The sequence below is a fragment of the Williamsia sp. Y712 genome (genome assembly GCF_059445525.1).
Window position 1 is genome coordinate 343,038 of record NZ_JCAIUN010000002.1, and the last position, 230,686, is coordinate 573,723.

At 64.3% G+C, this 230,686-nt stretch carries 205 protein-coding genes, 1 tRNA gene, 1 pseudogene and 2 riboswitches (2 of these 209 only partly in view); of the genes and pseudogenes, 68 read left to right on the forward strand and 139 right to left on the reverse strand.

Features of this window, described 5'->3' with window-relative positions; translation table 11 throughout:
• Window positions 1-220, reverse strand: the start of a protein-coding gene (locus AC1D75_RS16440; RefSeq protein WP_495516402.1) for an alpha/beta hydrolase. Its footprint begins 632 nt before the window's first position; 220 of the gene's 852 nt are visible here — the first part of the coding sequence; it begins with the start codon at window positions 218-220; its stop codon lies beyond the left edge, outside the window.
• Window positions 221-457: 237 nt separating this feature from the next.
• Between AC1D75_RS16440 and AC1D75_RS16445 the strand changes: the two genes are divergently transcribed.
• From AC1D75_RS16445 to AC1D75_RS16455, 3 genes are all read left to right on the forward strand, one after another.
• On the forward strand, window positions 458-1,294 hold the full coding sequence (locus AC1D75_RS16445) for an alpha/beta fold hydrolase (RefSeq protein ID WP_495516403.1): 837 nt from the start codon (window positions 458-460) through the stop codon (window positions 1,292-1,294).
• A gap of 117 nt (window positions 1,295-1,411) precedes the next feature.
• Entirely contained in the window at window positions 1,412-2,374 is a 963-nt protein-coding gene (locus AC1D75_RS16450) for a helix-turn-helix domain-containing protein (protein WP_495516404.1), read from the forward strand.
• Window positions 2,375-2,502: 128 nt separating this feature from the next.
• Window positions 2,503-3,297, forward strand: coding sequence for an AraC family transcriptional regulator (locus tag AC1D75_RS16455; protein ID WP_495516405.1), 795 nt, complete (start codon window positions 2,503-2,505; stop codon window positions 3,295-3,297).
• A 145-nt stretch (window positions 3,298-3,442) separates the two neighbouring features.
• Here the strand turns inward: AC1D75_RS16455 and AC1D75_RS16460 are convergent, their stop codons facing one another.
• From AC1D75_RS16460 to AC1D75_RS16470, 3 genes and pseudogenes are all read right to left on the reverse strand, one after another.
• Window positions 3,443-4,903, reverse strand: coding sequence for an MFS transporter (locus AC1D75_RS16460; protein WP_495516406.1), 1,461 nt, complete (start codon window positions 4,901-4,903; stop codon window positions 3,443-3,445).
• A 58-nt stretch (window positions 4,904-4,961) separates the two neighbouring features.
• Window positions 4,962-5,624, reverse strand: a complete 663-nt coding sequence (locus tag AC1D75_RS16465) for a class I SAM-dependent methyltransferase (protein WP_495516407.1) — start codon at window positions 5,622-5,624, stop codon at window positions 4,962-4,964.
• A gap of 96 nt (window positions 5,625-5,720) precedes the next feature.
• Window positions 5,721-5,906: pseudogene (locus tag AC1D75_RS16470) on the reverse strand (FAD-dependent oxidoreductase); the annotation flags it as partial.
• A gap of 94 nt (window positions 5,907-6,000) precedes the next feature.
• Between AC1D75_RS16470 and AC1D75_RS16475 the strand changes: the two are divergent.
• Window positions 6,001-6,594, forward strand: coding sequence for a helix-turn-helix domain-containing protein (locus tag AC1D75_RS16475; protein WP_495516408.1), 594 nt, complete (start codon window positions 6,001-6,003; stop codon window positions 6,592-6,594).
• Window positions 6,595-6,655: 61 nt separating this feature from the next.
• Window positions 6,656-7,687: an oxygenase MpaB family protein gene (locus AC1D75_RS16480; protein ID WP_495516409.1), complete on the forward strand. Its 1,032-nt coding sequence runs from the start codon at window positions 6,656-6,658 to the stop codon at window positions 7,685-7,687.
• Between the two features lie 27 nt (window positions 7,688-7,714).
• Here the strand turns inward: AC1D75_RS16480 and AC1D75_RS16485 are convergent, their stop codons facing one another.
• The 3 genes from AC1D75_RS16485 to AC1D75_RS16495 form a co-directional block, all read right to left on the reverse strand.
• A complete protein-coding gene (locus AC1D75_RS16485; RefSeq protein WP_495516410.1) occupies window positions 7,715-8,926 on the reverse strand; it encodes an alpha/beta hydrolase family protein in 1,212 nt (403 codons plus the stop codon).
• Window positions 8,923-10,014 carry a homogentisate 1,2-dioxygenase gene (locus AC1D75_RS16490; RefSeq protein ID WP_495516411.1) on the reverse strand — a complete coding sequence of 364 codons (1,092 nt, stop codon included), beginning with the start codon at window positions 10,012-10,014 and terminating at the stop codon, window positions 8,923-8,925. Before AC1D75_RS16490 ends, AC1D75_RS16485 begins: the two co-directional genes overlap by 4 nt.
• Before the next feature lie 62 nt (window positions 10,015-10,076).
• Complete coding sequence (locus AC1D75_RS16495; protein ID WP_495516412.1) at window positions 10,077-11,429, reverse strand: hydroxysqualene dehydroxylase; 1,353 nt, start codon at window positions 11,427-11,429, stop codon at window positions 10,077-10,079.
• A 256-nt stretch (window positions 11,430-11,685) separates the two neighbouring features.
• Here AC1D75_RS16495 and AC1D75_RS16500 point away from each other — a divergent pair, with 256 nt between their 5' ends.
• The 4 genes from AC1D75_RS16500 (at window position 11,686) to AC1D75_RS16515 (ending at window position 15,054) form a co-directional block, all read left to right on the forward strand.
• Window positions 11,686-12,195: a hypothetical protein gene (locus tag AC1D75_RS16500; protein ID WP_495516413.1), complete on the forward strand. Its 510-nt coding sequence runs from the start codon at window positions 11,686-11,688 to the stop codon at window positions 12,193-12,195.
• A 185-nt stretch (window positions 12,196-12,380) separates the two neighbouring features.
• Window positions 12,381-12,989 carry a DUF6611 family protein gene (locus AC1D75_RS16505; protein WP_495516414.1) on the forward strand — a complete coding sequence of 203 codons (609 nt, stop codon included), beginning with the start codon at window positions 12,381-12,383 and terminating at the stop codon, window positions 12,987-12,989.
• Window positions 12,990-13,018: 29 nt separating this feature from the next.
• Window positions 13,019-14,047 (forward strand): magnesium/cobalt transporter CorA, encoded by a 1,029-nt coding sequence (gene corA / locus AC1D75_RS16510; protein WP_495516415.1) that lies wholly within the window; start codon window positions 13,019-13,021, stop codon window positions 14,045-14,047.
• A 170-nt stretch (window positions 14,048-14,217) separates the two neighbouring features.
• Window positions 14,218-15,054 (forward strand): alpha/beta hydrolase, encoded by an 837-nt coding sequence (locus AC1D75_RS16515; protein WP_495516416.1) that lies wholly within the window; start codon window positions 14,218-14,220, stop codon window positions 15,052-15,054.
• Between the two features lie 13 nt (window positions 15,055-15,067).
• Here the strand turns inward: AC1D75_RS16515 and malQ are convergent, their stop codons facing one another.
• The 7 genes from malQ to AC1D75_RS16550 form a co-directional block, all read right to left on the reverse strand.
• Window positions 15,068-17,194 carry a 4-alpha-glucanotransferase gene (gene malQ, locus AC1D75_RS16520; protein ID WP_495516898.1) on the reverse strand — a complete coding sequence of 709 codons (2,127 nt, stop codon included), beginning with the start codon at window positions 17,192-17,194 and terminating at the stop codon, window positions 15,068-15,070.
• A gap of 37 nt (window positions 17,195-17,231) precedes the next feature.
• Window positions 17,232-17,633 carry a VOC family protein gene (locus tag AC1D75_RS16525; RefSeq protein WP_495516417.1) on the reverse strand — a complete coding sequence of 134 codons (402 nt, stop codon included), beginning with the start codon at window positions 17,631-17,633 and terminating at the stop codon, window positions 17,232-17,234.
• A gap of 438 nt (window positions 17,634-18,071) precedes the next feature.
• On the reverse strand, window positions 18,072-20,189 hold the full coding sequence (locus AC1D75_RS16530) for a xanthine dehydrogenase family protein molybdopterin-binding subunit (RefSeq protein ID WP_495516418.1): 2,118 nt from the start codon (window positions 20,187-20,189) through the stop codon (window positions 18,072-18,074).
• Entirely contained in the window at window positions 20,186-21,184 is a 999-nt protein-coding gene (locus tag AC1D75_RS16535) for an FAD binding domain-containing protein (RefSeq protein ID WP_495516419.1), read from the reverse strand. The genes AC1D75_RS16530 and AC1D75_RS16535 overlap by 4 nt, the downstream gene beginning before the upstream one ends.
• Window positions 21,181-21,756 carry a (2Fe-2S)-binding protein gene (locus tag AC1D75_RS16540; RefSeq protein ID WP_495516420.1) on the reverse strand — a complete coding sequence of 192 codons (576 nt, stop codon included), beginning with the start codon at window positions 21,754-21,756 and terminating at the stop codon, window positions 21,181-21,183. Before AC1D75_RS16540 ends, AC1D75_RS16535 begins: the two co-directional genes overlap by 4 nt.
• Window positions 21,757-21,810: 54 nt before the next feature.
• Window positions 21,811-23,193, reverse strand: coding sequence for a bifunctional phosphatase PAP2/diacylglycerol kinase family protein (locus AC1D75_RS16545; protein ID WP_495516421.1), 1,383 nt, complete (start codon window positions 23,191-23,193; stop codon window positions 21,811-21,813).
• 49 nt (window positions 23,194-23,242) lie between these two features.
• Window positions 23,243-23,662 (reverse strand): PaaI family thioesterase, encoded by a 420-nt coding sequence (locus tag AC1D75_RS16550; RefSeq protein ID WP_495516899.1) that lies wholly within the window; start codon window positions 23,660-23,662, stop codon window positions 23,243-23,245.
• 189 nt (window positions 23,663-23,851) lie between these two features.
• Here AC1D75_RS16550 and AC1D75_RS16555 point away from each other — a divergent pair, with 189 nt between their 5' ends.
• Window positions 23,852-24,478: a TetR/AcrR family transcriptional regulator gene (locus AC1D75_RS16555; RefSeq protein ID WP_495516422.1), complete on the forward strand. Its 627-nt coding sequence runs from the start codon at window positions 23,852-23,854 to the stop codon at window positions 24,476-24,478.
• Here AC1D75_RS16555 and AC1D75_RS16560 read toward each other — a convergent pair.
• From AC1D75_RS16560 to AC1D75_RS16580, 5 genes are all read right to left on the reverse strand, one after another.
• On the reverse strand, window positions 24,451-25,215 hold the full coding sequence (locus tag AC1D75_RS16560; RefSeq protein ID WP_495516423.1) for an adenylate/guanylate cyclase domain-containing protein: 765 nt from the start codon (window positions 25,213-25,215) through the stop codon (window positions 24,451-24,453). The two genes, AC1D75_RS16555 and AC1D75_RS16560, sit on opposite strands and share 28 nt — an antisense overlap.
• A 43-nt stretch (window positions 25,216-25,258) precedes the next feature.
• Window positions 25,259-26,497, reverse strand: a complete 1,239-nt coding sequence (locus tag AC1D75_RS16565; RefSeq protein WP_495516424.1) for a fatty acid desaturase family protein — start codon at window positions 26,495-26,497, stop codon at window positions 25,259-25,261.
• A 45-nt stretch (window positions 26,498-26,542) separates the two neighbouring features.
• On the reverse strand, window positions 26,543-27,652 hold the full coding sequence (locus AC1D75_RS16570; protein ID WP_495516425.1) for a ferredoxin reductase: 1,110 nt from the start codon (window positions 27,650-27,652) through the stop codon (window positions 26,543-26,545).
• Window positions 27,653-27,778: 126 nt separating this feature from the next.
• Window positions 27,779-28,897: a DUF475 domain-containing protein gene (locus AC1D75_RS16575; protein ID WP_495516426.1), complete on the reverse strand. Its 1,119-nt coding sequence runs from the start codon at window positions 28,895-28,897 to the stop codon at window positions 27,779-27,781.
• A gap of 113 nt (window positions 28,898-29,010) precedes the next feature.
• Complete coding sequence (locus AC1D75_RS16580) at window positions 29,011-29,586, reverse strand: TerD family protein (RefSeq protein WP_495516427.1); 576 nt, start codon at window positions 29,584-29,586, stop codon at window positions 29,011-29,013.
• A gap of 239 nt (window positions 29,587-29,825) precedes the next feature.
• Between AC1D75_RS16580 and AC1D75_RS16585 the strand changes: the two genes are divergently transcribed.
• The 7 genes from AC1D75_RS16585 to AC1D75_RS16615 are packed head-to-tail and all read left to right on the forward strand — an operon-like array spanning window position 29,826 to window position 38,648.
• Window positions 29,826-31,031 carry a hypothetical protein gene (locus AC1D75_RS16585; RefSeq protein WP_495516428.1) on the forward strand — a complete coding sequence of 402 codons (1,206 nt, stop codon included), beginning with the start codon at window positions 29,826-29,828 and terminating at the stop codon, window positions 31,029-31,031.
• Entirely contained in the window at window positions 31,031-32,290 is a 1,260-nt protein-coding gene (locus tag AC1D75_RS16590; protein WP_495516429.1) for an HpcH/HpaI aldolase/citrate lyase family protein, read from the forward strand. The genes AC1D75_RS16585 and AC1D75_RS16590 overlap by 1 nt, the downstream gene beginning before the upstream one ends.
• On the forward strand, window positions 32,287-33,579 hold the full coding sequence (locus AC1D75_RS16595; protein ID WP_495516430.1) for a phosphoribosyltransferase family protein: 1,293 nt from the start codon (window positions 32,287-32,289) through the stop codon (window positions 33,577-33,579). The genes AC1D75_RS16590 and AC1D75_RS16595 overlap by 4 nt, the downstream gene beginning before the upstream one ends.
• Window positions 33,576-34,709 (forward strand): cysteine protease StiP family protein, encoded by a 1,134-nt coding sequence (locus tag AC1D75_RS16600; RefSeq protein ID WP_495516431.1) that lies wholly within the window; start codon window positions 33,576-33,578, stop codon window positions 34,707-34,709. Before AC1D75_RS16595 ends, AC1D75_RS16600 begins: the two co-directional genes overlap by 4 nt.
• On the forward strand, window positions 34,706-35,656 hold the full coding sequence (locus AC1D75_RS16605) for an HAD family hydrolase (RefSeq protein WP_495516432.1): 951 nt from the start codon (window positions 34,706-34,708) through the stop codon (window positions 35,654-35,656). The genes AC1D75_RS16600 and AC1D75_RS16605 overlap by 4 nt, the downstream gene beginning before the upstream one ends.
• Window positions 35,656-36,957 carry a TerD family protein gene (locus AC1D75_RS16610; RefSeq protein ID WP_495516433.1) on the forward strand — a complete coding sequence of 434 codons (1,302 nt, stop codon included), beginning with the start codon at window positions 35,656-35,658 and terminating at the stop codon, window positions 36,955-36,957. The genes AC1D75_RS16605 and AC1D75_RS16610 overlap by 1 nt, the downstream gene beginning before the upstream one ends.
• Before the next feature lie 38 nt (window positions 36,958-36,995).
• Window positions 36,996-38,648 (forward strand): TerD family protein, encoded by a 1,653-nt coding sequence (locus tag AC1D75_RS16615; RefSeq protein ID WP_495516434.1) that lies wholly within the window; start codon window positions 36,996-36,998, stop codon window positions 38,646-38,648.
• 22 nt (window positions 38,649-38,670) lie between these two features.
• Here the strand turns inward: AC1D75_RS16615 and AC1D75_RS16620 are convergent, their stop codons facing one another.
• Window positions 38,671-39,021 carry a hypothetical protein gene (locus tag AC1D75_RS16620; RefSeq protein ID WP_495516435.1) on the reverse strand — a complete coding sequence of 117 codons (351 nt, stop codon included), beginning with the start codon at window positions 39,019-39,021 and terminating at the stop codon, window positions 38,671-38,673.
• Between the two features lie 146 nt (window positions 39,022-39,167).
• On the opposite strand from AC1D75_RS16620, the gene AC1D75_RS16625 reads away from it, so the two are divergent.
• A complete protein-coding gene (locus AC1D75_RS16625; protein ID WP_482139465.1) occupies window positions 39,168-39,512 on the forward strand; it encodes an RNA polymerase-binding protein RbpA in 345 nt (114 codons plus the stop codon).
• A gap of 100 nt (window positions 39,513-39,612) precedes the next feature.
• Here AC1D75_RS16625 and AC1D75_RS16630 read toward each other — a convergent pair whose 3' ends face one another.
• The 5 genes from AC1D75_RS16630 to cobN all read right to left on the reverse strand — a co-directional run bounded on the left by AC1D75_RS16630 (window position 39,613) and on the right by cobN (window position 47,938).
• Window positions 39,613-40,404 (reverse strand): polyprenol monophosphomannose synthase, encoded by a 792-nt coding sequence (locus AC1D75_RS16630; RefSeq protein WP_495516436.1) that lies wholly within the window; start codon window positions 40,402-40,404, stop codon window positions 39,613-39,615.
• Window positions 40,388-42,025: an apolipoprotein N-acyltransferase gene (gene lnt / locus AC1D75_RS16635; RefSeq protein WP_495516437.1), complete on the reverse strand. Its 1,638-nt coding sequence runs from the start codon at window positions 42,023-42,025 to the stop codon at window positions 40,388-40,390. The genes AC1D75_RS16630 and lnt overlap by 17 nt, the downstream gene beginning before the upstream one ends.
• Window positions 42,022-43,629 (reverse strand): amidohydrolase, encoded by a 1,608-nt coding sequence (locus AC1D75_RS16640; protein WP_495516438.1) that lies wholly within the window; start codon window positions 43,627-43,629, stop codon window positions 42,022-42,024. Before AC1D75_RS16640 ends, lnt begins: the two co-directional genes overlap by 4 nt.
• 66 nt (window positions 43,630-43,695) lie before the next feature.
• Window positions 43,696-44,238, reverse strand: a complete 543-nt coding sequence (locus tag AC1D75_RS16645; RefSeq protein WP_495516439.1) for an FxsA family protein — start codon at window positions 44,236-44,238, stop codon at window positions 43,696-43,698.
• 100 nt (window positions 44,239-44,338) lie between these two features.
• Window positions 44,339-47,938, reverse strand: a complete 3,600-nt coding sequence (cobN, locus tag AC1D75_RS16650) for a cobaltochelatase subunit CobN (RefSeq protein WP_495516440.1) — start codon at window positions 47,936-47,938, stop codon at window positions 44,339-44,341.
• A gap of 52 nt (window positions 47,939-47,990) precedes the next feature.
• Window positions 47,991-48,066: riboswitch (adenosylcobalamin (AdoCbl) riboswitch) on the reverse strand.
• A 114-nt stretch (window positions 48,067-48,180) separates the two neighbouring features.
• On the opposite strand from cobN, the gene cobG reads away from it, so the two are divergent.
• The 3 genes from cobG to AC1D75_RS16665 are packed head-to-tail and all read left to right on the forward strand — an operon-like array spanning window position 48,181 to window position 51,461.
• A complete protein-coding gene (gene cobG / locus AC1D75_RS16655) occupies window positions 48,181-49,308 on the forward strand; it encodes a precorrin-3B synthase (protein ID WP_495516441.1) in 1,128 nt (375 codons plus the stop codon).
• 24 nt (window positions 49,309-49,332) lie between these two features.
• The gene (locus AC1D75_RS16660; RefSeq protein ID WP_495516900.1) at window positions 49,333-49,956 is read left to right on the forward strand and encodes a precorrin-8X methylmutase; all 624 of its coding nucleotides are present in this window, start codon (window positions 49,333-49,335) and stop codon (window positions 49,954-49,956) included.
• Window positions 49,953-51,461, forward strand: a complete 1,509-nt coding sequence (locus tag AC1D75_RS16665) for a precorrin-2 C(20)-methyltransferase (RefSeq protein WP_495516442.1) — start codon at window positions 49,953-49,955, stop codon at window positions 51,459-51,461. Before AC1D75_RS16660 ends, AC1D75_RS16665 begins: the two co-directional genes overlap by 4 nt.
• On the opposite strand, the gene AC1D75_RS16670 is transcribed toward AC1D75_RS16665, so the two are convergent.
• The 5 genes from AC1D75_RS16670 to AC1D75_RS16690 are packed head-to-tail and all read right to left on the reverse strand — an operon-like array spanning window position 51,446 to window position 57,021.
• Window positions 51,446-52,204: a cobalt-precorrin-6A reductase gene (locus AC1D75_RS16670; protein WP_495516443.1), complete on the reverse strand. Its 759-nt coding sequence runs from the start codon at window positions 52,202-52,204 to the stop codon at window positions 51,446-51,448. The genes AC1D75_RS16665 and AC1D75_RS16670 overlap by 16 nt on opposite strands.
• Window positions 52,201-52,968, reverse strand: coding sequence for a precorrin-4 C(11)-methyltransferase (cobM, locus tag AC1D75_RS16675; protein WP_495516444.1), 768 nt, complete (start codon window positions 52,966-52,968; stop codon window positions 52,201-52,203). Before cobM ends, AC1D75_RS16670 begins: the two co-directional genes overlap by 4 nt.
• Complete coding sequence (gene cbiE / locus AC1D75_RS16680) at window positions 52,965-54,176, reverse strand: precorrin-6y C5,15-methyltransferase (decarboxylating) subunit CbiE (RefSeq protein WP_495516445.1); 1,212 nt, start codon at window positions 54,174-54,176, stop codon at window positions 52,965-52,967. The genes cobM and cbiE overlap by 4 nt, the downstream gene beginning before the upstream one ends.
• Entirely contained in the window at window positions 54,173-54,931 is a 759-nt protein-coding gene (gene dprE2 / locus AC1D75_RS16685) for a decaprenylphospho-beta-D-erythro-pentofuranosid-2-ulose 2-reductase (protein WP_495516446.1), read from the reverse strand. Before dprE2 ends, cbiE begins: the two co-directional genes overlap by 4 nt.
• Window positions 54,932-54,969: 38 nt before the next feature.
• Window positions 54,970-57,021 (reverse strand): TerD family protein, encoded by a 2,052-nt coding sequence (locus AC1D75_RS16690; protein WP_495516447.1) that lies wholly within the window; start codon window positions 57,019-57,021, stop codon window positions 54,970-54,972.
• A gap of 130 nt (window positions 57,022-57,151) precedes the next feature.
• Between AC1D75_RS16690 and AC1D75_RS16695 the strand changes: the two genes are divergently transcribed.
• The gene (locus tag AC1D75_RS16695; RefSeq protein ID WP_495516448.1) at window positions 57,152-57,559 is read left to right on the forward strand and encodes a PPOX class F420-dependent oxidoreductase; all 408 of its coding nucleotides are present in this window, start codon (window positions 57,152-57,154) and stop codon (window positions 57,557-57,559) included.
• Window positions 57,560-57,567: 8 nt separating this feature from the next.
• Here the strand turns inward: AC1D75_RS16695 and AC1D75_RS16700 are convergent, their stop codons facing one another.
• Window positions 57,568-59,124, reverse strand: coding sequence for an HNH endonuclease signature motif containing protein (locus tag AC1D75_RS16700; RefSeq protein ID WP_495516449.1), 1,557 nt, complete (start codon window positions 59,122-59,124; stop codon window positions 57,568-57,570).
• Window positions 59,125-59,226: 102 nt separating this feature from the next.
• Complete coding sequence (locus AC1D75_RS16705; protein WP_495516450.1) at window positions 59,227-60,345, reverse strand: M24 family metallopeptidase; 1,119 nt, start codon at window positions 60,343-60,345, stop codon at window positions 59,227-59,229.
• Window positions 60,346-60,537: 192 nt separating this feature from the next.
• Here AC1D75_RS16705 and AC1D75_RS16710 point away from each other — a divergent pair, with 192 nt between their 5' ends.
• Window positions 60,538-61,563, forward strand: coding sequence for an alpha/beta fold hydrolase (locus AC1D75_RS16710; RefSeq protein WP_495516451.1), 1,026 nt, complete (start codon window positions 60,538-60,540; stop codon window positions 61,561-61,563).
• A gap of 59 nt (window positions 61,564-61,622) precedes the next feature.
• Complete coding sequence (locus AC1D75_RS16715; protein ID WP_495516901.1) at window positions 61,623-62,555, forward strand: 5'-3' exonuclease; 933 nt, start codon at window positions 61,623-61,625, stop codon at window positions 62,553-62,555.
• A gap of 24 nt (window positions 62,556-62,579) precedes the next feature.
• Here AC1D75_RS16715 and AC1D75_RS16720 read toward each other — a convergent pair whose 3' ends face one another.
• The 11 genes from AC1D75_RS16720 to dop form a co-directional block, all read right to left on the reverse strand.
• Window positions 62,580-63,350: a DUF4333 domain-containing protein gene (locus AC1D75_RS16720; protein ID WP_495516452.1), complete on the reverse strand. Its 771-nt coding sequence runs from the start codon at window positions 63,348-63,350 to the stop codon at window positions 62,580-62,582.
• Window positions 63,351-63,467: 117 nt separating this feature from the next.
• The gene (locus AC1D75_RS16725) at window positions 63,468-66,260 is read right to left on the reverse strand and encodes a DEAD/DEAH box helicase (protein ID WP_495516453.1); all 2,793 of its coding nucleotides are present in this window, start codon (window positions 66,258-66,260) and stop codon (window positions 63,468-63,470) included.
• Window positions 66,247-67,218, reverse strand: a complete 972-nt coding sequence (gene tatC / locus AC1D75_RS16730; protein WP_495516454.1) for a twin-arginine translocase subunit TatC — start codon at window positions 67,216-67,218, stop codon at window positions 66,247-66,249. The genes AC1D75_RS16725 and tatC overlap by 14 nt, the downstream gene beginning before the upstream one ends.
• Before the next feature lie 81 nt (window positions 67,219-67,299).
• Entirely contained in the window at window positions 67,300-67,560 is a 261-nt protein-coding gene (gene tatA, locus AC1D75_RS16735; RefSeq protein ID WP_482139445.1) for a Sec-independent protein translocase subunit TatA, read from the reverse strand.
• Window positions 67,561-67,672: 112 nt separating this feature from the next.
• Window positions 67,673-68,644 carry a helix-turn-helix transcriptional regulator gene (locus AC1D75_RS16740; protein WP_495516455.1) on the reverse strand — a complete coding sequence of 324 codons (972 nt, stop codon included), beginning with the start codon at window positions 68,642-68,644 and terminating at the stop codon, window positions 67,673-67,675.
• On the reverse strand, window positions 68,641-69,636 hold the full coding sequence (locus AC1D75_RS16745) for a helix-turn-helix transcriptional regulator (RefSeq protein ID WP_495516456.1): 996 nt from the start codon (window positions 69,634-69,636) through the stop codon (window positions 68,641-68,643). Before AC1D75_RS16745 ends, AC1D75_RS16740 begins: the two co-directional genes overlap by 4 nt.
• Before the next feature lie 24 nt (window positions 69,637-69,660).
• Entirely contained in the window at window positions 69,661-71,019 is a 1,359-nt protein-coding gene (pafA, locus tag AC1D75_RS16750) for a Pup--protein ligase (protein WP_495516457.1), read from the reverse strand.
• Between the two features lie 39 nt (window positions 71,020-71,058).
• Window positions 71,059-71,805 carry a proteasome subunit alpha gene (gene prcA, locus AC1D75_RS16755; RefSeq protein WP_495516458.1) on the reverse strand — a complete coding sequence of 249 codons (747 nt, stop codon included), beginning with the start codon at window positions 71,803-71,805 and terminating at the stop codon, window positions 71,059-71,061.
• Window positions 71,802-72,662, reverse strand: coding sequence for a proteasome subunit beta (prcB, locus tag AC1D75_RS16760; protein ID WP_495516459.1), 861 nt, complete (start codon window positions 72,660-72,662; stop codon window positions 71,802-71,804). The genes prcA and prcB overlap by 4 nt, the downstream gene beginning before the upstream one ends.
• Window positions 72,659-72,850, reverse strand: coding sequence for a ubiquitin-like protein Pup (locus AC1D75_RS16765; RefSeq protein WP_331885465.1), 192 nt, complete (start codon window positions 72,848-72,850; stop codon window positions 72,659-72,661). The genes prcB and AC1D75_RS16765 overlap by 4 nt, the downstream gene beginning before the upstream one ends.
• A gap of 124 nt (window positions 72,851-72,974) precedes the next feature.
• On the reverse strand, window positions 72,975-74,474 hold the full coding sequence (gene dop / locus AC1D75_RS16770; RefSeq protein ID WP_495516460.1) for a depupylase/deamidase Dop: 1,500 nt from the start codon (window positions 74,472-74,474) through the stop codon (window positions 72,975-72,977).
• A gap of 68 nt (window positions 74,475-74,542) precedes the next feature.
• Between dop and glgP the strand changes: the two genes are divergently transcribed.
• Entirely contained in the window at window positions 74,543-77,125 is a 2,583-nt protein-coding gene (gene glgP / locus AC1D75_RS16775) for an alpha-glucan family phosphorylase (protein ID WP_495516461.1), read from the forward strand.
• A gap of 81 nt (window positions 77,126-77,206) precedes the next feature.
• Here glgP and arc read toward each other — a convergent pair whose 3' ends face one another.
• On the reverse strand, window positions 77,207-78,991 hold the full coding sequence (gene arc / locus AC1D75_RS16780) for a proteasome ATPase (protein WP_495516462.1): 1,785 nt from the start codon (window positions 78,989-78,991) through the stop codon (window positions 77,207-77,209).
• Between the two features lie 166 nt (window positions 78,992-79,157).
• Window positions 79,158-80,012, reverse strand: a complete 855-nt coding sequence (locus AC1D75_RS16785) for a tRNA (adenine-N1)-methyltransferase (protein WP_495516463.1) — start codon at window positions 80,010-80,012, stop codon at window positions 79,158-79,160.
• 256 nt (window positions 80,013-80,268) lie between these two features.
• On the opposite strand from AC1D75_RS16785, the gene AC1D75_RS16790 reads away from it, so the two are divergent.
• Both AC1D75_RS16790 and AC1D75_RS16795 read left to right on the forward strand, forming a co-directional pair.
• Window positions 80,269-81,114: a RecB family exonuclease gene (locus tag AC1D75_RS16790; protein ID WP_495516902.1), complete on the forward strand. Its 846-nt coding sequence runs from the start codon at window positions 80,269-80,271 to the stop codon at window positions 81,112-81,114.
• Window positions 81,115-81,128: 14 nt separating this feature from the next.
• Entirely contained in the window at window positions 81,129-81,980 is an 852-nt protein-coding gene (locus AC1D75_RS16795) for a thioesterase family protein (RefSeq protein ID WP_495516464.1), read from the forward strand.
• A gap of 21 nt (window positions 81,981-82,001) precedes the next feature.
• On the opposite strand, the gene hisG is transcribed toward AC1D75_RS16795, so the two are convergent.
• From hisG to AC1D75_RS16810, 3 genes are all read right to left on the reverse strand, one after another.
• Window positions 82,002-82,847 carry an ATP phosphoribosyltransferase gene (gene hisG, locus AC1D75_RS16800; protein ID WP_495516465.1) on the reverse strand — a complete coding sequence of 282 codons (846 nt, stop codon included), beginning with the start codon at window positions 82,845-82,847 and terminating at the stop codon, window positions 82,002-82,004.
• A 68-nt stretch (window positions 82,848-82,915) separates the two neighbouring features.
• A complete protein-coding gene (locus AC1D75_RS16805; RefSeq protein ID WP_495516466.1) occupies window positions 82,916-83,197 on the reverse strand; it encodes a phosphoribosyl-ATP diphosphatase in 282 nt (93 codons plus the stop codon).
• On the reverse strand, window positions 83,163-83,909 hold the full coding sequence (locus AC1D75_RS16810) for an HAD family hydrolase (protein WP_495516467.1): 747 nt from the start codon (window positions 83,907-83,909) through the stop codon (window positions 83,163-83,165). The genes AC1D75_RS16805 and AC1D75_RS16810 overlap by 35 nt, the downstream gene beginning before the upstream one ends.
• 429 nt (window positions 83,910-84,338) lie before the next feature.
• Here AC1D75_RS16810 and helR point away from each other — a divergent pair, with 429 nt between their 5' ends.
• Window positions 84,339-86,504 (forward strand): RNA polymerase recycling motor ATPase HelR, encoded by a 2,166-nt coding sequence (gene helR, locus AC1D75_RS16815; protein WP_495516468.1) that lies wholly within the window; start codon window positions 84,339-84,341, stop codon window positions 86,502-86,504.
• Between the two features lie 3 nt (window positions 86,505-86,507).
• Here helR and AC1D75_RS16820 read toward each other — a convergent pair whose 3' ends face one another.
• From AC1D75_RS16820 to metH, 4 genes are all read right to left on the reverse strand, one after another.
• Entirely contained in the window at window positions 86,508-88,370 is a 1,863-nt protein-coding gene (locus AC1D75_RS16820) for an HNH endonuclease signature motif containing protein (RefSeq protein WP_495516469.1), read from the reverse strand.
• Between the two features lie 58 nt (window positions 88,371-88,428).
• Window positions 88,429-89,283, reverse strand: a complete 855-nt coding sequence (locus AC1D75_RS16825; protein ID WP_495516470.1) for a hypothetical protein — start codon at window positions 89,281-89,283, stop codon at window positions 88,429-88,431.
• 59 nt (window positions 89,284-89,342) lie between these two features.
• Window positions 89,343-90,575 (reverse strand): acyl-CoA dehydrogenase family protein, encoded by a 1,233-nt coding sequence (locus AC1D75_RS16830; RefSeq protein WP_495516471.1) that lies wholly within the window; start codon window positions 90,573-90,575, stop codon window positions 89,343-89,345.
• A gap of 67 nt (window positions 90,576-90,642) precedes the next feature.
• Complete coding sequence (gene metH, locus AC1D75_RS16835) at window positions 90,643-94,221, reverse strand: methionine synthase (RefSeq protein WP_495516472.1); 3,579 nt, start codon at window positions 94,219-94,221, stop codon at window positions 90,643-90,645.
• 51 nt (window positions 94,222-94,272) lie between these two features.
• On the opposite strand from metH, the gene AC1D75_RS16840 reads away from it, so the two are divergent.
• The 4 genes from AC1D75_RS16840 (at window position 94,273) to AC1D75_RS16855 (ending at window position 98,467) form a co-directional block, all read left to right on the forward strand.
• Window positions 94,273-95,154, forward strand: a complete 882-nt coding sequence (locus tag AC1D75_RS16840) for a PAC2 family protein (protein ID WP_495516473.1) — start codon at window positions 94,273-94,275, stop codon at window positions 95,152-95,154.
• 114 nt (window positions 95,155-95,268) lie between these two features.
• Window positions 95,269-95,616 carry a molybdopterin oxidoreductase gene (locus tag AC1D75_RS16845; RefSeq protein WP_495516474.1) on the forward strand — a complete coding sequence of 116 codons (348 nt, stop codon included), beginning with the start codon at window positions 95,269-95,271 and terminating at the stop codon, window positions 95,614-95,616.
• Window positions 95,616-98,108, forward strand: coding sequence for a nitrite reductase large subunit NirB (gene nirB / locus AC1D75_RS16850; protein ID WP_495516475.1), 2,493 nt, complete (start codon window positions 95,616-95,618; stop codon window positions 98,106-98,108). The genes AC1D75_RS16845 and nirB overlap by 1 nt, the downstream gene beginning before the upstream one ends.
• A gap of 35 nt (window positions 98,109-98,143) precedes the next feature.
• Entirely contained in the window at window positions 98,144-98,467 is a 324-nt protein-coding gene (locus AC1D75_RS16855; protein ID WP_495516903.1) for a Rieske (2Fe-2S) protein, read from the forward strand.
• A 16-nt stretch (window positions 98,468-98,483) separates the two neighbouring features.
• Here AC1D75_RS16855 and AC1D75_RS16860 read toward each other — a convergent pair whose 3' ends face one another.
• The 6 genes from AC1D75_RS16860 to AC1D75_RS16885 all read right to left on the reverse strand — a co-directional run bounded on the left by AC1D75_RS16860 (window position 98,484) and on the right by AC1D75_RS16885 (window position 103,338).
• A complete protein-coding gene (locus AC1D75_RS16860) occupies window positions 98,484-98,792 on the reverse strand; it encodes a hypothetical protein (RefSeq protein ID WP_482139422.1) in 309 nt (102 codons plus the stop codon).
• A gap of 11 nt (window positions 98,793-98,803) precedes the next feature.
• Complete coding sequence (gene mshC / locus AC1D75_RS16865) at window positions 98,804-100,054, reverse strand: cysteine--1-D-myo-inosityl 2-amino-2-deoxy-alpha-D-glucopyranoside ligase (RefSeq protein WP_495516476.1); 1,251 nt, start codon at window positions 100,052-100,054, stop codon at window positions 98,804-98,806.
• Between the two features lie 57 nt (window positions 100,055-100,111).
• A complete protein-coding gene (locus tag AC1D75_RS16870) occupies window positions 100,112-100,951 on the reverse strand; it encodes an SCO1664 family protein (RefSeq protein WP_495516477.1) in 840 nt (279 codons plus the stop codon).
• Window positions 100,948-101,622: a DUF3090 domain-containing protein gene (locus AC1D75_RS16875; RefSeq protein WP_495516478.1), complete on the reverse strand. Its 675-nt coding sequence runs from the start codon at window positions 101,620-101,622 to the stop codon at window positions 100,948-100,950. Before AC1D75_RS16875 ends, AC1D75_RS16870 begins: the two co-directional genes overlap by 4 nt.
• Before the next feature lie 97 nt (window positions 101,623-101,719).
• Entirely contained in the window at window positions 101,720-102,427 is a 708-nt protein-coding gene (locus AC1D75_RS16880; RefSeq protein ID WP_495516479.1) for an MSMEG_4193 family putative phosphomutase, read from the reverse strand.
• Window positions 102,428-102,507: 80 nt separating this feature from the next.
• Window positions 102,508-103,338 carry an undecaprenyl-diphosphate phosphatase gene (locus AC1D75_RS16885; protein WP_495516904.1) on the reverse strand — a complete coding sequence of 277 codons (831 nt, stop codon included), beginning with the start codon at window positions 103,336-103,338 and terminating at the stop codon, window positions 102,508-102,510.
• Window positions 103,339-103,448: 110 nt separating this feature from the next.
• On the opposite strand from AC1D75_RS16885, the gene AC1D75_RS16890 reads away from it, so the two are divergent.
• Genes AC1D75_RS16890 through AC1D75_RS16900 form a run of 3 tightly spaced genes read left to right on the forward strand, consistent with a single transcriptional unit; the run spans window position 103,449 to window position 105,846 of the window.
• On the forward strand, window positions 103,449-104,471 hold the full coding sequence (locus AC1D75_RS16890) for a YncE family protein (RefSeq protein WP_495516480.1): 1,023 nt from the start codon (window positions 103,449-103,451) through the stop codon (window positions 104,469-104,471).
• Window positions 104,472-104,527: 56 nt separating this feature from the next.
• The gene (locus tag AC1D75_RS16895; protein WP_495516481.1) at window positions 104,528-104,743 is read left to right on the forward strand and encodes a DUF5703 family protein; all 216 of its coding nucleotides are present in this window, start codon (window positions 104,528-104,530) and stop codon (window positions 104,741-104,743) included.
• Between the two features lie 20 nt (window positions 104,744-104,763).
• Window positions 104,764-105,846, forward strand: a complete 1,083-nt coding sequence (locus AC1D75_RS16900; RefSeq protein ID WP_495516905.1) for a quinone-dependent dihydroorotate dehydrogenase — start codon at window positions 104,764-104,766, stop codon at window positions 105,844-105,846.
• 91 nt (window positions 105,847-105,937) lie between these two features.
• On the opposite strand, the gene AC1D75_RS16905 is transcribed toward AC1D75_RS16900, so the two are convergent.
• The 3 genes from AC1D75_RS16905 to AC1D75_RS16915 all read right to left on the reverse strand — a co-directional run bounded on the left by AC1D75_RS16905 (window position 105,938) and on the right by AC1D75_RS16915 (window position 108,830).
• A complete protein-coding gene (locus AC1D75_RS16905; protein WP_495516482.1) occupies window positions 105,938-106,468 on the reverse strand; it encodes a YbhB/YbcL family Raf kinase inhibitor-like protein in 531 nt (176 codons plus the stop codon).
• Window positions 106,469-106,577: 109 nt separating this feature from the next.
• Window positions 106,578-107,915, reverse strand: coding sequence for a M20/M25/M40 family metallo-hydrolase (locus AC1D75_RS16910; protein ID WP_495516483.1), 1,338 nt, complete (start codon window positions 107,913-107,915; stop codon window positions 106,578-106,580).
• Window positions 107,916-108,005: 90 nt separating this feature from the next.
• Window positions 108,006-108,830 carry an MBL fold metallo-hydrolase gene (locus AC1D75_RS16915; protein WP_495516484.1) on the reverse strand — a complete coding sequence of 275 codons (825 nt, stop codon included), beginning with the start codon at window positions 108,828-108,830 and terminating at the stop codon, window positions 108,006-108,008.
• A gap of 120 nt (window positions 108,831-108,950) precedes the next feature.
• Between AC1D75_RS16915 and AC1D75_RS16920 the strand changes: the two genes are divergently transcribed.
• The 5 genes from AC1D75_RS16920 to AC1D75_RS16940 all read left to right on the forward strand — a co-directional run bounded on the left by AC1D75_RS16920 (window position 108,951) and on the right by AC1D75_RS16940 (window position 113,401).
• Window positions 108,951-109,036 (forward strand) — tRNA-Leu (locus tag AC1D75_RS16920).
• A 171-nt stretch (window positions 109,037-109,207) separates the two neighbouring features.
• Window positions 109,208-110,605, forward strand: coding sequence for an SDR family NAD(P)-dependent oxidoreductase (locus AC1D75_RS16925; protein ID WP_495516906.1), 1,398 nt, complete (start codon window positions 109,208-109,210; stop codon window positions 110,603-110,605).
• Window positions 110,606-110,615: 10 nt separating this feature from the next.
• Window positions 110,616-111,092 (forward strand): mycothiol transferase, encoded by a 477-nt coding sequence (locus tag AC1D75_RS16930; RefSeq protein WP_495516485.1) that lies wholly within the window; start codon window positions 110,616-110,618, stop codon window positions 111,090-111,092.
• A gap of 91 nt (window positions 111,093-111,183) precedes the next feature.
• Window positions 111,184-112,821 (forward strand): LuxR C-terminal-related transcriptional regulator, encoded by a 1,638-nt coding sequence (locus AC1D75_RS16935; RefSeq protein WP_495516486.1) that lies wholly within the window; start codon window positions 111,184-111,186, stop codon window positions 112,819-112,821.
• A 211-nt stretch (window positions 112,822-113,032) separates the two neighbouring features.
• Window positions 113,033-113,401 carry a hypothetical protein gene (locus AC1D75_RS16940; RefSeq protein WP_495516487.1) on the forward strand — a complete coding sequence of 123 codons (369 nt, stop codon included), beginning with the start codon at window positions 113,033-113,035 and terminating at the stop codon, window positions 113,399-113,401.
• A gap of 15 nt (window positions 113,402-113,416) precedes the next feature.
• Here the strand turns inward: AC1D75_RS16940 and AC1D75_RS16945 are convergent, their stop codons facing one another.
• A complete protein-coding gene (locus tag AC1D75_RS16945; RefSeq protein WP_495516488.1) occupies window positions 113,417-114,403 on the reverse strand; it encodes an oxygenase MpaB family protein in 987 nt (328 codons plus the stop codon).
• Between the two features lie 155 nt (window positions 114,404-114,558).
• Here AC1D75_RS16945 and AC1D75_RS16950 point away from each other — a divergent pair, with 155 nt between their 5' ends.
• The 3 genes from AC1D75_RS16950 to AC1D75_RS16960 all read left to right on the forward strand — a co-directional run bounded on the left by AC1D75_RS16950 (window position 114,559) and on the right by AC1D75_RS16960 (window position 116,424).
• On the forward strand, window positions 114,559-114,723 hold the full coding sequence (locus tag AC1D75_RS16950; protein ID WP_495516489.1) for a hypothetical protein: 165 nt from the start codon (window positions 114,559-114,561) through the stop codon (window positions 114,721-114,723).
• 223 nt (window positions 114,724-114,946) lie between these two features.
• Window positions 114,947-115,987 carry a nucleoside hydrolase gene (locus AC1D75_RS16955; protein ID WP_495516907.1) on the forward strand — a complete coding sequence of 347 codons (1,041 nt, stop codon included), beginning with the start codon at window positions 114,947-114,949 and terminating at the stop codon, window positions 115,985-115,987.
• Between the two features lie 8 nt (window positions 115,988-115,995).
• Entirely contained in the window at window positions 115,996-116,424 is a 429-nt protein-coding gene (locus tag AC1D75_RS16960; RefSeq protein WP_495516490.1) for a hypothetical protein, read from the forward strand.
• Here AC1D75_RS16960 and meaB read toward each other — a convergent pair.
• Genes meaB through AC1D75_RS16975 form a run of 3 tightly spaced genes read right to left on the reverse strand, consistent with a single transcriptional unit; the run spans window position 116,421 to window position 121,571 of the window.
• Complete coding sequence (meaB, locus tag AC1D75_RS16965; RefSeq protein ID WP_495516491.1) at window positions 116,421-117,407, reverse strand: methylmalonyl Co-A mutase-associated GTPase MeaB; 987 nt, start codon at window positions 117,405-117,407, stop codon at window positions 116,421-116,423. The genes AC1D75_RS16960 and meaB overlap by 4 nt on opposite strands.
• 28 nt (window positions 117,408-117,435) lie before the next feature.
• Window positions 117,436-119,688 carry a methylmalonyl-CoA mutase gene (scpA, locus tag AC1D75_RS16970; protein ID WP_495516492.1) on the reverse strand — a complete coding sequence of 751 codons (2,253 nt, stop codon included), beginning with the start codon at window positions 119,686-119,688 and terminating at the stop codon, window positions 117,436-117,438.
• The gene (locus AC1D75_RS16975) at window positions 119,688-121,571 is read right to left on the reverse strand and encodes a methylmalonyl-CoA mutase family protein (protein WP_495516493.1); all 1,884 of its coding nucleotides are present in this window, start codon (window positions 121,569-121,571) and stop codon (window positions 119,688-119,690) included. The genes scpA and AC1D75_RS16975 overlap by 1 nt, the downstream gene beginning before the upstream one ends.
• Before the next feature lie 166 nt (window positions 121,572-121,737).
• Between AC1D75_RS16975 and AC1D75_RS16980 the strand changes: the two genes are divergently transcribed.
• The 3 genes from AC1D75_RS16980 to AC1D75_RS16990 all read left to right on the forward strand — a co-directional run bounded on the left by AC1D75_RS16980 (window position 121,738) and on the right by AC1D75_RS16990 (window position 123,716).
• Complete coding sequence (locus tag AC1D75_RS16980) at window positions 121,738-122,478, forward strand: TVP38/TMEM64 family protein (RefSeq protein WP_495516494.1); 741 nt, start codon at window positions 121,738-121,740, stop codon at window positions 122,476-122,478.
• Window positions 122,479-122,577: 99 nt separating this feature from the next.
• Entirely contained in the window at window positions 122,578-123,159 is a 582-nt protein-coding gene (locus AC1D75_RS16985; RefSeq protein ID WP_495516495.1) for a hypothetical protein, read from the forward strand.
• On the forward strand, window positions 123,156-123,716 hold the full coding sequence (locus tag AC1D75_RS16990) for a hypothetical protein (RefSeq protein WP_495516496.1): 561 nt from the start codon (window positions 123,156-123,158) through the stop codon (window positions 123,714-123,716). The genes AC1D75_RS16985 and AC1D75_RS16990 overlap by 4 nt, the downstream gene beginning before the upstream one ends.
• 31 nt (window positions 123,717-123,747) lie before the next feature.
• Here AC1D75_RS16990 and AC1D75_RS16995 read toward each other — a convergent pair whose 3' ends face one another.
• The 3 genes from AC1D75_RS16995 to AC1D75_RS17005 are packed head-to-tail and all read right to left on the reverse strand — an operon-like array spanning window position 123,748 to window position 126,261.
• Window positions 123,748-124,956 (reverse strand): SPFH domain-containing protein, encoded by a 1,209-nt coding sequence (locus AC1D75_RS16995; protein ID WP_495516497.1) that lies wholly within the window; start codon window positions 124,954-124,956, stop codon window positions 123,748-123,750.
• Window positions 124,953-125,381, reverse strand: coding sequence for an NfeD family protein (locus AC1D75_RS17000; protein ID WP_495516498.1), 429 nt, complete (start codon window positions 125,379-125,381; stop codon window positions 124,953-124,955). Before AC1D75_RS17000 ends, AC1D75_RS16995 begins: the two co-directional genes overlap by 4 nt.
• A 40-nt stretch (window positions 125,382-125,421) precedes the next feature.
• The gene (locus AC1D75_RS17005; protein ID WP_495516499.1) at window positions 125,422-126,261 is read right to left on the reverse strand and encodes a DUF3097 domain-containing protein; all 840 of its coding nucleotides are present in this window, start codon (window positions 126,259-126,261) and stop codon (window positions 125,422-125,424) included.
• Window positions 126,262-126,359: 98 nt separating this feature from the next.
• Between AC1D75_RS17005 and AC1D75_RS17010 the strand changes: the two genes are divergently transcribed.
• Window positions 126,360-127,187, forward strand: coding sequence for an Rv1486c family protein (locus AC1D75_RS17010; protein ID WP_495516500.1), 828 nt, complete (start codon window positions 126,360-126,362; stop codon window positions 127,185-127,187).
• 22 nt (window positions 127,188-127,209) lie between these two features.
• Here AC1D75_RS17010 and AC1D75_RS17015 read toward each other — a convergent pair whose 3' ends face one another.
• The 8 genes from AC1D75_RS17015 to AC1D75_RS17050 form a co-directional block, all read right to left on the reverse strand.
• Window positions 127,210-128,256 (reverse strand): ferrochelatase, encoded by a 1,047-nt coding sequence (locus tag AC1D75_RS17015; RefSeq protein WP_495516501.1) that lies wholly within the window; start codon window positions 128,254-128,256, stop codon window positions 127,210-127,212.
• Complete coding sequence (gene inhA / locus AC1D75_RS17020; RefSeq protein ID WP_495516502.1) at window positions 128,256-129,086, reverse strand: NADH-dependent enoyl-ACP reductase InhA; 831 nt, start codon at window positions 129,084-129,086, stop codon at window positions 128,256-128,258. The genes AC1D75_RS17015 and inhA overlap by 1 nt, the downstream gene beginning before the upstream one ends.
• A gap of 75 nt (window positions 129,087-129,161) precedes the next feature.
• Window positions 129,162-129,887, reverse strand: coding sequence for a 3-oxoacyl-ACP reductase FabG1 (gene fabG1 / locus AC1D75_RS17025; protein WP_495516503.1), 726 nt, complete (start codon window positions 129,885-129,887; stop codon window positions 129,162-129,164).
• A gap of 48 nt (window positions 129,888-129,935) precedes the next feature.
• The gene (locus AC1D75_RS17030; RefSeq protein ID WP_495516504.1) at window positions 129,936-130,916 is read right to left on the reverse strand and encodes a VWA domain-containing protein; all 981 of its coding nucleotides are present in this window, start codon (window positions 130,914-130,916) and stop codon (window positions 129,936-129,938) included.
• The gene (locus AC1D75_RS17035; RefSeq protein WP_495516505.1) at window positions 130,913-131,854 is read right to left on the reverse strand and encodes a DUF58 domain-containing protein; all 942 of its coding nucleotides are present in this window, start codon (window positions 131,852-131,854) and stop codon (window positions 130,913-130,915) included. The genes AC1D75_RS17030 and AC1D75_RS17035 overlap by 4 nt, the downstream gene beginning before the upstream one ends.
• On the reverse strand, window positions 131,844-132,989 hold the full coding sequence (locus tag AC1D75_RS17040; protein ID WP_495516908.1) for an AAA family ATPase: 1,146 nt from the start codon (window positions 132,987-132,989) through the stop codon (window positions 131,844-131,846). Before AC1D75_RS17040 ends, AC1D75_RS17035 begins: the two co-directional genes overlap by 11 nt.
• Window positions 132,990-133,153: 164 nt before the next feature.
• Complete coding sequence (locus tag AC1D75_RS17045; protein WP_495516506.1) at window positions 133,154-134,560, reverse strand: NlpC/P60 family protein; 1,407 nt, start codon at window positions 134,558-134,560, stop codon at window positions 133,154-133,156.
• A gap of 358 nt (window positions 134,561-134,918) precedes the next feature.
• Entirely contained in the window at window positions 134,919-135,476 is a 558-nt protein-coding gene (locus AC1D75_RS17050) for an Rv1476 family membrane protein (RefSeq protein ID WP_495516507.1), read from the reverse strand.
• Window positions 135,477-135,783: 307 nt separating this feature from the next.
• Between AC1D75_RS17050 and AC1D75_RS17055 the strand changes: the two genes are divergently transcribed.
• The 5 genes from AC1D75_RS17055 (at window position 135,784) to AC1D75_RS17075 (ending at window position 144,285) form a co-directional block, all read left to right on the forward strand.
• A complete protein-coding gene (locus AC1D75_RS17055; RefSeq protein ID WP_495516508.1) occupies window positions 135,784-138,582 on the forward strand; it encodes an aconitate hydratase in 2,799 nt (932 codons plus the stop codon).
• Between the two features lie 13 nt (window positions 138,583-138,595).
• Window positions 138,596-139,162, forward strand: a complete 567-nt coding sequence (locus AC1D75_RS17060; protein ID WP_495516509.1) for a TetR/AcrR family transcriptional regulator — start codon at window positions 138,596-138,598, stop codon at window positions 139,160-139,162.
• A 118-nt stretch (window positions 139,163-139,280) separates the two neighbouring features.
• Window positions 139,281-140,807 carry an AMP-binding protein gene (locus tag AC1D75_RS17065; protein ID WP_495516510.1) on the forward strand — a complete coding sequence of 509 codons (1,527 nt, stop codon included), beginning with the start codon at window positions 139,281-139,283 and terminating at the stop codon, window positions 140,805-140,807.
• A 123-nt stretch (window positions 140,808-140,930) separates the two neighbouring features.
• Entirely contained in the window at window positions 140,931-142,547 is a 1,617-nt protein-coding gene (locus tag AC1D75_RS17070) for a GMC oxidoreductase (RefSeq protein WP_495516511.1), read from the forward strand.
• Between the two features lie 106 nt (window positions 142,548-142,653).
• Complete coding sequence (locus tag AC1D75_RS17075; protein ID WP_495516512.1) at window positions 142,654-144,285, forward strand: GMC oxidoreductase; 1,632 nt, start codon at window positions 142,654-142,656, stop codon at window positions 144,283-144,285.
• A gap of 69 nt (window positions 144,286-144,354) precedes the next feature.
• On the opposite strand, the gene AC1D75_RS17080 is transcribed toward AC1D75_RS17075, so the two are convergent.
• Window positions 144,355-145,986, reverse strand: coding sequence for an ABC-F family ATP-binding cassette domain-containing protein (locus tag AC1D75_RS17080; protein WP_495516513.1), 1,632 nt, complete (start codon window positions 145,984-145,986; stop codon window positions 144,355-144,357).
• 37 nt (window positions 145,987-146,023) lie between these two features.
• Here AC1D75_RS17080 and AC1D75_RS17085 point away from each other — a divergent pair, with 37 nt between their 5' ends.
• Window positions 146,024-147,166: a lycopene cyclase family protein gene (locus tag AC1D75_RS17085; protein ID WP_495516514.1), complete on the forward strand. Its 1,143-nt coding sequence runs from the start codon at window positions 146,024-146,026 to the stop codon at window positions 147,164-147,166.
• On the opposite strand, the gene amaP is transcribed toward AC1D75_RS17085, so the two are convergent.
• Genes amaP through AC1D75_RS17110 form a run of 5 tightly spaced genes read right to left on the reverse strand, consistent with a single transcriptional unit; the run spans window position 147,160 to window position 149,752 of the window.
• Window positions 147,160-147,720 (reverse strand): alkaline shock response membrane anchor protein AmaP, encoded by a 561-nt coding sequence (amaP, locus tag AC1D75_RS17090; protein WP_495516515.1) that lies wholly within the window; start codon window positions 147,718-147,720, stop codon window positions 147,160-147,162. The genes AC1D75_RS17085 and amaP overlap by 7 nt on opposite strands.
• Entirely contained in the window at window positions 147,717-148,757 is a 1,041-nt protein-coding gene (locus AC1D75_RS17095) for an Asp23/Gls24 family envelope stress response protein (RefSeq protein ID WP_495516516.1), read from the reverse strand. The genes amaP and AC1D75_RS17095 overlap by 4 nt, the downstream gene beginning before the upstream one ends.
• Window positions 148,750-148,929, reverse strand: a complete 180-nt coding sequence (locus tag AC1D75_RS17100; RefSeq protein ID WP_495516517.1) for a DUF2273 domain-containing protein — start codon at window positions 148,927-148,929, stop codon at window positions 148,750-148,752. Before AC1D75_RS17100 ends, AC1D75_RS17095 begins: the two co-directional genes overlap by 8 nt.
• The gene (locus AC1D75_RS17105; protein WP_495516518.1) at window positions 148,926-149,294 is read right to left on the reverse strand and encodes an Asp23/Gls24 family envelope stress response protein; all 369 of its coding nucleotides are present in this window, start codon (window positions 149,292-149,294) and stop codon (window positions 148,926-148,928) included. The genes AC1D75_RS17100 and AC1D75_RS17105 overlap by 4 nt, the downstream gene beginning before the upstream one ends.
• Window positions 149,291-149,752, reverse strand: a complete 462-nt coding sequence (locus AC1D75_RS17110) for an Asp23/Gls24 family envelope stress response protein (protein ID WP_495516519.1) — start codon at window positions 149,750-149,752, stop codon at window positions 149,291-149,293. The genes AC1D75_RS17105 and AC1D75_RS17110 overlap by 4 nt, the downstream gene beginning before the upstream one ends.
• A gap of 144 nt (window positions 149,753-149,896) precedes the next feature.
• Between AC1D75_RS17110 and AC1D75_RS17115 the strand changes: the two genes are divergently transcribed.
• Both AC1D75_RS17115 and AC1D75_RS17120 read left to right on the forward strand, forming a co-directional pair.
• A complete protein-coding gene (locus AC1D75_RS17115) occupies window positions 149,897-150,508 on the forward strand; it encodes an RNA polymerase sigma factor (protein ID WP_495516520.1) in 612 nt (203 codons plus the stop codon).
• A complete protein-coding gene (locus AC1D75_RS17120) occupies window positions 150,505-150,957 on the forward strand; it encodes a hypothetical protein (RefSeq protein ID WP_495516521.1) in 453 nt (150 codons plus the stop codon). The genes AC1D75_RS17115 and AC1D75_RS17120 overlap by 4 nt, the downstream gene beginning before the upstream one ends.
• Before the next feature lie 9 nt (window positions 150,958-150,966).
• Here the strand turns inward: AC1D75_RS17120 and AC1D75_RS17125 are convergent, their stop codons facing one another.
• From AC1D75_RS17125 to AC1D75_RS17155, 7 genes are read right to left on the reverse strand one after another with little or no spacing between them, the layout of a single operon-like run.
• Complete coding sequence (locus AC1D75_RS17125) at window positions 150,967-151,365, reverse strand: metal-sulfur cluster assembly factor (protein ID WP_495516522.1); 399 nt, start codon at window positions 151,363-151,365, stop codon at window positions 150,967-150,969.
• The gene (gene sufU, locus AC1D75_RS17130) at window positions 151,362-151,832 is read right to left on the reverse strand and encodes a Fe-S cluster assembly sulfur transfer protein SufU (RefSeq protein WP_495516523.1); all 471 of its coding nucleotides are present in this window, start codon (window positions 151,830-151,832) and stop codon (window positions 151,362-151,364) included. Before sufU ends, AC1D75_RS17125 begins: the two co-directional genes overlap by 4 nt.
• Complete coding sequence (locus AC1D75_RS17135) at window positions 151,832-153,154, reverse strand: SufS family cysteine desulfurase (protein ID WP_495516524.1); 1,323 nt, start codon at window positions 153,152-153,154, stop codon at window positions 151,832-151,834. The genes sufU and AC1D75_RS17135 overlap by 1 nt, the downstream gene beginning before the upstream one ends.
• 44 nt (window positions 153,155-153,198) lie before the next feature.
• Window positions 153,199-153,969, reverse strand: a complete 771-nt coding sequence (gene sufC / locus AC1D75_RS17140) for a Fe-S cluster assembly ATPase SufC (protein ID WP_495516525.1) — start codon at window positions 153,967-153,969, stop codon at window positions 153,199-153,201.
• A 53-nt stretch (window positions 153,970-154,022) separates the two neighbouring features.
• Complete coding sequence (gene sufD / locus AC1D75_RS17145; protein ID WP_495516526.1) at window positions 154,023-155,213, reverse strand: Fe-S cluster assembly protein SufD; 1,191 nt, start codon at window positions 155,211-155,213, stop codon at window positions 154,023-154,025.
• Entirely contained in the window at window positions 155,210-156,661 is a 1,452-nt protein-coding gene (gene sufB, locus AC1D75_RS17150) for a Fe-S cluster assembly protein SufB (protein WP_495516527.1), read from the reverse strand. Before sufB ends, sufD begins: the two co-directional genes overlap by 4 nt.
• Window positions 156,658-157,434: a helix-turn-helix transcriptional regulator gene (locus AC1D75_RS17155; protein ID WP_495516528.1), complete on the reverse strand. Its 777-nt coding sequence runs from the start codon at window positions 157,432-157,434 to the stop codon at window positions 156,658-156,660. Before AC1D75_RS17155 ends, sufB begins: the two co-directional genes overlap by 4 nt.
• Window positions 157,435-157,714: 280 nt before the next feature.
• Here AC1D75_RS17155 and mptB point away from each other — a divergent pair, with 280 nt between their 5' ends.
• The 4 genes from mptB (at window position 157,715) to AC1D75_RS17175 (ending at window position 162,353) form a co-directional block, all read left to right on the forward strand.
• Window positions 157,715-159,499 (forward strand): polyprenol phosphomannose-dependent alpha 1,6 mannosyltransferase MptB, encoded by a 1,785-nt coding sequence (mptB, locus tag AC1D75_RS17160; protein WP_495516909.1) that lies wholly within the window; start codon window positions 157,715-157,717, stop codon window positions 159,497-159,499.
• A gap of 69 nt (window positions 159,500-159,568) precedes the next feature.
• Entirely contained in the window at window positions 159,569-160,534 is a 966-nt protein-coding gene (locus AC1D75_RS17165; protein WP_495516529.1) for an ABC transporter ATP-binding protein, read from the forward strand.
• Window positions 160,531-161,325 carry an ABC transporter permease gene (locus AC1D75_RS17170; protein WP_495516530.1) on the forward strand — a complete coding sequence of 265 codons (795 nt, stop codon included), beginning with the start codon at window positions 160,531-160,533 and terminating at the stop codon, window positions 161,323-161,325. The genes AC1D75_RS17165 and AC1D75_RS17170 overlap by 4 nt, the downstream gene beginning before the upstream one ends.
• A gap of 32 nt (window positions 161,326-161,357) precedes the next feature.
• A complete protein-coding gene (locus AC1D75_RS17175; RefSeq protein WP_495516910.1) occupies window positions 161,358-162,353 on the forward strand; it encodes a COX15/CtaA family protein in 996 nt (331 codons plus the stop codon).
• A gap of 41 nt (window positions 162,354-162,394) precedes the next feature.
• On the opposite strand, the gene AC1D75_RS17180 is transcribed toward AC1D75_RS17175, so the two are convergent.
• Complete coding sequence (locus AC1D75_RS17180; RefSeq protein WP_495516531.1) at window positions 162,395-162,688, reverse strand: hypothetical protein; 294 nt, start codon at window positions 162,686-162,688, stop codon at window positions 162,395-162,397.
• Between the two features lie 87 nt (window positions 162,689-162,775).
• On the opposite strand from AC1D75_RS17180, the gene AC1D75_RS17185 reads away from it, so the two are divergent.
• Window positions 162,776-163,753 carry a quinone oxidoreductase family protein gene (locus tag AC1D75_RS17185; RefSeq protein ID WP_495516911.1) on the forward strand — a complete coding sequence of 326 codons (978 nt, stop codon included), beginning with the start codon at window positions 162,776-162,778 and terminating at the stop codon, window positions 163,751-163,753.
• On the opposite strand, the gene AC1D75_RS17190 is transcribed toward AC1D75_RS17185, so the two are convergent.
• Window positions 163,740-164,930 (reverse strand): Rv0361 family membrane protein, encoded by a 1,191-nt coding sequence (locus AC1D75_RS17190; protein WP_495516532.1) that lies wholly within the window; start codon window positions 164,928-164,930, stop codon window positions 163,740-163,742. The genes AC1D75_RS17185 and AC1D75_RS17190 overlap by 14 nt on opposite strands.
• A 112-nt stretch (window positions 164,931-165,042) precedes the next feature.
• Window positions 165,043-166,023 carry a heme o synthase gene (locus tag AC1D75_RS17195; RefSeq protein WP_495516533.1) on the reverse strand — a complete coding sequence of 327 codons (981 nt, stop codon included), beginning with the start codon at window positions 166,021-166,023 and terminating at the stop codon, window positions 165,043-165,045.
• 272 nt (window positions 166,024-166,295) lie between these two features.
• Between AC1D75_RS17195 and tkt the strand changes: the two genes are divergently transcribed.
• The 5 genes from tkt to pgl are packed head-to-tail and all read left to right on the forward strand — an operon-like array spanning window position 166,296 to window position 172,841.
• The gene (gene tkt, locus AC1D75_RS17200; protein ID WP_495516534.1) at window positions 166,296-168,383 is read left to right on the forward strand and encodes a transketolase; all 2,088 of its coding nucleotides are present in this window, start codon (window positions 166,296-166,298) and stop codon (window positions 168,381-168,383) included.
• 53 nt (window positions 168,384-168,436) lie between these two features.
• A complete protein-coding gene (tal, locus tag AC1D75_RS17205; protein WP_495516535.1) occupies window positions 168,437-169,561 on the forward strand; it encodes a transaldolase in 1,125 nt (374 codons plus the stop codon).
• A 6-nt stretch (window positions 169,562-169,567) separates the two neighbouring features.
• The gene (gene zwf, locus AC1D75_RS17210; RefSeq protein ID WP_495516536.1) at window positions 169,568-171,109 is read left to right on the forward strand and encodes a glucose-6-phosphate dehydrogenase; all 1,542 of its coding nucleotides are present in this window, start codon (window positions 169,568-169,570) and stop codon (window positions 171,107-171,109) included.
• Window positions 171,110-171,136: 27 nt separating this feature from the next.
• Complete coding sequence (locus AC1D75_RS17215; protein WP_495516537.1) at window positions 171,137-172,060, forward strand: glucose-6-phosphate dehydrogenase assembly protein OpcA; 924 nt, start codon at window positions 171,137-171,139, stop codon at window positions 172,058-172,060.
• A gap of 34 nt (window positions 172,061-172,094) precedes the next feature.
• The gene (gene pgl / locus AC1D75_RS17220; protein WP_495516538.1) at window positions 172,095-172,841 is read left to right on the forward strand and encodes a 6-phosphogluconolactonase; all 747 of its coding nucleotides are present in this window, start codon (window positions 172,095-172,097) and stop codon (window positions 172,839-172,841) included.
• 19 nt (window positions 172,842-172,860) lie between these two features.
• Here the strand turns inward: pgl and AC1D75_RS17225 are convergent, their stop codons facing one another.
• Window positions 172,861-175,314, reverse strand: coding sequence for a LuxR C-terminal-related transcriptional regulator (locus AC1D75_RS17225; RefSeq protein ID WP_495516539.1), 2,454 nt, complete (start codon window positions 175,312-175,314; stop codon window positions 172,861-172,863).
• 371 nt (window positions 175,315-175,685) lie between these two features.
• Here AC1D75_RS17225 and AC1D75_RS17230 point away from each other — a divergent pair, with 371 nt between their 5' ends.
• The gene (locus tag AC1D75_RS17230; protein WP_495516540.1) at window positions 175,686-176,138 is read left to right on the forward strand and encodes a DUF7144 family membrane protein; all 453 of its coding nucleotides are present in this window, start codon (window positions 175,686-175,688) and stop codon (window positions 176,136-176,138) included.
• A gap of 27 nt (window positions 176,139-176,165) precedes the next feature.
• Here AC1D75_RS17230 and ppc read toward each other — a convergent pair whose 3' ends face one another.
• The 23 genes from ppc to mihF form a co-directional block, all read right to left on the reverse strand.
• Window positions 176,166-179,006: a phosphoenolpyruvate carboxylase gene (gene ppc, locus AC1D75_RS17235; RefSeq protein WP_495516541.1), complete on the reverse strand. Its 2,841-nt coding sequence runs from the start codon at window positions 179,004-179,006 to the stop codon at window positions 176,166-176,168.
• 28 nt (window positions 179,007-179,034) lie between these two features.
• Window positions 179,035-179,268: a preprotein translocase subunit SecG gene (gene secG, locus AC1D75_RS17240; protein ID WP_482139353.1), complete on the reverse strand. Its 234-nt coding sequence runs from the start codon at window positions 179,266-179,268 to the stop codon at window positions 179,035-179,037.
• 206 nt (window positions 179,269-179,474) lie between these two features.
• Window positions 179,475-180,263, reverse strand: a complete 789-nt coding sequence (gene tpiA / locus AC1D75_RS17245) for a triose-phosphate isomerase (RefSeq protein ID WP_495516542.1) — start codon at window positions 180,261-180,263, stop codon at window positions 179,475-179,477.
• A 1-nt stretch (window position 180,264) separates the two neighbouring features.
• A complete protein-coding gene (locus AC1D75_RS17250) occupies window positions 180,265-181,476 on the reverse strand; it encodes a phosphoglycerate kinase (RefSeq protein WP_495516912.1) in 1,212 nt (403 codons plus the stop codon).
• Window positions 181,477-181,575: 99 nt separating this feature from the next.
• A complete protein-coding gene (gene gap / locus AC1D75_RS17255; RefSeq protein ID WP_482139351.1) occupies window positions 181,576-182,595 on the reverse strand; it encodes a type I glyceraldehyde-3-phosphate dehydrogenase in 1,020 nt (339 codons plus the stop codon).
• 166 nt (window positions 182,596-182,761) lie between these two features.
• A complete protein-coding gene (gene whiA, locus AC1D75_RS17260; RefSeq protein ID WP_495516913.1) occupies window positions 182,762-183,739 on the reverse strand; it encodes a DNA-binding protein WhiA in 978 nt (325 codons plus the stop codon).
• Window positions 183,736-184,776: a gluconeogenesis factor YvcK family protein gene (locus tag AC1D75_RS17265; RefSeq protein WP_495516543.1), complete on the reverse strand. Its 1,041-nt coding sequence runs from the start codon at window positions 184,774-184,776 to the stop codon at window positions 183,736-183,738. The genes whiA and AC1D75_RS17265 overlap by 4 nt, the downstream gene beginning before the upstream one ends.
• Window positions 184,773-185,687 (reverse strand): RNase adapter RapZ, encoded by a 915-nt coding sequence (gene rapZ, locus AC1D75_RS17270; RefSeq protein WP_495516544.1) that lies wholly within the window; start codon window positions 185,685-185,687, stop codon window positions 184,773-184,775. The genes AC1D75_RS17265 and rapZ overlap by 4 nt, the downstream gene beginning before the upstream one ends.
• Complete coding sequence (gene uvrC, locus AC1D75_RS17275; protein ID WP_495516545.1) at window positions 185,684-187,708, reverse strand: excinuclease ABC subunit UvrC; 2,025 nt, start codon at window positions 187,706-187,708, stop codon at window positions 185,684-185,686. Before uvrC ends, rapZ begins: the two co-directional genes overlap by 4 nt.
• 46 nt (window positions 187,709-187,754) lie before the next feature.
• Window positions 187,755-188,267 (reverse strand): PH domain-containing protein, encoded by a 513-nt coding sequence (locus AC1D75_RS17280; protein ID WP_495516546.1) that lies wholly within the window; start codon window positions 188,265-188,267, stop codon window positions 187,755-187,757.
• A complete protein-coding gene (gene ribH, locus AC1D75_RS17285; protein ID WP_495516547.1) occupies window positions 188,267-188,761 on the reverse strand; it encodes a 6,7-dimethyl-8-ribityllumazine synthase in 495 nt (164 codons plus the stop codon). The genes AC1D75_RS17280 and ribH overlap by 1 nt, the downstream gene beginning before the upstream one ends.
• Window positions 188,758-190,089, reverse strand: a complete 1,332-nt coding sequence (locus AC1D75_RS17290; protein WP_495516548.1) for a bifunctional 3,4-dihydroxy-2-butanone-4-phosphate synthase/GTP cyclohydrolase II — start codon at window positions 190,087-190,089, stop codon at window positions 188,758-188,760. The genes ribH and AC1D75_RS17290 overlap by 4 nt, the downstream gene beginning before the upstream one ends.
• Complete coding sequence (locus tag AC1D75_RS17295; protein ID WP_495516549.1) at window positions 190,089-190,688, reverse strand: riboflavin synthase; 600 nt, start codon at window positions 190,686-190,688, stop codon at window positions 190,089-190,091. The genes AC1D75_RS17290 and AC1D75_RS17295 overlap by 1 nt, the downstream gene beginning before the upstream one ends.
• Before the next feature lie 68 nt (window positions 190,689-190,756).
• Window positions 190,757-190,916: riboswitch (FMN riboswitch) on the reverse strand.
• Between the two features lie 75 nt (window positions 190,917-190,991).
• Complete coding sequence (gene ribD / locus AC1D75_RS17300; RefSeq protein WP_495516550.1) at window positions 190,992-191,999, reverse strand: bifunctional diaminohydroxyphosphoribosylaminopyrimidine deaminase/5-amino-6-(5-phosphoribosylamino)uracil reductase RibD; 1,008 nt, start codon at window positions 191,997-191,999, stop codon at window positions 190,992-190,994.
• Window positions 191,996-192,655 (reverse strand): ribulose-phosphate 3-epimerase, encoded by a 660-nt coding sequence (gene rpe, locus AC1D75_RS17305; protein WP_495516914.1) that lies wholly within the window; start codon window positions 192,653-192,655, stop codon window positions 191,996-191,998. The genes ribD and rpe overlap by 4 nt, the downstream gene beginning before the upstream one ends.
• A 116-nt stretch (window positions 192,656-192,771) precedes the next feature.
• Window positions 192,772-194,169 carry an RsmB/NOP family class I SAM-dependent RNA methyltransferase gene (locus tag AC1D75_RS17310; protein WP_495516551.1) on the reverse strand — a complete coding sequence of 466 codons (1,398 nt, stop codon included), beginning with the start codon at window positions 194,167-194,169 and terminating at the stop codon, window positions 192,772-192,774.
• The gene (fmt, locus tag AC1D75_RS17315; protein WP_495516552.1) at window positions 194,166-195,098 is read right to left on the reverse strand and encodes a methionyl-tRNA formyltransferase; all 933 of its coding nucleotides are present in this window, start codon (window positions 195,096-195,098) and stop codon (window positions 194,166-194,168) included. Before fmt ends, AC1D75_RS17310 begins: the two co-directional genes overlap by 4 nt.
• A 76-nt stretch (window positions 195,099-195,174) precedes the next feature.
• Window positions 195,175-197,148: a primosomal protein N' gene (locus AC1D75_RS17320; RefSeq protein WP_495516915.1), complete on the reverse strand. Its 1,974-nt coding sequence runs from the start codon at window positions 197,146-197,148 to the stop codon at window positions 195,175-195,177.
• 77 nt (window positions 197,149-197,225) lie between these two features.
• Window positions 197,226-198,434 carry a methionine adenosyltransferase gene (metK, locus tag AC1D75_RS17325; protein ID WP_495516553.1) on the reverse strand — a complete coding sequence of 403 codons (1,209 nt, stop codon included), beginning with the start codon at window positions 198,432-198,434 and terminating at the stop codon, window positions 197,226-197,228.
• Window positions 198,435-198,503: 69 nt separating this feature from the next.
• Window positions 198,504-199,796, reverse strand: a complete 1,293-nt coding sequence (coaBC, locus tag AC1D75_RS17330) for a bifunctional phosphopantothenoylcysteine decarboxylase/phosphopantothenate--cysteine ligase CoaBC (RefSeq protein ID WP_495516554.1) — start codon at window positions 199,794-199,796, stop codon at window positions 198,504-198,506.
• A gap of 105 nt (window positions 199,797-199,901) precedes the next feature.
• Window positions 199,902-200,204, reverse strand: coding sequence for a DNA-directed RNA polymerase subunit omega (gene rpoZ, locus AC1D75_RS17335; RefSeq protein ID WP_020108885.1), 303 nt, complete (start codon window positions 200,202-200,204; stop codon window positions 199,902-199,904).
• A 7-nt stretch (window positions 200,205-200,211) separates the two neighbouring features.
• Complete coding sequence (gmk, locus tag AC1D75_RS17340) at window positions 200,212-200,769, reverse strand: guanylate kinase (protein ID WP_495516916.1); 558 nt, start codon at window positions 200,767-200,769, stop codon at window positions 200,212-200,214.
• A gap of 45 nt (window positions 200,770-200,814) precedes the next feature.
• Window positions 200,815-201,132, reverse strand: coding sequence for an integration host factor, actinobacterial type (gene mihF, locus AC1D75_RS17345; protein ID WP_023959453.1), 318 nt, complete (start codon window positions 201,130-201,132; stop codon window positions 200,815-200,817).
• A gap of 413 nt (window positions 201,133-201,545) precedes the next feature.
• On the opposite strand from mihF, the gene AC1D75_RS17350 reads away from it, so the two are divergent.
• The gene (locus AC1D75_RS17350; RefSeq protein ID WP_495516555.1) at window positions 201,546-202,727 is read left to right on the forward strand and encodes an alpha/beta hydrolase; all 1,182 of its coding nucleotides are present in this window, start codon (window positions 201,546-201,548) and stop codon (window positions 202,725-202,727) included.
• On the opposite strand, the gene pyrF is transcribed toward AC1D75_RS17350, so the two are convergent.
• The 10 genes from pyrF to AC1D75_RS17400 form a co-directional block, all read right to left on the reverse strand.
• Window positions 202,652-203,473: an orotidine-5'-phosphate decarboxylase gene (gene pyrF, locus AC1D75_RS17355; protein WP_495516556.1), complete on the reverse strand. Its 822-nt coding sequence runs from the start codon at window positions 203,471-203,473 to the stop codon at window positions 202,652-202,654. The two genes, AC1D75_RS17350 and pyrF, sit on opposite strands and share 76 nt — an antisense overlap.
• Complete coding sequence (gene carB, locus AC1D75_RS17360; protein ID WP_495516557.1) at window positions 203,474-206,809, reverse strand: carbamoyl-phosphate synthase large subunit; 3,336 nt, start codon at window positions 206,807-206,809, stop codon at window positions 203,474-203,476.
• Entirely contained in the window at window positions 206,809-207,969 is a 1,161-nt protein-coding gene (gene carA, locus AC1D75_RS17365) for a glutamine-hydrolyzing carbamoyl-phosphate synthase small subunit (protein ID WP_495516558.1), read from the reverse strand. The genes carB and carA overlap by 1 nt, the downstream gene beginning before the upstream one ends.
• A complete protein-coding gene (locus AC1D75_RS17370; RefSeq protein ID WP_495516559.1) occupies window positions 207,966-208,466 on the reverse strand; it encodes a PH-like domain-containing protein in 501 nt (166 codons plus the stop codon). The genes carA and AC1D75_RS17370 overlap by 4 nt, the downstream gene beginning before the upstream one ends.
• On the reverse strand, window positions 208,463-209,764 hold the full coding sequence (locus AC1D75_RS17375; RefSeq protein ID WP_495516560.1) for a dihydroorotase: 1,302 nt from the start codon (window positions 209,762-209,764) through the stop codon (window positions 208,463-208,465). The genes AC1D75_RS17370 and AC1D75_RS17375 overlap by 4 nt, the downstream gene beginning before the upstream one ends.
• Window positions 209,761-210,705 (reverse strand): aspartate carbamoyltransferase catalytic subunit, encoded by a 945-nt coding sequence (locus AC1D75_RS17380; protein WP_495516561.1) that lies wholly within the window; start codon window positions 210,703-210,705, stop codon window positions 209,761-209,763. Before AC1D75_RS17380 ends, AC1D75_RS17375 begins: the two co-directional genes overlap by 4 nt.
• Window positions 210,702-211,289: a bifunctional pyr operon transcriptional regulator/uracil phosphoribosyltransferase PyrR gene (pyrR, locus tag AC1D75_RS17385; RefSeq protein WP_495516917.1), complete on the reverse strand. Its 588-nt coding sequence runs from the start codon at window positions 211,287-211,289 to the stop codon at window positions 210,702-210,704. The genes AC1D75_RS17380 and pyrR overlap by 4 nt, the downstream gene beginning before the upstream one ends.
• 122 nt (window positions 211,290-211,411) lie before the next feature.
• A complete protein-coding gene (nusB, locus tag AC1D75_RS17390) occupies window positions 211,412-211,882 on the reverse strand; it encodes a transcription antitermination factor NusB (protein ID WP_495516562.1) in 471 nt (156 codons plus the stop codon).
• Window positions 211,883-211,887: 5 nt separating this feature from the next.
• A complete protein-coding gene (gene efp, locus AC1D75_RS17395; protein WP_495516563.1) occupies window positions 211,888-212,451 on the reverse strand; it encodes an elongation factor P in 564 nt (187 codons plus the stop codon).
• A 72-nt stretch (window positions 212,452-212,523) separates the two neighbouring features.
• Window positions 212,524-213,639 (reverse strand): M24 family metallopeptidase, encoded by a 1,116-nt coding sequence (locus AC1D75_RS17400; RefSeq protein WP_495516564.1) that lies wholly within the window; start codon window positions 213,637-213,639, stop codon window positions 212,524-212,526.
• A 117-nt stretch (window positions 213,640-213,756) separates the two neighbouring features.
• Here AC1D75_RS17400 and AC1D75_RS17405 point away from each other — a divergent pair, with 117 nt between their 5' ends.
• Complete coding sequence (locus AC1D75_RS17405) at window positions 213,757-214,224, forward strand: B-4DMT family transporter (RefSeq protein ID WP_495516565.1); 468 nt, start codon at window positions 213,757-213,759, stop codon at window positions 214,222-214,224.
• A gap of 82 nt (window positions 214,225-214,306) precedes the next feature.
• On the opposite strand, the gene aroB is transcribed toward AC1D75_RS17405, so the two are convergent.
• The 13 genes from aroB to AC1D75_RS17470 all read right to left on the reverse strand — a co-directional run.
• Entirely contained in the window at window positions 214,307-215,422 is a 1,116-nt protein-coding gene (aroB, locus tag AC1D75_RS17410) for a 3-dehydroquinate synthase (RefSeq protein ID WP_495516566.1), read from the reverse strand.
• Complete coding sequence (locus AC1D75_RS17415; RefSeq protein WP_495516567.1) at window positions 215,419-215,943, reverse strand: shikimate kinase; 525 nt, start codon at window positions 215,941-215,943, stop codon at window positions 215,419-215,421. Before AC1D75_RS17415 ends, aroB begins: the two co-directional genes overlap by 4 nt.
• Window positions 215,940-217,148 carry a chorismate synthase gene (gene aroC / locus AC1D75_RS17420; protein ID WP_495516918.1) on the reverse strand — a complete coding sequence of 403 codons (1,209 nt, stop codon included), beginning with the start codon at window positions 217,146-217,148 and terminating at the stop codon, window positions 215,940-215,942. The genes AC1D75_RS17415 and aroC overlap by 4 nt, the downstream gene beginning before the upstream one ends.
• A 53-nt stretch (window positions 217,149-217,201) precedes the next feature.
• The gene (locus AC1D75_RS17425) at window positions 217,202-217,603 is read right to left on the reverse strand and encodes a prepilin peptidase (protein ID WP_495516568.1); all 402 of its coding nucleotides are present in this window, start codon (window positions 217,601-217,603) and stop codon (window positions 217,202-217,204) included.
• A 99-nt stretch (window positions 217,604-217,702) separates the two neighbouring features.
• Window positions 217,703-218,524, reverse strand: coding sequence for a shikimate dehydrogenase (locus AC1D75_RS17430; RefSeq protein WP_495516569.1), 822 nt, complete (start codon window positions 218,522-218,524; stop codon window positions 217,703-217,705).
• On the reverse strand, window positions 218,524-220,197 hold the full coding sequence (gene mltG, locus AC1D75_RS17435; RefSeq protein WP_495516570.1) for an endolytic transglycosylase MltG: 1,674 nt from the start codon (window positions 220,195-220,197) through the stop codon (window positions 218,524-218,526). Before mltG ends, AC1D75_RS17430 begins: the two co-directional genes overlap by 1 nt.
• Window positions 220,194-220,646, reverse strand: coding sequence for a Holliday junction resolvase RuvX (gene ruvX, locus AC1D75_RS17440; RefSeq protein ID WP_495516571.1), 453 nt, complete (start codon window positions 220,644-220,646; stop codon window positions 220,194-220,196). The genes mltG and ruvX overlap by 4 nt, the downstream gene beginning before the upstream one ends.
• Window positions 220,643-223,306, reverse strand: a complete 2,664-nt coding sequence (gene alaS, locus AC1D75_RS17445; RefSeq protein WP_495516572.1) for an alanine--tRNA ligase — start codon at window positions 223,304-223,306, stop codon at window positions 220,643-220,645. Before alaS ends, ruvX begins: the two co-directional genes overlap by 4 nt.
• A gap of 168 nt (window positions 223,307-223,474) precedes the next feature.
• Window positions 223,475-224,854 carry a replication-associated recombination protein A gene (locus AC1D75_RS17450; protein ID WP_495516573.1) on the reverse strand — a complete coding sequence of 460 codons (1,380 nt, stop codon included), beginning with the start codon at window positions 224,852-224,854 and terminating at the stop codon, window positions 223,475-223,477.
• Window positions 224,855-224,867: 13 nt separating this feature from the next.
• A complete protein-coding gene (locus tag AC1D75_RS17455; protein WP_495516574.1) occupies window positions 224,868-226,016 on the reverse strand; it encodes a phosphotransferase family protein in 1,149 nt (382 codons plus the stop codon).
• A 55-nt stretch (window positions 226,017-226,071) separates the two neighbouring features.
• Window positions 226,072-227,004 (reverse strand): transglutaminase family protein, encoded by a 933-nt coding sequence (locus AC1D75_RS17460; protein WP_495516575.1) that lies wholly within the window; start codon window positions 227,002-227,004, stop codon window positions 226,072-226,074.
• Window positions 227,001-229,637: a circularly permuted type 2 ATP-grasp protein gene (locus AC1D75_RS17465; RefSeq protein WP_495516919.1), complete on the reverse strand. Its 2,637-nt coding sequence runs from the start codon at window positions 229,635-229,637 to the stop codon at window positions 227,001-227,003. Before AC1D75_RS17465 ends, AC1D75_RS17460 begins: the two co-directional genes overlap by 4 nt.
• A 77-nt stretch (window positions 229,638-229,714) precedes the next feature.
• Window positions 229,715-230,686, reverse strand: partial view of a transglutaminase family protein gene (locus AC1D75_RS17470; RefSeq protein ID WP_495516576.1) — the 3' end only. Its footprint extends 2,697 nt past the window's final position; the window shows 972 of its 3,669 coding nt (coding positions 2,698-3,669); its start codon lies beyond the right edge, outside the window — the gene reads right to left on this strand; it ends in the stop codon at window positions 229,715-229,717.

Genomic DNA, 230,686 nt, shown 5'->3' on the forward strand with positions numbered 1-230,686 from the left:
CCGGATACCCGGCAGCTCCCAGCGTCGCTGCGACGTCACGCCAGCCAGAAGAATCGGCGAATGCTCCGTGAACGAGGACGATTGTCGGTTTTGTCGTCGGCTCGGCGTTCGCGGGAACGGCTGACAGGCAGAACACAGCGACGAACAACGCGATGATCGCCGCCAGGCGAGTGTGTAGCCCGGACCGTGTCGGACTAATGCGGGCAGTGGTGGACACCATGGCCGATCCCCTCTCGTCGCAATTGAAGTAACAGACAACCTAGAGGTGATCCACCCGTCTGACCTGAACGTGGGTGCACTTCGCTGTACTCACAGCGCACTGCTGTCCGGCGTGGTCACGTGCTCGCTGAGTACATAACCGTGCACATACCTTCAGCTCGGCCCGCGGCAACGACCCTATGTTGTTCTCCGACAGAACATATGCCACCGAGGCCTGGTCGACCAGGAAGGACGAATCATGCCGATGTACACCGCTCTGGACGGCACGGAGATCTACTACAAGGACTGGGGCGCCGGCCGTCCGGTGATTCTCAGTCACGGCTGGCCGCTGAGTTCGGACAGCTGGGAGGCCCAGCAATTGTTTCTGGCCTCCAACGGCTATCGCGTCATCGCCCACGACCGCCGCGGCCATGGGCGGTCCACCCAGGCGTGGGACGGCAACGAGATGAACACCTACGCAGACGATCTCGCCGGCCTGATCGAGTTCCTCGACCTCCGGCAGGTCACGTTGATCGGCTTCTCCACGGGCGGGGGTGAAGTATCCCGGTACGTCGGCCGTCGCGGCACCAGCCGAATCGCTCAGATCGTGCTCGTATCGGCGGTGCCTCCGTTCATGCTCAGAACCGACGACAATCCCGACGGTGTGCCCGTCGAGGTGTTCGATGGGATCCGGGCCGGATCGCTGGCCGATCGCTCACAGACGTACCGCGATCTGGCCGATGGCCCGTTTTTCGGCAACAACCGTCCGGGCCAGAACGCATCGCAGGGCATGCGCGACGCCTTCTGGCGGCAAGGACTCCAAGCCGGTGCCCGTAACGCATACGAGAGCATCGCAGCCTTCTCGGCGACCGACTTCCGGGAAGACCTTGACACGTTCGATGTGCCGACCCTGGTAATTCATGGCGACGATGATCAGGTCGTGCCCTTCGCGGTCGGTGGTAGAGCCTCCGCCGAGCGGATCAAGGGTGCCGAACTCAAGGTCTATCCCGGTGCGCCGCATGGAATTACTGACACTCACAAAACAATGCTCAACAACGACTTGCTGGCCTTTCTCGACGCCTACACCGTCCCCTGAGCTGACTATGGCAACTCATAGCGCGGGATATCCGCAATCGGCGTACCGTAATTGCATTCATCGGTTCTTCGAGGTGGTGCCGTGGTCTTCGACAGTGTTGACCGAGCGAGGTGACGCATGCCGGTCATGTTTCATTCCTCCCAACTTCCTGTGCACGAGCGAGCAGATGCCCTGAAGTCGATCTTTCTCGATCAGAGTTGGCCCCAGGATGTCGCCATCGGAGATCCGGCCGCCGCCGATGCGGTCCTGGAAATGGCCGAGATCGGACGGACCAGTATCTTCCAGGCATACATCACCGGGATCACGTTGAGCCGCAGGCCGAAACAGATCCGGACCGGGCCTTCAGAGGTGCTGGCACTGGCCCGGCAACGACGGAGCATCGGTCGGCACGATCAGTTCGATGTGCAGCGTGACGTACATCCCGGCGAGTTGATGCTCATGGACATGAACGCGCCCTACTCGTTCGGATGGGATGGCCCCGGCGCATCGCAGGCCCTGTACGTGCCCGTCGATCAACTCGGACTCCCGCGCGAGGTGACTGTGGCGGCTGCCTCCCGCCTACCCGCCAGCCCGCTGTACGCAATGGTCGGCTCGCATATCGCCGAACTGTCCGCGACTGGTGATGCGCTCACGGCCACCCCTGCGGCACCGGATATCGACGAGTCCATGATCGAACTGACCCGCGCAATGCTTGCCTCGGCCTACAACGCCGACTATGCACGCGGAATGATGGCCGAGGTGCTGTTGCCCCGCATCCGTGGGTATATTCGGCAGCACCTTTCGGAAGCATCGTTGTCGCCGGACCGGATCGCGCGGGCCCACGACATCTCCACCCGAAAACTGTTCCGGCTCTGCGAAGATGCCGACTTTAGCCTCGAGCAGTGGATCATCACCAGCCGCCTCGAAGGCAGCCACGGCGAACTCGCGCGCCCGGAAACCCAAGGCGTGCCGATCGCCACCATTGCTCGGCGCTGGGGCTTCACCAACCCTTCCTACTTCACGCGCCGCTTCCGGGAAATGTACGGGCTCACTCCACGCGCATGGCGGGACATCGCCACCTACGAGAACACCACCCGATGACACACTCGGGCGAGGTGGCGAATCCGGTTCGCATCGGTCTCGCTCCGCACCTGGTGGTGTCGGAAACTCATCACGGTCGTGGGAGTAGATCCGTCAACTGTTGGGGCCTGGGCGACGGGGTCTGGCTGATGAACCTCCGCTATCACGGACTGGCGGTGTCCTGCCCCCGCAGCACACGCAGTGATCCAGATACGCGCGTACTCACCATTGCCGTTCTGGAGCCGGGCGACTGGACTCTGGTCAGAGACGGAATGCGTCCCGGGCAGCAGCCCGGACGTCCAACACTCGTCGCACTCGATCAGTCGAGCACCTTCGACTTCCGAGGCCACGGGCATGGGTCCGCGATCGCCGTCCACATCACCCACGCCCGTCTGACGCTTTCCATCGAGACCGTGCGCCGCGGTCTCGACAATCTTCATCCCGGCCTCCCCGTGTACTCCCTCGCACTGGACCATCTGCAACGACTCGGAAATCTCGCGGACGTCAATTCGGACCTGCTTGCGACGTTGAACACCTCCACGGTCGGCGTTATCCGGTCACTGCTGATCAGCGCGGCCGACACCGCCCGACCCGTCAGCGCTGCCGACAACCTGATCACCAGAATCGAGCGGCATATCGAAACCCATCTCGGTCGCCCGGATCTCGGTGCCGACACCATCGCCACCGCCCACAACATTTCCGTGCGCCAGCTCTACAAGACCTGGCCACAGAAGCACGGCACCCTGGCCGGTTACATCGCCTCGCGGCGCCTCGTGCAAGCGCGGTCTTCACTGCTCACTCACCAGCACCTGAGCATCGCTGCAATCGCCCAGAAGCACGGATTCACCCACGCGACCCATTTCACCCAACTGTTCAGAACGACGTACGGCGTCACACCTTCCGGGTGGCGGCGGGGCAACCAGCCATTGTCCAGACGACGCTGATCCGTCGTCGCACCTGCCGGGGGTTGCGGTAGTACTGGCCGAGAATTGGGCGGATGTGGCCCAGCACCCGGGTGTCGCCCGTTCAGACGTGGTCGGGCAGATACAGCCGCTTGACGGCTGTCAGCTACCCGGTCGCGAAATATAGCTAGGATCGCTGCCTGTCTGTGCGGAGCATCGCAACAATGACCACCAGTGCTCCCGCGAACAGTGCCGTACCCACGGTGAAAGCGACCGTGTAGCCGGTGAAGGTGCCATCGAGTAGTGCCTGCTCGGGTGGCACGTCGGCACTGGCGTTCACGTGGCGGCTCAACGCTGCTGCGTAGAGGGTATTGAGCAGTGCGACACCTAGTGTGCCGCCGATCTGCTGGCTGGTATTGAGCATTGCGCTCGCCACACCTGCGTCGTGAGGTTCGATACCGGAGAGAGCCACTGTGGACATCGGCACGAACACGAGCCCGAGCCCTATGCCCATCATCAACTCTGATGGCAGCACCGAACCGAGATACGTCGACGAACTGTCGAGAGTGATCATCCAGGCCAACCCTACTGTCGCGGTGGCCATTCCGAAGGTCATAAGTGGTTTGGGGCCGAAGCGAGGCAAGAGCGAGGACGCGAGTGAGGCAGTGCTGATGATTCCCACGCTGAACGGCAGGAACGCAAGGCCGGCCATCAGTGGCTCGTATCCGAGGTTCACCTGTAGGTAGTAAGTGATAAACAACAACATTCCGAACATACCGGCACCGAGAAGGAATGCGGCCAAGTACGCGGCGCCGCGGTTGCGGTCAGTCACTACTCTGAGTGGGAGTAGCGGATGTGTGGTGCGTGCTTCTACGAGTACGAAGGCGATCAACAGAACGATGCCGACAGCCAAGGGGATGAGTGTCTGAGTAGCGAGCCAGCCGACGCCGTCCTTACCTGCTTCGGTGAAGCCATAGACAAGTGCAACCAGTCCGACGGTGACCAGGATTGCGCCGGGAATGTCGAACCGTCGGGGTCCGTCAGCGCGGTCCTCGCGCACAGTGGGTACTGCGAACGCTGCTGCGACGATGGCGATCGGGATGTTGACGAACAGACACCATCGCCAGTTGGCGTACTCGGTCAGAATGCCGCCGAGGAGGAGGCCTACGGCTCCGCCGCCTCCGGCAACGGCGCCGTAGACGGCGAAAGCTTTGGCGCGTTCACGTGTTTCGACGAATATCACCGAAATCAGGGCTAGCGCCGCGGGTGTGACGATGGCTGCGAAGACTCCTTGTAGCGCTCGTGCGCCGAAGAGCACAGGTGCGTTCATCGCCACGCCGCCGAGCGCTGAGGCTGCGGCGAATCCGAGGAGGCCGATGATGAACATGCGTTTGCGGCCGAGCAGGTCGGCCACTCGCCCTCCGAGCAGGAGGAGGCCGCCGAAGGCGAGGGTGTAGGCCGTGATGACCCAGTGCCGCTCGGCGTCGGCGATCGACAGTGCTGATTGCGCATGTGGGAGGGCGATATTCATGATCGATGCGTCGAGCACGACCATCAGTGTCGAGGTCGCAATGACGATCAACGCGATCCAGCGCCGCGGATCTACCGCAGCCGACGTGGTGTCCGGCGCGGCGATATTAGAGCTCATCGAGAATGTGTCCGTCCTGTGTTTGCGTGAACTGATTCCGGTACGTGAGTCGTGAGTTCTAGCGGTCGACGCGGCGGAGCGCGATGACGTTGTCAGTCACGGTGGCCGTCTGCCCGTTAGGTCCTGATGCGGTTCGCCGTGCTGCTTCGACGCGTATCGGCTGCCAGTGATCGTCGACGAGGTCAAGTTTGACCAGGGTGTCTTGTGCTGTCGGGAACCGAGTGTCAGCGTCTTGGTTCCAGGACCAGGGGGCGGTCGAGGCATGATCGACGATCAGAAGCACACCCTGCAGTGCGACGGTCGCTGCTGCTCTACGGAGGACTCGTTCTCTGGGGATGCCAATCGGAGTGTGGAAATACTGTGCGGACACCAGATCGAAGGATCCTTCCGGAAAAGACTGTGAAACATCGCATTTCTCGAAGGTCACGTTTGCCGTAAGGCCACGTTCGCCGGCTTGGGTGCGGGCGCGTTCGAGCACAGTGGCGGAGACGTCGATGGCCGTGACCGTCCATCCTCTGCCTGCGAGCCAGAGTGCGTCCCCTCCTTCGCCGCAGCCGATATCCAATACCGATGCCGGAGTCAGGTCGGCGGCGATATCGGAGAGGATGGCATTGGGTAGACCCGTCCAAGGTCGAATGTTCTTCTGGTAGTGCGGTTCCCAAAACGACTCGGACGCATTGGCGGGGTGTGGGACGTTAGAACTTTCTTTATGGTTGGTCACTGTCATCCTTCAGTTCGGTGAAAATCCGTGTCGCCGTTCGCCGAGTACTCGTTCGCACACTTCCGCTTCCGCTGCGGCGGAGAACGCATCAGGTGCTGCGGGGGCAGTCGCCCCGTCCCGAGTCGGGGAATTGTGCACTCCCTCGGCGGGCGCATTGCGGGGGCGTCCGGCATCGACAACGATCACCGAGCGGCGTGAACGCGCCAGTGTCACCGCTGCGCTCAGCCCAGCGGCACCGCCACCGATCACTGCAACATCCCAGGTACGGGATCGATTGTTCATGTCTTGTCCGTTCATTGTGAGTACCCCCACGATGAATATGAGCTGCCCGAACACTCGGTGACAAGTTCCCTTGCTGATCTGTCAAGATGTAGCCATGAACTCCGATATGAGCACTTACCTGGAGCAGACCATCAGCGCAGTCGGGCCCCGGCTACGTGTCCTTCGCAAGCTGCGCGAGACCACTCTCTCCGACCTCTCCGCAGCCACCGGGATTTCCGAGAGCACGCTGTCTCGGCTGGAGTCGGGACAGCGTCACCCGACCCTCGAGCAACTACTCGCTCTGGCGAGGACGTACCGGATGCAGGTCGACGAAGTGATCGGTGGCCCGTTGACGGGGGATCCGCGGGTTCATCTGCAGCCGGTGACCCGGTACGGGATGACATGGCTACCGCTCACCCGCCGCGCCGGAGGAGTGCAGGCACACAAGCTCATTATTCCGGCGGCACGGTTCGGTGACACGCCGACACCTTCCTCGCACGAAGGGTACGAATGGCTGTACATACTCAACGGGCGGGTCCGACTCGTTCTCGGAGACCAAGATCTAGTCCTCACCCCCGGCGAAGCGGCCGAATTCGATACCCATGTCCCGCACTGGTTTTCTACCGCAGATGACGCATCTGCTGAGCTGATCATTCTCTTCGGCCAGCAAGGTGAGCGCGCGCATCTTCGTGCCCGGTCAGAGCAATGACGACCATGCGGCGGGCAGTGAGCATTGACACGTCAGTGAGACAAATCTACACTTTCGTCTCATGACAGACTTGCCGACCGCTCCCGTGGACGAGGGCGGGGATGAGGCAACCAGCGCTGAGGCGCCAGTTGCGCGAGCTGACGACTACGCACCTCTCGGCCCCGACTCGTTGACCTGGCAGATCTGGGGCACCTGGACGGGCATGTTCACCGGACTGTGGGCCGGATCGATGCAGAACATGCATCCCAAGTTGGGCGCCGCGGTCTGGGAACACTCCGACTTCTTCGGTGAACGCTGGCAGCGGTTGATGCGATCGCTCTACCCGATCAGCGGAGTCGTGTTCGATGGCGGCACGCAGACCGGCCGTGAGGTTCGCGACTATCACCGAGACATCAAGGGCCACATGGAAGATGGCGGCCGCTACCACGCACTCGATCCCGATGTCTTCTATTGGGCCCACGCCACCTTCTGGTACGGCAACATCCGGTTGTGCGAGCGCTTCGGGCCGTGGCTGACGGAAGACCAGAAGCGGCAGCTCTTTGAGGAGTCGAAGGCGTGGTACGCCATGTACGGCGTCTCGATGCGCCCGGTTCCCGATACGTACGAAGATTTTCTGGCGTACTGGGACCACATGTGCCGCAACGAACTCCGTGATCATCCCGCGGTTCGCACGGTGCTCGACATCGGCCAGTTGCCGCCTCCCCCGTTTCTCCGGTTCATTCCGACCGGGTTCTGGGAGCGATTCATCGCTCCGGGGAATCAGCGGTTCTTCATGTGGATGACCACCGGTTTCTATGACGAACCGATCCGCGAGATGTTGGGCCTCGAGTGGTCCGCCCGGGACGAGAAGCTGTTCACGCTCTACGGCAAGGGCGTGAATCTGGTGATGCACCGACTGCTTCCCCAGCGGATGCGGCGCCATCCGCGCCCACGCGATGCCTGGGATCGGGTCAATGGGCGGGTGGCGAAAGACGCCCCCCTGGTGGAGACACCGGAACGCAACCTGCCATCAGGTGCAGAACGCGACAACCCCATGCACTACTGCCCTGTCCACGCTGCCCGGCGCGCAACCTATCCACTGCGCATCGACTGATTGCCCGGACTGCGCCCAGGCCCGGCCTCACCGCGCATGTCCGGATTGTGTTGCGACGGTACGTGAGTCCGTCAGGTGGTCTGCCCACCCGTGCTCGCTCAGCCACGTCGTGATCCGTCCGACAGCGTCTGCCAGGTGGGCCTTCATGTTCGGGCCCGAGTAGTAGTGCGTCGCTCCCTGGACTTCATAGATTTGGGCGTGGGTGTTCACGAACGCTTCGTGGATGCGCCGGGTGTGGCTGGGCGTGCAGGCATCGTCTGCGGTGTTCCCGATGACCAGGACCGGCACTGTCACCGATGGTGCGCAGGCCGCCGCATCGGCGTTGGCATCGTCCAGGCTCCACTGCGACAGCCAGCTCCGCAATGTGCAAAACCGCGCCAGTCCAACAGGACTCATGTTCACAACCTCGGGATCACCGAGGTAGCAGACCCCCGGTTCGCGATCATTCGGGTCGACGGTCGGATCAAGCCAGCGGGGATCGGCCATCGTGCCGTGGACAACAAACGAAAACTCGTCCACCTCACGCCCAGCCTCCCGCAGTTGAGCCAGCTTGGCCTTGACCCACTGGGTGATTCGACGATTCCGAGCCTCCTGCGCCGCTCGATAGCGGGTCAAGAATTCTGGACTGTACGGCGGCTGATTCGGATTCGACGGGTTGTAGAGGTCGAGTTCGGGATCTCGGACCGACGGATCATGCTCGTCCAGTATGGACGCGTCGATCCACTCGGTGAGGGTCTGGTGGCGGGAAACATGGGCGGCAAGCAACATCAGACCATCTGCCGGCGGCATCGCCAGCGTCGTGAGGTCCGGTCCGTCCCCCGACGGTGATGCGGTGACGGTGGGATGTTCGGCCTGGGCCTGATAGAACGTCGAGAGCGATCCGCCGCCACTCCACCCGGCGAGCACGATATTCCGATAGCCGAGGACGTCTTTGGCGTGCCGCACACATGCAGCCAGGTCTTCGGTGACCTTCTCCATCAACAAGGCCGTATCGTTCCCGCGGTACCGGCTGTTGCAATAGATCACATGATGACCCGCACGGGCGAGAGCATTGATCATGGGCAGGTAGGCCCCGCCGCCGATCGGGTGCATGAACACCAGAACGGTGTCGGCGTCGGAGTCGCCCCGGAGTAGATGTCCCTCCAAAGCGACGTTCTCGCCGGTTCCCCCGTAAATATCCCGCGCGAGCGAGGTTTCGGGAAAGACGACCAGGAACGGGGTGCGGCGGTAGGTGCTCATGGTTGTTCCTCGCTGGTTCGGCTGAGGTCGGCGTTGACGGTGAGCGGACGATGTACGTCGATGGACATGACAGACCAGTTGACCCGGTCGTATTCGTCGGACTTTCGGCGTGCCCGCGCCCGGGCCGCCTCGGGTGGTCCGTGGTGGATACCTTGGGGCGCATGCGAAATGAGCCCGGGAGGCATGGGGATCCCGAACAGATCACCGCTGTGGAACAGTGCCACCTCATCGTAATCGGCGTTGCGGTGATACCACGGAAGCCGTTCGGTACCAGGACGTGATTCAGCAGGACGCGGCAGGAAGTTCAGGACCGCAACGCCTTCCGACTGCAGAAATATCTGGGCGGTCGCCGGCAGATGCACGCTCTCCGACAGGATCGGGTTGTAGTGGCGAATGTTGAACTTGAAGGGGAAGTAGTCGCCCTTCCAGCCTTCGACGTCGCACGGGTTGTGGTCGTACTCGAGCTCTCCGGTGGCGTCTTGCCGCACCAAACGGACCCGCCAGGTGGGTCCACCATCGGTCAGCACCTCGGGATCGGGCACGAAGGCCATCGTCGGATCGAACGGATGGTGCCGCCCCAGGACGCCGGGGGCAGGAACCCGGAACTCTTCCACCGATTCCACGATGAGTATTGCGTGTTCGCCAGGGTCGGGGACTTGCCGGTAGGTCACTGCCTTGGGCAGCAGCACCCAGTCACCCGGTTCATAGGGAATCCGGCCGAACTCGGTCTGGAAGACGCCGGTGCCGCGGTGCACGAACATCAACTCGTCGCCGCCCACATTGCGTGTGAAGAAGGGCATGGTGGCGCTGCGCCGACTCAGCAGGAAGCGGACATCCGCATTGGAGAACAGCAGCAGCGGTGCACCTTCGGCGTCGACGAGGTCGGTGGGTTCGAGATCGTCGACCATGAGATCTGTTGGTGCGATCGTTCCCGTCGCCCGATATCGAGTGGGGTCATTGCGGCGATAGAGCTGAGCCTGCCGGCCTACGAAGCCGTATCGCCCGAGTTCGTCGTCTTTGAGACCGTCGAGGTCCCGGTGGACGTGATCGGGGGTTGTTCCCTTGCGGAACTGGACAAACGACTCCATCTGCCGAACTCCTTTGCAGTTGCGGTGAATCGCCCCATCGGACGAGGCCGCGATGAGATCGATCAGGCCGGCTGGTTCGCGTATTCCAAGATGACCTCGACCGCCCGCGCCGCACTCTGACAGGCGCCTTCCATGGTGGTCGTCCAGTCGGTACGGGTCCAGTCCCCTGCCAGTGCCAATCCGTGCACCGCGGTCCGCTGGTCGGGTCGGATACCGGAGGTGCCGGGGCGCTGCGCGAACGTGGATTTCGGCATGCGCACCACGTGGCTGTGGATCACCTCCGCATCGGCGGCTTCGGGGTAGTACCGACGCAGCGTCTCCATCTGGATATCGGTGATCTCGGCATTGGTCTTTTGAGTGAGGTCGTATGCTGCCGAGACCGTCGTGGAATAGAAATGGTTGCGTACCGGGTCGCGCCCGTGCATCTGCTGGCGATCCCAGACCTGCTCGAGAACGCCCTCTCCGCCGTACAGGATCTCACCCCAATCGGTCATCCCGATCGGACGGTCGAGGTACAGGTTGACACTCACGATCGGCACCGGTGTCAGGTGTTCGATGGCCGCGTAAATCTGCTCGTGACCTGGTACTTGATCGAGTAGGCCCTTCACGTTCCACACCGGAACTGCGCAGATGACGGCGTCGGCTGCGATCCGCTCGCCGTCATTGAGGAATACACCGGCAACCGTGTCGTCGACCACGTCAACCGACGCGACCACCGCCCGGTTCCGCACTTCGACACCGTGATTGGCGAAGGCCTTGTGAGCGCCGTCGATGAACAGGGTGTCGAGATCGACGGTCGGGTAGCCGATCGAGATCGGCGTTTTGGTCTGGCGGGCCTGCCGGATCCCGGTGACGAGCAGATCGGCCGGCACCTTCGCCGAAGAGATGTCGGGTTTGTCTCCGGTCAGCCCGATCACGATCCCGTCCCACAGGGCATCACGTGCCGACTGCGGCATCCCGATCCGCCGGAACCATTCGTCGGCCGTGATGTCGTCGAGCCACGCGGGCTGGCGTAGTGCCTGGCGGATCAGGGTGACCTGCGCGCGTGCAGTCCGCAGCCGGTCCAAACCGGTGACGCCCGGAAGATCACCGATCGCCGTCCGCAACCCGGCGACGCCACCGAATGCCGAACGCCGCGTCTCACCGCCGGGCATCCTGACCGTCATATGTCCGGGGAAGCAGACGTTCTCGCGCGTGCCCACGCTGTCGAGGTATCGCATGAGATGGACATACCCGCTTGCGAAGACATGCTGCCCGTTGTCAGGGACGTCGTCGACGACCTCCAACGGCATGGCGATCGTCCGACCACCGAGCGACCCTCGCCGTTCCAGCAGCGTCACCCGATGGCCGGCCTCCGAAAGCCATACCGCCGACGCCAATCCGGCCAATCCCCCACCAATGACCACGCAATGCATGCACAGAGGGTAACCGTCAACATTGACCGAAAGGTGCGATTCAAACAGTCCGATGCTCGCGGCGTCGAAAACGCGAGTGCGGCAAGCGAGGTCGCGGAGTCTTCATGTGCGCACGTTTAAATAGCGTCAAATTTCGGTGATGGCCCGTGACGGCCCTAAAGGTGCGGCGTAATCGTTGGGCATGACCGATTTTTCTCAGGTTCGCCGCCATGGTTGATTCAGCACTCCTCGCTCTCTCCGGAATACCCGCACGGCGATGATCATTCATCCCGACCGCAGCGCCATCAGCGCGTTGAGTTCTGGGCCGATCGCTTACTTCGGTCGTGACGACAGCCTCAAGCGTGCTTCGCAAGACTTCACACCGACCTGTCGGACGCACCCGGCCACGCGCCAAGACCACGGCATACCCGGTGTCGTTGTTGTCGATGTGGAACTCGTTGCAGCGTCAAGAGTTGTCTTCGGCATCGATTGGCCGCGCCGCGGCTCGGGGTCGATCGAGCGCGCGGTGGTCAACACCGTCATGCAATGGACACTTGACTTCGGTGTGGAACGTGTCCTCATCGCCAGTCTCAAACACGACACCATCAGTCCTGATCGCCCATTTCATCAGTGGGTCAGTTCACTATCCAAGGGAATTTGGTATGACCATGCGCTCAATGGCATGCCGGCTCCCTCAATTGCGTCAATACTGCTGCCCGCCACCATGAAACCAAGCAGTGCTGCCGAAATGATCAATGACTGGAGGAGTGGTCCGCGTGCGGACTGAACGGTTCGCCGGCGCGCCCCGGGCAGTCCGGCAATCGCTCGAATCTATTTGGCCAGAACCGAACTCACCGAAGACGGGCCCGATCAGGTGACTGCGTGTGAATCACGTCAAGATCAACAAGTTGAGCGTCAAAAGTACGTCAGGATCGCAGCTGAGCTGCCTCGAGTAGGAGTACAGATGTGACTATGAGTGAAGATTCACGGGGAACAAACGGGCACGACGGATCCTGCGTCGGCCATCCTTCGCCGCTGGACGTTCTGGGACGGGCGCCGCGTTCCGGTACCGACCGGTGGTCCCGGTTGTGGGAGGGTTCGCAACTGTGGGGGTCGTGCGAGCACAGTTATCTGCGTTACGGGATGTGGCGCGTGCGGATCACCATGTATCCCCCGGGCGCATCAACTGCTGATCGCCGACGTATCCGGGTCTGGCGGGGGTGGTCGACGTGGAGCATCGCGGCGTGGTTACTGGGAACTGTCGTGTTGCAGTCGTGCGGGGTTCCGGCTGTTACCGCACTCGTCATGTCCATTGTGGTCGCGATACTGATCGGGCTCGCATGCATGCAATATGTGGGGTCGCTGCGACATCAGGTCAAGACAGTTGCGGTGTTGACGATGTCAGGGTGCACAGATCAAACGGTTCTCGGTCGGCGCGACAAATTGGTTGCCATGGCGGACATCATGCTCGTCGCAGATCGCGCGCTGAAGGGCGGCATCATCGATCCCGTTGAGCACGAACTTGTTTGGCAGCGCATATACGACGAGATCGGCTCGTTGCAGGGCGCTCCGGTGAAGTGACTGCCGGCGAGCCCGGCAGACGGACGAATATGGGTTTGGGTGTGGCGATCATCGACAACGCCGTCTACGTCGACGGCAAAAGAACTGCAAACCCCGAGAGCCTCGACATCACCTATGACGTGATGCAGGAACGTCACGGGATGTCCTGGATTGGTTTGTACAGACCGGACCGTTCCGAAATCGACTCGGTGGCAGAAGCATTCGATCTGCATCACCTGGCTGTCGACGATGCGGTCGCCGCGCATCAACGACCAAAACTCGAAGGGTATGGCGATCAGCTGTTCGTGGTGCTTCGGCCGGCGCGATACGTCGGTCGTGCGAAGCGGGTCGAGTTCGGTGAGGTCCACGTCTTCATCGGCCCGGACTTCGTGGTCACTGTCCGCCACGCCGAGTCGCCGGATCTCGCCAGGGTGCGGCTGCGACTCGAATCGACGCCGGAGTTGTTGTGCCTGGGCACCGAAGCTGTCCTCTACGCGATCATCGATCAGGTTGTCGATGAATACCAGCCGGTTGTCGCCGACCTACAGGCCGACATCGACGAGATCGAAGACCAACTGTTCACCGGCCAACCCGAGGTCGCCCGCCGGATTTATGACCTGTCACGAGAGGTGCTGGAATTCCAGCGGGCGACCGTTCCTTTGGTGACCATGATCGAAGCGCTCCGCGAAGGCTCGGAGAAATCCGACGTCGATATCGAACTGCGCCGCAGGCTTCGTGATGTTCTCGACCACACACTGCGCATCACGGACCGTGCCGAAGCCTTCCGCGCCACTCTGCAGAACGCCCTGTCGGTCCACGCCAGCCTCGTGACACAGCAACAGAACGAAGAGATTCGCGCGATGACGCAGGTCAGTATCGAGCAGAACGAGCAGGTGAAGCGCATCTCGTCATGGGGTGCGATCCTGTTCGCACCAACCCTCATCGCCGGGATCTACGGCATGAACTTCGAAGCCATGCCCGAGTTGGCCTGGGCCGGCGGCTATCCCATGGCCGTGGTGTTGATGGTGGCGGCGTCGGTGGCCTTGTACGTGGTCTTCCGGCGACAGAAGTGGCTGTGACGTGCAGGGGTGCTTTGTTGCCGAAACGATGAATCAGGCACTCTCAGAACAGAACTGTGCACGGTTCGGTCGGTTGACAGCCGGGACTGGCCAGTACCTTCCTCACAGATCGGGCACATCGGCCGACTCGACGCCGCGCGCGGCGGTTGTTTCGAGAAAGGACCCTCTCCATGACCAGTTCTGCAGCAACCCCGGACACGATCGTGTTGATCCACGGACTCTGGATGACCCCACGTAGTTGGGAAGGCTGGGTGACGCATTACCAGGACCAGGGCTACAAAGTGCTGACGCCGGGATACCCCGGGTTCGAGATCGAGGTCGAGGCGCTTCGCGAAAACCCCGATGTCATCGCCAACCTCACCGTTCCCGAAACAGTGGATCACCTCGCCGCGGTGATCGAGTCGGTCGCCACACCACCGATACTCATCGGTCATTCGTTCGGTGGAACGCTCACCCAGCTACTGGTGGCCCGTGGTCTGGGATCCGCAGCGGTGGTGGTGGACTCCGCACCCACCGAAGGTGTCCGAGTCAATCCGCCATCGCAGATCAAGTCGCTGTTTCCCATCCTGAAGAACCCGGCCAACCGACACAAGGCGGTCGGTTTCACCCCGGAAGAGTTTCACTACGCTTTCACCAACACGCTGTCTGCCGAGGAGTCCGCGAAGGTGTACGACCGCTATCACATTGCCGCACCGGGTAATTGGGTGTGGGCGTACGGTTTGATCGCCAACTTCAAACCAGGACACCAGGAAACGTGGGTCGACTACAGCAACGACAACCGCGCGCCGCTGCTGTTCATCGCGGGCGGAGCCGACCACATCATGCCCGCGTCGGTGAACAAATCGAACGCAAAGCACTATCACAAGTCGTCGGCACTGACAGACTTCTACGAGTTCGAAGGTCGATCACATTGGACGTGTGCCGAGCCCGGATGGGAAGCGGTTGCCGACTATGCGCTCGAATGGGCCCTCAAGAATGCCGCTGCTCCCCCGGTGGCCACCACGTAGAGCCGCCGGCGGGCTAACGGTCGAGCGCACGTACCAACCGGACAAAGCGCTTGTTGTCGGCCAGATCTTCGACCAGGACCGGGTTTCCGTCACCATCGGCCAGCGGGATCGACCAGTTGGGATATTGGCTCTCGTCGGTACCCGGCTGATTCTGGATCCGGCGTTCGCCCACCGCGTCGACGAGTGCCACTCCGAGGAGTATGGACGGACTGCGCGCGATCAACGCGTGCAGTCCGTCCACCACGGCATCTGCGTCGGCGTCGTCGCTGATCAGTCCTCGATCACGGGCCATCTCGATGATGGCGTCCCGATCGCGGGCATCGAGCGCACGTTCGGTCGCCTCGTCCTGTTCGAGGAGTCCGAGTTCTGCGCGCAGGCGAATATGTTCTCCCGCCAGGTATCCCGCTGTCGGCGGCAGGTCATGGGTATTGACCGAGGTCAGACACAACCGGCGATATGACTCTGGCGGGATCGGCGCAAGGTCGCCGTGTTCGAACCACAGAATCGATGTCCCCAAAATGCCACGCGCGCTGAGGTAATCCTGCACAAACGGCTCGAACACCCCGAGGTCTTCACCGATGACCACCGCACCCGCGCGTTGCGCTTCGAGTACCAATATCCCGATCAGCGCCTCATGATCGAAACGCACATAGGTGCCTGCGGCCGGTGATGCACCTGCCGGGATCCACCAGAGCCGAAACAGCCCGAGGATGTGATCGATCCGTAAGCCTCCGGCGCGACGCAGCACAGTCCGGAGCATGTCCCGATACGGGAGGTAGCCTTGTTCGGCCAGACGCCAGGGATGCCAGGGAGGCTGATTCCACAGTTGCCCTTGCTGATTGAAGGCATCTGGTGGCGCGCCCACCGACACGCCGGTGGCCAGCGCATCGCCAAGGGTCCACGCGTCCGCACCGCCCTGCTGCACCCCGACCGCCAGATCGTGAATGATGCCGATCTCCATACCGGCATCGAGCGCAACCTGTTGTGCAGTTGCCAATTGCTCGTCGCAGATCCATTGCAACCAGCTGTAGAACGCAATTCGATCGGCGAACTTGAGCCGAAGATGCGCCACACCTTCGGGATCGCGCAGTGATTTTCGCCATTTCGGGCTGGCCGCACCGTATTTCTCGATCAGCGCACACCACGTCGCGAACTCGAGCAGACCCTGGCCTTCCTCGGCGAGATACTGCTCGAGTTGCCCACGGCGACGTGGGCTCAGAGGCACTCGGAAGACGGATTCGAGGACCCGTAATTTGGCCCGGTAGACAGAGTTGCGGCGGATCCGGTGGGGATCTGTGTTCAGCTTTGCGAATTTTGCGGCATAGGACCGCATCTCGTGGTGTGCGTCATCGGATAGTTGCGAGGCCTCCGGGATGTCCTCGACACGAATGTAGACGGGATTGACAAAGCGCCTGGTGGTCGGAAGATATGGAGACCTTTCCATCGGCGGTCTCGGCTCGGCGGCGTGCAATGGATTGATGAGGACGTAGTCGGCGCCGTGGACCGATCCGGCGATATGCGCGATGTCGGCGAGATCGGACAGGTCGCCGATCCCCCAGGATCGACGGGACCGCACCGAATACAGTTGCGCTGCAAGACCCCACCGTCGGTCATGGGAAAGCCTGTCTGCGGTTGTCAACCGCTGCGGAGTGACAGCGAGCGTGCACTGCGCGACCGGAAACTCGTCCGAGTCGTGTACGACGCCGACTGCAGCATGCAGCGTGTGCCAACCGGTGGGCAGCCCGGACGGGATGGCGAACGTGGCCTGGCCGACGAGCTGTCCGTCGATCTCTCTGGGGTCGACCCAGATGTTGAGTTGAGGGACGTCAACCCGGTCTCCGTCCTCGGTCTGTATCCACACCCGCACAGCCTCACCGTGTGGGACGTGGACCGCGATGGTGGCGTCGGAACCTGCGGTCACCACCATCGCCGGCGGCAATGTGCGTCGCCAGGGACCGAGCTCGAGATCGATCAGCGCCTGATCGATCTCGTCCACCGACCCTGCAGGGATGCCGAGCGCTCCGAGGATGTGTTGCAAGGTCTCGGTGGAGACGTCGCGGTGTGTCTTGTCCCAACCCTCATAGGACGTCGCGACGCCGCAGCGTTCGGCCAGATCTCTCAGTTGCTCGACGTAGCCCACGATCTTGATGCTGCCAGGTTCTGCCAGGTCGCGCTGATCAAGCAACCGGCGGTTGGTCCGGTGTTCGCAGATCTTTGCGCAACGGGTGGTCCGCAGGTACCTGCACCAAGATGATGGTCGTGCCGTCGGGGTCGGCGATGTGCATCTCGATCAGGCCCCAGGGTTCGGACCGGGCTTCGCGCACGATCTGAACGCCGCGCCCCGCCAACTCGGCTTGGGTGGCGGCCAGATCACGCACCTGCAGCCACAGCACGGTCGTACTGGGTGCCGCGCCCTCCGAAAGATGGGCGGCGACCTCGATGAGGGTGCCGCCCGCGAAGAACACGGTGCCGCCCGGGTACTCCCGAGAGATCGCAAGTCCCAGCTGATCTCGATAAAACGCCAGCGTGGTGTCGGGGTCGGCCGGGCGCAGGATGATTCGGCCACTGAGAACGTCCATGTGTCTTGTCTACCGGACGAAACGAAACTCCCCGCGCGGGGACCACAATGGCGCGCGGAGCGAGATCCGGAACCGTCTTCGAATCCACCTGACACGCGTCGGGACGGCATCGTCGGCGGGTGCGCGGGTAAGTGGTATTGATGGAGGTGGAGTGCATGCGATGCAGAATCTCGTCCCTGCGCTCCGGTCGAAACCGGAAGGCACGAAAGTGCCGCTTGATGCATAGGAGTTCGACTGTGGGACAACCGATACCAGCCCCTGAACCGCCCCGGCCCGAGCCCGGACCCGGTACCGAACCTCCGACTCCGATCCCCGATCCGGAGCCACCGCTACCCACGCCCGATCCGGTCCCCAGTCCGCCCGGACCCGACCCCGCGACCCCGATGCCGGGACCGAAGGTCATCTAGAGCCGGGTCAACGTGTGAGACGGACCTGTGCTCACCCACGCAGTGACGGGTCGATGAGCGGTTGGAGTTTGTCGGCCCGCACTGGGAGGTCCCTGATGCGAACGCCCGTCGCATGGAAGACTGCGTTGACGATGGCAGCTGATGAACCCACATTTCCGATCTCGCCGATCCCCTTGCTGCCCATCGGATTGAGTTCGTCGTCCTCCTCGTCGATCCACACCGCCTCGATGTCGCGGACATCGGCGTGCGAAGGCACGTGATAATCGGCCATGTTCTCGTTCCCGAACCCGCCGTAAACGGTGTCGGGTATGCCCTCTTCCATCAATGCCATGCCCAGTCCGAAGGTCATCCCTCCGATCAGCTGGGAGCGGGCCAGTTGCGGGTTCAGGACCCGGCCGACAGCAAACACGCCGAGCATCTTCTCGACAGCGACCTCTCCGGTGTCGACGTCCACCGACACGCGCGCGAAGTGAGCGCCGAAAGCTTCCCTCGGCAGTGTCTTCCGAGCCTCGACGTCATCGCTGGTGTCCGCGACGACCTCCAGCGACTCACGCGGTACGCCAACCTGGTGCACGCGATATCGCAACTCACTACAGGCCTTGTGGACGGCAGAACCCCACGACGATGTTCCCGATGAACCCCCTGCGCCCGGTGCGGTCGGTAGTGCACTGTCGCCGAGGTGCAGACGAACCCGGGCATAGGGCACCTCGAGTGCGTCGGCCGCAATCTGCGTGAGCACGGTACGGGCACCGGTTCCGATATCCGAAGCGGCCACAGAAACGTCGAATGAGCCGTCCGGCCGAGCGCATGCGCGAGCGCTACTCGGCGAGGTGAGTGCGGGATAGGAAGCGAGGGCGACTCCGGTGCCGATGAGCTTTCGACCGATCTGAGTTGCCGCCGGTAGAGGGTTTCGTCCGGCCCACCCGAACCGCTCTGCCCCGACCCTCAGCGCACGTACGACATTGCGTGAGCTGAACGGAACCCCGGTTGCAGGGTCCGCCTCCGGTTCGTTCTCGATCCTCAACTCGATCGGGTCGACGCCGAGTTCGTAGGCGAGCTCGTCCATTGCGCATTCCAGCGCATGAATGCCGGGGCACTCCCCTGGTGCCCGCATCCATCGCGGGGTGGACACATCGAGCGCCGCCACCCGATGGCTCGTTCGACCGTGCTCGGACCCATAGATGTGCCGGGTTCCTTCGGCGGTCTGTTCGACGAACTCCATGATCCGGGAAGTCTGCTGAACGGTGTCGTGACACACCGCCGTGAGGCGACCGTCGGTATCAGAGGCCAACGCCACCCGGGAGAATGTCGGTGTCCGGTACCCAACGAACCTGAATGTTGCCGACCGCGGTAGCACAATACGAACGGGCCGCTGCACATGACGTGCGGACATCGCGGCCAGGACTGCGTTGGGCCTCGTGCTTCCCTTACCACCGAAGCCGCCGCCGACGTGCTCCGCGATCACCCGGACGTTCTCGGGGTCGATGTCGAACACCGTTGCCAGATCCGCCGCGACACCGGACGGCGCCTGCGTCGAATCCCAGACCGTCAGTCTCGTGGCATCGCCGGTCTGTTGCCACCACGCGATGCTGGCATGCGGTTCCATCGGGTTGTTGTGCATCGCAGGTGTTGAGTACCACCGGTCGACAACATGTTCCGCGGTGGTCAGCGCGGAATCCGGATCGCCGCGAACCGAATCGGCAGGAAAGCCGCCGTTGGCCCCGTCCGGCTCATAGAGATCCGGGTGGTCGGCGCGCAGGATGTTGTCGAACTCGGTGGCCTCCTCATAATCGATCGCCAACGCGTCGGCAGCAGCCTGCGCGGACTCGGCCGACGTAGCGATCACCGCGGCAACGATCTGACCGCGATAGTGGACGTCCGCGGACTGCAGGACGTGCAGTTCGGCATCGTCGATGCTGTGCAGTCGCGGTGCGTTCTGGTGCCACAGCACTGCGATGACTCCCGGGTGTCGCAGCGCCGTGTCCACATCGACGGAGAGCACCCGTCCGAGCCTGATCCGCGCACCGACGTGACAACAGTGTGCGACTGCGATGCCGTCCGGGCTCGGACGGTCAGCGGTGTACTGAGCGAGACCGCGCACCTTGTCGGCACCGTCGACCCGATCGTGTCCGACTCCCAGTGCCGTCATCGCGATACTTCCTCGGTAGGTGTCAGGTCGACAAGTACTTGCGCCGCCAGTGCTGTGAGCATCGGGACCTTGAACGCGTTGTCCGCCAAGGGTTCTGCTGCCCCGAGCTCGATCCCCATCGCGGTCACGTATTCAGAGCGGACTGCCGGCCTGCCGATCAGGGCGCGTTCGGCAGTGCGGGCACGCCATGGCTTGTGGGCGACGCCGCCGAAGGCGATCCGTGCCGTCACCACATGGCCGTCCGCCACCTCGAGGACGGCAGCCACGGAGACAAGCGCGAAGGCAAAGGAAGCACGGTCCCGAACCTTCCGGTACGTCGAATTGCGCGCCGCAGGCAACGGCGGTACCCGCACCGACACCACCAGCTCATCGCGACCCAGAGTGTTGTCCGATTCAGGATGTTCACCGGGTAACCGATAGAAGTCGTCGAAGGCGATCTCCCGCCGGCCTGCCGGACCGATCACGTCGAGCTGTGGGTCGAGTACCGCCATCGCGACCGCCATGTCGGATGGATGAGTTGCCACGCAATTCGGGGAGGCACCGAGTATGGCCATCTCGCGGTTGATACCCGAAAGGGCGGAACAGCCTGATCCCGGTTCGCGCTTGTTGCACGCTTTGCCCGTATCCATGAAGTAGGCACATCGTGTGCGCTGAAAGAGATTTCCCGCAGTGGTGGCCATGTTTCGGAGCTGTCCCGACGCGCCGTCGAGGAGGGCTCTGGACAGTACCGGATAGTGCTCGCGCACAATCGGATTCGCGGCCAGCTCACTGTTCCGCGACGTGGCGCCGATGTGGAGGTACCCCTCATCATCGAGTTCGATGGTGTCGAGGGGTAGCGCTGTCACGTCGATGAGAGTCGCGGGTGCGCTCACGCCCAACTTCATCAGATCGACCAGATTGGTACCACCGGCGATCAGTTGCGCATCAGGATCGGCGCCGAGTTGGTCCACGGCCGAATCCAAGCTCGAGGGAGCGACGTACTCGAAGGTCTTCACGACACTGCCCCCGGCTCGTGGACCTCACCGGCGACCCCGCGGACGGCGGCCAAAATATTTACATAAGCGCCGCAGCGACAGATGTTGCCACTCAATCGTTCTCGTATCTCGTCGTCCTCGAGCGCGAGGTCCTTGGCCGTGAGGTCTTCGGTGGCAGCACTCGGCCATCCGTTCTTGACCTCGTCCAGCATCCCCACAGCCGAACAGATCTGTCCCGGCGTGCAGTAACCGCATTGGAGCGCGTCACGATCGACGAAGGCCCGTTGCAGGTCTTCACCGGTGGACGTATGGGCGATGCCTTCGATCGTGGTGATCTGGCGGCCCTGTGCGGCGACGGCGAATACCAGGCAACTGACCACCCGCCGATCGTCGAGCAAGACGGTGCACGCACCGCACTGCCCGCGATCACAACCCTTTTTGGTGCCGGGTGCTCCGGCACGATCCCGCAAGGCATCGAGCAAGGTGGTCCGTGGGTCGCAATCGATGGGAACGTCGGTGCCGTTGATCGACAGGGTGATGCGAACGTCAGCCCCCTCGGCTCGAACGAAGTCTGGTGGGGGTTGATCATCCATGCGTTCGACGTACCCGCGGCGGACGCGGCGCAAACCAACACCGCATCGGCCCGATCAGCGATAGACGGTGAGGGCGCGAGGTTCGAGATTCATCACGATGTGGTCCACGGGATCCTCGACCTCACCGTCGTGTGCGACGAGGATAGGGCCCGACCGGGAACGGACTTCGATTCGATCAGACTGCACCGAACGCAGCACCCGGCTCCGCTCGACGGTGCCGAAGAGGGATGCGATTACGGCGATGGTGCGGCCGAAGCGCTTGTCGGCGCGGAGATACTGCAGGTCCAGAACCCCGTCGGCGAGATCGGAACGGGTCCCCGGGTTCAGGCCACGTGGCCAGTAGAGACCGTTGCCGACAAAGACGGCCCAGACCGGATGTTCTTCGCCGTTGATGTCGAGCCGGATCGGCTTTGTGCCCTTCAGGGCGCGGTACAGCGAGTAGGCCGCGGCCGGCCACTTGCCGATCTTGTGCTCCAGGCGTTCTCTGAGTCGAACCATGCCGGGGTAGCCGCCCAAACCGGCCGTGTTGAGGAAAAGCGTCCCGTTGACCCGCCCGACGTCGACTGTCCCGGCCGATCCGGTGGTCACGGCCGCGGCGGTTTCGGCGTAGGTTTCCAGGTCCAGTGTGCGAGCGAAGTGGTTGAGTGTCCCGGCCGGGAAGACTGCCAGGGGAAGATCGCGGTCGATCGCCAGCTGGGCAACCGTGGCAACGGTGCCATCTCCCCCGGCCACGGCCAGCGCCCGGGCATCGGACGGGACCTGTTCGGACAGTGGGGTCTCGGGATCCCACTGAACGATATGAGCCGATGGGAGAACCTCGAGGATGCGTTCCTTCGCGCCTTCGGAACTGCCGGCTTTGGAGTTGATCACAACGGTCAGACCTTCTCCGCCGGGTAGTGCCGGCGCCACACCCGGAGCGGTCCGGGCCGGGCCCGCCGGTGCCGCGGGCCACAGGTGGTGTCCGGCCAGAGCCACTCCGGCCCCGACTGCTGCGCCCGCGAGGACGTCGCTGCGGTAGTGGACACCGAGATGGACCCGCGAGTAGGCAACAGCCGTGGCCAGCGGCGCCAAGACGATCAGAGTGCGCGGGCGCTCCAGAGCCGCGCCCACGGCAAAGGCCGCCGCAGAAGCGCTGTGTCCACTCGGGAACGACGAGGTCCAGGGCATCTTGCGAAGTGCAGGCGGGAGCAGCGGATCAACCGGTGGGCGGCCGCGGCCGAACAGCGGCTTGAGCACCGCATTGGACAGCAGACTCGCTCCGGCTAGCGACCCGACCCCACGCAAACCCGCACGCCGATAACGTTTTCCGCTGCAGGCAAGGACGCCCGCAACGGCGAACCACAGTTTGCCGTGATTGGCCGACAACGTCAGATAACGCAAGGCCGGCTCGACCACGCCCGGTTCGTGCCCGACAGTAGATCTGCTGCTTTTTCTCACCTGTGCAGTCTAGGTAGAGCGGTCGGACCCGGGCGGCAACACTGCCCGATCAGCTGTGGATGATGCAGGTGGTAGTGCCGTGGGCAATCAGCTTCCCTGCTTCGTCGTAGATTTGGCCTTCTGCGGTGGCAGTGCGCCGCCCGGTGTGGATCACCTTGCCGTGCCCGATGATTCGGCGTCCATCGGTCGGCACCGAGCGAATGTAGTTGACCTTGAGTTCCAGGGTTCCGTAGCCGACACCAGGCGCCAGCGTGGTGTGCACGGCGCACGCCATCACCGAGTCGAGCAGGGTGGCACAAATGCCTCCGTGCAGTGACCCGATCGGATTGGTCATATCCGGCCGGGCCCGCAGACTGAACTGCACCACACCCTCTTCCAGGCTGTCGATCTCCATGCCCATCAGTTGCGAGATGTTCGGTGGTTGCTGCGGAAGCGAAGTCAGGAAGCGAAGGACCTCGAGGCCGTTCATCTCCTCGATGCGCGGCGCTGCTGCGTCGGGAGATACAGAACCTGAAGATGCAGTGTCTGACGGTGCGGCCTGGGCAGTCATGGGCGATCCCTCCTGGTAGATTATGGACCAGTCGATCCATACATTGCGATCCTAACACCGCAGTGGACCGATCGGTCTATCCACTATGGCGAGAGGGAACGAGGCGCCGTGACGGGCTATCCGATGCAGCAATTCGATGGCACGGCCGGGCCGCGAGAGCGCTTGGTCGGCACGGCGATAGATCTCGTTCGACGCCGAGGTGTTTTCGCAACGAGTGTCGCGGACCTACTCAAACGCAGCGGTTCTGCCCGAAACTCCATCTACCAGCACTTTCCCGACGGGAAATCGGAGCTCATCGCCGATGCCACCACTGCTGCCGGCGAGCAGATAACGGCGTTCATCGCCGACCTGACAGCCACCCGGACCCCGATCGATGCCATCGACGGTTTGATCAAGTGGTGGAAGAGGGAATTGGTCCGCTCGGAGTTCGCGCTGGGGTGTCCGGTGGTGGCTGCCGCCATGGCAGCGCCGGACGAACCCCTGGTTGCGGCCACTGCCAACGTCGCGTTCGACCGGTGGCGAGATCTCGTGGCGCAGGCAGCGGTGGCTGACGGTGTCATCGAGACCGCCGCCCAGGATTTCGGTCTCTTTGTGGTGAACGCGATCGAGGGTTCGATCGTGCAATGTCGCAGCCAAGGAGACGTCAGATCACTGGACGTGGCGGCCGAGCAGTTGAAGGCGCTCTACCTGTCGCTTCCAAAGGAAGATCAACCTTCGTCGGCCACATCGTCGTAACGCGGTACAACTGCGTACACGATGAGATCTTTGGGCGTGCCCTTGGCGCGAAAGCGTCTGCGCCGCTTGATGTATTTGCTGTCATCGGTGGCCGCCAACGTTGCTTCGGTCGCCAAGACCTCACCGGCTGAGGCGGCGTCGGCCACCCGGGCCGCGATATTGACGTCGACACCGAGGAAATCATCGCCGACGGCACGCGGCTCGCCCGTGTGTAGGCCCGCACGGAGCGCGGGCCGATAGCCGTCGAGCGTGATTGCGCTGACCGCGAGTCCGGCTTCGTGTGCGGCCTCGATGGCATCGGTTCCGTCACGGAACACCGCCATCAGGCCATCGCCCAGGTACTTCGTCACGGTCCCACCACGCCGGGTGATGATCTCCTCACTGGCGCGATTGACCTCGCCGAGTAGTGACAGGACGGCGTCGTCACCCGCGCCGAGAGCCCACGTGGAAAATCCCACCAGGTCGGTGAACAAGATCGTCACCGGGCCACCTGCGGGAGTGGAACTGCCGCGCCGTGCGACGAGTGCCTGCCACGATTCGACGGCAGCCAAACCGAGCTCGCGTAAGGCACTGGGTGCTTCACCCCTCGCCTGGGCGATCAGACCGGCGACCCGGTCAGAACTGCGCATCCGGTCCGATTTCACCTCGGCCCCGGCACCCGGGGTTCTGATCCGGACAGCACGCGCGACCCGCACCACGGTCGCGTTGCTGTCGGACCGGGCCAGGAACTCCCCCACCTGGCGGGCCCCGTCTCGCGTCTGCGCAAAACGACCGGCGATGTCAGGCCACCTTCACTTTCGAATCGCGTAGTTCACGCAGGGCGGTGCGTAGTCCTCGACGGCGTCCGGTTTCCGGATCTGGACCGAAGCTCGTGTGCATCCCCTCGCGGACGTTGAAGCGAAGTTCCGAAGCGGTCTCGGGGGCATCGTCGACGGTTGCCGAGAGCATCGCATTGGGAAGCGCCAACTTCGCGATGGTGCGGAAGGTCTGCAGATACTGATGTGCCAGTGATCCCGTGGTGTACGGCAGGTCGTATTTGTCGCACAGTTCGCGGACGCGGACACCGATTTCTTCGTAGCGGTTGCTGGGCAGATCCGGAAAGAGATGATGCTCGATCTGATGACTGAGATTGCCGGTCATGAACCGCATCAGCCGTCCGGCGCGAATATTGGCCGACCCCAACATCTGTCGCAGGTACCAGCGGGCCTGGTCTTCACTTTCGTATTCGGCTTTGGTGAACTTCTCGGCGCCGTCGGGAAAGTGCCCGCAGAAGATGACCGCGTACGTCCAGTAGTTCCGAATGAAGTTCGCCGTGAGATTCGCCGTGAGCGTGTGTTTCCAGTTGGGGCCGGACAACGCCGGGAAGATCACGTAATCCTTGGCGGCCTGCTTACCGACCTTGCGGCCGATGATCTTGAGGTCTTTGACGACGTCACGCATGCTTTTCTCACCCTTGCGGACCTTTTCGGCCTCGACATGGTGCAGCGCCACCCCGTACTCGAAGAAGGTTCCGAGAAGGAAGTTGTAGACCGGGTTCCCGAGATTCCACCACTCCCAACGTTGGTCACGGGTGACCCGCAGGATCCCGTAGCCCACGTCGTCGTCGAGGCCGACGATGTTGGTGTATTTGTGGTGGATGAAGTTGTGGGAGTGCTTCCACTGAACGCTCGGGCACGTGGTGTCCCATTCCCATGACGAGGAATGGATTTCGGGATCGTTCATCCAGTCCCATTGCCCGTGCATGACGTTGTGCCCGAGTTCCATGTTTTCGATGATCTTGGCAACGCCGAGCATCGCCGCACCGGCGATCCATGCCGGCCTCTTGTGGCTTGCGAACAGCACCGCACGACCACCGGCAGCCAGACCCCGTTGCAACGCAATGGTTCGGCGGATGTACCGGGCGTCCGACTCCCCACGGGATTCTTCGATGTCCCGGCGTATCGCGTCGAACTCCCTTCCGAGAGCCTCCACATCGGCCTCGGACAGGTGTGCGTATCGATCGATATCGGTGATCGCCATTGCAATTACCCCCTGTGTTACTTGTCGGTTCGCACGTGTGCCGGCTCAGAGATCCAGCGTGCATTCACCAGAGACGGTGCTGATACATGTCTGGATTCGGTCCCCTTCTCTACGTTCGTCCCCGGAACGCAGGTCGCGTACGTATCCGCCTTCCAGTGGGACCACGCACGATTGGCAGATCCCCATCCGGCAGCCGAACGGCATCTGGATACCGAGTTCTTCGCCGGCCTCCAGAAGCGTTGTCGCCCCATCGATCTGTGCTTCTTTGTTGGACTTCGTGAAGGTGACGGTGCCACCTTCACCACCCTTGTCGGTGCGTGCGATGGCGAAGCGCTCAATGTGTAACCGGTCTCGTAGCCCGCCACGTTCCCACACCTGTTCTGCGGCGTCGAGCATCTCCACCGGACCGCAGGCCCAACATTCACGTTCCTGCCAATCAGGGACGACGGACGACAGGTCGTTGAGATCGAGCTTGCCGTGTTCGCGGGTCAGACGCATTTCCAGCTCGTACCCCTCGGAGGTGTTCTCCAATCCGATGAGCTCGTCGTGGAAGATGACACTTTCGCGGTCCGGGGCGGAGTGGATGTGCACCACGTCGGGCATCTGCCCTCGGCCGTCGAGTGCCCGGAGCATGGCCATCACCGGTGTCACGCCGGACCCGGCAGTGAGGAAGAGAATTTTGTCGGGTACCGGATTCGGTAGCGAGAAGTCACCTTTGGGTGCGGCCAGCCGGATGACGGTGCCCGGCGCCGCGCCATCTACGAGGTGGCTGGAGAGGAAACCGTCCGGGTTGGCCTTCACCGTCACCGAGATGACTTTTCCATCGCCTGCAATGGATGTCAGCGAGTACGAGCGCCAGTGCCATCGGCCATCTATCTGAAGACCGATCCCCACATATTGTCCGGGACGGTAATTATGACGAAATCCCCAACCGGTCTTGATGTCGACGGTGGCGGTGTCGTCGGTTTCCTTGCGGACATCGACGATCTTTCCCCGCAGTTCGCGTGCCGACCACAGCGGGTTGAGCAGATGCAGGTAGTCGTCCGGCAGCAGTGGCGTCGTTGCTCTGGCCACCAGACCACGGGCGACATTGACCTGCGGACGCGTGGTCTGAACCTGCGCGGCCGGACGCTTGCTCCATTTAACAATGCCCACTGCCCACACTCCCCTCGCTCAGGATGGAATCGATGGCGGTTTGTATCGCCGTCGCTGTGCGCGATTTCGAGTGTACATGTGTACACCGGGTGGGCGGAGCTGATCAGCGTCCGGCCGTGTCAGGAACTAGCTGGTCGTGGCGACATCCTTTTCGGACGAATCGGAGTCCGCCTTGTCGGCCTCGTCGCGGCGGTTGGCGTAGATACTCGACAACGCTGCTGCGCCGATGAACGCCACTCCGACCAGACCGGTGATGATCTCGTTGATGTGCCACTTGATCGAGAAGAACAGGATCGCAGCGAGTGCGCCGATTGCCCAATGGGCACCGTGCTCGAGGTACCGGTACTCGGACAAGGTGCCGGCACGGACCAGGTACACGGTGATGGAGCGGACGAACATTGCTCCGATGAACCCAAGGCCCAGAGCGATGATGATCGGGTCTGCGGTGATCGCGAACGCGCCGATGACGCCATCGAAGGAGAACGACGCGTCGAGGACCTCGAGGTAGAGGAAGAGGAAAAAGCCCGCTTTACCGGTCGCCTTCGCCAGGTCGGAGGGTCCACCCGACTTCTCGGCCTGTTCGTGTTCGGCTGTCAGTTCCTCGGTGTGGAACAACTGGCCGAGACCGTTGACGGCGATGTAGGTGATGATGCCGAGGACGCCCGCGACCATGACCGTCGAGCGCTGGTCGTCGGCGGCGAGGAACTCCGCGATCAGCACGAGGCTGCCGCCTGCGATGACAACGGCGAGCTGATCGAGCTTGCCGATGGTGGCCAGTGGCTTCTCGAGCCACGTCAGCCACTTGATTTCGTTGTCCTCGAGGATGAAATTGAGGAAGAGCATGAACAGGAACATGCCGCCGAACGCAGCGATCTGCGGATGTGCTGCGGTGAGAATCTCTTCATACGATTCCTGACCGGAGCCTTCTTCGGGCACATTCATGGCCAGGTCGAATGCTTCGACCGGATTCAGTCCGGCCGTGACCCACACGATGAGCAGCGGGAACAGCAGACGCATGCCGAAGACGGCGATGAGGATGCCGATGGTGAGGAAGATCTTCTGCCAGAACTCACTCATCTTCTCCAGCACGGTCGCATTGATGACCGCGTTGTCGAATGACAGTGATACCTCGAGGATGCCGAGGATCAAGCAGAGCGCGAGCGCGGTCCACCCCCCGTAGAGGAATGCAACGCCCAACGAGACGATCGTGATTAGGATCGAGATCCCGAATGTGCGGATGACCACCCGTGCTCCTTAATTGTTGCTCTTACGTATCAACAGCACTATCGCGGAGCCCCGGAAGGTTCCGCGATAGTGCTGAATCATACGACTTCAGTTATTCGACTTCGATGGTCGAACTAGACATTGACGCCGTAGTCGCGGGCGATGCCTGCGAGTCCGGAGGCGTAGCCCTGGCCGATGGCGCGGAACTTCCACTCTGCACCGTTGCGGTACAGCTCTCCGAACACCATGGCGGTTTCGGTGGACGCATCCTCGGACAGGTCGTAGCGGGCGAGTTCGGTGCCGTTGGAGCGGTCGGTCACGCGGATGTATGCGTTACGGATCTGTCCGAACGACTGCGCGCGCGAATCAGCGTCGTAGATCGAGACGGGGAAGACCACCGATTCGATGTTCGGCGGCACAGCCGCCAGATCGACGTTGATGACCTCATCGTCGCCTTCACCCTCACCGGTGGTGTTGTCGCCGGTGTGCTCGATCGAGCCGTCCGGCGACCGCAGGTTGTTGAAGAAGATGAAGTGCTGATCGGAGACGACCTTCTTGTCAGCTCCGGTAGCGATGGCGCTGGCATCAAGGTCGAAGTCTGTGCCGGTGGTGGAACGGATGTCCCAGCCGAGTCCGACCGCCACTGCGGTCAGGTTCGGAGCCTCTTTGGTCAAAGAGACGTTGCCACCCTTGCTCAAGCTGACGCCCATGTCAGTACCTTCCTGAGGTTGATTCATACGTTGAGTAGGCCGATTCCGCGCCAAACGCTGGCATGGAGCCGAGCCTTGTCGTCAACCGTACGTGAATATGGACATCGTTGGCGCCGTCCACTCCGATACCTCCACATTTTTGCGCGATCTATGCACGGATCGAATGACAGGTGCCGCATTACCGGTGATCGCCGACCGCCACGGGCGGCGATTGTCGCCGCTCCCAGTAGGATGCGCGTGTGGCCGGGCGCTGGTTTCGACGAGATAGCCGTGACGTCGGTGGCGGGTCCACCGACGTCCTCACCCGTGCCCGCAATGACATGGTCACCGGCTTCCTGGAACTCGATCAGCGGCTGTCCATATTGGCCGATGGCGTCGACGCCGCAGCAGCGCTGGGTCTGTCACCTGACCTGATTCGATCCTTCGCCCCGATCCGGGATCAGTGCTACGAGACCATCAATCAATATCTGGCGCTCAGCGATCCCGATGCGACAGCTTCACTTGCCGACTACCAGAAGACGTCAGAGCAGATCACGAAGTCCATACAGCGCCTGGACCGGTTCTATGAGCAGAACTCGACACAGATCGAACATGCCCGGACGGCATACGGCGCGATTCCCGACGAGGCCGCCCGGGTTCGCCAGGAATCCGACCGTATGGCGGAGAAGCTCAGCGATCTCACGACCAATCAATTGGGTTACGCCTCTGTCAAAAGTGCTGTGGCCCAGTATGATCACGCTCTGCACCGGCTCGAGTCCGCGCAACTCCAGGTGTCCCAGGGTGGTGATCGTGCCGAATTGCAGGCCAGCACCGCCGCGATGAGCGCTGCGATCGAGAAGTTGCAGCAGGCGATAGCGGAAGCCCCGAGCAAGGACGGCCAGGCGCGTGCCGCGCTGGCATCGGTGCGGACGCGCCTGGCTGCAGTCCGCAATCGCAGCTCCCGCATGCCCGAGGCCTACTCGGCTCTTCTCCGCGAGTTCAGTGCGGCGTGTTCGGCAGACCTCATCGGGTACGACCAGCGAAGCGCCGTGGACCTGGAGCGCGCAGAGGCCGAAATCGACACCGCAGCAAGCGAAATAGCGTCCGATCCGGAGGCGTCGTTGGCCGCGATCACCCGTGCCCGAGCGGTACTCGCGGAGGCGGAGGAGCTGGTGGATGGAGTCACCGACCGATTGAATGAACTTCGGGTGGTCCGGGCGGACCCACCGGCGGCCGCAGGTAGAGTTCGGTTCCAGATACGTGATGCACAACTACTTGCAGTGAACCTGGGATTGGTCAAACAATGGGGTTCGGTACTCGACGCGCAAGTGCTGCGCGTGGATCGTGCGGTTGCCGCATTGACCGGGCGGCACCCCGACTACTGGGGATATCTGGTCGACCTGCGAGCCATCTCTGACTTCGTCACCGGAGTCGTGAACAAAATGAAGGATGAGGCACGGCGCTGATGATCGAAGAGTCCATTCCCGGCGGCGACGTGGGCCGCAGCGGGCAAGTGGATGAACAAAAACCGAACACTGGACAAACGGCGTATGGCGCCAATCGAATCCAACATTTCGCCGCCTTGGACGATGTCGAACGCGAACGTTTGTTCCACCGGTTCCCGGAGACGATCGAGGCCGACGCCGGGCCAGAGTTGCTCAGTGTGGCGATCGGCGCGACCCTCTACATTCCGGCGATTCGCGATCGCCTGGCCGAGTTGATTCTCCGACAAGGTCGCAATGGGTCCACATCGATGGTCATCGACCTCGAGGATGCGGTCGCCGATCACAGGGTTCACGCCGCAATGACAAACCTGGTTGCTGCACTCGATGATCTGGCCGACCACTCGGCGACTGTGCCGTTGCTGTTTGTCCGGGTCCGCAATGCCGAACAGATCGACGAACTTCTCGGACGCCTGGGTCGTGGAATCGAGGCGCTCGCCGGATTTGTCCTGCCGAAGTTCACTGCGGTGACCGGTGAGGACTACCTGAACCGGATCGACGGCGCTATCGCCGGTGCGGGCCGGATGCTCTATGCGATGCCGATCATCGAGTCGACGGCGGTGTTGCATCTGGAAACCAGGATGTCTGCGCTGAGCAATATTCGGGACCTGCTCGCCAAGCACCGGGACAAGGTCCTCGCCGTTCGGATCGGCGGAACCGATATGTGTGGCGCCCTCGGAATCCGGCGCGATCCCGATCTCACCATTTACGACGTGCAACCGGTGGCCGAGGTCATCGGAGCAATCGTCAATGTTCTCGGACGAGCGGACGGCACCGGGTACACCATCACCGGGCCGGTGTGGGAGTACTACAACACCCATGAGCGAATGTTCCGGCCCTTGTTGCGGCACACGCCCTTCGAGCAGATCGATGCCGTGAGGTTCCGCACGCATCTGGTCAGCCGCGACCTCGACGGACTACTTCGGGAGTTGGTACTCGACCATGCGAACGGACTTCAGGGCAAGACCGTCATCCATCCCTCTCACGTCAACGTGGTGCATGCGATGAGTGCGGTGTCGCACGAGGAGTATGTCGATGCCGTGGCCGTCCTCGGTGTCGACGACTCCGGCGGCGTGGAACCCTCGATCTATCGGAACAAGATGAACGAACGTCGCCCTCACCGCGCCTGGGCAGAAAAGACACTCGTCCGCGCACAGGCGTTCGGGGTTCTGCAGCCGGAAATCGGTGTTGTGGACCTACTCGCGTCGGTGGTGGAGCCGTGAGCGATACCGACAGCCGCCAGGTCACCACGCCCGTGCCGTACGCGACATCGGAGTTCGGTCTGCGGGCCGAACACGTCAGCGGACATCGCGGCCGGCGGGTTGACGATCTCGTGCAACCCGGACTGCGCCGCAATCCCAAACGAGCCCACCTCTGGGTGTCGACGGTGTTGGGCAAACACATCCCGGTCGCGCCGGCGGTGATCTTTGCCGCCGCCGGAGAACTCGGCGACCTGGCCACCTCGGCGTTGCGCGAACGCGACGTGAACGACGCTCTAGTCTTCGGATTTGCCGAAACGGCAACCGGTTTGGGACACGCGGTCGCTCAGCGGATGGGCGCGGGGCACTACCTCCAGTCGACGCGGCGTCACGAATCGCATGTACCGGTGATCGCGCGATTCGAAGAAGGCCATTCACACGCGACCGACCACCTGGTGGTCCCGACCGATCCGCAGAGCCTGCACACCGACCTTCCGGTGGTACTCGTCGACGACGAGATATCCACCGGGGCCACGGCACTCGACGCCATCCGGTCCATGCAGGAGATCCATCATCGGGCGTTGTACATCGTGGCTTCGCTGGTCGACATGCGAACCGACCGCGATGTGGCCCGGTGTCGGGAACGGGCCGGTGAGATGGGTATCGACATCGACTTCATCAGCCTCGCGCAGGGTGTCACAGACATTCCCGACGACCTACCCACGCAGGTTGTCGCGCTCGCACCCGGACCGCTGCACCAATCCGGGAACCCGGGACGGTTCGAGCGGTTGGAAGTGTCCTGGCCGCCGCACATCCCCGATGGCGGCCGCTACGGATTCGACCACAGCGATTGGGCCGAATTCGATCAGGCGGTGACCGTGATCGTCGCCCAGGTGGCAGCCGTTTTGGATCCGGCGCGTCCGGTGATCGTGATCGGACATGAGGAGTTCATGTATCTGCCTCAGCGGATCGCCGGTGAGCTGTCGTCGGTTGTCGAGGCACCCGTCCTGAGTCAGACCACGACCCGGTCCCCCGCTCACGTCATCGATCACCGCGGGTACCCATTGCGTCGCGGCTATCGCTTTGACTCACCCGAGCCCGACGTGGCCGCGGATCGCTTCCTGTACAACGCAACCCGAGAACATCCGGGTTCCCAACTCGTCGTGGTGCTCGATGCCCCCGCGGACACCGCAGCACTGTCCGCACCGAACGGCCTGGTCGAAACGCTGCGGGCAGGCGGCGACGATGTCCTCGCCGTGATCGTTCCCGGCACCGACCACCGGGCTCTGCGGGCGAAGCGGGGGCAACAGTGAGCGTGCAGCCAGAGGCCGGCTTCGGTGTCCCACTGGTCGGTCCGGACTTCGGTAGCTATGCCCCCGACGAGGTGCGGTGGCTCCTCAAAGATCTGTCGCAGGTGGCTCTCGAAGCCGACGTGGCCTCCCGCGAACAGCGGATACAGGCCGGACTCGCCCACTACGCGGAGACGCTGCCGGTCGAGTTCCAGCCCGACGCCGCCTACCAGGAACTCTTTCACCGGGTCCTCGACGAAAGTGCCCATCGCCTGGCGGTTGCGGTGGGAGCGGTGACCGATCTGGTGCTGGCCGAGCGCGGCACCGACGTGGTGCTGGCCTCGCTCGCCCGCGCAGGCACGCCCGTCGGTGTCCTGATGCGCCGATGGGCTCGCCATCACCACGGTGTGGACCTGCCGCACTATGCGGTATCGATAGTCCGGGATCGTGGGATCGACGCAATCGCGATGAGATACCTGGCAGCACACCATGATCCACAGAAAGTGGTGTTCGTCGATGGTTGGACCGGCAAAGGTGCGATCACCCGCGAACTCGCGGCCGCGCTGGACGAACTCGCGCAGGCAGGCGGTCCCCGATTCAATCCGGACCTGGCGGTACTCGCCGATCCCGGCGCATGTGTTCGCACATACGGCACGCGCGACGACTTCCTCATCGCATCGGCCTGCCTCAATTCGACTGTGTCTGGTCTTGTTTCGCGAACTGTCCTGAACAGCGAGCTCATCGGTCCGCATGATTTCCACGGCGCGAAGTTCTACTCGGAACTGATCGATCAGGACGTCTCGGGCGTCTTGCTGGATGCTGTCAGTGCTCAATTCGATTCCGCCACAGCCGAGGCGGCCTCACGGTACGCGGATATCGTGTCGTCGGATCGGTCCCCGACCTGGTCGGGCTGGCGCTCCGTCGAGGCCATTCGTGAGCAGTATGGGATCTCGTCGGTGAACTTCGTGAAACCCGGTGTCGGTGAAACCACTCGGGTTCTGCTCCGTCGGGTGCCGTGGCGCGTCCTGGTCCAAAACGCCGAAGATCCGGCGCACGAGCACATCCGGGCACTTGCCGACGCGCGATCGGTGCCCGTGGAGGTGGTCCCGGAGTTGGCATACAGCGCTGTGGGCCTGGTGAAAGAGGTCTTGTGAGCGGTCGTACCCGGGTATCACCCACCTCACCGGCGTTGGTGGCGTTGGACATGGACCGGACGCTGATCTATTCGGAGAATGCGATCACACAGGGCGCCCCGGATGCCTCGCGTGCGGCGGCGATGTTGGCTTCGGCGCGTTGTGTGGAGCTCTACCAGGGCAAACCGCAGTCGTACATGTCGCAGACCTCGATCGGGTTACTCCTCGAACTCGACCGGATCGCACAGGTGGTGCCGACGACAACCCGGACCATCGAACAATTCCGGCGGATTGAATTGCCCATGGGCACAACCGCGTTCGCGATCACGAGCAACGGTGGAAACATCCTGGTCAACGGCCGGCCGGATGAAGATTGGTCCGCGCACGTCGCCGGGTTGCTCGGCCGGCTCGGTGCCGGGGTCGACGACGTCTATCGGCGACTGAACGACGATGCCCAGGACACCCCGTGGCTACGCACGCTGCGAATTGCCGATGGGCTCTTCTGCTACGCGGTCGTCGAACTCGAGCTGCTGCCACCGGATGTGGTGCCGGCGTGGGCGAGTTGGGCCGCGGAGGTCGGCTGGAATGTCTCGCGGCAGGGCCGAAAGGTGTACGTCATGCCCAATCCGGTCACGAAACACATCGCCGTAGAAGAGGTTCGCAGACGGATGTCGGTGTGGCCTCATCTGAGCCTGGCGGCCGGTGACGGCGTGTTGGATCAACCGATACTGGTCGGGGCCGACGCCGCGATCCGGCCTCGGCACGGTGAGCTGGAAGAACTCGGGTGGCAACACCCGAACGTCGCGATCACCGCAGAACGAGGCCTGGCTGCTTCGGAGGAGATGCTGAACTGGCTGTTGGGACGGGCAGGCACAATGGTGGGAGCCGTTAAACCGGACATGCCGTCCAGCGCGCCGACAGGTGTGGACGGAGCCATCAATTCAATACCCAACGAAGGGCACAGGTGATGACAACAACACTGGTCAAGGGGCAGAACGGTCCGCTCAACGCGTCGACGGTGGAGATCACCGTCGATCTTGCGGCGGCAGGTGACCTCTCGGCGTTGCTCGTCACCGACAGCGGCAAGGTCCGCACGGACGCCGATTTTGTGTTCTTCAACCAGCCCTCGGGTCCAGGCGTCACGCTGCAGACCGGTTCCGGCATCGGCACCCTGTCGATCGCTCTGGGCGCGATCCCCGCCGATATCGCCCAGGTCCGCGCGGTGATCACGCTCGAGAACGGAACCTTTGGGGCGATCGCTCCCCCGGTCGCGCGTGTCCTGTCCGGCGGACAACCGCTGTACGAGTACCGCATCGAGGGTCTGGCCAGTGAGTCGATCGTGATCGCGCTCGAGGTTTACCGTCGCGGTGGTGACTGGAAGGTTCGCGCCGTCGGCCAGGGCTATGCCGGTGGTTTCGCGGCGCTGGTCACCGATCATGGGGTTTCGGTGGACGATGCACCCGCCCCGACTCCTTCTGCCCCGACCCCTTCTGCGCCGCCACCTCCCGCCCCGACCCCTCCGGCAGCAGCCGCACCAGCGCCCAATTATTCACGCCCGCAGGCTGCGGCACCCAGCTACCCGTCGCAGCCCGCCGCACCGGCAGCGGCGGCATACACACCCCCTCAGCAGCAACCGCCGGCACCGGCCGGCCGACCCGAAGTCAGCCTGCGGAAGGGCCATCCCGTCAGTTTGACCAAGGGCCAACGGGTTTCGCTGAACAAAGACGGCGGAGTCGCGCTCACCAACATTCAGATGGGTCTCGGTTGGGATCCCGTTGTGGTGAAGAAACGGTTCGGTAACCGCAGCGCAGACATCGACCTGGACGCGTCGGTCGTCATGTTCGCCGACACACAGGCTGCTGACGTCGTCTATTACGGCCAGCTGACGTCGAAAGATGGTTCGATCCGCCACCTCGGTGACAACCTCACCGGAGCAGGCGAAGGTGATGACGAAGTGGTCACCGTTGATCTGACCCGCGTCCCGATGCATGTCAACGCGCTCATCTTCATCGTCACCTCCTACCAGGGTCAGACCTTCGAACAGGTGGACAACGCCTTCTGCCGCCTGGTCGATCAGACCACCAACTCCGAGCTGGCCCGATACACCCTTGCCGGCGGAATGCCTTTCACCGGCGTGGTCATGGCCAAGGTGTTCCGCGAAGGCGGGGTCTGGAAGCTTCAGGCGATCGGCGAGGGAATCACCGCCCGGCATGCCGGCGAGGCCCTGCCGCAGCTACAGCGATTCTTGTCGAACGACTTCATGAAATAGACCCCGATGTGTGCGGGTCCGAGAGGAACTTTCGTCAGATGAATGAGCTGGTCGCCGGTCAGAACGCTCCGGCCGGTGAACATGCGCTGAGGTTTTCCGTCGCGGCGACGGGGTTCGAGGTCGACGTCGTCGGCCTCGTCGTCGACGACCGTCTCCATGTGCTCGGCTCCGATGACGTCGTCTTCTACAACCAGCCGGCGACCGGCGGTGTCAGGCTGATCGACGGCCGGTTGTCGATTGATCTCGACGCCGTGCGTCCGGGTGCCCGAGTGCTGTGCGCGGTGGGCCTGGATGACGTGCCTGCCGAGCTCGCGATGACCGGGCTACGCGCGGAACTGACCGGTCGTGCGCAGTCGCCGGGCTTTGCGCTCACGTTGCGCCCGACACGCGGCGAAACCGCGATGTTGTGTTTCGAGCTGTATCAGCGGGCCGGTCAGTGGAAAGTGCGCGCGCTCGGTCAGGGCTACGACGGTGGTCTGGCCCAACTGATGTCGAGCCACGGCGTCGACGTCGACGATGCCGACTCCACGGCCGATGCCACTTCGGTGCCGGAAATCCCTGCCGCCCAGCCTGACTCGACGGCCGCGTCGGACGACCTTGCGCCGGACATGGTGCGGCTCGGGTCCGACCATGGCGCCGCCATCGCCCGCGCCAACGTCATCTTCGAAGACGCCGCTCGATCGGCGGCGGGTTTTGTTCAGTCCGAAGGGTTTGCGATCGAACGTCTCGATCGGGAACTCGCCGATGCGTTGGCCGATTCGTCGCAGCGCAACTCCCCCGCGACTGCCCGTCTGCGGGACGCCGCGCAGAAACGATGTGATGAGCTGGTTGCGGCCGCGCAGGAGCGGTTCGATTCCGATTCCCGGGTTCTGATGGCTGAACTCGCCGCCATCGACCCCCAGTTGCCGCCTGCGATGGCGTCGTGGCAGTCATCTGCGTGGTCACGGACCGACGGGCATACGGGCGGTGGGTTGCGGCTGGGCGAACTCACTGCGCCAGAGCGAGGTGAACTCCGACTCCCGTTCTGTATTCCGACACCGATCCCGCGGCCCCTCTGGGTGCTCGAGAACGGTCAATCTGTGGTGTCGGTGGTGACGTCACTGACTCTGCGGCTGGTGACCGCCGCAAGAATGCTCACCTCGGCGTCCCTTGACGGCGTCACCATCGACGTTCTCGACCTCACCGGGAAGCTCGCGGCGCTGACCGAGTTGCTCGCACCGGTGATGTTGGCGCCGCCGATCACCACGCCGGACGCGGTGGCCTCGCGCCTGGACGTGCTCGAGTCGGCCATCGATCTGAACATGATGGCACTGCAGGCCGGGACCGATGTGGGCAGCGGTCATGACGAGTTCGGCGTTCGGGTGGTGATCATCGCCGATCTGCCGTTCGGCTGGGAACCGGCGGATCTGGCCCGACTCCTGCGCATCGTCGATCGGGGAACCCGTCTGGGTTGGGCGTTCGTTTTCGCCGGGTCACTCGACGAACACGACGGCGATCCACTGGTGGCCGCGATTGCCGACACCACCCTGGTGCTCCCGGTGACCGACGACGCGCGTGCGCACGACCCGTGGGTCGGCCTGGAGTGGACGCTCGAGGCCGAAGCGCTCGATCCGCAATCGGAGGTCGCCCACCAGATCGTCGCGGGTTTTCGCAGCCGTCAGTCGCGGTCGAACACCGGACCCCCTAGCTGACCGGACGTACCCGGACGCGCTGCTACCGCCAGCGTTCGGCTTCTTTGGCCAGTGCGACCAGTTCAGCACCGAGCTCCGTCAACTCGTCCCGGCCGGCCTCCTCGGCGACAGCGGTCGCGATGTCTTCGGCGGCACACCGCAGTCGGAAGAGACGTTCGATCAGATCCTCGGCCTCTCCGGAGCTCAGAACCACCGAATCCGCAGGGATGGAACTTCCTGCGACCAAGTTTCGTTGTTCATATGCGCGTTGACGACAGGATTGCTTGCAGTACTTGCGTCGGCGGCCGACCTCGGACTCGACGATCTCGCGTCCGCACCACGCGCAATTGTTGCGTGCAGTGCCGCGTCGAGACGCTGTGGCCTGGGGTTCCATAACCAGTGAGGTTACTCCGCACGGACGTCGGCACCGGTGGCCACCACCCACCAAAACTCCGTCCGCGACGCGATCGCGGAGGATTTAGCAGGACATCCGCACAAACGCGTAAGATGGATAGGTAATCCAACGAAGGGATAGTAGTTATGGCAGATCGAGTTCTACGCGGCAGCCGCCTCGGAGCGGTGAGCTACGAGACCGATCGCGATCATGACCTCGCGCCGCGGCGCATGGTGAAGTACCGCACCGACAACGGCGAGATCTTCGATATTCCGTTTTCCGACGAAGCCGAGGTCCCGTCGACTTGGCCGTGCAAGAACGGTATGGAAGGCACGATTCTCGAAGGTACGGTCACCGAAGAGAAGAAGGTCAAGCCGCCGCGCACCCACTGGGACATGCTTCTCGAGCGTCGTAGCGAAGAAGAGCTCGAGGTGCTCCTGACCGAGCGTCTCGACCTCCTCAAGGCACGCCGTCGGGGCACCAGCAGCTAGAGGTCTGACAGATCGGCTCCACGCAAACGAGCCACTTATACGAAGACGATCCACATATTTGTGGATCGTCTTCGTATAGGTGGCTCGTTTGTTGTTGGTGCTACTTCTTACGCAGCTTGTCGAGGCGATGGGTCAGGCCCCAACGCGGCACCTTGAATGCGGCTTCGCGGACGATGCTGCCACTCATCTTCGACTCCCCCAGCTCACGTTCGGTGAACGTGATGGGCACCTCGGCCACATCGAAACCGGCTCGCACCGTGCGCCAGCCGAGGTCGACCTGGAAGCAGTAGCCGTGCGATTCGATGGCACCCAGATCCAGTGTCTCGAGTACGTGACGACGGTATGCGCGGTAGCCGCCGGTGATGTCTTTGATCGTCACACCGAGCGCGATCCGCGAATAGATGTTGCCGCCGCGGGACAGGATCTCCCGGCGTCGCGGCCAGTTCACGACGGTGCCGCCTGGGACATAGCGTGAGCCGATGACCAGATCGGCGCCCGCGTTGACCCGGTCGAGCAGACGATGCAGTTCCTCGGGTGCGTGACTGCCATCGGCGTCCATCTCGACCAGGACCGCGTAGTCGTGGGCCAGACCCCATTTGAAGCCGTCGATATAAGCGGCACCCAGACCGTTCTTCACGGTGCGGTGCATGACATGGATTCGTCCGTCACCGTCGGCTGCCACCAGTTCGTCGGCGAGATCGCCGGTACCGTCCGGGCTGCTGTCATCCACGATGAGAATGTGCACCGCCGGCTGGGCCGCCTGGACCCGCTTGACGATCAGCGGCAGATTCTCGATCTCGTTGAAGGTCGGAATGATCACCAGGGTTCCCGCCCCGTCCGCCCCTACGACCGGACCGGTTGTGCGTGAGTTGTCCTCAGGCCCCGTCACCATGCTCCTCCTTTGACCATCCCCGTAACCTAATGCCTTGTACCACCAGGACCAAAAAACCGCAGACCGTCAAGAGTACGGCCAGACGCTCGGGCCACGGTCCGATCTTGGTGGCCACCGTCTGATCGGTGTGCAGCGGAATCGACTCCACCAACGCTGCCGGCTCGAAGAATCCGCTACGTGCGGTCGTGTGCCCGTCGGGCGCAATGATGGCGCTGACGCCGCTCGTGGCCGCGACAACCACCGCGCGTCCGTGTTCGACCGCCCGCAGCTGTGACATCGCCAGTTGTTGATAGGTCATCTGCGTGCGCCCGAAGGTGGCGTTGTTGGTCGGTACCGACAAGAACTCCGCACCCGACTGGACGGCTTTGCGTGCCGACCGGTCGAAGGCGATTTCCCAGCACGTCGATACACCCACCCGCACGGATTCACCGCTGTTGATCTCGACATCGACAACGCCAGGGCCGGTGCCCGGTTTGAAGTTGCCCGCAGACTCGGCGTACGACGAGAAATGCGTGAAAAAGCTTCGCCAGGGCAGATATTCGCCAAAGGGCTGGATGATCTGCTTGTCGTAACGGCCTTCGATCTCACGGCCGTCAGATGCCTGGCGCCCATCCCACACCAGCACGGTGTTCGTGGGCCTGCCATCGGGATTTCGGACCAGTGTTCCGACGAGGATCGGGGCATCGACCGCGATGGATGCCATCGTGATCAGTTCGGCGGCGTCCTCGTTGGTCGTGGGGTCGATGTCGGATGCGTTCTCCGGCCAGATCACGATGTCCGGCTGCGGTTGTTCACCGGCCCGCACCGCGGCGGCCAGGGCCATGGTTTCGCGCACGTGGTTGTCGAGCACGGCGCGGCGCTGCTCATTGAAATCAAGGCCAAGACGCGGCACATTGCCCTGAATGGCGGCGACGGTGATCTGGTTGTCGGAACTGTTGCGCGAATCAACGGAGGGCCACAGGAACGCCGACACGATCGGCGTGATCAGAGTCATGATCAGCGCCGGAACCAGCCGATTCCACTGCCGCGGCGCGGTGGCGGCCCACGTCAACAAAGCCGCCAGGCCGGCACCACTCAGTGCCACGGAGAAGGACACCAGCGGCGCCCCGCCCAGTGAGGCCAGGGACACCATCGGACCGCCGAGCTGCCCGAATGCGGCACGGCCCCAAGGAAAACCGCCGAAAGGAAATGACGAGCGGGCCCACTCGACGGTGACCCATGCCAACGCGAACCACAGCGGCCAGGCCGGCAGCCGGAGCAGGCGGACGGCAAGGACCCCGAACAATCCGGTGTACAGCGACATCACCACTGCCAGCGCCACCCATGGCAACGGGCCGACGTAGACGCCGATCCATGGCAGCAGCGGGAGGAAGAAGCCCAGCCCGTACGCGAAGCCGTGTAAGAAGCCCTCGCGGAATCGGGTGACGTCCTTGAGCGACAAAGCCAACACCATCAGTGAGGCAATGCCCAGAAACCAGAGATTGCGAGGCGGGAAGGCCGCCCACATCAACAGACCACCGATCGCGGCGGCAACCGTCCGTAGGACCAACGGCGTGCGGACAAAAGTGCCGATGCGGGCCGAGAGCGCCGACCCGCGGGATTCCACCGTGCCAGAGGTCACCGGGCGGCCCTGTCGTAGATCGCTCGTCCGGCGCGCACGGTGCGCACACAGTCCGGGAGTTTGCGCCCGGGCCGCAGGTCGGGCAGCGCCGGCACGCGTGATCGTGGGTCGGTGGACCACCTCGCCACCTGGGGGTCGGCCGAACCCGCGACGACCAGATCCTCGACCTCCCACACCGCGTAGTCGGCAGGCGCGCCCGGAACCAGCGTCCCGGCAACACCGTCGCGGTGACCGCCGGCCCGCCAGGCGCCGCGGGTCGAGGCGGCGAAGGCGGCACGGGCAGAGATCGCACTGGTGGGGTTGTTGTGATTGGAGGCGGCCGCGATGGCAGCCCACGGGCGCATCGATGTCACCGGTGCATCCGAGCTGAAGGACAGGCCCACACCCGCTTTGGCGAGTTGCGCGAAATTGTTGAGCGATCGGCCACGTTCGGCACCGAGACGCTGTTCGTAGAGCTGGCCGTAGCCACCCCACAGGGCATCGAACAGCGGTTGCATGCTGGCGATCATGCCGCCCGCAGCCAGGATGGTCGCTTGGTCCGAGGTGATCATCTCGGCGTGTTCGATGCGGTGGCCCAGCCGCGCCAACGCCGGACCGCCGAACTCGGCGGCGACGTCGGCGACGGCCTGTACCAGCACATCCATCGCCGCGTCCCCGATGACGTGGAATCCCGACTGGATGCCGGCCTCGGTGCAGGCACGCAGATGGGTGGTCACGGTCTGCGCGTCGAGATAGCCGACGCCACACGTGTCGGCGTCGACGTAGGGCTCGCGAAGGAGCGCGGTGTGTGAGCCGATCGCGCCGTCGATGAACAGGTCGCCGCCGAGCGCGTGGGCGCGAGTCGACTCGAGCAGAGCCCATGCTTCTGCGGTATCGGATACCGCAGCGCCCCAGTAGCGGCGGATCTCGACATCATGTGTGAGTTCGGCCAGCGAGAGGAAGTCGTCGAGTCCGCTGATGTCGGGGCCACCGTTTTCGTGGACGGCGACGATCCCGTTCGCGGCGGCATCGTCGAGCGCCGCCTGCTGGGCGCGATTGCGTCCGGTGGTACTCAGCAGCGCGCGGGCCGCGCGGCGCACCCGATGGTGGGCGTCAGCGGTCAGCGGACCCTGCGGGTCGTACCCGAAGGCGCCGATCAGCCCGTCGGCGCGGATACGCAAGCCAGTCGATGCGACTGCGGAATGTTCGTCGATCCGGGCCATATAGACCGGGCGATCTCCGACGACGGCATCGATGTCCGCTGTCGAGGGATGTCCGTCCGGCCAGGTCGACTCGTCCCAGCCCAACCCCCAGATGAGGTCGGTGTCGGTGTGTTCGGCGTTGTACCGGCGCAACCTCGCGAGGCAGTCTTCGCGGCTGACCGCATCGCTGAGGTCGAGTCCGCGCAGCGCCAGCCCCGTCGAGGTGAGGTGAACATGAGAATCGACAAACGCGGGTGCCACAAGTGCCCCGTCGAGGTCGATGACTTCAGCCTTGGGATGCAGTACCCGTCCGACCGGATCGGAACCGACCCAGACGACAACACCGTCTTCGATCGCAATAGCAGTTGCATCGGGGGCCACCGGCGAATAAATGTGCCCGCCGATCAGCAGTTGACTCTCCACGACCGTCCAGTCTGCCTGCCGGACGGTGGCGGGCTGTTGTCAGGGCTACCGACGGGGGTACAGGGATCAGAGGTCGGGGTGCGACTTGGGCAGTTGACGACGGCTCGGGTCATAGTCGGCAGGGCCATAGGTGGTGTCGACAACCTGTCCGTCGACAACGGTGACACCGGCCATCCCGCGGCCATATCGCGCATAGCCCTCCATCGCGCCGACGACCTTGCGGGTACCGACAGCGATGACCAGTGGGCGAAGGAGCATTCGAACAGGCTTGAGCAGCAGGAGGATACCGATGACGGTGGTGACCAGACCGGGCACGACCATCGCGATCGTCGCGCCGGCCAGCAGTGCGGTGTCAGCGACCGGCGCTGCGGATCCGGCGGGACCGGCAGGCGTTCCCGCCGCAGCGTTCTGTCCGGCGGCGCGGAGATTGGCCAGGACGTTGGCACCTTGGCGGCGGAGCAACCAGAAGCCCAGGACCATCGTGGCGATCACCAGCAACACCGCCCACGCGAAACCGATCGCAAAACAAAGCCCCACGAAGGCGGCTATTTCTATCGCCACGTAGGCGAGAAAGAGTGCGAGCTTCATCAGATCAACCATCCCGATCATCGGCAGTGCGTACACAGGGTCAACGATCAGGCCGCCCGATTTTCTCCCGATCCCCCGAATTCGATCGCACCAGGCGCGATGGCTTCGAGCTCGGGCCGTCTCAGGTTCCCTCGATGTCGCCTTCGGTCTCGAGGAACACCCGCCGGAGTTCATCGAGCATCTGCGGTGGAGGTGCCGACCACATCTCCCGCTGCGCTGCCTCCAGGAGACGTTCGGCGATGCCGTGCAGCGCCCAGGGGTTGGACTTGTTCATGAACTCCTGGTTGGCCGCGTCCAGGACGTACGCCTCGGTCAGTTGCTCGTACATCCAGTCGGCCATCACATTGGTGGTGGCGTCGTAGCCGAAGAGGTAGTCGACCGTGGCTGCCATCTCGAATGCGCCCTTGTAGCCATGGCGCTGCATCGCGGCGATCCAACGTGGGTTGACCACGCGGGCCCGGAAGACGCGGGTGGTCTCTTCCGACAGTGTGCGCGTGCGAACGTTGTCCGGGCTGGTGCTGTCGCCGATGTAGGCCTCGGGATCTTTGCCGGTCAATGCCCGGACCGTGGCGACCATGCCACCGTGATATTGGAAGTAGTCGTCGGAATCGGCGATGTCGTGTTCGCGGGTGTCCGTGTTCTTGGCGGCGACGGCAATGCGCCGGTAGGCCGATCGCATGTCGTCGACCGCGGCGACGCCTTCACGTCCGCGGCCGTACGCGTAACCGCCCCATGCGGTGTACACCTCGGCCAGATCGGCATCGCTGCGCCAGTCCTTGGAATCGATCAGCTGGAGCAGGCCGGCGCCGTAGGTTCCGGGTTTCGACCCGAAAATACGACTGGTGGCGCGGTCGACGTCGCCGTGGTCGGCGATGTCGGAACGCGCATGGGCGGCAACGTAGTTCGACTCGTCGGGTTCGTCGAGGCCGGCGACCATGCGAACGGCATCGTCGAGGATCGTGATCACATGCGGGAAGGCGTCCCGGAAGAATCCGGAGATGCGCACCGTGACATCGATACGGGGACGGCCGAGTTCGGCGAGGCTGATCAGGTCGAGTTTTGTCACCCGGCGAGACGCCTCATCCCAGATCGGCATCACCCCGAGGAGTGCGAGAACCTCGGCGATGTCGTCGCCGGACGTGCGCATCGCGCTGGTCCCCCACACCGACAAGCCCACGGATTTCGGATACTCGCCGTGGTCCGAGAGATAGCGGGCCAGAAGGGAATCCGCCATGGCCCGGCCGGTCTCCCAGGCAAGTTTCGACGGTACGGCCTTCGGGTCGACCGAATAGAAATTGCGTCCGGTCGGCAATACGTTGATCAGTCCACGCAATGGTGATCCGCTCGGCCCGGCGGGGATGAACCCACCGCCCAGCGCGTGGAGGATCCGCGGGACCTCCTGATCGGTCTGGCGGAGCCGAGGGATGATCTCGGAGCCTGCGAACTCGAGTATCCTGCGAACATCTTCCGGATGACCTTCGGCGACCGTGGCGATGGTGGCGGCATCCCAGTCGCCCTTGGCGCAACCCACCACCAATTCCCGGGCAATGGATTCGATGCTGTCGGTAGCGGTACGCCCGGCGGTTCCGTCTTCGGTGAGCCCCAGCGCTTCTCGTAGGCCGGGCAGGCTCTGCGTACCACCCCAGAGTTGCCTGGCCCGCAGCATCGCCAGCACCAGATCGACCTCGACATCACCTGCAGGCGGTTGGCCGAGGATGTGGAGTCCGTCGCGGATCTGAACGTCTTTGATCTCGCAGAGCCAGCCGTCGACGTGCAGCAGCATGTCGTCGAAGACATCTTCTTCGGGACGCTCGGACAACCCGAGGTCGTGGTCCATTTTCGCAGCCTGCAGAAGCGTCCAGATCTGCTGGCGGATCGCCGGAAGTTTGTTCGGGTCGAGCGCGGAGATGTTGGCGTGCTCGTCGAGCAGCTGCTCCAAACGCGAGATGTCGCCGTAACTCTCGGCCCTTGCCATCGGCGGGATCAGGTGATCGACCAGCGTGGCGTGCGCTCGCCGTTTCGCCTGGGTGCCTTCACCGGGATCGTTGACCAGGAACGGATAAATCATCGGCAGGTCGCCGATGGCGGCATCGGTGCCGCACGAGGCCGACATACCCAACGTCTTGCCCGGCAGCCACTCGAGGTTGCCGTGCTTGCCGACATGGACGACGGCATCGGCGGCAAAGTGATCTTGTGACGACAACCAGCGATAACAGGCCAGATAGTGATGACTCGGCGGCAGATCCGGGTCGTGATAGATCGCGACCGGGTTCTCACCGAAGCCTCGTGGTGGTTGGACCATCAGCACGATGTTCCCGAATTGCATTGCCGCGATCACGATATCGCCGTCCGGATTGACCGAGCGGTCGACGAACAATTCGCCGGGGGCCGGTCCCCAGTGTTGGATCATGGACGCCCGGAGATCGTCGGGCAGTGTGCCGAACCAGTCGCGGTAGTCCGCCGCTGACAGCCGGATCGGGTTGGCGGCCAGGGCTTCTTCGGTGAGCCAGTCGGGGTCTTGTCCACCGGCGGCGATCAGCGTGTGGATCAGCGTGTCCGAATCATTCTCGGCCAGACCGGGAACCGAGCCCTCACCGGATTCTGGTCCGATGTCGTATCCGGAGTCGCGCATGGCATCGAGCAATCGGAGCAGGCTCTGTGGGGTGTCGAGCCCCACTGCGTTCCCGATCCGAGCATGTTTGGTCGGGTACGCCGACAACATCACGGCAATCCGGCGATCAGCCGGTGCGATGTGCCGAAGTCGACCGTGGCGCACAGCGATTCCGGCGACTCGCGCACACCGTTCGGAATCCGGGCGGTACCAGGGCAGACCGTCGTCGCCGATCTCCTTGAACGAGAACGGAACCGTGATGATCCGTCCATCGAACTCGGGTACCGCGACCTGCGTGGCGACGTCCAACGGTGACATCCCGTCGTCGTTCGCCGCCCATCCGGCACGGGACGATGTCAGGCACAGACCCTGCAGGATCGGGATGTCCAGGCGGGCAAGTTGTTCGATGTTCCAGTTCTCGTCATCGCCACCGGCCGACGCGGTGGCAGGCGTCGTTCCCCCGGCGGCGAGCACCGTGACCACCAGCGCATCGGCAACCGAAAGCTGCTCGAGCAGGTCGTCGGGCGCGGTCCGCAGCGACGCACAGAAAATCGGCAGTGCCCGGCCGCCCTTGTCCTCGATCGCATCGCAGAGGGCGTTGATGTAGGCGGTGTTGCCTGCCAGATGTTGGGCTCGGTAGTACAGAACCGCGATGGTCGGTCCGGCCGTCTCGACCTGGGGTTTACGGTCCAGGATCCCCCACTGCGCGGTGGTCGCCGGAGCGCTGAAACCGTGGCCGGTGAGCAGCACGGTGTCGGACAAGAACGCGTGGAGGTTCGCGAGATTGTCAGGTCCGCCCTGGGCCAGGTAGTTGTGGGCGTCGGCGGCCACGCCCGGAGTAACCGTCGACATCGACATCAGGTCGGGGTCGGGAAGCTGTTCACCGGAGAGCACCACGGTCGGCAATCCCGCGGCGATCACCGCGTCCAGACCCTGTTCCCACATCCGGCGGCCACCGAGAATCCGCACAACCACCAGGTCAGCGCCGTCCAGGAGGGCGGGTAGGTCTTCGTCGACGAGAAGGCGTGACGGGTTCGCGAGGCGGTAGTCGGCACCGCTGGCCTTGGCCGTCAGCAGGTCCGTGTCCGAGGTGGACAGAAGCAAGATCACGAGGACCTCCTTGCCGGGAATGCGCGCCCGGCGGTTGGGGTGTAGCAGCGGAGCAACAAGGGTCTGACTTGGGGTTTCCCCCATACAGTGGCGCGACCGTGCCGGACTCTCACCGGCTTCCTCGTTGCGGAATTGCCTCAGCATATAAGACCGGCAATTCCAGGTGATCCGAAGGCGATGAGTCGGGCAACCGGCCGCCACTGAGCGGCGAGAAGTTGATCGGCGCCAGTACCGTTGAACCCATGAGTCGACCGTCCGATCGTTGCCCAGGTGTGTTCTCGGCCCACCCGGCGGCAGATGGCCATCTGGCCCGGATCCGGTTACCAGGCGGTCTGATCACACCGATCCAGATGCAATCCCTGGTCGGTGTGGCGGATGAATTCGGCGACGGTCATCTCGAAGTAACCTCGCGCGGCAACGTCCAGCTGCGTGGGATCACCGACGTGGACGGTGCCGGCGAACGCATACTCGACGCCGGACTGATCCCGTCTCCGAGTCACGAACGGGTGCGCAACCTGCAGCTTTCGGCATTGACGGGGCGGCGCGGAGGTCTGATCGACGCACGCCCGGTCCTTGACGACTTCGACATCCGACTGCAGTCCGACCCGGTGCTGGCGAATCTCCCGGCCAGGATCCTGTTCGGCGTCGACGATGGTCGTGGCGACATCCTTACCCAGGGTCCCGATATCGGTGTGCTGGCGTTCAGTGATCGAGCGTTTGACGTGGTCGTCGGCGGAAAGCCGACCGGACGTCAGGTCTCGGCGGGTGATGCCCCAGCCCTCATGATCGACCTGGCGCATGCGTTTCTGGCTGACCGGACCGACGAATGGCGCGTGCAAGATGTTGCCGATCTGACGACCATCGACAACATCTTGGCGACATTGCAGGCAACTGGTGAATATCCGAGGTCAGAGTCCATTTCGGAACCGCGGGTGGGTTGGTTGGCTCAGGATCACGACGAATTGGTGGCACTCGGTTCCGTGGTCGCGCACGGACGGATCCCAGCGCGGGTCGGAGAGTTCCTGGCTGCCATCGAACGTGACATCTACCTGACACCGCGAAGAGAGATCCTGATCGTCGACCTGTCAGAAGGCATGGCCGACACCGTACTTCGCGTGATGGCACCGATGGGCCTGATATTCGACGAGAGTTCGCCTTGGACCAAGGTCACCGACTGCACCGGATCACCCGGCTGCGACAAGTCGCATGCCGATGTCCGAGCGGATCTGGAACTGCACCTGACCTCAGACGACGCTGACATCGACGACCGTCAGCACTGGGTCGGCTGCGAACGTGGGTGCGGTTCGCCTCAGGAGAACCATCTTCGGGTCGAGGCCACGGCGACGGGGTACAAGCGTCGCCGAGTCTGATCGGCATCTATGGTGACGAGCACTATGTACACCTACATTCGAGACGGCGCCGAGATCTACCGGCAGTCATTCGCGACAATTCGTGCCGAATCCGACCTCACCATGTTCGATGACGACCTGTCACAGGTGGTTGTCCGGATGATCCATGCCTGCGGACAGGTCGACCTGACCGCCGATGTGCGAGCCAGTGCCGGTCTGGTGACCGCGGCCCGCACGGCGCTGGAAGCCGGTGCGCCGATCCTCTGCGATGCGAACATGGTCGCGTCCGGCGTGACCCGCAAGCGGTTGCCTGCAGACAACGATGTGCGCTGTCTGCTGGGCGACAGCCGACTCCCAGATCTGGCTGCGGAACTGGAGACCACAAGAACCGCTGCTGCGGTGGATCTTTGGCGTCCCATGCTCGAGGGTTCCGTGGTTGCAATCGGCAACGCACCGACCGCGCTCTTTGCGCTCCTCGAGTTGATCGATGCCGGCGGACCGCGGCCTGCTGCGGTGATCGGCGCACCGGTTGGATTCATCGGCGCTGCGGAATCCTGTGCAGCGCTTGCCGATCGAAGTGATCTCGAGTACTTGACGGTACTCGGCCGTCGCGGCGGGTCGGCGATCACCGCCGCCGCTCTCAACGCCCTTGCCTCGAAGGTGGAATGACAATGACCGGCAGTGGAAAATTATGGGGCGTGGGATTGGGCCCCGGAGACAGCGAACTGGTCACCGTGAAGGCCGCCCGCGTCATCGGTGAGGTAGATGTGATCGCGTATCACTGTGCCCGCCACGGTCGTTCGATCGCTCGGTCGGTGGCTGAGCCGTACCTTCGGGAAGGTCAGCTGGAGGAACGGCTGATGTATCCGGTCACCACCGAGACCACCGATCACCCCGGTGGCTATCGCGGCGCGCTCGACGACTTCTATGCCGATGCCGCGGAGGTCCTCGCAGTGCATCTGCGTGCGGGACGTTCGGTGGCGTTGTTGGCCGAGGGCGACCCGCTTTTCTACAGCTCGTACATGCATATGCACAAGCGGTTGACCGATCGCTTCGACACCGAGATCATCCCGGGTGTCACATCTGTGAGCGCGTCGGCAGCTGCCACCGGCATGCCTTTGGTCGAAGCCGAGGAGACCCTGACCGTCCTGCCGGGCACGCTCCCCAGGGCCGAGCTCGTCCGTCGACTGCGCGACAGCGATGCGGTGGCAATCATGAAACTCGGCCGAACCTTTCCAGAAGTCGTTGCAGCGCTGCGTGAATCCGGTGTCGTCGATAGGGCATGGTATGTCGAACGCGCCTCGACGGGTGCGCAGAAGGTCATGCCCGTCGGCGATGTGGATGCCGCGACTGTGCCCTATTTCTCGATGGTCGTCATCCCCGGCGCGCTCAACAACGCGCAACCGTCTGCACCTGTTGCCGGTGCGGTTGGCGAGGTTGTTGTCGTCGGGTTGGGACCCGGCGCCGATCGGTGGACCACCCCGGAAGTGCGTGCGGAGCTGGCGCAGGCCACCGATTTGGTGGGCTACAAGACCTATCTAGACCGGGTGACTCCCCGACCCGGACAACGTATGCATGCCAGCGACAACCGAGTGGAGTCCGAACGCGCGTGCATGGCACTGGATCTGGCAAAGAACGGTGCCCGGGTGGTCGTCGTGTCGTCGGGTGATCCCGGGGTTTTTGCGATGGCGGCAGCGGTTGTCGAAGAAGCGGCGGACCCGCAATGGCGCGAGGTTCCCGTGCGGGTGGTGCCCGGGGTGACCGCGGCCAACGCTGTTGCCAGTCTCGCCGGTGCACCACTCGGACATGACTATGCGGTGATCTCGTTGTCGGACCGCCTCAAAAGCTGGGATGTGATCACGGCTCGGGTCCGCGCTGCACTGGCTGCAGATCTGGTGCTCGCGATCTACAACCCCGGATCGGTCAGCAGGAATTGGCAGGTCGCGGAACTGAAGGACATCGTTCTGGAGTTCAAGGACCCGTCAACGCCGATCATCCTGGGACGTGACGTGGGTGGCCCTGAGCAGTCGGTGGTGATCACCACGGTCGGAGAGTTCGATCCGACCGTGGTCGACATGCGGACGCTGTTGATCATCGGCTCGTCGACCACAACAGTGGTGGACCGCGTCGGAGGCCCGGTGGCGTTCACCAATCGCCGCTACGAGAGCAACTGACGAACCCAGGCTGCGGCGGCGGACGTCGTTTCGACGGTTGCGCCGCCGGGTGGGGTCGGTCGTCGAACCATGACGACCGGCAGTGAGAGTTGCCGCGCAGCTTCGAGTTTCGCCTGAACGAGTGGTCCACCACTGTTCTTCGTGACGACCACGTCGATGCGATGTTCGCGCATCAGGGCAAGTTCGCCGTCGACGGTGTACGGACCGCGGCTACGGATGATCCGATGCTGCGCGGGTACCGCTCGCTCGGGTGGGTCGACGAGACGGATCAGAAACCAGGCCTCATCGATCTCGGCAAATGCGTCCATGTCTTGGCGGCCGGTGGTGAGGAAGACTCGGGGACTTCCCTTTTCGTCAGCCAGCTTCGCCACAGTCCTGGCGGCTCCGGCGATGTCAGGGACGTCGATCCAGCGATCCCCCGGTTGCGCCTGCCATTCTGGGCGTCGCAAGGTCAACATCGGTACGTCGAGTTCTGTTGTTGCGGCACCGGCGTTGGCCGATATCTGGCGGGCAAACGGATGGGTCGCATCGACCACTACCGCGCAGTTGTTGTCGCGCAACCACGTTGCCAGCCCGTCGACGCCGCCGAACCCGCCGATCCGGACGTCACCGACCGGTAGCGCCGGATTCTTGACCCTGCCGGCCAGCGAGGTGACAACCCGCACTCCCTCGCCGACGAGTTCCTTGGCCAGAGCGCGGGCTTCTGCGGTGCCGCCGAGGACGAGGACTGTGCCCTCGCTCATGACGAATGCGGGTCGGTACGCAGCTTGGTCATCCGGGCGGACGAGTAGAGATAGCTGTCCGGGAACTCTGCCGCGGCCAGGACGCGTCCGACAAAGATGACCGCGGTGCGCCGGATATCGTTCAGTTCCAGCTGGTTCGGGAGCTCTGCCAACGTGCACCGAACAATCTGCTGGTTGTCGCGGCTGGCAAAGGCGACCACTGCAGTGGGACAGTGACTTCCGTAGTGCGGAGTGAGCGCGTCGACTATCTGTTGAGCACGATGCGCGGCCAGGTGGATGGCCATCGTGACACCCGTGCGGGCGAGTTCCTCGAGTTGTTCGCCTGCGGGCATGTCGGTCGATAGCGTCGATACCCGGGTGATCAGCAGCGACTGGCCGACGCCGGGCACCGTGAGTTCTTGGCCCAATGCTGCGGCGGCTGCGGTAAAGGCCGGAACGCCCGGGACGATCTCGTAGGAGATTCCCAGCGGCCGAATCAGTCTGATCTGTTCCGCGACCGCCGAATACAGCCCGGGATCACCGGAATGCAATCGGGCCACGTCATGTCCGGCGCGGGTCGCGGTCACGATGTGCTCGATGATTTCCGGCAGCGGCATCTTTGCTGTATTGATCAAAGTGGCCCCGGGTGGACAATGTTCTAACATCTCAGCGGGGACCAGCGAACCGGCGTAGAGACAGGTGTTGCACTGCGAGAGCAGCTTTGCGCCGCGAAGGGTGATCAGGTCGGCGGCGCCGGGTCCGGCCCCGATGAAGTACACCGTCATGAGTTGGTCCTCGGTTTGTCGGCGATCCACTGCGTCACTGGGAGCGTTGGACGCCAGGTTGTCATTGATCCGAGCGGTTCGGCGTGATCGATCTGGAATCGACGGAGGCTACCACCCACGGCGGCATGCCATTTGACCAAGACGGCCTCGGATTCGAGTGTGACGGCGTTGGCAACGATCCGACCGCCGTCCAGCAGTGCATCCCAGCACTCCTCCACCATCCCCGGGACCGTCACTCCTCCCCCGATGAAGATCGCATCGGGATCAGGTGCGTGGGTCAATTGCTCGGGCGCTGCGCCGAGGACCGTCAAGCCTGCGCTCACCCCGAGCTCGGCTGCGTTGTGCACGATGCGTCCGCGGCGTACCTCGTTGGATTCGAAAGCGATTGCGGTGCAGGTTCGGTCGGTGCGCAGCCATTCGATGGCGATACTGCCTGCGCCCGCGCCGACGTCCCAGAGCAATTGGCGGGCGGCGGGCCGCAGGGCGGTGACGGTCAGCGCGCGCACTGCCTGTTTGGTGAGTTGCCCGTCGTTGCTGAAGTCGGTGTCAGGCAGACCTGCCTGGCTGCTGACGGCCGGACCGAGACAGTCGACGGCGATGATGTTGAGCTGATCGCCGGCAGGCTCGGCCCACGTTCGCGCAATACCGGTGACCTGACGTTCCTTGTCAGAGCCGAGCTGTTCGAGGACGGTGAGTTGCGACCATCCGAACCCGTGGGCTGTGAGCAATTCTGCGACGGCCGCCGGAGTGGTGTTGTCGCGGCTGAGGATCAGCAGCCGAACGCTGTCGGAGACTCCCGAGAGGATCGAATCGAGGGGGCGATCGACAACACTGCGGATGCGCGTCGTGGCAAGGTCCCAGCCGAGACGGGCGGAGGCCAGGCTGACGCTCGAGACCGCGGACAGGATGCGCACGTGTTGCACGCCCACCTGTTTCACGATCGATGCTCCGACGCCGTGGAACATCGGGTCACCCGAGGCGAGGATATGAATGGTGTGCGGGTGCGTGTCGGCCAGAAGTCGCTGGAGGTGCTTCGACATCGGGCTGTCCCACCGGTGGAGGGTCGCCTCGAGTGGCGCCAACAGATCCAGCTGGCGCGCAGAACCGTAGATCTCGGTGGCAGAGCGCAATTCGCGCTGCGAGTTTCCGGACAGGCCGTCCCAGCCGTCCGCGCCGATGCCGACGACCACAAACTTCAGATCAGTCATCGAGGCATCCGTCGCCAGATCGCCTGGGGCAGGAGCTTCATCACAAAGAAGACAGGACGTAGCTTTCCGGGGACCCAGACCACATGCTTACCTCGGTGTAGCGCTTTGACCACTGCATCGGCAACCTGCGGCGCGGTGCTCGACATCGGAGCGGGTTTGGTCCCGGAGGCCATCAGATCTTTTGTCATGCTGCCGATGACAAATCCGGAGCGGACGAGTAATAGGTGTACCCCACTGCCGTGCAATGCATCTGACAATCCGCTGGCAAAGCCGTCGAGCCCGGCTTTGGTTGAGCCGTAGACGTAGTTGGCACGCCGGACCCGAACGCCGGCCACAGATGAGAAGACGACGATGTTGCCGCGTTTCGCAGCCCGCATTGCGACGGCCAACGGGGTCAGCACGCTGATCTGGGCGAGGTAGTCGGTGTGCGCGATCTGTAGTGCGTGGGCGCTGTCGACCTCTGCTCTCGCCTGATCGCCGAGGATGCCAAAGGCAACGATCGCATCGTCGATGGGACCGTGTTCAGCAACTATCTGGCGGATCAACCCTTCATGCGCTGAGGTGTCGTTTGCGTCGAACTCAACCGTATGAACTGCCGCCGCATTCTCGGATTCCAGTCGTTCGCGCTGATCATCGAGGTCAGTCGACCTCCGAGCCGCCAAGATCACGGTCGCCCCTGCTGCGATCCGGGCTGCCACCTCCAGCCCGATCTCACTGCGACCACCGAACAGCACAACCACTCGCCCATTACTCACCGGGCCAGTATCCCAAACGACTCACTTCGGAGCTGCAGTCACTCCTTCACCGGGCTGGGCTTCTTCGGTGCGCGGATCACCTGCAGGATGTCTCGATAGAACTCTTCAACGAGTTTGTTCGCTGAGATGACGACGTTGCCGCGGTTCCGGGCCAGCGTGTGGGCGCGGGTGATTTTGAACTGTTTGGGAAGCTTTCCATCCGTGGGAAGGAGCGCCTCGGGCTTCTCGCGGAGGACTCCCAACAACGCACCCACGTTGGACGACGGACGCCCCGCCAAGATTGATTCGATCCGGGTGTCTGCATGGGCATCCGGGATCTGTTTGACGATCCAATTGATACGAGTTGCCGGACGTCCTTCGCGAGGGGCGTCGATGATGGTCGAGCACTCCAGGACGTCGGACCGAAGATCGATGGCCAGCGTCAATGTTCCGGTCGCGCCAGGGATACGCAGTGAGCCGAACATGAAACCCGAGTCCGCCAGCTGTTGAATCCGGCTTGTGCTGTCCGGTCGATACCGTGGGAAGATCGGTCTCACGTCCGCGCTCAGTAAGCACGAGAGGTCGTGGCCGATATGCCGGACCAACTGATCAAACAGATTGCATACCTCGATCGCGCCTTTGGAGTCGGCACTGAGCGTCTTGGTCTTCACTGCATCTCGAACCTGACCCCATTGCGCCCCCATATCAGTGAAGCCATGTAGTCCGGATTTTGGATGTTGCAGGTACCTGACAAACTCTTGCAAGATCCAACCCTGAGTCGAGTCTTGGACTTGTTTGTGCATCGACATCTGAATCGCAACGGATCTAATCTCATCCCACGAAAGATGGTGTAGTGAAACCTTTTTCAGTTTCCGTTTATGAACTACCACGGGGTGTTGGTCATGTGCACCCAGCAACTGATTACTGACCGTGATCACGGCGTCGAATCCAAGGCTACGGGCGATGTCGATATAGGTCTCGACTTGGTCGGTGGTGAGCTTGGCTGACGAGGACTTCGCCTCTATCAGCGCAGTCCACTGCTTCGCTCCGCGAGTAATTCTGATCAATCCGTCGGGGCGAAGCTTCTTTTCATTCCAATCGAACTCGGGCTCGATGAACGTCTCGATCGATCCTGCCGGTCCGCCACTACGCGCAACCATCTCACGGCCGAACTCTCGTACCCCGGCCATCACAGCCAAGAGCGCTGAGACCGCACGTCGTTCGCGTTCATCACCGGTACCGATTGCGGACACCGAGAACAGGCGAGAGCGATCCCATTCCGCGCCCCCTTCGGCCAGTTCGGGCACCAACGACCAGGATGGCAACTTCGGCGGGCGGACTGTCTTTCTGGTGGTCATTGAAGATTTCACCGACGGTTTGGTCGCGACTGGCTCGGCTTCCACCGCGATGACAGCAGGAGCAGCATCCAGATCTGCCGATGCGGTTTCCTGGGCCTCGACCGTGGCAGTATCCGCACCGGATGAATCGTCGCCACCAGATTCGGTGGGATCGTCGATCTCGACACCGAACTCCGCTGCCAACGCAGCGAGTCCACCCGCATACCCCTGACCAATCGCCCGAAACTTCCACGAAGAGCCGCGTCGATAGAATTCGCCGAACAACAGTGCCAGGACAGGTTCTTCGACTGACAGATTGAATACTGCTGTCGGAGTCGCTGAATCCCCCGGCATCACGGTAATTTCGAGATCTTTCGCTTCAGCGAAGGTCGATTCGGATTCGCCGTCGAGGCTGGCCGCAACCACCACGCGCTGAACTTCTTCTGGCAAACCGGCAAAGTCCACGCACAGTAGGTCACCGTCACCGGGCTGGGTTGAAAGAGTGGCCGAATCGGCGTCGCCGGCTTCACTGTCCTCGAGCCGAACGGCTCCGCCGGCTCCCTCGCGTTGGTTGTAAAAGACGAAATCCGAGTTTGATCGAACCTTATCGGTCGCATCCAGCAGCAAGATGCTCACGTCGGGCGTTATTGCAGTCTCACCGGGAAAGCGGCTCACGACGCCGACAGACAGAATATCGTTACCCTGGCTTATGGATTCAACGGAAACATTCTGTCCGCGAACAAGTTCCAGTGCTTCAACGTGTTGATCGGTCATCACGTGACTATCGCACGACGTCTAGGCTGAGTGCATAGAGGTCCAATAGATGGGTATGCGACGTGGTGTCCAGACATGCCTGCCGCACAGGGGGCGCTTGATCGGATAGCGACTTGGCTAAGGTCGGCTTGTGCCCAAAACAGCAGACGACCTCACCCCCGCAGCACTGGACTTCCTCACCGAGCGCCACCTCGGGAGCCTGACCACCGTCCGTGCATCGGGGACTCCTCATGTTGTTGCTGTGGGATTCACCTACGACGCCGAGACGAAAATCGCACGCGTGATCACCTTCGAAGGCAGCCAGAAGGTGAAAAATGTCGACCGGGCTGGATACGCCGCCGTGTTCCAGGTGAACGGTCCGCAGTGGTTGACGCTGGAAGGCAAGGCATCGGTCCATCGTGACCCAGACGCTGTCGCCGAAGGTGTCCGCCGCTATGCCGCGCGCTACAAAGAACCCAAAGTGAACCCACGCCGCGTGGTCATACAGATCAACGTCGAACGCGTACTTGGTTCGCAATCGCTGATGGTCACCGCCTAAAAAAGGCGCTACGCATCCTGGTCAGGACTATCCGGTTCGGGATCGGGTTGGACCTCGGGTTCGCCGCCGGTCGGTTCCGCCAGCTTTTCGGCCAACACCGCCTGGCGGTCGGCGAGGACTTTTTGCCAGGCCGCTGCGAAGGTTTCGTTGACGTGCTGGGCGCGATTGACCCGCGGTGTGCGTTCCGGATCAACCGACGCCGGCGGTATCCAGCCGACTCGACCCGTGTCGGGGCCTTCGGTGATCATGATTGTCTGCCACTGATGTGGACCATCACCGATGAGTTTGTGATGCGGCGGGCAGGCGGATCCCATCATGTTGATGTCGGTCAGACCACCGTTGATCCATGCAAGCAGGTGATGGGCCTCGACCCAGGTCGCTGGATTGGTGCAGCCTGGATGCGAACAACCCCGATCCCGGACGAACAACGCGAGCCGCTGGCCTTTCTGCGCGGTCCGTTTGGTCCGGGCCAGATACAACACCTCCGCGGAGTGGTCAGCGAACACGGCCAAATATTTGTCGGACCGCGCTGCCAGGTGCAGGGCCTCTTTGACCGGAATATCCACTCCCGACGCCGTTCTGGCGATCCCCGCACAGTCGTCGAGCTGCGCTTTGGTCATCGTGATGATCAACTGCGCCGGCAAACCCCGATGGGACTTGCCGAGCAGGTTGCATTCCAGAATTGTTTTCAGGATCGCCTTGAGCGCGTCGTGATGTTGTTGGCCCTTGGAGCGGGTATCACGTTCGGCGGCCGCCTTGATCAGCTCTGCATCTTGTTTCGGATCATCGGAGGCCCCGGTCGGCGAGTTCGGGTCAGCCGGGTTGTTCATCCCCGGGGCAGCCCAGACATCCATCACGGTCTTGAACATCGCCAACGTTTCCGGATCCAGGGTGCCGGAGATCTTGGCCATCAGGTCTACCCCTTGATCACCCAGACTCACACTGCGTTTACGCGCCCGATCCGAATCGTCGGTCAGCCGGCCGTCGGGATCGACTCGGGCCAACACCGCACGGCCCGATGCGGCCAATTGGGTGGGGTCCTGACCAACGGCTTCTTCGGTCATCCAATGATCGACCACGTCATACACGGCCGGATCAGCCGCGGACGGAATGTGTTTGCGCACATCCAGCATCACATCCATATGCGAGGCGCCGATCAGCCCGTGAGCCCAGGCCTGTTCGGCGGCAGGGCATTTCGGCGCCAACTCCTCACCCTGCATCGTGTGGAATCGGCCGACTGCCTCCAGGCCGCGAATTCGGGAGGAGGTTTGGCCTTTGGTCAGCCGCAACTCGCTGCGGGTGAACCCGAACAGTGACGAGTACCCGGCTTCGGTAAACGATGATCGATCTGAAACCCGCAACAGGTGCCGCAACCCGGTGAACTCAAGCTTGCAAACTATCCGTTCATGCACCCGCACAAGCTCATTGACTTCCGCCCCAGACATATCGGAATCAGCGCAGTCCGCGATATCGGCAACCAGCAACTCCAACTCGAGGTACTTACGCACCAACACCGGAACCGAAGAATCAACCCCGACTTCATCAGATGGATCGTCAGTCATCATGCCCCCCAGCACATCTGATCGAACTCTTTCAATCAGTCTACCTCGGAGGACACCAAAAGTCGAACGTTTATTCGAATCAATATGATAGGTTGAGAACCTAGTTCAGACCGACTTCAGTTCGTGCGGTTGGGAATTGAATGCTTCGCAGCCATCATCGGTGACGACAACGATATCTTCGATGCGCGCACCCCAACTGCCGGAGAAGTAGATGCCGGGTTCGATGCTGAATGCCATGCCCGGGCGCAGTGGAATACCATTGCCTGCAACGATATATGGCTCTTCGTGGACGGACAGTCCGATGCCGTGGCCGGTGCGGTGAACAAATTTGTCAGCCAGTCCGGCGGCTGCGAGCACGTCCCGGGCCGCGGCATCGACCTGCTCGGCGGTGACGCCGGGGCGGACGGCGGCCACAGCGGCTCGCTGAGCTTGTTGTAGCCACTCATACTGCCGTGCGATCGCATCGGAAGGCGTTCCGACACAGTAGGTTCGGGTGCAATCGGAGTTGTATCCCGGCGCGACGGGTCCGCCGATGTCGACGACCACCATGTCGCCGTCCTCGATCACCCGATCTGAGACCTCGTGATGGGGATCGGCGCCGTTGGGACCGGATCCGACGATGATGAACTCGGCCCGGGTGTGCCCTTCGGCAAGGATGGCGGCATCGATGTCGGCCGCGACTTCACGTTCGGTGCGGCCGGCTTTCAGCCATTCCCCCACTCGGGCGTGCACTCGGTCGATCGCGGCACCTGCGCGGCGCAGTGCTTCAATCTCGGCGTCATCCTTGATCATTCGCAGTTCACGCAGCACGGCAGTGGCAAGTTCCGGTGCGCCGCCCCAATGCCCTGCCAGCGGGACGGTGTGCAGCGCAGGGGTGGCGTCGGAGACCGCGTAACGGCCGCCGGCTCCCCCGGCGGCTCCAACCGCCAGTGCGTACGCATCCTGGCCGTCGACCCAATCGTGAACGCTCAGTCCGAGCTCACCGACGGCCGATTCCCGTAGCGCCGCCAACTCCAGTCGTGGCACAACCACTTCGGGAGCGCGCTCCGGACTGATCACCAGGGCGGTGAGCCGTTCGAATGTCGTCGCTCGTGAGCCCGTCAGATATCGCAGGTCGGGTCCGGGAGTGATGAAGAGCGCCGACAGACCGGCTTTCGCCGTCAACTCCTGCGCCCGATCCAGACGTGACTTGTACACCGCTGCCGAGAATCGCTGATCCGCCATGGATTCAAGGCTATCGGTCGCCGAGTTCTTGGTGTTGGCGGCGCCCTGACCTTCGTCACAAACCATCGGAAGTGTGTCCCACTCCGATCACAACATGCGATGAGTGATCTTTAACCGGGCGGAAACCCCGTCTTGCGCGGAGAATAGGGGCAACGAAAGATATTTAGTTCTGAGGAAAACCAGGAGGTCACCGTGGACCGTGAAGGCGTACGACGTCGATTACGGGCTGTTCCGACCGATGATTCTCAGGTCCAGTTCGCAAATCTGCACGGATACAAGCGTGCCTACCGGATGGCCGGATCGGGCCCGGCGCTGCTTTTGCTGCACGGAATCGGCGACAACTCCCTGGCCTGGGAACCGGTGTTCACCCAGCTCAGCGAAAAGTACACGGTCATCGCACCGGACTTTCTCGGACACGGATTCTCCGATCGTCCGCGCGCCGACTACTCCGTGCCCGCTTTTGCCAACGGAATGCGGGATCTGCTGGCCTACCTTGACGTCGAACGCGTGACGATCGTCGGCCATTCGCTCGGCGGTGGTGTGGCCGGGCAGTTCGCCTACCAGTTCCCCGAGATGGTCGAACGGTTGGTTCTGGTCGGTACCGGCGGCGTCACCAAAGACGTCAATCCGGTCCTGCGCGCGCTGTCACTACCGTTTTCCGAGTACGCGCTGGCCGCTGTCTCACTCCCAGGAGTGTTTTCTACGTTCGCAGCGGCTTCACGCACGCTGCGTGATCATCTGCCCGTTGCACTGTTCCGGGACAACAACGAGATCGTTCGGGTGCTCGAACGGATGCCGGAGAAGGGGTCGGCCGAGGTCTTCGCCCGAACCCTTCGATCGGCCGTCGACTGGCGTGGCCAAGTGGTGACCATGCTCGATCGCTGTTATCTGAGCGCAGGTATCCCGGCGCTGATCGTATGGGGTTCGGACGATCAGGTCATCCCGGTGCAGCACGCCCACATGCTCCACAGCGCAATGCCCGGCTCGCAGTTGGTCATCTTCGACAAGGCCGGTCACTTCCCGTTCCGGGACGATCCAGACCGATTCGTCGACTTGCTGCTGTCCTTCGTGGCGTCGACCGTACCTGCGAATATCAGCCGTGCAGACGTGAAAATCGCTTTGCGACAAGGCCCCTCAAGTCAACCACTCACCGGCGACGCCGAGTCTCAACTGGCCGTTCTCGATGTCCTGGGTTCGGACGAACGCAGCGCCACCTGACCGCAGTGCTCTGATGGACGGCGCCGATCTGGCATGGTTTAGGCATGACTGCTCCAGTGATGTTGCTCGACGGTGCCAGCCTCTGGTTTCGGGCCTTTCATGCCCTGCCCGAGAAGATGACCGCTCCTGACGGGCGTCCGGTCAACGCGGTCCGCGGATTCGTCGACATGATCGCGTCACTTGTCACCCGGGAGCACCCGCAGCGCCTGATCGTGTGTCTGGACCTCGACTGGCGTCCGGCTTTCCGCACCGACCTCATCCCGTCGTATAAAGCGCATCGCGTGGCCGAAGGCGCCACCGACGGCTCGGAAGAGGTTCCCGACACGCTGACACCCCAGGTCGACATGATCATGAAGATCCTGGCCGCCGCCGGAATTGCGACCGCGGGCGCGGAGGGCTGCGAGGCCGACGACGTCATCGGGACCCTCGCGGACTCCGAGGCGGTGGATCCGGTGGTAGTGGTCAGCGGCGATCGTGACCTACTGCAGGTTGTTTCCGACGATCCAGTTCCGGTGCGCGTGCTGTACGTGGGCCGCGGCCTGGCCAAGGCGGAGATGTTCGGGCCACAAGAACTGGCCGAGAAGTACGACGTACCAACATCGAATCCGGGTTCCGCCTACGCCGAGATGGCGATTCTGCGGGGCGATCCGTCCGATGGGCTGCCGGGCGTCACCGGTATCGGTGAGAAGACCGCGTCAAAACTGCTGCACGAGTTCGGAAACCTGGACGAACTCGAACGCGTGGCATCAACCACGACGGACAAGCGGATTTCACCGCGCCAACGCAAATCACTCGCGGAAGGCGCGGACTACCTGCGCGCGGCTCGCACCGTTGTATTCGTGAAGACCGACGCCGAGATCATCGGCGACAGCGACGGTCGTCTGCCCTCCGAGCCCGCTGACCCGGCAGCGCTGGCCGACCTGATCGAAGAACTCGGTGTGGGCTCGTCGATCGGCCGACTGGGCAAGGCGCTCGGTTGGCAGGTGGGCTGAACCGCCCACCCACCGACCGACTGCCTACTGTGTGGTCGGCTGACCGACCTCGTACTTGCCTTCGTCGTCAAGGAAGGTGATCTTGACCTGCTGGTTCGCGCCGGCAACGGTCGCAGTGCAGGTGAAGCTGTTGCCCTTCTTGATTTCCTGATCTTCGGGACACTGGACGTTCTCGACGTCTTTGGCCTGGTAGTCGTTCTCCAGAACCGACGCCACGCCCTTCTGAGCGGCGTCTTGGCTGAGCACCTTCGTCACTGCAAAGCCCGGAAGCCAGAACGCCGTGACCGCCAGGACGACGACGATGACACCGACCACTGCGGCGCCGATGATCAGCGGCAGCTTCTTCGAGTTCTTCGGCGGCGTCATCCCTGCGAATTGGTCGCCACCGGACTGACCGTACTGTCCTGGCTGGCCATACTGACCTGGTTGACCGTATTGATCGGGCTGACCGGGTTGGCCGTACTGTCCCGGCTGACCGTACTGTCCCGGTTGGCCCTGCGGCGCACCATATTGCGGCTGCTGGCCGTACTGTCCTGGCTGGCCATATTGTCCCGGTTGGCCATACTGCTCCGGCTGCCCGTACTGACCGGGCTGCTGCGGAGGCTGCTGGCCCCAACCCTGTTGTGGCGGTTGGCCCTGCGGCGGCTGCCCGCCGGTCGGGTAACCATAGGTCTGTTGGTTCCACGGGTCAGGATTCTGACCCGGCTGCCCTTGTCCTGGCTGCCCTTGTCCTGGTTGCCACTGCCCGGGTGCCGAACCGCCACCCTGGTTGTTCGGGTCGTTGGGCCCGCTCATGTATTTCCCCTCCACATGTCCGCGTCGCGCGATCGCAAGTCCAGGACTTCCGAACCCCGAACATACCGCACAACCCATGGCCATTCAGGCAGGCGCTCGGCGAGAACTCGCGGGCGCTCAGCCGAGTTCGACAGCCACAACTCCGCGCCGGATCGCCGTGATCGCCGCTGCCGCCGACTGGGCCAGTTTCGAGCGATCTGTTCCGCCGAGGCCCGCTGCGACCCGCATCTGTTCGAGGAGGTCGATGACCTGCCGGCTCCAACGAACGAAGTCTCCGGCCGGCAGTGATGTGCCCTGCTCGCCTGCCGCCGCGAGCACCTCGGTCAGTCCGCGGCCCGTCGCCCACAGGTGAATGGCCGTGGCGAAACCGGCATCTGGTTCGCGTGTGGGTTCGACCATGTGGCTCATCTCGATACGTGCCAGGTCTTTCCATGCGGCATGCGTGCGGCTCAAGGCTTCTCGGACCGTGGAAACGCCGGTCACCAGATCCGCTCCGCCGTACGAATCGCGGCGGGACTGGTACACCACCGACGAGGCAACAGCCGCGAGTTCAGCTGCAGCCAGGTGGTCCCACAGACCGGTGCGGATGCACTCACAGATGAGCAGGTCGCTCTCGCTGTAGACCCGGCTCAAGATCTCACCGGCAGGCGTGACGGTCATGTCGCCGTTCGACTTGTGTTCGACCTGCTCGAGGTAGCCGAGTTCGGTGAGCACTGCGACGACCCGATTGAAGTTGACGGCCAGCGTGGACGTGCGGGCCGATACCGATTCCTCGAGCGCCGCGATCTCCCGCGACACCCGGTTTCGGCGTTCTGCGAGGCGGAACAATTCGTCGTGCGCGGGGATCTGATGTGCCGGGTGCTCACGCAACTCGGTGCGCAGACGATTGAGGTCCGGGTCATCGGCAGCGCGGGTGCGCTTGGTCTGTTTGCCGCGGGGCATGTCGATGCCCGTGGAGCGCAGTGCCGAGGCGAGGTCGCGGCGCCCGCGGCCGGTACGACGATCGACCTGTTTGGCCAGACGCATATGACCGAGCACCTGTGGTGGATTGAGGAAATCACGCGGACCAACCCGGCCGGCCCAGGCATCCTCACAGAGCACCAACGGTTTTGGGTCACGCATGTCGGTCGCGGGTTCCAGAACCACGGCCAGACCACGATGGCGACCACCGGCAAGACCGATGACCTGCCCGCGCTTGAGGGCGGCCAGATCTTCAACAGTGCTCTGCTGCACAGCCATTCGGTTCTCGAACTTCAGCGAGCGTTCTCGAGCCCGGATCTCTTCACGCAGGCGGGTGTATCCGAGGAAGCCGTCGATCCCGGCGTCGAGGCCGCGGCCCTCGGCCCGCGCTTCCAGTTCCACCTCGATCTTGCGAAGCTGGCGGCGTGCGGTATCGATCTGCCGGGCTTGTCCGACCACCGACCGGTCGGCTTGGAACTGCGCAAACGAGCGGTCCAGCAGATTGCGTGAACCGGCCAGTCCCAGACGGCCGATGAGATTGACAGCCATGTTGTATTCCGGCGCAAAGGAACTGCGCAGCGGGAACGTGCGGGCACCGGCGAGGCCTGCCACCCGGGTGGGGTCGAGATCTTCGGTCCAGACAACGACGGCGTGGCCTTCGACGTCGATCCCGCGACGACCGGCCCGGCCCGTCAACTGGGTGTACTCCCCTGGCGTCAGATCGTTGTGCGACTCACCGTTGTACTTGATCAACCGCTCCAGCACCACGGAACGGGCCGGCATGTTGATACCCAAAGCCAGTGTCTCGGTGGCGAATACGACCTTGACCAAACCGTTGACGAACAGCTCTTCCACCGCGTGCCGGAAAGCGGGCAGCAGTCCGGCGTGGTGCGCCGCGAATCCCCGGGTCAAGCCCTCGCGCCAGCTGTGGACACCGAGCACGTCCTGGTCTGAAGCGGTCAACTCGGCGACGTACTTGTCGACGATCAGATTCACCTGCTCGACCTGATCCTGCTCGAGCAGTCTCAGGCCAGAACGCAGACACTGGCTCAACGCGCCCTCACAGCCGGCTCGCGAGAAGATGAAGCTGATCGCGGGAAGCAGGCCATCGCGATCGAGTCGTGCGACGAGTTCTGGTCGTGGCACCGGACGTACACCGCTCCGACGATGATCACTGCGCTGGCCACGTCCCCGTGGACCGCGGGCGGAGAAATCGTCATCTCGCCGCGAGGCAAGTTCACGTTGCCGGATGTAGCGGGTCAGCTCCGGATTGACCGCGGGCTTCTTGTTCGGCGCCTTGGGGTCACGATGGTCGAACAGATCGAACAATCGATTGCCCACCAGCATGTGCTGATTGAGCGGGATCGGACGATGTTCGTCGACGATCACGGTGGTGTCGCCGCGCACGGTCTGAATCCAGGATCCGAACTCCTCGGCGTTGCTGACCGTCGCCGACAGGCTCACCACCCGCACCGAGGGTTCTAGATGCAGGATGACCTCTTCCCAGACGGCTCCGCGGAACCGGTCGGCAAGAAAGTGGACCTCGTCCATCACCACATGCGACAGGTTCTGCAGCGCAGGCGAATTCGCGTAGATCATGTTGCGCAGCACTTCGGTGGTCATGACGACGACCGGTGCGTGGGAGTTGATCGACGAATCGCCGGTCAGCAAACCGATGGACTCGGCCCCGTGCGCGCGAACCAGATCGGCGAACTTCTGGTTGCTCAGCGCCTTGATGGGCGTGGTGTAGAAACACTTCGAGCCACCGGCGAGCGCCAGGTGCACGGCGAACTCACCGACGATGGTCTTGCCGGCACCGGTCGGCGCGCAGACGAGAACACCGTGGCCGTCTTCCAGGGCGACGCAGGCGTCACGTTGGAACGGATCGAGCGCAAATGCCTGCCGCCCGGCGAACTTCTCGAGTTCGGTCCGCGTATCAGAGAGTGTCATCGTAGAGATCGGCTCCACTGCCTCGGGACGTCGCCGACACCGGTTCTGGTGGTTGCACCGGATCAGGAACATGCCCGACCGGGCCTGCCGAACCGATCGGAGCGGCTTCGTCGTCGCTCACGTTGCCCCATTCGTGGGCCTCACGCTTCGCTTTGCGGTAATCGTGCAGATGAGCGACCTGGATCGCGATCTCCAGCAAGATAGTCAGCGCCCCGGCCAGTGCCAGCATGGTGAACGGATCCGAGCCAGGGGTGAACAGAGCAGCGAAAACGAACATGCCGAAGATCAGGCCCCGGCGCCACGACTTCAACCGCGCGTAGGTCAACACCCCGACCATGTTCAGCGCGACGATCAGCAGCGGCAGCTCGAAGCTCACCCCGAAGATGATCAGCAGATGGATGAGGAAGCTGAAGTACTGGTCACCGGCGAGTGCCGTGATCTGTACGTTGTCGCCGATGGTCAACAAGACCTCGAAGGCCTTGGCCATCACCAGGTAAGCGAGCACTGTTCCGGCCAGGAACAACGCGGCGGCGAAGGCGACGAAGGTGACCGCATACTTGCGTTCCTTCTCGACCATGCCGGGCGTGATGAACTGCCACAGTTGGTAGAACCAGATGGGACAAGCCATGACGATGCCGGCGGTCATGGCCACCTTGAGGCGGAGCATGAACTGGTCGAACGGGCCTGTTGCCAGGAGTCGACAGGTGTCGTCGCCGGTGAGATTGGCCCGTGAGGACGCAGGCAGGTCGCAGTAGGGCTGGCGCAGCAGGTCGCCGAGCGACGAGAGGCCCAGGAAGCCGTGCGAGTACCAGACAAATCCGAGGATTGTGGTGAGAGCGATCGCAAGGACGGAGATCAGCAGTCGGTTTCGCAGCTCACGGAGGTGGTCGACCAACGACATGGTGCCGTCGGGATTCACCTTGCGCTTACGGCGCCGAGGGTCAAAAGGTATGCGCACGTGGTCGACTACTCAGGGGTCGGTTGTAGGCGGGTCACCGAGATATCAGTGACCCACCCACCAAAACGGCGAGGACGAAGATCAGGCAGAACGACGTTCGGATTCGGATGAATTCGTCGGTGTTCCGTCAAGACCCGAAGTGATCTGCGGCCGCGACTCGGGAGTCTGCGCCGATGCGGGCTTGTCGGAGTTGTTCTCGTTCTGCATCTCCTTGACCTCACTCTTGAAGATGCGCATCGAACGACCCAGACCGCGCGCGGCGTCCGGCAGCTTCTTCGATCCGAAAAGGATCAAGAACACGACCACCACAAGAATGATGTGCCATGGCTGTAATGCATTCATTGTGCAGTTACCTCTCCCATTGAGTTCCTCCGCAATGCTACCGGACTTGGACCAACCCTAACGGGTTGAACAGCGGGCTCACAGCTACCTCCCAGCTCGCCTGCGGTGAGCGTCAGCCGTACATGGCGAGCGTGGCGGCTGCTCTCGAGCGGACCTCGTCGGCCACCTCGGGGTTGCGGACCCTGATCTTGCCGCCGAAGCCGAGGATGAACCGGGTCAGCCAGTCGGCCGACCCGTACCTCATGGTGGCAACCACCGGCCCCTGCGAGCCGGCCAGACCTTCGGGGTCCAGGGGCTCGATCAGGTAATAGTCGAGAACCCAGACCACATCCTGATCGATCTCGATGACTGCCTCGGGTAGATCGGAGTCGCTGTCGAACAGGGCCAGCGCGCTGCCATTGATGGAGGGCGGCGGCGAACTCGGCTCATCGAGCACCGTGGCCGCTTCGATCCGGTCGAAGCGGAACAACCGAATGCCTTCGCTGCTGCGGCACCAGCCTTCGAGATACCCACGGCCTTGGATCGCCTGGATGCGGATCGGATCGACCACCCGGTCCCCGACGACGTCCCGCGTCGCCGAGTAATAGCGCAGCCGTACCGCGCGGTGGCCGCGAACGGCCTCCCGCACCGCGGTCACTGCGTCGGAGTCACCGGTGGTGGACAGGTCGGTCGGCGTCTCGGTGACCGCCTCACCGAGGCGCGATCCCATCGCGTTCTCGATCTTCGCGATGGCCCGTCGAGCTGCGGCGGGGTCCACGACCCCGGACGCATCGATCAACGAGCGCAGCGCCACCAGTAGTGGTGCGGCCTCCGAACCGGTCAGTTTCAACGGCCGATCGATGCCGGCGGAGAACGTCACCGCAACGCCGTCCTCGACGCTGCCCGGTGTGAACGACAAATCGATCAGGTCGCCCGGCGTGTATCCCGGTAGGCCACACATCCACAGTTGCTGGAGATCCTCGAGGACCTGCTTGGGGGTGGTTCCCAGGTCGACCGCGGCCTTTGCCGCGTTGACGCCGGGATGGGCCAGGAAGTACGGAACCATGGCCAGCATGCGGTTGAGTCGATCGGTACCAGCACTCATCGGGCCCCCTCACTGAGGAACTTGAGTTCGTCGATCACGTTGTCACGCAATTCCGGCGGATCGAGTACAAACGCATCGGTACCGGCGCCGAGCACCTGACGGGTGAGTCCATCGGTCGACCTCATCGCGATACTCAGGATGCTGCCTGCGCGACCATCGTGTTCCCCTGGCTGAGCCGACGTCGCTATGCGGCGCAAACCGGCGGCCCGGTTCTCGGCGACCCACACCCGGGCGGTGACGGCAGGACCGGATCGGTCGACGGCATCGGCGACGATCTGGCGAAGATCGATGTTGCTCGGACGGGTCAGTTCACCGGCCTTGCCGAAGGGGGTCACCGACAGGATGCGGGTGAGCCGATAGGTACGGGTCTGTCCACGGTCGCGATCATGTCCGACGAGATACCACCGCCCGAGATGAGTGACCACGCCCCACGGTTCGACGGTCCGTGTCACATGCGGTGACGTCGGGCCGGGCCGGTGCTCGAAGCGGACCGGCCTGTTCTCGTCGAGCGCGGACAGCAATGCACCGAGGACCGCGGGCGATCCGATGCCTTGCGGGGCACTCGAATGAAGTGCCGTGGAGTTCTCGTCAAACGCTGACCCCGGATCCATCTCGACGCCTGCCGCCCGCAACTTCATCAGCGCGCTGTGACTTGACGCCGCAAGCTCCGGCGATTCCCACAGCGCTGCGGCGAGGGCCACCGCGGCGGCTTCGTCGGGATCGAGCGAGATGTCGGGAAGCTCGTACTCGGACCGGTTGATCCGGTACCCATCGACGGCCGAGAACCCCGAGGACCGACCTGTTTCCACCGGAATGCCGAGGTCGCGGAGCTCGTTCTTGTCGCGCTCGAACATCCGGTTGAAGGCCTCATCGGACTTCGAATCCTGATATCCGATCACGCTACTGCGGATTTGGTCGGCGGAAAGATACTGACTGGTGGACAGCAAGCAGATCACCAGGTTCATCAGCCGTTCAACCTTGTTGGTCGCCACCGGACCAGACTAGGACACTGGCTTTCACATAGAGGCGATCAGGCGTTCGACGCGCTCATCGACGTTGCGGAACGGATCCTTGCAGAGCACTGTGCGTTGGGCCTGGTCGTTCAGCTTGAGGTGCACCCAGTCGACGGTGAAGTCGCGGCCCGCCTTCTGCGCGGCGGCGATGAAGTCTCCGCGGAGCTTGGCCCGAGTCGTCTGGGGCGGCGTGTCCACCGCTGCCTGGATCGCTTCGTCCGTGGTGACCCGTGCGGCCAGCCCCTTACGCTGCAGCAGGTCGAACACACCACGACCACGCTTGATGTCGTGATACGCGAGATCGAGTTGCGAGATCTTGGGATCGGACAGGTCCATCGAGTACCGGTCCTGGTAGCGCTGGAACAACTTGCGCTTGATCACCCAGTCGACTTCCGTGTCGACCTTCGCGAAATCCTGCTGTTCGACGGCGTCGAGCATCCGACCCCAGAGATCGACCACCTGTGTCATCTGCTGATTCGGCTCACGGGTCTTCAGGTGCTCGACCGCGCGGGAGTGGTATTCGCGCTGGATGTCGAGCGCGCTGGCCGTGCGTCCGCCGGCAAGCCGGACCGGACGACTGCCGGTGAGATCGTGCGAGACCTCGCGGATGGCCCGGATCGGGTTGTCGAGGGCCAGGTCACGGAACGCGACTCCGGCCTCGATCATCTCCAGCACCAGGGCAGCCGATCCGACCTTGAGCATCGTGCTGGTCTCGGCCATGTTCGAATCGCCAACGATCACATGCAGGCGCCGGTACTTCTCCGCGTCGGCGTGGGGTTCGTCGCGGGTGTTGATGATCGGGCGACTTCGAGTGGTCGCCGACGACACACCTTCCCAGATGTGCTCGGCCCGCTGGGACAGACAGAACGTGGCGGCCTTCGGTGTCTGCAGCACCTTGCCGGCACCACAGATCAATTGCCGGGTGACGAGGAACGGGAGCAGGACGTCGGAGATTCGTGAGAACTCCCCCGCCCGGACCACCAGATAGTTCTCGTGGCAGCCGTACGAATTGCCTGCCGAGTCGGTGTTGTTCTTGAACAGATAGATGTCGCCGCCGATACCCTCGTCGGCCAGTCGCCGCTCGGCATCGATCAACAGATCTTCGAGGACCAGCTCACCGGCCCGGTCGTGCTCGATCAGCTGTTGCAGGTTGTCACATTCGGCAGTGGCGTACTCGGGGTGCGAACCCACGTCGAGGTACAGACGCGCCCCGTTCTGCAAGAACACATTGGACGACCGTCCCCACGACACCACCCGGCGGAACAAATACCGCGCAACCTCGTCGGGACTGAGCCGCCGATGCCCGTGAAAAGTACACGTGACACCGAACTCGGTTTCGATACCCATGATTCGTCGCTGCACGTTTACAACCCTACTGCCGTGGGACCAGAGAAAACTGTTTCAGTTGTCGGTTTCGCGGGCCGGAAGGAGGTCGACCAGGGTCGATCCCGTCAGACGCCGGAACGCGCGGCGCGGGCGACCGTGGTCGAGGATGGCCACTTCGAGGTCGCTCGGCTGCAGTGTGCGGGGTTCGGGCGTCGAGGCACTGCTCGACGACGATCCGTTGGTTGCCGGTGGTGTTTCCAGGGCCGTTATCGCCGACGCCAACGCCGACTTCAGATCTGCCTCGGAATCGTACGAATCCTTCATCGATGCCGTGATCGACTCGGTGGCACCGCCCATGACAAGAAAGCGGGTCTCATCGACGATCGACCCGTCGTAGGTGATCCGGTACAGCTGCGACGGCCCGGGCTTGCCCGGACGACTGACCTCGGCCACACACAACTCGACCTCATAGGGCTTCGGTTGTTCGGTGAACACCGCACCGAGCGTGCTGGCGTACGCGTTGGCCAACGACAATCCGCTGACGTCGGCGCGGTCGTAGTTGTACCCACGCATGTCGGCGTGCTGGATACCGGCCTTGCGGAGGCTTTCGAACTCGTTGTATTTGCCGACCGCCGCAAATCCGATGCGGTCATAAATTTCACTGACCTTGCGCAACGTGTTCGACGGGTTCTCCGCCACGAACAGAACGCCGTCGGCGTAGGTCAGTGCGACGACGCTACGACCGCGGGCAATGCCCTTGCGGGCCAACTCCGAACGATCGCGCATGATCTGTTCGGCACTGGCGTAATACGGGAAGGTCATGCGTCACCGCCCTTCTTCATGTCGCGGTTGGTGGCCTCATCGTCGGTTCCGCGGTAATCCGCCGAACGCCGGCTGATCACGCCGCGGGCCGATTGCTCGATCGTGGGCGCGGAAACCTCCGCGGCACCATCGGCTGTGACGGTCACGGCAGTCGGATAGAGACCACGGACCATGTCGGGGCCACCGGTGGCAGAGTCGTCGTCGGCAGCGTCGTACAGCGACTCGATGGCGACCGACAATGCCTCGTCAGCGGTGAGATCGCTGCGGTAGAGCTTCTTGATGGCCGACTTGGCGAACACCGAACCCGAGCCGATGGCCTGGTAGCCACCATGCTCCTCGTGGCGGTCGCCTGCGACGTCGAACGAGAAGATCCGGCCAGGGCGCTGCGGATCGATGCCGTCGGGGTCGTAACCGACGAGCAGCGGAATCGCCGCCAGACCGGCCATCGCGGCCTGGAGATTCGACCGGACCATCGACGCGAGCCGATTCACCTTGCCGTCGAGGGTGAGGGAAACGCCCTCGATCTTCTCGTAATGCTCGAGTTCGACGGCGAACAGGCGGATCATCTCGATGGCCACGCCCGCCGTACCGGCGATGCCGGCAGCCGAATACTCATCGGTGATGAACACCTTGCGCATGTCGCGGCTGGCGATCAGATTGCCGGATGTGGCACGGCGATCACCCGCCAGGACGACGCCGCCGGGATAGGCCACGGCGACGATGGTGGTGCCGTGCGGGATGTTTGCAGCCATATCCGGAGAAACCCTGTTCCTGGGCAACAGATCTGGTGCGTTGTTACGCAGATAGTCGGAAAAAGAGGAGATGTCCTGGCCGAGGGACCGGATCCGATCGGTCACTGGCCGCCCTTCTGTACATAGGCGCGGACGAAGTCCTCTGCGTTCTCTTCCAACACGTCATCGATCTCGTCGAGCAGATCATCGGTGTCGTCGGCCAGCTTCTCGCGGCGTTCCTGACCTGCACCCGAATCTGCACCGGCGCCGTCGTCGTCATTACCGCCCGTGCGCTTGGTTTGTTCCTGCGCCATCGCTGCCTCCTTCAGACCACGGCCCCGCGGGGACCGTACGTTCTATCACCCTACCGGGCGAAAGTGATCTGGCCACGGATATGCACGTGTGGAGGCGGCGATTTCGCTGCCGGCCGAGTCGTTCCTAGGTGGTGAGCTGGTTGACCAATTCGGCTGCGGAGTCGACCGAATCGAGCAGTTCACCAACGTGCGCCCGGCTACCACGTAGTGGTTCGAGCGTGGGAATCCGCACCAGCGACTCCCCACCGAGATCAAAGATGACCGAATCCCAACTCGCGGCTGCGATGTCGGCCCCGAAGCGACGCAGACACTCACCCCGGAAATAAGCACGCGTGTTCTCGGGCGGACTACCGATCGCGTCCATCACCTGTTGCTCGGTGGTCAGCCGCTTCATCGATCCCCGGGCGACCAGACGGTTGTAGAGACCCTTGTCCAGGCGCACATCCGAGTACTGCAGGTCGACGAGGTGTAACCGCGGCGCAGACCAGGACAGGTTCTCGCGCTGACGGAAGCCCTCGAGCAGCCGGAGTTTGGCGGGCCAATCGAGCAGGTCCGCACACTCCATCGGGTCACGCTCGAGTTTGTCCAGCACGTCGGCCCAGGTGTCGATGACGTCCTTGGCGCGGGCGTCGTCGCTGTGATGCGCGTCGTGGAACGCACTGACGCGCTCGTGGTAAATCCGTTGGAGCGCAAGGGCGGTCATCTCGCGGCCGTCGGAAAGGGCAACGGTCGCCTGCAGGGTCGGGTCGTGGCTGATGACGTGCACGGCGTGAACGGGCCTGGCCAGTTCGAGATCGCGCAGTTCGATACCGGCCTCGATGAGGTCGAGCACGAGCGAGGTCGTGCCGACCTTCAGGTAGGTCGCGGTCTCGGCGAGGTTGGCGTCACCGATGATCACGTGCAACCGGCGGTACCGCTCAGGATCGGCATGCGGCTCGTCGCGGGTGTTGATGATGCCGCGCTTGAGGGTGGTTTCCAGGCCGACCTCGACCTCGATGTAGTCGGCACGCTGGCTCAGCTGGAAGCCCGATTCGTCGCCGGACTGCCCGATGCCGACTCGTCCTGAGCCGGTGAAGACCTGCCGGGAGGCGAAAAATGGGGTGAGTCCGGTGATCACCGCGTTGAACGGGGTCGACCGGGCCATCAGGTAGTTCTCGTGCGTCCCGTACGACGCGCCCTTGCCGTCGATGTTGTTCTTGTACAACTGCAGCTTCGGGGCACCGGGCACGCTGGCCACATGCCGGGCGGCGGCCTCCATGACCCGTTCGCCTGCCTTGTCCCAGATGACCGCGTCGAGCGGATCTGTCACCTCGGGCGCCGAATACTCGGGATGGGCGTGATCAACGTAGAGGCGGGCACCGTTGGTCAGGATCATGTTGGCGGCGCCGACCTCGTCGGCATCGATGATCGGGGCCGGTCCGGACCCGCGTCCGAGGTCGAATCCGCGGGCGTCGCGTAGTGGTGATTCGGGCTCGTAGTCCCATCGGGTGCGCTTTGCGCGTGGGACTCCGGCCGCGGCCGCGTACGCGAGCACGGCCTGCGTCGAGGTCATGATCGGGTTGGCACCTGGATCGTTCGGAGCCGAGATTCCATATTCGACTTCGGTTCCGATTATGCGCTGCATGAGGTTGAGCGTAGCGGTGCGTTATCTTCCGGTCGCGGACGAGCGTACGGATGGGTAGGGTTTGCGCAGTGAAAGCACTGCGCCGCTTCACCGTCCGCGCTCACCTGCCACCGTCCCTTCTGCCCCTGGCGAAACTGTCGACCAATCTCCGTTGGTCGTGGCATCCGGCCACCCAGGAACTCTTTTCCTCCATGGATCCTGACCTGTGGTCCGCAGTTCGAGATCCGCTGCGACTTCTCGGCGACATCGGGCCGGACCGGTTGACCGAACTGGCCGACGACAGCGACTTCCTCGCCCGACTGGGTGCGCTCTCGGCCGACCTCGACGAGTACCTGGCTGAGCCGCGATGGTTCCAGGAGCAGGTCGCCTCTGGAAACCGTTTCCCGACCGGTATCGCCTACTTCTCGATGGAGTTCGGCGTGTCGGAGGTCCTGCCGATCTACTCCGGCGGGTTGGGGATCCTGGCCGGCGACCACCTCAAGGCGGCGTCGGATCTCGGGCTGCCGTTGATCGGTGTCGGGTTGCTCTATCGATCCGGCTACTTCCGGCAGTCGCTGACCGCCGACGGCTGGCAGACCGAGCGGTACCCGAACCTCGATCCACAGGGTCTGCCGGTCCGCACCGTCAATGACCAGGACGGCAACCCGGTGACGATTCGTGTGCCGATGCCCGACAACCGTGTCTTACGGGCTCGTCTGTGGATTGCCGACGTCGGCCGAATCCCGTTGCTGTTGCTCGACTCCGACATACCCGACAACGACACGGACCTTCGTGCTGTGACCGACCGACTGTACGGCGGCGACCAGGAGCACCGGATCAAACAGGAGATCCTGGCCGGTGTGGGAGGCGTGCGCGCCGTTCGTGAATACACGCGGATCCAGGGACGGGCCGACCCCGACGTCTTCCACATGAACGAGGGTCACGCCGGATTCATGGGCGCCGAACGTATTCGGGAACTGGTATCGCCCAGCGGAGCGGGCCTCGACTTCGATTCGGCGCTCTCCGCGGTGCGGGCATCGACTGTCTTCACCACCCACACCCCGGTGCCTGCCGGGATCGACCGTTTCCCCGTCGACATGGTTCGCCGGTATTTCGGGGACGATCACGGGCAGTCCACTCTCCTACCCGGTCTGGAGCTGTCGCGGATCCTGGAGCTGGGCAGTGAAAGTGACCCGGGTGTCTTCAACATGGCTCACATGGGCTTGCGCCTGGGTCAACGGACCAACGGTGTCTCGAAACTCCACGGCGCGGTCAGCCGGGAGATGTTCGGGGCCTTGTGGCCGGGGTTCGATGCCTCGCAGGTGCCGATCGGTTCGGTCACCAATGGTGTGCACGCCCCGACCTGGTGCTCACCACGGTGGACCGAACTCGCCGCGGACGGTGGCGAAGGTGTGCCCGACGAGTCCGCGACACTCGCCGCGATGAAGAACGTGGCGTCGACCGAACTCTGGGCAACCCGCAACACCCTGCGCACCGAACTGGTCGCCGAAGTCCGGCGACGCCTGCGTCGTTCCGGACTCGAACGGGGCTATTCTGCCGCCGAATTGGGTTGGACTGCAGGTGTTTTCTCGTCGCGAGTGTTGACCATCGGGTTCGCCAGGCGGGCCGCGACCTACAAGCGGCTGACCCTGATGCTGCGTGACACCGACCGGCTCAAAGCACTCCTGCTCGACAAAGATCGTCCGGTACAGCTGGTCGTGGCAGGTAAGGCTCACCCCGCCGACGACGGCGGCAAGGCATTGATCCAGCAGATCGTCCGCTTCGCCGACGCCAACGACGTCCGGCACCGGATCGTGTTCCTGCCCGACTACGACATGGCGATGGCGCGGTATCTGTACGGCGGATGCGATGTGTGGCTGAACAATCCGCTGCGGCCGATGGAAGCATGCGGGACGTCGGGCATGAAATCCGCGCTCAACGGCGGCCTCAACCTGTCGATCATGGACGGCTGGTGGGACGAGATGTCCGACCACGCCAACGGCTGGGCGATACCCACTGCGGACGGGGTGACCGACGACGAACGCCGCGACGACCTCGAAGCCGCTGCGCTGTACGAGTTGCTGGAGAACGTGGTGGTTCCGAAGTTCTATGACGCCGGCACCGACGGTGTTCCGGCTCGCTGGGTCGAGATGGTGCGGCACACGCTACACACACTCGGACCGCAGGTGCTGGCGTCGCGAATGGTCCGCGACTACACCGAGAAGTTGTACGCGCCTGCAGCCCTTTCGGGACACGCCACCACGGCGAACAATTTCGAGGGCGCCAAGGATCTGGCCGCGTTCCGGGCCCAGGTCGATCGGTCCTGGCCGTCGGTGAAGGTCCTCGACGTGGACAGCGCAGGTCTTGACGACACACCTCTGCTCGGTTCGACGATGACGTTGACCGCCCATGTGGATCTGGCCGGCCTACGCGCCGACCAGGTGGTGGTCCAGGCCGTCATCGGGCGCGTCGACGAGGCCGAGAACCTGACACAGGTGGCCACGCCCACGATGTCCCTCGTCACCGAGCATGCCGAACCCGGTGGCGAAGCGATCTTCGAGGTGTCGGTTCAACTACCGATGACCGGTCCCGTCGGCTACACGGTTCGGGTGATGCCGTATCACCGACTGCTCACCGGCACCAACGAACTCGGGGTCGTCAAGGTCGCCTGATATTCAGCAGCCGAACAAAGAAACGCTCCGCGTCACCTGACGCGGAGCGTTTCCTTTGTTCGAGGTCCTGGTATCCCCTTTTTACAGGTACTGGCCGGTGTTGGTCTCGGTGTCGATGGCCCGGCTGGCGCCGGAGCTCTTGCCGGTGACCAACGTGCGGATGTAGACGATCCGCTCACCCTTCTTGCCGGAGATACGAGCCCAGTCGTCCGGATTGGTGGTGTTCGGCAGATCTTCGTTCTCGGCGAATTCGTCGAGGATCGAATCGAAGAGATGCTGAATCCGCAGACCCGACTGACCGGTCTCCAACTGAGACTTGATCGCGTACTTCTTGGAGCGGTCCACCACGTTCTGGATCATGGCGCCGGAGTTGAAGTCCTTGAAGTACATGATCTCTTTGTCGCCATTGGCGTAGGTGACCTCGAGGAAACGGTTGTCGTCGCTCTCGTCGTACATCCGCTCGACCACGCGCTCGATCATCGCCTTGACGCAGGCATTGCGATCACCGCCGAACTCGTTGATGTCGTCCGGGTGCACCGGCAGCGTCGGGACGAGGTACTTGGAGAAGATGTCCATCGCAGACTCCGCGTCGGGACGCTCGATCTTGATCTTGACGTCGAGGCGGCCCGGTCGCAGGATCGCCGGATCGATCATGTCCTCGCGGTTGGAGGCACCGATCACGATCACGTTCTCGAGGCCTTCGACGCCGTCGATCTCACTGAGCAGCTGCGGCACCACGGTGGTCTCCACATCAGAGGACACACCTGACCCACGGGTCCGGAAGATCGAGTCCATCTCGTCGAAGAACACGATCACCGGGGTACCTTCCGACGCCTTCTCACGAGCACGTTGGAAGATCAGCCGGATATGGCGTTCGGTTTCGCCGACGAACTTGTTGAGGAGTTCGGGGCCCTTGATGTTGAGGAAGTACGATTTCGCCTCGCGAGAATCCTCACCGCGGACCTCCGCGATCTTCTTGGCCAGCGAGTTGGCGACCGCCTTCGCGATCAGCGTCTTACCGCAACCGGGAGGGCCGTACAGAAGTACGCCCTTCGGCGGCCGCAGGTCGTACTCGCGGAAGAGATCTTTGTGCAGGAACGGCAACTCGACGGCGTCGCGGATCTGTTCGATCTGCCTGCCGAGTCCACCGATGTCCTCGTAACCGACGTCGGGTACTTCCTCGAGGACCAGATCCTCGACCTCGGCTTTGGGAACCCGCTCGAAGGCGAAGCCGGCCTTGGTGTCGATCAGGAGCGAATCACCGGGGCGCAGCTTGCGGTTGCCCTCTTCTTCGGCCAGCACACTCGCGCTGAGCGGCTCGGCCAGCCAGACGACCCGTTCTTCATCGGCATGACCGACCACGAGCGCGCGCTGTCCGTCCTCGAGAACCTCACGCAGGGTGCTGATCTCGCCGATGGAATCGAATGCACCGGCTTCGACGATGGTCAGAGCCTCGTTGAGGCGCACGCTCTGACCGCGTTTGAGCGTTTCGACATCGATGTTCGGCGAGCAGGTGAGGCGCATCTTGCGTCCGGAGGTGAAAACGTCGACCGTCGAGTCCTCGAAAATACCCAGCAGAACCCCGTAACCGCTCGGTGGCTGACCGAGACGGTCGACCTCTTCACGCAGCGCGATCAGCTGTTGACGCGCTTCTTTGAGCGTGTCGAGAAGCTTGGCGTTGCGCGTGGTCAGCGTTTCGACGCGGGCTTGCAGGTCGCTGTCGCTCGCTGCGCGTCCGAAAGGGCTCGGATCAGAACGTGGCACGCTCGGTGGCCGGGGTGAGGCCGAACCCCACTCTCCTTCGGGCGTGACGTCCGCGTTCAGACCGCCGCCCCCCAGGGGCTCGTTGCTGCCTGATTCCGTCATTTCTGACTCCTCTCCGGCGAGTCGACTCGGCGTCACCATCACTCGGCGAACGTACGGTCGATCCTGTTACCCGAGGCTACCGGCGAAACGTCCGGCGTGCCCCGTCCCTCGCGGACCGTGATGTTGTCGATGTGTTAATTGTGTGTCGCCGCAAGGTTTTCCGACTTTACTCGGATTGCTCCGGGATCGGTTGGTTCTTACTCGGACGCCGATGCGGGCGGGGCGCGACAGTCCCTTCGGCAAGACGGCGAGCAGTCACAAGAAATGCAGTGTGACCTTGCATTTTGTGACTCGGCCGGACGGCAAGACCGACTACGTGCCAATCACGGACCAGCGATTCCCACGCCCGTGGTTCGGTCCAGCAGGTCTGTTCACGGAGGGCTTCGACGACACGCGAGAGCTGGGTGGTGGTTGCCACATAAACAGCCAGGACCCCGCCTGGTTTCAATGCCCGTTTGACGGTGTCGAGCGTTTCCCATGGCGCGAGCATGTCCAGAACCACCCGGTCGACGTCGGCGGTGCCCGGGTAATCCGACAGGTCGGCGATGGTCAGATCCCAGTTGGGTGGCGGTCCCCCGAAGAATTCTTCGACGTTCCGCACGGCGTGTTCGGCGTGGTCGTCGCGGACCTCATAGGAGCGCACGGTGCCGTGTTCGCCGACCGCGCGTAGCAGCGAGCAGGTCAGGGCGCCGGATCCGGCACCGGCCTCGAGCACGGTGCACCCGGGATGGATATCCGCCTCCATGACGATCTGGGCGGCGTCCTTGGGGTAGATGACCTGAGCCCCGCGCGGCATCGACAGGACGTAGTCGACGAGCAGCGGACGCAGGGCCAGGTACGGGGTATTGGAGGTCGAGGTGACCACGATGCCCTCGTCGGCGCCGATGAGGTCGTCATGGGCGATGCCGCCCTTGTGTGTGTGGAAACTCTTGCCGGCCTCGAGGCGCACGGTGAACTTGCGGCCTTTGGCATCGGTCAACTGAACACGATCCCCGATGGCAAACGGACCTGTGGTGGACATTGCGGGAGCGTGCCTTCCTGGCGAACAGCGGAAACATCCCTCACACCCAGCGCCAACACCGGTGATGTCGGAGCGCGATGATCGCCTACGGCAGGTTCGGCGCAATTGAGGAGGGTTGTCGTTGGTCAGGCATACCCTGCCAGGTGTGAGCGTGAGTACCGAATCCCACCCCGAGAGTCAGTCAGCGTCCGGCCCGGACAAGAGCACCGAGTCCGGCCCGAACAAGGGCACAGGGTCCGGCCCGGGCGGTCAGCCGATCCGGGTCCCGGCGTTGTCTCCCAGCCGGGCCGGAGACTTCAAACAGTGCCCGCTCCTCTATCGCTATCGCGCCATCGACAGGCTCCCCGAAGTCCCGACGCAGGCCCAGGTACGCGGCACGGTTGTGCATGCGGCGCTGGAGAACCTGTTCGACATGCCGGCCGGACTGCGGGTTCCGGAGTCAGCCGAACTGCTCGTCGACGGTGCATGGGGTGCTCTCTGTGAGCAGACACCCGAATTGCGAGATCTGGTCCCCGACGACCAGGTCGACAAGTTCCTGTCCGACGCGCACAAGCTCATCACCACCTACTACACGCTCGAGAACCCCACGGCGTTCACGCCCGAGTCCTGTGAATTGCGCGTCGAGGTCGATCTGGCCGGTGATGGTGACGACGACGGTGTGCTCCTACGCGGCTTCGTCGACCGGATCGACGTGGCGCCTGACGGCCGGGTCCGGGTGGTCGACTACAAGACGGGCCGCTCGCCGGGTGAGAGCTTCGAATCCCGCGCGCTGTTCCAGATGAAGTTCTATGCCCTGGCGATCTTCCGGCTCCGCGGCATCGTGCCTGCCCGGCTCCAGTTGCTCTATCTCGCCGACGGACAGTCGCTGGTCTACACGCCCGACGAAGCCGAACTAGAACGCTTCGCCAAGACCTTGAAGGCGATCTGGAAAGCGATTCTGACCGCCGGAGAGACCGGGGATTTCCAACCGAAGAAAAGCCGGATGTGCCAGTGGTGTGACCACAAGGCACATTGCCCCGAGTTCGGCGGCACCGTACTCCCCTATCCCGGATGGCCAACGGTCGGAGGCCAGGCCACCCCCGCTGAGCCAACCGACGACTAGTCAGCCAACAACGGATGGCAAGATCGACCCCTGTGTCCGAACATGCCGCTTACTATCTGCCACTGGGTCGCAACGTCGATCACGAACACTTCATGCCCACCGAACACACGGTCAGTGTGTGGGGCGACAAATTGCAGCACGGTGGTCCTCCCATCGGCCTGCTGGCCCGATCGCTGCTGCGGCATCAGCCCGATCCCGCGCAAGAGTTCACCCGCATCACGGTCGACATCCTCGGCGCAATCGGGATGGCGGAGAATCGGATTCACACGACGGTGCTGCGACCCGGCAAGCAGATCAGCCTGCTGCAGGCCGAACTGTCGGTTCTCCAAGCAGACGGCACGTACCGGACCGCCGCCCGGGCTCAGGGATGGCGGATGTCAACTGCCGAGACCTCGGAAATCGCGCGCATTCCGGAGCCGCCGATGACTCCCGCGCCCGAGGCGATCGAAGCTGCTCCCGGGATGACCGGTATCGGCCCCTTGATCGGCGAGTGGGCGACACGAGGGTTTGTCGGAACGCTCGATTGCCGCATCGCCTCATCGGATCCGGAGGTGGGACGCGAGGTGTGGGTGCGACCGAATTTCCCGCTGGTGGCCGGCGAACAGACCACGAACATCGAGAAGTTCTTCACCGTCCTCGACATCGCCAACGGCGTCGGCTCGCGGCTCGCGTTCGGTGAGTGGACGTTCATGAACACCGACACCACGGTGCACCTCTACCGCCAACCGGTCGGCGAATGGACAGGAATCAAAGCCCGGATGACCGTGGGGCCGCAGGGTTACGGACTGACCGGTGCGGAGTTGTACGACACCTCGGGTGCGGTCGGGCGCTCAGCCCAGACCCTGCTCATCCGACCGGCTGGATGAGCAGGACCGGCTGACCAACGCTCAGAAGCGGCAGGACCGGATGTCGGAGGCCAAAATGGCCTTCGCACCGAGGTCGGACAGATCGTCCATCAGGTTCTGGTGCTGCTTGCGCGGAACCAATGAGCGCACAGCCACCCAGTTGTCGTCGGCCATCGGCGCGATGGTCGGCGACTCGAGGCCGGGCGTGATCTTCATGGCCTGATCGAGCAGGTTCTTGGGGCAGTCGTAGTCGAGCATGACGTACCGCTGACCGAACACCACACCCTGGACACGGGCGATGAAACGTTCGGCCGCCTTGCTGCGTTCGACGCCCTTGCGCTGCAAAAGGACACCTTCGGAATCGCACAGCGACTCACCGAACGCGGTCAACTGGTGTTGGCGCAGGGTTCGACCGGAACCGACCACGTCGGCGATCGCGTCGGCAACACCGAGCTGGATCGAGATCTCGACGGCACCATCGAGACGGATGATGGTCGCCTCGATACCGCGGGCAGCCAGATCGGAACGCACCAGATTCGGGTACGACGTGGCGATCCGCTTGCCTGCCAGATCGGCAATCGTCCAGTTCGAGTCGCTCGGTGCGGCGTAGCGGAAGGTCGAAGCGCCGAATCCGAGTCCCAGGCACTCTTCGACGTCGGCGCCTGAGTCGACCGCGAGGTCGCGGCCTGTCAGTCCGAGGTCGAGTTCACCCGAACCCACATAGATCGCGATGTCCGTCGGGCGAAGGAAGTAGAACTCCACCTCGTTCGCCGGGTCGAGCACTGTGAGGTCTTTGGAGTCGGAGCGACGACGGTAGCCCGCCTCGCTGAGGATTTCGGCGGCGGACTCGGACAGCGCCCCCTTGTTGGGAACGGCAACGCGCAGCATGTGAGTGGGGTCCTATCGGAAATGTGGTCGGTCAGGATTTCGGCTGGTGTTCACGGGATGGATCGACTTCACAGATGCTTGTAGACGTCGTCGAGCGTCAGTCCACGATTGATCATCATCACCTGCAGCCAGTAGAGCAACTGAGATATTTCCTCGGACAGCGCCTCAGGAGTCTCGTGCTCGGCCGCCAGCCACACTTCGCCGGCTTCTTCGATGATCTTTTTCCCGAGGGTATGGACACCCTTGTCGAGTGCTGCGACGGTGCCGCTGCCCTCCGGCCGGGTGGTGGCCTTGTCGGTCAGTTCGGCAAACAGCTCATCGAAGGTCTTCACGGTGCTTGATTGTCCCATTGAATGCCTCGGCCACATCGTCGAGGGTCAGTCCGATCAGGTTCTGCCGCTGCGTCCGCCCTTCGCCCGCGGGGACCGGAGCGGTCGAGGGCACCACGAGTACCGGACAACCGGCAGCACGGGCCGCCTGTGTTCCGGTAGGTGAATCCTCGACGGCCAGGCAGTCGGCGGGGTCGATTCCGAGCAGCTCAGCCGCCCGCAGATAGGGGTCGGGCGCGGGCTTGCCGAGCTCCACCTCATCACCACAGACGGTGGCGGTGAACCGGTCCCGCCCGAGGGTGCCGAGGGCTTCATCGGCCAGTTCACGTTCGGTGTTGGTCACCAGGGCGATCGCAATGCCTTGCGCCGCAACCAGATCCAGGGTCTCGCGAGCGCCCGGCATCCACGGAATACCGTCCTTGAAGAGCGTGCTGACGCGGGCTCGCAGCCAGGCGGAGCGGCCGGGATAGTCGCGTTCGGCCTCCGGGAGGCCGGCGGCATCGAACACCTTGGTCAATGCGTCGGTCATCGAATTGCCCAGGGTCGACACACGAACCTCGTGGGTCAACTCGAACCCCAGATCGGTGGCCAGATCGGCGATGGCGATATCCCACAGCTTCTCCGAGTCGAGAAGCGTGCCGTCCATGTCCCACAGAATTGCTTTCGGAAGATCACTCACCGGCCCATCATGGCCGACCCCAACAGATGAATCGAAATTGCCAGTCGCCCTCATGACGCGCATCACTCCTTGCTCTCTTCAAGAAACAGCGCACCCCGGGGCTTGCCGAAAGGCCCCGGTGATGCCCCCTCTCTCAACGACGAGAGGAGCCAGCACTATTTCCGCGGGAGCTGGGCGATGAGTCCGTGTGGCGGCCATCACCTACTGGAGCTTCCTGAGTATCCACGTGGTCTGCGGCGGCGGAACCGGTCGGCGAATGTGAGCCCGCGACCGCGCTGAACGGTCGCTTCCAGCCACGTCGTGGCGGATCAGAATCAGGTGAATCGAAATCGCCAGAGGAATACGTGGCGCGAATACTTTCTTGCCCTCTTCAAGATATAGCGCACCGGGGGGCTTGCGGCAAGGCCCGGGTGATGCCGCAAAATCGCTGAATCCACCGCCACATCTACGACGGGAGCCGATACGTATACCACGGCCGACAGCGTGTTCAACCTTCCCGAGCATCTCTCCCACAAAGCCGATCCGGCGCTGACCGCACGCGACGAACAACACTTCGCCGACATCGCCGACAACCTCTCTCAGACGATCGCCGACCTGTCCGCACGCCGCGACGCGGAACAACTGGCCTACAGCAGCACCGGCCGGGATGCGATGGACCGGGACATGGAGATTCACCGCCTTGGTGCACGTCTGCGGGCGCTGCGCAGGTTCGGGTTGGACCTGTGCCTGGGATACATGGTTCCCGGCGATAGTGCCGAACCGGTTTACATCGGTCGGCTCGGCCTCACCGACAGTTCCGGTCAGACGCTGCTCATCGACTGGCGCTCCCCCGCCGCCGAACCGTTTTTCGGTGCCACACACGCCAATTCGATGGGTCTGGTGAGTCGGCGCAGATATCGCTGGTCCCGCGGGAAGATCACCGACTACTGGGACGAGGTGTTCAGCCCAGATGAGCTGTTCGGTCCGCAGGCGCCGGCATCAGCAGGCGCGCTCGATGATCAGTCGGCGTTCATCGCCAGTCTGGGAAGCAATCGATCAGCGAAGATGCGAGATGTACTCGGCACCATCGCATCCGACCAGGACGCGATCATCCGAGCCGGATCGCGCGGCGCATTGGTTGTCGACGGGGGTCCCGGTACCGGGAAAACCGTTGTGGCGCTGCACCGAGCGGCATACCTCCTCTATTCCGATCCGCGGCTCGGTCACCATCGCGGCGGGGTGTTGTTCGTCGGTCCGCACGAGCCCTATCTGGCGTATGTCGCCGATGTCCTCCCCAGCCTGGGCGAAGAAGGGGTCGCGACGTGCACCCTGCGTGACCTGGTCACCGAAGGTGCCTCCGCGGGGGTCGAGCCGGATCCGGAAGTGGCCCACCTCAAATCGTCGGCGAACCTGGTGAAGGCGATCGAGGCAGCCGTGAAGTTCTACGAGATGCCACCGACGAAGGGTATGACTGTCGAGACACCGTGGTCTGATCTGTGGTTGAGCGCGAGCGACTGGGCGGCAGCTTTCGACGCACCCGAGGCCGGGACGCCGCACAACGAGGCACGCGAGGTGATCTGGGAGGAGTTGCTCGCCATCCTGACCGATGGTCACAACGGCGACGTCTCACCAGCCCAGCTCCGGATGGCGTTGTCCGACAACGATCAGCTGCGGACAACGCTCAACAGGGAATGGCCCATGATCGCCGCCACCGACCTGGTGGCCGACCTGTGGTCGGTCCCCGCGTACCTCCGCAAATGTGCGCCCTGGCTCAGCGCCGATGAGGTCGCGGCTCTGCAGCGCGAGGACGTGCAGGCCTGGACGGTGGCTGATCTCCCACTACTGGATGCCGCTCGGGCGCGACTCGGCGATCCGGGTGCGTCGCAGCGTCGCCGCCGCCATGTGGCCGCGGTGGCCGCCGAGCACGAACAGCGATCTGCAGTGGTCGACCATCTCATCGCCGCCGACGATTCCGACCTGATGGTGATGTCGATGCTGCGAGGTCAGGATCTGAGCAACGCGCTGATCGGAGACGAACCACGGGACGACCGGGAGCAACGCGCCCCCGATCTGCTGGCCGGCCCGTTTGCGCACATTGTCGTCGACGAAGCCCAGGAACTCACCGATGCGCAATGGCAGATGCTGCTCTCCCGTTGTCCGTCCCGCAGCTTCACCATCGTCGGTGACCGTGCGCAGGCCAGAGCCGGGTTCACCGAATCGTGGGAGCAGCGTCTGCGGCGGGTCGGGATGGCTCGGATCAGGCTGGCGTCGTTGAATATCAACTATCGGACGCCCGAGGAAATCATGTCCGAAGCCGAGCCGGTGATCCGCGCGGTGTTGCCGGACGCGAACGTGCCGACGTCAGTGCGTAGCAGCAACATTCCCGTCGAGTATCGTTTGACGTCTGAGTTGGATTCGATCCTTGATGACTGGCTTGCCGATAACCACGACGGAATCGCCTGTGTGATCGGCGATCGCGCGTTTGCCGCAACACGACGTGTGCGCTCGCTGACACCGGAGCTTTCCAAAGGACTCGAGTTCGACCTGGTGGTATTGGTCGATCCCGAGACCTTTGGTGATGGTGACCCGATCAGCGGAGCCGTTGACCGCTATGTTGCGATGACACGAGCAACTCAGCGGCTGGTGATCCTCACGAATCCAGGCGACTAGCTGTCAGTAAGTCGGCGGCGGACTGTTCCTTCCCTGTTCTTCGCGGAGTTCGTGAGCGAGTTGCTCCCGCATTCCTCGCTGTCGGCGATTGGCCAGTCGTTCTTGTTGGCGGCGTGCGTGTTTGGCAGCGGTGCGCGTCTGCGTTCTCGGCGGTGCTGTCGGTCGCGGTGTAGTGGATGGCCCCCGATTTGGTGAGCCGCGTTGATTGTCGAAAACGATCAACCTCAACGTCGGGAACAGATCGTCGCCGGTCCATCCCGGGCCGTGATAGTTGCGGCGTTCGGGTGTGGTGAAGATCAGCCGGGTCCGCCCGGTACGTGGGTCAGGGTATTGATCGTCAAGCCAGTCGATTGGTCGAGCTCCGCTTCGCTTCGTCTCCGCGGAGTACGTCTTCAACAGATGGTGAAAACGGCACAGCGTCTTCATTTCTGACGGACGGGTGCAACCACCGGCATCGGGATCGTTGTGGTTGTACTCGCAGGTGTGGTCGAGATCGGCGCCCCAGGCCTTGTGCTCGCAACCGGGCCACATGCAGTAGACATCGCGAATCCGAAGGTAGCTGTCGAGAACCACTGATGGCCGACAGCTGTTGCCAGGCTGAGTGGCCGGCAACGGAACCACCTGCGGGAAGGACGCTTCGAGCACATCCGCCGCGCCGGAGATCTCCCCTGGGTTTGGGTCCTGCGGTGCCCGTATGTACACCGACCGCCGGGGTGGCGTGGCTCCAGGATTGTCATCCTGTGGGGGTTCTGACGCAGGCAGTTCTTGCGCAGGCAGCGACTCCGGTTGCGCTCCTGGTACCGGCGCGGTCGAGCCTGCATCCGCCGGTTCTGGTTGTGCAGGTACGGGTTCGGTGCCTTCAGATTCTTCCCGTTTGACCTTGTTGCCCAGCGGTCGCTGCACTACTTCCGGCCGGTTGGCGATATCCCGCACATGGTCTCCGGAAATTACCCCATGCCCGTTCAAGAATCCCGGATTGTCAGCAGTCCCGTCGATGGTGGCTTGATCGGTGATCACGTGCAGCACGATCTTCACGTCCACACCCGAAATGACCTGATCGGCCGGAACGGTGATGATTTTAGCGGTGCACGGATGTTTCGGATCATCGGGACATTGGCAGTAGAACTCGCGGGCCATCACCGTGGCGAACAGAGCATCGGCCATGCGATCGGCTTTGCGCCTCGGGTCAGCTTTGCACGTCGACATGGCCAACTTTTCGAGCCGGGCCATGATCATCGTCATCTCTTCAGCCGTGCCATGTGCATCCAGGACTGCCATCCCGTGGTCTGCATTCGAACCCCACACCCCGCGGTTCTTTTTCGCGTCCTCCCGGTTGTTGCGCACCAAGTCAAGGTCGCGGCGGAAGATGGTGGTATCGACCATGTCCCGCATCCGGGACTTCGACCGCGAACCGCGACGACTCAAGTACTCAGCAATCTCACGATCGATATCGGCCATATGCTCGGAGCCGTCGATCAACTCAGTCCGCGAGACGATGCCCGGGATGTGGTGGGCTGCGACACGACCGGCCTTTAACAAGGCGTTGACGGCCGGCAGACGATCCCGCAACGCCAACCCCCGACTGATCTGTAACTCAGCCGTCCGCTGCGTCAACCCCTGGGCGAGACCCAGTCTCGCGGCGCATTGTGTGAACGGATCGAGGGCGCGCATCTCTGCTTCGGTCCCGGCGGTGGGTTCAACGAGCAGCCGATGGACCATTGCCGCGGCGGCATACCGCTCCCACTCCATCCGACTTTGCTGCGCCATCGCCAACTCGGTGTTACGCAGCAACTCACTAACACGCAGCAGATAGGCAGGACCGATTTCATCGTCCCCACCTGCATCTTCGATCTCCCCCTCGAACATACATACGAGTCTAAACGGGAGGTCTGACATTGATTCTGTTACGCAATTTCCAACAGTGTCAGTCGGCGGTCGAGCTGCGTATCTCGGCTAGCTCGCTGTCGATCTTGCGGATCTCGGTGCGGGTGAACCGCCTGATCTGCATCGCTAAAACGGCATCCGCCCCCGTCTCGGTGATACTCAGAAGGGTCATCAGCGCAGAACGAGCTTGGCCGGGGTCGTCGGTGTTGGCCACGGCTTCCAGCAAGTCATGAGGTCGTCGCAGAGCTGCAGACAGCGCAGCCATGATCTCTTGGCGCTCGGCATCGGCCTGTGCGCGGCGATCCGGCTTGATGCTGTCGTCGTCGTTCGCCACGAAACCGTCCCAGGTGAAACGCTCAGCCTCGATCTGGTCGTGTTCCACGAGGTCGGTTACCTCCAGAACGCCCCCGCCGTCAGGACTGCGCAACCACACCAGCAAGCCGGTGGTGTCGTCGAAGGCCAGTTCGACGCGGCCCTCTCCTTTCGGGGTCACCAGGGTCGCCAACCAAGCGGGTCGGCTGTCGATATGGATGGACTGAACTTCATTCGTCGCTCGCATGCCGGTACTCATCCGTCTCAGCAGTGAGTTTTCGCCGAGTAGATCCAGAGGGCTGAACATCGATCCCAGCCACACCATGCTGATACGCCCGCGTTGTTGCCTGCGCATCTGCCCTTCTATGAAGGCGAGCGAACTCTGTTCGTCCTGGGCGATATAGACCACCTGGCCACCGCGTTCGATGCGCCACTGCCCGCCACCCCCAGACCAGAACTCGAACCGTTCATCGAAACGCTCGCCGTGCCGATCGGAGCCGGTAACCCGCAACGAGCCCGATACCGGCATCGCATCGGCCGCGACGTTCCGACCGACCAACTCGACCCACGATGGTGTTCTCATGAACCCACCCTACGAACAACTCGACCGCTGACCCGTCATAGTTGCTCGTATATCCCGGTCTACCGTTTCGCGGTACGCCCGAATCCCCGGTTGCCGGCACTCCATGCGTACGGGAGATCGGTGCCGTTGAGGACGTGGTCGCCGATGGCGCGGGTTTTGAAGATGGTTGGGTTGTGGACCGCGATGGTGCGGGCGTTGCGCCAATGTCGGTCGAGCCGAAGCTGTTCCGAGGTGATCGAAGCGCCGCCGACCTCGAAGAGTTCGTTGGTTGCCCGGAGCACGATGTCGACGGAAGTCACCTGCGCCTGCGACGCGGCGAGTTCGGCGCGATCGAGTTGCTCCGGGGTGACATCGCCACCGGCAGCCAGGACCTCATCGAGGAGGTCCGCGACAGCCAGAGCGGAGGTGCGTGCAGTGAATGCCGCGGCGGACAGCTTGCCGATCACCTGCTGAACCAGCGGATCCTCACGTGGAAGGTCCGCTGCCGCATGGGTATACGAGCGGGTGCGGTTGCGAACCCACTCGGCAGTGTCCGAGGTGGCGCGCTGCGCGATCCCGGCAAGTCCGGCCAGATGCACCAATTGCAAGTAGGCAGTGCCGTAGGTTTTGCCTGCGCCGCCGTAGCCCGGGCCCAGGATTCGTTTTGGGGCGACAACCACGTTGTTGAATTCAGTGGTGCCGCTGGCGGTCAGGCGCTGTCCGAAACCGTCCCAGTCGTCGTGCTGGGTGACACCCTCGGCGTCGGCGTCAACCAGCACCGAGACGCGCTCGCCGTCGTCGTCGGCTGCCACCAGAATGTAGTTCGAGTAGAGCGAGCCGGTGCTGTAGTACTTGGTGCCGTTCAGAATCCATTCGCCGTCCCGCTGGGTCAATCGGGTCTGGTACCGGTCCACCGCGCCGACACCGGGTTCGGTGATGGCGTTGCCGACCAGGATGCCACCGGCCACCGCACGCAGCCAGGTATCGCGTTCGGCGCTCGGTGGGGCCAAAAGCTGATCCTCGACAAAGCTGAAGTGCACCCGGAGTGCCTGCGGCAGATTCGATTCGGCAGCAGCCAGATCGATCAGCAGCCGGAACTGCTGGCGCACAGTCGCACCGAGACCGCCGAATTCGACCGGCACGCGCAACGCACCCAGTCCGGCCTCACGCAGCAGATGGACTTCGTCGTGCGCGAGGCGCCGGTCGACCTCACGTGCCGTGGCGCCCGCGGCGATCGTCTCGAAAACCGGCCCGAAGCGCTCGTCGAGCTCGGCATCGGTGATGGCACTGGCGGCGGAAACTGTTGAAGTCATGCCACCGAGTGTCGAACACTTCGGACCCGAAAACACCGGTTGCACTCAGCCTGAGTGCAACCGGTACTCAGGTGTTGAAGTACTTCGCTTCCGGGTGATGCAGGACGAACGCGTCGGTCGACTGTTCCGGATGCAGCTGCAGCTCGTCGGAGAGCACCACGCCGATGCGTTCGGGTTCGAGCAGGTCCATCATCTTCGCGCGATCCTCCAGGGACGGGCAGGCCCCGTACCCGAACGAGAACCGGGCACCCCGGTATTTGAGGTCGAAGAAGTCCAGGGTGTCTTCCGGATCCTCCGACGCCACACTGGTGTCACCGAAGCGCAGCTCCTCACGGATCCGCCTGTGCCAGAACTCGGCCAATGCCTCGGTGAGCTGGACACCGATGCCGTGGACCTCGAGGTAGTCGCGATAGGCGTCCGCCGCGAACAGCTTGTTCGCGAAATCGGCGATCGGCTGACCCATCGTCACCAACTGGAACGGCAGCACATCGACCTGGCCGGTTTCGATGGCTTCTTCACGCGAACGGATGAAGTCGGCGATGCACAGGAACCGGCTGCGTTGCTGACGCGGGAACTCGAAGCTGTGCCGGATGGGCGCGTCGGGACGCGGCTCGGTGAGCACGTGCACCACGTCGCCCTCGCTGACCGCCGGGAAGTACCCGTAGACCACCGCAGCATGCTGCAGAATGTTCTCCGTCGCCAACCGATCGATCCAGTAACGCAGGCGCGGTTTGCCGTCGGATTCGACGAGGTCCTCGTAGCTCGGTCCTTCGCCTGCGCGGGCACCGCGAAGACCCCACTGCCCGAGGAACAATGCGCGTTCGTCGAGCAACGAGAGGTACTCGGCAACCGGAATGCCCTTGACGATGCGAGAGCCCCAGAACGGCGGTGTCGGGACCGGAAGGCCGGCCGCCACATCGGAACGTTCCGGGACCACCACCGGTTCGGCTTCGGCCTTGCGCTTTTCGGCGATCCGCTTCGAGCGCTCGTGACGTGCCTTGCGCTCTGCCGTCTTCTCCGCCGCCGCAATAGCCTCAGGACTGTTGGGATCAAGACCGCCACCACGCTTGACCAGCATGATGTCGTCCATCAACCGCAGGCCCTCGAAAGCGTCACGCGCATAGTGCACGTCGCCCTCGTAGGTCTCGCTCAGATCGTTCTCGACGTAGGAACGGGTCAACGCGGCACCACCGAGGAGCACCGGATACTTCTCCGCGAGACCGCGGCTGTTGAGTTCCTTGAGGTTGTCCTTCATGACCACGGTCGACTTCACCAGCAGTCCGGACATCCCGATGACATCGGCGTTCTTGTCCTGGGCAACTTCGACAATGGTCGAGATCGGTTGCTTGATACCGATATTGACCACTTCGTAGCCGTTGTTGGACAAGATGATGTCGACGAGGTTCTTACCGATGTCGTGGACATCGCCCTTGACGGTCGCGAGGACGATCCGGCCCTTGCCGTCTTCCCCGGTCGCCTCCATGTGCGGTTCCAGGTGTGCAACAGCGGTTTTCATGACCTCAGCGGACTGAAGGACGAACGGGAGCTGCATCTGGCCGGAACCGAACAGCTCACCAACGGTCTTCATACCGGCCAACAACGTCACGTTGATGATCTCGAGCGGTGGCTTCTCGGTCATCGCCTCGTCGAGATCGTTCTCGAGCCCGGCACGCTCACCGTCGACGATGCGACGCTCGAGCCGTTCGAACAGTGGCAGCCTGCCGAGTTCTTGCGCACGACTCTCGCGGGCCGACGCCGCCGAGACCCCTTCGAACAAGGCCATCAGTTTCTGCAGCGGGTCGTAGCCCTCCCTGCGGCGGTCGTAGACCAGATCGAGCGCGACATCACGCTGCTCGTCGGGGATCTTCGACATCGGCAAGATCTTCGACGCGTGCACGATCGCGGTATCCAGGCCGGCCTGCACACACTCGTGCAGGAACACCGAGTTGAGGACCTGGCGGGCGGCCGGGTTCAGGCCGAACGAGATGTTGGAGATACCGAGGGTGAAATGCACCTCCGGGTGGCTCTCCTTGAGGATGCGGATGGCCTCGATCGTCTCGATGCCGTCTTTGCGGACCTCTTCCTGCCCCGTCGAGATCGGGAAGGTGAGGGCATCGATGATGATGTCTTCTTCCTTCAGGCCCCAGTTCTCGGTGATGTCGGTGATCAGCCGCTCGGCGATGCGGACCTTCCACTCGGCGGTGCGGGCCTGACCCTCTTCGTCGATGGTGAGAGCCACCACGGCAGCGCCGTGGGTCTTGACCAGCTTCATGATCTTGGTGAAACGGGAGTCCGGGCCGTCGCCGTCCTCGTAGTTGACCGAGTTGACCGCACACCGGCCACCGAGGTGCTCGAGGCCGGCTTCGATGACCTCGGGTTCGGTCGAGTCGAGCATGATCGGCAGCGTCGAAGACGTGGCGAGTCTGCTGGCGAGCGCCGACATGTCGGCGGCACCATCACGGCCCACGTAGTCGATGTTGAGATCGAGCATGTGCGCGCCGTCGCGGGTCTGATCCTTCGCGATGTCGAGGCACTTCTGGTAGTCCTCGGCCAGCATGGCGTCGCGGAAGGCTTTCGAGCCGTTGGAGTTCGTGCGCTCACCGATCATCAGGATCGACGCGTCTTGCGAGAACGGGACCGCGCTGTAGAGCGACGAGACCTCGGCCTCGTGTTCAGGGGTGCGCTCGGCCTTCTGCACTCCGGCGACGGCCGCGGCCACCTGCCGGATGTGTTCGGGTGTGGTGCCGCAGCAACCGCCGACGAAGGACAGTCCGAACTCGCTGACGAAACCACTGAGGGCGTCGGCGAGCTCTTCGGGCGTGAGCGGGTACTCGGCGCCATTGGGGCCGAGTTGTGGCAGTCCGGCGTTGGGCATCACCGAGACGGGCACCTGTGCGTGCTTGCTCAGGTACCGCAGATGTTCACTCATCTCGGCGGGGCCGGTGGCGCAGTTGAGTCCGATCATGTCGATACCCAGTGGCTCGAGAGCAGCCAGAGCCGCACCGATCTCCGAACCGAGGAGCATCGTGCCGGTCGTCTCCACAGTCACGTGGGCGATGATCGGAATCCGTCGTTCGAGATCGGCCATGGCCTGCTGAGATCCGAGGACGGCGGCCTTGACCTGGAGCAGGTCCTGCGACGTCTCGATCAGGATGGCGTCGGCGCCGCCGTCGAGCATGCCTGCGGCACATTCGTAATAGGCGTCCCGGATCGAGGCGAACGTGGTGTGACCAAGGGTGGGCAACTTGGTGCCGGGACCGATGGAGCCCAGGACGAACCGTGGGGTGCCGTCGGCGCTGGGCCCGACCTCATCGGCGACCTCACGGGCCAACTTGGTTCCCTTGAACGCGAGTTCACGGATCCGGTCGCCGATGTCGTAGTCACCCAGGTTCGACATGTTGCAGCCAAAAGTGTTGGTCTCGACCGCATCCGCTCCCGCCTCGAAGTAGGCGCGGTGGATCTCGCGGAGTACGTCGGGCCGGGTGTCGTTGAGGATCTCGTTACAGCCCTCGAGACCGAGGAAATCGTCCAACGTCAGATCCGCGGCCTGCAACATGGTTCCCATGGCACCGTCACCGATCAAGACGCGTTTGCTCATCGCGGTGAGCAATTCTGTATCGAAGGACTGCGGTGTGGCATTGGACATGGTTATCAGGGTAGTTCGCTCTCAATTGGGGTTCGGTCGTAGGCTGGTTCAGTGAACGCCGAGCAGAGCGCAAGCCTCCCACAGTTGCGCCGCCCCACGCTGGTTGCTGCCTTCGAGGGTTGGAACGACGCCGGCGATGCGGCCAGTGGAGCCGTGGAGCACCTGGAACTGGTCTGGGACGCAGTACCGCTCGCCGAGATCGATTCAGACGACTACTACGACTTTCAGGTGAACCGGCCCTCGATCAAACAGATTGATGGGGTCACCCGAAGGATCGATTGGCCGACCACCTCGATCTCGTACTGTACGCCGCCCGGCTCCGACAGAGACATCGTCCTGTTGCGCGGAATCGAGCCGAACATGCGGTGGCGCGGATTCTGTGCCGAGATCGTGGACATCGCCCGCGAACTCGAGGTCGAGACGGTGGTGATCCTGGCCGCGCTGCTGGCCGACACCCCGCATACCCGACCGGTCCCGGTGACCGGTGCCGCGTACAGCGCCGAATCGGCCAAGCAGTTCAAGCTCGAGGAGAGCCGATACGAGGGTCCGACCGGGATCACCGGCATCCTGCAGGACGCCTGCGTGGCGGCCGGTATCCCGGCCATCTCGTTCTGGGCCGCGGTCCCGCACTACGTCTCGACGCCACCAAATCCGAAGGCGTCCGCGGCGCTGCTGAGCCAACTCGAAGAGGTTCTCGACGTCGAGGTTCCGCTCGGTGAGCTGCCGCAGCAGGCCGAGGAGTGGGAGCGCGCGGTCACCGAGATGACCGAAGACGACGACGAAATCTCGGATTACGTGCGTGGACTCGAAGAACGCGGCGATGCCGAGGTCAGTGTCGACGAAACACTCTCGAAGATCGACGGAGACGCGTTGGCCGCGGAATTCGAGCGCTACCTGCGCCGACGTGGGCCAGGCGGCAGTTTCGGTGCCTGAGGGTTCACTCGCGAGGCTTGATCACCGGCCTGCTGTGAACGCGGTGAGATCCTGACAATGGACTCGTAACCCCGCCGAAAGTGCTGGTTCATCGAGCTAACGTTTAGTGGCGGCATGTCCAGTACACCGAAGTTCCTGCAGGGTGTCTTCTCTTTCACCGGAAGCGGTCTGACCAAGGCAGCCCCCTTGGATCCGTCGCTGATCTATCAGGTCCCGGCCGGAATGACCGTCCAGCCGCTCTACTTCCGTGGCGGCAACAGCTCTGACGAACTCGTCTATGTGACCCTGCTCCGTGATCAGCAGCCCATGCGATGGTTCCCGATGGGCGCCAAATCATCGGTGAACGTGCCACTTCGCGTGGTCGAGGACGTCGACCCCGACAGTCTTCTCGAGTTGGTGTTCGCCGCACCTGAAGGGTGCACCGGAGAAATCGTCGTCGACTTCGGGTTCGTGCAGTTCTGATGTCGGCAGCACAGCAGCAGAAACGTCTGGTGGTGATCGGCAACGGTATGGCCGGCGCCCGCACCGTCGAGGAGATCCTGCAGCGCGGCGGCGGGTCGCAATTCGAGATCACGATGATCGGCGACGAACCGTACGGCAACTACAACCGGATCATGCTCTCGCACGTCCTGGCCGGTGAAAGTTCGATCGACGACGACGACCTGATGCTCAACCCGATGGCCTGGTACCGCGAGAACGATGTCCGGCTCTACGCCGGGGACCGCGCCGTCGCCATCGATCGGTTCGCCAAGATCGTCACCTGCGAGAGCGGACGCACCATCGGTTACGACGTCCTCGTGATCGCCACCGGCAGCAACACTTTCTTCCCGAACATGGACGGCCTGCGCGAGGCCGACGGCAGACTGGCACGTGGCGTGTTCGGTTTCCGCACCATCGAAGACACCAACGGGATGTTGCAGATGGCCCTGTCCCGTGACGGGATCCGCGCCGTGGTCATCGGCGGCGGCCTACTCGGACTCGAAGCCGCGTACGGCTTGCGGACCCAGGGCATCGACGTCGACGTGGTGCACTCCCCCGGCCATCTGATGAACCAGCAACTCGACGAGCGCGGCGGGCGGGTGCTCCGGAACAAGATCGAAGAGCTCGGAGTGGGCGTGTACACCTCCAAGCGGACCACCGCGGTGCTCCGCGCCGAGGACGGTGCCGTCGCCGGCGTCGGGTTCAACGACGACACCAGCCTGCCCGCCGACATGATCGTCGTCACCGCCGGTATCCGGCCCAACGTCGAACTGGCCCGCGCCGCCGGGCTGGTCATCGAACGCGGAATCGTTGTCGACGATCAGATGCGATGCGAAGACGAAGGTGCCATCTATTCGGTTGGCGAATGTTGCCAGCACCGCGGAGAGGTCTATGGGCTGGTGGCCCCGCTCTGGGAGCAGGCCGGGGTACTGGCCGACGTGCTGACGGGGTCGAACCCGGATGCGGCTTACCACGGGTCGCGGCTGACGACGAAGCTGAAGGTGGCAGGCGTCGATGTCGCGGCGATGGGTGTCAAGGGACCCGAGCGCGACACCGACGAGTTCGTCCAGTTCTACGAACCGCGCAGTGGCACATACAAGTCGGTGGTGGTCCGCGACAACAAGCTGATCGGTGCGATGCTGCTCGGCGACATCAGCAAGGTCAACTTCCTGACCCAGGCCTTCGACGACAAGGTCGCCCTGCCCGATGAGCGCATCAGCATGCTGTTCGACATGGGTACGCCGAGTGCGCAAACCGGTGCCGCCGAACTCGCCGATGACGTCCAGGTGTGCAACTGCAACGGAGTCACCAAGGGCGACATCGTCGCCTGTGTTCACGCCGGAGCCAAGACGGTCGGTGAAGTTGTCGCGAAGACCCGGGCCGGCAAGGGCTGCGGTTCCTGCAAGGGTCTGGTCGGCGACATCGTGGCCTGCGCTGCCGGCGGCGAATTGGCCGTCGATCCGTCGGCGGACTGGTACGTGCCGTCGATCCCGTTGGCCAAACCCGAACTGATGACCCGCATTCGAGAGATGAACCTGCGGTCGGTGTCGGCGGTGCTCGGCGCGCTGTCACCGGAGGGTGACGACGTGACCGCCAAGATGCCGGTGGCGTCGCTGCTCCGGATCATCTGGGGTGCCGATTGGGAGGACGAACGCGGCGCGCTGTTCATCAACGACCGCGTCCACGCCAACATCCAGCGCGATGGCACGTTCTCGGTGGTCCCGCAGATGAAGGGCGGTGTGACCAATCCCGCACAACTGCGCCGGATCGCCGATGTCGCAGACAAATACAACATCCCGATGGTGAAGGTCACCGGCGGTCAGCGCATCGATCTGCTCGGCATCCGCAAAGAAGATCTGCCCAAGGTCTGGGCCGATCTGGACATGCCGTCGGGATACGCCTACGGCAAGAGTTTCCGAACGGTCAAAACGTGTGTGGGCCTGGATTTCTGTCGCTTCGGGCTCGACGATTCAACCGCACTGGGCATCGCCATCGAGGAGAAGTATCAGGGTCTGGAAGCCCCGGCAAAACTGAAACTGGCGGTCACCGGATGTCCCCGGAATTGTGCTGAGGCCCTGTGCAAGGACTTCGGGGTTGTCGCGGTCGGCGACGGCCGCTGGGAGATCTACGTCGGCGGTGCCGCGGGTGCACACATCCGCAAGGGAGACCTGCTCACCACTGCGGTGGGGGTCGATGAGGTCCTGCGCATCTGCGGCGTGTTCATCCAGTACTACCGCGAACAGGCCAAGTGGCTCGAACGCACCTACGCGTGGGTGCCACGGGTGGGTATCGAGGAGCTGCGGGCAATTCTCATCGACGACCGGGATGGATTGGTGGACGGCCTGTTCGAACGGATCTCCGCATCGGCGGCGGCCTACACCGACCCGTGGAAGGAACGGCTCGAACCGAAGTCGCCCGCACAATTCGAACCGTCACTGCCGCTCATCAAGCTCCCCCTGGTGCCGGTCCGATGACGGAGACGAAGCCGGAGGCGGAGCTCGACCATACGATGACGACCGAAGCCGAGGTGTCGAATGTGGTTGGTCCGATCACCGATCTGACCGTGGGTGAAGGCCGCACCTATGTGGTTGACGGACAACAGGTTGCGGTGTTCCTGATGTCCGACGGGTCCCTCCGCGCCCTTGGGGCTCTCTGCCCACACAAGGGGGGTCCGATTGCCGACGGTCAGACCGACGCGACCAAAGTGATGTGCCCGCTGCACCAGTACACGTTTTCCTTCGACGACGGCAGCTGCACCAACGGCACCGACATCGAGGCGCTACCGGTCTTTCAGGCGAAGGTTCACGACGGTCAGATCCACATCTGGACCTGACCGCACGCTCGACGGGTCAGGAGATCCGTTCGATCGAAACCACAGGTGTTGTGATGCGCCAGGTTCGGACGTCGGGGTCTTCGGCGGCCCGGACCCAGAACTGCGCCGACTCCCCCACCCGGCACGACTTCACCCCGAGCAACGGAATGTCCTCGGAATCCCGGCGGAGCTGGCTCACAGCCCATGCCTCGTCACCGTTGTTGCCAACGCCCGGTGCACGCAGCAAGGTCATCTCACCGAAATCCAGCAGATAGGTTGACGTTCGCGTCGTCACCGCCCACACACCGACAGCTGTATCGGGATCGATCTCTTGAGCTTTGGCCACGATGTGGAACCTTACCCAAGCGGAGCGATCCGTACACCGAGGAGCGCGTCAACCGCATCCGCCACGTCTGCCGGTCCAGACGACACCGAGCCGAGTCCGCCCAACGTGTCGTGAGCCCAGGCGTCAATCGCGACAAGCGCTTTGGGGGTGTCGAGATCGTCGCTCAGATGCAGGCGCAGCCGCTCGATGATCGGTGCGGCGTCGGGTCCGGACTCGCAGGCGGCAGCACTGCGCCACAGTTCGAGGCGGGCCACGGCCTGCGCCAACACCTCATCGGTCCAGGGCCGGTCGGTGCGGTAGTGACCGGCGAACAAGCCGAGCCGGATGGCACCGGGATCGACATCGGTGGCACGCAGCTTGGAGACGAAGACGAGGTTGCCCTTCGACTTCGACATCTTCTCGCCGTCGAGCCCGATCATGCCGGTGTGCACGTAGTGCTTTGCGAACCGGCGGGCCCCGGTCAGTGCCTCACCGTGGGCCGCCGAGAACTCGTGGTGCGGGAAGATCAGGTCGCTGCCGCCGCCCTGGACGTCGAATCCGGCTCCGATCCGGTTCAAAGCGATTGCCGTGCATTCGATGTGCCAGCCGGGCCGGCCGGGTCCGTGGGGTGACTCCCAGGACGGCTCGCCCTCGCGTGCGGCCCGCCACAGAAGTGCGTCGAGCGGGTTGCGCTTGCCGGGTCGGTCGGGATCGCCGCCGCGTTCGGCGAAGAAGCGCTGCATGGTCGGCAAGTCGTAGCCCGACTCGTATCCGAACTGTTCGGTGGCGTCGGCGCGGAAGTAGACGTCGGGGTATTGCTCGTCGTCGACGATGTAGGCGGCGCCCGAGGCCAGGAGCTTGCCGACGACCTCGACCACCTCGTCGATCGATTCCACTGCGCCGATGTAGTCGCGCGGCGGCAGCACCCGTAGTGCCGCCATGTCCTCGCGGAACAGCTCGATCTCACGCGATCCCAGATCAACCCAGTCGATGCCGTCCCGCTCCGCTCGTTCGAACAACGGGTCGTCGACGTCGGTGATGTTCTGGACGTAGTGGACATCGTGTCCGAGGTCGCGCCACATCCGATTGACGAGATCAAAGGTCAGGTAGGTGGCGGCATGCCCGAGATGCGTTGCGTCGTAAGGCGTGATCCCGCACACGTACATCGTTGCGGTCTTGCCGGGCACCACCGGACGGATCTGCCGATCCGAAGTGTCAAAGAGCCTCAATGCCGGACCCTGACCGGGTACAACGGGAACGACGGTTTCAGACCACGACTGCATGATGTCCACCTTATGGGCGGACCCCGGACCCGCGCTCTCGGGGCCGACTAGAACAGGTCAGAAAGCGGGCCACGGGATGGGCCGCGACCGATCGGCCTGCGGCATCACCGGTGTTTCGACCATCGTGGCCGTGCGATTGATGAGTGCCGCCACCTCGGCCGGTGTGATCAATTCGGCGAGTTGGTCACGTAGCGGCGAGTCTTCGCTGCGCAACTTCTCGAGCAGGCCGACGACGTCCTCGAGCAGATGCGCCGGGATGGATTCAGCGGCCCAACCCCACAGGACGGTCCGAAGTTTGTCCTGGGTGTGCAGGCAGATCCCGTGATCGACGCCGTACACCTGGCCGTCCAGACCCTCCAGGACGTGTCCGCCCTTGCGGTCGGCGTTGTTGATGAGGATGTCGAGCACCGCCATCCGCTGCAGCCGTGGATCGTCGGCGTGGACAAGCACCACGTCTTCCCCACGGGAGTCCACCGCGGACAGGATCAGTTTCCAGCCCTCGGGCACCAGGTCCGGTGAGCACAGGTCGACCAGATCGAGGCGGGTCGGCAACCCGTCGGCGGGTTCGGGTGTGTCGATCCACCGCTGCACCATGCCGGGACCGAACGGTCCGTCGCGCAGCAAAGTCGTCGGGACCACCGACCAGCCGAGGGCGTCGGAGACCAGATATGAGGCCACTTCGCGCCCGGCCAGGGTGCCGTCCGGGAAGTCCCAGAGCGGCTGCTCCCCGCGGACCGGCTTGTAGACACAACGGACCTGCTGATCACCGACGACGGCGTCGCAGACAAGCGTGGCGTTGCTGGCGTTGCGGATCTGTCCGATCAGTTCGAGTTCGCCGGTGGCCAGGATGTGCGGCACATCAACAGGCCGGTCGCCGGTCGGCGTGGTCGCTGTCACCGGCCGGACTCGTCACCGGCATCCGGACCGGAGGGGTCGTCGGGATCGTCCTCGTCGAGCAGGGTCGGATCGTTGAACAGATCGGGGTCGATGAACTCGAGTGAAGGGCCGAACGTGGCCTCGCGGCGGTACCCGTTGGTCCGGACGCAGATGTGTCCGGCGGAGTCGAGTGGATCGCCGCACAGCGGGCACGGCTCGCGACCGGCGGAGATGACCCGACTCGATCGGGCCGCGAACTCGCGAGCGGCGCCCGTACTGAGGAACACCCGAACCGCGTCGGGGCCTTCTTCGGTGTCGTCGAGGACAACACTCTCATCGAATTCGCCCTCGGTGATGGCGAGCAACTCCACCACGACCGCCTCGGATTCGGAGTCCCACCCCAGGCCCATGGTGCCCACGCGGAACTCGGCATCGACGGGCATCAGCAGCGGACTGAGATCTTCAACGCGTGCCAGTTCTGCAGGCAACGGTGTCCCGAATCTGCGGTGTACCTCTTCGAGCAGCGCGCCGATGCGGTCGGCGAGTATCTGGACCTGCTGCTTTTCGAGCATGACGCTGATGACACGCGTCTCGTGGATGGCTTGTAGATAGAAGGTCCGGTCACCGGGCTGGCCGACCGTTCCGGCTATGAAACGGTCCGGGCTGCGGAAGACGTGTATCGCTCTGGCCATGGCACCTCCGTTCTCCTGAAGTTGATTATCCCCAATCGGGGCGGGTTCGCCCAAGGCGTTGTCGGTTGGTGTCGCGGCGACCGCGCCACCGGGGCCCTCAGGTCCCGGTGGAACCGCCGACAACGGCATCGTCGGGGTGGTTGTGCCCGGACTTCTCAGACTTTTCGGACTGTTTCGGCTGCGCCGGGATCGACGGGAGTGTCGAGGTGCAGTTCACCGCGTGTACGTACGGCCGGGCCAGGCTGTACCGGACCACGCTGGCGGACGCGGGTTCGACCACAATCCGCTGGAATGCGTCCAGATGCATGCCCATCGCATCGGCGAGGACCGACTTGATGACATCGCCGTGCGTGCACGCGATCCAGATTCCGGAACCGTCTTCCCCGGAGAACCGGGCGTCGAGTTCCCGGATTGCGGCCACGGCCCTGGCCTGGACCTGTGCCAGGCCCTCACCGTCAGGGAAGATCGCCGCGGACGGCTGCTGTTGCACCACCCGCCAGAGCGGTTCCGAGAGGAGTTCCTTGATCGAGCGCCCGGTCCACTGGCCGTAATCGACCTCGATCAGTCGTTCATCCACGATTTCGGGACACTCGAAGTGGCCCACCAGCGGCGCCACCGTCTGCTCACAGCGAAGCAGCGGTGAGCGGACGACCGCCACCGGACTCTGCAGGCCGCCGAAGCGTTCGATCAGGCCGGCGGATTGGGACTGTCCGTGGTCGTCGAGGCCTACCGATGCCGAGCGGCCGGCCAGCACGCCCGAGGTGTTCGCCGTGGATCGTCCGTGTCGAAGCAAAATGACCGTCACGTGTCATACCTTATGCGTCAGGCTGGTTGCCCGACTCGGCACGAAGGCGTCGCCGCACGTCACAGCGCTGCAGCAGCAGATCATGTCGCGCTGATCACGCCGCCGGCGAGCAGCCCGAAGACCAGCAGACCCAGCAGCACCCGGTAGCCGACAAACCAGTACAGCGAGTGGTTTGCGACGAACTTCAGCAACCACGCGATGGCCGCGTAGCCGACCACAAACGCAACGAGGGTCGCGACCAGCAACTGCATGCCGGACGATTCCATGCCGTCGCCGGTGGGGTTGAACGCGTCGGGCAGGCTGAACAATCCCGACGCGGTCACCGCGGGAATCGCCAACAGGAATGAGAAGCGCACCGCAGCTTCACGTTTGAGGCCGAGGAACAGGCCCGCGCTTGCGGTCGCACCGGAACGCGACACACCGGGGATCAGTGCCAGGCACTGGGCCAGGCCCATGATGATTCCGTCGCGGGTGGTGAGCTTTTCGATCGGACGTTCTTTGCGGCCCATTTTCTCGGCGGCGGCGATCACCACGGAGAAGACGATCAGCATGCTCGCCACCAACCAGAGATTGCGGGCGCCGGTGCGGATCTCGTCTTTGAAGAGCACACCGAGGACACCGATCGGAATGGTGGCGATGATCACATACCAGCCCATCCGGTAGTCGAGATCGCGGGCCTCTTTGTTGAACATGCCCCGGAACCACGCCGCGATGATGCGCACGATGTCCTTGGCGAAGAACACGAGCACGGCGGCCTCGGTGCCGAGCTGCGTCACCGCGGTGAACGATGCACCGGCATCTTCACCGAACCAGATCTCGGAAACGATGCGTAGGTGACCGGAGGAAGAAATCGGCAGGAACTCGGTCAATCCCTGTACGGCCCCAAGGACTATCGATTGGGCCCACGTCATGGTGTCGCTCACGGGGGCCGATGCTACGGGAAACCTTTGTCGACTCCTCGAGTTGCGACACCGCCGCCCCCGTGGCATGGCGCGGTGAGTGAACAAGCAAGATGGGTGGCATGAATGTGCGCGGTAAATCTCTGTTCGTAGCGATGGCGGCCGCCGCGCTGGTGTTGTCGGGATGCTCAGATTCGGGTGATACCCCCGATGTTCCGACCATCGCTCCGCAGACCCCTATCGCCGCACCTGCGGCCGATCCGGCGACCCCGCCTGCGGGCGTGGTGGTGCCGGTGCCGAACGCCGGAACCGCGATGGCACTGTGCCCCGGGACCGACCAGTTGGCGCTGCTCTCCGACGACGGCCGATCGGTCCTGTTCTACCCCACCGGCGCCCTGGCGCCCGGAGATGCGCCCTCGCGCACAGTTTCGTTGAGCGACAAGGCAATTGGCTTCGGAACCTTCAGGGACGGCAAGCTTCAGGTGTTGATTCCCGGCGCGCTGGTGACGATCGATTCGGCCACCGGAGACACGGTCCGCACAGACATTCCGGGCACACCGTTGTCGGCCATCGTGACCTCTGATGGCGACACCCTCGTCGGCACCGACAAAGGCAGTCTGTTGGTGGTCTCTCCCGACGGCAAAGTACGCGACACGATCACCGGATTTGTCCGCGTCGACGCGATCGCCGAACACGACGGACAGGTTGTCGTGCTCGACCGCGCGCAGTCGTCGGTGACGGAGGTCGACGTCGACGACCGCGATCTCGGCGTGTCGCTGCGCTCCGGTGACGGTGCGACGAACCTCACTGTCGATCACTACGGCCGGTTCCTGACAACCGACACGAAGGGTGGCGAGTTCCTCGCGTTCTTCGGCGAACCGATCGTCAACAAGTTCCGGCATCCCGTGGCATTCGGGCCCTACGCCGTAGACTACGACGACACCCGCAACCTGGCGTGGGTGGCGACCACCGGAAACAACAAGGTCACGGCGTACGAATTGGCCAGCGGAACCCCGGTCGAGGTGAAGCAGTTCGAGACCGTTCCGCAGGCCGACTCGATGGTGGTCGATCCCGATACCGGGACGTTGTATCTGCTCTCTGCCGATGGTGGCGGATTGCAGATCATCAGCCCCGATCAGCAGTGAGGTGAGCTGAGACTTTGGCAGGCACGCGTAGCCGTGGGTTTCCACGGGAATGGGATATGTCGACCGACGACTACGAATACATCCCATTGCGCCTACCTCCGGACGTGACCAGGGTGACCGCCTCCATGCGCTTGTCGATCCAAGCCGAATTCGGGGGTTGGGAACTGTCCCGGGTCCGTCTGTACCCCGATGGCAGCCGCAAGGTCCTGCTGCGCCGTCGCCGTCCGCGACTGGCGTCCACCGATGAACCCGATACTGGAATGAGCGCGTGATCGCTACTGTCTACCGCCGGTTGTACCGGTGGCTTCTGACCCTGATGTTCCTGGTGCCACCCGAGCGAATCCATACGATTGCGGCGAAGGCCATCTCGTGGACCGGACGGTTCAAGCCGCTGCGCACCATCGCCAGGCGGATGCTCGTCACCGATGATCCGGTTCTCCGATCCCAGGTGTTCGGCCTCGACTTCCCCGCACCCCTCGGGCTTGCGGCCGGTTTCGACAAGAACGCCGAGGCGATCGACGTCTGGGGTGCGCTCGGTTTCGGTTTCGCCGAGATCGGCACCGTCACCGGCCAGGCCCAGCCCGGCAATCCGGCTCCGCGGTTGTTCCGCCTGCCTGCCGACCGGGCACTGATCAACCGGATGGGCTTCAACAACCATGGTGCCGGTGCCGCTGCCAACCAGTTGCGTCACCGCAAGGCGACATCGTCACTGGTTCCGATCGGCGCCAACATCGGCAAGACAAAGGTGGTCGAACCGGAGAACGCCGTCGAGGACTACCTGATCAGTGCCCGGCTCCTCGGTCCCCTTGCCGACTTCATCGTGGTGAACGTGAGTTCTCCGAACACCCCCGGACTCCGGGATCTGCAGGCGGTATCGGCGCTGCGTCCGTTACTGTCCGCGGTGACCGAAGCGGTCGACATTCCGGTCCTGGTGAAGATCGCACCCGATCTGGTCGACGACGACATCGATCAGATCGCCGATCTCGCGGTCGAATTGGGTCTCGCGGGCATCGTCTGCACCAACACCACGATCAGTCGCGAAGGTCTGACCACGCCCGCATGCGAGGTCGAGGGCATCGGTGCAGGCGGTCTCTCCGGTGCACCGCTCGCTGATCGTTCACTCGAAGTGTTGCGGCGTCTCTACGGCCGGGTCGGCGGGCAGATCACCCTGATCAGCGTCGGCGGTATCGAAACCGTCGACCAGGCCTGGGAAAGGATCTGCGCCGGCGCCTCACTGATCCAGGCCTACACCGGCTTCATCTACGGTGGCCCGTTGTGGGTCAAGCTGATTCATCAGGGACTCGCGCAGCGGGTGCGGGCGGCCGGATACGACTCCATCGCCGACGCGGTCGGCAGCGCCGCACCCAAGCACTGACCCGAAAACCCATCAGTTCCAGCTATTTCCACCTGTTGCACGGGCGGAAAGGGCTGGAACTGATGGGTTTACGACGCTGTCGGTTCGCCGGTCAGCGCTCGTAGGTGTTGGTGATGATCGCGCGTGCGATCGCGTGGCTGAACAGGTTGAACCCCAGATAAGCCGGGGTTGCGCCGTCGGGTAGTCCCAGGCTCTCGACATCCACCGCATGGACGACGGTGTAGTAGTAGTGCGTGCCATGTCCGGGAGGCGGTGCGGCACCGATGAATCGCGGCACGGACGCATCGTTGTTCAGGGCAACGGCCCCGGACGGCAACGAACCCTCGGCGCCGTCGCCAACACCGGCGGCGAGAGAGGTCACCGAGACCGGGATGTCTGCGACCGCCCAGTGCCAGAAGCCTGACGCGGTAGGTGCCTCGGGGTCGTACACGGTGACGGCAAAGCTCTTGGTCTCCGGTGGGAAACCGGACCAGGTCAGCTGCGGTGAAATGTCTTCACCACCGGCTCCCATGATGCCCGACACCTGAGGATTCTCCAGTGCGGCTCCGTCGGTGATGCTCTCGGAGGTCAGGGTGAAGCCGGGGAGCTTCGGCAGTGCGTCGTACGGGTTGTACCTCGACATCGTTGTTCGCGTCCTTTCCGTAGGTGGCCCCACCATCATGCTTGAGGTGGGTCGGGGATGTGGCCGACATATTCATTGTCGGCGAGCCGAACTGCGCGCAGCGGCAAGGTCAGCTGTGCAGCAAGAAGTGCTCGAGCACCTCGGTCCCGAACAGCAACGACTCCACCGGTACCCGTTCGTCGACACCGTGAAACAGTGCGGCGAAATCGAGTTCGGTGGGCAGCTTCAGTGGCGCGAAGCCGAAGCAGCGAATCCCCAAGCGGGCAAACGCTTTTGCGTCGGTACCGCCGGAAAGCATATAGGGAACGGTCCGGCCCTGCGGGTCGTGCGCAAGGATCGCGTCGTTCATCGCATCGACGAGATGACCGTCGAACGTCGTCTCGTACGAGTCGAGTTTGGTGATCCACTCCCGGGTCACGTTGGGACCGATCAATTCGTCGACCTCGGCCTCGAACGCAGCCTGACGTCCGGGCAGCACCCGGCAATCGACCACGGCGGTGGCGGTCTGCGGGATGACGTTCGCCTTGTAGCCGGCCTCGAGCATGGTGGGATTGGCGGTGTCGCGCAGAGTTGCGCCGATGATCCGGGCGATGGTGCCGATCTTGAACAGCGCGGTCTCCAGGTCCGGGGTGTTCGGGCTCAGCGACAGGCCACTTTCCTCGGAGACCGCTGCCAGGAACTGCGAGACCGACTCGGTCATCACCAATGGGAACTGATGCCTGCCGAGCTTGGCGACGGCCTCCGAGAGGATCGTGACCGCGTTGTCCTGATGAAGGAACGAGCCATGCCCTGCTGTGGCCGTTGCCGTCAGGCGCATCCAGGCCAGGCCTTTTTCCGCGGTTTCGACCAGGTAGAGACGCTTCTGGGTACCGTCCGGCCGGTCGACGGTCAGCGAGAATCCGCCCACTTCGCCCACGGCTTCGGTGACACCTTCGAACAGGTCGGGCCGGTGGTCGACCAGCCAATGCGAACCCCACTTGCCCCCGGCCTCCTCATCGGCGAGAAACGCGAACACGATGTCGCGGGGTGGTGTGGTGCCTGCCCGTTTGAACTGACGCGCCAGCGCCAGCGCCATGCCGACCATGTCTTTCATGTCGATCGCGCCGCGACCCCAGACGTAGCCGTCTTCGATCGCCCCCGAGAACGGATGCACGCTCCAGTCCTCCGGCTGCGCCGGAACCACATCGAGATGCGAATGCAGGAGCAGCTTTCCGCGGGCCCGATCGGCGCCCGGCAATGTCGCGAACACGTTGCCCCGGCCCGGCTGTCCCGACTCGACGTACTCGGTCTCGTACCCGGCCTCTTCGAGCATTGATTGCACCCACCGGGCACACTCGGCCTCACCCTTGGTGGTGGCCAGTTCGCCGGTGTTGCTGGTGTCGAACTGGATGAGTTTGCTGACGAGGTCGACCACTTCTTCCGTGGCGGCAGGCGTGTTGGGGTTCACCTGCTCATTCCTATCACCACGACTGCCTCCCGTGATGCCCGGGCGACAGTGCCCGGCAAGTGTGTTTCGCCCCTTTTTTCCGGACTTGATTCAGGTCAGATGGTCGAAATCGCCTCGGACCCAGCCGATGTGGCGATCAGCCGAAGATCTGACGATCGCTCGGGCGTCGGCGGCGATGTGGTCGGCGAAGTTTCCGTACAGCCGATCGAAATCGAATCGGCACAACGAGGTGGCGACGCGTTCGACCACCGCAGCGGACAGCGGAATGCGATTGGGGTAGCTGCGCATGAAGCTGACGCTGCTGCGATCGGGATTCGGCAGCACCGTGTCGCCGCTGAGCATCACCCCGCGTCCGTCGGCGCCGGCGTCCCAGTGGGCGACGGCACTGCCGGGAAAGTGCCCGCCGGGTTGACTCAACGTGACCCCGGGAAGGACCGCCAGGTCGCCGCTCCACGGTGTTATGGCCGGGTCGCGGCGTGCGACCCATCCCAGATCGGATTCGGCCACCAGGACCGGTACGTCGCCGAGTGCCCGCGACCATTCCACCTGCGCCCCGAACATGTGCGGGTGGCTGGCCGCGATCGCCATCAGTGGACCCGCGGCGCGCACCGCTTCAACAGCCTCGCCATCGATGAATCCGATCGGATCCCAGAGGAGATTGCCCGCATCGGTGCGCACGAGTTTGCTGCGTTGATTGATGCCGACTCCGGGCGCGGTGTACAGCTCGAGCAATCCGGGTTCGAGCTCGTCGACCACCACACGTTGCCCTTCGGCGGCCAGCTCGCCGATCGTGACCCACAGCTGCCCGTGGGGCGGGACGTACTGTCGCTCGTCCGCACAGATGCGGCAGATATCGGGTAGTTCGGCGGAATGCTCGACCGCACAGGTCCGGCATACGATGGTGGTGGCATCCATGGATCCATTCGTAGCAAATCTACGAACGAAACGGCTCTGTACAGGCGATTTGGGTTGCGGGCTCAGAGTCGGTTAATGTTGTCCAGCGCTGACAGAGAGGTTTCTGACAGAGCGAAACGAGTCCGAGTGGCGGAATGGCAGACGCGCTAGCTTGAGGTGCTAGTGTCCTATTAACGGACGTGGGGGTTCAAGTCCCCCCTCGGACACTCTTAGAAATCCCCGACCTTCTGGTCGGGGATTTTTTGTTGGTTTCGGCCGTCTTCCCCGAACGCTGTCGGGTGGCCCCACCTCGCGCAACGGTCCGAGGCACTACTGAGCAGCCATTACACTGGCTAACCGTGCACGACGTACCCACCGAATCCATTGATGCCGCCGACATGGCGGTCTTCCGCCGCGTCCTTGACCAGGTCACCGAGCTCGATGCTGCGCATCCGGACTCGGTGACGGTGCAGCGCGCGGTGGCGCAGATGTTCAAGCACGCCAAGCGCAACCGCCGGAAGGAACGGAATCAGATCCGTTCGGACGCCGACCGAAAGGTGTTGTCCGCCACGGCGACCGGATCGCCGGACCGGATCGACGACGAAACCGCGGGTCTGCCACTGACCGGTGCGCCCGGCACCAGTGCCGGAACCCTGATCCGGCCGCAGAGCTGCTACATCTGCAAAGTGGAATACACGCAGGTCGACGCCTTCCACCATCAGCTCTGCCCGAAATGTGCGACAGCCAATCGGCACAAGCGCGAGCAGCACGCCGATCTCACCGGTCGTCGGGCGCTGCTCACCGGTGGACGCGCCAAGATCGGCATGTACATCGCCCTGATGTTGCTCCGTGATGGCGCAGAACTGACCATCACCACCCGTTTTCCACGCGATGCCGCACGGCGGTTCGCCCGCCAACCGGATTCCGATCAGTGGCTGCACCGCCTGAACGTCGTCGGGATCGATCTCCGTGACCCGGCGCAGGTGGTGGCCCTGGCAGATTCGGTTGCCGCGCAGGGACCGCTCGACATCCTCGTCAACAACGCCGCGCAGACCGTCCGCCGCTCCCCCGGCGCGTACAGCTCACTGGCCGACGCAGAACTCGCCCCGCTGACCGGCTCGGCCGCGACGGTGCCGCTGCTGACGATGGGTGACAGCAGCGAACTGCACCCGCACGCGTTGGCCTCCGGCGGCAACAGTGACGCCGCAGCCCAGGCGCTCGCCGCACTGGCCATGACAGCCGGCTCTTCGGCTCCGGCCCGGATCGCCGACGGTACGGCGATCGACGCAGGCGGACTGCTCCCCGACCTTGTCGACAGCAACAGCTGGGTGGAAACCGTCGATCAGGTGGATCCGTTGGAATTGCTCGAAGTGCAACTCTGCAACAGCGTGGCGCCGTTCATCCTGCTGTCCCGGTTGACCCCGGCCATGAAGGCTTCGTCGTCCCGGCGCAAGTACGTGGTGAACGTTTCGGCGATGGAGGGCATCTTCTCCCGCGGATACAAGGGGCCGGGGCATCCGCACACCAACATGGCCAAGGCCGCGCTGAACATGCTGACCCGCACCAGTGCCGGCGAGCTCTATCAGGACGGAATCCTGGTGACCGCGGTCGACACCGGCTGGATCACCGACGAGCGGCCGCACACCAGCAAGATGCGCCTGGCCGACGAAGGTTTCCGTGCGCCACTCGACCTGGTGGACGGCGCCGCCCGCGTCTACGACCCCATCGTGCAGGGTGAAGCAGGCATCGACCTGTACGGCTGCTTCCTGAAGGACTTCGAGCCGTATCCGTGGTAATTGGTTGACGGTGAAGACACCGGAAACCAATCCCCTCGGCGCGGCGATGCTGTCGGTCTGCAGCGAAACGCTGGACGCAATGGTGGCGATCCTCGACGGGCTGGGCGACGGTCGCGCCAACACCAGACCGTCTCTGCCGGGCGCAAACAGCCCGTACGCCATCGTCTTTCACTGCGTTGGCGTCATCGAATACTGGGCCGGTTCGGTTATCGCGGGTCTGAAGATCCCGCGAGACCGCGACGCCGAGTTCATTGCCACCGGACCGGTGGCGGAGTTGATCGAACGGGTCGACGCGGTTCGTGCACGGCTACCGGAATGGGTCGCCATCGCCATCGACGAAGGCCTCCGCGATCGGGCCGCAACCGGGTCCACGCGCAATGAGGCCGCGACGGCATCTCCCGAGTGGGTGCTGATGCACCTACAGCGCGAGTTGGCCCAGCATCTGGGCCAACTCGAATTGACCAGAGATGTTTTGACTCAGACCTGACGTTCGCGCCTTGCACGGCGAGAGCGATTTCAACCGAGTTCGGCTGTGCGATCTCTTGCGCTCGCGCGTCAAGCGGTGAACTGTCGATGGCATGGTCTTGGTCCATGATCTCGGGCGCGGTCGTGCCGCCTACCGGAAACGGGTCTGGGACGAGGCATACTCGCTGCTCAACAGCGCGGACGAATCGACGACGTTGGGTCCGGACGATCTCGAGGCACTCGCCGAGTCTGCCCACTTCACCGGCCGGACCGAGAAAAGCGTGCAGGCGCGCAGCCGGATCTACAGCCAGCTGGTGAGCACCGGCGACAATCGCGGCGCCGCGATGTGCGCGTTCCGGATTCACCTCGTGTTGCTGATGCGCGGTGACGTCCCGTCTGCCCTGGGGTGGCTCGGCCGCGCGCACCGCTTGCTACATGAAGAGCCGGAGTGTGCGGTGCATGGCTACCTGTGCATCGCCGAGGCCGAGGCAAACTTCCAACGACACAATCTGGACACCTCCCTCGACAAGGCCCGTCGGGCCACCACGATCGGCACGCGTTTTACCGATCCCGATCTGGTGAACATCAGCCTGCACCAGGCGGGCCGCGCCCTCGTCGCGCTCGGCGACGTAACCGGTGGAACCACATTGCTCGACGAGGCAATGGTCGCCGCTGTTGCCCACGAGCTCACCGCAACCAGCTCCTGGTGGATCTACTGCAGTTCGATCACCGTGTGCGACCACCTCTCGGACTTCGGCCGCGCCAGCGCGTGGACCTCCGCATTCGAGAGCTGGTTGCGCACGCAGCACGGCGCCACCGCAATCTCCGGATCGTGCCGGATGCACCGATCCCGGCTCATGCGTATGCACGGAGAATGGACGAACGCCGAACGCGAAGCCCGCCGAGCCTGTGTGGAGCAGAACGGAACCGTTGCAATAGACACCGGCCAGGCCTGGTACCAGGTCGGCGAGATCCGGCGGCTGGTCGGTGACCTCCCCGCCGCGGAAGAAGCTTTCGGGCACGCCGGCGGCTGCGGTTTGGATGTGCAGCCCGGTCTGGCGCTGCTGCGCGCCGCGGAAGGCCAGATCGACGCAGCCACCGCCGGTATCTCACGTGCGCTGGTCGAACATCCCTCGGACCGGCTCACGCGGGCGAAACTGCTTGCGACCCAAGCCGAGATCGCGATGCTCTCAAACGACCTCGAACTTGCACGGACGGCCGCCGACGAACTTGCCACCACGTGCGACGGCGACCCACCGTCTGTCCGGGCCGCAGCCGCACATGCTGCGGGTGCGGTGCGACTCGCTGACGGTGACCCCGGACGCGCACTCACCGACCTGCGATCCGCCATGCGAATCTGGTCGGACCTCGACATGCCGTACGAGGCCGCCCGCAGCCATCAGCTGATCGGATTGGCATGTCGTGCAATCGGCGACGAGGACACCGCTCGTCTCGAATGGACAACCTGCCGTGCGGTGTTCAGCCGATTGGGCGCGGTCCCGGACGTGAAGCACACCGACGAATTGCTCGGGTGTACGCAACCACCGCCACCGCTCCCGGACGGTCTGTCCGCCCGAGAGACCGAGGTGCTCCGACTCGTCGCGGGCGGACTGACAAATCAAGAGGTGGCAGCGAACCTGTCGTTGAGCCGAAAAACGGTCGCACGCCACTTGAGCAATATTTTCGCCAAAATCGGGGTCTCCTCGCGCGCCGCCGCGACCGCCTATACCTATCAAAACGGACTGAACTGACACGGGCGATCCCGTGTGATGCGCGTCCGAACGGCTTTTTCACAGCATTCGGTCAGTGGGTCAAAACACCCATTACTGCTGGTGCGTGCATCTGGCGAATACAACTGTTGCCCGATGCGACGGCGACCGGCGCCGCCCTAGCCTCGAACCATGGCTCCACAAACACCCCTCGCGCCACAACCGGTGGCCACTACAGACGAAGGAAATCATCATGGGATGGGACGACTTTCACCGACGGACCCGCGCAATCGACGCAGTGCTGAACCATGCTCACCGCACCGGGCAATATTCACTGCCATTCGAGGAAGTTCCGGCAGTCACCACCATCTTTGAGCACAGAAACGATCTGTTACTCGCTCTGCAGGCCAAATGGTCGCGAACTCTGGCAGGTCATCTGGAATACGAATTGTTCGACGACGAAGAAAACTCGGGAATGAGTTCCAAGGACTTGGCTGAGTTGGCGTGGAAACACGCTGCTGACAAGCAGCCCACGCTACGCAGGCTTCTCGACAACAACGAGTTCCTTCCCATCAAGGGAAAGTGGGCTGTATCAGCCCGAGAGTTCGCGGACTCGTACTGACGATTCAATTTTTGATCAGGGTTGACGTTCGCGCACCTTGTAGGCCGCACCAGCGTTCTCACGCTTTTTCATGGCCTGGATCGCGGCATGGTGGCGGCGGGCGTGATACGCCAGCGGGAAATACGTCAACCGTTCCGGGAGCACCTTGTACGACCCACGGATCACCTTGTGCATCCGTTCCAGATCGCGCTGCTCCTTGTTGCTCCAGGTCAGGCCGAGGATCTCACGGACCCGGGGATCCATCACACCGACGGTGGTGAGGTAGTTCAGGTCTTGTACCGGCTTGCTGGCAAACTTCGCCACCGCACGTGTGGCCGGCCGCAGACTTTCCGGCACAGAAGGCGGAAGTGGCGGCGCTTCGCGCATCTGCTTGATGAGGGTCAGCGCGACCTCGTGGGCAACGAGCCTGTTGCTGACGAAGTCGTCGAAGTACTCGTTGAACTCCCCGATCGTTTCTGGGTAGCCCTTCATCGGCACCTGCACGATCTTGGCGATCCGGCGGTTGTCACGCAGGATCTCCAACTTCTCTTCCTCATTGAAATCACGGCCGATCAGCAGCGGTCCGGCCGCCAGCGTCGTCGGGAACGCGGTGGCGATGACCCACTGGTATGCCTCGGGATTCAGTGCACTGATGTGCTTGCCCTCGGCGTTCTTCATCTGCAGCGGCTGATGCATCTTGCGAAGGCGATGGCCCTCGGCGATTGCCTCCTCACCGCCATAGACCCAGCGGAGCACCGAATCGATCGAGCGGATCGCGCGGCCGGCGGGATCAGTCCGGAACACCGAGTACTTCCCGACCACATCGCCGATCACCGGGTGCATCACCTGCATGACAAAGGCTGCACCGTTGATCGGGAGAAAGGTGAAATGGCCGGTCTGCTCAGCGGTGATGGAGTCCGGTGGGACCAGTTGGATGTCGTTGTCGGCGTTGTTGATCAGCGAGTCTTCGCCCTCGCCGGGAGGGACTGCGCGCAACTGGGAGCCGGATTCTGCGATGGTCATCGAACATCCTCTCGACAGGCAACTGAGCCACTGAAGTGGAAACGTCTGTGATCAGATTATCAGCATCGATGGGCCCTGAACAGCCCCGCGCAGGTGTGCGATCCCCGCAGGCGTCGATAGGCCTCGCGCTCCATCCATGTCGGTAACATCAGCGCATGTCGAAGATAGGAAACAAGGTCAAGTCCCTTTTCAGGAGGCGCCGGCCCGTCACCAGCGACGATGCCGCCGAGATCGCCGATTGGCTCAACGAGGGCGGCGCGCCGCACCCCGGCGGTCCGCCGACGGTTATCGACGACAAGGACAAGCCCACGACGCCCTGACGGCATCCGCACGAAAATACCGACCCGGGAATAGTTCTCGGGCAGTGAGGTGACCGCCTTTTCGGTCTCAGAAGCTGACATGCCTGCGTAGGTGGTCATGAAACCGGGTCGCGGCGGGTGTCATCCGCCCTGGGCGGCCTGGCATCAGACGCTCGTCGCGGCAGTTCCTGCGCTCGACTCAGGCAATGACACCAAGGTCGACTAGGGTCAAACGGTGATTTCAGTGCCCCTCATCTTCGACTGTGACACCGGAATCGACGATTCCCTGGCTCTGCTCTACCTTCTCGCGCACCCGTCGGCAGATGTCCGGGCCGTGTTGTCCACCGGTGGGAACGTCCCGACCGACGTCGTCTGCGCCAACAACCTGGCCTGGCTGCAGCTCTGCGGCCGCGACGACATCGAGGTGTGCGTCGGCGCCGACGGACCGCTCGAGGCGCCGTTGATGACCACCGAAGAAACCCATGGCCCGATGGGCATCGGATACGCCGAACTACCGGTCGCGACGTCCATGCAGTCCCATCGGGATGCGGCTGACGCCTGGATCGAGCTGACTGCCGAAAGTCCCGGCGAGTACGTGGGTCTGGTGACCGGCCCGCTCACCAATCTGGCCCTGGCCATTCGACGGGATCCGTTGCTGCCGAGCAGACTTCGCCGCCTCGTCATCATGGGTGGAGTGTTCCATCAGAGTGGCAACACCACCCCGACCACGGAGTGGAACATCGCCGTGGATCCGGAGGCCGCCAAGGAGGTGTTCGCAGCCTTCGGGCAGGACGGCGCACCTCGTCCGATCATCTGCCCGCTCGACCTCACCGAGACCATCCGGATGACGCCCGACCATCTCGGGCGGCTGGCCGCACTGGCCGAATCGAGTCCGGTAGAGCAGCCCGGGCCCGATGACGAAACCGGAACCCGTTCCGTGGCCGACAACGTGATCGTCCGCCATCTCGTCGATGCGGTCCGGTTCTACTTCGAGTTCCACGAAGCGCAATCCGAGGGCTACATCGCGCATATGCATGATCCGTTCGCCGCGGCGGTTGCGCTCGATCCGTCGGTCACCGGTACCCGGCTCGCGTGTGTCGATGTCGAGGTCGACGGGACACTGACCCGCGGTACGACTGTCGCCGACGAACGTGGTTTCTGGAACCGACCGGTCAACGCCGAGATCGCGACAACCACTGATCCGGACCTGTTCTTCGACGATCTGATCGAACGGATTGCGGCGTTTGCGGTTGCCGTGCAGCATGGGACGGGTCCCCGACGTTAGGTGCGGCCATGCGATCTGCGACCGATGTCTCGAAAGAACTGTTGGCCATCGGAGCAGGTGCGGCTCTAGCCGCCGGAGTGAACTTGGCCATCGGCGACCGCATCTCACCCCGAGCGCGCATCGTGGTCATCGGCGCAGGTCTGCCGGTGGCCGCTGCCGTCTATCCGCTCACGCGTTCGTGGCGTGGGGCGGATCCGGGCGCCGTGCGGCGTGAGGTCATCGCCCTGGCGGCGGCCGGTGCGGTCGCCGTCGGCGCCGCATTGCTTCCGGCAGGCCCGGCCCGCACCATCGCCGCAGCCGGGTGGGTGGCCCACGCCGGGTTCGACTATCTGCACACGCAGGACCATTCGTCGAAGCTGCCCGGATGGTATCCGCCGGTCTGCGCAGGCTATGACGTCATGATCGCCGGCCAGTTGGCCCACGACGCAGGCCGTTAGCTGTCGAAGGCCTCGACGATCGCCGTGGCGGCCAGTGCCGGGGTGAGCGTGCCGGACCGTACGTCGTCTTCGACGCGATGGCGGATCGCCCGGACCTCGGGATCGGCGTCAAGCCGGCGCAGGAGCTGATCTGTCACCATCGCCCACATCCATTCGACCTGCTGACGGCTGCGCCGGGCCTCGAATTCGCCTGCCGCACTGAGGACTTCCTTGTGTTTGAGGACGGTCTCCCAGAACTCGGCGACTCCGGTCCCCTCCATGGCGCTCATCGTCAGCACCGGAGGACGCCAGATCGCCTCGTGCGGCGTCAGCAGACGCAATGCACCCTGCAACTCGCGGGCCGCATTCTTGGCGTCGGTCAGATATTTGCCGTCGGCTTTGTTCACGACCACGATGTCGGCGAGCTCCAGAACACCCTTTTTGATGCCCTGCAACGAATCCCCGGTGCGCGCGAGGGTCAGGAAACAGAACACGTCGACCATGCCTGCCACCGTGACCTCGGACTGCCCGACACCCACGGTCTCGACCAGCACCACGTCGAAACCGGCGGCCTCGAGCAGCACGATCGTCTCGCGGGTCGCCTTCGCGACACCGCCGAGGGTGCCCGACGTCGGCGACGGCCGGATGTAGGCGTTCGGGTGCACCGACAACTGACCCATCCGGGTCTTGTCACCGAGGATCGATCCGCCGGTCCGGGTCGACGACGGGTCCACCGCCAGCACGGCGACCTTGTGCCCCTGCTCGATCAGGTACATACCGAGCGTTTCGATGGTTGTCGATTTGCCGACTCCGGGAACGCCGGTGATACCGACCCGGTAGGACTTACCCGAGTCGGCACCCAGTGACAGCAGCAATTCCTGTGCCTGGGCGCGGTGATCCGCCCGCGTCGATTCGACCAGCGTGATGGCTCGGGCCAGATCGGGTCGTTTGTCGGCGCGGACGGCATCGGCCAGTGCAGCCAGATCCAATGGGGGTCTAGGCATGTGCTCGTCTCAGACTCACGATGTCAGCTCAGGCCCCGGTTCCCAATTCATGCCCTAATTCAACAGCGAGCTTCTTGATCAGCTCCACGGCGGAGTCGGCGATGACCGTTCCCGGAGGGAAGATCGCGGCGGCGCCTGCCTCGTACAGTTCGTCGAAATCGCCGGGCGGGATCACACCGCCGACCACGATCATGATGTCGCTGCGCCCGACCTTCGCGAGTGCATCGCGGAGTGCGGGCACCAAGGTGAGGTGACCTGCCGCCAAAGACGAGACACCGACAACATGCACGTCGTTGTCCGAGGCCTGCAGCGCCACCTCATCCGGGGTCTGGAACAGCGGGCCGACGTCGACATCGAAACCAAGGTCGGCAAAGGCCGTCGCGATCACTTTCTGTCCGCGGTCATGGCCGTCCTGGCCCATCTTCGCGACCAGCACACGCGGACGCCGACCTTCTGCTTCGGCGAACTTGTTGACCAGATCGATGGCGTCGTCGATGTTCTGCACAGTTCCGGCCTCGTGTCGGTACACACCGCTGATGGTGCGGATCTCTGCCTGATGACGGCCGTAGACCTTCTCCAATGCCTCGGAGATCTCGCCGACGGTGGCCTGGTGACGGGCCGCCTCGATCGCCAGTGCCATCAGGTTGTTCTCCAGGCCACCCTCGGACGAGGCCGCGGCCTTTGTCAGGTTGGCCAGTGCGGTCTCCACGGCTGCCGAATCACGGCTGGCGCGAAGCCTTTCCAGCTTCTCGATCTGCTCGCCGCGGACCTTCGAGTTCTCGACCTTGAGGACCTCGATCTCCTGGTCCTCGTCGACCTGATACTTGTTGATGCCGATCACCGGCTGCTGGCCGGAGTCGATCCGGGCCTGCGTACGTGCGGCAGCCTCTTCGATCCGCAGCTTCGGGATGCCCTCGTTGATGGCCTGTGCCATACCGCCGGCCTCTTCGACCTCGGCGATGTGCGCACGCGCCTTGTTGGCGAGTTCGTGTGTGAGCCACTCGACGTAGTTCGATCCGGCCCACGGATCGATCGGACGCGTGGTGCCCGACTCCTGCTGCAGGAGCAGCTGGGTGTTGCGGGCGATACGTGCCGAGAAGTCGGTGGGCAGTGCCAGCGCCTCGTCGAGGGCGTTGGTGTGCAGCGACTGGGTGTGACCCTGGGTCGCGGCCATCGCCTCGATGCAGGTCCGTGCAACGTTGTTGAACGGATCCTGTGCGGTCAGCGACCAGCCCGAGGTCTGCGAATGTGTACGCAGCGACAGCGATTTCGGGTTCTTGGCGTCGAACTTGGCCACGAGCTCACTCCAGATGAGCCGCGCCGCACGAAGTTTCGCGACCTCCATGAAGAAGTTCATGCCGATGGCCCAGAAGAACGAGAGCCGTGGTGCGAACTTGTCGATGTCGAGCCCGACGTCGACGCCGGCCCGCAGGTACTCGATGCCGTCGGCGAGGGTGTACGCCAACTCCAGATCGGCTGTGGCACCGGCCTCTTGGATGTGGTAGCCGGAGATCGAGATCGAGTTGAACTTCGGCATCTTGAGACTGGTGTACTCGAAGATGTTCGAGATGATCCGCATCGACGGCTTGGGCGGATAGATGTAGGTGTTGCGGACCATGAACTCTTTGAGGATGTCGTTCTGGATGGTCCCGGCGAGCTTCTCCGGCGGTACACCCTGCTCTTCGGCGGCCACGACATACAACGCGAGAATCGGCAGCACGGCGCCGTTCATCGTCATCGAGACCGATACCGAACCGAGGTCGATGCCGTCGAACAGCTGACGCATGTCGAGGATGGAATCGATTGCCACACCGGCCATGCCGACGTCACCGGCCACCCGGGGATGGTCGGAGTCGTAGCCGCGGTGGGTGGCCAGGTCGAATGCCACCGACAGGCCCTTCTGACCGGCCGCGAGGTTGCGGCGGTAGAAGGCGTTGGACTCGGCCGCTGTGGAGAAGCCGGCGTACTGCCGAATCGTCCACGGCTGGTTCACGTACATCGTCGGATACGGACCGCGCAGGAACGGCACCGAACCCGGCACGGTGTCGAGCGGGTACGGATGCTCGCCGTCGGCGGTCACCGCGTCACGGTCGGCACGGGTGAAGATCGGCTTCACGTCGATCTGTTCCGGCGTGCTCCAGGTGACCTGCTCGGTCGAATATCCGTGTGCCTGAGCCAGATCAGAGATCAGCTTGTCACTGTCACCGGCCGCAGGTGCTGCTGCCGCATCCGACAGCGGAACGTCGGCGAAACTCGCGATTTGTTTCTGGGTACTGGTCATCAGCTCTTCGCCTCGATCTTGTCGAACAGGTCGGTCAACGTGGTGATGGCGTCGATACCGACCTGCAGGAATCCATCCGGGGTATCTGCGGCGTCGGTCCAGGCCTTGGACGGACCGGCCAGCAGCACGGTCTCGACCCCGGCGGCGCGAGCTGCTTGAAGGGCGACGCCGCCGTCGGTCCCGTAACGAGGATTGGCCGCACACAGGACCGCGACCGCAGGATTGCCTGCCGCCGAGACGGCGGCGGCCACCGAATCACCGTCCAGCGGCCCGGGATTGACCGCTTCGATACCACCGGCAGCCAACAGGTTGGCGACGAACGTGGTGCGGCCGTTGTGTTCGGCCACCGAGCCCAACGGCAGCATGATCGCCGTGGGACGACGGCCATGAGCGGCGAGGTAGGCATCGGATCGATCGCGCAGACGCTCGAAAGGCCGCGCGATCCGTGCCAGGTTTGGCGCCGATGCGGGCTGGTCGGCGACATCTGCCGCACCTGCGGTACCGAGCGGCTTCTCCCCCAGGTTCGGGAACTCGTTGATACCGGTGAGCGCGGTGGTCCGGTGCGCCACCGCATTGTCGCGGGCCTCGACCGACGTGGCGATCTGCTCGCCGATCCAGCCGTCGGCCAGTGCCTGACGGTATCCGCCCTTGCCCTCGATCTCCTGGAGCAATGCCCAGGCAGCGACGGCGAGTTCGTCGGTCAGCGACTCGACGAACCAGGATCCGCCCGCCGGGTCGATGACCTTGGCGACGTTGGACTCCTCCAGGAGCAGCAACTGCGTGTTGCGGGCCATGCGGCGCGAGAAGCTCGGGTTGGTGGTGCGATCGGCGGGTGCCAGCGCAGCATCGAACGGCAGCACCGTGATCTGGTCGGCGCCACCGACTCCGGCGCCGAACGTCGCGGTGGTGACACGCAGCATGTTCACCCAGGGATCGCGCTGACTCATCATGCTCAGCGCAGTGACACCGTGGGTCACCGCTGCGCCCGCCGACGGTGCACCGCTGACCTGTGCCACGCGGCCCCACAGTCGCCGGATCGCCCGGAACTTGGCCATCGTGCCGAACTGATCATCGGTGGCCGACAATGCAAAGGTCAACTGCCCCAGCGCTTTGTCGATGTCGAGGCCGGCGGCGGTGAGCTCACGCAGGTATTCGACGCCCGCAGCCACCACAAAGGCCAGCTCCTGGACGTCGGTGGCCCCGCCGAGTGCGAAGTCGGTGCCGTCGACGCGGATGGCCCGGACACCGGCACCTGATTCCTGGGCGATCGCGATCGCAGCTGACAGCTCGACGGTGGGCCGCCCGGACAGGGCCGCGGTCAACGGCGCCAGGCCGTACGAGGCGACGGTGCTCAGCGACGCGGTGTCGGGCAGCAGCGCCTGCAGGGCGCGGGCCGCATCGATTCCGTGGGCGCCGGCGTCGACGGTGACCGGAACGAGGTCGAGGAACACCCCGGCCAGGACTGCAGCTAGCTGCTCGGGCGCGATCGAGTTCTCGCCGACCGCCAACCACAGACCGCTCACACCGTTGTCGAGTGCCTCCAGGATCGCGGCATTGAGCGCCTTCGGATCCTGGGGCTCGCCGGTGGGATCACCGAAGCGCTCGGTGACGCGCCAACCCATGTTCACGTCGCGGGTGGCGTCGCTGCCGCGGACAAACGGGTACGAACCCGGAAGGCCTGGCTCGTCGAGCTCATCGCGTCGTGTGTACAGCGGCTTGATGACCAGTTCGTCCGGCGTGATGGTCGACAGCAGTGCTTCTGGGCTGTCGCTCAGGTCCGCGGCGTCGATCCGCTTGGACTTGGCCAGCACTTGCGCGGCAGAGTCGGACCATCGCTGGTAACTGGCCTCCAGGTCTTGGAGGTCGGAATGGGTATCCGGCATTCGGGGTGAGCCCTTCGATCGGCTGGTGACGTCGTGATCTCGGTCGCATCAGAACGTGGATTCGACACTATCCGATCGATCACTCGGGCCATAAGTCGAGGTGGGTGCTACCACAGTGGTGTCGCGCACACCGGCAGGCCTCGAGGTCGGCCGTATTGTTGAGCCCGTGAAAACCAATGGTCGAGTCACCCGGCAGACTGCGGTGACCCGAGCTGTGATCGGGCTCATAGCCGTGATCGCGGTGCTGCTCGCCGCCTATCTCGCGCCCATCCCATCGGTCTCCCGACTCCGGGAGTGGGCCGATTCGTTCGGCCCGGCGTTTGTCTGGTTCTTTTTCATCGGCTACGCGATCATCGTGATCTTCCCGATTCCGCGGTCCGCATTCACCGTTGCCTCGGGACTGCTCTTCGGTCCGGCTGTGGGTTTCTCCGGCGCCATGTTGGCGACCACTTTTGCGGCGGTGGCGGCCTTCTTCCTGGTTCGCAGATTCGGCCGGGCCCGCATCCAGCCCTACCTCCACCATCCGGTCACCCGCGCGGTCGAGGTCCGCATGGAGCGGCGCGGTTGGCTCGCAGTCGGGTCACTGCGTCTGATCGCCGCGTGCCCGTTCTCGGTGACCAACTACATCGCGGCGCTCTCGTCGATCAAATTCGTGCCGTATCTGCTCGCGACCGTTGTCGGGGTGTTGCCCGGAACCGCAGCGGTGGTCCTACTCGGTGATGCTCTCACCGGCGAGGGTGACATCTGGTCGCTGGCACTGTCGGCCGGCCTGTTCAGCGTCGGAGTGATCGGACTGATCGTCGATGCCCGCCTGGGAGTCAACGCATCGGCGCAGGACGGACCGGAAGCTCACAACGATGCTGGTCATGCCAATCCCTCGGGCTCCAACACCATTGCATCAAGTTAAAAAGCTTGATTGTTTTCAATCAAGTCCATTTACCTGATAGTCTCCACTCAAGGTTCAATCCTTGATAGTTCCTTGTGTCTGAATCGGTGCGGAGAATGCATGTATGTACTGACGATTGATCAGCGACGTAGCCGGAGCGAACCGGATCGGGTTCCGGCAGCCCTCACCGCTCTTGCCTCCGTGCCGACCATCCGGCCCTTCGACCGGACCGCAGGCGACGAACTGCAGGCGGTCCTCGACGACCCCGCAGCCGTCACCGAGGCGGTGACGATCCTGGCCGCCGACGGTCATTGGAGCATCGGTGTCGGGATCGGTGACGTCGAACTCCCCCTGCCCGAGCAGACCCGGGCCGGTCGCGGGCAGGCGTTCGAGCGGGCCCGGGAGGCCGTCACATCCGCGAAGAACACCCGCTACCGCGTGAGCGTGGTCGGATTCGGTACTGCCGCGGACGGTCATGCACAGACCGCGCTGCGACTGCTCGTCCGCACTGCCGCCGGACGTAGCGCCGCCGGGCAGGAAGCGGTCCGGCAGATGCGCCTGGGCCACAGTCAGTCAGAGGCGGCTGCCACACTCGGGATCACACCGCAGGCGATGTCGCAACGACTCCAGGCCGCGGACTGGCATATCGAGGAGGACACGCGCGTGCTCGCCACCCATCTACTCCAGGTCGCGCACCCGTGATCATCGCGGCCATCGTGCTGCTGGCAGTGACCGCATGCCTGCCCCTGCTCATCAGCCGACTGCCCCTCGGGCACGGACGCCCGATGAACATTGCCGCGGCGATGATCGCGCCGGCAGTGCTCGGGCTGGTGGCGATCCTGGGACTGGTCGCCGGTCCGGCCGACGGCGCCGGCGCGGTGGTCATCCAATGCCTCACCGTTGCCGCTGCGATCACCGGCGGCACCCTGATGGTGCGAGCGGCGCTGCTGCTCGGTGGTATCGAACCCTGGCAACTCGACACCCCCACGCCGCCCCCGAACCCGGGGGCCGATCCGGCGCCGATACCGACCCCGCTACGTGGTGGCCGCGTCATCGGATATCTCGAACGCATCGTGGTGGTCGCGGCGCTCGGTCTGCAATGGCCCGAGGCCATCGCCATCGTGCTGGCAATCAAAGGGCTCGGCCGCTATCCCGAACTGCGCGAACCGGGTGCAGCCGAGCAGTTCATCATCGGAACGTTGGCCTCGGTCGTCTGGGCCGCGGCGACCGCCGGTGCGGCCTACCTGCTGGTGCACTGACACGCCTGCGTACGGCGCCACGGCGGAGGTCTCAGCCTGGTGCAGGTTTGTCCTGCGCGGATTCAATGCCGGACGGGGCCTCGTACTGACCGGGAGCCGGGAGTGTGGTGTCGATCGGACGGGCCGACAGCGGAGGCTGATCGGCTATCGGTGTCCGGGCTACTGCTTCGGCCGCGGCCACAGCCTGCGCGACGACGGGATCGGTGGCCTTCTCGAACCACTCGGCGATGTCGGACTCGTCGACCGGAGCCGGACTGTCGTCGGCCGGGGCCTCGTAACGGAAGACACCATCATCTGACCGGATCCCGAACGATTTGGCGAAACCCTGTAATGCCGAACCGAAGTCGGTCGGGACCACCCACACCTTGCTGGCCTCGCCCTTGGCCATCTCCGGGAGTTGCTGCAGATACTGGTAAGCCAGCAGTTCGGGCGTGGGCTTGGCGGCCTTGATCGCGGCGAAGACCTTCTCGATCGACTTGGCCTCACCCTGGGCGCGCAGGTATTGCGCAGCCCGGTCACCCTGCGCCTGCAGGATGAGTGATTGCCGATCACCCTCGGCAGTGAGGATCGCCGCCTGCTTGGCGCCCTCGGCGTAGAGGATCTGACTCTGCTTGTTGCCCTCCGCGGTCTTGATCGCCGATTCGCGCTGACCCTCGGCGGCCAGGATCGTGGCGCGCTTCTCGCGATCGGCCTTCATCTGCTTTTCCATCGATTCCTGGATGGAAGGCGGCGGCAGGATCGATTTCAGCTCCACGCGGGCCACCCGCAGACCCCAGCGACCGGTGGCCTCGTCCAGCACACCGCGCAGCTGCGCGTTGATGTATTCACGCGAGGTCAGGGTTTCTTCGAGGGTCATCCCGCCGACCACGTTGCGCAGCGTGGTCGTGGCCAGCTGTTCCACACCAACGATGTAGTCGTTGATCTCATAGACCGCGGCCTGCGGGGTGGTGACCTGAAAATAGACGACGGTGTCGATGTTGACCGTGAGGTTGTCCTCGGTGATGACCGGCTGCGGCGCGAATGAGACCACCCGCTCTCGCAGATCGATGCGGGCCCGGATGCGGTCGACAAACGGAACCAGGAGTGTGAGCTGCCCGGACGTGGTTTTGATGTACCGGCCCAATCGCTCGATCACCGCCGCCTCGGCCTGCGGGATCAGCGCGACCGACTTCACCAGGATCACGGCCACAACCAGCACCAGAACCACGATCACCACCAGTCCGACCACCATGGTGCTCATCCTTTCCACACCACGGCGGTGGCGCCTTCGATCTCGAGAACCGTCACCGATTCGCCCTCGGCGAACCGGTCGGCTGGATGCGCGGCCCGGGCCGACCACACGCTTCCGTCGAATTTCACCTGCCCGGAATCGCCGTCGATGGCGGCAACGACCACACCGTGACGGCCGATCAGACCATCGGTGTTGGTGGCCAGTCGGGGTCGGTTGTACATGTGTCGCTTGGCAACCGGACGGACAGCAAACAGCAGGAGCAGCGACATCAGGGCGAAAACGGCTCCGTCGACCCACAGCGGTGTGCCGAAGACGGCGCTGACCCCGGCCGCGGTCAGGGCTCCGCCGGCGAGCATGAGCAGGATCAGATCGCCGCTGAGTACCTCAGCGCCGATCAGTATCAGTCCGGCCACGAGCCAGATGACTGCGCTCACACATCCACTGTGCCACGCAAAATGGGTCTGGGTTGTCTCGTTATTCGACTGCGGTCACAAAATCGATCAGTTCCTCGACGGCCCGGATCAGTGGGACCTCGATATCGCGGAAACTCGACACGGACGAGTTCACCTTCCGCCAGCCGTCTTGCGGTGTACCCCAGTTCAACTCCTGGCAGATACCGGTCTTCCAGTCGATGCCCCGCGGGATCTTCGGCCAGGCCTTGATCCCCACCGCCGCGGGTTTCACCGCTTCCCAGACGTCGATGTACGGATGCCCGGTGACGAGGACGTGTTCGCCGACCCGCTCGGTGAGCCGGGATTCCTTGGAACCGGCCACCAGGTGGTCCACGAGGACGCCGGCCCGGCGGGTGGGTCCGGGTTCGAACTCGGCAAGTGCTTCATCGAGATTGTCGAGGCCGTCGAGGCTCGAGACCACGATGCCTTCGACACGCAGATCGTCGCCCCAGATCCGTTCCATCAACGCCGCGTCGTGAACACCTTCGACGAACAGGCGGCTCGCCCGTGCGACCCGGGCCCGCTGCCGGGCCACCGTCCGTGAACCGGACGCCGTCCGCGCCGGTGCCGTCGGCGCTTTCACCACAGGTTTGATCAATGTCACAGTTTTGCCGTCGATCAGGAACGCAGCGGGCCGCATCGCGAAGATCCGGGTCAGTCCCCGACGGTCTTCCAACCGCACGAACTCCCCGTCGTAGCTGCGTTCGAAGCCGACAACGGCGCCGCAGAATCCGCTGGCCGCATCCTCGACGACGAGGTCACGCTCGGCAGCGACCTCGGGGACGACGGGCCGGGTGCTCTTCCGCGGTCCGGACAGGACATCTCGACCATAACGATCAGAACCATTGCTGTTCACCGGCACCACGTTAGGGCCCGGCCAGGGGCCACGGTGCTTGCCACGCCGAGCCGTGGCACCGGCAGTAAGATCGGCCCAGACGCAACGAAGAAGTGAAGGCTGTGATGACCGACAACGTTTTTGAGTATCCGACCGATACCGCGGGCATCGGTGGTGCCCTCGGTGCTTGGGGTGCGGCGTGGCAGTCGGGTCGCTACTCCCCCGATGACCTGCTCGATGTGCTCGGTCGGTGGAGTTCTCGACACCGCGTCCTCGCGGCGGATGCTGCTGCTGCCCAGGAACTTTCGTTGAATCCCGACGGCGAGGAGAGTGACGCACTCCTGCGCCTGGTCCGCGAGGGCTCCACCCATGGCCTTGCGCTGCTCTTGGTCGCACCAGGCGACATGCTCGGGCTGCCGCCGCGGGGTCCGGTCACCACAGCCGCACTCGAAGCCGGTGAACTGCTGGTGGTACCCGGACGTTTCGCACTCATCCCCCGCAGGCTGGATCGCTACACCATCGGCTGGGGTGTGCACACGCTCACCGGCACACCCGCGATCCCCATCACACATTCCCTCAGTGAGGTCGAATACGAACTGCGGGAAGGCATTCGGTCGGCAACCCAGATACTCGCCGGTCTGCGGATGCCACGGACGTCGTCCGCCGAGGGCCGCCCCGATCCCCGCGAGGTGGTGGCGCAGATGACCCGTCTCGCCGCCCAGCAACTACCGCCCGGGATCAACCCGCGGGCCGAACGCATCCTCGAACAGGCCGCTCACGTGGCCGCCATCCTGTCGGTGGCCCGCGCTGCGGCACCCGACTTCGGTATCGTCGCGGAACAGCAGCAGAGTGGCGATACGGCCTTGCGTGAGCTCGGTCGTACGGTCCGGATCGCCCGGATGAGCGCCACCAATGCCGTCATCGACGAATTGGTCTCCAGCAACCACGTCTGAGACCAGCGCTGTTCGGCGAGCCTTATGCAGGACGGCGGACAGGTTCGCAACAACCGCGTGCGCAGGGTGCCCCGTTGTCCGTCATGCCGAGTCTGAACTCGACGTCGCCGCTGCACTGTTCGGCGATCAGTTCGGTGATCATCGTGATGAACCGGGGGTCCGTCCCCACCGTTGCCGCCCGCGCGTAGCCCAGGCCCAGCTCCCGCGCCTTGTCCAGGCCCTCGTTGTCGAGATCCCACACCACCTCGAGGTGGTCGGAGACGAAACCGATCGGGCAGACGATCACTGCCCGGACGCCGCGGCCTGCGACGGCCTCTAGGTGATCGCAGATATCCGGTTCGAGCCACGGGATCTGTGGCGGCCCCGAGCGCGATTGCCACACCTGATCGAACTCCGCGAAGCCCGCAGCGTCGGCGGCCAGTGCGGACGCCGCCGCGACCTGCCTGCTGTAGAGCTGACCGCCGTCAGCGGGTGGACCCGCCGCCCGGTCGGCCGAGAGCGGAATGGAATGAGCGGTGAACACCAGCCGCGCGTCGTCGCGAAGTTCTTCTGGCAGTTCGGCTTTGGCAACCGCGATCGAATCAGCCCACGACGCCGTCATCGCCGGGTGCTGCCAATACTGCGGCAGCTTGCGGATGAACATGTCGCCGGCATCGGCGCCGAGTGAGGCCAGCGCACGAGTGATGTCCTCGTCGTACTGGCGGCACCCCGAATAGCCACCCCACGCCGAGGTCGGAAAGACCAGAATCCGCCGATGTCCGTCGCCATGGATCTGCGCGAGGGTGTCCTCGATCATCGGATGCCAGTTGCGGTTTCCGAAATAGACCGGCAGGTTGATGCCGTCCCGATCGAGCTCGGCTTCGAGCGAGCTGATCATCGCCTTGTTCAGTGCGTTGATCGGCGACACCCCACCGAAGTGGAGGTAGTGCTGCGCCACCTCGTCAAGGCGCTCCGGTGGCACACCACGCCCCCGGGTGACGTTCTCGAGGAACGGCCGAACGTCGTCCGGCTTGTCCGGTCCACCGAAGGACAAGACCAGGACGGCGTCAAAACCGGTTGTCGCACTCACTACGTCGCGAAACCTTCGGGGAGCCAGGTGTTGTGGCTCGCGCCGCCGTCGACGTAGACGATCGACCCGGTGGTACCGGGCAGCCAGTCCGAGAGCAGTGCGCAGACCGATTTGGCGACCACCGAGGGATCATCGACGTTCCAGCCGATCGGTGAGGCGCCATCCCAGTATTCGTTGAGCTGGCTGAGCTTCTTGGCATCACCGGTCGCAGTTCCGGCGATCGCCTTGGCGGCAAGGGTCTTGATCGGGCCGGCGGCCACCAGGTTCGACCGGATCTTCTTGGCCTCGCCCACTTCCCGGGCCACATAACGGTTCACCGATTCCAGCGCGGCCTTGGCCACACCCATCCAGTTGTAGTACGGCATCGAGGTACGTGGATCGAAGTCCATGCCGACGATCGAGCCACCCTCGTTCATCGCGGGCAGCACGGCGCGGGCCAGCGCCGCGTAGCTCCATGCCGACACCTGGAACGACTGCGCCGCATCCGGACCCGGGCCCTCGAGGAACGGCTTGGCCTCCGGACCCATCAGGGTGCGGGGCGCGAACGCGATGGAATGCAGGACGCCGTCGATGCCCTCGGGTGCGATCTCCTTCAGGCGATCGGCGAGGGTTCCGAGGTGCTCCTCGTTGGTGATGTCCAATTCGAGTGCCGGCGGCACTTCCTTCGGCAGACGCTGAGCGATCCGGTCGATCAACCGCAGCCGGTCGAATCCGGTGATGATCACGCGTGCGCCCTGTTCCTGCGCCATGGCGGCGGCGTGGAACGCGATCGAGGAATCAGTGATGATTCCGGTGATCAGAACTGTCTTGCCGTCGAGTATCCCGCTCAATGTCTGCTCCCTCGAGGTGGTTTCGTGTGTCGGTGGTGCGTGAATGCTGATGAAACGCCGGGTGCGACCGGAGTTTCAGTGACCCATTCCGAGGCCACCGTCGACGGGGATGACCGCGCCGGAGACATAAGAGGAGTCGTCGGAGGCAAGCCAGCTGACAACAGCGGCGACCTCTTCGGGCTGTCCGATACGGGCCGCCGGGATCAACTTGACGGCCTGCTCCTTGTACTCGGCGGGCAACTCGTCGGTCATGTCGGTCTCGATGAGTCCGGGTGCGACGACGTTGGCGGTGATCGAGCGCGACCCGAGTTCACGGGTCAGCGATCGCGCCATGCCGATCACGCCTGCCTTGGACGAGGCGTAGTTGATCTGGCCGGGCGTTCCCATCATCGCGACAGCGGAACCGAGGAAGATGAACCGGCCCCAGCGCTTGCGCAGCATCGACCGGCAGGCTGCCTTGGAGACCCGGAACGAGCCGGTGAGGTTGGCGTCGATGACTTTTTCGAACTGTTCTTCCGTCATCCGCATGAGCAGCGTGTCATCGGTGATTCCGGCGTTGGACACCAGCACCTCGACCGGCCCCTGATGCTCTTCGACCGCCTTGAACGCCGCGGTGATGGAGTCGTTGTCGGTGACATCGCACTGGACCCCGAACAGTCCCTCGGGGGCTCCTGAGCCGCGATGCGTGACGGCCACCTTGTGGCCATCGGCGGCAAGCCGTTGTGCGATCGCCAAACCGATTCCACGGTTGCCGCCGGTGACGAGAACCGAGCGGGATACCTTCGTATTGCTGTCAGCCATGACGGTCAACCTATCGCTTTGTCCACTGCCGACGTTTAACAGGCCCCATCACGGGAGCCGCCTGTTGATTGCTACCGCACTCACCGCGGCCGCCAGCACCAGCAGCGTGCCGACGATCAGCCACGGCCGGGACGCATCGCCACGCTGGGTCTCGTATCCGATCTGGTTCTGCAGATTCTCGTACACCTGGTTGAGCTCGTCGAGGCTCGAGGCGGTGAAGAACTTGCCACCGGACAATTGCGCGATCCGCTGGAGCGATTCATCGTCGACCGGCACCGGGATGCGATCACCTTCGAGATCGACGGTTCCGGTCGCGGTACCGAACGAGATGGTGTTGACCGGGATCCGTTCTTCTTTTGCCTTGCGGGCCGCGGTGAACGCGCCACGCGGGTCGTCCGGGTCGTCGGGAACGGTCTCTTTTCCGTCCGAGAGCAACACGACCTGGGCGGGCGGTGCGCCCTCCGCGCCACCGAGGACGGCGTTGAGGGTTTTGATCTGCGTCATCGCAGCCAGGATGCCCTCACCGGTCGCGGTCTTGTCGTCGAGCGTCAACTTGTCGATCGCGTCCTTGGTGGCCTGCCGGTTCGGGGTCGGTGACACCAGCGTGGTCGCGGTTCCCGCATACGAGATCAGCCCGAGGTTGATGCCCTCGGTGAGTTCGTCGGCGAACTTCTTGCCTGCCTCTTGCGCAGCCTTGAGCCGCGACGGCGAGACATCGGTGGCGTCCATCGACCGCGAGACGTCGATGACCAGGATCACCGTTGCCTTGTTTCGTGGCACCTTGCGATCGGCCTGGGGGCCGGCCATCGCCACCACCAACACCGCCAATGCGAGGACCATCAGCACGATCGGTATGTGCTGGGCCCGGTTCTGGGTTTTGGGTGCAACGCGGTTGAGCAGATCCAGATTGGCGAACTTGAGGGCCCGACTCTGGCGCCTGCGCTGCATGTAGATGTAGCCGGCGATGAGGCCGACGACGGCGAGCAGGACCAGCAGCCACCAGGGTGACGCGAGATCGAACCAGCTCATCGGGTCGACCCCGCATTCATCCCGCGGCGACGCTGCGCGATGAACCGGACCACGTCGGCGATCCAGTCACGGTCGGTTCGCAGCGCGAGAGTCGGTGCGCCACAACGCCTCAGGGTCCGCTCCACCTGCTGCCGATGATCCTCGGCGGCACGGGCGAAATCGGCGCGGACCTTGTCGGTGATGGTGAGCTCCCGGATCTGACCGGATTCGGCGTCGCGCAGGACCACCTCCCCGACATCGGGCAGTTCCAGATCGCGGGGATCGAGCACCTCCACGCCGAGCACGTCATGGTGGCCCGAGATCGCGCGCAACGGGCGATCCCAATCGATCGGTCCAAGGAAATCGCTGACCACAACGGCCAGCCCTCGGCGGCGTTCGGGCCTGCGCAGGGCATCGATCCCGGCATGCAGGTCGCCACGCACGCCTTCACTCGAACGAGTGGTGGTGGCGATGGTCTTGAGGGTGTCGAGTGCATGGGCGCGACCGCCACGGGCCGGGATGCGGACCACCTGGTCGCCGGTACAGACGACGGCACCCATCCGGTTGCCGCCACCGAGCGTCAGATGCGCGATGGCAGCGCAGGCGGCCACCGCGAGATCACGTTTGGTGGTGTTGACCGTGCCGAAGTCCAGACTCGCGGACATGTCGACAACCAGCCACGTCTCGAGTTCACGGTCGGCGACCATCTGTCGCACATGTGGCTGTGTGGTCCGCGCCGTGACCGACCAGTCCATCCGCCTGACGTCGTCGCCGGGCTGATACGGGCGGGCCTCCCCCGGCTCGGTGCCCGGTCCCGGGATCAGACCGAGGTGATCGCCTTGGAGTACGCCATCGAGCTTGCGACGAACAATGATCTCGAGCGTCTTCAGTGCTGCCGTCAGTTTGGGATCTTCCAGCGTGCCCGCGCCAAATGACGGAAGTGCGCTGTTATCCGCCATAGTGCGACTGGTTGCCCTGTCCCGGGCCACCCTGCGCTGCGGCCGGCTTGGTCAGCGGATTCGGCTGTTGCCGATAGCCACCCTGCTGCGGGTAGCCGGGCTGCTGATGGCCCACCGGTTGTTGCGGAGCCTGCTGGTGCGGCTGATTGTTCAGGTGTTGGGCGTTCGCCTGCGCGGCCGCGGCCGGTCCGGTGTTCAGCGGTTGGGCACTGACCTGTGGCAGCCCGATCGTCTGGAGGACGCGGGTGATGATCGTGTCGGCATCCACCTCGTCGGCGAGCGCGTCGTAGCTGAGCACCAATCGGTGTCGTAGGACATCCGGAATCACCTCGACGACATCCTGCGGTACGACATAGTCACGTCCACGCACCAGCGCCAGCGCCCGGGCGGCGGCGATGATGCCAAGGGTTGCACGCGGCGACGCACCGTACGAGAGCCATCCGGCCACGTCCTTCAGACCCAACTCGGCCGGAAAACGCGTCGCGTGGATGACCCGCACGACGTAGTCGACAAGTGCGTGGTGGACGAACACGTTGGCCGCGACGTTCTGCAGGCGCACCATCGTCTCCGGATCGAGCACCGGCTTGGCCGTTGGCGGCTTGTTGCCCATGCGGTAGACGATCTCGCGCTCTTCTTCGATCGCGGGATAGTCCACCAGCACCTTGAACAAGAAGCGATCTCGCTGGGCTTCCGGCAGCGGGTAGACGCCCTCGTTCTCGATCGGGTTCTGCGTCGCCATCACGAGGAACGGATCGGGCATCGGGTATGTCGTGCCACCGATCGACACGTGCCGCTCGGCCATGACCTCGAGCAGCGCCGACTGCACCTTGGCCGGCGCGCGGTTGATCTCATCGGCGAGCAGGAAGTTGGCCACAACCGGACCGAGTTCGGTGTCGAACTCTTCACGGCCCTGACGGTAGATCCGCGTACCGATGAGGTCGGTGGGCACGAGGTCGGGGGTGAACTGCACCCGCGAGAACGATCCGCCCACGACGGTTGCATACGTCTCGACAGCCAACGTCTTGGCCACGCCCGGAACACCTTCGAGCAAGATGTGTCCACGTGCGAGCAGGCCCACGAGTATCCGCTCGACCAGTCGGTCCTGTCCGACGATGACCCGCTTGACCTCGAACATGGCCTTTTCGAGCAAGGCGACGTCGGCCTGCGTGAGCTTGAATTCCTCCACTGAAGCCTTGCTCTCGTCCTGCGCTGAGGTCACCGAAAACCCTCCGGGGTCTGATCGATCGTTGTGCTGACTGAACCGAGGGTACTGGAGGCGCCCCGGCGAACCCGCCGGTGTCAGGTCAGACGCACGACATAGGGCATCGCGCCGCTGGTGCGCAGTGGCGAGATCTTGACGACGTCACCGGACTGCGGTGCCTCGACCATCTGGTTGCCACCCAGATACAGCGCCACGTGCTGGCTCGCGTTGGGACCGTAGAAGATCATGTCGCCGCGCTGCATCTGCGAGAGCGGGAACTGCGGTCCGGACGTGTACTGGTAGCCGGTGTAGTGCGGCAACGAGATTCCGATGCCTGCGAAGGCGTAGATCATCAGGCCGGAGCAGTCGAATCCGACCTTGTTGTAGTCGCCGTACGAGTCGGCCACGCCGCCGTCGCGGATACCGAGTGTCGGGCCGTTCGCGTTTCCGCCACCCCACGAGTAGGTGACACCGAGTTGCGAGAGTGCCCGGTTGACGACGATCTCGACTGCGGCCGAACCGGACGCTCCGGGGATGACCGGTGTGGTCGGGATCGTCGGTGTCGTTGGTGTGGGCGCTTCCGGCTCAGACGGATCGACGGGCTCGCTCGGGTCGACCGGCAGGCTCGGGTCGACGGGCGTCGGGGTCTCGATGTCGGTGTGCGGCGGGGTCATCGCACCGATGATGGCGGCGAGGACCTGCTGGGAGGTGTCCAGTGCCAGTCTGGCGCTGGCTTCACCGGCAGCCCGCAGAGCGGCTTCGTGTGCCTGTTGCTCGATGGCGGCCTGCTGGTCCGGGAGAACCGCGGTCGGAGCACCGGGGTACGAGGATGCGGGCTGGCCGCGGAGCTTGTCCAGTTCACGCTGTGCCGCGGCTCGGTCCTGTTCAAGGGTGGCGCGGCGCGCATATTCGGCCTTGACCGCTTCGGTTGCCGCGGCGATGGCGCTTTGCGCGTCGGCCTGACGTGTCTCGGCAGAAGCAGTTGCGAACTTGGCCTGCTGCGCGGTGGCCTTGGCCGTTGCCGCGCGGTTCGCCTCTTCGTTGCGGGCCTGCTGCAACCGGGTGATGGTGGCCTGCTGATCGCGACTGATCTGGTCGACCACCGATGCCCGGTCGAGCAGGGCTCCGGGATCGCCCGACATGTAGCCGAGCAGCGAGCCCTGACTGTTGCCCATCGCGTACAGGCTACGAATGAACGCGTCGAAGTCGGTCTGCGCGAACGCGATGGCGCCGGAGGCCTCTTCCAAGGATTCCTGTGCACCGCGGACGGCAACGGCAGCGAGCCGCTCGGACTCCCTGGCATTCTGCAGATCGACCAGTGCCCGGTTCACGGCTTCACGTTTGACGGCAACCTCACCATCGAGGTTGACCATCGTCTGGTTCGTGTCTGCGATCTGATTGATCAGTGTGGCGATCTGCTCCGCGCTGCTCGGCGGGGCAGCGGCCGCGGTTCCCGTGGACAACTGTGCACAGGTGACCGTCACTACTGCCAGTAATGCGGTCACCGAGGACACTCGAATGCCACGTCTCCGCGGCTGTAACGCCTTCCCTCGACTCACTAATGACTCCCTCGCAGATCTGACAGTGCGCCGATGCCGCTGCGGAGCAGTGGCACACACTCGGCCATCGCCACGATGGTGATCAACTTCCCCATTAACCCCATCGGTGACATACGAACCGTACGTCACAAAAACAACCAAGGAAACATGAGTCACAAATTACATCGCAGTCATTACCTGCGGAAACGCTGTGATCACCACGAATGTGCAAGGTAACAAATTGGATATGCGTGAATTACATTAATGTAGTTCAGTCGCGTGAATCAGAAATCTGTCCCGCGAAACGTAGATCAGAGCCCGTGAATCACAGTCTGTCGTGTGTAACGGGGTCGGCAGCGGTCGAGGGCGACACATCCGCGGGGACGTCCGCCGCTTGCGCGCCACTTCCCTTGCGCAACTGCAGTTTGCGGGCGACAACGGCACCGACTGCGACGACGGCGATCAAGAGCATGGTCACGACGGTCCAGGGCACGTCGGTCTGACCGGTCATCCGGTCGACCATCTGCTGTGCTGCCTGCGGCGGATTCTGAATCGCCAGATTGTCGGTGGCATTCTCGAGTTCGACCCGACTGAACTCGTCGCTCGAACTACCCACGTAATTGCCACCGAGCACAATGACGGTTCCACCGGTCTCGGATTGCAACTCGGTGGCGATGTCGCGGTAATAGGTGATTCGCGGATAGATCTTGTCGGTGACAACAAAGTGCACGTCGTAGCCCTCGTCGCGGGCTTGCGCGACGGCCGCCAGGATCGCCGGGGTCATCTCGGGCGGAGCGACCACACCTACGTCGGCCAGTCCGGCCGAGAGCGCTGCGATGTCGACGTCGGACGGGACGATCGTCGAGAAGGGCGTCGGTGCCATCTACTTACTGTCTCCATTCGGGCCACGTGAATCTCCGCCGTTGCCGGAAAGTTCAGCCTGTGTCCAACCTACGGCAGCACAGTACGACACAATTGATGGCGTACGGCATCCCCCTGGCGTGTCGTCATCGCGAAGACACGCCAGATCCCCCCATCGTTTTACCAGTACGCTTGTACTGCTAGAATCAGAGGAAGCACGGATCGGCGCAGCCCGTCGGTTCGTACCTGCCGGTGATCACGCCGACAAGAGGATCAAGAACCGGCGTTGCCCAGCCGGTGAGACAACAAGACTGGAGCTGACGTAAGCGATGAGTATCGATACATTTGGCGCCCGCGGCACGTTGACCGTCGGTGAGAACTCGTACGAGATCTTCCGCCTCAACGCGGTCGAGGGAACAGAGAAACTCCCCTATTCCCTCAAGGTGCTCGCAGAGAACCTGCTCCGCACCGAAGACGGTGCCAACATCACCAAAGATCACATCAACGCGATCGCGAACTGGGATCCCAGCTCCGAACCGGATACCGAGATCCAGTTCACCCCGGCCCGCGTCATCATGCAGGACTTCACCGGCGTCCCCTGCATCGTCGACCTCGCGACCATGCGTGAAGCCGTCACCGCCCTCGGCGGCGACGCCACCAAGGTCAACCCGCTCTCCCCTGCCGACATGGTCATCGACCACTCGGTGATCCTGGACGTGTTCGGTCGCGCCGATGCCCTCGAGCGCAACGTCGACCTCGAATACGAGCGCAACGGCGAGCGTTACCAGTTCCTGCGTTGGGGCCAGGGCGCGTTCGACGACTTCAAGGTCGTCCCCCCGGGCATGGGCATCGTCCACCAGGTCAACATCGAATACCTCGCTCCGACCGTGATGACCCGCAACGGCCAGGCCTACCCCGACACCTGCGTCGGCACCGACTCGCACACCACCATGGTCAACGGCCTCGGCGTGCTCGGCTGGGGCGTCGGCGGCATCGAGGCAGAAGCCGCGATGCTCGGCCAGCCGGTGTCCATGCTCATCCCGCGTGTTGTCGGCTTCAAGCTGTCCGGTGAGATCAAGCCCGGCGTCACCGCCACCGACGTGGTGCTCACCGCCACCGAGATGCTGCGCAAGCACGGCGTCGTCGGCAAGTTCGTCGAGTTCTACGGTGCAGGCGTTGCCGAGGTCCCCCTCGCAAACCGCGCCACCCTTGGCAACATGAGCCCCGAGTTCGGTTCCACCGCAGCGATCTTCCCGATCGACGAAGAGACCATCAACTACCTGCGGCTGACCGGTCGCAGCGACGAGCAGCTCGCGCTGGTCGAGGCATATGCCAAGGAACAGGGCATGTGGCACGATCCCGAGCGTGAGCCGGTGTTCTCCGAGTACATCGAGCTCGACCTGAGCACCGTGGTCCCCTCGATCGCCGGCCCGAAGCGTCCGCAGGACCGCATCCTGCTGTCCGAGTCGAAGGTGGCGTTCCGCAAGGACATCCACACCTACGTGGAGAACAACAACGAAGCCGAGCACACCCAGCTCGACGAGGCCGTCGAGGAGTCGTTCCCGGCGAGCGACCCGGCAACGCTGTGTTTTGCCGACGACGGCGCCAATGTGGGCCGGTCGGCCGCCAACGGCAGCAAGGGACGCCCCTCCAAGCCGATCAAGATCGTCGACCCCGAACTCGGCGAGTTCGTCCTCGACCACGGCGCCGTGGTGGTCGCGGGTATCACCTCGTGCACCAACACCTCCAACCCGTCGGTCATGCTCGGCGCTGCGCTTCTCGCCCGCAACGCGGTCGAGAAGGGGCTGACAACCAAGCCGTGGGTCAAGACCAACATGGCTCCCGGATCGCAGGTCGTCACCGACTACTACGAGAAGGCAGGCCTCTGGCCGTACCTCGAGAAGCTCGGTTACTACCTCGGCGGCTACGGATGCACCACCTGCATCGGTAACACCGGCCCGCTTCCCGAAGCAATCTCCAAGGCGATCAACGACAACGACCTGTCGGTCACCGCGGTGCTCTCGGGTAACCGCAACTTCGAGGGACGCATCTCCCCCGACGTCAAGATGAACTACTTGGCCTCGCCGCCCCTGGTGATCGCATACGGCCTCGCCGGAACCATGGACTTCGACTTCGAGACCGACGCACTGGGCAACGACACCGACGGCAATCCCGTTTTCCTGAAGGACATCTGGCCGTCGACCCAGGAGATCGAAGAGACCATCCAGTCGGCGATCAGCCAGGACATGTTCCGCAAGTCCTACGCGACGATCTTCGCGGGCGATCACCGCTGGCAGAACCTCTCGACCCCCGAGGGCGACACCTTCGCGTGGGACGAGAATTCCACCTACGTCCGCAAGGCCCCGTACTTCGAGGGCATGGCGGTCGAACCGTCGCCGGTCACCGAGATCAAGGGCGCTCGCGTCCTGGCACTGCTCGGCGACTCGGTCACCACCGACCACATCAGCCCGGCAGGCCCGATCAAGCCCGGCACACCGGCCGCGCAGTACCTGGACGCCAACGGTGTGGCGCGCAAGGACTACAACTCGCTCGGTTCGCGTCGTGGCAACCACGAGGTCATGATCCGCGGCACGTTCGCCAACATCCGTCTGCAGAACCAGCTCCTCGACGGCGTCTCGGGTGGATACACCCGCGACTTCACCCAGGACGGTGCCCCGCAGTCGTTCATCTACGACGCGTCGCAGAACTACCAGAAGGCCGGCATCCCGCTGGTCGTGCTGGGCGGCAAGGAATACGGTTCGGGCAGCTCGCGTGACTGGGCCGCCAAGGGAACCAGCCTGCTCGGCGTCCGCGCGGTCATCACCGAGTCGTTCGAGCGCATCCACCGCTCGAACCTGATCGGCATGGGCGTGATCCCGCTGCAGTTCCCCGAGGGCGAGTCGGCCAAGTCTCTGGGACTCGACGGCACCGAGGTCTTCGACTTCTCGGGTATCACCGAGCTGAACGAGGGCAAGACGCCGAAGACGATCAAGGTCACCGCCACCAAGGGCGACGGCCAGGTCGTCGAGTTCGACGCCAAGGTGCGCATCGATACGCCGGGTGAAGCCGATTACTACCGCAACGGCGGCATCCTGCAGTACGTGCTGCGCAACATGCTCAAGAGCTGAGCGGACGCAGTCGGTGCCCAAGGTCAGTCAAGACCACCTGGAAGCCCGGCGACGACAGATCCTCGACGGTGCGCGCCGTTGTTTTGCCGAATTCGGCTACGACGGCGCCACCGTGCGTCGGCTCGAGGAGGCAACCGACCTGTCGCGGGGTGCGATTTTCCACCACTTCCGTGACAAGGAGGCACTGTTCCTTGCCCTGGCCCACGAAGACGCCGAACGGATGGCCGATGTCGCGGCCAACGAGGGTCTGGTCCAGGTCATGCGGGACATGCTCAACCGGCCTGAAGATTTCGACTGGCTCGGTACGCGGCTGGAGATAGCCCGAAAGCTGCGTACCGATCCCGGTTTCCGTACCGAGTGGAAAGCACGTTCGGCGGAACTGGAGTCGGCCACGCTGGCGCGTCTGGAGCGCCAGCGTACGGCCGGCCGTCTTCGTGATGATCTGCCAACGCGTGTTCTGGTCGCCTATCTCGACCTCATCCTCGACGGACTCACGACCCGTCTGGCATCAGGTGCGGCCACCGATGATCTGCACGCGGTGCTCGACCTCGTCGAAGAATCGGTACGCCGGTCCCAATAACGGAACCGGTTTACCTCGGCTGACGCCGAAATGCCCGCGTACGTAGGCCTTCCTGTGATAGTCCTGGTTAACATATCGCGGTCAGTCGGACCGCGGTCGCCAGAGTCGGAGGTCGTCGATGTTCCCGGGTAATTTTGTCGACAGCACGCCGGACAAGGTTGCTGTCGTGCGCCCCGCGACCGGTGAGTCGATCACCTATGCCGAACTCGATCAGCGCTCGACAAAGCTGGCCCATTACTTGAGGGACGTCGGGCTCGGCCGGGGCGACAATGTCGCGATGGTGTCGAACAATGACATTCGCATGCTCGTGATCTATTGGGCGGCACTGCGTTCCGGCATGTATGTCACAGCCATCAACAATCATCTGACCGCCGAGGAGACCAACTACATCCTCGGCGACTGTGGCGCGGTGGCGCTGTTCGCCTCTCCCGAGGTCGCCGACGTGGTCAGCCGTTCCGGCGAGGTCACCACGCTCGCCCATCGAATCGCCTGGGGCGGTGACCTTCCCGGATTCGAGTCGTATGACACGATCCTGGCGCAGGCCTCGGACGCACCGCTCGACGATCAGCCGCGGGGCCAGGACATGCTCTACTCCTCCGGTACCACCGGCCGCCCCAAGGGCATCAAGGTTCCATTGCAGGACGGTCAGGTCGACGAGATCCTCGATCCGTACACGCCGGTCTTCTCCGCCATCTACGGCTTCGACCAGGACTCGGTGTACCTGTGCCCGGCGCCGCTGTATCACGCTGCACCACTGCGGTATTGCGGCATGGTCACGTCACTCGGCGGGACCGTTGTACTGATGGATCGGTTCGACGCCGAGACCGCCCTTCAACTGATAGACGAGTACCGGGTGACCCACAGCCAGTGGGTTCCGACGATGTTCATCAGGATGCTGAAGCTGCCCGACGATGTGCGATCGAAATACGACGTCAGCAGCATGAAGGCCGCCATCCATGCCGCGGCGCCCTGTCCACCCGAGGTCAAGCGGGCGATGATCGAGTGGTGGGGCCCGGTCATCAACGAGTACTACGCGTCCACCGAGGGTTCCGGTGCCACGTTCATCGACAGCGCCGGTTCGCTGGCGCACCCGGGATCGGTGGGTAAGCCGTTGCTCGGCATCGTCCGTATCTGCGGCGACGACGGTGCCGAACTGCCCATCGGTGAGATCGGGACCGTCTACTTCGAACGCGACGAATTACCTTTCCAGTACCACAACGATCCCGAAAAGACCCGGGAGGCACAGCATCCCGACCATCCCGCCTGGACCACCAGCGGTGATGTCGGATATGTGGATGCCGACGGTTTCCTCTATCTCACCGACCGCAAATCCTTCATGATCATCTCCGGCGGGGTGAACATCTACCCGCAGGAAGCCGAGAACGTCCTCATCGGGCACCCCGATGTCTATGACGTCGGCATCATCGGCATCCCGGATCCGGACCTCGGCGAGGTGGCGAAAGCGTGCGTCCAACTCGAACCTGGTGTCGTTGGAAATGAAGAACTCGCCGAGGAACTGATTGCGTTGGTCCGTTCGCGGCTTGCCCACTACAAGGCGCCCAAATCGGTCGACTTCGTCGACTCACTACCCCGCACTCCCACCGGGAAACTCGTCAAACGCGAGCTGCAGAAGCGCTATCTCTGACCGGATTCCGGTGGCCGACAGGACGACTGCTCGACTCGATATGACAACGCAAATAGGCCGTGTTGGTTAGGTAAACCTCGCCTAACAGATATAGGGTTCGCCTATTCTCAGGAAGGCGAAACAATGACCGGATCAGACACTGTCACCAGTCGGCGCACCGTACTGCGGGCGGCCACGGGGGGTGCGGCCTTTGCGGCAGCCGCTGCGATCGCACCCCGTGCTGCTGCCGGTACGGCACACACGGGCCCCACGGCGATCGTCATCGGAAGTGGGTTCGGCGGTGCCGTTGCCGCACTGCGCCTTGGTCGGGCCGGCGTCCAGACGACCGTGCTCGAGCGGGGCCGGCGGTGGCCGATTCGCCCGGACGGCAACACTTTCACCGATCTGAACAACCCGGACAGGCGGGCAGCCTGGTTCAGCACCAAGCCACCGATCAATCCGCTGACGAGTTTCACCTCGATCGAGCCCTACCCCGGCCTCATCGACCGTATCGAGGGCAACGGAATCGATTCGATGTACGGCGCCGGAGTCGGTGGCGGTTCACTGGCGTTCGGTGCTTTCACACCCACCCCGCGCAAAGTCGACTTCGAGATGGTGTTCCCCGATGTCGCCGATTACGACGAACTGATCCGGGACTACTACCCGACCGCTCGGACGATGCTCGGATCGAGTCCCATGCCCGCCGACATCCTGGCTCATCCGCAATATCGCGGCGCCCGGGTCTGGACGAAGACCCTTGCCGACTACGGAGTCGACCCGGTCCCCCAGGACTTCGCGGTCGACTGGGACATCGTCCGCGACGAATTGGCAGGTAGGGCAAAGGCATCGCTGTCCGTGGGCGGCGGGCCGTACGGCGTGAACTCCGGCGCCAAGAACTCCGTCGATCACAACTATCTCCCGTCCGCCGAGGCCACCGGCAACGTCACCATCAAGCCGATGCACGAGGTCTTCGAGATCCGGCCACGAGAGCGGGCCAAGGGTTTTGTGGTGAAGGCCCGGCTCATCGACGATCACCGCCGCACGGTCAGCATCGAGACGTTCGAGGCCGACTACCTGTTCATGGCCGCCGGGTCGTACTACACGACGTCCCTTTTGGTGACCGCCCGCGCGAACGGCACTCTGCCCAACCTGTCCACGCATGTCGGAAACGGGTTCGGTTCCAACGGCGACTTCTTGATCATCCGGACCCTGCTCCGCGACGACGTCGGATACGCCCAGGGCGGTCCGGGTCTGTCTCGCATGTACGAGGACCGGCTACCGGGCGGACCGGTGTCGATGATCTATCAGGCGACACCTTTCCCACAGATCGCCGGCGGGTTCACCACCACCCACATGGTGCAGACCCACACCCCGGACCGCGGGACCATCTCGTTCGACCGGGCCACCGGCGAGACGGTCCTCGACTACCCATTCCCGGGTGGACAGTCCATCGGAGACAAGCGGGCGATGGCGTTCGCCGGGCATTTCCACGAGCGCACCGAAACCCGCTTCGGGCATCCTGCCAACGGCATCCCGGTGTACCCACGCGAGGGGGACTTCGGTTCGGCGGCCACCTTCCACGGTCTCGGCGGAGTGGTCATCGGGAAGGCGGCCGACGAGAACGGCAAGGTCCACGGTTACGACAACCTCTACGTCACCGATGGTTCGTTCATGCCCGGCGCCGTCGGACTGGTCAACCCGTCGCTGACCATCACCGCGATCGCCGAACGCACGATGGACCGGTTCGTGGCGAATCTCTGAGCCGGACAGGCCGCCGACCAGCGCAGCTGTGTGGACGCTGAAAGGGATTAGGTAGAACACATCACCGCGGCTATAAGTTTTCCAACCCCCTTCGGGAAGGCGAACCATGAGCGCCGGCGACACGTTCACGTCCACACGGACCGTTCCCAGACGCACTGTTCTGCGAGCGGCGGCGGCCGGCGCGGCGGTGGCTGCCACCGCCGCGGTGTCGGGGCGCGCACGCGGAGCTCCCGCGGGCGGATCAGCTCCGACGGCGATCGTCATAGGCAGCGGCTTCGGGGGCGCGGTGGCAGCACTGCGGCTCGGTCAGGCAGGTGTGTCCACCACTGTTCTCGAGCGGGGCAGGCGATGGCCCATCAGACCCGACGGCAACACCTTCGCAACGGTGAACCAGCCAGACGGCCGGGCGGCCTGGTTCAGCACGAGGGCCCACATCAACGGTTTGCTGTCCCCGCCCATCAATGCGTATCCAGGCCTGATCGATCGCATCTTCGGGAATGGTGTCGATGCGATCTACGGGACCGGCGTCGGTGGTGGATCGCTGGCGTTCGGCATGTTCACCTCGGTGCCGCGCCGGGTCGATTTCGACATGATCTTCCCTGCATTCGCGAACTACGACGAACTCGTCAGCACCTACTATCCGCGGGCCAAACAGGTCTTGGGTACCTCACCATTGCCCGCCGACATCCTGGCGCATCCGCAATACCGCGGTGCCCGCGCATTCCTGAACACCTTGCGCGACTACGGAACCGAACCGATCCCCACCGATTTCGCCGTCGACTGGGACATCGTCCGGGAAGAACTGCGAGGTAGGCGAAAGGCATCGGTGAGTGTCGGCGAGGGACCGTACGGCATCAACTCCGGGGCCAAGAATTCCGTCGACCACAACTACCTGCCCGCCGCCGAGGCCACCGGCAACGTCACCATTCGGCCGATGCACGAGGTCTTCGACATCCGACCGAGGGAGGGCGCCAAAGGTTTTGTCGTCACCGCCCGTGAGATCGATGAGAACCACAACACCGTCCGCGTCACGAGTTTCGAGGGCGACCACCTCTTCATGGCAGCCGGATCGTTTTACACCACATCACTTCTGGTGGCGGCGCGGGCACGGGGAACGCTTCCGGCGCTGTCGCCGAACATCGGCACCGGCTGGGGCACCAACGGCGACTTCCTCATCGTGCGGACCCCGCTGCGAGAGGACCACGGGGCAGCGCAGGGAGGCCCCGGCAACGTCAAGATGTACGAGGACCGGTTGCCCGGAGGTCCGGTGGCGATGAATTATCAGGCAACACCGTTCCCGGAGTACGCCGGTGGGTTCTCCACCACGAACCTGATCCAGACCCACACCGATGAACGCGGCACCATCGACTACGACCGCGCCACCGGCAGGACGGTTCTGAACTTCCCGTACCCCCGCGAGAACACGCTCGTCGATCAACGTGCATCCCAATTCGCCTGGCACTTCCACGATCAGACCGAAACCCGATACGGTTTCCCGGCCAACGGGATTCCGATCTACCCGCAGGCCGCCGACTTCGGTGCCGCCTGCACGTATCACGGCCTCGGTGGTGTGGTGATGGGTCAGGGCGCAGACGAGAACGGTCGCGTCCGCGGCTACGACAACCTCTACGTCGTCGACGGCTCGTTCCTGCCCGGTGCCGCCGGACTGGTGAATCCGTCCCTGACCATCACCGCGATCACCGAACGCACGATGGACAGATTCGTCGCCACCCTCTGACCCTCGAAACCGTGCCCTTTTGGCGAACAAAACCCCAGGTCGTGCCCGCCAAAACAGCACATCATCGGGTCAGGCGAGTTCGATGATCTCCTGGTACTCGGCCGACCAATGGTCCTCGGTGCCGTCGGGCAACAGGATCACCCGTTGCGGATCGAGGGCCGCTGCGGCGCCCGGATCGTGTGTCACCAGGACCACGGCACCCTTGTAGCTGCGCAGCGCGTCGAGCACCTGTTCGCGTGAGATCGGGTCGAGGTTGTTCGTGGGCTCGTCGAGCAACAGCACATTGGCCGCCGACGACACCAGTCCGGCCAAGGCCAGACGGGTCTTTTCACCACCGGAGAGCGTTCCGGCCGGCTGATCGAGCTGCGGGCCGGTGAACATGAACGCGCCGAGCAGACCACGCAGGTCCTGCTCACCCGCATCGGGCGCGGCGTGACGGATGTTGTCCCAGACGCTCGCGTTGTCGTCGAGCGTGTCGTGTTCCTGCGCGAAGTAGCCGATCTTCAGGCCATGGCCGGGTTCCAGCGTGCCGCGTTCAGCCTTTTCGGTTCCGGCCAGCAGTCGCAGCAGTGTGGTCTTACCCGCGCCGTTGAGCCCGAGCACCACCACGCGACTGCCGCGGTCGATGGCCAGGTCGACGCCGGCGAAGATCTCCAGCGACCCGTACATCTTGGTCAGACCCGACGCCATCAGCGGGGTCTTGCCACAGGCAGCAGGTTCCGGGAACCGGATCTTCGCGGTCCGGTCGGACACCCGCTCTTCGTCGAGATTGTCGAGCATGCGGTCGGCACGCTTGAGCATGTTCTGTGCGGCAACGGCTTTGGTGGCCTTGGCACCCATCTTCGCGGCCTGGACGCGCAGCGCGCCCGCCTTCTTCTCGGCGTTGGCGCGTTCGCGCTTGCGGCGTTGCTCATCGGTGGCGCGGGCGTCGAGATACTTCTTCCAGCCCATGTTGTAGATGTCGGGCTCGCCGCGGACCGCGTCGAGGAACCACACGCGGTTGACGACGTCTTCGAGCAACTCGACGTCGTGACTGATCACGATCAGTCCGCCCTCGTGGTTCTGCAGGAATCCGCGTAGCCAGCCGATCGAGTCGGCGTCGAGGTGGTTGGTCGGCTCGTCAAGCAGGAGCGTGGTGCCGGACTTGCCGCCGCTGCCATCGGATGCCGCAAACAGGATGCGGGCGAGTTCGATTCGGCGGCGCTGACCACCGGAGAGCGTATTGAGCGGCTGGGCCAGTACGCGGTCGGGCAGGCCGAGGCTGTTACAGATGCGGGCGGCCTCCGATTCGGCGACATACCCACCGAGGGTCGAGAAGCGATCTTCGAGCTGTCCGTACCGTTGGACGGCCTTGTCGAGGTCCTTCTCGTCGACGGCCTCTGCCATCAACGCCTGCTGCTTCTCCAGATCACGCAGCAAGGTATCCAGGCCGCGAGCCGAGAGCACCCGGTCCTTCGCGATGACCGCCAGGTCGCCCTCACGCGGATCCTGGGGCAGGTAACCGAGCTCCCCGCTGTTGACGACCGAACCCGCGTAGGGCTCGCCTTCACCGGCGAGAATGCGCATCGTGGTGGTCTTGCCGGCACCGTTACGGCCCACCAACCCGATGCGATCGCCGGGTTGCACCCGTAGCGCCGGACCAGGGGCGCTCAATAGGGTGCGTACGCCCGCGCGTACCTCGAGGTCAGTTGCCGTAATCACGACTTACCAGTCTACGGCAAGGCGATACGGTGCTCGTATGACAACTCGTATCGCCGACCTGGCGGTGGTGGGAGCCGGGCCATCGGGTCGCGCACTTGCGCACCGAGCCGCGCGCGCAGGCCTGCACGTGGCCCTGATCGATCCCCAGGTCGAGAGTCTTTGGAAGCCAACATATGCGGCGTGGGGCGATGATCTGCCGAGCTGGCTCGACGGCTCCGTGATCGCGGCGAGTTGTGAGGCCGTAGCGGTATTCACACCATCGCACCGTCGCCTCGAGCGGCAATACGTGACTTTGGACACGGCCGCGCTGCAACAATCGCTGACCCTTGATGACCACGTCGTGGTCCATGCGCAGTCGGTGTCGGCAGTGCACCCCACCTCGGTGCATTTGGACGACGGAACGCAGCTCGACGCACGAGCGGTGGTCGATGCGCGCGGGCTCCGAGACCCCGCAGCGCCCGCGCAGACCGCCCATGGCGTCGTCGTGGATCGCGCCCTTGCGGCTCCGGTCCTGGGCAGCGACAGCGCCATCCTGATGGACTGGCGCGGCGCAACCGCGCATCGGACGCCGTCGTTTCTCTACGCAATCCCATTGGACGACAACCGGGTACTGCTCGAAGAGACGTGCCTGGCCGCGGCGCCCGCCATGCCCATCGCGGTGCTCCGCGAACGGCTCGGCAAGCGACTGGCACGGTTCGACATCGATCTGGGATCACTCGAGGTGTCCCAGACGGAGACAGTGAAGTTCGCACTGTCCGACAGTTCGAGGTTGCCATGGGACTCGCCGGATCCGCTGCGGTTCGGGGCTGCAGGCGGAATGGTCCATCCGGCAACCGGTTACAGCGTCGCTGAAACGCTGTCGTCGGTCGATCAGCTCGTACACGCCTATGCTCGTGGCCGCGATCCGGTCAAGGCTCTGTGGCCGCGTCAGGCCCGGGCGGTGTATCGACTCCGACTACGCGGACTTGCAGTGCTGCTCAACCTGTCCTCAGCCGACCTCACCGCCTTCTTCGATGCATTCTTTGCCGCGCCCGCCTCGATGCAGCGCGCCTATCTGAGCGATCGCCACCACCTCGGTGGGACTCTCGGAGCGATGGTGGGCACCATCTCCCATGCCGATATCCGCCTGTCCGGCACCATCGTCCGCTCGGCCTTGAAGACCGGCGGGCCGAATCACTGATTCGGTGTGCGGTGCAGCAGGATCCGAACCTCGACATCGGCCCCGGCGAACGACAGTTCGAGTTGATGCCGGATTGCGCGCAGCAACTCGATGAGGTCGCGGCCTTCGGCAGCAGGGTCTGCGGTCACCGTCAGCTCGAGCGTCGGGGTCCTGCCGTCGACGAAGGCCCGCGTTTGTGTCGAGTGGATCTGCGGGTGCCGTTCCAGTGATTTCGCGGCTGCTTTCCCGACATCGGACACCGATACCGTGCGTTCACCGCCGACCGCACCCGATGCAGTACCCACCACGACAGACCGAATCCTGTTGGGACGCAGGTTGGCCAGCACCAGCCACAGTCCCACGACAGCCAGGACAACGGTGGCCACGAGCATCAACCACGGCCACCACCCCTGCTCCGGCGCGGTGTAGATCTCGTAGTCGTTGATCTGCTCGATTTCGTCGACGACCACCGCAACCTGCTGCCACCAGAGCAATGCGACCGCACCCACCCCGAGAAGGATGAGCCCGATCAGACCGACCGCGAGTCGGTCCACGAGGTTCAGGGTGCGTCTCACCTTTTCTCCCCCTCGTCTGTGGACCCCTCGGCTGTGGACCCCTCGGCTGTGGAAGCATGCGCTGGGTCGGCCGCAGGCGCCCGATAGTCGAGCGCCACCCGTGGGGCCGTTTCGAGCCGGGCCAACGCGGTGTCCAGACGCTCGCGGAGCGCGGCACTGTCGCTGCCTTCCCGGCCACGCACAGCGATCTTTGCGCGGCCCCTGGCAACCGTGGTGGTCGCCGAAACGGTGTCCTCTTCATCGAGGGCGATGGCGCTGATCCGCCGGGCGATGTCCACGTCGCGCGTCCACAGCCCGGATACCGCCAACGGCCGGTGGGTGCGCGGTCGGGGTCGAATCGCCAGGTACAGCATCCATAGGCCCACCACGACGGCGGCGATGGCAACGGCAACCATCCACGTCTGCCAGCTGGTACTCGCGATCCACTGCGTCGCATCCGCTATCCAGGCGCCAGAATCGTAATAGCCCTGAGCCACCGCGAATTCGCGCCCGGCGAGCAGTGCTCCGACGATCAACAACACACCGATCAGTGGCGCGATCCGCCCGGCGCCGGGATAGGACCGTGGCGGTTTGCCGCCACGCTCGGAAACCGTGTCGGAGGAATTCTGTTGCGCCGTCACGATATTCGCGACCTCTTCGGACAGCAACAGTCCTTCCGATTGGCTCACCGCCACAACATCGACATCGACCCGCGACGGGCGCCGACCGGTGAGTCGGATCAGGACATCGGTGACGTGTGACTGCACCTGCGCCGCCACCTCCGCTGCCGACGCGGGCCAGCACACGGCGATCTCGATGGTGATCGCCGGATGCCGGGTGCTCGAATCCGACAGCGCGCGAGGCAGATTGCGACCGGTCAACGATCCGAGTTTCACCGACTGCGGCACCACTCCGCGAACCTCCACAGCAGCCTCGCGCGCGATCTTCACGTTGACCTTCGGCTCGATCTGCAACGCACCGCGGATCGCAGGCCGGGCCGGCCCGGTCAACTCCAGGTCGGCTGTCTCGGTCGATTGCGCGACTGCCGCCTCAGCCACGGCCTTTGCTCCGCAACAGGACACCGAGGTCGATACGTCCATCGCGATGTGCCCCGATGGCCAGGCCGATCACCGCAAACACCACAGCGATCATCAGGCCGGAAAAACCTCCGGTGGTGATGGCCAGGGCAAGCAACAGACCGACGAACAAGCCCACGATTGTATTGCTCATGATTCTCTCGTTTCTGGTGCGTTCACTCCGCTGCTCGGTGCCCCACTCACTGCCTCTTCAACCGCTGCCTCTTGGACCGCTGCGGTGACGACGTCTTCGACAACAACCGTGCAGGGCAGTGGCCGGTCCAGCTGCGCAAGCGCCGCGATCCGCACCGCCTGGGCCACCTGCTGAATATCGGTGTCGAAGTAGACGATCACATGCACCTCCACACCGGCCTTGCCGATCCGGACGCCGGATACCCGGTGCCCCGGCAGATATGTCGCCACATCACCGAATGTCCCGGCATGCAGGTCGGCAACACCGTCGACCGCCATGACCGCATCCCGGACACGTTCGGCAACTGTGGTCGGCGGTCCGGTCACTGGACCCGCGACACTGTCTGCCCGTCGAGAGCGGTGGTCGTGTCATCGGTGTCCAGGTGGACGTCGTGGACCGTGATATTGACCTCCGTGACCTCGAGCCCGGTCATCTTCTCGATCGCGTCGATCACATTCGACCGAACCGACTCCGCGAGTTGGTGGATCGCAACGCCGTAATTCGCGACCAGGCCGACGTCCACGGCTGCCTGCTTCTCACCGACCTCGACCGAGACACCCTGTGTGACGTCGGTCGACGCGCCCGGAATGTTCTCGCGCAACTTGCCCACGGCACGGGCCGCGCCCCCGCCGAGGTCGAAAACCCCGTCGATCTCCCTGGTCGCGATCCCGGCGATCTTCGACACCACCACGTCGGCGATCGTTGTCGTTCCGCCCGAAGACTCGGAGTCGTCCGAGGTTTTCTTGGTCAACCCGACATGGTCGGGGTCTGCAGAAGTTGTCATCTCGAGTCCTCCACTCGTCATGCTTCCCAGGTGGGATGGACGAGGGCATATGAACCCGGTCCACTTCTTATGACGAGGTGGGGCCGCGATGTTGCACGGGGCGATTGTGGGCCACGCCACAACCAGAACTGGCATGCTAAAGCCGTGGACACAGAAAGCGAAGGATCCTTGATTCGCTACGCCGCACTGGGTGATCGCACTGCGTTCGAGGATCTGGTGCGGCGTCACCTCAAGCCTGTGCTCCGCTATGCCAACCGGCTCACCGGCTCACCGGCCACCGCAGAGGACATCACCCAGGAGACATTCCTCGCCGCCTGGCGCGGTTTGCCCGGGTTCGCCTTCCAATCGTCGTTCCGAACGTGGCTGTTCACCATCGCCTCACGCAAGACCATCGATCTGAGGCGGCACCGGGCCGCGATCCCCGTGACCGATGCAACGCTTGAACGGTCCGATCGATACACGCCCGGACCTGAAGACGAGGCGGTGGGCCAGTCCCTGCTCGATGCATTGGAGTACGAGCTCGGACAGCTCAGCCACCACGCCAGGGCCTGCTGGTGGCTACGAGAGGTCGAAGGGATGTCGCATGAGGACATCGCCACCGCGTTGGCGATCACCCGGGGATCGGTACGCGGTCATCTGCAGCGGGCGCGTGCGCAGTTGGCGCTGCGGCTTGCACCATGGAAACCCGCCGGGGCAAGGCCCGACAGGGTGGGCGCTTACAGAGAACATCGAGGCACAAGTGAGGATCTACGATGACCGAACCGGTGCCCGACCCCGATCTGTGGTGGATCAGCGACGCCGCCGCTGCGCTCGATGCCCAGATTCCCCAGGACACGGTCCTCGCGAAGATCCGGGCCCGCCTGCATCACTCGAACCGGCGGGGTGTCCCGGTGTCGACCGACAGTCCGGGAATTCTGATCAACACCCGCGCGCTTCGCCTACTGCTGGCGGGCACCATCTGGGAGATCGGCCGACGAGACATCACCGCAATCGAATTCGACACCGAATCGACAACTCTCACCGCTGTCGACATCGATCTGATCGGCCGATACAGCGATCATCTCGAGGCAATCGGTGACCGGATACATGACGCGGTCACCGAGCGCCTACGCGAAATACTCGGGCCGGCGACAGGCTCAGCCGTCGCACGGCGCGTGCACTGGTCCGATCTGGAAAAGCCGAACGACCCGGAAGAAGTCGCGTGAAGCCAGAGGTCAGACGGTGAAACCGAGCGCACGCAACTGTTCGCGTCCGTCATCGGTGATCTTGTCCGGACCCCACGGCGGCAGCCAGACCCAGTTGAGTTCCATGTCCGTGCACAGGCCGGAGGTGACCAGCGCATTGCGCGCCTGATCCTCGATCACATCGGTGAGCGGGCAGGCAGCCGACGTCAGCGTCATGTCGATCTTCGCGACCGCGTCGTTGTCCACGTCGAGGCCGTACACCAGCCCGAGGTCGACGACATTGATACCGAGTTCGGGGTCGACCACGTCGCGCATGGCCTCTTCGATGTCGTCGATGGACGGCAACGAGGTCTGCACCTGCGCCGGCACTGCTGCCGCCGGCGGTGTTGCGACCTCGGTCGAGCCTTCAGGTTCTGATGTTGCTGTCATACCGACTCCCTAGCCGAATCCTGTGTGCCGGCAACGGTTTGTGCCAGCGCGTCCTTGAATGCCATCCAGCCCAGCAGCGCGCACTTCACGCGGGCCGGATACTTGCTCACCCCGACGAATGCGACGCCGTCGCCGATCACGTCTTCGTCGCCTTCGTCGGCGCCGCGCGAGGTCATCATGTTGTTGAACGAATCAACCGTTGCCAGAGCCTGCGTCACGCTCTGGCCGACGAGCTGCTCGAACATCACCGAGGTCGAGGCCTGCGAGATGGAGCAGCCCTGTCCGTCGTAGGACACGTCTGCGACGGTCTCGCCGTCGTCGGACAGCCGGACCCGCAAGGTGACCTCGTCGCCACACGTCGGGTTGACGTGATGGACTTCGGCACCGAACGGATCCCGCAGGCCGCGGCCCTGTGGATGTTTGTAGTGATCGAGGATCACTTCCTGGTACATCTGTTCCATACGCATCAGGCAGTCACCCCACTGGGCACGGTGTCGCCATGTGCTTCGCGCACACCGAAGAACTCCTGGGCCTTGACGATTGCCTTTGCAAGCGCCTCGACCTCATCGAGCGTGTTGTACGCGGCGAACGACGCACGTGCAGTGGCGGCCACACCTAACCGCTTGTGCAGCGGCCAGGCGCAGTGGTGTCCGACGCGGATGGCGACACCTTCGTCGTCCAGGATCTGGCCCAGGTCGTGGGCGTGAATGCCGTCGACCACAAACGAGACCGCTCCCCCACGCTGCTCCGAGGTGGCCGGACCGATGATCCGGACACCCTCGATCGCGCCGAGGGCGGACAACGTGGCTTCGACGAGCGAATGCTCGTGTGCGGCAATCGCGTCCATACCGAGGTCCTGCAAGTAACGAACCGCCGCACCCAACCCGATCACCTGAGACGTCATCGGCACGCCTGCCTCGAAACGCTGCGGCGCGGGTGCGTAGGTGGAGACCTCCATGGAGACCGTTTCGATCATCGAACCGCCAGTGATGAACGGTGGCAGGCCGGCAAGTAGTTCCCGCTTGCCGTACAGCACACCGACACCGGAAGGCCCGAACATCTTGTGGCCGGAGAACGCCGCGAAGTCGACATCGAGGTCGTGGAAGTTCACCGTCATGTGCGGGACCGACTGGCAGGCATCGAGTACCACCAGCGCTCCGACGGCGCGTGCGCGGCGGACCATCTCGGGCACGTCGGCGATGGCACCGGTCACGTTCGACTGATGCGTGAACGCCACCACCTTGACGGTGTCGTCGAGTTCCAGTGAATCCAGATCGATCCGACCCTCGTCGGTCACCCCGTACCACTTGAGTGTTGCGCCCGTCCGGCGGCACAGTTCTTGCCACGGAACCAGATTCGCGTGATGCTCGAGCTCGGTGACGACGACCGTGTCACGGGGACCGAGTGGACTGCCACCGAGCACTCCGGCACTGCGATCGTCGCCGAGGGTGTAGGCCACCAGGTTCAGCGCCTCGGTGGCGTTCTTGGTGAACGCCAACTCGTCGAAATCGGCGCCGACGAATCCGGCAACCACCGCACGCGCATCCTCGTAGGCATCGGTGGCCTCTTCGGCCAGCTGATGCGCTCCGCGGTGAACAGCCGCATTGCAGGTGACCAAAAAGTCGCGTTCGGCATCGAGAACCTGCACCGGACGTTGGCTGGTGGCACCGGAATCGAGGTACACCAGCGGCTTGTTGTCGCGCACCGTACGACCCAGGATCGGGAAGTCGGCACGGACAGCAGTCACGTCCAGCGCAGTCGAAGCGATCGTCTCATCGATGCTTGTCATGTCTGGCCTCCTGGAGGATGTGCGGGCGAAAGGTAGATCCGGCGTCAGGCGGTCGCAGTCTGGGTGAACCGGATGTAACCGTTCTCCTCGAGCTCGTCGGCCAATTCCGGGCCACCCGACTCGACGATGCGACCGTCAATGAAAACATGGACGAAATCAGGCTTGATGTAGCGCAGGATCCGGGTGTAGTGGGTGATCAGCAGAACCCCGCCGTTCTCGCGCTCCTTGTAGCGGTTGACACCCTCGGAGACGACGCGCAGAGCATCGACGTCCAGGCCCGAATCGGTCTCGTCGAGGATCGCGATCTTCGGCTTGAGCAGTCCGAGCTGCAGGATCTCGTGACGCTTCTTCTCGCCACCGGAGAATCCCTCGTTGACACTGCGCTCACCGAACGACGGATTGATCTCCAGCTCGTTCATCGCTTCTTTGGTCTCTTTGACCCACAGTCGCAGCTTCGGTGCCTCGCCGCGGACGGCGGTGGCAGCGGTGCGCAAGAAGTTCGACATCGAGACACCCGGCACCTCGACGGGGTACTGCATCGCCAGGAACAGTCCGGCGCGCGCCCGCTCGTCGACCGACATCTCGAGGACGTTTTCGCCGTCGAGGGTGATGGTGCCCTGCGTCACTTCGTATTTCGGGTGCCCGGCGATGGCGTACGACAGCGTCGACTTGCCGGAGCCGTTGGGGCCCATGATCGCGTGGGTCTTGCCCGACTCGATGGTCAGGTCGACACCCTTGAGGATGTTGATGGGTTCGGCATCGGCGTCGGTCTGCTTGACGTTGACATGCAGATCACGGATTTCCAAAGTAGCCACGGTATTTGAGTTCCTTGCTGATATCTGGGGAAGAGTTTGTGCGTGCCGGCGAGTCAGGCGCCGGCGGCCTCGAGCTCGGCTTCGATGGCGGCCGACAGACGGTCACGCAGGTCTGGCAGCGCGATCCGAGCGATCACCTCGCCGAAGAATCCGCGGACCACCAGTCGGCGGGCCTCCTCTTCGGAGATGCCACGCGACTGCAGGTAGAACAGATGCTCGTCATCGAAACGGCCGGTGGCACTGGCATGTCCGGCGCCGACGATCTCACCCGTCTCGATTTCCAGGTTCGGTACCGAGTCGGCGCGGGCACCATCGGTCAGGATCAGGTTGCGGTTCAGCTCGAAGGTATCGGTGCCCTCGGCCTCGGCGCGGATCAGCACGTCGCCGACCCATACCGTCCTGGCCTCACGGGCCCGGTCGCCTTCGACACCCTGCAGCGCACCCTTGTAGACAACATTCGACCGGCAATGCGGCTGCGAATGATCCACCAGCAGATGCTGTTCGAGATGCTGGCCGGCGTCGGCGAAGTACAGACCCCACAGTTCCGCGTCGCCACCGGGTGCGTCGTAGTGCACCACCTGGCTGAGCCGAACCAATTCGCCACCGAGGCTGATCGCGAAGTGACGCAACACCGCATCCCGGCCGAGCCGGTTGTGGTGGGCGGTCACGTGCACCATGTCGTCGGCCCAGTCGTGGACGTTGAGCACGGTCAGATGCGCACTGTCACCGACGATGAACTCGATGTTCTCGCCGTAGGTGCCACTGCCCTTCTGGTCGATGACAACGGTCGCCTTGGCAAAACGTTCGAGCCGGATCTGGAGATGACCGAATGCCGTCTCGCCGACACCCGGACCCTCGACGGTCACGGTGATCGGTTCGGCGAGTTCGACCTCTTTGCCGACGGTCACCACCGTTGCCGAGGTGAACGACGAATAGGACTGCGCTGCAACCCGATCGAACGGCACGCCGCCCTGACCGAGACGCTTGTCGTCGCGGCCGACCGTTTCAACGGTCACACCCTGCGTGACTCCGGTGACCTCGACGGTCGCCTCGGCGCTGCGCTGGGCTCCGCCGTCGTGCAGACCGCGGAGCTTACGGAACGGCGTGAACTTCCACGCTTCGTCCTTGAAGCGGGGTACTTCGAAGGCGTTCACGTCAAACGACGTGAACATCTCACCTTTGTTGACCGCCGGTCGAGAGTTCTCACCCTGGACCGCACCGACAACACCTGTAGCAGAACTCATCCGACGGAGCCTTCCATCTGCAGTTCGATCAGCCGGTTGAGTTCCAGCGCATATTCCATCGGCAGTTCCTTGGCGATCGGCTCGACGAATCCGCGCACAACCATGGCCATTGCCTCGTCCTCGGTCAGACCGCGGCTCATGAGGTAGAAGATCTGGTCGTCGCTCACCTTGGAGACCGTGGCCTCATGACCCATCGTGACGTCGTCCTCGCGGATGTCGACGTAGGGGTAGGTGTCGCTCCGGCTGATCTGATCGACCAGAAGCGCGTCACATTTCACCGTCGAACGGCTGCCGTGTGCACCCTTGTTGATCTGGACCAGGCCACGGTACGAGGCCCGCCCGCCGCCACGCGCCACCGACTTGCTGATGATGTTCGACGAGGTGTTCGGTGCCAGATGCACCATCTTCGATCCGGTGTCCTGGTGCTGTCCGGGTCCGGCGAACGCAACCGAGAGCACTTCACCCTTGGCGCCTTCACCGGTCATCCACACAGCCGGGTACTTCATGGTGACCTTGGAACCGATGTTGCCGTCGACCCACTCCATGGTGGCGCCGGCTTCGGCCTTGGCCCGCTTGGTGACCAGGTTGTAGACGTTGTTCGACCAGTTCTGAATCGTGGTGTACCGGCAGCGACCACCCTTCTTCACGATGATCTCGACAACGGCCGAGTGCAACGAGTCGGTCTTGTAGATCGGCGCGGTGCAACCCTCGACGTAATGCACGTAGGCACCCTCGTCGACGATGATCAGCGTGCGCTCGAACTGACCCATGTTCTCTGTGTTGATCCGGAAGTAGGCCTGCAGCGGGATGTCGACATGGACGCCCGGCGGGACGTAGATGAACGAACCGCCCGACCAGACCGCGGTGTTCAGTGCGGAGAACTTGTTGTCGCCTGCCGGGATGACCGTGCCGAAGTACTCCCGGAACAGTTCCGGCTGTTCCTTCAATGCGGTGTCGGTGTCGAGGAACAGCACACCCTGCTGCTCGAGATCTTCACGAATCGAGTGGTAGACGACCTCGGACTCGTACTGTGCGGCGACACCGGAGACCAGCCGCTGCTTCTCGGCTTCCGGGATGCCCAGTCGGTCGTAGGTGTTCTTGATGTCTTCGGGCAGATCGTCCCAGGTGGCTGCCTGCTTCTCGCTGGAGCGCACGAAGTACTTGATGTTGTCGAAGTCGATGCCGTCGAGGTCGCTGCCCCAGTTCGGCATGGGCTTGCGGTCGAAGATCGACAACGCCTTGAGGCGCGCCGCGAGCATCCACTCGGGCTCACTCTTCTTCGACGAGATGTCTGCGACAACCGCTTCGGACAGGCCGCGCTTGGCGCTGGCGCCCGCGACATCGGAATCGGACCAGCCGTATCCGTATGAACCGAAAGAGTCGATCGTCTCTTCCTGTGTCAGAACGCCCGCCGGTACTGCTGCGGGGGTGGGGTCTGTGACCGTCATATGTGACTCCTTCCGGAGGCTACCGATGCCGACGCGGACTGGGCGTCGACCTGATTTGCCCCCTGCATTTTTGCAAGTGGCACGTGGGTGGTGCATGCGCAGTCGCCGTTGGCGATCGTTGCCAGACGCTGCACGTGGGTACCGAGTTTCGCGGTGAACACCGCAGTTTCTGCTTCGCACAATTCCGGGAACTCGGCGGCCACGTGCGCCACCGGACAATGGTGCTGGCAGATCTGCACACCATTTCCAACGCGACGAGTGGTGGCAGAAAATCCCGCACTGGTCAAAGCTTCGGCAATTTGTTCGGCGGTGTTCTCGAGTTCTTCTGCCGAACTGCCCGATACGGGCACGTCAGAGACGATTTCCTGAGCGCGTTCCATGGCGAAGTCGGTAACCGCCTCCTCGCCACCGATCGTGCGCAGGCGGCGCATGACAGCGCCGGCGAGATCGTCGTAAGCGTGCTTGAGGCGTCCACGACCGCTCGATGTGAGCTGGAAATGCTTGGCCGGACGTCCGCGCCCACGGTGCGCGTAGCGCGGCGCTGCGGTCGCGATCACATCACCCGATGCGATCATCGCGTCGAGATGACGACGTACCGCGGTAGGTGTGATACCGAGCTCTTCGCTGATGTGTACCGCCGTGACCGGTCCCTGTTCGAGAATCAGGGTGACCACCGCGGCCCGGGTCTGGCCGTCATGACTGACCGGAACCGGCGAATCAACGCCGATATGTGTGCCCGGAGCAGCAGACTGTGACACCGGAGCAGCAGACATCGATGCCCCTTCCGGGGCATGCGAGGTACCAACAACCGTTTTCACAACACAAGTGTTACCGAAATAGATTCCGATTGCTAGCAAGGGTCACCTTGCTTGATCAACGCCACACTTTCGGCCCGGTACCGGAGCATCGGCAGCGCAGGGCTGACCGGGCTGAAATCACCAGACGATTACAGTCTCACCTGTGCCGGATACCGCAGCCCCCGAAGTCGACCCTCCCGTCGACCCCAAAAAGACTGCACCGGCGACCGACGCTGCACGGGGGTCCAGAGGCCCGATTCGCGGAGAATTCCGCAAGGCGCTCGAGTACCTGGGCCTGCGACGTGTCGGCGAACCCGTGCCGGACCCCGACGCCACCGGCGACTACGGCGTGGCGGTCGCGCGGCTACATGATGACGAGTCCGAGGTCGGGCCGCTCACCAGAGCCGAGAACAAGCGTCTGCTGAGTATCCGCGTGTTCGGGACCCTGGGTTCGGTCCTGGTGCTGGTCGGATCACTCGGTACCGGCGCGCTCCCGGTCCTGCAGAATCCGCTCGCCGGTATGCGCGTGTTGTCTCTGCCGTCCCGGATGTGGCCGGTCGCGCTGACGTTCTCGCTCACCGGAGTCGTGATCCTGGTCCTGGCGTGGTTGTTGCTCGGAAGGTTCGCGGTCGGGCGCCTCGGTGTCGACGTGTTGAAGGACCGATCGCCCCAGCGACGGATGACGCGTAGCCAGGCCGATCGCACACTGCTGGTCTGGATCCTCCCGTTCGTGCTGGCACCACCGATGCTCAGCAAGGACGTCTACTCCTACCTGGCGCAGAGCGAGATCGCCGCCCGCGGCCTCGACCCGTACAAGATCAGCCCGGCTGCGGGCCTGGGCATCGATCACGTGTTCACCAGGTCGGTGCCGAACATCTGGCGCGAGACCCCGGCGCCCTACGGCCCACTGTTCCTCTGGCTCGGAGACCAGATCACGCATCTGACCGGTGAGAACATCCCGGCAGCGTTGGCCGCGCACCGGGTGCTCGCACTGCTCGGTGTGGCGATGATCGTCTGGGCGCTGCCCCGCCTGGCGGGCCGATGCGGTGTCTCTCCGGTCGCGGCGCTGTGGCTCGGAGCCATGAACCCCCTGCTCATCCTGCATCTGGTCGGCGGAATCCACAACGAAGCGCTGATGCTCGGCATGATGCTCGCCGGACTCGAGCTGTGTTTCCGGGGGATCGATTCACCCGACCGGCTCCGAAAACCCGGTTCGTGGTCACCGAGCCCACCGGGGTGGATTCTGGTTGCCGGCGTCGTGGTGATCGCCGGCTCCTGCATGATCAAGGTCTCCTCGATCCTCGCGCTCGGATTTGTCGGCGTGGCACTGGCCCGCCGCTGGGGCGCAACCCTCCCGGCGCTGCGTCACGCTCCGGTCCGCGAGTACTGGCAACGCTCCAAACGCAGCGTGCTGGCGCTGCTGGGTGCCGCAGGCCTGCTGGCGGTGATCCTGGCGGTGGTCATCGTCGTCCTCTGTGTCGGTACCGGACTGGGATTCGGCTGGACGAAGACTTTGTCGACCGGCGGGGTCGTGCGTTCATGGATGTCGATGCCGACCTTCATGTCGGTGACCACCGGCCGGGTCGGAGTACTACTCGGTCTCGGCGATCAGACCCAGGCGATGCTCGACGTCGCCCAACCGATCGGGCAGGTGATCGCCGGAATTCTGGTGATTCGCTGGCTGCTCGCCGCGCTGGCAGGCCGGATCCACCCCGTCGGGGCCCTCGGGTTGGCGATGGGCAGCTTCGTGCTGTTCTTCCCATTCGTCCAGCCCTGGTATCTGCTGTGGTTCATCATCCCGCTGGCGGCCTGGGCCACCGGGCGGTGGTTCCGCCTGATCGCGATCACGCTCTCGGCGATCATCTCCGTCGTCGTACTGCCGACCGGTGCCGGTACGCGTGGTTTCCAGCTGGCCGAGGCCATCGTCGCGGCGGTCCTTCTTGTGGCAATACTCACAGCGTTGTTCTTCGAAGAGATGCCGTGGCAGCGCCGACGACGCGTGAACGCCGAGGACACCGACAAGGCAACCGCGCAGAACTGACCGCGAACCAGGCACTCGAAGGTCACCCGTGTTCGGTTCCCCAGCGCAGGCCGCTTACTCTTGGACGTTGTGAACAGCCCGTCGTACGCTCCCGGGGTCACCGGTGCCGCGGCGACCGGCCCAGCCCTGTCGGTCAAAGGCCTGGTGAAGAGATTCGGCGAGACAACCGCGGTCGGCGGTCTCGACTTCGAACTCCAGACCGGCGAGATCCTGGCCATTCTGGGTCCCAACGGTGCAGGTAAGACCACCACAGTCGAAATCTGCGAAGGCTTCGCCTCGCCGGATTCCGGTGAGGTCACCCTCCTGGGCCTTGATCCCATCGCAGACAACGAGGCAGTCCGCAGCCGTATCGGCGTGATGCTCCAGGGCGGTGGCGCATATCCGGGCGCCCGCGCGGGCGAGATGTTGCGGCTGTGTGCCTCGTACTCCGCCGATCCCCTCGACCCGGACTGGCTCCTGCAGAACCTTGGACTCGTCGACGCCCAGCGCACGCCGTATCGGCGACTCTCGGGTGGACAACAACAACGCCTCGCGCTCGGCTGCGCACTGGTGGGCCGTCCCGAAGTGGTCTTTCTCGACGAACCCACCGCCGGCATGGATGCGCACGCCCGGATCATGGTGTGGGAGCTGATCGATCGCCTACGAGCCGACGGCGTCTCGGTGCTGCTGACCACCCATCTGATGGATGAGGCCGAAGCGCTCGCGGATCAGGTGCTGATCATCGATCACGGGGTCGAGGTCGCCAAGGGCTCCCCCGCCGAACTGACCAGCCGCGGAGCCGAGAACGAGCTACGATTCCACGCGCCCCGCGGACTCGACATGACCCACCTGGAGTCTGTTCTGCCAGAAGGCTATTCGTGCACCGAGTTCACGCCGGGCGGGTACCTGGTCACCGGCCATGTCACCCCGAAGGTGTTGGCCATGGTGACCGCATGGTGTGCGGAGATCGATGTACTGGCAACCGACCTGCAGGTCGAGACACGGAGCCTGGAAGACGTCTTCCTGGATCTGACCGGCCGAGGGATGCGCGAATGACCACTGCACGACCGAACAGCGACAACCGCTTCGCCGCGGGCACATTCACCCCGCGGCCGAGCCCGGCCCCGATCCGCAAAATGCTCACCGCCCAGTCCCGGATCGAATTGCTCCTGCTGCTGCGCAACGGCGAGCAACAACTGCTGACCATGTTCATCCCGATCACCATGCTGATCGGGCTGTGTCTGCTGCCCATCGGCGACTTCGACGAATCCCGGGCCGACATGTTCGTGCCCGCGATCATGACCGTTGCGGTGATGTCGACCGCATTCACCGGCCAGGCGATCGCCGTCGGATTCGATCGCCGGTACGGCGCGCTCAAGCGACTCGGGGCCACCCCCTTGCCGCGATGGGGTGTGATCGCAGGCAAATCCATCGCGGTTGCCATCGTGGTCAGCATGCAGGCGGTGATCCTCGGCGTCATCGGGCTGATCCTGGGCTGGGAGCCCTCAGCGGCCGGACTCCTGCTCGGCATCCTGGTGATCGCCATCGGCACGCTCATGTTCTCGGCGATGGGCTTGCTGCTCGGCGGCACCCTCAAGGCCGAGATCGTCCTGGCCCTGGCCAACCTGCTGTGGTTCGCATTCCTCGGGATCGCGTCGATCGTCGTGATCGGCGACAGTATTCCGACCGCGGTCGAGTGGTTCGCCCGGTGCACTCCGTCGGGCGCCCTGAGCGAGGCCCTGCATCAGGCAACGTCGGGTTCGCTGGACCTGGTCGGCATCGCAGTGCTCTGCGCCTGGGGTATCGCCGCCGGTACCGCCGCCGTTCGTTACTTCAAGTTCACCTGAACCGCGACCATCAAACCCGGCAACCTACGATCATTACCGTGTACCGCTTGTTTGTCCGGCTCGTCGACCGGCTCCCGCTCCCGTCCCTGCGTTTTCAGATCCTCTCCGCATTGGCGGTGGTACTGACGCAGGCGGGCATCGCGGTCACCGGGTCGATCGTCCGGGTGACGTCGTCCGGACTCGGGTGCCCGACGTGGCCCCAGTGTTTCCCCGGCAGCTTCACCCCGGTCCAGCACGACGAGATCGCCGCGATTCACACCGCGGTCGAGTTCGGCAACCGACTGCTGACCTTCCTGGTGACCCTCACCGCCGCGATCATCGTGATCGCCGTGACGCGGGCGCGGCGCAGATACGAGGTTCGCCTCTACGCCTGGCTGATGCCGGCGTCGACGATCGTCCAGGCCGTCATGGGCGGCATCACCGTACTGACCGGTCTGCTGTGGTGGACGGTCGCGATCCACCTGATCTTGTCGATGGGCATGGTGTGGCTGGCGGTTCTGCTGCTGGAAAAGGTGCGCGAACCCGACGACGTCGAAGCCGTCGCTGTGGTGCCTGCGCCCATCCGGTGTCTGACGGTCTTGTCCGCAATCCTGATGACCGGGGTTCTGATCGCCGGAACGATGGTGACCGGCGCCGGACCCCACGCCGGTGACAAGAGCATCGACAAACCCGTGCCCCGATTGAAGATCGAGATCACCACGCTGGTTCATCTGCACGCCGATCTGTTGATCGCCTACCTGTCGGTGCTGGTGGCAATCGGTTTTGCACTCTTCGCCGTCAAGGCTCCCGAACGACTGAAGCGGCGGCTCTATGTGGTCGTCGCCGTGGTCGTCGCGCAGGCGTTGGTGGGTGTGACCCAGTACGCCACCGACATCCCGGCACTACTGGTGGTCCTCCACGTCGCGGGCGCCGGAGCCAGCGTGGCTGCCACGGCCGCCCTGTGGGTCGCGATGCGGCCCCGGCAGGCACCGACCACGTCCGGGACGAAGTCGGCCACCCCACCGGTCGAGGCCGCATCCGCGTCCTAGCTGTTCGGGTGCTGGCTGCTCGGGTCCTGGCTGTTCGGGTCCTACGTGTTGGCGACCCAGCCCGCCATCTTGCGGTAGTGCGACGGCTTCACGGTCGCGGTTGACGTCAGTTCGCGATCCCACTCGCCGATCTCGAGGCCCTCGACCTGTTCGACGATCGCCTTGGCGGTGTCGAGATCGGGCACCACCTGATCGCCCAGGATGCCGCCCTCGCCGCCGACCAGGGTGATCCGAACACCCGCTGCTCCGACGGGCTGCAAAACAGCTGTTGCCGACCCTCCCTCGCGCGCCACGTACTTGCTGATCGCTGCGATGACCGCCTTGTGTTCGCTCATGCGCCACAGCTTAGTTGGGGCTTCGGCCGCTCCGGGATCGGACACCCCCGCTGCGTACGGATCAGGCGGGTGGGTACAACTACAGTCATGCACGCAATCCAGGTGAGTCGACACGGTGGACCCGAAGTTCTCGAATACGTCGAACTGCCGGACCCCCAGCCGGCGCCGGGAGAGATTCTGGTGCGGGTTGCAGCCATCGGTGTGAACTTCATCGACACCTATCAGCGGGCAGGCATCTATGCGATGCAACTGCCGTACATCCCGGGCAGCGAAGGCGCCGGTGTCGTCGTCGCTGTCGGCGACGGCGTGGAATCGCCCTCTGTGGGTCAGCGGGTCGCCTGGTGCGACGCCCCGGGAAGTTACGCCGAACTCGTCACCGTGCCCGCCCACGTTGCCGTCGCGGTCCCGGACGGTGTCAGCGACGAGGTTGCTGCCTCGGCGTTGCTGCAGGGCTGCACCGCCCACTATCTGCTCGACGGATCGTCGCACCCGAAGGCGGGTGACACCGTGCTGCTCCACGCCGGTGCCGGCGGAGTCGGCCTCGTCCTCACGCAGATGGCCAAAGCCAAGGGCATTCGGATCATCACCACCGTGTCGAACGATGCCAAGGAGGCGTTGTCGCGGGGTGCGGGCGCAGACGAGGTGCTCCGGTACGGCGACGACCTCGCCGATCGCGTCCGGGACCTCACCGACGGCAAAGGTGTGGCCGTTGTCTACGACGGCGTCGGAGCCGACACCATCGACCAGAGCATCGCGGCAACTGCGGTCCGGGGCATGGTGGTGCTGTTCGGTGCCGCCAGTGGTCCGGTCCCCCCATTCGACCTCCAGCGGCTCAACGCAGCCGGATCCCTGTCGATCACCCGTCCGAAACTGGGAGATTTCATCGCCGACCCCGCCGAACGTGCGTGGCGGGCCGGCGACGTCATGAGCGGAATCAACAACGGGACGGTCAATGTGCACGTCGGACACCGCTATGAATTGCCCGAAGCCGCCCGTGCCCACATCGACCTGCAGGCGCGGGCCACGAGCGGCTCGGTGGTCTTGCTGCCGGTCAGTTCGGAGTGAACACCGGGTTGTCGGCCGACAGATCGACGTCCCCGTAGAGGTACTGGGTGTCGGTCTCGGTTTTGGTCTCGGCCGGCCGCGATCCCGAAGCCTTGGTGCGGAACGTCACCGACCAGTTCAGCTGGCCATCGACCGACACCTCGTTCGGGTTGTCGTATCCGAGCCGGGTCTCCAGGCCATCGAGGCTGGGCGCGGTCCACACCGCCGAACCCGGTTCCGGGTCGTAGGCGTAGACGTCCTGTTCACAACCGGGCTTGTCGGTGCTCGCGTCGGGCTCTTTCGACAACGCACAGTTGTCGACGAAGGCCTGCACCGCCGTCTCGACAGCTGAGGATCCCGTCCCGCTCAGAGACACGGTCGGCGCGCTCGTCGATCCGTAGCTGCTCCCCGACATCGCGAATTCCGATTTCTCCTCGTCGAGGACGGTGAAGTTCCTGTTCGAGGTCCCCCACTCGATCGGGCCCGGAAAGACGTAGATCTTCGCCTCGTTCTCGACGGGCACCCCGAATACCGTCAGCCCGGGGATCCCGTTCTTGAAGTACGAGATGTCGATGTCGACGGCTCCGTCGTCGAGGCGCCAGTCATCACCGGCCTTGCTGAGCATGAATGTCTCGTCGGCCTTGCGATCACCGAACGTGTACGTGGCCTGCACCGTCGCCATGTCGCTGGACTCGGAGGTGTCGATGATCTTCACATCGGTGATCGGGGCGATCTCCTGCTGCTTGCTCAGGACGTCGTCGGTGAGCAGCAGTTCGGACGCCTGTGTCTTCATCAGACCGCGGGCCTTGGCGGAATCACCGTCGGCCAGTGCCTGCAGGTACGACTCGACCGTCGCGTCGGGTCCGCTCGACGAACTGCCGCCGGTGAAAACGACCAGTGAGACGACGAGGATCACGACAACAGCAGCGGCAGCGGCGGCCAGGGCGATGAACAACGGCTTCTTGGATTTGGGGGGCGGGACGGGCCCGCCTCCGCCATGCGGCCAGGGGGCCTGCCCCGGTTGCGCATACGGCGCATAGGCCCCGTAGTTGGGATCAACCCCGGGCGGCACCTGGCCTGCCGGATTCTGCGACGGCGGGTACTGACCGAATTGCGGCTGACCAGCGAGGGTCGGTTCCGAATACGGCTGCCAACCGGCCTCGTCAGGACCCGGGCCCGGACCATACGGATGTGACACATTCCCCCCGATCAGGTAACTCCGGCCGTCACCCCAACGGCCGATCTGAAAACGTTAACTTGTTCGGCCGCAACTGCCATCACAGGCGTCCGGTATTCGGCCGACGCGACGATCAGAACAGGCTGGACAGAGTCGGCAAACCGATGACCGAATCGATTGCCAGGCCACAGAAAACCACGGCCAGATACTCGTTGGACTGCAGGAAGACCTTCAGCGGTACGACTTCTTCGCCACGCTGGGTTCCGCGGTAGAGCTTGTGCACCACGTAGATGAACCATCCGCCTGCGATGACGGCAACCGCGGTGTAGATCCAGCTGGTCGCCCAGCACAGGACGAGCGTGCTCAGAACGGTCGCCCAGGTGTAGGCCAGCATCTGACGGGTAACCTGCACCTCGGTGGCGATCACGGGCAGCATCGGGACACCCGCAGCGCGGTAGTCCTCCTTGTAGCGCATCGCCAGCGCCCAGGTGTGCGGCGGAGTCCAGAAGAAGATCACCGCGAACAACACCAACGGTTCCCAGCTCAGCGTCCCGGTGACCGCGGTCCAGCCGACCAGCGTCGGCATACAGCCGGCGGCCCCACCCCAGACGACGTTCTGCCAGGTGCGACGCTTCAAGATCATCGTGTAGACGAAGACGTAGAACGCGATGGTTGCCATCACCAGCAGCGCACTGAGCAGGTTGGTCGTCGTGAACAGCACCACAAAGGACGCCGCTCCGAGAGCCAGACCGAAGATCAGGGCACTACGTGTCGACACCGCGTGACGGGCCAGGGGCCGCCGTTCGGTGCGCTTCATCTTCTGATCGATGTCCGCGTCGACAACCATGTTCAGGGTGTTGGCGCTGGCCGCACCCAGCCAGCCACCGAGCAGGGTCCAGGCCATCAAGGCCGGATCCACATGCCCACGATCGGCCAACAGCATCACCGGAATCGTCGCCACGAGCAGCAATTCGATGACGCGAGGCTTGGTCAACGCGAGATACGCGAGCGCCAATCCCGAAATCCGCCCACGAACGCTGGTGGTGGTGGGCTCCACGGGAGCAACCTCACCACCATCTGACGCTGGGGAGGAGGCGAAACCGTGTCCGCTCACACGTTCCCCAATCCGCACTAGATCTCCTGACTCATGCTCTTCTACTACAGGGAATGGTAGACGGAGGTCGGTCCCAAACAGCAATCGAGGTCCGATCGCCCGCCTATCTGTGGCGTCGGTTACCACGGGCCCTCCCCCGCCGATTCGCGAGCCGTAGCCCGCGGCGACGGCTCCGGGCGACTACCCTAGATGGCGGACTGTGCATTGCCCAGGCCAGTGACAAATGTCGAGCCCCGGAATCAGAAGTTTGAGCTTGAGGAGTTCAGAAGATCGTGTCAGCAACAGATGAGATTCGCACACTAACTCAGGCTTCACACCCCGCAGACTGGACTGCAGTCGACACCAAAGCAGTTGACACGGTTCGTGTTCTGGCTGCCGACGCGGTCCAGAAGTGTGGAAGCGGACACCCGGGGACCGCCATGAGTCTGGCTCCCCTGGCCTACACCCTCTTCCAGCGGGTGATGCAGCACGACCCGAACGACACCGATTGGATGGGCCGCGACCGTTTCATCCTCTCCTGTGGCCACTCGAGCCTGACCCTCTACATCCAGCTGTACCTCGGCGGCTTCGGGCTCGAACTCGAGGACATCGAGGCGCTGCGCACCTGGGATTCGAAGACCCCCGGCCATCCGGAGTACCGGCACACCCGCGGTGTCGAGATGACCACCGGTCCGCTGGGTCAGGGTCTGGCCTCCGCGGTGGGCATGGCCATGGCCGCCCGCTACGAGCGCGGCCTGTTCGATCCCGACGCACCGGTCGGGCAGAGCGCTTTCGATCACTACATCTACGTGATCGCCTCCGACGGCGACATCGAAGAGGGCGTGACCTCCGAGGCGAGTTCACTTGCAGGCACCCAGCAGCTCGGCAACCTCATCGTCTTCTATGACAAGAACCACATCTCGATCGAGGACGACACCGACATCGCGCTGTCCGAGGACGTCGCCGCGCGGTACGAGGCCTACGGCTGGCACGTGCAGCACGTCGAAGGTGGAGAAAATGTCACCGCGATCGAGGAAGCCGTCGAGAAGGCCAAGGCCGTGATCGACAGGCCCTCGATCATCGTGCTTCGCACCATCATCGGCTACCCCGCCCCGAACAAGATGAACACCGGCGGTATCCACGGCTCGGCACTGGGCGCCGACGAGGTGGCCGCCACCAAGCAAGCGTTGGGCTTCGACCCCGACAAGAGCTTCGACGTCTCCGACGAGGTCATCACCCACACCCGCGCGCTCGTCGACCGCGGCGCCGAGCTCCGCAAGGCCTGGGACAAGTCCTTCGACGAATGGGCGCAGGCCTACCCCGACCGCAAGGCACTGCTCGACCGCCTCGTGGTCAACGGCCTGCCCGAGGGCTGGACCGATGTGCTCCCGAAGTGGGAGGTCGGCGACAAGGACGTGGCAACCCGATCGGCGTCCGGCAAGGTACTCTCGGCGCTCGGCCCGATTCTGCCCGAACTCTGGGGCGGTTCTGCCGACCTCGCAGGCAGCAACAACACCACGATGGACGGTGCAGCCTCGTTCGGACCGGAGGGCATCAGCACCAAGTCGTGGAGCGCCAACCCGTACGGCCGGACACTGCACTTCGGTATCCGCGAGCACGCGATGGGCGCGATCCTGTCGGGCATCGTCCGGCACGGCCCGACCCGCGCATACGGCGGTACGTTCCTGCAGTTCGCCGACTACATGCGTCCCGCGGTGCGTCTGGCCGCCCTGATGAAGACCGATCCGATCTACGTCTGGACCCACGACTCGATCGGTCTCGGCGAGGACGGGCCCACGCATCAGCCGATCGAACACCTCGCATCCCTGCGCGCGATCCCCAACCTCGACGTGGTGCGTCCCGGCGACGCCAACGAGACGGCATACGCCTGGCAGAACATCATGATCCGGCGACACAACCCGGTCGGGTTGGCGCTGACCCGCCAGAACCTGCCGATCCTCGAGGGCACATCGGCCGAGGGCGTGGCCATGGGTGGCTACATCCTGTCGGAGCCCGAGAGCGAGCCCCAGGTGATCCTGATCGGAACCGGATCCGAGGTGTACCTCGCCGTTGAAGCGCAAAAAGCATTGAAGGACAAGGGCATTGCCGCCCGCGTCGTCTCGATGCCGTGTGTCGAGTGGTTCGACGAGCAGGATGAGTCGTACCGCACCTCGGTGCTGCCGCCTGCGCTGAAGGCCCGCGTGGTCGTCGAGGCAGGCATCGCGATGCCGTGGTACCGACTGGTCGGCGACGGCGGCGAGATCGTCTCGATCGAGCACTACGGCGCATCGGCCGACTACAAGGTCCTCTACGAAAAGTTCGGGATCACCGCGGAGGCCGTGACCGCCGCAGCCGAGCGCGCAATCGCGAAGCAATCCTGAACGCCATCGCAAAACAGTCCTGAACTCCCCACCATTTGAAATTGGAGCACGACATGAGCGAACAGAACGCCAATCTTGCTGCACTGGCCGAGGCCGGCGTCTCGGTCTGGCTCGACGACCTCTCCCGGACCCGGATCGAATCCGGCAACCTGGCAGAGCTCATCGCGACGAAATCGGTCGTCGGTGTCACCACCAACCCGTCGATCTTCCAGGCTGCCCTGTCGAAGGGTGATGCCTACGACGCACAGGTCAACGAACTCGCCGCCCGCGGCGCCGACGTCGACGCGACCATCCGGACCGTCACCACCGACGATGTCCGCAACGCGTGTGACGTGCTCGCGCCGCAGTTCGAAGCGTCCAAGGGCGTCGACGGCCGGGTATCGATCGAGGTCGATCCCCGCCTCGCGCACGATTCCGACAAGACGGTCGCCCAGGCGGTCGAACTGTGGAAGATCGTCGACCGGCCCAACCTGCTGATCAAGATCCCCGCAACGATTGCGGGCACACCCGCAATCACCAAGGTGATCGCGGAGGGCATCAGCGTCAACGTGACCCTGATCTTCTCGGTCGAGCGGTACCGGGACGTCATGTCCGCCTACATCGAGGGCCTGCAGCAGGCCTCGACCGCGGGCCACGATCTGTCGAAGATCCATTCGGTCGCATCGTTCTTCGTCTCCCGCGTCGACAGCGAGATCGACAAGCGTCTCGACGCGATCGGCACCGACGAGGCCAAGGCACTCAAGGGCAAGGCGGCTCTGGCCAACGCCCGTCTCGCCTACGCCGCGTACCAGGAGGTGTTCGAGCAGGGTGACGGTTTCACCGCCCTCGCCGCAGCCGGTGCCAACGCCCAGCGCCCGCTCTGGGCCTCCACCGGTGTCAAGGATCCGGCATACCCCGACACCCTCTACGTCGGTGAACTGGTCGCCCCGAACACCGTCAACACCATGCCCGAGAAGACGATGGACGCCTTTGCCGACCACGGCGAGATCAACGCCGAATCGGTTGTTGGTCAGGGCCCGGCGTCCCAGCAGGTCTTCGACTCGCTGGAAGCCGCCGGGATCGATGTGACCGACGTGTTCCTGGTGCTGGAGAAGGAAGGCGTGGAGAAGTTCGAGGGAGCGTGGCAGGAATTGCTCGACGCCACTGCCGAGCAACTCGCCGCCGGCTCGAAGGGCTGATCGACCTTGCCGAGCCGTCCCGCCGATCAGTGGGTCAATCCACTGCGCGATGAACGCGACAAGCGACTCCCCCGGATCGCAGGCCCGTGCAGCCTGGTCATCTTCGGTGTCACCGGCGACCTGGCACGCCGCAAGCTGATGCCTGCGGTGTACGACCTGGCGAACCGTGGGCTGTTGCCACCTGGTTTTGCACTGGTCGGCTTCGCTCGGCGGGACTGGGACCACGAGGATTTCGCGCAGGTGGTGCACGACGCCGTGCGCGCGAGTGCCCGTACCCCGTTCCGGGAAGATGTCTGGGAGCGACTGAGCGAGGGTTTCCGGTTCGTCCGGGGTGCCTTCGATGACGGCGATGCCTTCGACCGGTTGCGGGACACGCTGGCCGAACTCGACGAGAAGCGCGGTACCGGCGGAAATCATGCGTTCTACCTCTCGATTCCGCCTGCCGCCTTCCCCGTTGTGTGCGAACAACTCTCCCGCTCGGGGTTGGCGCAGCAGTCCAAGGAGACGTGGCGGCGGGTGGTCATCGAGAAGCCCTTCGGCCATGACCTAGAGAGCGCCAAAGAGCTCAATGCCGTGGTGAACAACGTCTTTCCGGAGCAATCGGTATTCCGGATCGATCACTACCTCGGCAAGGAGACGGTCCAGAACATCCTGGCGCTGCGGTTCGCCAATCAGCTGTTCGACCCGGTGTGGAGTTCGCATTACGTCGACCACGTCCAGATCACGATGGCCGAGGACATCGGTCTCGGCGGCCGGGCCGGGTACTACGACGGCATCGGTGCGGCGCGCGACGTCATCCAGAACCACCTGATCCAGTTGATGGCCCTGGTGGCGATGGAAGAGCCCATTTCCTTTGAGCCGCACGAACTCCAGAGCGAGAAGATCAAGGTCCTCTCGGCCACCAAGAACATCCTGCCCCTCGACGAGAACACCGCGCGGGGGCAGTACGAGGCGGGCTGGCAGGGCAGCGAGAAGGTTCCGGGACTGCTTGACGAGAGCGGCTTTGCCCACGATTCGACGACGGAGACCTTCGCGGCCATCGCCGTCGAGGTCGACAGTCGCCGGTGGGCCGGTGTGCCGTTCTATCTGCGCACCGGAAAGCGGTTGGGCCGCAGGGTCACCGAGATCGCGCTCGTGTTCAAACGGGCTCCCCACCTTCCGTTCGATCAGACGATGACCGAAGAGCTGAGCCAGAACGCTCTGGTGATCCGGGTGCAGCCCGATGAGGGCATCACGCTCCGGTTCGGCTCCAAGGTCCCGGGATCGTCGATGGAAGTGCGTGACGTCAACATGGACTTCTCGTACGGACAGGCGTTCACGGAGTCCTCCCCCGAGGCCTACGAACGTCTGATCCTCGACGTCCTGCTCGGTGTGCCGTCCCTGTTCCCGGTGAATGCCGAGGTCGAACTATCCTGGCAGATCCTCGATCCGGTGCTCGAACACTGGGCGGCCAGCGGCAAGCCGGACGGTTACGAGGCGGGGACCTGGGGCCCGCAATCCGCAGAAGACATGATGGCGCGGCACGGAAGGGCCTGGCGTCGTCCCTGACCGCTCTCGCCTCGAAGGAGCGCACGAATGATTGTGGAACTTCCCGATACCAACACGACCGCCATCAGCAAGGAACTCATCAAGATCCGCGACATCGGCGGAGCATTCACCTCTGGTCGCGTGCTGACGTTGTTGGTCAGCACCAACGAGGGTGAGCCTGCCGAGCCGGCCATCGAGGCCGCCAACGAGGCCAGCCGGGAACACCCCTGCCGTGTCATCGTGGTCTCGCGCGCCGACCGCTGGGGGCCGTCGAGGCTTGATGCCCAGATCCGGGTCGGCGGAGACGCCGGCGCCTCCGAAGTTGTTGTCCTGCACCTCTTCGGCGACCTGGTCGATCACGCCAAGAGTGTGGTGATCCCGTTCATGCTGCCCGACACCCCGGTGGTGACGTGGTGGCCAGGGCAAGGTCCGGAGAATCCATCCGCTGATCCGATCGGTCAGCTCGGTAAGCGCCGGATCACCGACTCCACCAAGACAGTTGATGTCTCGGCGACCCTCGCGCAGCGGCTGGCCACGTATGCCCCCGGCGATTCGGACATCGCCTGGTCCCGGATCACGGTGTGGCGGGCACTGCTCACCTCAGCCCTCGATCAGCCACCGCACAGCCCGGTGACCGCGGTGGAAGTCCAGGGTCCGGCTGACAACGCTGCGGTCGAACTCCTTGCCGGATGGCTTCATTCGGCACTCGGCGTGCCGGTGACGCGCTCCGTTGGCAGTTTCCAGGTGACGGTGTCCAGGGAATCGGGACCACTTGTTCTCTACGTCGGAATGGGCAACCAGGCGATCATCTCCATGGCCGGTCAACCCGATGGCAAGGTGGCGTTACCCGACCGGGAGCTGCGCAGCTGCCTGTCCGAGGAACTCCGTCGACTTGATCCCGATGTGATCTATCACCGGGCTCTGCAAGGGGTTTCGGGTCTGATCCGTACCGAAGACAAGATTCACGCTTGACACACGCACGTCGATCAGGAGGTCTAGCTCAACGATGAGTATCCATCCAGATGTTGTCCGAGTCGACGACAAGGACGCCCTTGTCGCCGCGGTCACCGAGCGGTTCATCAAAACCGTCACCGCGGCGCAGACCGCTCGCGGGTTTGCCTCGGTCGTCCTGACCGGCGGCAGCAACGGCGTCGCGCTGCTCGAGGCGCTGGCGAAGGATTCCGGTGACATCGACTGGGCATCGGTGGACATCTACTTCGGCGACGATCGTTTCGTCCCGGCCGACGATCCGGAACGTAACTCCGGACAGGCTCGCATCGCCCTCCTCGATCATGTTCCGGTCGCGCCGGCGCGGGTGTTCGAGATGGCACCGTCCGACGGCGAGTTCGGTGACGACATCGACGCTGCAGCAGCCGATTACGCGCGCCGGCTCGCAGACCGGGCAGGCGACGGACAGAGCGTTCCGCAGTTCGATCTGCATCTGCTCGGCATGGGTGGTGAGGGCCACATCAATTCGCTGTTCCCCCACTCCGAGGCCACCAGCGAAAGTCAGGCATCGGTGGTCGCGGTGCGGAACTCGCCGAAGCCGCCTCCGGCCCGGATCACGTTGACCTTGCCCGCGATCGCGCGAGCACGGGAGGTGTGGTTCCTCGTCTCCGGTGCGGAGAAAGCCGAAGCGGTAGCGGCCGGTGTCGGCGGTGCGGACCCGATGGACTGGCCGTGCGCCGGCGCCCACGGCACCGAGGAAACGGTCTGGTTCGTGGACCGGTCCGCAGCGGGCAACCTCCCCTGAGTCGAGCTTCGGCGGTGGGTCAGAGCAAACCGAGGCGTTGGCCCACCGCCACCGCATCTCGTCGATGTCGGACGTCGAACTTGCGATAGATACCGCGCAGATGGGTCTTGACGGTGTTCACCGACAGGTGCATCAAACCCGCGATCTCGTCGGTCGTGCGATCGGTCGCCAGGAACCTCAGGACATGGATTTCTGCACGGGTCAGCGGCGGATAGTCGGGCACGCCATGGCTGGACATGACACTCAGAACGGCATCGGCGTAGGCATTGATCGAACCGAAACTGCCCCGGTAGGTCGTGATGATTCCCGCGACGACAGGCCCGCATTCCACAATGGGACGCATCACGCCGTGCTCGGCCGCAGTTTCCAGTGCCCGGGTGATCGCCGCGTAGGACTGCGCGGACAGACCTGCCTGCTCACAGGCATACGATTCGAGCGCCCAGCCCGCAACCGTCGCCTGCGGCCCAGAGGCGCCGGCTTCGAGCAACGGGCTCAACAGCTTTCGTGCCGCCTGCGGTCGGGCCTCGCCGACGTCGACGGCCGCGTCGACGAGTCGTACCTCGTCGGAGTATCCGAACGCGCGCTCGGCTTTACGTGACAGATCGCGGGCCCAGTCGAATCGTTTGACCGCGAAGCACATGTACGCCACGCGCGGAAGCAGGAAGAGTATCGGGAACGGTGAGGTGGCGCTGAGAAGCAATGCGGAGGTGGCGCTGTACGCGGTGGCGGTCAGGACCAGACGATTCGGTGAGGTGTCGAACATCAGGACGCTGCGGGCAATGGGTACGTGCCGGCCCAACACACTGAACACCTCACCCCCTTCCGAGACATCCTCTGCTGGTTGGGGTTTGAGATCATCGATCGGTTTGCCCTGCATGAATCGGGCGTACGCCAACGCTGTCTCCAGGCGCGGCACGTACGGTGACCCGGCGACCACGGAATCTTCATCGGAGACTTCCCGTACACATGCCAGCGCGTAGCGGGCACGATCTTCCATGAGTACCGGCAGACCCCGCACACCCGCCACCGACGCCCGGTTGGCCATCGCGCGCACCACCAACCGATTCAGTCCGGCTGCTGTGGCCAGCGCGATGGCCCGCACCGACGACTGCTCACCGTCGACGGGCCGGTTCAAACGGGTGTAGGCCGATCCGAGAACGGTGTGCGCGTACGCATCAACGGCCCACCCGCGATCGCCAACGGCAGATGCAACCGCCTTCGCCAGATCGACCAGATCAAGATCGTCCCGAGCGAGCGCGACGTCCAGGAGCAGAACCCGGTAGAGCAGTCCGCCCCCGTCGACGGCGAGGTCCTCCTCGGCCTGTGCCACGCACTCCAGGTAGGACGCCGCGTACCGGTCGTCGCCATGCTCCATCGCCGCCAGGGCCCGAAGTAACACCGCAACCGGATCTTCGCCGAGCGTGGTGTCACACCCATCGAGCACCGACAGCAACACCTCGCGCCTGCCCTGCAGCGCCAATTCGACACCGCTGTGAAAGATGGTCTCTCGCAGCAACTCCGCGTCGCCGAGATGTGCCGCGTGGTCGATCGCCTCTGCAGGCCGTCGACGCGCCGACGCCCACCGAACCGCCCTGATCTGCAGCGTCCGTCCGATTTCGGGCGCGGTCCGCTGCAGCTCGCCACGCAGATAGGTGGCTATCAACGGGAGAAATCGATACCGGATCGCTTCGCGCTCACCCGACGGGACTGCCGCCGCGATCCCCAGACCGATGATCTCGGGGATATAGGCCTCCGCGTCCGCACCGTCGATCGCCCGGGCCAAGTCGCCATCGAAGTCGGCCACGCTCGACAAGCGAGTGACCAATCTGCGCACCCGGGGCGTCATCGGATCCACCAACTCGCGGCGCAAGAAGTCGGATATGAGTCGCGGACATGCGGCGAACTCCAGCAGCGCGAGTTCGAGATCAGGACGCGCGGCCAGGAACACCCCGGCCATCCGCACGAGTATCGCCCAGCCACCGGTGAGTTCGGCGACCCTGCAGACCTGCGCGGCAGTGGGTACGAGGCCGTGCTGACGCAGCATCCGATCGACCTCGACCTCGGTCAGTATCAGATCCTCACGCCCGATCCGGGCCCCGACACCATCCCCGATCAGATGCTGCCAGATCAGCGGAGGATCGTGCCGAGCGGAGACAACAACATTGACGTGTGGCGGCCGATGGCGCAAGAACCGGTGAAAGCAGTCGAGCACCAACGGATCGGTCACGGTCTCGGCGTCGTCCACGACCACCGTGACCGGACCGTTTTCGGCGTCGACCCCGAACAACTGACCCCCAGCGGTCTCCCCGAGCACGAGATCATCGGCGCCGAATGCATCCACGCCCAGCCACACGACCCGGCCGACGACGTCCGACTCCGTGCGTCGAATCAACCATTGCTCGAGAAACGTGGTCTTGCCATACCCGCCTGGTGCGCTGACGAGTACCAGGACGCCGGATTGATCATCAAACAATTCATCGAGGGTGCGCTCGGGGCGCATTCGTGCGAAAGCGCGGATCGTATCGGGCCCAGCTCTCGATACGGCGGTCGAGCGCGTCAGAGCTTTCGACATGGCCACCCTTTTCTAGCCTCTGGTTGCTCAGAGGCTAACAATAATCACGACAGACAACATCTGATTACGCGTCATTAAAGAATGCCAGAGGTATTTGCGTTATTGCTCTAACCCGACGTTCGCCCGGAGCCCGGTGAAGACATCACCCAAAACAGGTGATGTCCCAATCCTCACAACACCTCGATCATGGCAAGACCACGTTGGCAATACGTGCTGCCTGATCCGATCGTCGGTGCAGGGGTTCTTGATCATCCGAGCCAAGGAGCAACGTCATGAGCAGCCCAACAAACCGTCCTCCCGTCCAGCCAGACCGTTCGCCCGTCCAGCCGGACCGTCACCCCGTTCAGCAAGGCATTGCCGGCGGAACCGTGTTCGCTGCGGCCATACTCCTGTTCGTCGTCGGCGCCCTCGGCATTCTCCAGGGTATTTCGGCCCTGGTCGAAGACGACGTTTTTGTCGTCGGGCCGCAATACACCTACGAGTTCGATCTCACCGCATGGGGATGGATCCACCTCATCGTCGGAATCATCGGGGTCCTGATCGCCATCGGGTTGTTCACCGGAGCCACATGGGCCCGAGTCGCGGCGGTCATCATCGCGGCGCTGTCGATCATCGCGAACTTCCTGTGGCTCCCGTACTTCCCGCTGTGGGCGATCCTGATCATCGCGATCGACCTAGTTGTGATCTGGGCCGTCACCACCTGGAATACCGACGACAGGATCTAGCGCCGCACAAGTGGCCCCTAGTCGGGACTAACCGCTGTTCCGCAACGCGGTGGCGAGGCCGTTCATGGTGAGCTGAATGCCGCGGCGCACCAGATCGGAATCATCGCCACCGCGATAGCGGCGCAACAACTCGACCTGCAGATGATTCAGCGGTTCGAGATACGGGAATCGATTGAAGACCGAACGCTTGAGGGCGGCGTTGTCGGCCAACAGATCGTCCGTTTTGGTGATCTTGAAATACATCGCCGTTGTCCGATCGTGTTCGGCGGTGATCATCCCGAACACCTTCTCGCGCAACGCCTCATCGGGTACCAACCGTGAATAGTGTTCGGCCAGTCCCATATCCGACTTCGCCATCACCTGAGCCATATTCGACATCACGGTCCGGAAGAACGGCCACCGCTGGTAGTAATCCGCCAGCGTCTCCAGCCGGCTTTCGTCGTCGCCGATCCACTGCTCGAAGGCGGAGCCGGTGCCATACCAACCGGGCAACATCACGCGCGACTGCGACCACGACAACACCCACGGGATGGCGCGCAGGTCGGAGATCTTCTCGGTCTGCTTGCGGGAGGCCGGGCGACTGCCGATGTTGAGGGAGCCGATCTCCGACAGCGGGGTCGAGTTCACGAAATACTCGACGAATCCGGGTGTTTCATGAACCAGCTCGCTGTACGCCTTACGGGCCAACGACGCCAATTCGTCGAGAACCGCGTACGCGACCTCTGCTTCTGCTCCCAGGCCCTCGGTGTCGAGCAGCGACGATTCGATGGTGGCGGCCAGCAGGGTCTCCAGGTTCCGGCGTGCGATGACCGGCTCTGCGTACTTGGCTGCGATCACCTCGCCCTGCTCGGTGATCCGGAGCGATCCCTGCACCGCACCCGGCGGCTGCGCCAGAATGGCCTCATAGCTCGGACCGCCACCGCGACCGACGGTTCCACCGCGACCGTGGAAGAGCCGCAACCGGATACCCGCCTTCGCGGCCGCTTCCACGAGGTCGAGTTCTGCCCGATAGAGCGCCCAGTTGGCGGCCAGGTACCCGCCGTCCTTGTTGGAGTCGGAGTAGCCGAGCATGATCTCGGCCATGCCGTCCTGTTGATCGACCAGCGTCCGGAACAGCGGCACCTCGAGGGCCGCAAGCAGTGTTGCCGCGCCCTGCTGCAGGTCCTCGATCGTTTCGAACAGCGGAACCACCCGGACCGACGACCGCGGCGGGGTCTCCGGGGAACCGGGATCGAACAGTCCGGCCTCCTTCAGCATCACGAGCGCCTCGAACAGGTCGCTGACCGAGTTGCACATGCTGATGATGTAGTTGGGCACCGCTTGCGGGCCATACGCGGCCACCGCTGCCGCGGCCGCACGGACGATGTCAAGTTCTTTGTTCGCCAGGTCCGACAGTTGGGCGCCCGGACCGGTCAGCGGTCTGCGGTTGCTCAGTTCCGCGGTGAGGATCTTCACCCGTTCGGGCTCGGCGAGCGACAAGTAGTCGTGATGCACACCGGCCCACGCCAACAGTTCGGCAACCACTTCCTCGTGGGTGTCGGAGTTCTGCCGCATATCGAGCCCGGACAGGTGAAAACCGAAGGCCCGCACCGATTCGCGGAGTGTCAGCAGACGATCGTCTGCCAACTCGTCGTCGCTGTTGGCGCGGAGCGACGCATCGATCAGGTCGAGATCGGCGAGCAACTGCGGGGCGTCGGCATAGCCGTCCGCGCCGTCGGCCGGGAATCCACCGTCGTTGACAGCGACAAATCGCGCGCCGAACAGTCGGGACGCGGTCGACGACAACCTGGCCCGGATGGCCCGCAAGGCCGTCCGGTACGGCTCATCGGCGGCAATGGTTCCGCGCTCCACACCCCCGAGTTCGAGCACCGCATCACTGACAGCGGTCAGGCGCGATGACAGGCTCAGTTCCTGGGCCAGCAGTGTCAGTTCCGAAAGATGATGGGACACAGCAGTTTCTGCGGCGCGACGAGTGGCCATCGAGACGATCTCACCGGTCACGAAGGGATTGCCGTCACGGTCGCCGCCAATCCATGAACCCGTCCGCAGCATCGGATCATCGGTGATGCCTGCGGTCGGATAGTGCTGCTGCAGCCAGGCCCGCAACTCGGCATTGATACGTGGGATGACCTCGAAGAAGCCGGCGTCGTAGTAGCGCAGCCCCACCTCGATCTCGTCCTGGATCTGCAAACGTTCCAGGCGGATCAGCGCGGTTTCCCACAGGGTCAGGATCTGCCGGTTCAGCGCGACATTGACCTCGTCCCGCTCGGCAGGCGTCAGCTCGGTCCGCCCGGCAAACCGCATCAACTCGGTGATCCGGTGTTGCACCTCGAAAACCGTGCGCCGTCGGGTCTCGGTGGGATGTGCGGTGATGACCGGGACGACAGTGGCATCGGCAAGCGCTTTGCCGACCTGCTCATCGGTCAGATCGGCGGAATCGAGCTTGAGGTAGGTGGCCGCCAGGGACGAATCCTGAGGGGCATCACCGGCCCGGATGTGAATCGCCCGCCTGCGTTCGCGATGGATGTCTTCGGCGAGGTTGGCCAACAGGGCGAAGTGGCTGAAAGCGCGGATGACCGAAATGGCATCGGCGATGTCGATGTCGCGGAACAGTTCTTCGAGCTCGGTGCGGTCGATCTCGGAACGTCGCACCCGGAAGGACTCGACCCGGGCTTTCTCGACGAGGTCGAAGGTTTCCTCGCCTGCGTGTTTACGCACGATCTGTCCGAGGATTCCGCCCAGTAGGCGGATGTCCTCGCGTAACGGTTCGGTGAGTTCGCGATCGGTACTACCGGGATCCGGACGGGGCACAGAGGGGCGCTTATCAGTCACCCGTCCAGTATCTCTGGCCGAGGACGGGTTGCGCATGCCAACCACCCGTAACGACGCAGAGGGTTTACGAGAGCTTGATGTCCAGACCGATGCCGAGGATGAAGATCGTCCAGATGATTCCGACGAATACGGTCAATCGGTCGAGGTTGCGCTCCACGACGGACGACCCCGACAGACTCGACTGAACGCCGCCACCGAACAGTGACGACAGGCCGCCACCTTTACCACGGTGGAGCAAGACCAGAACGATCAGCAAAACGCTGGTGATCACAAGTCCAATGTCCAGGGCAAGCTTCACGTGTTGATTCCCATCAGATCTGAAGTTCGAGCGGCCGATCTACGACTGTACCCGGCCATACCGCATAACCCGGAAATGGGGCGTTCGGGCGAACGCGACCTGCGGCGGAGACGAAGCCGAAGGCGGAGCTCGACCAGCGACGGAGACGAAGCCGAAGGCGAAGCTCGACGGAATGTCTGTTCGCCCGAACACCCCAACTCACGAGATCAGGGCAGTGGACCACCGGCGGCGATGGCCGAGAGGGTGGCAAACTCGTCCGACTTGAGCGACGCGCCGCCGACCAGTGCACCGTCGACGTCGGTCTGGCCGACGATCTCCCCCACGTTCTTCGCGTTCACCGATCCGCCGTACAGGATGCGGACCGAGTCGGCGACCTTCGCATCGGCCAATTCGGCCAGTGTGGCCCGCAGTGCGGCACACACTTCCTGCGCGTCGGCAGCGCTGGCAACCCGGCCGGTACCGATGGCCCAGACCGGTTCGTAGGCGATGACGACCTTCGCGATCTCCGCGGCGCTCAGACCGGCGAGGGAGCCCTTGAGCTGCTCGATGTTGTAGTCGACGTGCTCACCGGCCTCGCGGATCTCCAGGCCTTCACCCAGGCACACGATCGGGGTCAGCTTGTACTTCAGCGCAGCCTTGGTCTTGGCCAGCACCACCGAATCCGTCTCGCCGTGCAGGGTGCGGCGCTCGGAGTGCCCGACGACCACAAAGGTGCAACCGAGCTTGGCCAGGAACGACCCGCTGATCTCACCGGTATAGGCACCGGAATCGTGCGCCGACAGGTCCTGTGCGCCATAGGTGAGCAACAGCTTGTCGCCGTCGACGACGGTCTGCACGCTACGGATGTCGGTGAACGGCGGGATCACCGTCACGTCGACCTTGTCGAAGTACTTCGACGGCAGCGCGAAGGCGATCTTCTGAACCAGCGCGATGGCCTCGAGGTGGTTCAGATTCATCTTCCAGTTGCCCGCGATGAGCGGTTTACGCGATGCCATGTCAGTTCTCCAATACGGTCAGGCCGGGCAGTTCTTTGCCCTCGAGGAATTCGAGCGACGCCCCGCCACCGGTCGAGATGTGGGAGAAGCCGTCCTCGGGCAGGCCGAGCAGCCGAACCGCGGCCGCGCTGTCGCCACCGCCGACAACGGAGAACGCGCCACCACTGGTGGCACCGATGATCGCCTCGGCCAGACCCTTGGTCCCGGCCGCGAACTTCTCGAACTCGAACACGCCGGCCGGGCCGTTCCAGAACACGGTCTTGGCCTCGGCCAGAACCGCGGCGAACCGCTTGACCGACTCGGGTCCGATGTCCAGACCCATCCAGCCGTCCGGGATCTCCTCCGCCGAGACAACCTTCGCCTGCGCATCGGCGGCGAACTTGTCTGCCACGACCACATCAACCGGCAGGTGGATGACGTCACCGAAGCGCTCGAGGAGCGAGCGGCAGACGTCGATCTGATCTTCCTGCAGCAGCGAATTGCCCACCGGCAACCCACGGGCCGCCAGGAACGTGAACGCCATACCGCCACCGATCACCAGGGTGTCGACCTTGGGGGCCAACGCCTCGATGACACCGAGCTTGTCGGACACCTTCGAACCACCGAGCACCACCGCGTACGGGCGGGCGGTGTCGGTGGTCAGCTTCACCAGAACCTCGACCTCGGCCGCGACCAGGCCGCCGGCGTAGTGCGGCAACAGCTTTGCCACGTCGTACACCGACGCCTGCTCGCGGTGCACAACGCCGAAACCGTCAGAGACGAACGCACCGTTGTCCCCGGTCAGTTCCACCAACGCATTGGCGAGCTTCGCGCGCTCGGCAGCATCCTTGGAGGTCTCGCGCGGATCGAACCGCACGTTCTCCACCATCATCACGTCACCGTCGGTCAGACCCTCCGACCGTGCGAGGGCATCACCACCGACGACATCGGTGGCGAGCTGGACGTTGCGTCCGAGCTCGGCACTGAGCCGCTCGGCGACCGGGGCCAGCGAAAACGCCGGATCCGGTACACCTTTCGGGCGACCGAGATGCGCGGTCACGATGACCTTTGCACCCGCTTCGGACAGGGACTTGATGGTGGGCACCGACGCCAGGATGCGACCTGGATCGGTGATTTTGCCATTGTCGAGCGGAACGTTGAGGTCGGAGCGGACCAAGACGGTCCGGCCTTCCACACCGGTCTCGAGCAGGTCTGCGAGGGTGGGTACCGAGATGGTCATCAGATGCGTTGTCTCTTTGCGATCGGTGATACGGGGTACAGGCGTTGTGCGAGGCAGGCGCAAACCTGCCGAAAACCAAAGGGCAAGAACCCTTTAGAGGGACTTGGCAACCAGTCCGATGAGATCCACGAGACGGTTGGAGTAGCCCCACTCGTTGTCGTACCAGGACACGATCTTGACCTGCTCGTCGATGACCTTGGTCAGCGGCGCGTCGAAGATCGAGGAATGCGCGTCGGTGACGATATCCGACGACACGATCGGGGCCGTGCTGTACTTCAGGATGCCCTTGAGCGGTCCCTCGGCAGCGGCCTGCATCGCAGCATTGATCTCGTCGACGGTGGCCTTCTTCTTGAGGATGGCCGTCAGGTCGGTGACCGAACCGGTCGGGATCGGCACCCGCAGGGCGTAGCCGTCGAGCTTGCCGAGCAGCTGCGGGAGAACCAGACCGATTGCCTTGGCGGCACCGGTGCCCGTGGGAACCACGTTGAGTGCTGCGGCGCGGGCGCGACGCAGGTCGCTGTGCGGGCCGTCCTGCAGGTTCTGATCCTGGGTGTAGGCGTGGATCGTGGTCATCAGACCCGAGACGATGCCGAACTCGTCATCGAGGACCTTGGCGATCGGTCCGAGGCAGTTGGTGGTGCACGAAGCGTTCGAGATGATGTTCTGGCTGCCGTCGTACTTGTCGTCGTTGACACCCATCACGATGGTGATGTCTTCGCCCTTGGCGGGTGCGGAGATGATGACCTTCTTGGCGCCGGCCTCGAGGTGACCCTTGGCCTTCGCGGCGTCGGTGAAGATGCCGGTCGATTCGACGACAACGTCGACACCGAGGTCGCCCCACGGCAATTCGCTGAGCGGTCCGCGGTGAGCGAGTGCCTTGATCTTCTTGTCGCCAACAACGATGGTGTCGTCGCCTTCGAGCGAAACATCCTGCGGCAGACGGCCGAGGATGGAGTCGTACTTGAGGAGATGTGCCAGGCTCGCATTGTCGGTGAGATCGTTGACTGCAACGATCTCGACATCCGTGGTGCCCAGCGCCTTCTGCGCCTCTATCGCGCGGAAAAAGTTGCGGCCGATCCGGCCGAATCCGTTGACGCCTACCCGAACGGTCACTATGAGCTCCTTAGCTTTGCGGTGTGCTGGGCCATCGTGTGGCCCCGCCTCTGCGGCAATGCTCAGCCTAGTCGTCGCCCGCGCGCCAAGCACCCCCGGTCCGCCTGCGGCAATGCGCGCAACATGCACGTGACGTGCATTTCGCAGGAGAACCGGGCGTGGCTTGCTATTCGTCGTCGAGGAGGTCGGCGGTGACGGCCGACTCGGTGTCCGGAATTCCGTCTGTCCTGGCCTTCTTGTCAGCCATCGACAGCAGCCGCCGAATACGCCCTGCCACAGCATCTTTCGTCATCGGCGGATCGGCCAGCTGGCCGAGTTCCTCGAGCGAGGCCTGCCGGTGGGTGATGCGCAGCTGACCGGCCGAGATCAGGTGGTCGGGAACCTGATCGCCGAGGATCTCCAGCGCGCGCTCGACCCTGGCGGCCGCGGCCACCGCGGCGCGGGCAGATCGGCGCAAGTTGGCATCGTCGAAGTTGGCCAGGCGGTTTGCCGTCGCCCGGACCTCGCGCCGCATCCGACGCTCTTCCCAGGTCAGCCTGGTGTCCTGCGCGCCCATGCGGGTCAGGAGTGCACCGATGGCCTCTCCGTCGCGGATGACCACGCGGTCGGCGCCGCGGACCTCACGGGCCTTCGCGGTGACACCGAGGCGACGGGCGGCGCCGACAAGCGCCAGTGCCGCTTCCGGACCGGGGCAGCTGACCTCCAGAGCCGACGAACGGCCCGGTTCCGTCAGTGAGCCATGAGCCAGGAAAGCTCCCCGCCAGGCGGCTTCGGCGTCGCCGACACTGCCGCCGACAACCTGTGCGGGCAGACCACGCACCGGGCGTCCGCGCATGTCGAGCAGGCCGGTCTGACGGGCCAGGGCCTCGCCGTCTTTGGTGACCCGGACGATGTAGCGGGCACTCTTACGGATGCCTCCGGCGCTCAGGACGTGCGCTTCGGAGTTGTATCCGTAGAGCTCGAAGATCTCACGCTTGAGTCGTCGTGCGACGTTGCCGAGATCGACCTCGGCTTCGACCACCACCCGGCCGGCCACAATGTGGAGTCCGCCCGCGAATCGCAACAGCGCTGAAACCTCTGCCTTTCGGCAACTCACCTGCGTCACCGCCAGCCGACTCAGTTCGTCTTTGACCGCGGATGTCATCGCCACCGGACGCGTTCTCCCTCTGTGGATGTCGTTTCAACTTTCGATCGGTAGCCTGCCGATTCACTATCGCACAAGCCACCTATGAGAGCGGCAACCCTGTCTGGGTCATGGGTGTGGGTTCCCGCAACCGCGAGTTCACCATCGTGCAGCGTAGCCCCAAATTTCGCCGCCGCTCGCTCAACGTGTTCACGCTCTGATCCCACCGGCACAGAACCCGAGTCCACGAGCACATGATCGACCCGGAAATCGTCGGCGTGAGCGAGCAGGACGTGCAGATGCCGCTCCACCGAAAAGCCGGTTGTCTCACCGGGTTCGGGAGCCAGATTGACGATCAACACCTTCTTCGCGGACGTCCGTTTGAGGGCGGCGAGCTGATCGGGTACCAGCACATGCGGGATGACACTGGAGAACCAGGAGCCCGGACCCAGCACCACCAGATCGGCGGACTCGATCGCCTCGATCGCCTCCGGGCAGGCCGGCGGCGGGTTCGGCGAGAGGCGTACGCGGCGCACGATGCCCGGCGTCGTTGCAACCGCGACCTGACCGCGGATCGCCCGGCTGATCCGCGGATCGTCCTCGAGACCCGAGACATCGGCCTCGATCTCGAGGCCGGTGGTCGACATCGGCAAGACCCGGCCGCGGACCCCGAACAATGCGGTCATCATCTCGAGTGCCTGCACCGCATCGCCTGTGGCCTCTGTCAGTCCGGCCAGCAGCAGGTTGCCGACCGGGTGTCCGGCCAGCGCGCCGCGTCCACCGAAACGGTGCTGTAGCAACGAGGCCCACTCCTGCGGCGGCCTTACACCCGGACCGACGTCGGCGTCGTCACTCGGCGGCTCGGTGGCTGCGAGCAGAGCTGCGATGGCCATCCGGAGGTCACCGGGCGGCAGGACGCCGAGTTCGGACCGGAGCCGGCCCGAGGAACCGCCGTCGTCGGCCACCGTCACGACCGCGGTCACATCGTCGCTCAGCAACCGCATCGCCGTCAGGGTTGCGTACAGTCCATGCCCTCCCCCGAGAGCCACGATCTTCACTCGCGCCCCAGATCTCGGTGGGCCACTCGGACCGAGAAGGAGCCGTCGGCGTCCGTCGCCTTGGACAGTGCCGCGGCCAGGGCTTCGGTGATCGCCACACTCCGGTGTTTGCCACCGGTGCAGCCGATCGCAACGGTCATGTAGCGCTTGCCCTCACGTCGGTATCCGTCGCCGACCAATCTCAGGATCTGCTCGTATTTCTCGAGGAATTCCGGCGCGCCCTCTTGGCCGAGGACGTAGTCACGGACCGGTTGTTCCAGTCCGTTGTGGTCTTTGAGTTCGGGTACCCAGTAGGGATTGGGAAGGAATCGGACGTCGGCGACCATGTCGGCGTCGATCGGCAGACCGTATTTGAAACCGAACGATTCGACCACCACACTCACATCGGCGACCGAGGCCTCGGCGTATGCGCCCTCGATGATCACGCGGAGCCGCTGTACCGACAGACCCGATGTGTCGACCACGAGATCGGCCCGTTCCTTGACCCCCGCCAGCATCGCGCGTTCGGTCACGATCGCAGAGATCAGGGTGCCGTTGCCCTGCAGCGGGTGTCGGCGGCGGACCTGCTCGAACCGTTGGACCAGGACCTGGTCGGACGCCTCTATGAAGATGACGCGCGGCTCGATACCGACCCGATCGAGGTCGGCGCGCAGGGTCTCCAGCGCCGAGGCGTAGGAGTCGTCCTGGATCCGCATCACGATCGCCAGCCGCGAGATCGCCGAATCGGCGCCCCTGGCCAGTTCGACCATCGAACCGATCAACGTGTGGGGCACGTTGTCGGCGACGTACCAGCCGGCATCCTCGAGGAGGTTGCCAACGGTACTGCTGCCTGCGCCGGACAAACCGGTGACCAGTAGTACGTCGGGGGTCTGTGCGGGCGGCGGTGTGACCGCGTTCTCGACTTCACTCACGTTGTGGGTCCTGTCTGCTCACTCGACTGATTATGTTCGACAAGTGCCGCTTGCACCGCACGTGCGGTCATCTGCCCGATACCCGGCACCTCGGCGATCTCCTCGACCGTGGCCTGTCGCAGGTTTGCGACCGATCCGAAATGGGAGACCAGAGCCGCGCGCCGGGTGCTGCCGAGCCCGGGCACGCCGTCGAGCGCCGAGGCCGTCATCCGCTTGCTGCGCTTGCTGCGATGGAAGCTGATGGCGAAACGATGCGCCTCGTCGCGGACGCGCTGTAGCAGGAACAGCGCCTCACTGGTGCGCGGGAAGATCACCGGATCGTCGTCACCGGGCACCCACACCTCCTCGAGGCGCTTGGCCAGACCCACCACGGCCACATCGGTGATGTTCAACTCGTCGAGCACGGCCGCGGCCGCGTGCACCTGCGGCGCACCGCCGTCGACGACGAACAGGTTCGGGGGGTAGGCAAATCGTCGGGGCCGCCCGGTTTTCGGGTCGATTGCCGCCTCCGGGGCAACATCTCCCCCGTCTGCGCCCTCTGCGACATCGATCGGGGCCGGCTTGCCGTCTGCGACATCGACCCGATGCCGCAGGAACCGGCGTCGGGTGACCTCGGCGATCGACGCCACGTCGTCGGAATGCCCGTCTCCGGCAGCCTCTTTGATCGAATAGTGGCGATAGTCGGACTTCCGCGGCAGACCGTCCTCGAACACCACGAGCGACGCCACGACATCGGTGCCCTGCACATGTGAGATGTCGATACATTCGATGCGCAACGGCGCAGAGTCGAGTCCGAGCGTCTCCTGGATCTCGGTGAGGGCCGCCGACCGGGTGGTCAGATCGCCTGCCCGCTTGAGTTTGTGATGTGCCAACGCGTCCGCGGCATTGCGGTGCACGGTTTCCATCAGCGCCTTCTTGTCGCCGCGCTGCGGGATCCGCAGGTCGACGTTGCTGCCACGCAGCCGCGTCAGCCAGTCACGGACCTCATCGACATCGGGCGGAAGGGCCGGGACGAGAACCTCCCTTGGCACCGGATCGGCCTTCGTATGGCCGTCGTCCACCGACACCGACTCGGCCTGATCGGCCTGTTCGCCGTAGAACTGGGTGAGGAACTGGCCCACCTGATCTGCCAAGTCGTCGTCACCGGACTTCTCGACGATCCAGCCTCGCTGGCCTCGGACCCGTCCACCACGAACATGGAAGACCTGGACCGAGACCTCGAGCTGATCGCCTTCCATCGCAACGAGATCGGCATCGGTTCCGTCTCCGAGGACCACCGACTGGCGTTCGAGTGCACGGCGCAGCGCGGCGATGTCGTCGCGTAGCCGCGCGGCACGCTCGAAATCCAGCTCGGCGGAGGCCTTCTCCATCTGGGCTTGCAGGTTGTTGATCATCCGGTCGGTGCGGCCGGCCAGGAAGTCGCAGAAGTCCTCGACGACGGCGCGGTGCTCGGCGGCACTGACCCGGCCGACACACGGTGCGGCGCATTTGTCGATGTAACCGAGCAGGCAGGGCCGGTCGATCTGATGATGCCGCTTGAAAACCCCCGAGGAACAGGTGCGTGCCGGAAAGACCCGGGTCAGCAGATCGAGCGTTTCCCGGATGGCCCAGGCATGCGAATACGGGCCGAAGTAGCGCACACCCTTGCGCCGCGGGCCGCGGTAGACGAACAGCCGCGGGTACTCCTCGTTCATCGTCACGGCCAGCATCGGATAACTCTTGTCATCGCGATAGCGGACGTTGAACCGCGGATCGAACTCTTTGATCCAGTTGTATTCGAGCTGGAGTGCCTCGACCTCGGTGGCGACCACCGTCCATTCCACGGAGGCGGCGGTTGTCACCATCTGGCGGGTGCGCGGATGCAGCGTCGTCAGGTCGGCAAAGTAAGACGTCAGGCGAGAGCGGAGGTTTTTCGCCTTGCCCACATAGATCACTCGCTGATGCGCGTCCCGGAACTTGTAGACGCCGGGGTCGGTGGGGATGCTCCCCGGGACCGGTCGGTACGTCGTCGGGTCAGCCACAAATCCAGGCTAGTACCCCGCAGTGACAGATCGTGAATCCCCTGGGTCAGGCCTGCCGAGAATCGCCGTGTCGGTCCTGTCGACCGAACCGTTCGTGCAGGGCCCGGACCTCGGCCATCGCATTGACCGCCCGGTCACCGTCGTTGGCCTGAATGGCCAGGATCGGCACGTGCTCGTCCTCGGGCAGTTCCAGGCGCGCCCAGCTCCCACTGTGCGGGTACCGGATGCCCTCGATGATCGACCAGTCAAAAATCCGCTCGTTGAACAGATTTCGGACCGCGATCCCTTCGGCACCGACCCGGATCCGCGCCCGGGCGATCAGCATGAACGAACCACCGATGATGATGCCGAGCCCGACCATGGCGATTTGATCGGCGAGCTTGAAGACGACGCCGGAGTCACCCACCTGGAGCAGCAACGCGACGATCACATGCACGATCACAACCGCCGCAGCGGCGATCATCGAGTAGCGCGGTGACTTTCGCGGCCGGTAGACCATGAGCCACCTGGGTTCGTCGGTCACCGCAGCACCGGTTCCGGTCTTCGCCCGAGAACGCATCAGACTTCTGCGTTGTATTCGCCGCGGGACAGCGCGCGCAGGGTCAACGCCGAGGCGATCGCCGCCGTCGCAGCCTGCGCGCCCTTGTCTTCCTTCGAATCAGGCAGACCTGCGCGGTCCAAGGCCTGCTGCTCGTTGTTGGTGGTGAGCACGCCGTTGCCGACCGGGGTCGCCTCGTCGAGCGAGACCCGGGTCAGGCCGCTGGTGACCGCATCACAGACGTAGTCGAAATGGGGGGTATCGCCGCGGATCACGACACCGAGGGCGACCACCGCGTCGTGATTACGGGCCAGCGCCTGCACGATGACGGGGAGCTCGATGGCACCGGCCACCCGCACGATCGTCGGATCGGTGATCCCGACCTGCGCCGCCGCGGTGGTGGCGCCGGCGAGCAACGACTCACAGATCGTCGAATGCCATTGCGAGGCAACAATTGCCAGCCGCAGACGGCTCGCGTCACCCAGGTCCAGTGTTGGTTCTCCGGCACCGCTCATGCTGGATTGCCTCCGCTCAGCTCAGTGTCTTGGTGATCCAACTCATTGCCTTGATGGAGATCGTCGAGACCGACGAGGTCATGACCCATCCGGTCCCGTTTGGTACGCAGGTACCGCAAGTTCTCCGCATTGGGCCGAACCGGCATCGCAACCCGTTCGGTGATGTGCAGGCCATAGCCGTCCAGGCCAACACGTTTGGCCGGATTGTTGGTCAGCAGGCGCATCGACGAGACACCGAGATCGACGAGGATCTGGGCGCCGAGACCGTAGTCGCGGGAATCGGCGGGCAGGCCGAGCTCCAGGTTCGCATCGACGGTGTCGGAACCGGCGTCCTGCAGCTGGTAGGCCTGCAGCTTGTGCAGCAGACCGATGCCACGTCCTTCATGGCCGCGCATGTAGAGCACGATGCCGCGGCCTTCGGCGGCGACCATCTCCATCGCCGCGTCGAGCTGCGGACCGCAATCGCAGCGCAGCGATCCGAAGACATCTCCGGTCAGGCATTCCGAGTGCACGCGGACCAGGACGTCGTTGCCCTCACCGTCGGGTCCGGCCACGTCACCCAGGACCAGGGCGACGTGCTCGACCTCGTCGTAGATGCTGGTGTAACCGACGGCCCGGAAAGCGCCGTGGCGCGTGGGGATCCGGGCATCGGCGACTCTTACGACATGCTTCTCGTGTCGACGGCGCCAGGCGATCAGGTCGGCGATCGAGATCAGCGCCAGGTCGTGCTCGTCGGCGAAGACCCGGAGTTCCGGGGTCTGCGCCATCGCGCCCTCGTCCTTCTGGCTGACGATCTCGCAGATCACGCCTGCGGGAGCCAGGTTGGCCATCCGGGCCAGATCCACTGCGGCCTCGGTATGCCCGGGACGGCGCAGGACGCCGCCCTCTTTGGCACGCAGCGGAACCACATGTCCGGGGCGGGTGAAGTCGCCTGCCGTAGTGGTCGGGTCGGCGAGCAGACGCATGGTCGCGGCGCGGTCCGAAGCACTGATACCGGTGCCGATTCCCTCGCGGGCATCGACGGTCACGGTGTAGGCGGTGCCGTGCTTGTCCTGGTTCACCGAGTACATCGGCGGCAGACCGAGGCGGTCGCAATCGTCGCCGTCGAGAGGGACACACAGGTAGCCGGAGGTGTACCGGACCATGAACGCCACCAATTCGGGCGTGGCCTTCTCGGCCGCGAAGATCAGGTCGCCTTCGTTCTCGCGATCCTCGTCATCGACGACGACAACCGCTTTACCTGCGGCGATATCGGCGATCGCACGTTCAATCGTGTCGAACTTGGTGCCCTGATGTAGGCCTGCAGTGGTGCCCACCTGGTTGCTCATTACTCCACTCCGATCGCGGATAGCCGTTCGACGTATTTGGCTATCACGTCGACCTCTAGGTTAACGACCGCACCCGCAGTCGCTTCCCCCAAGGTGGTCAACGCGAGAGTCGTTGGGATGAGCGATATCTCAAACCAGTCCGGGCCGATCGACGAAACGGTCAACGAAACACCATCGACGGTGATAGAACCCTTTTCGACGATGTAGCGGGCGATGGAACCGGTGGTCCCGATCCGCACGACGGTCCAGTTCTCGCCGGGTGTGACCGATTCCACGGTCCCGATGCCATCGACGTGACCCTGGACGATGTGGCCACCGAAGCGGCCGCCCGCGAGCATCGCGCGTTCCAGATTGACCGGGCTGCCGGGCCCGAGGTCGGCCAGCGAACTGCGCCGCAGCGTCTCACCCATCACGTCAACGGTGAATGCGCCGTCGTCCGTGAGGTCGACCACGGTCAGACAGACCCCATTGACGGCAATCGAATCCCCGTGTCCGGCATCGCTGGTGACCAGCGGACCCCGGACGGTGAATCGTGCCGCATCGGTCAAGTCTTCACGCGCAACAATGCTGCCGCGTTCCTCGACGATTCCCGTGAACATCGCCTACTCCTTCAATCGCTTTGCGATCTCAGGGCGGCACATGGCCGGGTCGGAGAAGACCCACCAGGTGGAGTTCTCTCACGTCCGGACTATGACCGTCGGCTCCGGGATCTCACCGGAATCTGCTCGACCCCTCACCGGGTGAGGGCGCTCGCGGGCTCAGTGACCAACTGTCGTCGATTCACTTTTACCGCCGGTGGGGAATTACACCCCGCCCCGAGAACTTCCACCTTAGAAACTATCACATCGGACATATATCGTGACCAGGGCTAACGACATGAATCGGCCGGTCAGGGCGCTGAATCAGTTTGCATTCAGTGTGAGCAGAATGTCGTCGCCCAGTGTTTCGACGCTCTCGGTGGTGAACCGGCGCGCCTGAGACAACGTCAGGACCGAATCGTCGACCACTGCGGCCGCTCCCCCGCCGATCACCAGCGGCGCCAGGTACGCCTGGACGCGATCGACGAGCCCGGCTGCGAAGAACGCACCCAGCAACCGCGCCCCACCCTCGATCTGGACGTTGGTCAACTCCCCCAACTCCTCGATCACCCGCGCCGGGTCGTGCGCGGCGATCTGTACCGTCCGGGCGCTCGAATCGAAGATGTTCGCCGCGGCCGGGATCTCCCGTCGACCGACGATCACCCGTAGCGGCTGATGTTCGCGCAACGAACCGTCCGGATATCGAGCCGTCAACGACGGATTGTCGGCGAGCACGGTTCCGGTGCCGACCACGATGGCGTCGATCTGCCCACGTTCGTGGTGCACCCGCTCGCGTGCAGCACTGCCGGTGATCCATTGACTGGTTCCGTCCGGAGCGGCGATCCGGCCGTCGATGGACGCTGCGAACTTGGCGGTGACCATCGGCCGTCCGCGCTCTTGCCGGAACAGCCATTCCCGCAACGGACCGTCCCGCACCTCGTCGATGCCGACACCCGCCTGCACCGAGATGCCGGCCTGTTCGAGTCGGGCGTGACCTCCGCTGGCCAACGGGTTCGGGTCCGAGACCGCATAGACCACCGCGTGCACACCCGCCGCGATCAAGGCCTCGGTGCACGGACCGGTACGGCCCGTGTGATTACAGGGTTCGAGAGTGACCACCGCGGTACCGCCTGCGGCCCGCAGCCCGGCCTGCTCGAGGGCGACGACCTCGGCATGAGCGCCACCGGGCGGCTGGGTGTGTCCGACCCCGACCACCGAACCGTCGATGTCCAGGATCACCGCCCCCACCGGCGGGTTGGGAGTGCTCTGGCCGCGGGCGCCGTACGACTCGGTGATCGCCCGGTGCATCGCCTCGCCGATCAGCCCCGTCATGGCAGCGCGCGGCCCGCTGCTGCCTGCGCGCGCAGCGATTTCACGGCCTCGGCAGGATCGCTTGCGCCGTAGACCGCGGAACCTGCGACGAAGCAGTCCACACCGGCCTCGGCGGCCTGTTCGATGGTGTCGGCGTTGATACCGCCGTCGATCTCCACCAGGATCCGCAGCTCACCGGAGTCGACCAGCGAGCGCACCCGGCGCACCTTGTCGAGCACCCCGGCGATGAACGATTGACCGCCGAAGCCCGGCTCGACACTCATCACCAGGAGGGTGTCGAAGCTCTTGAGGATCTCGAGGTACGGATCGAGTTCGGTGCCGGGCTTGATGCTCAGGCCCGCCTTGGCGCCGGCCGCGCGAATGTCCTTGGCGACCGCGATCGGGTCGTCGGTGGCCTCGGCGTGGAAGGTGACGTTGTGCGACCCGGCCTCGGCGTATCCGGGCGCCCAACGGGCCGGATCCTCGATCATCAGGTGGCAGTCGATCGGGATGTCGGTGGCCTTGAGCAAACTCTCGACGACCGGCAGTCCCAGCGTGAGGTTGGGCACGAAATGTCCGTCCATGACGTCGACGTGTAGCCAGTCGGCACCCTTGACCGCATCGGCCTCGGCGCCAAGCTTTGCGAAATCGGCGGACAAGATGGACGGCGCGATCATGGGTGGCGTTTGCATGGCAACAATCTTATGTGCCCCTCCACCTCACAAACGCTCCGGTTATACGAAGACGCTCCGCATACATGCGGAGCGTCTTCGTATAACCGGAGCGTCTGCGGTCAGTCCTTGCGGAGCGCCGCGAAGAACATCGCGTCGGTGCCGTAGAGATGTGGCCACAGCTGGACATACGGGCCGGGACCGACACCTTCGATCGGCACCAGTTCACGGGTGTCGATGGCGGTGATGGGGAGTTCGGCGACCGCGCGGTCGACCACCTGCGTCGTCTCCGCCGGGTGCGGTGAACAGGTGGCGTAGACGACCACGCCGCCCGGGCGTAGCAACTTCACCGCGGATTCGAGCAGTTCTTGTTGCAGCACAACGAGTTCGGCGACATCGGCGGGGGTCCGTCGCCAGCGGGCCTCGGGACGACGCCGCAATGCACCCAGACCGGAACACGGCGCGTCGACGAGGATCCGGTCGTATCCGGGCTCCAAGTCCGGGTCGCGGCCGTCGGCAACCTTCACATCGACCGGCAGATCGCGCGTGGCCTTGCGGATCAATTCGGCTCGGTGCGGGGCCTTTTCGATGGCGTCCACGCGGGCACCCTCGATCTCGGCGAGTGCACCGAGCAGTGCTGCCTTGCCTCCCGGCCCGGCGCACAGGTCGAGCCAACGGCCGTTGTCGTCGCCGACAAGGGGCGCCTGCGCCAGTGACCGGGCGACGAGCTGACTGCCTTCGTCCTGGACACCGGCCATGCCTTCACGAATCGGGTCGAGGTCACCGGGATCGCCACCGTCGAGATAGACGCAGTACGGCGAGTAGCGCCCGACCTCGCCGCCGGTGATCAGCGCGAGTTCTTCCGCGGTGAGCAGTCCGGGGCGGGCCACCAGGTGTGTCAGTGGCCGTTCGTCGTCGGCCGCCAAGGCCGCCTGCAGCGCACCGGCCGAACCGCCCAGTGCGTCATTGAAGACCTCGGCGATCCATTTGGGGTGGGCGTACTGGAATGCCAGGTGCCCGATCAGGTCCTCGGTGATGGGCGGCGCGAGTTCCTGCACCCAGAGGTCTTCGTCGCGTTGAGAAACCTTGCGCAGGATCGCGTTGACGAAGCCGACCGGTCCGTGTCCGACGCGCGAACGCACCAGATCCACCGATGTCGACACCGCTGCGTGCGCACCGATCCGGGTCCGCAGGAGTTGGTAGGTACCCAGGCGCAGGACGTCGAGTACGGGACCGTCGATGTCCGCGACCGGCCGCTTGGCGACGTACGTGATGATCGCGTCCAGCATGCCCGTAGCGCGGCACGTGCCATAGGTGAGCTCGGTGGCCAGCGCCGCATCGCGACCGGTGATCTTCCGGTCGCGCAACATCTTCGGCAGGATCAGGTTGGCGTACGCGTCCCGTTCGCGGACGGCTTTCAGGACATCGGCGGCGGCGATGCGGGCCGGGTCGATCGGTGTGGATTCACGTTGGGTGCCGGCCTGGTTGTCGGTGCCGGGCTTCCCACTGGGCTGGTTCATGACAATGCCTGTCCGTCGGTGAGCCTGGCTCCGCGTGCCCAATCGGCACCGGCCATGGCTTTTTTGCCTTGTGGTTGAACCACATCGAGGCGGATGGGATCGGTTTGGGTGCCGACCATGAGTGCCTTTTTGGTGACGCGCAATTCACCGGGTGCCGGTCGCTCGTCGACGTCGGACACGATCGAGCACTTCGCGACCTTGACGCGCAGATCTCCGAGATTCGTCCACGGACCCGGCGCCGGCGTCATCGCGCGGATGTGACGGTCGACGAGATGGGCCGGGAGATCCCAGCGGATCCGGGCGTCGTCGATGGTGATCTTGGGCGCGGTACTGATGCCGTCGGCGGGCTGCGGCACGGCGATCAGGGTGCCGTCCTCGAGCCCGTCGATGGTCGACACCAGCAATCCGGCGCCGGCTTCCGCCAACCGACCGAGCAGGTCACCCGCGGTGTCGGTGGGCCGGATACGTTCGGTGACGACGCCGAATACCGGGCCGGTGTCCAGGCCCGCCTCGATCCGGAATGTCGTGGCACCGGTCATCTCGTCCCCGGCGGCGATCGCGGCCTGGACCGGTGCGGCGCCGCGCCAGGACGGCAGGAGCGAGAAGTGCAGGTTGACCCACCCGTACTCGGGCAGGTCGAGCAGTTCGGCCGGAACCAGTCCCCCGTAGGCGACCACCGGGATGCACTCCGGCGCCCAGGCGCGCAATTGCTCGACCGCCTCGGGGTCGGCGAGCCGTCGGGGTGTGATGACGGGGACGTTGTTGTCGTCGGCGAGTTGCGCGACGGGTGAACGCGACACCTTACGTCCACGCCCGGCCGCGGCATCGGGACGACTGATGACACCGACCACCTCATGGCGATCGGAGTCGAGCAGTGCCTGCAACGATCCGACGGCGGGCTCAGGTGTGCCCGCAAACACCACCCGCATGTACAACCTCCATTGTCGAGAAGCGCCGCCAAAGATCGAGACGGCCATCCGAACAAGCTTAGAGGGCGGCTTGTACTCAGCCGATGGTCGGTGGATCCATCTGCACGCGGATCGGGGATGTTTCGTGCTGGGCGATCCGTCCGATCAACGCCACGCGTAATGCGGCGGCCAGGGCACGTCCGTCCGACCGTTTGCAGCGCAACAGTATTCGTTGCGGATCGGGTACCTCTGCCCGATCCAGACCCGACGGCAACCGAACCCCCGCAGGCAGTTCGACGGGTCCGAGCACTTCCCCACCCTCGGGCAGTGTCACCTTCTCGGCGAAGGCGATGACGGCAGGCCCGGCTCCGTCGATCGATGCCATGGTCACCGCAGGCGGAAACGCGAGTTCGGTGCGTTGATCGAGTTCGGTTTGCGCGTAGCCGACGGGATCCCACCGGATCACCGCCTGCACCGGGGCGAGACCGGCATCGGCGACCACCACGACCGTGCCGCCCTGACCATGCGGTCGCACCAGCATGGCCGCCGACAGCCACCGCCGGACGGCTTCCTCCCCGGCACGCAGTTCGGTGCGATCGAGCTGAGCCCAGGTGTCGAGCAGGATCACCGCGCCGTAGCCGCCCGCGGCGACCGGTTCGGCACCCGGCGTCGAGACCACCACGCGGGCACCGTCCTCGACGTGTTCGACGAGTTTGTCACCGCCGGAGGTGAGGATCGGCACTCCGGGAAACGCGCGGCCCAGCTCTTCGGCGGTCCGGCCGGCCCCCGTGGTCAAGGCCCGGACCTTGGTGAAACCGCATTCGGCGCAACGGAAGTCGGCTTCGGGATGTCCACACCACCGACAGCTGAGCATGCCGAGACGCGAACTGCTCGCATCGGAGGGACCGTCGGCCTGCATCGGTCCGTGACAGCGACGGCAGCGCACGTGTGATCGGCAGCGTTCGCACGCCAGCGACGGCAGGTAGCCGCGGCGAGGCACGCTGAACAGCACCGGGGTGTCGGCCGCAACAGCGGCTCGGGCGGCGTCGAAGGCAAGCGCCGGAATGCGGGCCGAGCGGGCCAGCGGGTCGCGGGCCACCCGGTTGTCCTCGTCGGAGAGTGCTTTGATCCGCGGAGTCCGTTCGCGGATGACGGCCCGGGGCGCGGTGAGGTCGTGGGCCCAGCCGGCGGCGACGAGCGCTTGGGTTTCGGTTGTTCGGGCCGAACCGGCCAGGATCAGCGCACAGGTCTCCGAATGCGAGCGCAGGACCGCGACCTCACGGGTGTGCGGATAAGGCGCCCGGGGTTCGCAGAGGCTGTCGTCGCCGTCGTCCCAGACCACGATCAATCCCAGATTCGGGATCGGCGCAAACGCCGCACTGCGGGTACCGATCACCACCGATGCCTGACCCCGCAGCGCGCGCAACCAGCGTCGATACCGCGCTGACGGACCCAGGCCTGCTGACAACGAGACCACGCGATCACCGATCAGGGCGGCGCAGGCCGTCTCGAGTCGATTCAGGTCACGTTGGTCGGGCACGACGATGATGGTGCTGCGCCCGCTGATCATGGTGTGGCAGGCGACCTCGGCCAGCCGGGCAGGCCAGTCCTCGCCGGGCAGTGCCTGCCACGCCGCCCGTGCGGCCTTGCCGTCGGCGACCGCACCCAGGAACGAGTCCGCGTGCCGATACGGGTCCCAGCCCGCCAGATCCACCGTCGGAGGTACCGGCGTACCGGCCGGGGCCGCGGTGGCCTGCTCGGTCCGGGCATGCCGGGGTGGGATGGCCAGTCGCAAGACGTCGGTCATCGTCCCGGCGTAGCGGTCGGCGACCGCCCGTGCCAGCGCTGCCAGCTCAGGTGTGAGGACCTGCTCGGGCGAGGTCACACGTTCGAGCCAGCCGAGCCGACCGGGATGGTCACTCGACTCGATGCGTTCGAGCAGATACCCGTCGACCAGGCGCCCGGAAAAGCGGACCCGCACCCGGACACCGGGCTGGGCCTGCTCGTCCTGGGCAGCGGTGACCTGATAGTCGAACGGTCGGTCCAGATGTGCCAGACCCAGCAACGGCAGAACACGCGCGATCGGGAGCCGCGGGGCTGGCTCACGATCGTTCTTGGGGGCGATGGGCCTGGCTCAGACTAGATGCGTCAGATACCCGCCGCCGCGCGCAGCTTGTCGGCGCGGTCGGTGTGTTCCCACGGCAGGTCGATGTCGGTGCGGCCGAAGTGGCCGTAGGCGGCGGTCGGCGCGTAGATCGGTCGCAAGAGGTCGAGGTCACGGATGATCGCGCCCGGACGCAGGTCGAACACCTCGGTGATCGCCGACTGGATCTTGGCCGGATCGACGTTCTCGGTGCCGAAGGTCTCGACGAACAGACCAACGGGGGCAGCCTTGCCGATGGCGTAGGCGACCTGTACCTCGATGCGTCCGGCCAGGCCGGCTGCGATCGCGTTCTTGGCCACCCAGCGCATCGCGTACGCGGCGCTACGGTCGACCTTCGACGGATCCTTGCCCGAGAAGGCGCCGCCACCGTGACGGGCCATGCCGCCGTAGGTGTCGACGATGATCTTGCGACCGGTCAGGCCGGCGTCGCCCATCGGTCCGCCGAGGACGAACTTGCCGGTCGGGTTGACCAGCAGGCGCACGTCACTGGTGTCGAGGAACCCGAGGTTCAGCTCTTCGAAGACCGAACCGAGGACCTGGTTGCGGATGTCCGGGGTCAGCAGGTTCTCGAGGTCGATGTCGGCGGCATGCTGGGTCGAGATGACCACGGTGTCGAGGCGGACCGGCTTGTCACCGACGTATTCGATGGTGACCTGGGTCTTGCCGTCGGGACGCAGGTACGGCAGCACGCCGGTCTTGCGGACCTCGGTCAGGCGGCGCGCGAGGCGATGGGCCAACGCGATCGGGACCGGCATGTATTCGGGGGTCTCGTCGGTGGCGTACCCGAACATCAGGCCCTGATCACCGGCGCCCTGGCGGGCGATCTCGTCTTCGGTGATGCCCTCGACGCGCGACTCATAGGCGTTGTCGACACCCTGGGCGATCTCGGGTGACTGCGCACCGATCGCGACGTTGACGCCACAGGAGTTGCCGTCGAAGCCCTTGGCCGAGGAGTCGTAACCGATCTCCAGGACCTTCTCGCGGACGATCTTCGGGATGTCGGCGTAGGCGGTGGTGTTGACCTCACCCGCGACGTGGACCTGTCCGGTGGTCACCAGGGTCTCGACCGCGACCCGCGCACGCGGGTCCTCGGTGAGCAGGGCATCCAGGATCGAGTCGCTGATCGCGTCACAAATCTTGTCGGGGTGACCTTCGGTGACGGACTCGCTTGTGAACAAACGGGAATCGGTCATGGATTTCCTCTCGGCAGCGGTGGTCCTGGAGCGGACGGGTCGTGGGCGCGAAAACCCGCGGACCTCAAATTACACAGGCTTGGTCTTGTTGGTTGCATCGCCCATCGATGCCCCATCATCAGGGCGCATGGCGACAACCGCGTCAAGTATTCGGCTCGCCATGAGTGTTTTGGTTCCCAGCGGTAGCGCGGTCTCGTGGCCGTCGGCGGCAAGCACCCAACCGGTGTTGTGGTCCATGCCGAAAGCCTTACCGTCGCCGACCGCGTTCACGACGAGCAGATCGCAACCCTTGCGGGCCAGCTTGGCGCGTCCGTGGTCCAGGACTCCATGATGCTCGTCGCCGGTCTCGGCGGCAAAGCCGACGATCGACACGTCCGCCGGAATCTCTCCGGCGCGACGCGCTTCGACCAGCCCGGCCAGGATGTCGGGGTTGGTGGTCAGCTCGATCGGTGCGGGGCCGTCACCGGTCTTCTTGATCTTCGACTGAGCCACCGACACGGGCCGGAAATCGGCGACCGCGGCGGCCATGATCACCACATCGGTTTCGGGCGCCCGCTTGGCCATCTGTTCGGACAGGTGCTCGGCGGACTTGATCCGCACGAGTTCGACTCCGGCGGGGGTCGCGAGGTCGTCGGTGGCACCGGCCACCAGCGTGACCTGCGCACCGCGTTGCGCGGCAGCCCGGGCCAGGGCGTAACCCTGCTTGCCCGAACTGCGATTGCCGAGGTAGCGGACCGGGTCGAGTGGTTCGCGGGTACCGCCGGCACTGATCAGGAACCGCACGCCGCTCAGGTCGTACGGCAGGGCGTCGGAGCGTTCAAGAAGGAGTTCACCGAGTAGGGCGATCTCCTGCGGGTCGGGCAGACGTCCGGCACCGGAGTCGACGCCGGTCAGTCGTCCCGATGCGGGGGTGATCACGGTGGCGCCGTGCGCTCGCAGGGTGCGGACGTTGGTCTGGGTGGCCGGGTGCTCCCACATCTCTGTGTGCATCGCCGGGACGAACATCACCGGGCAACGCGCGGTGAGCAGCGTCGACGTCAACAGGTCATCGGCTCGGCCGGATGCGGCCCGTGCCATCAGGTCGGCGGTGGCCGGAGCGATGATGACCAGGTCGGCTTCTTGCCCCAGACGCACGTGTGCGACCTGGGGTACGTCGTCGAACACCTCGGTGCTCACCGGATTACCGCTGAGTGCCTCGAAGGTGGCCGCGCCGACGAATTTGAGGGCCGATTCGGTGGGGATGACCCGCACACCGTGACCGGCCTCGGTGAAGTGGCGGATGACGGAGCCGACCTTGTAGGCCGCGATCCCTCCGCCTACGCCCACAACGATGTTCTTGCGTGCACTAACCGCTTCGGTCACGAAACCTCATCCTCGCTGTTGGCGCCGCGAGTGATCTCCCGCCACCACATCCCCGACATACACGTGGTCCCACGATTCCGGAGACCGGAATCGTGGGATTCGCGCTCACTCGCCTTCGGTGTGCTCGAGCAGGTCTGCGTGGATCTCGCGCATCGCGATCGACAGCGGCTTCTCCTGAAGACCCGGCTCGACCAGGGGGCCGACGTATTCGAGGATTCCGTCGCCGAGCTGGTTGTAGTAATCGTTGATCTGACGCGCACGCTTGGCCGCGTAGATCACCAATGCGTACTTCGAAGAAGCCCGTTCGAGCAGCTCATCGATCGGCGGGTTCGTGATACCAAGCGGGGTGTCGTACGCCGTCGCGTCGACCTCGCCGATGAACTCGTCCTGGGTGGTCAAGCTGCTCACAGTTCTCCTACGAATTATTCAAATGGGTTTCAACCAGCAAGGATAGCAACTGTTTGGCCGCGGCGTCGACTTCGTCGTTCACGATGACGTGATCGAACTCGTCGGCGCTGTCCAATTCGGCCCGCGCCGTCTGTAGACGACGCTCGATCACCTCATCGGATTCGGTGCCCCGGCCACGCAATCGCGCGACAAGAACATCCCAGCTGGGTGGGGCCAAAAACACGGTGACGGCCTCAGGCACGGCGGCGCGAATACTCCGCGCTCCGGCCAGGTCGACCTCCACCAGAGTGGGTTTCCCCTGCTCCATGGCCTCGTACACGGGTTTGGCGGGTGTTCCGGAGCGTTGCAGCCCGCCATGGATCTCAGCCCATTCGAGGAGTTGATTCTCCTCGATCAGCCGATCGAACTCGTCGCGACTGACGAAGTGATAGTCGCGACCGTCCACCTCACCGGCCCGCGGTTCGCGGGTGGTGGCCGAGACGCTGAACATCAGCTCCGGAAGCAACTCCCGGAGCCGACGGACAACGCTCGACTTGCCGACAGCAGAAGGGCCGGCCAAAACCAGCAGCCGGCCCTTCTGTTGTAGATCTTTGCTCACGCGCAGAAACGATCAGGCAAAGTCGAACTTGGCGAGCAGAGCCTTCTTCTGCCGATCGCCCAAGCCGCGCAGGCGGCGGGTGGGGGCGATCTCGAGCTCGGTCATGATCTCCTGAGCCTTGACCTTGCCAACCTTCGGCAGAGCCTCGAGGAGCGCCGACACCTTCATCTTGCCGAGGATCTCGTCGTTCTCAGCATCCTTGAGTACCTGCTGCAGATCGGTGCCGCCACGCTTGAGGCGTTCCTTCAGCTCGGCTCGGGCCCGGCGAGCGGCAGCTGCCTTCTCCAAGGCAGCCGCGCGCTGCTCATCTGTCAACTGGGGAAGGGCCACGGTTCCTCCGATTTCGTCTGTGTGTTCTCTGCCCCGGCACCGGTGATGTCGGGGCGGCTGCCTTGTGAGGGCAGCGAAAGCGACCGTACCCACGTGAGCTGCGATTTGCGACCCCGACCCCCGCATTCCCCCACGAAAACGGGTGTTGTAAGCCTTTCAAAGTAGACCGACCGACGAACCCCCCACTGATCGCCAAACTCAGGGTTCCGATTCTTCGATCACAGGAATCATGTTGCGCTACAGCGTATTTCAACGACAGTTTGGTGAATTTTCGGGAACATGACGTACGTCACACTTGTGATACCCCTGTGACAGGAGTTCCTCCCCGGAAAATTTCTGAGTTTCTTGCGTCTTGCGCGTGTCGGAGATGGGTTTGACCTGCGATGAGTACCACTCGATCGGGCTCGTGTTAGATGACGTCCGTGATCGATCGACTACCGACTCCGGTACGCAACCTCCTGCAATTGACGGTCGGCGGTGGCATCCGCGCGCAGGTGCAGACCCCGCACACGACCCTGCATACCGAGCGCCACCGGACACTGCGCCGCTACGGCGACCTCGATGACCTCGACCGGGCCCGCGACGGAGGCGGCGTCCCCGTGCTCCTGCTCCCTCCCCTGGCCGCCCCCGCGTCCTGCTACGACCTCGAGCCCGACCACTCGTACGTCGGCCACCTGCTGAGTCAGGGACGTATCCCCTACGTCGTCGACTACGGCGAGATGGATCGGTCCGACCGGGGCCTGGGCTTCGAAGGGTTCACCGACGACATCATCCCGCAGGCCATCGCCCGGGTACTGGCAGACTTCGACGGCCACCGAGGACAGATCGACCTCGTCGCATGGAGCCTGGGCGGCACCGTCGCACTGCTGACACTCGCCGCCGACGCCGCTCTGCCCGTCCGGTCGATCACCGCGATCGGGACGCCACTGAACTACGGGCTCGTGCCTCCTTATCCGCTGGTCCGGCAGCTCACCGGCAGGACCGGTCCGCGGCCTGTCACAGCGACGCTGAGCGCCTTGCGAGGGATTCCTGCACCTCTGGTGCAGATCGCCTATCGCGGCACAGCATGGCAACGTGAGCTCAAGAAGCCCTGGTTCATCATGAACAACCTCTCGGACACCGAGACGCTCGCCCGGATGGAGGTGGTGAACCGGTTCCAGCGCCAGTTCCCGGGATACCCGGGACGCTTGTCCGAGCAGATGTGGGAGCAGTTCATCTACCACGACGAGCTGGCAGGCGGCGTGGTCAACTTCGGTGACCGCCAGATCGACCTGACCACCATCAAGGTGCCGGTACAACTGTTCGGCAGCCACCGGGACGTCATCGTTCCGTGGGCCGCAGCCCGGCACGGCGTCGAACTGCTCGCCGAGTCACCCGAGGTGCACTTCACCACGGTCGAGTCGAGCCACCTCGGCCTGATCGCGGGTCCGGATGCCAAGGCGCAGACCTGGCCACGCATCGATGCGTTCCATACCGCGCTGAGTGATCGGGCCGCGCTGGATCCGGCGGCCGTGAGCGATCAGGACAGCGCGGACTCGATCTCCGAGGCGGTACGCAGCGCCGCGTCCCGCAGTGCGGGCACGTCCGGGCCGTAACGCAGCACCGCGCGAGAACTCGACGGAAGAATCCAGCCGAGGTCGCTGCCCGCGAAGACGCCACGCAGATCCTCGGCGGTGGCGCCCTGGGCGCCGAGTCCGGGAGCGAGCACGGGTGCACGCAGGTCCGCGAGGTCCAGGCCGTGTTCGCGGGTGGCACCGACCACCACACCGACCGTCCCCGAGCCATCGCTGTTGGCCGCGCCTGCCGCATCGACGATCTGCTGGGCCACGGTCAGGCCCTCACGCTCGGCCAGCTGCAGCGCGGCGCCTTCCGGGTTGGATGTCCGGGCCAGCACGAACACACCGCGCCCCTGTGAGCGGGCGAGGTCGATCGCGGGCGCCAGCGAACCGAACCCGAGATAGGGCGACACGGTCACCGCGTCGGCACACAACGGCGACGACGGGTCGAGCCAGGCCCGCGCATAGGCGTCCATCGTCGATCCGATGTCGCCGCGTTTGGCATCGGCGATCACCAGGGCTCCCCCGGCCCGGCAGCCGGCGATCACCGTTTCGAGTGCGGCGAACCCCTCCGAACCGAAAGCTTCGAAGAAGGCGACCTGGGGCTTGATCACCGCCACCGCGGGGGCCAGGGCCTCGACGCAGATGTCGCCGAAAGCCCTGACCCCGGCGCCGCTGACCGGCAGCCCCCACTGCTGCAGGAGCTCGGGATGCGGGTCGATGCCCGCACACAGGCGACCGCGCTCGGCGACCACCTCCCGATAGCGTGCGCCGAAGGTGCTCACTCAGCCACCCAGCATCGAGCGGTGCCGCGCCTGCAGCGACAACACACCCATCGCGCCGCCGCGTGCGGCCTCGATGCCCTGGATCGCGGCGCTGGCGCCCTGGACCGTGGTGATGCAGGGGATGTTCACCGACACCGCGGCACTGCGGATCTCGTAGCCGTCGACCCGCGGTCCCGAATTGCCGTACGGGGTGTTGATGACCATGCCGATCTCACCCGCACGGATGAGGTCGACCACGGTCACCTCGCCATCGGGGCGGTCGGCGTCGGAATGCTTGTACACCTGCGTGCAGGTGATCCCGTTGCGCCGCAGGACATGTGCGGTCCCCTCGGTGGCCAGGATCTCGAACCCGAGATCAGCCAGCCGCTTCACCGGGAAGACCAGGGCACGCTTGTCCTTGTTGGCAACGGAGACGAAGATCTTTCCTTCGAGCGGCAGCGAACCGTACGCGGCGGTCTGCGACTTGGCGAAGGCCCGGCCGAAATCGGCGTCGATGCCCATCACCTCACCGGTCGACTTCATCTCCGGGCTCAACAGCGAATCGACGCCGCTGCCATCACTGCGGCGGAACCTGTTGAACGGCAGCACCGCCTCTTTGACCGCGATCGGTGCCGTGTCGGGCAGCTCGGATCCGTCGCCGGTGGCGGGCAACATGCCGTCGGCGCGCATCTCGGCGATGGTGGCGCCCAGCATGAGCCTGGCGCAGGCCTTGGCCAGTGGTACCGCGGTGGCCTTGGACACGAAAGGCACCGTCCGGCTCGCCCGCGGGTTCGCCTCGAGGACGTACAGGATGTCGTCTTTCAAGGCGTACTGGACGTTGAGCAGTCCGCGTACCCCGATGCCCTTGGCCAGTGCCTCGGTGGACCGGCGGACGTTCTCGAGATCAGACTTGCCGAGCGTGATCGGCGGGAGCGCACACGCCGAGTCGCCGGAGTGGATACCGGCCTCCTCGATGTGCTCCATCACGCCGCCGATGTAGCAGTCGGTGCCGTCGTAGAGGGCATCGACATCGATCTCGATGGCGTCCTCGAGGAAACGGTCGACGAGAACCGGATGATCGGGGTTGATCTCCGTGGCGCGGGAGATGTATCCGTCGAGGGATTCCTCGTCGTAGACGATCTCCATGCCGCGGCCACCGAGCACGTACGACGGGCGCACGAGTACCGGGTAACCGATGTCGCCCGCGATCTCCTTGGCCTCGTCGAAGGTGGTGGCCATGCCGTACTTGGCAGCGGGCAGTCCGGCTGCTTCGAGCACCTTGCCGAACTCGCCGCGATCCTCCGCGAGGTCGATGGCCTCGGGGCTGGTGCCCACGATCGGCACACCCGCGGCCTGCAGGCGATGGGCCAACCCGAGCGGTGTCTGACCACCGAGCTGGACGATGACACCGGCGACGGTGCCCGACTCCGATTCGGCGCCGAACACCTCGAGCACGTCCTCGAAGGTCAGCGGCTCGAAGTAGAGGCGATCGGCGGTGTCGTAGTCGGTCGACACCGTTTCCGGGTTGCAGTTGACCATCACGGTCTCGTAGCCGACCTCGCTCAGCGTCAACGCGGCGTGAACACACGAGTAGTCGAACTCGATGCCCTGTCCGATGCGGTTGGGACCCGATCCCAGGATCAGGACCTTGGGTCGCTCGGTCTGCGGCGCGACCTCCGACTTCGCTGCGGGATCGAGTTCGTACGTCGAGTAGTGGTACGGCGTTGCGGCCTCGAACTCGGCGGCGCAGGTGTCGACGGTCTTGTACACCGGGCGCACGTTCAGGGAATGCCGCAGTTCGCGGACCGCGCCCTCATCGGCGAGGTCGTCGCGCAGAGCCGCCAGCTGACGGTCCGACAGACCGTTGCTCTTCGCCAGGCGCAGCAGCGGCTCGTCGAGAACCTCTGCCGACCGGATGTCTTGTCCCAGTTGGTAAATGGCCTCGATCTCGGCCAGGAACCAGGGATCGATCTTCGTGGAATCGAAGAGCTGCTCGACGGTGGCACCCAGCATGAATGCCTGCATGATCCCGTAGAGACGGCCGTCCTTGGGCACGCTCAGACGCTCGAGCAACTCCGGCAGGGTCTCGGCAGGCCCGTCGGTCACCGGTTCGGTCCAGAACCCGGCGGCCTTGGTCTCCAGCGAGCGCATGACCTTGCCGAGCGCCTCGGCGAACGAACGGCCAAGCGACATCGCCTCACCCACCGACTTCATGGTGGTGGTCAGCGTGTCGTCGGCACCGGGGAACTTCTCGAATGCGAACCGCGGGGCCTTGACCACGACGTAGTCGAGCGTCGGCTCGAAGCAGGCCGGGGTCTTCTTGGTGATGTCGTTGACGATCTCGTCGAGGCGGTAACCCACCGCCAGCTTCGCCGCGATCTTCGCGATCGGGAAACCGGTGGCCTTCGACGCCAGCGCCGACGACCGGGACACCCGCGGGTTCATCTCGATGACGACCAGACGACCGTCCGCGGGATCCATCGCGAACTGGATGTTGCAGCCACCGGTGTCGACGCCGACCTCGCGGATGATGGCGATCGACAGGTCACGCATGTCCTGGTATTCACGGTCGGTCAGCGTCATCGCGGGAGCGACGGTCACCGAGTCGCCGGTGTGCACACCCACCGGATCGACGTTCTCGATCGAGCAGACGACCACGACGTTGTCGGCGCCGTCGCGCATCAATTCGAGTTCGTACTCTTTCCAGCCGAGGATCGATTCCTCGATGAGGACGTTGGCGGTCGGCGATGCGGACAGGCCGCCACCGGCGATCCGGTTGAGGTCGGCCTCGTTGTAGGCCATACCCGAACCAAGACCGCCCATCGTGAAGGACGGGCGGACGACCACCGGATAACCGAGATCGGCGACGGTCTCGTGGACCTGCTCCATCGTGTAACAAACCGCGGAACGGGCGCTCTCGCCACCGACCTTGGCGACGATGTCCTTGAACTTCTGACGATCCTCACCGCGCTGGATGGCGTCGAAATCGGCACCGATCAGCTCGATGTCGTATTTCTCCAGGATGCCCTGGTCATGCAGTGCGACAGCGGCATTGAGCGCGGTCTGGCCACCCAGGGTCGCCAGAACCGCATCGATCGGGTGTCCGGCGTCGCGCTCGGCCACGATCACCTTCTCGATGTAGTCGGCGGTGATCGGCTCCACGTAGGTCGCATCGGCGAACTCCGGGTCGGTCATGATCGTCGCCGGATTCGAGTTGACGAGACTCACGCGCAGGCCCTCGGCCCGCAGCACGCGGCAGGCCTGGGTGCCGGAGTAGTCGAACTCACAGGCCTGACCGATGACGATCGGACCGGAACCGATGACCAGGACGTGCGATAGGTCGGAACGGCGGGGCATCAGGCACTAGCTCCTTGCAGAAGGGAAATGAACTTGTCGAACAGGTAGGCGGCATCGTGCGGGCCTGCCGCCGCTTCTGGGTGGTACTGCACCGAGAACGCCTTGCCGCTGACCAGCTCCACGCCCTCGACAGCACCGTCGTTGGCGCACGTGTGGCTGATCCGGGCCCGGCCGAAGTCGGAGTCGAACTCCTCGCCCGCCTCACCTTCGAGCGCGAACCCGTGGTTCTGTGCGGTGATCGACACCGCACCGGTGGCATGGTCGATGACCGGGATGTTGATGCCGCGGTGACCGAACTTCATCTTGTATGTGTCGCGGCCGAGGGCTCGACCGAGGATCTGGTTGCCGAAGCAGATCCCGAACAGCGGGATGCCTTCTCCGAGGACGTGGCGGGTCAGATCGACAGCGTGATTCGCGGTGGCCGGGTCGCCCGGGCCATTCGACAGGAACACACCGTCGGGCTTGATCGCGGCGATGGCGTCGGGACTCGAACCGGCGGGCAGCACATGGACCCGGACGCCGCGCTTTGCGAACATCCGTGGGGTGTTGGTCTTGATACCGAGGTCGATGGCCGCGACGGTGAAGCGGTGCTCACCCTCGGGCTCGACGACGTAGCCGTCTGGTGTCGAGACCTCTCCAGCGAGGTTCGCGCCCTTCATCTGCGGCGCGTCCACAACTCGCTTGAGCAGTTCGTCGGCACCGGCGAGTGCGTCACCGGAGAAGATCCCGGCGCGCATGGAGCCGTGATCGCGCAGGGTGCGCACGACGGTGCGGGTGTCGATGCCCGCGATGCCGACGATCCCCTGCTCGACCAGTTCGTCTTCGAGCGAAGACGTGGCCCGCCAGCTCGATACCCGGCGGGTGGGGTTACGCACCGCGTACCCGCTCACCCAGATCTTTCCGGAGTCGTCACCGATCTGGCCGGCGCGGCTCTCCCCGTCTTCTTTGTTCCAGCCGGTGTTGCCGATCTGCGGCGCAGTCGCCACGACGATCTGCCGGTGGTAACTGGGATCGGTGAGCGTCTCCTGGTACCCGGTCATCGCGGTGCAGAAGACGGCTTCACCAAGGGTCTGTCCCAGTGCGCCGTATCCGGTTCCGGTGTAACGCTCGCCGTTCTCAAGAACCAGCACCGCTGGCGTTGCCCGGTTTGGCTGTGTCACTGCTTTTTTCCGTCCTGCTCGAAAGGTTTGACCCACTGGGGGTAGATGGATTTGTCGTCCGCGCGGATGCCGGAGTCGATCTCGGTTCCCGACGGCAGTAGCCATCGGATCACCAGTACGCCGTCCGCCGTCATCACTTTTCCGGCGAGTCCGCGTTCGGTCCTGATCGCGGTGATCTGGTCGGCGGGGATCCAGATCGGATTGGCACCGCGTCGTTCGATCAGGATCCCGCCGTCGTAGCGGCTGATCTCGGCGGTGGCGCGGTCGCCGTAGTCGCCGACGGCGACGCGGTCCTGCCAACTCGGTGCGATGGTCGACCCGACATAGAGCCCTGTGTGCGGCCCGAGCCGGCGGGGACCGAGGTCGGCGGGCACCTCGGGGAACGCCCCGAGCATCTGCTCTTGGCGGCGCCCACGACCGCGCCAACCCAGGATCATCAGACCGACGATCCCGCACCAGGCCAGGACCACGATCAGGACAACCACGACGCCGGTCATCTCGGTGACCTGACCTTGCCGCCGTTGTTGGTTATCTCGCCCCGCAGCACCGTGGCGATCACGGTGCCGGGCAGGGTGAGTCCGTCGAACGGTGAGTTCGCCGACAGGCTGGCCAGTGCGTCGGACTGCACGGTCCACTCGGTATCGGGGTCGACCAGTGCCAGGTTGGCGGGTTCGCCTGCGGCGATCGGACGGCCCTGATCCGGCAGACCGGTGATCTGCGCCGGACGTTCACTCATCACCGCGGCCACTCCGCGCCAGTCCAGCAGACCCGGGTTGACCATCGTCTCGATCACGATTGAGAGCGCGGTCTGTAGTCCGAGCATGCCGGGGCGGGCGTTGGCGAACTCACAGCACTTCTCTTGCGCCGCATGGGGTGCATGGTCGGTGGCGACGCAGTCGATGATCCCGTCGGCCAGGGCCGCTCGGAGCGCGACCTTGTCCCGGCCTTCCCGCAGTGGCGGATTCACCTTGTTGACGGCGTCGTAGGTCTCCAGCCGGCTGTCGTCGAGGAGCAGGTGATGCGGTGTGACCTCGGCGGTGATCGAGATGCCCTGTCCACGCGCCCATTTCAACAATTCGACGGTGCCCTCGGTGGACGCGTGGCAGATGTGGACCCGGGTTCCGGCATCTCGGGCCAGCAGCGCATCGCGGGCGACGATCGATTCTTCGGCCGCGCGTGGCCAGCCAGTGAGTCCGAGGCGGGCGGCCGTGGCGCCCTCGTGCGCGATCGCACCCTTGGTCAGGCGGGGCTCTTCTGCGTGCTGGGCGATGAGGACATCGAGGCCCTTGGCGTACTCGAGTGCCCGGCGCATCAGCAGCGGGTCGTCGACGCATTTGCCGTCGTCGCTGAACATCCGCACGCCGGCCGCACCGGCGGCCATTGCGCCCATCTCGGCGAGCTGTTTGCCCTGCAGACCCACCGTGATCGCGCCGACGGGGTGCACGTCGACGAGTCCGACTTCCTGACCACGCCGCCAGACGTAGTCGGTGATGACCGGGCTGTCCGCGACCGGGTCGGTGTTCGCCATCGCGAAGACCGCGGTGTAGCCGCCGAGTGCGGCTGCCGCCGAACCCGTTTCGATCGTCTCGGTGTCTTCGCGGCCGGGTTCGCGCAGGTGCGTGTGCATGTCGACGAATCCGGGCAGGATGACCGCGCCGGCACCATCGAGCACGTCAACGTCGGCGTCGGCCGTCAGGTCGGCCCCGATCTCGGCGATGTCACCGGCCCGGACCAAAATGTCGACGAGCTCACCCCCGTATGGCCGTACGTTGCGGATCAGCAGGTCGCCGCTCACGCCACACCCTCACTCTCGGTTCCGACCAGCAGCGTGAAAAGCACTGCCATTCGCATATGAACTCCATTGGAAACCTGTTGCAGCACAGTCGACTTCGATGAGTCGGCGACGGAGAATCCGATCTCCATGCCGCGCAACATCGGACCGGGATGCAGCACAACGGCGTGATCGGCCAACAGCGCCGCCCGCCGATCGGACAGTCCGTATCGGATCGAATACTCGCGCGACGACGGGAAGAACCCGCCGTTCATCCGCTCGGCCTGCACGCGCAGCAACATCACCGCGTCCACCGCTGCGAGTTCGGCGTCGAGGCTGTGCGAGATCTCCACCGGCCAGGACTCGACACCGACCGGGAGCAGCGTCGGCGGCGCCACCAGCACCACCTGGGCACCGAGGGTGGCCAGCAGATGGGCATTGGACCGTGCCACCCGCGAGTGCAGGATGTCGCCAACGATCGCGATCCGCCTGCCTTCCAGCGAACCGAGTCGCTGCCGCAGGGTCAGGGCGTCGAGCAGTGCCTGTGTCGGGTGCTCATGCGTGCCGTCGCCGGCGTTGATCACCGACGGACCCGGGCCCTCCTCGGAGGTCCACTGGGCGATCTGGTGCGCCGCACCGGACGCCGGATGGCGGACGATGAGCGCGTCGGCACCGGCGGCGCGCAAGGTCTTGGCCGTGTCGCGCAACGACTCGCCCTTGTTCACCGACGAGCTGGACGCACTGACGTTGATCACGTCGGCGCTCATCCACTTGCCGGCCACCTCGAACGAAACCCTTGTGCGCGTGGAGTTCTCATAGAACACCGTCATGATCGTGCGGCCCCGCAACGTCGGCAGCTTGCGGATCTCCCGACCCACAAGCGCCTGCTCGAAGCGCTCGGCCTCATCGAGCATCTCGGTGGCCACGTCTGCGCTCAGGTCATTGACGGACAGCAGATGCTTCATGCATTCTCCCCTGCCCGCAGGACGACCCGGTCGACACCGTCGTGTTCGCGCATGTGGACCTGGACGTCTTCGCTCCGTGAGGTCGGGATGTTCTTGCCGACGTAGTCCGCACGCAGCGGCAGCTCGCGGTGACCGCGATCGACCAGTACCGCGAGTTGAACGGCCGCGGGGCGACCCAGATCACGGAGGGCGTCGAGTGCGGCCCGCACGGTCCGTCCGGAATACAGGACGTCGTCGACGAGCACCACCAGTGCGCCATCGACACCGCCTGCCGGAACCGCGGTGGGTTCGAGGGCACGATGCGGCTTGGCGCGCAGGTCGTCGCGGTACAGGGTGATGTCGAGGTAACCGACGGGAACCTGGACGCCTGCGAACTCGGCGATGTTCGCCGCCAGGCGCCGCGCGAGGAAGATCCCCCGCGTGGGGATTCCGATGATGACAACCCGTGGTGAATCGGGGCTGTCGAGAGCTGTTTTTTCGATGATCTGATGCGCTATCCGCGCAATGGTCCTACCGACGTCGGCGTCGTCGAGTAATTCACGACCCGCGTCGGTACCGTCGCTTTGTTGAGCTGGCACGGTTATCGGGACCTCCTTCTCCGCCTCTCCGGACGGATCGTTAAAGGATGTCGGCCACTGCAATGGTGGCCGACATCATTAGCACCGGCCACCATCGCAATTTCACCGCAAACACTATCAGGTGAGGCTCAGGCCTCCGGCGAGCGCGGTTCCGGCGTCTCGAGTGACGCCCGCACCTGCGGCGCCAGCAACACGATCCGGCCCAGCACGCCGTTCACGAACGCCGGCGAATCATCCGTGGACAACTCTTTGGCGAGTTCGACGGCCTCGTCGACGACGACCATCGTGGGGACGTCGTTGGTGTTGAACAGCTCCCAGGTGGCCAGTCGCAGGATGGCACGGTCGACCGCGGGCAGCCGCGGAAGTGTCCACTCGTTCAGGTGCGAGGCGATCACCGCGTCGATCTGTGCGGTGTCACCGGCGATACCTTCGATGATCTGGGCGGTGTAGTCGTTGATCTTGCCGACGCTGGCGTCGGTGGCCGCCAGCTCACGACGCTGGGCGATCAGATCGACGGGTGAGCAGTTCTTGACCTCTGCCTCGAACAGCAGATCGACGGCACGCTTGCGTGCCTTGTGTCGGGTACCGGGCTTTTTCACCAGCGTCAGGAGTTGACGCGGCCGAGGTAGCTGCCGTCGCGCGAGTCGACCTTCAGCTTGTCCCCGGTGTTGATGAACAGCGGAACCTGGATCTCGGCGCCGGTTTCGAGCGTTGCCGGCTTGGTGCCACCTGTCGATCGGTCGCCCTGGACGCCGGGGTCGGTCTGCGCGACCACGATCTCCACCGTGACCGGGAGCTCGACGTACAGCGGGACACCCTCGTGGGTGGCGACCTGGACCCGCATGTTCTCCAACATGAACTTCGCGCCGTCGCCGACGACCTCCGGGCTGACGTTGAGCTGCTCGAAGGTGTCTCCGTCCATGAAGACGAAGTCTTGGCCGTCGTTGTAGAGGTAGGTCATGTCGCGGCGGTCGACCGTTGCGGTCTCGACCTTCACACCGGCGTTGAACGTCTTGTCGACGGTCTTACCCGACAGCACGTTCTTGATCTTGGTTCGGACAAACGCCGGGCCCTTGCCGGGCTTGACGTGCTGGAACTCGAGGATCTGCCACAGCTGACCCTCCATGTTCAGCACGAGGCCGTTTTTGAAATCCGAGGTGTTTGCCACGTTCTTGTTCTTCCTCTCGAGCTGCGGGCGGATGGTCCCACTCGCAACTGCTGTGCTGGGCGCCGGAGCGCGTCAGATGACGGTGAATGTCTTGTCGGTGGTGGTGAGCAGTTCGGGATCGCCGTCGCGGACCACAAGGGTGTCTTCGATCCTGACGCCACCTCGGCCCGGCAGGTAGATCCCGGGCTCCACGGTCACCGCTGCACCGCATGGCAGTGTACCCGTGCTCAACGCACCGATAGACGGCGCTTCATGTATCTGCAGTCCGACTCCATGGCCGAGGCCGTGCACGTAATAGTCACCGAAGCCCGCCTCGTCGATGATCGACCGTGCGGAAGCGTCGACGCCCACCGCCTCGACGCCTGGCTCGAGGGCTTCGCGGCCGGCTTTCTGCGCCGCCGCGACGATGTCGTAGATGTCACGCTGCCATGGCTCCGTCGATTCGAGCACATAGGTCCGCGTCATATCCGAGTGGTAGCCGCCGACAACGGCACCGAAGTCGATCTTCAGCAGGTCGCCGGAGCTCAGTTCGGCGTCGGTCGGCCGGTGATGCGGTACCGCCGAGTTGGCGCCGGTGGCCACGATCGTCTCGAACGACACCGCCTCCGCACCCCGCTCGAACATCGCCCATTCCAATGCGCGCGCCACTTTGCGCTCGGTGTTGCCCGGCACCAGGACCCCCGCGGTGATGATGTCCGCGAGAGCCAGGTCGGCCGCCTGGCAGGCGGTGCGGATCTGCTCGATCTCGAACTCGTCTTTCACGATGCGCAGCTCTTCGACGAGTGGTGCCACCGGGACCAGCGTCTCGGAACCACCGAGCAGCGGCAACAGGCGCTGATGGGTCGCCACCGTCACCACATGCTTCTCGAAGCCGATCCGGGCGCCCGAGCCGACCAGGTATTCGATCAAGGCGCGCGGGCAGTCCCGGTTGATGATCGCGGTCAGGTCGGGGGCCTGTTCGGCCACCTGGGTGATGTAGCGGCCGTCGGTGGCGATCCGGTCGTCGCCTGCGGCGGTGATCACCACGCCACCGTTCGATCCGGTGAACCCGGTGAGATACCGCACATTGACCAGGTCGGTGATCAGGAGGGCGTCGACGCCGGCTCCACTGAGCAGCGAGCGCAGCCGGTCACGACGCGCCGATTCCGCAGTTGGGCCGAGGTCGGTGACCACACGTTCAACAGTCATGTTTTCAAGGCTAGTGGAGTCGGCGGTACGCGCGCGGTTCGGACGATCAACTCGGACACCGCGTTTGTTTTGTGGCCCCTGCCACATGAACACGTTCCACATCGGTACTCTGCTCACATGGTTGCGTGGCTTTTGCGTGGTTTGGTGATGTCGGCGGTGCACATTGGTGCCCGGGTCCTGCTTGGGCTGGCCATTGTGGCCTGGCCGTTGGACTCGAACTATTGGAAGACGATCGCCATCGCCGGCGTGGTGTTGGTGGCGCTGCTCTGGGGTGGCATCGACGGTCTGATCGACGGGCGCGCCCACGCCGATCCCGACGACTACAACGACCTCACGATGCGCTGGCTGAAGGCCGGACTCCTCACCGGACTCATCAGTGCCGTTGTCTGTTGGATACTCGGCAACTGGGTGATGTCCGGGATCGGCGAGAATTCGCTGGCCATCGAGGTCTTTGCAGGCGGCTCGTTCACGACCCTGCTGGTGTTTGTCCCCGCCCTCGTCGGCGCTGCGGTCGGCCGGTTCCTGACCCGCCGCCAGCACCGCAAGAACGAGGCCAAGGCGCACGACCAGAACGCATACGCCTGACCCTCAAACGCTCCGGATATACGACGACGCTCCACATATATGTGGAGCGTCGTCGTATATCCGGAGCGTTTGTGGGTTGGGGCTAGAGCAGTACCGAACCGTTGGTCGGCTCGTCCTTGGCGACTGCGGAGTATGCCGCCGCGAGCAGAGCCGGATCGGGGGCTTCCAGACGTCCCGGCTTGGCCAGGCCGTCGAGGACCACGAATCGCAACATGCCCGAACGGTTCTTCTTGTCCCCCGCCATGCCCTTGAGGAGATCGGGCAAGGCGTCGGCGTCGTATCCGACCGGAAGTCCGACACTCTCGAGCACGCTGCGGTGCCGGTCGGCGGTGGCGTCGTCGAGACGTCCGGCCAGCCTGCCGAGTTCGGCGGCATAGATCAGTCCCACCGACACGGCGGCACCGTGACGCCAGCGGTACTTCTCACGGCGCTCGATGGCGTGGCCGAGGGTGTGACCGTAGTTGAGGATCTCGCGCAGCGACGATTCCCGTAGATCTGCCGCAACCACCTCGGCCTTGACGCGCACGGACCGCTCGATCAGTTCGGGCAGCACCGGGCCGGTCGGGTCGAGGGCGGCCTGCGGATCCGCTTCGATCAGGTCCAGGATCGCCGGGTCGGCGATGAAACCGGTCTTGATGACCTCGGCCATGCCGGCGATGATCTCGTTGCGCGGCACGGTTTCCAGTGTCGCGATGTCGATGAGTACGGCCCGCGGTTCGTGGAACGACCCGACGAGGTTCTTGCCTGCCTCGGTGTTGATGCCGGTCTTGCCGCCCACCGCGGCGTCGACCATCGCCAGCAGTGTGGTCGGGACGTGGACGACCGGGATCCCGCGCATCCAGGTGGCGGCGACGAACCCGGACAGATCGGTGGCAGCGCCCCCGCCGAGGGACACCACGACGTCGTTGCGCTTCATCCCGATCCGGCCGAAGACCTCCCAGCAGAACGAGGCAACCGACAGTTCTTTGCCTGCCTCGGCATCAGGGATCTCGATGCGGTGCGCGTTGAAGTTGTTCTCGTCCAACGTCTTCCGGATGACCTCTGCGGTCTCGGCGAGGGACGGCTGGTACAGGATCGCCACCGAATCGGCGCCGGCGGCAGCTTCGACCAGCTCGGTCAGCAGTCCGCGGCCGATGATGACCTCGTAGGGGCTCTCACTGTTCACCGGTACGCGGATGGGTGCGGCTTGCTCGGTCACTTGGTGGCCTCCTGCTCGGTCAGTTGGGTGATGATCTCGTCGGCGACCACACGCTGGTGCGGGTGCGCATCCACCACGATTGTGGCGGCGTCCTGATAGATCGAATCTCGTTGTGCCAGCAGGTCTCGATACGCCTGCTTCGGGTTGTCCACTTTCAGCAGCGGCCGGCTGGAGTTCGCGACCCGCGAAAAACCTTGTTCGGCATCGACTCTGAGGTAGACGACCGAATGTCCGGTGAGTAGCTCGCGCGTGGCCGCTGTCAGGACGGCGCCGCCGCCCAGCGACAGCACACCGGTGTGGGTGCGCAGCAGATCGGCGACGACCTCGCGTTCGTACTCACGGAACGCCTCTTCACCGTCGGTGAAGATTTCCGGGATTGTCCGGCCGCTCCGTCGCTCGATCTCGGCGTCGCTGTCTTTCCACTCGCAACCCAGGACGCGCGCGAGTTGTTGTCCGACCGTGGTCTTGCCCGAGCCCATGAAGCCGATGAGCACCACCCGCGGGCCGGTCGACCCCGTCACGACGAAGGCAGGTGTGCGGCCACACGCTTGAGGTAGCCGGCAAGGTTGTCCCCGGTCTCGACGGCCGAATCGCCGCCGAACTTCTCAAGGGCCGCCTGCGCGAGCACCAGTGCCACCATCGACTCGGCGACAACGCCCGCCGCCGGAACTGCACAGACGTCCGAACGCTGGTGGATGGCCGTGGCCTGTTCACCGGTGGTCATGTCCATGGTCGAAAGCGCCTTCGGCACTGTAGAAATGGGCTTCATCGCGGCCCGGACCCGGAGGGACTCACCGTTGGTCATGCCGCCTTCGAGCCCACCGGCACGGTTGGTCGAACGCACCGCGCCACCGGGACCGGGAATCATCTCGTCGTGTGCGGCGCTGCCGCGACGACGGGCGGTCTCGAAACCGTCGCCGACCTCGACACCCTTGATGGCCTGGATACCCATCAGCGCACCGGCCAACCGCGAATCGAGACGACGATCGCCACTGACGTGCGAGCCCAGCCCCACGGGCACACCCGTGGCGACCACCTCGACAACACCGCCGAGGGTGTCACCATCGCGTTTTGCCGCTTCGATCTCGGCGATCATCGACGCCTCGGCCGCGGTCGAGTAGGCCCGAACCGGGCTGGCGTCGATCTGCTCGAGATCGGAGTACACCGGGGCGGCACCGAAATAGGGGTCCGAGGCACCGATGGAGATCACGTGCGAGAGCACCTCGATACCGAGGACCTGACGCAGGAAGTTGCGGGCGACCGTCCCGATCGCCACGCGGGCAGCGGTCTCCCGGGCGCTGGCCCGTTCCAGGACCGGACGGGCATCGTCGAAGCCGTACTTCAACATGCCGGAGTAATCGGCGTGGCCGGGCCGCGGCCGGGTCAGCGGCGCGTTTCGAGCAACACCTTCGAGTTCTTCGGCGGGGACCGGATCGGCGGACATCACGGTCTCCCACTTGGGCCATTCGGTGTTACCGATCTCGATGGCGATCGGGCCACCCATCGTCAAACCGTGGCGGACACCACCGACCAGGGTGACCTGGTCGGCCTCGAACTTCATCCGCGCACCCCGTCCATAACCCAGACGGCGGCGGGCCAATTGGTCAGCAACCTGCGACGAGGTCACCTCGACACCGGCCACCATCCCTTCCAGGACGGCTACCAGTGCGGGACCATGGGATTCTCCGGCAGTACTCCAGCGCAACACAGTTCCCAATTGTTCCACGCCCATCAACACGTGCTGTCACCAGATCCCCGGCCGTCGCCAAATGCCTGCCGCTACCAGATGCCACAGCAGAGCGCCGCAGACGCACACAGCGCCGGTCCGTGTGCCGTATCGCGCGAGCGACTGTCACCCACATGGCGCAAAAAGATCTGCCCGAGCGTCAGCACCTGAGCGAGCAACACCAAGACCGTTGCTGTGGCGATAGAACCGGCCATCGCACCGACCACCACGGCCAGCTTCACATCACCCCCGCCGCAGCCTCCGAACCTGAACGCGATCAGGTAGATGCCACCGGCCGTCAGCAGGCCGGCGACAGCGTCCGGGGTGATGATCGTGCCGGCAACGGCCCCGAGCACACCGGGCAGGACCGCACTGTTCGGCAGCCGACGGGTCCGCACGTCGGCCCCGGCCAGCGCCACGAACCAGAACCCCATGATCCCGACAACAAGCTGCATTCACCCACCCTGGCGCAGCCGCACCCGCTGTCGGGGCCACCGGCAGCCCGATTGTGGATGGGCACCGCCTCTGTGGACGGATCAGTTGTGTGGGCCGATTCAGTCGAGCGCGGCGGCCATCACGTCCAGCGGCGCCTTCATACCGGTGAACTGTTCGACCTGTCCCAACGCCTGATTCAGAAGCATCACCAGTCCCCCGACCACGGCGCCACCGGATTCGCTCACCGCGGCGGCCAGCGGGGTCGGCCAGGGGCTGTAGATCACGTCGAACAGTCGCGCTGCCGGTGCCAGGGCCCGGGTCAGCGGCTCGGCGGCAGCGGCCGGAACCGTGTTGACCACCACGGCGGCGGTGGCCGCACGATCTGCGAGTTCCGGAGTCGGTTCGAATGGCAGGATGTCGGTGGCCAGGCCCAGCGCGTCGGCCACGGCCAGCACCTCCGCGGCGCGGGCGCGGCTACGGGCGACGATGCTCACCTCGCCGACACCGGCACCGGCAAGCGCAGCCAGGACCGGTGCGGCAGTTCCACCCGCTCCGACGACCACGGCGTGTCTCGTGGGCGCCTGGTCGATCTCGAGTTCGGCCAGGGCTGCCGCCGCACCGTCGATGTCGGTGCAGTCGGCGCGCCAGCCACCTGCGACCCGGACCAACGTGTTGGCCGAGCCCACGGCAATCGCACGGTCGGTGCGGTGGTCGGCGAACTCCAGCGCGGCCCGTTTGCCGGGCATCGTCACCGAGAACCCGATGTACCTCTCATCCATCCCGGAGACCAGCGATGGGAGTTGCTCCGCGGTGCACTCGATGCGCTCGTAGGTCCAGTCGACAAGACCCAACGCCCGATACGCCGCCAGATGCAACGCGGGCGACTTCGAGTGCGCCACCGGCGATCCCAGGATCGCGGCAGCTCTGCCAGGTTCTGCCATCAGCAGTTGGTCTGGAGAATCGAGTTGTCGCAAGCCTGTTGGCGGTTGCGCTTGTGCTGCTCGTAGTCCTCGGTGAACAGAGTGGTCCCCTGCTGATCGACTGTGACGAAGTACAACCAGTTCCCGACCGGCGGTTCTATCGCGGCCAGCAATGCCGGCTGGCCGACCGCACCGATCGGGGTGACCGGTAAACCCTTCTGCTGATAGGTGTTCCACTTCGTGGGCGCCACGAAATCGTCACCGGCAACATCGATGTTCTGGATGGCGGAGGTGTAGTTGACCGTCGAATCCATCTGCAGGGCCTGGTCGACGCCGAGCCGATTGGCGATGACCCTGGCCACCTTCGGGTAGTCCTCGGCGGTGTTGACCTCACGTTCGACGATCGAGGCCGAGACCAGCGTCTGGTACGGGTTCAGGCCCGTCGACGAGATGCCCGATGCGGGCAGCCCCCACTGCGCGAACAGATCTGCGCTGCGCGAGATCAGATAGTTCAGCATCTGCACCGGGGTGAGGCCGGGATCGATCATCTCCCACGACGTCGGCGCGATCAGACCCTCGATGCGGCGATGATCGCCATCAAGCGCCGACACCGCGTCCACCGCCCACGCGGGTACGCCGAGTTCTTGTGGAGTGGCGGTCGCCGCGGCCTGGGCCAGATCCTCGACCGTGGAGCCCTCCGTCACGCCATTGAGGTCGACGGTGGTGGCCTCGGCAACCCGGGCGAAGATGCCCGCGGTGGTCTTGCCGTCGATGCCGTCCTTGGAGTCGAGCTGCAGACCCTCCGGGATGACCACCCGGCCGACCCGGTTGTCCATGTTCGTCAGCATCGTCACCGCGGTACTGGCCGGGATCTCGGTGCGCAGTTTGTAGTAACCGGCCGATATCGGCTGGTCGTCGGCCGCGAGCGTGAAGGCGTTGACGCTGCCGACCACGTCGTTTTCTTCGAGGATCTCTCCGAACTGGGTCAGCGTCGCATCCTGCGGGATCGACACGAGGACGTCCGAGGTACCTGCCACGTTCGTGAAGTCTTTGTCCTCGGTACCGAAGAATCCGACAACGCGTAGTCCGGCGTAACCGATGCCACCGACCAGGGCCAGCATGAAGACGACCGCGGCCGAGATCACGATCAGTCTGCGCTTCTTGCGACGCGCTGCCGCCGCGGCGGTGCGCTTGGGTGAGCGGACACGGGCCGTCTCTTCGCGGCGGATGTACTCGGTACGACCCGGGTCGACGTACGGCGCCCGCGCGTCATGCCTGGGATCGGGGTCGTAGGCGGGTGGATGTGTGGCCTCGGCAGGCCGCTGTCGCGGTATCGGCTGCGACGGGGGTTGCTGTCGCGGTATCGGCTGCGATGGCGGTTGCTGTCGCGGGAACGGTTGCGACGGGGGTTGCTGGGGTCCGGGGTGGGGCTCCCACAGGGCTTCTGGTGGTGGCGCGCTCGCCCGCCGCGGCGGCGCCGCCCGCGGAGGTGGCGGCGGTGGCGGTGGTGTGCGACGACCTGCTGCCGGATCGCGCGGCGGGATCACCTCGGGCCCGCGTCTGCGGCCCGGTGTCGCGCCGTTTCCCTGGGTGAAGTACTTCAGGCGATCGGGGTCGTAAGGGGTGTCCGCGCGCCGGCGACGGCGCCCCGGTTCTGCTTGCGCCCGATGGTTGTCGGATCCGTCGTCACTCACCCGCGGCCTTCCTGACTTGCCTGCAGATCCAGCCAGTTCTGGAGGATCGCGGTGGCAGCTGCCTGATCGATCACAGATTTCTGGGACTTCGCCCGAACACCGGACGAACGTAGTGCTTGTTGCGCGGTCACCGTGGTCAAACGCTCATCGGAGTACATCACCGGCACCGGCGAAATGCGCCTGGCCAGCGCGTCACCGAAGTCGGTGGCGAGGGCGGCCGCATGACCGTGCTCATCGCGCAACGTTTTCGGCAGTCCGACGATAACGCCCACAGCCTCGTATTCGGCGACTATTTCGGCGAGTCGCCGCAAATCGCCGTCACCTTTGGGCGTGCGGGCGACTGTCTCGACCGGCGTGGCCAGGATCCCGTCGGGATCGCACGAGGCCACTCCGATCCGAACGCTGCCGACGTCGATGGCGATCCGGCGCCCTCGCGGCGTCAGCGTCATCGAGCCGAGCCGACCAGTTCACGCAGCCGAACAAGAGCCGAATCGATACCTGCGGCGTCGGTACCTGAACCCTGTGCCAGGTCCGGCTTTCCGCCTCCCCGACCCGAGACCAGCGGCGCGAGTTCGCGAACCAGGTCGCCGGCCTTGATCCCGGCGTCGCGGGCTGCAGCGGTGGTCGCCACGGCGAACGGCACCTTGTCGCCCGATGCGGAGAACAGCACCACCACGGCGTTGTCCGAGCCCACGCGTCCACGCAGATCTGCGGCCAGTGTCCGCAGGTCACCGGCGTCCATGCCGTCGAGCTTTCCGGCAACCACCAACACGTCACCGACACGCGTCGCATCGTCGATCAGCGAACCGACTGATGCCTTCGCCGCGTCGGCGCGCATCTTCTCGATCTGCTTTTCGGCTTCTTTGAGTTTGGTGACGAGCGACTCGACCCGTCCGGGTACCTGGTCACTCGGCACCTTCAGTGACGTGGCCAGTCCGGCGAGCAGTGCGCGTTCCTTGGCCAGGTAGCGGTAGGAGTCGAGCCCGACGTAGGCCTCGACCCTTCGCACACCCGAACCGACCGACGACTCACCGAGCAGTGTGACCGGGCCGACCTGCGCCGACGAACCGACGTGGGTTCCGCCGCACAGTTCCATCGAGAACGGTCCACCCATCTCGACCACTCGGACGACGTCACCGTAGTTCTCACCGAAGAGCGCCAGCGCGCCCATCGCCTTGGCATCGTCGATACCGGTTTCAAAGGTGTTGACCGGGTAATTCGCCTCGACCGCAGCGTTGGTGATCTCTTCGATCTCGCCTCGCTGCGCCTCGGTCAGCGCGCCCTGCGATGCGAAGTCGAATCGCAGGTAGCCCGGCCGGTTGAGTGAACCCGCCTGTGTTGCGGTCGGTCCGAGCACCTGGCGCAACGCGGCTCCCACGAGGTGGGTACCGGAGTGGCCCTGGGTGGCGCCATGACGCCAGGCGGCATCGACCTGGGTGAGGACTTCGTCACCCTCGGCAATTTCGCCCTCTTCGATGACGGCGCGATGCAGCCAGACCGACTTACCGACCTTCTGAACGTCTTTGACGGTCAGGCGCAGGCCCGACGACGTGGTGATGGTTCCGATGTCGGCGATCTGGCCACCGGCCTCGGCGTAGAGCGGGCTGCGGTCCAGGATCACCTCGATCTCCTGACCGGCGAACGCGCTGCGCACGCGCTGCCCGTCGGCGACCAGACCCAAAACCTTTGACTCCGAATTGAGTTCGTCGAATCCGGTGAACACGGTCGGTCCACGATCGAGGAACTCGCGGTACACACTGAGATCCGCGTGACCCGCCTTACGAGCGGTCGCGTCGGCCTTCGCGCGCTGTCGCTGCTCGGTCATCAGTTCTTTGAACCCGGCCTCGTCCACCGAGAGTCCGGCCTCGGCGGCCATCTCCAGCGTGAGGTCGATCGGGAAACCATAGGTGTCGTGCAGCGCGAACGCGTCGCTGCCGCTGATCCGGGTGGCGCCGGAGGACTTCGTGGTCGCGGCAGCCTCGTCGAACAGTCGTGATCCGGCGGTCAGGGTCTTGAGAAAGGCGTCTTCCTCACCGACCGAGGTGCTCACGATGCGGGCGCGCTGGTCGGCGAGTTCGGGATACGACGCGGTCATCGTGTCGATGACCGCATCGACAAACTGCTTCATCGTGGCGTCGGTGGCACCGAGGAGCCGGGCCGAGCGGACGATTCGCCGCAGCAGTCGACGCAACACGTAACCGCGCCCGTCGTTGCCGGGTGTGATCCCGTCGGCGATCAACATCACCGCGGTGCGGGCGTGGTCGGCGATGACGCGGAACCGGACCGAGTCGGCGGGATCGGCTCCGTAGGTGCGGCCGGTCAGACGCTCGGCGACCCCGATGACCGGTGCCAGCAGATCGGTTTCGTAGACGTTCTCGACGCCCTGCAGGATGCAGGCGACGCGCTCGATGCCCATACCCGTGTCGATGTTCTTCTTCGGCAGCGGTCCGAGGATCTCGTAGCCGTCCTTGCCACCACCGGGACCCCGCTGGTTCTGCATGAAGACCAGGTTCCAGATCTCGATGTAGCGATCCTCGTCGGCTTCGGGTCCACCCTCGACGCCGTAGTCGGGGCCACGGTCGTAGAAGATCTCCGAGCTCGGACCACAGGGTCCGGGGACACCCATCGACCAGTAGTTGTCTTTCATGCCGCGGCGCTGGATCCGCTCGGCGGGCACACCGATCTCCTCATGCCAGATCGCGGCGGCCTCGTCGTCGTCGAGATAGACGGTTGGCCACAGGCGAGTCGGGTCGATGCCGTAACCACCGTCGTCGACAGAGTTGGTCAGCAGCGTCCAGGCGAAATGAATCGCTTCGCGCTTGAAGTAGTCGCCGAACGAGAAGTTGCCCGCCATTTGGAAGAACGTGTTGTGCCGTGTGGTGATGCCCACTTCCTCGATGTCGAGGGTACGAACACACTTCTGGATGCTGGTGGCCCGCACATACGGCGGGGTCTGCTCGCCGAGGAAGTACGGCTTGAACGGCACCATGCCGGCATTGACGAAGAGCAGATTCGGATCCTCGAGGATCAGGGACGCACTCGGCACCTCGACGTGTCCGGCCTTGATGAAGTGATCCAGGAACCGCTTCCTGATCTCATGCGTCTGCACTGACTGTCCTCACTCTGTGACTCCACCTGGTTGTCCAGGCCCATACTCCGTGACTGCACCTGGTTCCAGGCGAATCGACATCCGTTTATTAGAACGTGACTAACCCACACTACTGGCAAGGCCACGCCGGAGTCGCACCCTCCAGACCAGACAAACCCGGCTCCGGCGTCAGCGACGCCCGCGGATGATGTTGCGCAGGCGCCCGAGGCGCACCCCGATATCGCGTTCCCGACCACGGTCGGTTGGCTCGTAGTAGTCGACGCCGACCAGCTCGTCCGGCGGATACTGCTGCCGCAACACACCGTCCGGGGCGTCGTGTGGATACCGGTAGCCGACCGCGTTGCCGAGCTTCGCGGCACCGGCATAGTGGCCATCGCGCAGATGCGGTGGAACAGTGCCTGCCTTCCCACCTTCGACGTCGGCGATGGCCGCACCGATGGCGGTGATGACCGCCGCCGACTTGGGTGCGGTCGCGAGGTGAATTGTCGCCTGCGCCAATGCAAGCCGGGCCTCGGGCATGCCGATCAGCTGCACGGCCTGCGCGGCGGCCGTTGCCGTCTGCAACGCCGTCGGGTCGGCCATCCCGATGTCTTCAGAAGCGTGTACGACCAGTCGGCGGGCGATGAATCGGGGGTCCTCCCCCGCGCTGATCATCCGGGCCAGATAGTGCAGCGCCGCATCCACATCCGAACCCCGGATCGACTTGATGAAGGCGCTGGTGACGTCGTAATGCTGATCACCCCCGCGGTCGTACCGCACCGCGGCGCGATCAACCGCGGATTCGACGTAGGCCAGCGTGAGCACGGCAGGCCGGTCGGGGTCGGCACCGGTATCGGACAGGACCGCGTCGGCGGCCGCCTCGAGAGCGGTCAGGCCGCGCCGCGCATCACCGCCGGAGATCTTCTCCAGGTGGTCGAGTGCGTCGTCGTCGATCGTGACCGCACCGCCGAGTCCACGGGGATCGGCGGCGGCCCGCACCAACAGCTTCCGGATGTCGGCATTGCCCAGCGAACGCAGTTGCAGGACCAGCGATCGGGACAGCAACGGCGCCACCACCGAGAACGACGGATTCTCGGTCGTCGCGGCGACCAACAGCACAATCCTGTTTTCCACGGCGTCGAGCAGCGCGTCCTGCTGAGTCTTGGAGAACCGGTGGACCTCGTCGATGAACAGCACGGTCTGGGTACCGCCGATGAGCCGTCGACGCGCGGAATCGATCACCGCGCGGACTTCTTTCACACCGGACGACAACGCCGAGAGCGCTTCGAAGCGGCCACCGGCGGCGGTCGAGATCAGTGCTGCCATGGTCGTCTTGCCGGTGCCCGGCGGACCGAACAGCAGCACCGAGGCCGCACCGGAACCGTCGATCAGTCGTCGTAGCGGAGATCCCGCTTCGAGTAGATGCTCTTGTCCGACGATCTCTTCGAGCGTTTGTGGTCGCATCCGGACGGCAAGCGGCGCACTGGTGGCCGGCCGCGCCAGGCCGCTGGTGATCAGCTCCGGCGGAGCGGCGGGGGCATCGAAAAGGCCGCCCTGTTCATTGGTCATAACTGCTGCGACGTCAGTGCAGCCAGGACGAATCCAGCGCCTGACCGACAGAGTCTGCGAACTCGGCCAGCGCAGGCTCGGCGGCACGACGGGCGGCAGCGGCCAGCCCGGACCACCGGTCCACGATCACGCGGGGATCCGAAGTGCTCAGTGCCAGTCCGTGGGCCTCGTCGGCGCGACCCACATCGGCGTCGTCGATCGGCAGCATCCACATCGTGGACAGCCACACCCACGCCAATCGGGCGAGGACGGTCTTGCGCGCGAGCTCCCGGTCGGAACCCAGGCTGGGCCAGATCGCCTGTACCTCGGAGCGCCAGGCATCGAGCATCAGGGTTTCGAGTTCGACCCGGCCGGCCGCCGAACTCGGCGACAGCCACGGGCTGAACGTCACCAACGCGTAGGCGATGTCGAGCGTGGCGTCGCGGAACCCGCCCCACTCGTAGTCGAGGAACCGCACTCCGTCGCCGTTGATCAGGATGTTTTCGGGACCGACATCCGAGGGGCTGAAGGCACGGTGTTCACCTTCGCCGAACAGGGAGTACGCGGCTTCGAGCGATGCGAGGACGACCGGGTCGAGATCCAACCCCAGCATCTCGGTGACGACCCGGGGCGCCGAGGCCACCGCGGCCGCGAACTGAGTGTGCAGCGCATCTGTGGCGATACCGTCGCCACCCTGCCGGAGCAGTGCTGCGAAGTCGTTCTCACCGCCGACCGTGGCCGCGTGCATCCGGCCAAGTGCCTGGCCCCAGGCACTCAGGGAGCCACTGACGGCTGCGGTGTCGTTGGTGGTCAGCAATTCGGTCATCGAACGGCCGTCACCGAGGTCGGAGAGCACCAGGACCCGGGATGCCAGATCGAAGGCGATCAGCGCCGGACCCGGCCGCGATTCCGTCGGCAGCGTGTTGGCGTACTTGTACGAGGCGACCTCGCGGTAGAACGAGGCTCCAGATCCGGTCTCCCCGTCGCCGAGAACCTTGATCACCAGCGTGCGATCTGCCGAAAATGGGTTCTGGGCGACTCGGACACGCAAGACTTGGGTACGACCGCTGCCACCGAGGTCATAGGGTTCGGCTAAGGACACCGGGGCGCCGGCGCGAGCGGCAAGGAGCCGCTCGGCTGCCTGCACCGCGCCGGTTTTCTGGCTATCGGCAAGAACAGTCATCCTCTACAACCTACCCAAAAGGTAGGACGCGAATCACTGCCACGGGAAATGAGCATCAATTTTCCGGGGACACATCCACCGAAACGTCGATCTGACTCTTCCGGGATTCGGTGTAGATGACGCCCCTCAACGGCGGTACATCGTCGTAATCGCGGCCCCAGGCGACCGTGACATGGCGTTCGTCGACGAGTTTGTCATTGGTCGGGTCGAACGCGATCCAGCGGTCGCCGGGAAGCCACACCGCCGCCCACGCGTGCGAGGCATCGGCCCCGAAGATCCGTTCCCGTCCCGGCGGCGGGTCGGTGGCCAGATAGCCCGAGACATAACGGGCGGCGAGCCCCTGCGACCGCAAACATGCGATGGCCACCCGCGCGAAGTCCTGGCAGACACCCTCGCGACGCTCCATGACCGTATCGACCTTGGTGCTGATCGCCGTCGACCCCGAACGGTAGGCGAAATCACGGAAGATGCGGCTGGTGAGTTCCACCACGACATCGAGCAACGGCGTGCCGGGCGTGAAGATCGTCGAGGCGTAGTCGATGACCGCGGCGCTGATCTCCGGTGGGTACAGGTCGAGGCGGAACTCCACCGCGCGAGCGCCGGTGGGCCCGGATGGTCGCGCCGACTCCCAGGGAGCCCGGGCGGCCGCGGAGTTGAGCAGTTCCTGATCCAGCGGGTCGACCTCCACCGTCGACACACCGGTCACCTCGAGACGCCGATGCGGCGTCCGCACATGGAAGTAACTGTCGTAGTTGCCGTAGATGTCGACACCGGTCGAACGGTCCGAGGGCTCGGGGTCGATGGTGATCGCACTGTCGATCACCCGCTGCCCCGGCAGGTCGCGGGGTTGCAGATGGCAGCGACCGTAGCTGCTGCTGACCACGTCGTCGTAGTCGTAGCGGGTCCGGTGCGTGATCTTGTACCGCCGCGGCGCTCCCTCGACCAGATCGGTGATGGTGGGCAGTGATCGTTTGTCGGCAATGTTCACAACGTCCCCTCCGATCCGGCACCCCAGAGTGGCTGCATATCGACAGGGTAGGCAAATCTGGTACGCCCGAGCACATCCGAGAGCTCTCGCAGACCCTTGTCGAGCGTGCGCATCAATTCGGCCAACTCCACCCGCTTGCCCCCGGCACCGATCGCGGCCAGGTCCGCCGGGTCGACGCGGCGCAGTTCTGCCACCAGATCCTCGACGATGCGCTCCGCCGCTGCGGAGCGGACAATCGACGGCAGTGAGCTCAGGTCGACGCGCAGCGACTGGAGCTGGTAGATCATCGCCCGCGGGTTGCCCTCGTCGAACAGCATCAGGTCGGCCACCGCGCTGAGCCGGACGATACCGCGGTTGCGACGGCGGTAGATGATCACCGACTCGCTGGCCGACAGGTACGCCTCCAGCAATCCCTGTTCGGTATCGGAGTCGTACTGCGGCACCAGGATGGCCGAGGTCAGACCGGCCAGCATCTGCGCGCGTTCCACCCGGCGACCGATGTCCATGAACAACCAACCCGGGTCGTGCACCATCGATTCGGCCTGCAATCCAGCCAGGGACAGGAGGCCGTGCAGGATGTCGTCGTGTGCGCGGCCGAGTTCGGAACCGTCGCGTTCGGTGTCGTCGCCGGCACCGGTCGCCGGTCCGCTACCCAATTCATTCAGTGCGCGGTCGATGGAGCCGAGCACCATCCACGTGCTCGTCGACAACTGGTCGCGGATCGCGCGGGCCAGCTGTTGCAGACGGTCGACCGCAAAGGCAACCGAACCCGGCGTCCGGCGGGCTCCGGTCATCATGTGCAACCGGGTGGTCGCGGCCTCGACCTCGTCGGGGTCCGGCGGTTTGCTGCTGTCGAAGTCGAGTAAACCCTTGGTGTCCTGCAGAACCGCCCGATTTCCGGACGCAGACGCAATTGCACTCAGGAACAACGGGATCGACGCCGTACCCGTCATCCACGGTCGGTAGCGGTAGTCCTCGTAACGCTCGCGGGCGACCTTCACCATCCTCGTGGTCAGCTCGGCCCGCTCGCCGTAGCGACCGAACCAGAACAGGTCGGACAACACGCGGGGTGAGCTGACGACCGGATCGGAACTCGCGCGGACCGCGCTGGGACTCGCACCGGTGACGATGATCGGTCGGCTGCGTTCCGGCGCACCGCCCGATTCCTCCACCCGGATCTGACCGGCAGCCGGTTCGACGGTGGTCACCCAGACATCTTTTCCGGCAACGGCATTCATCGCCGACCCGGCGGCTCCCTCCGCGAGTACCTGACCGAGGCCGCCCGGCAGGACCGCGTACCCCGATCCCTGCGCGACACTGAACGAACGAATGCCGACGGGCGCAGCACGCAGCGGCGAACCCGTACCGCGCGCTCGGTGGGGGCCCGGTGTGGACGACGGCGCAACCGAAAAACGTTCGAGGACACGGCCAACCCACTGCCACGGCTCGGCGTCGATCCGGGCGCGCAACGTGTCGATCTCGGCCGAACTGAGCATCGGTCCGGAGAACTCTTCGCCGGTCCGGAAGTTCGTGATGGCCAGCAACGGTAGGTCGGCCGACAACTTTCCGAGTTCGAGATCGTTTCCGGCCCAATAGGTCTGCACCGAATCGAGCAGCAGGTCCTCACCGAGGAAATGCTTGCTGATGGCGGGCAGGACGGTGTGCAACGCCGGGTTCTCCAGGACACCGCTACCAAGGGTGTTGAGGACGGTGACCGAACCGCGCGACGCCGCCTCCACCAGGCCGGTGACGCCGAGGCGGGAATCGGCACGCAGATCGAGCGGATCGGAATAGTCGGAGTCGACCCGCCTGATGATCACATCGAGTCGTTTGAAGGTTCCCAGCGACCGCATGTAGACCGCGCCGTCACGGACCACCAGGTCGGCGGCCTCGACCAGCGGAAAACCGAGGATCGAGGCCAGGTAGGCCTGATCGAAGGCGGTCTCCGACAGCGAACCCGGCGTCAGCACGGCAACCGTGGGTTCCTCGATACCCTGCGGGGCGTATTCGAACGCCGCGATCCGGACCGTGGCCGCAAACGCCGACATCGGTCTCGGAACACACCGCTGCAGGAGCCGTGGGAATGCCCGCGACATCAGGTGCCGGTCGGCCAATGCGTAGCCGACACCGGACGGCGCCTGGGTCCGGTCGGAGTAGACCAGGTACTCACCGCTCGGCGCCCGGCCGATATCGCAGGCGTGCATGAACAGCGTGTGTGACCACACCTGCGGAAAACGGGCGGCCTTGCGGACGAACCCGGGATGGCCGTAGATCATCTCCGGTGGCACCAGGCCAGAGGTGATCGCGCTCTGGTCGGCGTACACATCCGACAGGAGCGCGTCGAGCGCTCGTGCCCGCTGCTCGATGCCCTTTTCGAGACTCTGCCACTGCGCGCCGTCGAACAGCAGCGGCACAGAGTCGAGTTCCCAGCGTCGCTGCTGCGTGGAGGTACCGGTCGGGGCGTTGTAGGTGATGCCGTCGTCGTCGATCAGGGTGCGCACCCGCTGATCGGCCTGGCGCAGCCCGGCATCGGCCATCCGCTCCAGATTCTCGATCAGGCCGGACCACTGGGCGCGGATGGCACCGGTGCTGTCGAACAGCTCGTCGAAGGGCCCGGACGGGGTTCCTGGCATGGCCGACAGATCAAACAATCCGTACCGGTCAGACCGGTATCGGTCCAAAACTCCGGCGGGTTCGATCCTTGGCGTTGTCACCGAAGGACTGTACGTGCTCGCCGTAGATCCAAGATCATTGGTACACCGGAATCGGTCGCCAGCCTGGCCTGATACTCACGGAGCTTGGCCGTGTCGACGGTGCCGACCTGATGGCCGGAGGCCTCGAAACGTCCATTGCGACGCGACTCGGCCTCCACCGCGTTCACCGGTGGACGTTCGTACGCCAGACCACCGGGATGGATCACGTGATAGGTCGCGCCGCCCACCGACCGCCCGTTGTGGGTGTCGATGAGATCGAAGACCAGTGGGCTGTCGATGGTGATCGTCGGGTGGAGGGCACTCGGCGGCTGCCACGCCCGGAAGCGGATACCGGAGACGGTCTCCCCCGCCCGGCCGGTCGGCGTCAACGGAACCGGGACACCGTTACAGGTCAGGATGAAACGGTTCATGTCTCCGCCGAGAACCCGGAGCTGCACCCGCTCGATCGACGAATCGACGTATCGGGCGGTGCCGCCGAACGCGGACTCCTCGCCGAGGACGTTCCATGGTTCGATCGCGCCGCGTAGTTCGATTTCGACATCGCGGATGTGCACCGTACCCAGACGCGGGAAGCGGAACTCGGTGAACGGGGCCAGCCAGGCGGTGTCGAAATCGTAGCCGGCGTCGCGCAGATCTTCGGCAACGTTGGAGATATCGTCGATCACGTAGTGCGGCAACAGATGTCGGCCATGCAGATCAGCGCCGTGGCGTTGCAGCCGCGCCCGGTAGGGCTTGTCCCAGAACCACGAGACCAGGCTGCGGACGAGCAGCGACTGCACCATCGCCATCTGATGGTGCGGCGGCATCTCGAAGCCGCGGAGTTCGAGCAGACCGAGCCTGCCGCGGGTCGAGTCGGGGCTGTAGAGCTTGTCGATGCAGAACTCGGCCCGGTGGGTGTTGCCGGTGATGTCTGTCAGCAGGTGGCGCAGCGCCCGGTCGGCAACCCATGGCAGGTGATGGGACGTGTT

Excerpts from the sequence above, each read along its gene's own strand:
- AC1D75_RS16445 (WP_495516403.1), top strand. The coding sequence starts at position 458 with ATGCCGATGTACACCGCTCTGGACGGCACGGAGATCTACTACAAGGAC.
- sufU (WP_495516523.1), bottom strand. The coding sequence starts at position 151,832 with ATGCGTATGGAACAGATGTACCAGGAAGTGATCCTCGATCACTACAAA.
- AC1D75_RS17055 (WP_495516508.1), top strand. The coding sequence starts at position 135,784 with ATGAGTATCGATACATTTGGCGCCCGCGGCACGTTGACCGTCGGTGAG.
- AC1D75_RS16495 (WP_495516412.1), bottom strand. The coding sequence starts at position 11,429 with ATGCATTGCGTGGTCATTGGTGGGGGATTGGCCGGATTGGCGTCGGCG.
- tpiA (WP_495516542.1), bottom strand. The coding sequence starts at position 180,263 with ATGGCATCGCGTAAACCGCTCATCGCGGGCAACTGGAAGATGAATCTG.
- AC1D75_RS16615 (WP_495516434.1), top strand. The coding sequence starts at position 36,996 with ATGAATGAGCTGGTCGCCGGTCAGAACGCTCCGGCCGGTGAACATGCG.
- sufB (WP_495516527.1), bottom strand. The coding sequence starts at position 156,661 with ATGACGGTCACAGACCCCACCCCCGCAGCAGTACCGGCGGGCGTTCTG.
- AC1D75_RS17400 (WP_495516564.1), bottom strand. The coding sequence starts at position 213,639 with ATGACTGTTGAACGTGTGGTCACCGACCTCGGCCCAACTGCGGAATCG.
- AC1D75_RS16530 (WP_495516418.1), bottom strand. The coding sequence starts at position 20,189 with ATGACGGCACTGGGAGTCGGACACGATCGGGTCGACGGTGCCGACAAG.
- AC1D75_RS16515 (WP_495516416.1), top strand. The coding sequence starts at position 14,218 with ATGACCAGTTCTGCAGCAACCCCGGACACGATCGTGTTGATCCACGGA.
- AC1D75_RS16580 (WP_495516427.1), bottom strand. The coding sequence starts at position 29,586 with ATGGGCGTCAGCTTGAGCAAGGGTGGCAACGTCTCTTTGACCAAAGAG.
- AC1D75_RS17100 (WP_495516517.1), bottom strand. The coding sequence starts at position 148,929 with ATGAGCAATACAATCGTGGGCTTGTTCGTCGGTCTGTTGCTTGCCCTG.
- AC1D75_RS16885 (WP_495516904.1), bottom strand. The coding sequence starts at position 103,338 with ATGACGTGGGCCCAATCGATAGTCCTTGGGGCCGTACAGGGATTGACC.
- nirB (WP_495516475.1), top strand. The coding sequence starts at position 95,616 with ATGTCGGCAGCACAGCAGCAGAAACGTCTGGTGGTGATCGGCAACGGT.
- AC1D75_RS16540 (WP_495516420.1), bottom strand. The coding sequence starts at position 21,756 with ATGGATGATCAACCCCCACCAGACTTCGTTCGAGCCGAGGGGGCTGAC.
- AC1D75_RS17170 (WP_495516530.1), top strand. The coding sequence starts at position 160,531 with ATGACCACTGCACGACCGAACAGCGACAACCGCTTCGCCGCGGGCACA.
- AC1D75_RS16630 (WP_495516436.1), bottom strand. The coding sequence starts at position 40,404 with ATGGTGACGGGGCCTGAGGACAACTCACGCACAACCGGTCCGGTCGTA.
- tal (WP_495516535.1), top strand. The coding sequence starts at position 168,437 with ATGAGCGAACAGAACGCCAATCTTGCTGCACTGGCCGAGGCCGGCGTC.
- AC1D75_RS16525 (WP_495516417.1), bottom strand. The coding sequence starts at position 17,633 with ATGGACGTTCTCAGTGGCCGAATCATCCTGCGCCCGGCCGACCCCGAC.
- AC1D75_RS16715 (WP_495516901.1), top strand. The coding sequence starts at position 61,623 with ATGTTGCTCGACGGTGCCAGCCTCTGGTTTCGGGCCTTTCATGCCCTG.
- AC1D75_RS16805 (WP_495516466.1), bottom strand. The coding sequence starts at position 83,197 with ATGGGACAATCAAGCACCGTGAAGACCTTCGATGAGCTGTTTGCCGAA.
- AC1D75_RS16945 (WP_495516488.1), bottom strand. The coding sequence starts at position 114,403 with ATGACCATCGCAGAATCCGGCTCCCAGTTGCGCGCAGTCCCTCCCGGC.
- AC1D75_RS16845 (WP_495516474.1), top strand. The coding sequence starts at position 95,269 with ATGTCCAGTACACCGAAGTTCCTGCAGGGTGTCTTCTCTTTCACCGGA.
- AC1D75_RS17295 (WP_495516549.1), bottom strand. The coding sequence starts at position 190,688 with ATGTTCACGGGAATCGTCGAGGAACGCGGCAGCATTGTTGCGCGTGAA.
- AC1D75_RS16460 (WP_495516406.1), bottom strand. The coding sequence starts at position 4,903 with ATGAGCTCTAATATCGCCGCGCCGGACACCACGTCGGCTGCGGTAGAT.
- AC1D75_RS16985 (WP_495516495.1), top strand. The coding sequence starts at position 122,578 with ATGTATGTACTGACGATTGATCAGCGACGTAGCCGGAGCGAACCGGAT.
- AC1D75_RS16940 (WP_495516487.1), top strand. The coding sequence starts at position 113,033 with ATGGGATGGGACGACTTTCACCGACGGACCCGCGCAATCGACGCAGTG.
- metH (WP_495516472.1), bottom strand. The coding sequence starts at position 94,221 with ATGTCCAATGCCACACCGCAGTCCTTCGATACAGAATTGCTCACCGCG.
- AC1D75_RS17180 (WP_495516531.1), bottom strand. The coding sequence starts at position 162,688 with ATGAGCGAACACAAGGCGGTCATCGCAGCGATCAGCAAGTACGTGGCG.
- AC1D75_RS16725 (WP_495516453.1), bottom strand. The coding sequence starts at position 66,260 with ATGACACTCTCTGATACGCGGACCGAACTCGAGAAGTTCGCCGGGCGG.
- AC1D75_RS17450 (WP_495516573.1), bottom strand. The coding sequence starts at position 224,854 with ATGACCAATGAACAGGGCGGCCTTTTCGATGCCCCCGCCGCTCCGCCG.
- carB (WP_495516557.1), bottom strand. The coding sequence starts at position 206,809 with ATGCCCCGCCGTTCCGACCTATCGCACGTCCTGGTCATCGGTTCCGGT.
- AC1D75_RS16705 (WP_495516450.1), bottom strand. The coding sequence starts at position 60,345 with ATGGCGGATCAGCGATTCTCGGCAGCGGTGTACAAGTCACGTCTGGAT.
- ribD (WP_495516550.1), bottom strand. The coding sequence starts at position 191,999 with ATGACGGGGCTGATCGGCGAGGCGATGCACCGGGCGATCACCGAGTCG.
- AC1D75_RS16905 (WP_495516482.1), bottom strand. The coding sequence starts at position 106,468 with ATGTCGAGGTACAACCCGTACGACGCACTGCCGAAGCTCCCCGGCTTC.
- AC1D75_RS17290 (WP_495516548.1), bottom strand. The coding sequence starts at position 190,089 with ATGAGCAACCAGGTGGGCACCACTGCAGGCCTACATCAGGGCACCAAG.
- AC1D75_RS16855 (WP_495516903.1), top strand. The coding sequence starts at position 98,144 with ATGACGACCGAAGCCGAGGTGTCGAATGTGGTTGGTCCGATCACCGAT.
- AC1D75_RS17310 (WP_495516551.1), bottom strand. The coding sequence starts at position 194,169 with ATGAACCAGCCCAGTGGGAAGCCCGGCACCGACAACCAGGCCGGCACC.
- metK (WP_495516553.1), bottom strand. The coding sequence starts at position 198,434 with ATGACCGATTCCCGTTTGTTCACAAGCGAGTCCGTCACCGAAGGTCAC.
- AC1D75_RS16960 (WP_495516490.1), top strand. The coding sequence starts at position 115,996 with ATGCGATCTGCGACCGATGTCTCGAAAGAACTGTTGGCCATCGGAGCA.
- AC1D75_RS16925 (WP_495516906.1), top strand. The coding sequence starts at position 109,208 with ATGGCGGTCTTCCGCCGCGTCCTTGACCAGGTCACCGAGCTCGATGCT.
- AC1D75_RS16450 (WP_495516404.1), top strand. The coding sequence starts at position 1,412 with ATGCCGGTCATGTTTCATTCCTCCCAACTTCCTGTGCACGAGCGAGCA.
- AC1D75_RS16975 (WP_495516493.1), bottom strand. The coding sequence starts at position 121,571 with ATGCCGGATACCCATTCCGACCTCCAAGACCTGGAGGCCAGTTACCAG.
- AC1D75_RS17155 (WP_495516528.1), bottom strand. The coding sequence starts at position 157,434 with ATGTCTGCTGCTCCGGTGTCACAGTCTGCTGCTCCGGGCACACATATC.
- hisG (WP_495516465.1), bottom strand. The coding sequence starts at position 82,847 with ATGCTGCGCGTTGCCGTTCCCAACAAGGGGGCGCTGTCCGAGTCCGCC.
- AC1D75_RS16480 (WP_495516409.1), top strand. The coding sequence starts at position 6,656 with ATGACAGACTTGCCGACCGCTCCCGTGGACGAGGGCGGGGATGAGGCA.
- tatA (WP_482139445.1), bottom strand. The coding sequence starts at position 67,560 with ATGAATGCATTACAGCCATGGCACATCATTCTTGTGGTGGTCGTGTTC.
- whiA (WP_495516913.1), bottom strand. The coding sequence starts at position 183,739 with ATGACATCCGCGGTCAAAGACGAACTGAGTCGGCTGGCGGTGACGCAG.
- AC1D75_RS16500 (WP_495516413.1), top strand. The coding sequence starts at position 11,686 with ATGATCATTCATCCCGACCGCAGCGCCATCAGCGCGTTGAGTTCTGGG.
- AC1D75_RS16950 (WP_495516489.1), top strand. The coding sequence starts at position 114,559 with ATGTCGAAGATAGGAAACAAGGTCAAGTCCCTTTTCAGGAGGCGCCGG.
- mshC (WP_495516476.1), bottom strand. The coding sequence starts at position 100,054 with ATGCAGTCGTGGTCTGAAACCGTCGTTCCCGTTGTACCCGGTCAGGGT.
- fabG1 (WP_495516503.1), bottom strand. The coding sequence starts at position 129,887 with ATGGCTGACAGCAATACGAAGGTATCCCGCTCGGTTCTCGTCACCGGC.
- AC1D75_RS16550 (WP_495516899.1), bottom strand. The coding sequence starts at position 23,662 with ATGAACGGCCTCGAGGTCCTTCGCTTCCTGACTTCGCTTCCGCAGCAA.
- AC1D75_RS16890 (WP_495516480.1), top strand. The coding sequence starts at position 103,449 with ATGAATGTGCGCGGTAAATCTCTGTTCGTAGCGATGGCGGCCGCCGCG.
- AC1D75_RS16665 (WP_495516442.1), top strand. The coding sequence starts at position 49,953 with ATGACAATGACCGGCAGTGGAAAATTATGGGGCGTGGGATTGGGCCCC.
- AC1D75_RS17030 (WP_495516504.1), bottom strand. The coding sequence starts at position 130,916 with ATGAGCTGGTTCGATCTCGCGTCACCCTGGTGGCTGCTGGTCCTGCTC.
- AC1D75_RS16740 (WP_495516455.1), bottom strand. The coding sequence starts at position 68,644 with ATGAGTGCTGGTACCGATCGACTCAACCGCATGCTGGCCATGGTTCCG.
- AC1D75_RS17380 (WP_495516561.1), bottom strand. The coding sequence starts at position 210,705 with ATGAAGCATCTGCTGTCCGTCAATGACCTGAGCGCAGACGTGGCCACC.
- AC1D75_RS16660 (WP_495516900.1), top strand. The coding sequence starts at position 49,333 with ATGTACACCTACATTCGAGACGGCGCCGAGATCTACCGGCAGTCATTC.
- AC1D75_RS17430 (WP_495516569.1), bottom strand. The coding sequence starts at position 218,524 with ATGGCAGAACCTGGCAGAGCTGCCGCGATCCTGGGATCGCCGGTGGCG.
- AC1D75_RS16505 (WP_495516414.1), top strand. The coding sequence starts at position 12,381 with ATGAGTGAAGATTCACGGGGAACAAACGGGCACGACGGATCCTGCGTC.
- AC1D75_RS16785 (WP_495516463.1), bottom strand. The coding sequence starts at position 80,012 with ATGTCCACCACAGGTCCGTTTGCCATCGGGGATCGTGTTCAGTTGACC.
- AC1D75_RS17040 (WP_495516908.1), bottom strand. The coding sequence starts at position 132,989 with ATGTTCGAGGTCAAGCGGGTCATCGTCGGACAGGACCGACTGGTCGAG.
- AC1D75_RS16765 (WP_331885465.1), bottom strand. The coding sequence starts at position 72,850 with ATGGCGCAGGAACAAACCAAGCGCACGGGCGGTAATGACGACGACGGC.
- AC1D75_RS16490 (WP_495516411.1), bottom strand. The coding sequence starts at position 10,014 with ATGGAGTCGTTTGTCCAGTTCCGCAAGGGAACAACCCCCGATCACGTC.
- AC1D75_RS17065 (WP_495516510.1), top strand. The coding sequence starts at position 139,281 with ATGTTCCCGGGTAATTTTGTCGACAGCACGCCGGACAAGGTTGCTGTC.
- AC1D75_RS17050 (WP_495516507.1), bottom strand. The coding sequence starts at position 135,476 with ATGGCACCGACGCCCTTCTCGACGATCGTCCCGTCCGACGTCGACATC.
- AC1D75_RS17135 (WP_495516524.1), bottom strand. The coding sequence starts at position 153,154 with ATGACAAGCATCGATGAGACGATCGCTTCGACTGCGCTGGACGTGACT.
- AC1D75_RS16895 (WP_495516481.1), top strand. The coding sequence starts at position 104,528 with ATGTCGACCGACGACTACGAATACATCCCATTGCGCCTACCTCCGGAC.
- AC1D75_RS17405 (WP_495516565.1), top strand. The coding sequence starts at position 213,757 with ATGGTTGCGTGGCTTTTGCGTGGTTTGGTGATGTCGGCGGTGCACATT.
- AC1D75_RS17350 (WP_495516555.1), top strand. The coding sequence starts at position 201,546 with ATGACGTCCGTGATCGATCGACTACCGACTCCGGTACGCAACCTCCTG.
- AC1D75_RS16475 (WP_495516408.1), top strand. The coding sequence starts at position 6,001 with ATGAACTCCGATATGAGCACTTACCTGGAGCAGACCATCAGCGCAGTC.
- rpe (WP_495516914.1), bottom strand. The coding sequence starts at position 192,655 with ATGATCGCGCCGTCCATCTTGTCCGCCGATTTCGCAAAGCTTGGCGCC.
- arc (WP_495516462.1), bottom strand. The coding sequence starts at position 78,991 with ATGACGGAATCAGGCAGCAACGAGCCCCTGGGGGGCGGCGGTCTGAAC.
- AC1D75_RS16690 (WP_495516447.1), bottom strand. The coding sequence starts at position 57,021 with ATGACCGATCAACACGTTGAAGCACTGGAACTTGTTCGCGGACAGAAT.
- AC1D75_RS17370 (WP_495516559.1), bottom strand. The coding sequence starts at position 208,466 with ATGACCGGCGTCGTGGTTGTCCTGATCGTGGTCCTGGCCTGGTGCGGG.
- AC1D75_RS16875 (WP_495516478.1), bottom strand. The coding sequence starts at position 101,622 with ATGGCCAGAGCGATACACGTCTTCCGCAGCCCGGACCGTTTCATAGCC.
- AC1D75_RS17215 (WP_495516537.1), top strand. The coding sequence starts at position 171,137 with ATGATTGTGGAACTTCCCGATACCAACACGACCGCCATCAGCAAGGAA.
- pgl (WP_495516538.1), top strand. The coding sequence starts at position 172,095 with ATGAGTATCCATCCAGATGTTGTCCGAGTCGACGACAAGGACGCCCTT.
- AC1D75_RS16820 (WP_495516469.1), bottom strand. The coding sequence starts at position 88,370 with ATGTTCGAGGGGGAGATCGAAGATGCAGGTGGGGACGATGAAATCGGT.
- corA (WP_495516415.1), top strand. The coding sequence starts at position 13,019 with ATGGGTTTGGGTGTGGCGATCATCGACAACGCCGTCTACGTCGACGGC.
- AC1D75_RS16935 (WP_495516486.1), top strand. The coding sequence starts at position 111,184 with ATGGTCTTGGTCCATGATCTCGGGCGCGGTCGTGCCGCCTACCGGAAA.
- AC1D75_RS16700 (WP_495516449.1), bottom strand. The coding sequence starts at position 59,124 with ATGATGACTGACGATCCATCTGATGAAGTCGGGGTTGATTCTTCGGTT.
- AC1D75_RS16670 (WP_495516443.1), bottom strand. The coding sequence starts at position 52,204 with ATGAGCGAGGGCACAGTCCTCGTCCTCGGCGGCACCGCAGAAGCCCGC.
- AC1D75_RS16795 (WP_495516464.1), top strand. The coding sequence starts at position 81,129 with ATGGCAAGATCGACCCCTGTGTCCGAACATGCCGCTTACTATCTGCCA.
- AC1D75_RS16810 (WP_495516467.1), bottom strand. The coding sequence starts at position 83,909 with ATGAGGGCGACTGGCAATTTCGATTCATCTGTTGGGGTCGGCCATGAT.
- AC1D75_RS17085 (WP_495516514.1), top strand. The coding sequence starts at position 146,024 with ATGACAACTCGTATCGCCGACCTGGCGGTGGTGGGAGCCGGGCCATCG.
- AC1D75_RS16565 (WP_495516424.1), bottom strand. The coding sequence starts at position 26,497 with ATGGCGATCACCGATATCGATCGATACGCACACCTGTCCGAGGCCGAT.
- AC1D75_RS17035 (WP_495516505.1), bottom strand. The coding sequence starts at position 131,854 with ATGGCGGATAACAGCGCACTTCCGTCATTTGGCGCGGGCACGCTGGAA.
- ppc (WP_495516541.1), bottom strand. The coding sequence starts at position 179,006 with ATGCGCAACCCGTCCTCGGCCAGAGATACTGGACGGGTGACTGATAAG.
- cobG (WP_495516441.1), top strand. The coding sequence starts at position 48,181 with ATGAGTCGACCGTCCGATCGTTGCCCAGGTGTGTTCTCGGCCCACCCG.
- AC1D75_RS16590 (WP_495516429.1), top strand. The coding sequence starts at position 31,031 with ATGATCGAAGAGTCCATTCCCGGCGGCGACGTGGGCCGCAGCGGGCAA.
- AC1D75_RS17455 (WP_495516574.1), bottom strand. The coding sequence starts at position 226,016 with ATGACTGTTCTTGCCGATAGCCAGAAAACCGGCGCGGTGCAGGCAGCC.
- AC1D75_RS16995 (WP_495516497.1), bottom strand. The coding sequence starts at position 124,956 with ATGAGCACCATGGTGGTCGGACTGGTGGTGATCGTGGTTCTGGTGCTG.
- ribH (WP_495516547.1), bottom strand. The coding sequence starts at position 188,761 with ATGAGCGGTGCCGGAGAACCAACACTGGACCTGGGTGACGCGAGCCGT.
- AC1D75_RS16455 (WP_495516405.1), top strand. The coding sequence starts at position 2,503 with ATGAACCTCCGCTATCACGGACTGGCGGTGTCCTGCCCCCGCAGCACA.
- AC1D75_RS17230 (WP_495516540.1), top strand. The coding sequence starts at position 175,686 with ATGAGCAGCCCAACAAACCGTCCTCCCGTCCAGCCAGACCGTTCGCCC.
- sufD (WP_495516526.1), bottom strand. The coding sequence starts at position 155,213 with ATGAGTTCTGCTACAGGTGTTGTCGGTGCGGTCCAGGGTGAGAACTCT.
- AC1D75_RS17120 (WP_495516521.1), top strand. The coding sequence starts at position 150,505 with ATGACCGAACCGGTGCCCGACCCCGATCTGTGGTGGATCAGCGACGCC.
- scpA (WP_495516492.1), bottom strand. The coding sequence starts at position 119,688 with ATGACCAGTACCCAGAAACAAATCGCGAGTTTCGCCGACGTTCCGCTG.
- AC1D75_RS16485 (WP_495516410.1), bottom strand. The coding sequence starts at position 8,926 with ATGAGCACCTACCGCCGCACCCCGTTCCTGGTCGTCTTTCCCGAAACC.
- AC1D75_RS17465 (WP_495516919.1), bottom strand. The coding sequence starts at position 229,637 with ATGCCAGGAACCCCGTCCGGGCCCTTCGACGAGCTGTTCGACAGCACC.
- AC1D75_RS17010 (WP_495516500.1), top strand. The coding sequence starts at position 126,360 with ATGACCGACAACGTTTTTGAGTATCCGACCGATACCGCGGGCATCGGT.
- AC1D75_RS16625 (WP_482139465.1), top strand. The coding sequence starts at position 39,168 with ATGGCAGATCGAGTTCTACGCGGCAGCCGCCTCGGAGCGGTGAGCTAC.
- AC1D75_RS17075 (WP_495516512.1), top strand. The coding sequence starts at position 142,654 with ATGAGCGCCGGCGACACGTTCACGTCCACACGGACCGTTCCCAGACGC.
- AC1D75_RS16645 (WP_495516439.1), bottom strand. The coding sequence starts at position 44,238 with ATGATCGGGATGGTTGATCTGATGAAGCTCGCACTCTTTCTCGCCTAC.
- AC1D75_RS16915 (WP_495516484.1), bottom strand. The coding sequence starts at position 108,830 with ATGGATGCCACCACCATCGTATGCCGGACCTGTGCGGTCGAGCATTCC.
- dop (WP_495516460.1), bottom strand. The coding sequence starts at position 74,474 with ATGCAGCGCATAATCGGAACCGAAGTCGAATATGGAATCTCGGCTCCG.
- AC1D75_RS17280 (WP_495516546.1), bottom strand. The coding sequence starts at position 188,267 with ATGCGTTCTCGGGCGAAGACCGGAACCGGTGCTGCGGTGACCGACGAA.
- prcA (WP_495516458.1), bottom strand. The coding sequence starts at position 71,805 with ATGACCTTCCCGTATTACGCCAGTGCCGAACAGATCATGCGCGATCGT.
- AC1D75_RS16620 (WP_495516435.1), bottom strand. The coding sequence starts at position 39,021 with ATGGAACCCCAGGCCACAGCGTCTCGACGCGGCACTGCACGCAACAAT.
- AC1D75_RS16830 (WP_495516471.1), bottom strand. The coding sequence starts at position 90,575 with ATGACTTCAACAGTTTCCGCCGCCAGTGCCATCACCGATGCCGAGCTC.
- AC1D75_RS17425 (WP_495516568.1), bottom strand. The coding sequence starts at position 217,603 with ATGCAGCTTGTTGTCGGGATCATGGGGTTCTGGTTCGTGGCGCTGGCC.
- meaB (WP_495516491.1), bottom strand. The coding sequence starts at position 117,407 with ATGCCTAGACCCCCATTGGATCTGGCTGCACTGGCCGATGCCGTCCGC.
- AC1D75_RS16720 (WP_495516452.1), bottom strand. The coding sequence starts at position 63,350 with ATGAGCGGGCCCAACGACCCGAACAACCAGGGTGGCGGTTCGGCACCC.
- cobM (WP_495516444.1), bottom strand. The coding sequence starts at position 52,968 with ATGACGGTGTACTTCATCGGGGCCGGACCCGGCGCCGCCGACCTGATC.
- ruvX (WP_495516571.1), bottom strand. The coding sequence starts at position 220,646 with ATGACGCTGACGCCGCGAGGGCGCCGGATCGCCATCGACGTCGGCAGC.
- fmt (WP_495516552.1), bottom strand. The coding sequence starts at position 195,098 with ATGCGGGTGGTGTTTGCGGGCACACCTGAGCCCGCCGTCGGATCGTTG.
- AC1D75_RS17125 (WP_495516522.1), bottom strand. The coding sequence starts at position 151,365 with ATGACAGCAACATCAGAACCTGAAGGCTCGACCGAGGTCGCAACACCG.
- AC1D75_RS16610 (WP_495516433.1), top strand. The coding sequence starts at position 35,656 with ATGACAACAACACTGGTCAAGGGGCAGAACGGTCCGCTCAACGCGTCG.
- AC1D75_RS17110 (WP_495516519.1), bottom strand. The coding sequence starts at position 149,752 with ATGACAACTTCTGCAGACCCCGACCATGTCGGGTTGACCAAGAAAACC.
- AC1D75_RS16825 (WP_495516470.1), bottom strand. The coding sequence starts at position 89,283 with ATGAGAACACCATCGTGGGTCGAGTTGGTCGGTCGGAACGTCGCGGCC.
- AC1D75_RS17185 (WP_495516911.1), top strand. The coding sequence starts at position 162,776 with ATGCACGCAATCCAGGTGAGTCGACACGGTGGACCCGAAGTTCTCGAA.
- AC1D75_RS17070 (WP_495516511.1), top strand. The coding sequence starts at position 140,931 with ATGACCGGATCAGACACTGTCACCAGTCGGCGCACCGTACTGCGGGCG.
- cbiE (WP_495516445.1), bottom strand. The coding sequence starts at position 54,176 with ATGACTGATCTGAAGTTTGTGGTCGTCGGCATCGGCGCGGACGGCTGG.